The 225,243-nt window shown below is 66.8% G+C and carries 213 protein-coding genes, 1 other RNA gene and 4 pseudogenes (1 of these 218 only partly in view); 100 read left to right on the top strand and 118 right to left on the bottom strand.

From position 1 onward, the window contains the following. Together BMZ21_RS21425 and BMZ21_RS21420 are read right to left on the bottom strand one after the other, a co-directional pair. Window positions 1–438: the 5' portion of a TlpA disulfide reductase family protein gene (locus BMZ21_RS21425; protein WP_091839099.1), read on the bottom strand. It extends 141 nt beyond the left edge of the window; 438 of the gene's 579 nt are visible here — the first part of the coding sequence; the start codon lies at window positions 436–438; the stop codon falls past the left edge of the window. A 113-nt stretch (window positions 439–551) separates the two neighbouring features. Beyond that, a complete protein-coding gene (locus BMZ21_RS21420; RefSeq protein WP_167561700.1) occupies window positions 552–1,754 on the bottom strand; it encodes an MFS transporter in 1,203 nt (400 codons plus the stop codon). A gap of 236 nt (window positions 1,755–1,990) precedes the next feature. On the opposite strand from BMZ21_RS21420, the gene fliJ reads away from it, so the two are divergent. Further along, on the top strand, window positions 1,991–2,395 hold the full coding sequence (fliJ, locus tag BMZ21_RS21415; RefSeq protein WP_091839090.1) for a flagellar export protein FliJ: 405 nt from the start codon (window positions 1,991–1,993) through the stop codon (window positions 2,393–2,395). A gap of 11 nt (window positions 2,396–2,406) precedes the next feature. Here fliJ and BMZ21_RS21410 read toward each other — a convergent pair whose 3' ends face one another. From BMZ21_RS21410 to BMZ21_RS21395, 4 genes are all read right to left on the bottom strand, one after another. After that, complete coding sequence (locus BMZ21_RS21410) at window positions 2,407–3,057, bottom strand: GNAT family N-acetyltransferase (RefSeq protein ID WP_244543947.1); 651 nt, start codon at window positions 3,055–3,057, stop codon at window positions 2,407–2,409. 21 nt (window positions 3,058–3,078) lie between these two features. Further along, window positions 3,079–3,795 (bottom strand): TetR/AcrR family transcriptional regulator, encoded by a 717-nt coding sequence (locus BMZ21_RS21405; protein WP_143079753.1) that lies wholly within the window; start codon window positions 3,793–3,795, stop codon window positions 3,079–3,081. 243 nt (window positions 3,796–4,038) lie between these two features. After that, a complete protein-coding gene (locus BMZ21_RS21400) occupies window positions 4,039–4,254 on the bottom strand; it encodes a hypothetical protein (protein WP_091839083.1) in 216 nt (71 codons plus the stop codon). Window positions 4,255–4,310: 56 nt separating this feature from the next. Next, on the bottom strand, window positions 4,311–5,105 hold the full coding sequence (locus tag BMZ21_RS21395; protein WP_091839079.1) for an NAD(P)H-dependent oxidoreductase: 795 nt from the start codon (window positions 5,103–5,105) through the stop codon (window positions 4,311–4,313). Window positions 5,106–5,197: 92 nt separating this feature from the next. Between BMZ21_RS21395 and BMZ21_RS21390 the strand changes: the two genes are divergently transcribed. After that, complete coding sequence (locus tag BMZ21_RS21390; RefSeq protein ID WP_091839076.1) at window positions 5,198–6,118, top strand: LysR family transcriptional regulator; 921 nt, start codon at window positions 5,198–5,200, stop codon at window positions 6,116–6,118. Between the two features lie 7 nt (window positions 6,119–6,125). On the opposite strand, the gene gpmI is transcribed toward BMZ21_RS21390, so the two are convergent. Then, the gene (gpmI, locus tag BMZ21_RS21385; protein WP_091839072.1) at window positions 6,126–7,640 is read right to left on the bottom strand and encodes a 2,3-bisphosphoglycerate-independent phosphoglycerate mutase; all 1,515 of its coding nucleotides are present in this window, start codon (window positions 7,638–7,640) and stop codon (window positions 6,126–6,128) included. 234 nt (window positions 7,641–7,874) lie between these two features. Here gpmI and BMZ21_RS21380 point away from each other — a divergent pair, with 234 nt between their 5' ends. Next, on the top strand, window positions 7,875–8,618 hold the full coding sequence (locus BMZ21_RS21380) for a haloacid dehalogenase type II (RefSeq protein ID WP_091839069.1): 744 nt from the start codon (window positions 7,875–7,877) through the stop codon (window positions 8,616–8,618). A 23-nt stretch (window positions 8,619–8,641) separates the two neighbouring features. Further along, window positions 8,642–9,328: a glutathione S-transferase family protein gene (locus BMZ21_RS21375; protein ID WP_091839459.1), complete on the top strand. Its 687-nt coding sequence runs from the start codon at window positions 8,642–8,644 to the stop codon at window positions 9,326–9,328. 123 nt (window positions 9,329–9,451) lie between these two features. Here BMZ21_RS21375 and BMZ21_RS21370 read toward each other — a convergent pair whose 3' ends face one another. After that, window positions 9,452–10,219, bottom strand: a complete 768-nt coding sequence (locus tag BMZ21_RS21370; protein ID WP_091839065.1) for a glucose 1-dehydrogenase — start codon at window positions 10,217–10,219, stop codon at window positions 9,452–9,454. Window positions 10,220–10,340: 121 nt separating this feature from the next. On the opposite strand from BMZ21_RS21370, the gene BMZ21_RS21365 reads away from it, so the two are divergent. Then, window positions 10,341–11,375 (top strand): L-idonate 5-dehydrogenase, encoded by a 1,035-nt coding sequence (locus BMZ21_RS21365; protein WP_091839062.1) that lies wholly within the window; start codon window positions 10,341–10,343, stop codon window positions 11,373–11,375. Window positions 11,376–11,491: 116 nt separating this feature from the next. On the opposite strand, the gene BMZ21_RS21360 is transcribed toward BMZ21_RS21365, so the two are convergent. From BMZ21_RS21360 to BMZ21_RS21350, 3 genes are all read right to left on the bottom strand, one after another. Next, entirely contained in the window at window positions 11,492–13,267 is a 1,776-nt protein-coding gene (locus BMZ21_RS21360) for a sensor domain-containing diguanylate cyclase (RefSeq protein ID WP_244543941.1), read from the bottom strand. 245 nt (window positions 13,268–13,512) lie between these two features. Next, window positions 13,513–15,186 carry a formate--tetrahydrofolate ligase gene (locus tag BMZ21_RS21355; RefSeq protein WP_091839059.1) on the bottom strand — a complete coding sequence of 558 codons (1,674 nt, stop codon included), beginning with the start codon at window positions 15,184–15,186 and terminating at the stop codon, window positions 13,513–13,515. Window positions 15,187–15,340: 154 nt separating this feature from the next. Beyond that, entirely contained in the window at window positions 15,341–16,123 is a 783-nt protein-coding gene (locus BMZ21_RS21350; protein WP_091839057.1) for an outer membrane protein, read from the bottom strand. Window positions 16,124–16,299: 176 nt separating this feature from the next. Between BMZ21_RS21350 and BMZ21_RS21345 the strand changes: the two genes are divergently transcribed. After that, window positions 16,300–16,899, top strand: a complete 600-nt coding sequence (locus BMZ21_RS21345; protein WP_244543940.1) for a dioxygenase family protein — start codon at window positions 16,300–16,302, stop codon at window positions 16,897–16,899. A gap of 3 nt (window positions 16,900–16,902) precedes the next feature. Here the strand turns inward: BMZ21_RS21345 and BMZ21_RS21340 are convergent, their stop codons facing one another. The 16 genes from BMZ21_RS21340 to tolQ form a co-directional block, all read right to left on the bottom strand. Next, a complete protein-coding gene (locus BMZ21_RS21340) occupies window positions 16,903–18,888 on the bottom strand; it encodes a hypothetical protein (protein ID WP_244543939.1) in 1,986 nt (661 codons plus the stop codon). An 81-nt stretch (window positions 18,889–18,969) separates the two neighbouring features. Then, a complete protein-coding gene (locus BMZ21_RS21335) occupies window positions 18,970–20,220 on the bottom strand; it encodes an RNA polymerase sigma factor (protein WP_091839050.1) in 1,251 nt (416 codons plus the stop codon). 14 nt (window positions 20,221–20,234) lie between these two features. Next, window positions 20,235–20,597, bottom strand: a complete 363-nt coding sequence (locus BMZ21_RS21330) for a YciI family protein (protein ID WP_091839446.1) — start codon at window positions 20,595–20,597, stop codon at window positions 20,235–20,237. 104 nt (window positions 20,598–20,701) lie between these two features. Then, window positions 20,702–21,112, bottom strand: coding sequence for a low affinity iron permease family protein (locus BMZ21_RS21325; RefSeq protein WP_091839047.1), 411 nt, complete (start codon window positions 21,110–21,112; stop codon window positions 20,702–20,704). 74 nt (window positions 21,113–21,186) lie between these two features. After that, window positions 21,187–22,299 carry an S-(hydroxymethyl)glutathione dehydrogenase/class III alcohol dehydrogenase gene (locus tag BMZ21_RS21320; protein WP_091839044.1) on the bottom strand — a complete coding sequence of 371 codons (1,113 nt, stop codon included), beginning with the start codon at window positions 22,297–22,299 and terminating at the stop codon, window positions 21,187–21,189. A 32-nt stretch (window positions 22,300–22,331) separates the two neighbouring features. After that, window positions 22,332–22,631, bottom strand: a complete 300-nt coding sequence (locus BMZ21_RS21315; protein WP_091839040.1) for a metal/formaldehyde-sensitive transcriptional repressor — start codon at window positions 22,629–22,631, stop codon at window positions 22,332–22,334. A gap of 119 nt (window positions 22,632–22,750) precedes the next feature. Continuing rightward, entirely contained in the window at window positions 22,751–23,590 is an 840-nt protein-coding gene (locus tag BMZ21_RS21310; RefSeq protein WP_425285462.1) for an outer membrane protein, read from the bottom strand. Window positions 23,591–23,962: 372 nt separating this feature from the next. After that, a complete protein-coding gene (glmM, locus tag BMZ21_RS21305) occupies window positions 23,963–25,306 on the bottom strand; it encodes a phosphoglucosamine mutase (protein ID WP_091839443.1) in 1,344 nt (447 codons plus the stop codon). Between the two features lie 258 nt (window positions 25,307–25,564). Then, on the bottom strand, window positions 25,565–27,490 hold the full coding sequence (gene ftsH, locus BMZ21_RS21300) for an ATP-dependent zinc metalloprotease FtsH (RefSeq protein ID WP_091839033.1): 1,926 nt from the start codon (window positions 27,488–27,490) through the stop codon (window positions 25,565–25,567). Window positions 27,491–27,601: 111 nt separating this feature from the next. Beyond that, a complete protein-coding gene (gene tilS, locus BMZ21_RS21295; protein WP_091839030.1) occupies window positions 27,602–28,660 on the bottom strand; it encodes a tRNA lysidine(34) synthetase TilS in 1,059 nt (352 codons plus the stop codon). Next, a complete protein-coding gene (gene ybgF, locus BMZ21_RS21290) occupies window positions 28,657–29,541 on the bottom strand; it encodes a tol-pal system protein YbgF (RefSeq protein ID WP_091839440.1) in 885 nt (294 codons plus the stop codon). Before ybgF ends, tilS begins: the two co-directional genes overlap by 4 nt. Window positions 29,542–29,727: 186 nt before the next feature. Further along, window positions 29,728–30,231, bottom strand: coding sequence for a peptidoglycan-associated lipoprotein Pal (pal, locus tag BMZ21_RS21285; RefSeq protein ID WP_091839027.1), 504 nt, complete (start codon window positions 30,229–30,231; stop codon window positions 29,728–29,730). A 194-nt stretch (window positions 30,232–30,425) separates the two neighbouring features. After that, window positions 30,426–31,778: a Tol-Pal system beta propeller repeat protein TolB gene (gene tolB / locus BMZ21_RS21280; RefSeq protein ID WP_091839023.1), complete on the bottom strand. Its 1,353-nt coding sequence runs from the start codon at window positions 31,776–31,778 to the stop codon at window positions 30,426–30,428. Between the two features lie 5 nt (window positions 31,779–31,783). Then, complete coding sequence (gene tolA, locus BMZ21_RS21275; RefSeq protein ID WP_208862338.1) at window positions 31,784–32,905, bottom strand: cell envelope integrity protein TolA; 1,122 nt, start codon at window positions 32,903–32,905, stop codon at window positions 31,784–31,786. Window positions 32,906–32,951: 46 nt separating this feature from the next. After that, the gene (tolR, locus tag BMZ21_RS21270; protein ID WP_425285461.1) at window positions 32,952–33,401 is read right to left on the bottom strand and encodes a protein TolR; all 450 of its coding nucleotides are present in this window, start codon (window positions 33,399–33,401) and stop codon (window positions 32,952–32,954) included. Between the two features lie 11 nt (window positions 33,402–33,412). Further along, window positions 33,413–34,126: a protein TolQ gene (tolQ, locus tag BMZ21_RS21265; protein WP_091839015.1), complete on the bottom strand. Its 714-nt coding sequence runs from the start codon at window positions 34,124–34,126 to the stop codon at window positions 33,413–33,415. A gap of 339 nt (window positions 34,127–34,465) precedes the next feature. Between tolQ and BMZ21_RS21260 the strand changes: the two genes are divergently transcribed. Then, complete coding sequence (locus BMZ21_RS21260) at window positions 34,466–35,194, top strand: hypothetical protein (RefSeq protein ID WP_091839012.1); 729 nt, start codon at window positions 34,466–34,468, stop codon at window positions 35,192–35,194. A 118-nt stretch (window positions 35,195–35,312) separates the two neighbouring features. Here BMZ21_RS21260 and BMZ21_RS21255 read toward each other — a convergent pair whose 3' ends face one another. The 8 genes from BMZ21_RS21255 to ruvA form a co-directional block, all read right to left on the bottom strand. Next, window positions 35,313–35,765, bottom strand: a complete 453-nt coding sequence (locus tag BMZ21_RS21255) for a DUF2852 domain-containing protein (protein ID WP_091839008.1) — start codon at window positions 35,763–35,765, stop codon at window positions 35,313–35,315. A gap of 358 nt (window positions 35,766–36,123) precedes the next feature. After that, window positions 36,124–36,771, bottom strand: a complete 648-nt coding sequence (locus tag BMZ21_RS21250; protein WP_091839004.1) for a TetR/AcrR family transcriptional regulator — start codon at window positions 36,769–36,771, stop codon at window positions 36,124–36,126. A gap of 57 nt (window positions 36,772–36,828) precedes the next feature. Further along, a complete protein-coding gene (gene ybgC / locus BMZ21_RS21245; protein ID WP_091839000.1) occupies window positions 36,829–37,236 on the bottom strand; it encodes a tol-pal system-associated acyl-CoA thioesterase in 408 nt (135 codons plus the stop codon). Window positions 37,237–37,316: 80 nt separating this feature from the next. Continuing rightward, window positions 37,317–37,820: a DUF3828 domain-containing protein gene (locus BMZ21_RS21240; RefSeq protein ID WP_167561699.1), complete on the bottom strand. Its 504-nt coding sequence runs from the start codon at window positions 37,818–37,820 to the stop codon at window positions 37,317–37,319. A 96-nt stretch (window positions 37,821–37,916) separates the two neighbouring features. Then, the gene (gene ruvB / locus BMZ21_RS21235; protein WP_091838994.1) at window positions 37,917–38,963 is read right to left on the bottom strand and encodes a Holliday junction branch migration DNA helicase RuvB; all 1,047 of its coding nucleotides are present in this window, start codon (window positions 38,961–38,963) and stop codon (window positions 37,917–37,919) included. Then, complete coding sequence (locus BMZ21_RS21230; protein WP_091838990.1) at window positions 38,960–39,472, bottom strand: hypothetical protein; 513 nt, start codon at window positions 39,470–39,472, stop codon at window positions 38,960–38,962. The genes ruvB and BMZ21_RS21230 overlap by 4 nt, the downstream gene beginning before the upstream one ends. Further along, window positions 39,469–39,957, bottom strand: a complete 489-nt coding sequence (locus tag BMZ21_RS21225; RefSeq protein WP_091838986.1) for a GNAT family N-acetyltransferase — start codon at window positions 39,955–39,957, stop codon at window positions 39,469–39,471. The genes BMZ21_RS21230 and BMZ21_RS21225 overlap by 4 nt, the downstream gene beginning before the upstream one ends. Next, window positions 39,954–40,571, bottom strand: coding sequence for a Holliday junction branch migration protein RuvA (ruvA, locus tag BMZ21_RS21220; protein ID WP_091839432.1), 618 nt, complete (start codon window positions 40,569–40,571; stop codon window positions 39,954–39,956). Before ruvA ends, BMZ21_RS21225 begins: the two co-directional genes overlap by 4 nt. 92 nt (window positions 40,572–40,663) lie before the next feature. Here ruvA and BMZ21_RS21215 point away from each other — a divergent pair, with 92 nt between their 5' ends. Beyond that, the gene (locus BMZ21_RS21215) at window positions 40,664–41,875 is read left to right on the top strand and encodes an NAD(P)/FAD-dependent oxidoreductase (protein ID WP_091838983.1); all 1,212 of its coding nucleotides are present in this window, start codon (window positions 40,664–40,666) and stop codon (window positions 41,873–41,875) included. Here the strand turns inward: BMZ21_RS21215 and ruvC are convergent. Both ruvC and BMZ21_RS21205 read right to left on the bottom strand, forming a co-directional pair. Next, window positions 41,857–42,375, bottom strand: a complete 519-nt coding sequence (gene ruvC, locus BMZ21_RS21210; protein WP_091838980.1) for a crossover junction endodeoxyribonuclease RuvC — start codon at window positions 42,373–42,375, stop codon at window positions 41,857–41,859. The two genes, BMZ21_RS21215 and ruvC, sit on opposite strands and share 19 nt — an antisense overlap. 235 nt (window positions 42,376–42,610) lie before the next feature. Continuing rightward, window positions 42,611–43,099, bottom strand: a complete 489-nt coding sequence (locus BMZ21_RS21205) for a hypothetical protein (protein WP_425285460.1) — start codon at window positions 43,097–43,099, stop codon at window positions 42,611–42,613. A gap of 305 nt (window positions 43,100–43,404) precedes the next feature. Between BMZ21_RS21205 and BMZ21_RS21200 the strand changes: the two genes are divergently transcribed. After that, window positions 43,405–44,184: a sulfite exporter TauE/SafE family protein gene (locus BMZ21_RS21200; protein ID WP_091838976.1), complete on the top strand. Its 780-nt coding sequence runs from the start codon at window positions 43,405–43,407 to the stop codon at window positions 44,182–44,184. A gap of 4 nt (window positions 44,185–44,188) precedes the next feature. Here the strand turns inward: BMZ21_RS21200 and BMZ21_RS21195 are convergent, their stop codons facing one another. Beyond that, entirely contained in the window at window positions 44,189–44,935 is a 747-nt protein-coding gene (locus BMZ21_RS21195; RefSeq protein ID WP_091838972.1) for a YebC/PmpR family DNA-binding transcriptional regulator, read from the bottom strand. 176 nt (window positions 44,936–45,111) lie between these two features. On the opposite strand from BMZ21_RS21195, the gene BMZ21_RS21190 reads away from it, so the two are divergent. Together BMZ21_RS21190 and BMZ21_RS21185 are read left to right on the top strand one after the other, a co-directional pair. Beyond that, window positions 45,112–46,464, top strand: a complete 1,353-nt coding sequence (locus BMZ21_RS21190; RefSeq protein WP_091838967.1) for a globin-coupled sensor protein — start codon at window positions 45,112–45,114, stop codon at window positions 46,462–46,464. Between the two features lie 79 nt (window positions 46,465–46,543). Next, on the top strand, window positions 46,544–48,547 hold the full coding sequence (locus BMZ21_RS21185) for a PhoX family protein (protein ID WP_091838964.1): 2,004 nt from the start codon (window positions 46,544–46,546) through the stop codon (window positions 48,545–48,547). Between the two features lie 230 nt (window positions 48,548–48,777). Here BMZ21_RS21185 and fba read toward each other — a convergent pair whose 3' ends face one another. The 7 genes from fba to tkt form a co-directional block, all read right to left on the bottom strand. Next, on the bottom strand, window positions 48,778–49,860 hold the full coding sequence (fba, locus tag BMZ21_RS21180; protein ID WP_091838959.1) for a class II fructose-bisphosphate aldolase: 1,083 nt from the start codon (window positions 49,858–49,860) through the stop codon (window positions 48,778–48,780). A 91-nt stretch (window positions 49,861–49,951) separates the two neighbouring features. Beyond that, a complete protein-coding gene (locus tag BMZ21_RS29985; RefSeq protein ID WP_143079752.1) occupies window positions 49,952–50,224 on the bottom strand; it encodes a hypothetical protein in 273 nt (90 codons plus the stop codon). 58 nt (window positions 50,225–50,282) lie between these two features. Next, the gene (locus BMZ21_RS21175) at window positions 50,283–51,476 is read right to left on the bottom strand and encodes a phosphoglycerate kinase (RefSeq protein WP_091838956.1); all 1,194 of its coding nucleotides are present in this window, start codon (window positions 51,474–51,476) and stop codon (window positions 50,283–50,285) included. Between the two features lie 13 nt (window positions 51,477–51,489). After that, a complete protein-coding gene (locus BMZ21_RS21170) occupies window positions 51,490–52,059 on the bottom strand; it encodes a putative glycolipid-binding domain-containing protein (RefSeq protein ID WP_091838953.1) in 570 nt (189 codons plus the stop codon). Then, window positions 52,056–52,520 carry a hypothetical protein gene (locus tag BMZ21_RS21165; protein WP_091838948.1) on the bottom strand — a complete coding sequence of 155 codons (465 nt, stop codon included), beginning with the start codon at window positions 52,518–52,520 and terminating at the stop codon, window positions 52,056–52,058. Before BMZ21_RS21165 ends, BMZ21_RS21170 begins: the two co-directional genes overlap by 4 nt. Window positions 52,521–52,591: 71 nt before the next feature. Beyond that, entirely contained in the window at window positions 52,592–53,602 is a 1,011-nt protein-coding gene (gene gap, locus BMZ21_RS21160) for a type I glyceraldehyde-3-phosphate dehydrogenase (RefSeq protein WP_091838943.1), read from the bottom strand. A 108-nt stretch (window positions 53,603–53,710) separates the two neighbouring features. Beyond that, window positions 53,711–55,714, bottom strand: coding sequence for a transketolase (gene tkt, locus BMZ21_RS21155; RefSeq protein WP_091838940.1), 2,004 nt, complete (start codon window positions 55,712–55,714; stop codon window positions 53,711–53,713). Window positions 55,715–55,972: 258 nt separating this feature from the next. On the opposite strand from tkt, the gene BMZ21_RS21150 reads away from it, so the two are divergent. The 3 genes from BMZ21_RS21150 to BMZ21_RS21140 all read left to right on the top strand — a co-directional run bounded on the left by BMZ21_RS21150 (window position 55,973) and on the right by BMZ21_RS21140 (window position 57,804). Next, the gene (locus tag BMZ21_RS21150; protein ID WP_244543938.1) at window positions 55,973–56,281 is read left to right on the top strand and encodes a DUF4164 family protein; all 309 of its coding nucleotides are present in this window, start codon (window positions 55,973–55,975) and stop codon (window positions 56,279–56,281) included. Continuing rightward, window positions 56,281–56,649 carry a cell division protein ZapA gene (locus BMZ21_RS21145; RefSeq protein WP_091838936.1) on the top strand — a complete coding sequence of 123 codons (369 nt, stop codon included), beginning with the start codon at window positions 56,281–56,283 and terminating at the stop codon, window positions 56,647–56,649. The genes BMZ21_RS21150 and BMZ21_RS21145 overlap by 1 nt, the downstream gene beginning before the upstream one ends. Before the next feature lie 90 nt (window positions 56,650–56,739). Next, window positions 56,740–57,804, top strand: a complete 1,065-nt coding sequence (locus BMZ21_RS21140; protein WP_091838931.1) for a D-alanine--D-alanine ligase family protein — start codon at window positions 56,740–56,742, stop codon at window positions 57,802–57,804. A 24-nt stretch (window positions 57,805–57,828) separates the two neighbouring features. Here BMZ21_RS21140 and BMZ21_RS21135 read toward each other — a convergent pair whose 3' ends face one another. After that, a complete protein-coding gene (locus BMZ21_RS21135) occupies window positions 57,829–58,803 on the bottom strand; it encodes a carbon-nitrogen hydrolase family protein (protein WP_091838928.1) in 975 nt (324 codons plus the stop codon). On the opposite strand from BMZ21_RS21135, the gene BMZ21_RS21130 reads away from it, so the two are divergent. From BMZ21_RS21130 to BMZ21_RS21060, 15 genes are all read left to right on the top strand, one after another. Then, complete coding sequence (locus BMZ21_RS21130) at window positions 58,803–59,780, top strand: LysR family transcriptional regulator (RefSeq protein ID WP_143079751.1); 978 nt, start codon at window positions 58,803–58,805, stop codon at window positions 59,778–59,780. The two genes, BMZ21_RS21135 and BMZ21_RS21130, sit on opposite strands and share 1 nt — an antisense overlap. Window positions 59,781–59,853: 73 nt before the next feature. Next, window positions 59,854–60,009: non-coding RNA, 6S RNA (gene ssrS, locus BMZ21_RS21125), on the top strand. Between the two features lie 4 nt (window positions 60,010–60,013). Beyond that, window positions 60,014–60,589 (top strand): 5-formyltetrahydrofolate cyclo-ligase, encoded by a 576-nt coding sequence (locus tag BMZ21_RS21120; protein ID WP_091838920.1) that lies wholly within the window; start codon window positions 60,014–60,016, stop codon window positions 60,587–60,589. 181 nt (window positions 60,590–60,770) lie between these two features. Beyond that, on the top strand, window positions 60,771–61,595 hold the full coding sequence (locus tag BMZ21_RS21115; RefSeq protein WP_091838915.1) for a TIGR00282 family metallophosphoesterase: 825 nt from the start codon (window positions 60,771–60,773) through the stop codon (window positions 61,593–61,595). A gap of 8 nt (window positions 61,596–61,603) precedes the next feature. Continuing rightward, the gene (locus BMZ21_RS21110; RefSeq protein ID WP_091838911.1) at window positions 61,604–62,758 is read left to right on the top strand and encodes a benzoate/H(+) symporter BenE family transporter; all 1,155 of its coding nucleotides are present in this window, start codon (window positions 61,604–61,606) and stop codon (window positions 62,756–62,758) included. Then, window positions 62,755–63,408 (top strand): thiamine phosphate synthase, encoded by a 654-nt coding sequence (locus BMZ21_RS21105; protein ID WP_091838908.1) that lies wholly within the window; start codon window positions 62,755–62,757, stop codon window positions 63,406–63,408. The genes BMZ21_RS21110 and BMZ21_RS21105 overlap by 4 nt, the downstream gene beginning before the upstream one ends. Then, window positions 63,405–64,325, top strand: coding sequence for a tetratricopeptide repeat protein (locus tag BMZ21_RS21100; RefSeq protein WP_091838904.1), 921 nt, complete (start codon window positions 63,405–63,407; stop codon window positions 64,323–64,325). The genes BMZ21_RS21105 and BMZ21_RS21100 overlap by 4 nt, the downstream gene beginning before the upstream one ends. A gap of 97 nt (window positions 64,326–64,422) precedes the next feature. Next, window positions 64,423–65,211, top strand: coding sequence for an inositol monophosphatase family protein (locus BMZ21_RS21095; protein WP_091838901.1), 789 nt, complete (start codon window positions 64,423–64,425; stop codon window positions 65,209–65,211). A gap of 86 nt (window positions 65,212–65,297) precedes the next feature. Further along, window positions 65,298–66,341, top strand: coding sequence for a hypothetical protein (locus BMZ21_RS21090; protein ID WP_091838896.1), 1,044 nt, complete (start codon window positions 65,298–65,300; stop codon window positions 66,339–66,341). 177 nt (window positions 66,342–66,518) lie between these two features. Further along, on the top strand, window positions 66,519–67,538 hold the full coding sequence (locus BMZ21_RS21085; RefSeq protein WP_091838892.1) for a peptidoglycan -binding protein: 1,020 nt from the start codon (window positions 66,519–66,521) through the stop codon (window positions 67,536–67,538). 127 nt (window positions 67,539–67,665) lie between these two features. Continuing rightward, the gene (locus tag BMZ21_RS21080; protein ID WP_091838887.1) at window positions 67,666–69,084 is read left to right on the top strand and encodes a peptidoglycan-binding domain-containing protein; all 1,419 of its coding nucleotides are present in this window, start codon (window positions 67,666–67,668) and stop codon (window positions 69,082–69,084) included. Between the two features lie 168 nt (window positions 69,085–69,252). Beyond that, window positions 69,253–69,996 carry a glucosamine-6-phosphate deaminase gene (locus BMZ21_RS21075; protein ID WP_091838883.1) on the top strand — a complete coding sequence of 248 codons (744 nt, stop codon included), beginning with the start codon at window positions 69,253–69,255 and terminating at the stop codon, window positions 69,994–69,996. 7 nt (window positions 69,997–70,003) lie between these two features. Beyond that, window positions 70,004–71,026 (top strand): N-acetylglucosamine-6-phosphate deacetylase, encoded by a 1,023-nt coding sequence (locus BMZ21_RS21070; protein ID WP_091838878.1) that lies wholly within the window; start codon window positions 70,004–70,006, stop codon window positions 71,024–71,026. 37 nt (window positions 71,027–71,063) lie between these two features. Then, entirely contained in the window at window positions 71,064–72,254 is a 1,191-nt protein-coding gene (locus BMZ21_RS21065; protein ID WP_091838874.1) for an ABC transporter substrate-binding protein, read from the top strand. A gap of 350 nt (window positions 72,255–72,604) precedes the next feature. Beyond that, a complete protein-coding gene (locus BMZ21_RS21060) occupies window positions 72,605–74,359 on the top strand; it encodes an ankyrin repeat domain-containing protein (protein ID WP_091838870.1) in 1,755 nt (584 codons plus the stop codon). 93 nt (window positions 74,360–74,452) lie between these two features. Here BMZ21_RS21060 and BMZ21_RS21055 read toward each other — a convergent pair whose 3' ends face one another. Beyond that, window positions 74,453–76,231, bottom strand: coding sequence for an ABC transporter transmembrane domain-containing protein (locus tag BMZ21_RS21055; RefSeq protein ID WP_091838867.1), 1,779 nt, complete (start codon window positions 76,229–76,231; stop codon window positions 74,453–74,455). Between the two features lie 144 nt (window positions 76,232–76,375). Between BMZ21_RS21055 and rpmE the strand changes: the two genes are divergently transcribed. Next, window positions 76,376–76,609, top strand: coding sequence for a 50S ribosomal protein L31 (gene rpmE, locus BMZ21_RS21050; RefSeq protein ID WP_091839422.1), 234 nt, complete (start codon window positions 76,376–76,378; stop codon window positions 76,607–76,609). A gap of 219 nt (window positions 76,610–76,828) precedes the next feature. Here rpmE and rcdA read toward each other — a convergent pair whose 3' ends face one another. The 3 genes from rcdA to BMZ21_RS21035 form a co-directional block, all read right to left on the bottom strand. Continuing rightward, window positions 76,829–77,356 (bottom strand): protease adaptor protein RcdA, encoded by a 528-nt coding sequence (gene rcdA, locus BMZ21_RS21045; RefSeq protein WP_091838862.1) that lies wholly within the window; start codon window positions 77,354–77,356, stop codon window positions 76,829–76,831. A 363-nt stretch (window positions 77,357–77,719) separates the two neighbouring features. Further along, complete coding sequence (locus BMZ21_RS21040; protein WP_091838857.1) at window positions 77,720–78,016, bottom strand: hypothetical protein; 297 nt, start codon at window positions 78,014–78,016, stop codon at window positions 77,720–77,722. A 297-nt stretch (window positions 78,017–78,313) separates the two neighbouring features. After that, window positions 78,314–78,511, bottom strand: coding sequence for a DUF1192 domain-containing protein (locus tag BMZ21_RS21035; RefSeq protein WP_091839418.1), 198 nt, complete (start codon window positions 78,509–78,511; stop codon window positions 78,314–78,316). A gap of 79 nt (window positions 78,512–78,590) precedes the next feature. On the opposite strand from BMZ21_RS21035, the gene BMZ21_RS21030 reads away from it, so the two are divergent. From BMZ21_RS21030 to BMZ21_RS21020, 3 genes are all read left to right on the top strand, one after another. Then, window positions 78,591–79,589: an NAD(P)H-quinone oxidoreductase gene (locus BMZ21_RS21030; RefSeq protein ID WP_091838852.1), complete on the top strand. Its 999-nt coding sequence runs from the start codon at window positions 78,591–78,593 to the stop codon at window positions 79,587–79,589. A 141-nt stretch (window positions 79,590–79,730) separates the two neighbouring features. Further along, window positions 79,731–80,468 carry a DUF1013 domain-containing protein gene (locus BMZ21_RS21025; protein ID WP_091838848.1) on the top strand — a complete coding sequence of 246 codons (738 nt, stop codon included), beginning with the start codon at window positions 79,731–79,733 and terminating at the stop codon, window positions 80,466–80,468. Between the two features lie 37 nt (window positions 80,469–80,505). Further along, the gene (locus BMZ21_RS21020) at window positions 80,506–81,390 is read left to right on the top strand and encodes an MBL fold metallo-hydrolase (RefSeq protein WP_091838844.1); all 885 of its coding nucleotides are present in this window, start codon (window positions 80,506–80,508) and stop codon (window positions 81,388–81,390) included. 2 nt (window positions 81,391–81,392) lie between these two features. On the opposite strand, the gene BMZ21_RS21015 is transcribed toward BMZ21_RS21020, so the two are convergent. Continuing rightward, window positions 81,393–83,309 carry a propionyl-CoA synthetase gene (locus BMZ21_RS21015; protein WP_091838841.1) on the bottom strand — a complete coding sequence of 639 codons (1,917 nt, stop codon included), beginning with the start codon at window positions 83,307–83,309 and terminating at the stop codon, window positions 81,393–81,395. Between the two features lie 357 nt (window positions 83,310–83,666). Here BMZ21_RS21015 and BMZ21_RS21010 point away from each other — a divergent pair, with 357 nt between their 5' ends. From BMZ21_RS21010 to BMZ21_RS21000, 3 genes are all read left to right on the top strand, one after another. Continuing rightward, window positions 83,667–84,425, top strand: coding sequence for a sulfite exporter TauE/SafE family protein (locus tag BMZ21_RS21010; RefSeq protein WP_091838836.1), 759 nt, complete (start codon window positions 83,667–83,669; stop codon window positions 84,423–84,425). A gap of 62 nt (window positions 84,426–84,487) precedes the next feature. Further along, the gene (locus BMZ21_RS21005; protein ID WP_091838831.1) at window positions 84,488–86,116 is read left to right on the top strand and encodes an acyl-CoA synthetase; all 1,629 of its coding nucleotides are present in this window, start codon (window positions 84,488–84,490) and stop codon (window positions 86,114–86,116) included. A 63-nt stretch (window positions 86,117–86,179) separates the two neighbouring features. Then, the gene (locus BMZ21_RS21000) at window positions 86,180–87,163 is read left to right on the top strand and encodes a Dyp-type peroxidase (RefSeq protein WP_091838826.1); all 984 of its coding nucleotides are present in this window, start codon (window positions 86,180–86,182) and stop codon (window positions 87,161–87,163) included. A gap of 61 nt (window positions 87,164–87,224) precedes the next feature. On the opposite strand, the gene BMZ21_RS20995 is transcribed toward BMZ21_RS21000, so the two are convergent. The 6 genes from BMZ21_RS20995 to BMZ21_RS20970 form a co-directional block, all read right to left on the bottom strand. After that, window positions 87,225–88,127, bottom strand: a complete 903-nt coding sequence (locus tag BMZ21_RS20995) for a GGDEF domain-containing protein (protein WP_091838822.1) — start codon at window positions 88,125–88,127, stop codon at window positions 87,225–87,227. A gap of 103 nt (window positions 88,128–88,230) precedes the next feature. After that, window positions 88,231–89,328, bottom strand: a complete 1,098-nt coding sequence (gene argE, locus BMZ21_RS20990) for an acetylornithine deacetylase (RefSeq protein WP_091838818.1) — start codon at window positions 89,326–89,328, stop codon at window positions 88,231–88,233. Window positions 89,329–89,334: 6 nt separating this feature from the next. Further along, window positions 89,335–90,273: a DMT family transporter gene (locus tag BMZ21_RS20985; protein ID WP_091838814.1), complete on the bottom strand. Its 939-nt coding sequence runs from the start codon at window positions 90,271–90,273 to the stop codon at window positions 89,335–89,337. A gap of 8 nt (window positions 90,274–90,281) precedes the next feature. Then, window positions 90,282–91,001, bottom strand: coding sequence for an alanyl-tRNA editing protein (locus tag BMZ21_RS20980; RefSeq protein WP_091838811.1), 720 nt, complete (start codon window positions 90,999–91,001; stop codon window positions 90,282–90,284). A gap of 66 nt (window positions 91,002–91,067) precedes the next feature. Next, window positions 91,068–91,913, bottom strand: coding sequence for a helix-turn-helix domain-containing protein (locus tag BMZ21_RS20975; RefSeq protein ID WP_091838806.1), 846 nt, complete (start codon window positions 91,911–91,913; stop codon window positions 91,068–91,070). Between the two features lie 183 nt (window positions 91,914–92,096). Further along, window positions 92,097–92,285, bottom strand: a complete 189-nt coding sequence (locus BMZ21_RS20970) for a YdcH family protein (RefSeq protein ID WP_091838802.1) — start codon at window positions 92,283–92,285, stop codon at window positions 92,097–92,099. 228 nt (window positions 92,286–92,513) lie between these two features. Here BMZ21_RS20970 and BMZ21_RS20965 point away from each other — a divergent pair, with 228 nt between their 5' ends. The 5 genes from BMZ21_RS20965 to BMZ21_RS20945 all read left to right on the top strand — a co-directional run bounded on the left by BMZ21_RS20965 (window position 92,514) and on the right by BMZ21_RS20945 (window position 96,011). Beyond that, a complete protein-coding gene (locus BMZ21_RS20965; protein ID WP_091838796.1) occupies window positions 92,514–92,732 on the top strand; it encodes a YdcH family protein in 219 nt (72 codons plus the stop codon). A 101-nt stretch (window positions 92,733–92,833) separates the two neighbouring features. Further along, window positions 92,834–93,331 (top strand): 5-(carboxyamino)imidazole ribonucleotide mutase, encoded by a 498-nt coding sequence (purE, locus tag BMZ21_RS20960; RefSeq protein WP_091838792.1) that lies wholly within the window; start codon window positions 92,834–92,836, stop codon window positions 93,329–93,331. After that, window positions 93,328–94,428, top strand: coding sequence for a 5-(carboxyamino)imidazole ribonucleotide synthase (locus BMZ21_RS20955; protein WP_091838788.1), 1,101 nt, complete (start codon window positions 93,328–93,330; stop codon window positions 94,426–94,428). The genes purE and BMZ21_RS20955 overlap by 4 nt, the downstream gene beginning before the upstream one ends. Window positions 94,429–94,596: 168 nt before the next feature. After that, window positions 94,597–94,854: a 30S ribosomal protein S21 gene (gene rpsU / locus BMZ21_RS20950; protein ID WP_091838783.1), complete on the top strand. Its 258-nt coding sequence runs from the start codon at window positions 94,597–94,599 to the stop codon at window positions 94,852–94,854. Window positions 94,855–95,165: 311 nt separating this feature from the next. Then, window positions 95,166–96,011 carry a tetratricopeptide repeat protein gene (locus tag BMZ21_RS20945; protein WP_244543937.1) on the top strand — a complete coding sequence of 282 codons (846 nt, stop codon included), beginning with the start codon at window positions 95,166–95,168 and terminating at the stop codon, window positions 96,009–96,011. On the opposite strand, the gene BMZ21_RS20940 is transcribed toward BMZ21_RS20945, so the two are convergent. The 4 genes from BMZ21_RS20940 to BMZ21_RS20925 form a co-directional block, all read right to left on the bottom strand. Then, window positions 96,008–96,877 carry an alpha/beta hydrolase gene (locus BMZ21_RS20940; RefSeq protein ID WP_091838775.1) on the bottom strand — a complete coding sequence of 290 codons (870 nt, stop codon included), beginning with the start codon at window positions 96,875–96,877 and terminating at the stop codon, window positions 96,008–96,010. The genes BMZ21_RS20945 and BMZ21_RS20940 overlap by 4 nt on opposite strands. A 135-nt stretch (window positions 96,878–97,012) precedes the next feature. Then, window positions 97,013–97,297, bottom strand: a complete 285-nt coding sequence (locus BMZ21_RS20935) for an aa3-type cytochrome c oxidase subunit IV (RefSeq protein ID WP_091838771.1) — start codon at window positions 97,295–97,297, stop codon at window positions 97,013–97,015. Between the two features lie 177 nt (window positions 97,298–97,474). Beyond that, the gene (locus tag BMZ21_RS20930) at window positions 97,475–98,083 is read right to left on the bottom strand and encodes a hypothetical protein (protein WP_143079750.1); all 609 of its coding nucleotides are present in this window, start codon (window positions 98,081–98,083) and stop codon (window positions 97,475–97,477) included. 57 nt (window positions 98,084–98,140) lie between these two features. Further along, the gene (locus BMZ21_RS20925; RefSeq protein ID WP_091838765.1) at window positions 98,141–99,505 is read right to left on the bottom strand and encodes an ABC1 kinase family protein; all 1,365 of its coding nucleotides are present in this window, start codon (window positions 99,503–99,505) and stop codon (window positions 98,141–98,143) included. A 485-nt stretch (window positions 99,506–99,990) separates the two neighbouring features. Here BMZ21_RS20925 and BMZ21_RS20920 point away from each other — a divergent pair, with 485 nt between their 5' ends. Further along, window positions 99,991–101,214 carry an acyltransferase family protein gene (locus BMZ21_RS20920; RefSeq protein WP_091838762.1) on the top strand — a complete coding sequence of 408 codons (1,224 nt, stop codon included), beginning with the start codon at window positions 99,991–99,993 and terminating at the stop codon, window positions 101,212–101,214. Window positions 101,215–101,268: 54 nt separating this feature from the next. On the opposite strand, the gene BMZ21_RS20915 is transcribed toward BMZ21_RS20920, so the two are convergent. The 11 genes from BMZ21_RS20915 to argH form a co-directional block, all read right to left on the bottom strand. After that, window positions 101,269–102,156, bottom strand: a complete 888-nt coding sequence (locus tag BMZ21_RS20915; protein ID WP_091838759.1) for a beta-keto acid cleavage family enzyme — start codon at window positions 102,154–102,156, stop codon at window positions 101,269–101,271. Continuing rightward, window positions 102,153–102,548 (bottom strand): type II toxin-antitoxin system death-on-curing family toxin, encoded by a 396-nt coding sequence (locus BMZ21_RS20910; RefSeq protein ID WP_091838755.1) that lies wholly within the window; start codon window positions 102,546–102,548, stop codon window positions 102,153–102,155. Before BMZ21_RS20910 ends, BMZ21_RS20915 begins: the two co-directional genes overlap by 4 nt. After that, entirely contained in the window at window positions 102,545–102,805 is a 261-nt protein-coding gene (locus BMZ21_RS20905; protein WP_425285459.1) for an AbrB/MazE/SpoVT family DNA-binding domain-containing protein, read from the bottom strand. Before BMZ21_RS20905 ends, BMZ21_RS20910 begins: the two co-directional genes overlap by 4 nt. Window positions 102,806–102,883: 78 nt before the next feature. After that, complete coding sequence (locus BMZ21_RS20900) at window positions 102,884–103,501, bottom strand: hypothetical protein (RefSeq protein ID WP_091838752.1); 618 nt, start codon at window positions 103,499–103,501, stop codon at window positions 102,884–102,886. Continuing rightward, the gene (locus tag BMZ21_RS20895; RefSeq protein WP_091838748.1) at window positions 103,498–104,502 is read right to left on the bottom strand and encodes a zinc-dependent alcohol dehydrogenase; all 1,005 of its coding nucleotides are present in this window, start codon (window positions 104,500–104,502) and stop codon (window positions 103,498–103,500) included. The genes BMZ21_RS20900 and BMZ21_RS20895 overlap by 4 nt, the downstream gene beginning before the upstream one ends. A gap of 13 nt (window positions 104,503–104,515) precedes the next feature. Continuing rightward, window positions 104,516–105,493, bottom strand: a complete 978-nt coding sequence (locus tag BMZ21_RS20890) for a Bug family tripartite tricarboxylate transporter substrate binding protein (RefSeq protein ID WP_091838745.1) — start codon at window positions 105,491–105,493, stop codon at window positions 104,516–104,518. An 86-nt stretch (window positions 105,494–105,579) separates the two neighbouring features. After that, window positions 105,580–106,488 carry a LysR family transcriptional regulator gene (locus BMZ21_RS20885; RefSeq protein ID WP_091838742.1) on the bottom strand — a complete coding sequence of 303 codons (909 nt, stop codon included), beginning with the start codon at window positions 106,486–106,488 and terminating at the stop codon, window positions 105,580–105,582. A gap of 63 nt (window positions 106,489–106,551) precedes the next feature. Further along, a complete protein-coding gene (locus tag BMZ21_RS20880) occupies window positions 106,552–107,382 on the bottom strand; it encodes an ABC transporter substrate-binding protein (RefSeq protein ID WP_091838738.1) in 831 nt (276 codons plus the stop codon). Window positions 107,383–107,426: 44 nt separating this feature from the next. Continuing rightward, window positions 107,427–108,191, bottom strand: coding sequence for an amino acid ABC transporter ATP-binding protein (locus tag BMZ21_RS30640; RefSeq protein ID WP_091839411.1), 765 nt, complete (start codon window positions 108,189–108,191; stop codon window positions 107,427–107,429). A gap of 5 nt (window positions 108,192–108,196) precedes the next feature. Beyond that, complete coding sequence (locus BMZ21_RS30635) at window positions 108,197–109,090, bottom strand: amino acid ABC transporter permease (RefSeq protein WP_091838735.1); 894 nt, start codon at window positions 109,088–109,090, stop codon at window positions 108,197–108,199. Next, the gene (gene argH / locus BMZ21_RS20865; protein ID WP_091838730.1) at window positions 109,087–110,502 is read right to left on the bottom strand and encodes an argininosuccinate lyase; all 1,416 of its coding nucleotides are present in this window, start codon (window positions 110,500–110,502) and stop codon (window positions 109,087–109,089) included. The genes BMZ21_RS30635 and argH overlap by 4 nt, the downstream gene beginning before the upstream one ends. A gap of 97 nt (window positions 110,503–110,599) precedes the next feature. Here argH and BMZ21_RS20860 point away from each other — a divergent pair, with 97 nt between their 5' ends. The 5 genes and pseudogenes from BMZ21_RS20860 to BMZ21_RS31150 all read left to right on the top strand — a co-directional run bounded on the left by BMZ21_RS20860 (window position 110,600) and on the right by BMZ21_RS31150 (window position 115,774). Further along, window positions 110,600–111,505: a LysR family transcriptional regulator gene (locus BMZ21_RS20860; protein WP_091838725.1), complete on the top strand. Its 906-nt coding sequence runs from the start codon at window positions 110,600–110,602 to the stop codon at window positions 111,503–111,505. Between the two features lie 55 nt (window positions 111,506–111,560). Continuing rightward, window positions 111,561–112,454, top strand: coding sequence for a dTDP-4-dehydrorhamnose reductase (rfbD, locus tag BMZ21_RS20855; RefSeq protein WP_091838721.1), 894 nt, complete (start codon window positions 111,561–111,563; stop codon window positions 112,452–112,454). A 10-nt stretch (window positions 112,455–112,464) separates the two neighbouring features. Further along, window positions 112,465–113,343, top strand: coding sequence for a glucose-1-phosphate thymidylyltransferase RfbA (gene rfbA, locus BMZ21_RS20850; RefSeq protein ID WP_091838717.1), 879 nt, complete (start codon window positions 112,465–112,467; stop codon window positions 113,341–113,343). A gap of 120 nt (window positions 113,344–113,463) precedes the next feature. Continuing rightward, the gene (locus BMZ21_RS20845; protein ID WP_091838712.1) at window positions 113,464–114,876 is read left to right on the top strand and encodes an FAD-binding oxidoreductase; all 1,413 of its coding nucleotides are present in this window, start codon (window positions 113,464–113,466) and stop codon (window positions 114,874–114,876) included. A 158-nt stretch (window positions 114,877–115,034) separates the two neighbouring features. Further along, window positions 115,035–115,774 (top strand): annotated as a pseudogene (locus BMZ21_RS31150) (IclR family transcriptional regulator). Here the strand turns inward: BMZ21_RS31150 and BMZ21_RS20830 are convergent. Next, window positions 115,771–116,331 (bottom strand): beta-keto acid cleavage family enzyme, encoded by a 561-nt coding sequence (locus BMZ21_RS20830; protein WP_280141488.1) that lies wholly within the window; start codon window positions 116,329–116,331, stop codon window positions 115,771–115,773. The pseudogene BMZ21_RS31150 and the gene BMZ21_RS20830 overlap by 4 nt on opposite strands. Here BMZ21_RS20830 and BMZ21_RS20825 point away from each other — a divergent pair. Beyond that, a pseudogene (locus tag BMZ21_RS20825) lies at window positions 116,283–116,714 on the top strand (dioxygenase family protein); the annotation flags it as partial. The gene BMZ21_RS20830 and the pseudogene BMZ21_RS20825 sit on opposite strands and share 49 nt — an antisense overlap. 10 nt (window positions 116,715–116,724) lie before the next feature. Here BMZ21_RS20825 and BMZ21_RS20820 read toward each other — a convergent pair. After that, on the bottom strand, window positions 116,725–117,639 hold the full coding sequence (locus BMZ21_RS20820; RefSeq protein ID WP_244543936.1) for a DMT family transporter: 915 nt from the start codon (window positions 117,637–117,639) through the stop codon (window positions 116,725–116,727). 43 nt (window positions 117,640–117,682) lie between these two features. Here BMZ21_RS20820 and gcvA point away from each other — a divergent pair, with 43 nt between their 5' ends. Next, window positions 117,683–118,696, top strand: a complete 1,014-nt coding sequence (gcvA, locus tag BMZ21_RS20815; protein WP_342029046.1) for a transcriptional regulator GcvA — start codon at window positions 117,683–117,685, stop codon at window positions 118,694–118,696. Window positions 118,697–118,726: 30 nt separating this feature from the next. Here the strand turns inward: gcvA and BMZ21_RS20810 are convergent, their stop codons facing one another. Next, window positions 118,727–120,052 (bottom strand): MFS transporter, encoded by a 1,326-nt coding sequence (locus BMZ21_RS20810; RefSeq protein ID WP_091838694.1) that lies wholly within the window; start codon window positions 120,050–120,052, stop codon window positions 118,727–118,729. Window positions 120,053–120,236: 184 nt separating this feature from the next. Here BMZ21_RS20810 and cyoA point away from each other — a divergent pair, with 184 nt between their 5' ends. From cyoA to BMZ21_RS20785, 5 genes are read left to right on the top strand one after another with little or no spacing between them, the layout of a single operon-like run. After that, window positions 120,237–121,319, top strand: coding sequence for a ubiquinol oxidase subunit II (cyoA, locus tag BMZ21_RS20805; RefSeq protein ID WP_091838690.1), 1,083 nt, complete (start codon window positions 120,237–120,239; stop codon window positions 121,317–121,319). A gap of 14 nt (window positions 121,320–121,333) precedes the next feature. Next, window positions 121,334–123,334, top strand: a complete 2,001-nt coding sequence (cyoB, locus tag BMZ21_RS20800) for a cytochrome o ubiquinol oxidase subunit I (protein WP_091838686.1) — start codon at window positions 121,334–121,336, stop codon at window positions 123,332–123,334. A gap of 7 nt (window positions 123,335–123,341) precedes the next feature. Further along, window positions 123,342–123,974 (top strand): cytochrome o ubiquinol oxidase subunit III, encoded by a 633-nt coding sequence (gene cyoC, locus BMZ21_RS20795; protein WP_425285465.1) that lies wholly within the window; start codon window positions 123,342–123,344, stop codon window positions 123,972–123,974. Beyond that, window positions 123,971–124,360, top strand: coding sequence for a cytochrome o ubiquinol oxidase subunit IV (gene cyoD, locus BMZ21_RS20790; protein ID WP_091838683.1), 390 nt, complete (start codon window positions 123,971–123,973; stop codon window positions 124,358–124,360). The genes cyoC and cyoD overlap by 4 nt, the downstream gene beginning before the upstream one ends. A gap of 11 nt (window positions 124,361–124,371) precedes the next feature. Further along, complete coding sequence (locus BMZ21_RS20785) at window positions 124,372–125,115, top strand: SURF1 family protein (protein ID WP_091838680.1); 744 nt, start codon at window positions 124,372–124,374, stop codon at window positions 125,113–125,115. Between the two features lie 32 nt (window positions 125,116–125,147). Here BMZ21_RS20785 and BMZ21_RS20780 read toward each other — a convergent pair whose 3' ends face one another. From BMZ21_RS20780 to BMZ21_RS20740, 9 genes are all read right to left on the bottom strand, one after another. Next, window positions 125,148–125,453 carry a hypothetical protein gene (locus tag BMZ21_RS20780; protein WP_091838676.1) on the bottom strand — a complete coding sequence of 102 codons (306 nt, stop codon included), beginning with the start codon at window positions 125,451–125,453 and terminating at the stop codon, window positions 125,148–125,150. A 50-nt stretch (window positions 125,454–125,503) separates the two neighbouring features. After that, a complete protein-coding gene (locus BMZ21_RS20775; RefSeq protein WP_091838673.1) occupies window positions 125,504–126,184 on the bottom strand; it encodes an orotate phosphoribosyltransferase in 681 nt (226 codons plus the stop codon). Then, window positions 126,181–127,476, bottom strand: coding sequence for a Zn-dependent hydrolase (locus tag BMZ21_RS20770; RefSeq protein ID WP_244543935.1), 1,296 nt, complete (start codon window positions 127,474–127,476; stop codon window positions 126,181–126,183). Before BMZ21_RS20770 ends, BMZ21_RS20775 begins: the two co-directional genes overlap by 4 nt. Beyond that, a complete protein-coding gene (locus BMZ21_RS20765; protein ID WP_091838670.1) occupies window positions 127,473–128,435 on the bottom strand; it encodes a dihydroorotate dehydrogenase in 963 nt (320 codons plus the stop codon). The genes BMZ21_RS20770 and BMZ21_RS20765 overlap by 4 nt, the downstream gene beginning before the upstream one ends. Beyond that, window positions 128,432–129,304, bottom strand: a complete 873-nt coding sequence (locus BMZ21_RS20760; protein ID WP_091839395.1) for a dihydroorotate dehydrogenase electron transfer subunit — start codon at window positions 129,302–129,304, stop codon at window positions 128,432–128,434. The genes BMZ21_RS20765 and BMZ21_RS20760 overlap by 4 nt, the downstream gene beginning before the upstream one ends. A 16-nt stretch (window positions 129,305–129,320) precedes the next feature. Continuing rightward, on the bottom strand, window positions 129,321–130,568 hold the full coding sequence (locus tag BMZ21_RS20755) for an MFS transporter (RefSeq protein WP_244543934.1): 1,248 nt from the start codon (window positions 130,566–130,568) through the stop codon (window positions 129,321–129,323). 291 nt (window positions 130,569–130,859) lie between these two features. Further along, window positions 130,860–131,783, bottom strand: coding sequence for a helix-turn-helix domain-containing protein (locus BMZ21_RS20750; protein WP_091838663.1), 924 nt, complete (start codon window positions 131,781–131,783; stop codon window positions 130,860–130,862). A gap of 151 nt (window positions 131,784–131,934) precedes the next feature. After that, window positions 131,935–132,894: a Bug family tripartite tricarboxylate transporter substrate binding protein gene (locus tag BMZ21_RS20745; protein WP_091838660.1), complete on the bottom strand. Its 960-nt coding sequence runs from the start codon at window positions 132,892–132,894 to the stop codon at window positions 131,935–131,937. Between the two features lie 271 nt (window positions 132,895–133,165). After that, a complete protein-coding gene (locus BMZ21_RS20740) occupies window positions 133,166–133,642 on the bottom strand; it encodes a MarR family winged helix-turn-helix transcriptional regulator (RefSeq protein ID WP_425285458.1) in 477 nt (158 codons plus the stop codon). A gap of 450 nt (window positions 133,643–134,092) precedes the next feature. Here BMZ21_RS20740 and BMZ21_RS20735 point away from each other — a divergent pair, with 450 nt between their 5' ends. After that, window positions 134,093–134,875, top strand: a complete 783-nt coding sequence (locus tag BMZ21_RS20735; protein WP_091838650.1) for a class II aldolase/adducin family protein — start codon at window positions 134,093–134,095, stop codon at window positions 134,873–134,875. A 55-nt stretch (window positions 134,876–134,930) separates the two neighbouring features. After that, a complete protein-coding gene (locus tag BMZ21_RS20730) occupies window positions 134,931–136,862 on the top strand; it encodes an FAD-binding monooxygenase (protein WP_091838645.1) in 1,932 nt (643 codons plus the stop codon). Between the two features lie 13 nt (window positions 136,863–136,875). Here the strand turns inward: BMZ21_RS20730 and BMZ21_RS20725 are convergent, their stop codons facing one another. The 8 genes from BMZ21_RS20725 to BMZ21_RS20690 are packed head-to-tail and all read right to left on the bottom strand — an operon-like array spanning window position 136,876 to window position 146,416. Then, window positions 136,876–138,375 (bottom strand): acyltransferase family protein, encoded by a 1,500-nt coding sequence (locus BMZ21_RS20725; protein WP_091838641.1) that lies wholly within the window; start codon window positions 138,373–138,375, stop codon window positions 136,876–136,878. Beyond that, complete coding sequence (locus tag BMZ21_RS20720; protein WP_091838638.1) at window positions 138,372–139,607, bottom strand: glycoside hydrolase family 5 protein; 1,236 nt, start codon at window positions 139,605–139,607, stop codon at window positions 138,372–138,374. Before BMZ21_RS20720 ends, BMZ21_RS20725 begins: the two co-directional genes overlap by 4 nt. Further along, the gene (locus BMZ21_RS20715; protein WP_091838635.1) at window positions 139,604–140,509 is read right to left on the bottom strand and encodes a methyltransferase domain-containing protein; all 906 of its coding nucleotides are present in this window, start codon (window positions 140,507–140,509) and stop codon (window positions 139,604–139,606) included. The genes BMZ21_RS20720 and BMZ21_RS20715 overlap by 4 nt, the downstream gene beginning before the upstream one ends. After that, entirely contained in the window at window positions 140,509–141,723 is a 1,215-nt protein-coding gene (locus BMZ21_RS20710) for a glycosyltransferase family 4 protein (RefSeq protein ID WP_091838631.1), read from the bottom strand. Before BMZ21_RS20710 ends, BMZ21_RS20715 begins: the two co-directional genes overlap by 1 nt. Further along, entirely contained in the window at window positions 141,723–142,949 is a 1,227-nt protein-coding gene (locus tag BMZ21_RS20705) for a glycosyltransferase family 4 protein (protein WP_091838627.1), read from the bottom strand. Before BMZ21_RS20705 ends, BMZ21_RS20710 begins: the two co-directional genes overlap by 1 nt. Further along, the gene (locus tag BMZ21_RS20700; RefSeq protein ID WP_091838622.1) at window positions 142,946–143,761 is read right to left on the bottom strand and encodes a polysaccharide deacetylase family protein; all 816 of its coding nucleotides are present in this window, start codon (window positions 143,759–143,761) and stop codon (window positions 142,946–142,948) included. Before BMZ21_RS20700 ends, BMZ21_RS20705 begins: the two co-directional genes overlap by 4 nt. Beyond that, window positions 143,754–145,079: an O-antigen ligase family protein gene (locus BMZ21_RS20695; RefSeq protein ID WP_091838619.1), complete on the bottom strand. Its 1,326-nt coding sequence runs from the start codon at window positions 145,077–145,079 to the stop codon at window positions 143,754–143,756. Before BMZ21_RS20695 ends, BMZ21_RS20700 begins: the two co-directional genes overlap by 8 nt. After that, window positions 145,076–146,416, bottom strand: a complete 1,341-nt coding sequence (locus BMZ21_RS20690; RefSeq protein WP_167561697.1) for a GumC family protein — start codon at window positions 146,414–146,416, stop codon at window positions 145,076–145,078. Before BMZ21_RS20690 ends, BMZ21_RS20695 begins: the two co-directional genes overlap by 4 nt. A gap of 451 nt (window positions 146,417–146,867) precedes the next feature. Here BMZ21_RS20690 and BMZ21_RS20680 point away from each other — a divergent pair, with 451 nt between their 5' ends. After that, window positions 146,868–148,184 carry a lipopolysaccharide biosynthesis protein gene (locus BMZ21_RS20680; RefSeq protein ID WP_091838609.1) on the top strand — a complete coding sequence of 439 codons (1,317 nt, stop codon included), beginning with the start codon at window positions 146,868–146,870 and terminating at the stop codon, window positions 148,182–148,184. Here BMZ21_RS20680 and BMZ21_RS20675 read toward each other — a convergent pair. Continuing rightward, complete coding sequence (locus tag BMZ21_RS20675; protein ID WP_091838606.1) at window positions 148,179–149,177, bottom strand: glycosyltransferase family 2 protein; 999 nt, start codon at window positions 149,175–149,177, stop codon at window positions 148,179–148,181. The genes BMZ21_RS20680 and BMZ21_RS20675 overlap by 6 nt on opposite strands. Before the next feature lie 10 nt (window positions 149,178–149,187). Next, window positions 149,188–150,327: a GNAT family N-acetyltransferase gene (locus tag BMZ21_RS20670; protein ID WP_143079748.1), complete on the bottom strand. Its 1,140-nt coding sequence runs from the start codon at window positions 150,325–150,327 to the stop codon at window positions 149,188–149,190. A gap of 217 nt (window positions 150,328–150,544) precedes the next feature. On the opposite strand from BMZ21_RS20670, the gene BMZ21_RS20665 reads away from it, so the two are divergent. From BMZ21_RS20665 to BMZ21_RS20650, 4 genes and pseudogenes are all read left to right on the top strand, one after another. Further along, window positions 150,545–151,315, top strand: coding sequence for a DeoR/GlpR family DNA-binding transcription regulator (locus tag BMZ21_RS20665; RefSeq protein WP_091838599.1), 771 nt, complete (start codon window positions 150,545–150,547; stop codon window positions 151,313–151,315). Between the two features lie 74 nt (window positions 151,316–151,389). Beyond that, window positions 151,390–153,819, top strand: coding sequence for a GcvT family protein (locus tag BMZ21_RS20660; RefSeq protein ID WP_091838596.1), 2,430 nt, complete (start codon window positions 151,390–151,392; stop codon window positions 153,817–153,819). A gap of 54 nt (window positions 153,820–153,873) precedes the next feature. After that, window positions 153,874–154,728, top strand: a pseudogene (gene purU, locus BMZ21_RS20655) (formyltetrahydrofolate deformylase). A 10-nt stretch (window positions 154,729–154,738) separates the two neighbouring features. Continuing rightward, window positions 154,739–155,632, top strand: coding sequence for a bifunctional 5,10-methylenetetrahydrofolate dehydrogenase/5,10-methenyltetrahydrofolate cyclohydrolase (locus tag BMZ21_RS20650; protein WP_091838593.1), 894 nt, complete (start codon window positions 154,739–154,741; stop codon window positions 155,630–155,632). A gap of 32 nt (window positions 155,633–155,664) precedes the next feature. Here BMZ21_RS20650 and BMZ21_RS20645 read toward each other — a convergent pair whose 3' ends face one another. Together BMZ21_RS20645 and pbfA are read right to left on the bottom strand one after the other, a co-directional pair. Continuing rightward, entirely contained in the window at window positions 155,665–156,678 is a 1,014-nt protein-coding gene (locus tag BMZ21_RS20645; protein ID WP_244543933.1) for a 2-hydroxyacid dehydrogenase, read from the bottom strand. A gap of 7 nt (window positions 156,679–156,685) precedes the next feature. After that, a complete protein-coding gene (gene pbfA, locus BMZ21_RS20640; RefSeq protein WP_091838590.1) occupies window positions 156,686–158,047 on the bottom strand; it encodes a (R)-1-hydroxy-2-aminoethylphosphonate ammonia-lyase in 1,362 nt (453 codons plus the stop codon). A 142-nt stretch (window positions 158,048–158,189) separates the two neighbouring features. Between pbfA and BMZ21_RS20635 the strand changes: the two genes are divergently transcribed. After that, window positions 158,190–159,089, top strand: coding sequence for a LysR substrate-binding domain-containing protein (locus tag BMZ21_RS20635; RefSeq protein ID WP_091838587.1), 900 nt, complete (start codon window positions 158,190–158,192; stop codon window positions 159,087–159,089). Window positions 159,090–159,099: 10 nt separating this feature from the next. On the opposite strand, the gene BMZ21_RS20630 is transcribed toward BMZ21_RS20635, so the two are convergent. The 7 genes from BMZ21_RS20630 to BMZ21_RS20600 all read right to left on the bottom strand — a co-directional run bounded on the left by BMZ21_RS20630 (window position 159,100) and on the right by BMZ21_RS20600 (window position 168,688). Continuing rightward, window positions 159,100–160,764 carry a Na/Pi cotransporter family protein gene (locus tag BMZ21_RS20630; RefSeq protein WP_091839390.1) on the bottom strand — a complete coding sequence of 555 codons (1,665 nt, stop codon included), beginning with the start codon at window positions 160,762–160,764 and terminating at the stop codon, window positions 159,100–159,102. Between the two features lie 19 nt (window positions 160,765–160,783). Continuing rightward, entirely contained in the window at window positions 160,784–162,472 is a 1,689-nt protein-coding gene (locus BMZ21_RS20625; protein WP_244543932.1) for a putative 2-aminoethylphosphonate ABC transporter permease subunit, read from the bottom strand. Window positions 162,473–162,495: 23 nt separating this feature from the next. Further along, a complete protein-coding gene (locus BMZ21_RS20620) occupies window positions 162,496–163,587 on the bottom strand; it encodes a putative 2-aminoethylphosphonate ABC transporter ATP-binding protein (RefSeq protein ID WP_091839387.1) in 1,092 nt (363 codons plus the stop codon). 113 nt (window positions 163,588–163,700) lie between these two features. Then, window positions 163,701–164,720: a putative 2-aminoethylphosphonate ABC transporter substrate-binding protein gene (locus tag BMZ21_RS20615; RefSeq protein ID WP_091838581.1), complete on the bottom strand. Its 1,020-nt coding sequence runs from the start codon at window positions 164,718–164,720 to the stop codon at window positions 163,701–163,703. 104 nt (window positions 164,721–164,824) lie between these two features. Further along, a complete protein-coding gene (gene phnY / locus BMZ21_RS20610; RefSeq protein ID WP_091838577.1) occupies window positions 164,825–166,276 on the bottom strand; it encodes a phosphonoacetaldehyde dehydrogenase in 1,452 nt (483 codons plus the stop codon). Between the two features lie 2 nt (window positions 166,277–166,278). Then, window positions 166,279–167,532 carry a phosphonoacetate hydrolase gene (gene phnA / locus BMZ21_RS20605; protein ID WP_091838574.1) on the bottom strand — a complete coding sequence of 418 codons (1,254 nt, stop codon included), beginning with the start codon at window positions 167,530–167,532 and terminating at the stop codon, window positions 166,279–166,281. A 10-nt stretch (window positions 167,533–167,542) separates the two neighbouring features. Further along, window positions 167,543–168,688: a 2-aminoethylphosphonate--pyruvate transaminase gene (locus tag BMZ21_RS20600; RefSeq protein WP_091838570.1), complete on the bottom strand. Its 1,146-nt coding sequence runs from the start codon at window positions 168,686–168,688 to the stop codon at window positions 167,543–167,545. Between the two features lie 105 nt (window positions 168,689–168,793). On the opposite strand from BMZ21_RS20600, the gene BMZ21_RS20595 reads away from it, so the two are divergent. Beyond that, the gene (locus BMZ21_RS20595; RefSeq protein ID WP_091838566.1) at window positions 168,794–169,660 is read left to right on the top strand and encodes a LysR substrate-binding domain-containing protein; all 867 of its coding nucleotides are present in this window, start codon (window positions 168,794–168,796) and stop codon (window positions 169,658–169,660) included. Window positions 169,661–169,847: 187 nt separating this feature from the next. Here BMZ21_RS20595 and BMZ21_RS20590 read toward each other — a convergent pair whose 3' ends face one another. Next, complete coding sequence (locus tag BMZ21_RS20590; protein ID WP_091838561.1) at window positions 169,848–171,221, bottom strand: FAD/NAD(P)-binding protein; 1,374 nt, start codon at window positions 171,219–171,221, stop codon at window positions 169,848–169,850. A 328-nt stretch (window positions 171,222–171,549) separates the two neighbouring features. After that, window positions 171,550–172,944 (bottom strand): MFS transporter, encoded by a 1,395-nt coding sequence (locus BMZ21_RS20585; protein WP_091838558.1) that lies wholly within the window; start codon window positions 172,942–172,944, stop codon window positions 171,550–171,552. Window positions 172,945–173,590: 646 nt separating this feature from the next. On the opposite strand from BMZ21_RS20585, the gene BMZ21_RS20575 reads away from it, so the two are divergent. Next, on the top strand, window positions 173,591–175,468 hold the full coding sequence (locus BMZ21_RS20575; protein ID WP_091838552.1) for a bifunctional sugar phosphate isomerase/epimerase/4-hydroxyphenylpyruvate dioxygenase family protein: 1,878 nt from the start codon (window positions 173,591–173,593) through the stop codon (window positions 175,466–175,468). On the opposite strand, the gene BMZ21_RS20570 is transcribed toward BMZ21_RS20575, so the two are convergent. Further along, window positions 175,465–176,373 carry a LysR substrate-binding domain-containing protein gene (locus tag BMZ21_RS20570; protein WP_091838548.1) on the bottom strand — a complete coding sequence of 303 codons (909 nt, stop codon included), beginning with the start codon at window positions 176,371–176,373 and terminating at the stop codon, window positions 175,465–175,467. The two genes, BMZ21_RS20575 and BMZ21_RS20570, sit on opposite strands and share 4 nt — an antisense overlap. Window positions 176,374–176,450: 77 nt before the next feature. On the opposite strand from BMZ21_RS20570, the gene pcaD reads away from it, so the two are divergent. The 7 genes from pcaD to BMZ21_RS20535 are packed head-to-tail and all read left to right on the top strand — an operon-like array spanning window position 176,451 to window position 181,295. Continuing rightward, window positions 176,451–177,236: a 3-oxoadipate enol-lactonase gene (gene pcaD / locus BMZ21_RS20565; RefSeq protein ID WP_091838545.1), complete on the top strand. Its 786-nt coding sequence runs from the start codon at window positions 176,451–176,453 to the stop codon at window positions 177,234–177,236. Further along, a complete protein-coding gene (gene pcaC / locus BMZ21_RS20560) occupies window positions 177,229–177,615 on the top strand; it encodes a 4-carboxymuconolactone decarboxylase (RefSeq protein WP_091838541.1) in 387 nt (128 codons plus the stop codon). Before pcaD ends, pcaC begins: the two co-directional genes overlap by 8 nt. An 18-nt stretch (window positions 177,616–177,633) precedes the next feature. Beyond that, window positions 177,634–178,356: a protocatechuate 3,4-dioxygenase subunit beta gene (gene pcaH / locus BMZ21_RS20555; protein WP_091838537.1), complete on the top strand. Its 723-nt coding sequence runs from the start codon at window positions 177,634–177,636 to the stop codon at window positions 178,354–178,356. Window positions 178,357–178,358: 2 nt separating this feature from the next. Continuing rightward, complete coding sequence (gene pcaG, locus BMZ21_RS20550) at window positions 178,359–178,970, top strand: protocatechuate 3,4-dioxygenase subunit alpha (protein ID WP_091838533.1); 612 nt, start codon at window positions 178,359–178,361, stop codon at window positions 178,968–178,970. A 3-nt stretch (window positions 178,971–178,973) separates the two neighbouring features. Then, window positions 178,974–179,822, top strand: a complete 849-nt coding sequence (locus BMZ21_RS20545; protein WP_091838529.1) for a 3-oxoadipate:acetyl-CoA acetyltransferase — start codon at window positions 178,974–178,976, stop codon at window positions 179,820–179,822. A 43-nt stretch (window positions 179,823–179,865) separates the two neighbouring features. Next, entirely contained in the window at window positions 179,866–180,696 is an 831-nt protein-coding gene (locus BMZ21_RS20540; protein ID WP_091838527.1) for a shikimate dehydrogenase family protein, read from the top strand. A 59-nt stretch (window positions 180,697–180,755) separates the two neighbouring features. Next, window positions 180,756–181,295, top strand: a complete 540-nt coding sequence (locus tag BMZ21_RS20535; RefSeq protein WP_244543931.1) for a hypothetical protein — start codon at window positions 180,756–180,758, stop codon at window positions 181,293–181,295. A 12-nt stretch (window positions 181,296–181,307) separates the two neighbouring features. On the opposite strand, the gene BMZ21_RS20530 is transcribed toward BMZ21_RS20535, so the two are convergent. Beyond that, window positions 181,308–181,946: an alpha/beta hydrolase family protein gene (locus tag BMZ21_RS20530; RefSeq protein WP_091838523.1), complete on the bottom strand. Its 639-nt coding sequence runs from the start codon at window positions 181,944–181,946 to the stop codon at window positions 181,308–181,310. Between the two features lie 230 nt (window positions 181,947–182,176). Here BMZ21_RS20530 and BMZ21_RS20525 point away from each other — a divergent pair, with 230 nt between their 5' ends. The 19 genes from BMZ21_RS20525 to BMZ21_RS20435 all read left to right on the top strand — a co-directional run bounded on the left by BMZ21_RS20525 (window position 182,177) and on the right by BMZ21_RS20435 (window position 203,957). Continuing rightward, a complete protein-coding gene (locus BMZ21_RS20525) occupies window positions 182,177–183,427 on the top strand; it encodes an ABC transporter substrate-binding protein (protein ID WP_091838519.1) in 1,251 nt (416 codons plus the stop codon). Window positions 183,428–183,594: 167 nt separating this feature from the next. Further along, a complete protein-coding gene (locus BMZ21_RS20520; protein WP_091838516.1) occupies window positions 183,595–184,449 on the top strand; it encodes a helix-turn-helix transcriptional regulator in 855 nt (284 codons plus the stop codon). After that, window positions 184,442–185,455, top strand: coding sequence for a branched-chain amino acid ABC transporter permease (locus tag BMZ21_RS20515; RefSeq protein WP_091838513.1), 1,014 nt, complete (start codon window positions 184,442–184,444; stop codon window positions 185,453–185,455). Before BMZ21_RS20520 ends, BMZ21_RS20515 begins: the two co-directional genes overlap by 8 nt. A 2-nt stretch (window positions 185,456–185,457) precedes the next feature. Then, complete coding sequence (locus BMZ21_RS20510; RefSeq protein WP_091838510.1) at window positions 185,458–186,546, top strand: branched-chain amino acid ABC transporter permease; 1,089 nt, start codon at window positions 185,458–185,460, stop codon at window positions 186,544–186,546. Then, complete coding sequence (locus BMZ21_RS20505; RefSeq protein WP_091838507.1) at window positions 186,543–187,331, top strand: ABC transporter ATP-binding protein; 789 nt, start codon at window positions 186,543–186,545, stop codon at window positions 187,329–187,331. Before BMZ21_RS20510 ends, BMZ21_RS20505 begins: the two co-directional genes overlap by 4 nt. After that, window positions 187,324–189,567, top strand: coding sequence for an ABC transporter permease (locus BMZ21_RS20500; RefSeq protein WP_091838504.1), 2,244 nt, complete (start codon window positions 187,324–187,326; stop codon window positions 189,565–189,567). The genes BMZ21_RS20505 and BMZ21_RS20500 overlap by 8 nt, the downstream gene beginning before the upstream one ends. Further along, window positions 189,564–190,442, top strand: a complete 879-nt coding sequence (locus BMZ21_RS20495) for a phosphoenolpyruvate hydrolase family protein (protein ID WP_091838501.1) — start codon at window positions 189,564–189,566, stop codon at window positions 190,440–190,442. The genes BMZ21_RS20500 and BMZ21_RS20495 overlap by 4 nt, the downstream gene beginning before the upstream one ends. Window positions 190,443–190,629: 187 nt before the next feature. Then, a complete protein-coding gene (locus tag BMZ21_RS20490; protein WP_091838497.1) occupies window positions 190,630–193,527 on the top strand; it encodes a flotillin family protein in 2,898 nt (965 codons plus the stop codon). Window positions 193,528–193,538: 11 nt separating this feature from the next. Continuing rightward, window positions 193,539–193,976, top strand: coding sequence for an SRPBCC family protein (locus BMZ21_RS20485; protein WP_091838493.1), 438 nt, complete (start codon window positions 193,539–193,541; stop codon window positions 193,974–193,976). A 2-nt stretch (window positions 193,977–193,978) separates the two neighbouring features. Continuing rightward, window positions 193,979–194,431, top strand: coding sequence for an SRPBCC family protein (locus BMZ21_RS20480; RefSeq protein WP_091838489.1), 453 nt, complete (start codon window positions 193,979–193,981; stop codon window positions 194,429–194,431). 1 nt (window position 194,432) lies between these two features. Next, window positions 194,433–195,254, top strand: coding sequence for an FAD binding domain-containing protein (locus tag BMZ21_RS20475; protein ID WP_091838484.1), 822 nt, complete (start codon window positions 194,433–194,435; stop codon window positions 195,252–195,254). Window positions 195,255–195,264: 10 nt separating this feature from the next. After that, on the top strand, window positions 195,265–195,747 hold the full coding sequence (locus BMZ21_RS20470) for a (2Fe-2S)-binding protein (RefSeq protein WP_091838479.1): 483 nt from the start codon (window positions 195,265–195,267) through the stop codon (window positions 195,745–195,747). Window positions 195,748–195,758: 11 nt separating this feature from the next. After that, entirely contained in the window at window positions 195,759–197,519 is a 1,761-nt protein-coding gene (locus BMZ21_RS20465; protein ID WP_091838473.1) for a xanthine dehydrogenase family protein molybdopterin-binding subunit, read from the top strand. A gap of 1 nt (window position 197,520) precedes the next feature. Further along, window positions 197,521–198,564 (top strand): xanthine dehydrogenase family protein molybdopterin-binding subunit, encoded by a 1,044-nt coding sequence (locus BMZ21_RS20460; RefSeq protein WP_091838469.1) that lies wholly within the window; start codon window positions 197,521–197,523, stop codon window positions 198,562–198,564. A gap of 4 nt (window positions 198,565–198,568) precedes the next feature. Beyond that, window positions 198,569–199,453 carry an AAA family ATPase gene (locus BMZ21_RS20455; protein ID WP_091839380.1) on the top strand — a complete coding sequence of 295 codons (885 nt, stop codon included), beginning with the start codon at window positions 198,569–198,571 and terminating at the stop codon, window positions 199,451–199,453. Beyond that, window positions 199,450–200,565, top strand: a complete 1,116-nt coding sequence (locus tag BMZ21_RS20450; protein WP_091838466.1) for a vWA domain-containing protein — start codon at window positions 199,450–199,452, stop codon at window positions 200,563–200,565. The genes BMZ21_RS20455 and BMZ21_RS20450 overlap by 4 nt, the downstream gene beginning before the upstream one ends. Next, window positions 200,562–201,443, top strand: a complete 882-nt coding sequence (locus BMZ21_RS20445; RefSeq protein ID WP_091838463.1) for an amidohydrolase family protein — start codon at window positions 200,562–200,564, stop codon at window positions 201,441–201,443. Before BMZ21_RS20450 ends, BMZ21_RS20445 begins: the two co-directional genes overlap by 4 nt. 18 nt (window positions 201,444–201,461) lie before the next feature. Then, complete coding sequence (locus BMZ21_RS20440) at window positions 201,462–202,310, top strand: N-acyl homoserine lactonase family protein (RefSeq protein ID WP_091838459.1); 849 nt, start codon at window positions 201,462–201,464, stop codon at window positions 202,308–202,310. 12 nt (window positions 202,311–202,322) lie between these two features. Then, entirely contained in the window at window positions 202,323–203,957 is a 1,635-nt protein-coding gene (locus tag BMZ21_RS20435; RefSeq protein WP_091838455.1) for an isochorismatase family protein, read from the top strand. A 21-nt stretch (window positions 203,958–203,978) separates the two neighbouring features. On the opposite strand, the gene BMZ21_RS20430 is transcribed toward BMZ21_RS20435, so the two are convergent. From BMZ21_RS20430 to BMZ21_RS20415, 4 genes are all read right to left on the bottom strand, one after another. After that, window positions 203,979–204,650, bottom strand: coding sequence for a GDSL-type esterase/lipase family protein (locus BMZ21_RS20430; protein ID WP_091838452.1), 672 nt, complete (start codon window positions 204,648–204,650; stop codon window positions 203,979–203,981). An 82-nt stretch (window positions 204,651–204,732) separates the two neighbouring features. After that, entirely contained in the window at window positions 204,733–205,587 is an 855-nt protein-coding gene (locus tag BMZ21_RS20425) for an ABC transporter permease (protein ID WP_091838449.1), read from the bottom strand. Further along, complete coding sequence (locus tag BMZ21_RS20420) at window positions 205,584–206,537, bottom strand: ABC transporter permease (protein ID WP_091838446.1); 954 nt, start codon at window positions 206,535–206,537, stop codon at window positions 205,584–205,586. The genes BMZ21_RS20425 and BMZ21_RS20420 overlap by 4 nt, the downstream gene beginning before the upstream one ends. 65 nt (window positions 206,538–206,602) lie before the next feature. After that, the gene (locus BMZ21_RS20415) at window positions 206,603–208,183 is read right to left on the bottom strand and encodes an ABC transporter substrate-binding protein (RefSeq protein WP_167561696.1); all 1,581 of its coding nucleotides are present in this window, start codon (window positions 208,181–208,183) and stop codon (window positions 206,603–206,605) included. 148 nt (window positions 208,184–208,331) lie between these two features. On the opposite strand from BMZ21_RS20415, the gene BMZ21_RS20410 reads away from it, so the two are divergent. Further along, window positions 208,332–209,249, top strand: coding sequence for a LysR family transcriptional regulator (locus BMZ21_RS20410; RefSeq protein WP_167561695.1), 918 nt, complete (start codon window positions 208,332–208,334; stop codon window positions 209,247–209,249). A 30-nt stretch (window positions 209,250–209,279) separates the two neighbouring features. Here BMZ21_RS20410 and BMZ21_RS20405 read toward each other — a convergent pair whose 3' ends face one another. Next, window positions 209,280–210,173: a LysR family transcriptional regulator gene (locus BMZ21_RS20405; protein ID WP_091838440.1), complete on the bottom strand. Its 894-nt coding sequence runs from the start codon at window positions 210,171–210,173 to the stop codon at window positions 209,280–209,282. A gap of 170 nt (window positions 210,174–210,343) precedes the next feature. On the opposite strand from BMZ21_RS20405, the gene BMZ21_RS20400 reads away from it, so the two are divergent. Then, entirely contained in the window at window positions 210,344–211,438 is a 1,095-nt protein-coding gene (locus BMZ21_RS20400) for a YeiH family protein (protein WP_091838436.1), read from the top strand. A gap of 328 nt (window positions 211,439–211,766) precedes the next feature. Here BMZ21_RS20400 and BMZ21_RS20395 read toward each other — a convergent pair whose 3' ends face one another. Beyond that, window positions 211,767–212,174: an amino acid ABC transporter permease gene (locus tag BMZ21_RS20395; RefSeq protein ID WP_342029044.1), complete on the bottom strand. Its 408-nt coding sequence runs from the start codon at window positions 212,172–212,174 to the stop codon at window positions 211,767–211,769. A gap of 38 nt (window positions 212,175–212,212) precedes the next feature. Between BMZ21_RS20395 and BMZ21_RS20390 the strand changes: the two genes are divergently transcribed. Then, window positions 212,213–212,662 carry an RrF2 family transcriptional regulator gene (locus BMZ21_RS20390; RefSeq protein ID WP_091838428.1) on the top strand — a complete coding sequence of 150 codons (450 nt, stop codon included), beginning with the start codon at window positions 212,213–212,215 and terminating at the stop codon, window positions 212,660–212,662. A 120-nt stretch (window positions 212,663–212,782) separates the two neighbouring features. Here the strand turns inward: BMZ21_RS20390 and BMZ21_RS20385 are convergent, their stop codons facing one another. The 3 genes from BMZ21_RS20385 to BMZ21_RS20375 all read right to left on the bottom strand — a co-directional run bounded on the left by BMZ21_RS20385 (window position 212,783) and on the right by BMZ21_RS20375 (window position 216,536). Next, on the bottom strand, window positions 212,783–213,790 hold the full coding sequence (locus BMZ21_RS20385) for a DUF2891 domain-containing protein (protein WP_091838425.1): 1,008 nt from the start codon (window positions 213,788–213,790) through the stop codon (window positions 212,783–212,785). A 462-nt stretch (window positions 213,791–214,252) separates the two neighbouring features. After that, window positions 214,253–215,773 carry a hypothetical protein gene (locus BMZ21_RS20380; protein WP_091838422.1) on the bottom strand — a complete coding sequence of 507 codons (1,521 nt, stop codon included), beginning with the start codon at window positions 215,771–215,773 and terminating at the stop codon, window positions 214,253–214,255. Between the two features lie 13 nt (window positions 215,774–215,786). After that, a complete protein-coding gene (locus tag BMZ21_RS20375) occupies window positions 215,787–216,536 on the bottom strand; it encodes an ABC transporter ATP-binding protein (protein ID WP_091838418.1) in 750 nt (249 codons plus the stop codon). 616 nt (window positions 216,537–217,152) lie between these two features. Between BMZ21_RS20375 and BMZ21_RS20370 the strand changes: the two genes are divergently transcribed. Further along, a complete protein-coding gene (locus BMZ21_RS20370; protein ID WP_091838414.1) occupies window positions 217,153–217,665 on the top strand; it encodes a hypothetical protein in 513 nt (170 codons plus the stop codon). A 14-nt stretch (window positions 217,666–217,679) separates the two neighbouring features. Here the strand turns inward: BMZ21_RS20370 and BMZ21_RS20365 are convergent, their stop codons facing one another. Beyond that, the gene (locus tag BMZ21_RS20365; RefSeq protein ID WP_143079746.1) at window positions 217,680–219,113 is read right to left on the bottom strand and encodes a hypothetical protein; all 1,434 of its coding nucleotides are present in this window, start codon (window positions 219,111–219,113) and stop codon (window positions 217,680–217,682) included. Window positions 219,114–219,304: 191 nt separating this feature from the next. Between BMZ21_RS20365 and BMZ21_RS30425 the strand changes: the two genes are divergently transcribed. From BMZ21_RS30425 to BMZ21_RS20335, 6 genes and pseudogenes are all read left to right on the top strand, one after another. After that, window positions 219,305–219,475 carry a ribbon-helix-helix domain-containing protein gene (locus BMZ21_RS30425; RefSeq protein WP_167561694.1) on the top strand — a complete coding sequence of 57 codons (171 nt, stop codon included), beginning with the start codon at window positions 219,305–219,307 and terminating at the stop codon, window positions 219,473–219,475. Then, window positions 219,472–219,951, top strand: a complete 480-nt coding sequence (locus BMZ21_RS20355; protein WP_091838399.1) for a hypothetical protein — start codon at window positions 219,472–219,474, stop codon at window positions 219,949–219,951. Before BMZ21_RS30425 ends, BMZ21_RS20355 begins: the two co-directional genes overlap by 4 nt. Window positions 219,952–220,089: 138 nt before the next feature. Beyond that, window positions 220,090–220,410 (top strand): hypothetical protein, encoded by a 321-nt coding sequence (locus tag BMZ21_RS20350; protein WP_091838397.1) that lies wholly within the window; start codon window positions 220,090–220,092, stop codon window positions 220,408–220,410. Window positions 220,411–220,510: 100 nt separating this feature from the next. Further along, the gene (locus BMZ21_RS20345; protein ID WP_143079745.1) at window positions 220,511–221,146 is read left to right on the top strand and encodes a replication-relaxation family protein; all 636 of its coding nucleotides are present in this window, start codon (window positions 220,511–220,513) and stop codon (window positions 221,144–221,146) included. 445 nt (window positions 221,147–221,591) lie between these two features. Further along, window positions 221,592–224,120, top strand: a complete 2,529-nt coding sequence (locus BMZ21_RS20340; protein ID WP_091838391.1) for a toll/interleukin-1 receptor domain-containing protein — start codon at window positions 221,592–221,594, stop codon at window positions 224,118–224,120. Between the two features lie 11 nt (window positions 224,121–224,131). Then, window positions 224,132–224,445: pseudogene (locus BMZ21_RS20335) on the top strand (recombinase family protein); the annotation flags it as partial. Window positions 224,446–224,946: 501 nt separating this feature from the next. Here the strand turns inward: BMZ21_RS20335 and BMZ21_RS20325 are convergent. Further along, on the bottom strand, window positions 224,947–225,243 hold a 297-nt coding region (locus BMZ21_RS20325), incomplete at its 5' end, for an outer membrane protein (RefSeq protein WP_143079744.1).

Below are 225,243 nucleotides of genomic sequence, written 5' to 3'. Positions count from 1 at the left end.
CCCCGTCCCCGGTGCCGCGACGACCTTGCCGCCGCGATCGTAGAAGACGGGCAGGCGCCTGACGCCGAGGCGCTTGAGGTACTCCGCGACATGGGCCAAATCCCGCTCGTCGGTGCTGATCGAGACGATCTCGACGCCTCGGGCCCGGAAATCGGCGAGTTGCCGTTCAAAGCGCGGCAAGGTGATTCGACAGACCGGGCACCACGTCGCCCAGAGATAGATCAGGTTGACCTTGCCCGGCACCGGCCTGGCGGTTGCGGGCTTGCCGTCGAGCCCCTGCAAGGAGAGCGGCGTCATGATCTCGACCGGGTCGAGCTCGATGAACTGGTAGCGCGCGGTGCGGAACTGCGGCAGCTGCGCCTGCCCCAGGACCGGCGCCGCAAGCAGTCCGAGCGAGGCCTGCAGGGCGAAGCGGCGGGTCAAGGAACAAGACGGCATCTGATCTTGAGTTCGCTTTCATCGGGACGGCGGCGTGATAGATCGGCCCAGGCCGCGCCCCTATGCACGATCGCGCCAGTGACACAGCCGACCTTGTCGTTTCCAAGACGGGCTTAGGCGCGCAGCCGCCGCACCAGCACGATCATGGCAAGCAAGGCGAAGCTCTGGATCGTCGCCGACACCATCAGCGTGCCGGACGCGCCCAGCCGCTCGACCAAGAACGCGAAGAGCAACGGCGCCGCGGCGAAGGTCAGGTTCTGCGGCACGGTCAGGCGGCCGAGCATCGCGCCGAAGCCGTTGCGGCCGAACAACGCCAGCGGCAGGGTCGCACGCGCGACCGCGATCACGCCCATCGCGGCGTTGAAGAGCACGACGAAGGTGATCGCGAATGCGCTGGAGCCGGGCGCGACCGCCATTAACAGGCAGGCTGCCGGTCCGAGCGCCAATCCCACCAGAGCCACCCGCTCGACCGGGAGACGTTCGCCCGCAATCGCATCGACCGATCGCGCCACCAGGGTCGCCGGACCGCTCAGCGAGGCAATGGCGACGGCGCTCGCCCCCGCGATGCCCGCGCCCTGCATCAACCCGATGATGTGCAACGGCAGCCCCCAGGAGACCAAACCGCTCGCCGAGAAGCTCAGTGCCAGCAGCCAGAAGATCGGCTGCCTCTGAGCGGGCGGGACCCTGCCCTGCTCCTCGGCCGGCACCGCCGACGGGCCGGGGTCGGCCAACGGTTTGGCGCGATAGGCCGGGATCGCCAGATGGATCGGCAGCACGATCACGAGTTGGATCGCGGCGAACACGAGAAGGCAGGCCCGCCAGCCATAATCGGCGCTGAGCCAGGCGGCCAGCGGCCAGAACACGCTGGAGGCGAGCCCTGTCACCAGCATCATCAGCCCGATCACCCGGCGGGTGCGCTCGCCCATCAATTGCGCCACCGTGACGTTGCCGGTGTTGGCGAGTTGCATTGCATGGCCGACGCCGATCACGAGCCAGGTCGCAAGATAGCTGATCGGCCCCTGCGCCAGAGCCAGCAGCGCCAGGCCCATGGCGGAGATCACCGCTCCCAGCGCCATCGCCAGGCGTGTCCCGCGCCGGTCGAGATGGCGCCCGAGCATCGGCGAGATCACCGCCCCGATCACCAGGAGGATGGTGATACCACCAAAGACGATTGTCGGGCCGAGGCCGATATCGCGTTCGAGATAGGCCGCCAGAACCGAGGGCGAATAATAGATCGAGCCCCAGCCGATGATCCGCGTCAGGGCGAGGCCGGCGAGCAGCAGGCTGTATTCGGGGAGGCGGCGCGAGGCGGGCAAGGACGTTTCCGGCGCGCCGGCATGCGCGCCCCTTGTTTTGATTCGCCGCAGATTAGCGCGCGCCGCGCTCCCCTGGCAGAGCACGGCACGCACCCTTCGCATGCATCGAAAGCGAACGATCCTGGTAAGGAACGATCAACCTCCTTGCCCCATTGTACTTTTCGTCTCGCGGAGTGTTCCGGCGGCGAGCCGAGGGGTCGGCGCACTGCCATGCGTAATCAGGAGTTCGGCACGACATGAAGTCGCGAGAGACCCTTTTGCGTCTCAAACGCTTCCAGGTGGACGAGAAGCGCCGCCGGGTAAGCCAGATTGAGATGATGATCGCGGAATTCAACCGTATGGCTGGAGATCTCGACCGCGAGATCCAGAATGAAGAGACGCGGGCCGGCATTTCCGATCCGGCCCATTTCGCCTATCCGACCTATGCCAAGGCGGCGCTCGGCCGTCGCGACAACCTGCGCCAATCCGCCGACAATCTGCAGGGCCAACTCGACGAGGCCAAGGGCGAGTTGCAGGAAGCCTTCGAGGACATGAAGAAGGTCGAAATCCTCGATGACCGCGAGCGCGCCTCCGAGCGTGCCGCCGAGGCCGCCCGCGACCAGGCGATGATGGACTCGATCGGCCTGCGCACGCGGGCCTGAGGGCCCGCTCTCTATTCGATCACCGGGCAATGCGGGACGGCGCTGCGTGGCATCGCACCGCCGAGGCGCGGATCGTCGACGACCTCGACCCCGCGCTTGAACGCCGAGAAGCCTGAACGCTGGTAGAATTCGACTGCGCCCTGATGATCGAGCGTGCAAGTGTGCACCCAGAAGCGGCCGATAGGCCTTGCCCAGGCGCGCTCCAGCGCCCGGTTCATCAGCCAGCGCCCGGCTCCCTTGCCGACGACGCTCTCGTCGAGGCCGAAGAAGGCAAGCTCGCCCTCGCCTTCCACCCGGAAATCGAGCTCTAGCAGACCGACATCGCGCCCGCCGAACCGGACCGCGAAGAACTCGACCAGCGGATCGGCCAGTATCGCTTGCAACTCGGCCATCGGCTTCACCAGCCGGCTGAACCACATCCAGCGCTCGCCGAGCAGGCGATAGACGGCCAGATAGCGCGCCACGTCATCGCGCCCGATCGCCTCGAGCGAGAAGCCCTCGACGCCCGGCGGATCGGTTCGCCGTTCCGGCGCCGACAACATCTCGAGCGAGGTCACGATCGCGGCGATCTTGCCGGCGGGCAGGTCGGCGGTGCCGTTCAGGCTGATGGCGAAGGTCTCGGACATGGGCTCGGGCGCGGCTTCCTGCATCGGCGGCCGCATCGACACGGCGGCGCTCTTCTGCTACCGCTTGGCGCCAATTCCGTCGAGCAGGGTCGTGATGGCCAGCGCCGCGACCTGGTCGCTGCTGGCGCCGCTGGCGCGCATCCATTCCGGCACGCGGTTCAGCCCGCCGAGGAAATATGGCACCAGCAGGTGCAGATCCTGCCCATTCGCGGCTTCTCCGCTGGCGACGGCGCCGGCAAAGAGATCGTGCCAGAGCTGGGCGTATTTCTCACGCATCTTGCGGCTGCGCCGCTTGATGATCGGCGGCAGGTGCTCGTAGACGTGCATGTAGGTCGAGTCCTTGCCGACCAGGCTCGAAACATGCACCCCGACCGCTGCGGCCAGCCGGTCTGCGAACGAAGCCTCTTTTGGCAGGCCGCGCATCGTCTCGGCCAGGCGAGCATAGAGCGTCTCGATGCCCTGGTTGAGGATCTCTTCGACGATCTCGTCCTTCGACCTGAAATGGTAGTAGAGACTGCCGGCCTTCATATCGACCAGCGCCGCCACCGCCCGCATCGTGCAGGCGTCATAGCCCTCGCGCACGATGATTTCAGCCGCCGCGTCGAGGATCTCGTCCCGTATCGTCCTTTGCTTCGTCGTCGCTGAACCGGCCGCCACTGGCCTTCCCGCATCGCGCGCTTTCATCCTGGATCCGCCCGTCCCCAGCATTGGCGACGACCCGCCGCCTTTTCGGGTCGAACATGCGTCCATTCGGAAGCGCATGATTGCCGTCACTACTTTCCCTTGCGCCGAGGATCAAGGTGACAACCTTTCCGTTCAAGCTGAAATTCCAGAGTCATCGCGTAAATTTTAAACCGAACGATAGTTTGATTTGCCTTTCCGCGAGAATTTCCGAACGGCTTTTCAACGCCGAACCCATCGCTGCGCGATAGTGCTCAGTGGAACGACCTGGGCATGACAATTGGCAGCGCGGGACAACGCCGGCTTGTATGGCTACCTAGCCATGGGCTCGACGCGTCAGCCCTTGCCGGCGACCTCGTCTCGCTGGTGCTTGCCAGCCGCCAGGCCATCTGGGTCGTCCGGCTCGTAAGGGGCATGCGGCCCTGTCGGATGGGCGGAGCGGGGATTGGGGCCCGCCCGCCGCTGCTCAGGCGCCCCGGACTGGCCGGGGCGCGGCGCGGTCACGAAGGCGGCAGGGGCATCGGTCAGGCGATTCTCGCGCTTGTTCGGCATGAGGCGATCCTCTCGGGAGGAGAACCGTCTCACGCCTGATGAGTTCCACCGCGCGATCAGACCGTCGGCGTGGCATCGACATGCAGTGCAAAGCCGCGCGCCTCCGGCTCGCCCAGCTCGGGCCGCAAGGTCATTGCCGGGATCAGGTAGTCGCCGAAATTCTGGCGGCGATAGCGGATCGGCACCGTCGTCGCCAATGTCCGCATGCGCTCGCGCAGCTGCTCGGCCTCACGCTCGAAATCCGCGTCCTTGAACCGGTCCACCCGGTAGACGACGTGCGGCGGCAGCACCTCATAGCCGGGATAGTAGAGGATGCCGTGATTGATCGGGAACAGCAGGTCCTCGATCGGCCCGTTGATGCCGCGCGGCGAGTAGTGCTCCTCCCAGCCGCCGACGGTGACCAGCAGCATGGCGCGCTTGCCAGCCAGCGTGCCCTCGCCGAAGCGATCGCCCCAGCGCTTGTCGCTGTGCTCGCCGACGCCATAGGCGAAGCCGTAAGCGAAGACCCGGTCGACCCAGCCCTTGAGGATCGCCGGCATCGTGTACCACCACAGCGGGAACTGCAGGATGAGCGTGTCGGCCCAGAGCAGCTTCTCGATCTCGGCCTTGACGTCGGCGGTCAGCGTCCCCTCGGCGAAAGCCTGCTTCGAGGCGGCGCCGGCGGCGAAGCGCTCGCCCTCCGGCCAGCTCGGGAAATCGGCGCGGTCGACTTCCGACTTCCAGCCGTCGGCATAGAGATCGCTGACGCGGACCTCATGGCCCTGGGCCTCCAGTTCGGCAACGGCGACATCGCGCAGCGCGCCATTGAGCGAGCGGCGTTCGGGATGGGCGAAAACAAGAAGGACCTTCATAGCAAAGCCTTTCCAAGAGGATGAGGCTTTCCAGCTAGGCGCTCTTCCGTTTCTGCACTACAAAGGTGAAATGAATATGATCATGCCGATTAATGGATAAATCGGATATCACCCTGGCGCGCATGCGCAGCTTCGTCCGCGTCGCCGAGCGCGGCAGCCTGTCGGCAGTGGCGCGCGAGCTCGGTCTCGGCCAATCCTCGGTGACGCGGCATCTCAACGAACTGGAGGACGCGCTCGGTATCGCCTTGCTCAGCCGCACGACACGGCGGGTGACGCTGACCGAGGAAGGCAGCCGCTACTATCAGAACTGCCTCGCCATCCTGCGCCTGGTCGAGCAGGCGAGCGACGAGGCACGCAGCACCCGCGACGCCCCGGCCGGTACGGTCCGCCTGTCCTGCACCGCCTCCTTCGGCGTCCTGCATCTCACGCGACTGATCTTCGCCTTCCAGGACCGGCACGCTCAGATCGATATCGATCTCAGCCTCAGCGACGAGCGCATCGACCTCGTCCGCGAGGGCATCGACATCGCCATCCGCCTCGGTCCGCTCGCCGACAGCACGCTGAAGCTGCGGCCTCTGGGCCGATCGCACCGGCTGTTCGTCGCCGCGCCGCATTATCTGGCACGGCATGGCATCCCGACCTCGGCCGACGACCTTGCCAAGCATCAGGGCATCCGCATGACGAACGTCGCCGGCAGCGCCGTTCTCGCCTTCGCGGGCAACGCCGGAGAGCATTACAACGTGCCCTTCGACGGGCGGTTGCGGGTCGATCATGGCCTGGCCGTGCGCCAAGCCCTCCTCGCCGGCCGCGGCATCGCCCCCACCCATCGCTGGCTGGTCGACGACCTGCTGGCGTCCGGCCAGCTCGAGCCGATCCTGACCGGCTACACCCTGCCGAGCGTGCCGCTCAGCATGCTGATCGTTCCGGAACGAGCAGCCGTGGCCCGCGTGCGCCTGCTGATCGATTTCCTCGCGGCGGAGATCGCCACCCTGCCCGGCATGGCGCCGACCTGAGGCCTGCTCAGCGCAGGAGCGACTGGCCGGTCATCTCGGCCGGCTGCTCCAGCCCAAGCAGCGCGAGCAGCGTCGGCGAGACATCGGCGAGGCGGCCCTCGGCCAGTCCCTTCGCCTGCCCGCCGATCAGCATCACCGGCACCGGAAAGGTGGTGTGGGCGGTGTGCGGATTGCCGGTGACGGGATCGACCATCAATTCGGCATTGCCGTGATCGGCCGTGACCAGCAGCGCTCCACCCTTGGCAAGGATCGCGTCGGCGATCTGGCCGAGGCTGGCATCGATCGTCTCGACCGCCTTGATCGCCGCCGAGAGCACGCCGGTATGGCCGACCATGTCGGGATTGGCGAAGTTGAGCACGAAGAGGTCGTACTGCTCGCTCTCGATCGCGGCGACGACCTTCCCGGTCAGCTCCGGCGCCGACATCTCCGGCTGGAGATCATAGGTCGCGACCTTCGGCGAGGGCGTCATGCTGCGCTCCTCGCCCTCGAACGGTTCCTCGCGCCCGCCATTGAAGAAATAGGTGACGTGCGGGTACTTCTCGGTCTCGGCGAAGCGGATCTGCCTGAGGCCCGCTTTCGACACGGTCTCGCCGAGGCCGTTGGCGAGGCTCTGCGGCGCGAACAGCGCCGGTATGATCGGATGGAGCTCGGAGCTGTAGGAGGTCATCCCGACCGCGCCGACGAGCTTGGGCATGCGCGGGCGCGGGAAGCCGTTGAATTCGGCGAAGAGCAGCGGCGCCAGGATCTCGCGGATGCGGTCCGCGCGGAAATTGAAGCTGAGCAGGCCGTCGCCATCGGCCATGCCGCTATAGCCGCCGATCACTGCAGGCTTGATGAACTCGTCGTTGACATTGGCGGCATACGCCGCCTCGATCGCCGAGCCGGCAGTCGGCATCCGCTCGCCCTCGCCGAGCGCAAGCGCTTTCCAGGCGAGCTCGACGCGCTCCCAGCGATTGTCGCGGTCCATCGCGTAATAGCGGCCGGACAGCGTCGCGACCTTGACCTGAGAGGGCAGCGCCGCCTCGAGCGCCGCGACATACTCGGCCGCCGAGCGCGGCGGGGTATCGCGTCCGTCGGTGAAAACGTGGACCACCGCCGGCACGCCGGCAGCGACCACGAGCTTCGCCAGCGCCACGGCATGGTCCTGATGGGCGTGGACGCCGCCCGGCGAGACCAGGCCGAGGATATGGCAGGTGCCGCCGCTGGCCTTCAGGCGCCCGATCACCCCGCTCTCGTCGAGCGCCTGTTTCAGCGTGCCGTCTGCGACCGCCTGGTTGATCCGCGGCAGGTCCTGCATCACGACGCGGCCGGCGCCCAAGTTCAGGTGGCCGACCTCCGAATTGCCCATCTGGCCCTCGGGCAGGCCGACATCGAGGCCGGAGGTGCGCAGGAAGGCGTGCGGCGAGGAGGCCCAGAACCGGTTGAAATTCGGGGTTCTCGCCAGCAGGACAGCGTTGTTGTCCTTGTCGTCGCGCCAGCCCCAGCCATCGAGGATCATCAGCATGACGGGGCGGCTGGACATGCGCGTATATCCTGTGCGTCTGCGAACAAGTGCTTGTGCGGATATCACGCTCCGCGCGGCCAAGGCGAGCGCTAAGAATAGCGCAGCGGTTCCTCAAAGCCCTCATCCTGAGGAGCCGCAAAGCGGCGTCTCGAAGGATGTTTCAGCAGGCTCATGAGGCAACTGGAACATCCTTCGAGACGTGCCTTCGGCACTCCTCAGGATGAGGGCTGAGTTTGAGAAGGGAAGATTGCCATGCCGATCAAGGCCGTCGTCTTCGATGCCTATGGAACCCTGTTCGACGTCCAGTCGGTCGCGGGCATCACCGAGGATGCCTTTCCGGGCCATGGCGAGACCATCACACAGATCTGGCGGCTGAAGCAGCTCGAATACACCTGGCTGCGTGCGCTGATGGGCCATTACGAGGACTTCTGGAGCGTGACGCAGGCCTCGCTCGACTTCACGCTGAAGACACTCGGTCTCGAAGCCACTCCCGATCTTCTCGCCCGCATCGCCGCGGCCTATGACGCGCTGGCGCTCTATCCCGAAGCGCTGGCGGCGCTGCAGGGGCTCGCCCCGACGCGCCTGGCCATCTTCTCCAACGGCAGCCCGGCCATGCTGACCAACCTCACCCGCCAGGCCGGCATCGACACGTTGCTGGAGACCGTGATCAGCGTCGACGAGATCAGGACCTATAAGCCCGATCCGCGCGGCTATCGCCTGGTCGAGGAGCGGCTCGGGCTGACCCGCGACGAGATCCTGTTCGTCTCGTCCAACGGCTTCGACATCGCCGGCGCCAAGGCCTACGGCATGACGGTGGCGCGCATCGAGCGTGTAACCTTGCAGGCCCTGCGCGACGAACTCTCAGGCGCAGCGGTGATCGGGCCCAAGAGCCTGTTCAAGGCGCTGCGCATGCAGGAGGAGCAGCTCGGCGCAGGCGCCGATCTCACCATTTCCGCCCTGACCGAACTCATTCCTTACGTCGCGGCGCGCCGCTGAGCCTTCCACCCAGGAGACCAATGATGATCCGCTTCTACTACCACCCCTCGCCGAACCCGGCGAAAATTGCGCTCTTCCTGGAGGAAGCCGGCCTGCCCTATGAGATGGTGCCGGTCGACACCCGCAAGGGCGACCAGTTCAAGCCCGACTTCCTCGCGATCAACCCGAACGGCAAGACCCCGGCCCTGACCGACGGCGACGTCAAAATCTTCGACAGCAACGCCATCCTGCTCTACCTCGCTGAAAAGACCGGCCAGTTCCTGCCGCCGGACACAGCCGAAATGCGCGGCCAGATGCTGTCCTGGCTGATGTTCGTCGCCACCGGCATCGGCCCCTATACCGGCCAGACCGTGCACTTCTCGCGCTTCGCGCCGGAGAAGGTGCCCTATGCGATCAACCGCTATGCCCGCGAGGCCGAACGGCACTGGGGTATCCTCGACGACCAGCTCGGCAAGCACCGCTATATGCTCGGCGACGACTACACCCTAATCGACATGGCGGTCTGGGGCTGGGCGACACGGGCGCAGTTCGCTCTCGGCGACGAGGCCTTCGGCAAGCTATCGAATGTTCGGCGCCATCTCGACGAAATCTCGGCCCGGCCGGCGGCGCAGCGGGCCGTCGCGCTCAAGGACAAGTTCGCCTGGAAGACTGAGGTCGACGAGGAGGCGCGGAAGATCCTTTTCCCGCAGAATGCGTTTCTGAAGAGCTGAGCGCGCTCGTCATTCTCGGGCGAAGCGAAGCGCAGACCCGAGAACCTCCTGACGAGAAGGCGCCAGCCAGCGCCTCCTCCGGCCTGAGATGCTCGGGTCAAGCCCGAGCATGACGGCTGGCACTCACACCACCGCGGTCAAACCGCCATCGACCATCAGCAGATGGCCGCTGACATAGTCGGAGGCTTCCGAGGACAGGAAGATCGCCGCCCCCGCCAGCTCCTTGGTCTCGCCCCAGCGGCCGACCGGGGCGCGGCTCTTGACCCAGTTCGAGAAGGTCTCGTCGGCGAGCAGGGCCTGGTTCAGCTCGGTGACGAAATAGCCGGGCCCGATCGCATTGACCTGGATGTTGTGCTTGCCGAGCTCGGCGGCGAGCCCCTGCGTCATCAGGGCGACCGCGCCCTTCGACGCCGTGTAGGGCACGATGCTCGGCCGGCCGAGCTTGCTCATCACCGAGCCGATATTGACGATCTTGCCGCGGTTGCGCGGCGCCATGCGCTTGGCCACCGCCTGGGTGACGTAGAACACCGAATGCAGGTTCGTCGCCATCAGGAAATGCCAGTCCTCGGCCGGGAACTCGACGAAGGCACCGCGCCGCTGTGTGCCGGCATTGTTGACCAGGATGTCGATCGGCCCGACCTCGGCCTCGATCTTCGCCACACCTGCCTCGACCGCCTTCTGGTCGGTGACGTCGAACGCGGCGACGGAGGCCTTGTGGCCGGCGGCGGCGATGGCGCTGCGAGCCTTCTCGAGCTTCCCGGCATCGCGCCCGTTCAGCACGACATGGGCGCCGGCAGCGGCGAGGCCCTCGGCGATGGCGAGGCCGATGCCCTGGCCGGAGCCGGTAACCAGCGCGATGCGCCCGTCGAGCTTGAACAGATTGAGCGACATCCTATCCTCCCGGCCTCGGCCTGACTTGTTGCTTGTGAGTGCTTCAACGGTTGGGTAAGCGCTTTAAAACGATTAGACAATGCCGCAGCCGCATGGCTGTCGCCTTATCAGGAGTTCTGCCATGCGCGCCGTCGTGATCCATGCCGAGAAGGATTTGCGGGTCGAGGATGCGGTCGTGCCGGAGCTCGGCCCGCTCGGCGTCAAGGTGGCGATCAAGGCTGGCGGCATCTGCGGCTCCGACCTGCACTATTACCTCCATGGCGGCTTCGGCACGATCCGGGTGCGCGAGCCGCTGATCCTCGGTCACGAGATTGCCGGCATCGTCGAAGCGGTCGGCAGCGAGGTCAGCCGGGTGAAGCCGGGCGACCTCGTCGCGGTCAATCCGAGCCGGGCCTGCGGCCGCTGCCGCTATTGCCAGGCCGGCCAGCAGCAGCATTGCCTCGACATGCTGTTCTATGGCAGCGCAATGCGCTTCCCCCATGTCCAGGGTGGTTTCCGCGAGATCCTGGTGATCGAAGAGCGCCAGGCGGTGAAGCTGCCGGCCCATGTCGGTGCAGCGCAGGCGGCCTTCGCCGAACCCCTCGCTGTCTGCCTGCATGCGGTCAAGCGCGCTGGCGCGCTGCTCGGCAAGCGTGTCCTGGTCACCGGCTCCGGGCCGATCGGCGTGCTGACCGTGGTCGCCGCGCGCGCCGCCGGCGCGTCCGAAATCGTCGTCACCGACGTGGTCGACGGCCCGCTGCCGACTGCCCTCAAGATGGGCGCGACGACCGCGATCAACGTCATGGCGGAGCCGGAGCGCCTCAAGGCCGATTATGGCGCTGAGAAAGGCGCCTTCGACGTGATGTTCGAATGCTCGGGCAACCAGCATGCGCTGACCGGCGCCTTCGACGCGCTGCGGCCCGGCGCGGTCATCGTCCAGATCGGCGTCGGCGGCAGTTTCACCATTCCGATGAACGTCGTCGTCGCCAAGGAATTCGACCTGCGCGGCTCCTTCCGCTTCCATGAGGAGTTCGACTGGGCGGTCGAATTGATCGCGTCCAGCCGCATCGATCTCTCGCCGCTGCTCACCGCCTCGATCCCGATCGAGCGCGCTGTCGAGGCCTTCGACCTCGCAGCCGATAAGTCGAAGGCGATGAAGGTGCAGCTAGCCTTCTGAGGAACCGCGTCATGCTCGGGCTTGACCCGAGCATCTCAGGCCGGAGGAGGCTCCGGTCAGCACCTTCTCGTCATGAGATTCTCGGGTCTGCGCTTCGCTCCGCCCGAGAATGACGCCTACCCAACCTGCCGCAACATCGCACCCGTCTCGTCGATCGCGACGCCGTCGCGGCCGCCATGCTTGACCCGGTAGAGCCCGGCATCGGCGCGCGCGGCGGCATCGGTCAGGCTGTCCTCAGGCAGCGCCATGGCCGCCCCCAGGCTCGCTGTCATCGGCACGGCCCGGCCGTCGCTGAGCATGATCGGCGCCTCGCGCAACAGCGCCGCGACCTTGTTCGCGACCGTCGCCAGCGACTGCGCCGAGCAGTCGCTGATCAGCAGGATGAACTCGTCGCCGCCCCAGCGCGCGCAGGCATCGTAGCTGCGCAGGGCCGGGAGCATCCGGCGCACGCAGGCGACCAGCACCTCGTCCCCGGCGCGATGGCCATAATCGTCGTTGACCAGCTTGAAGCGGTCGAGATCGACGATGATCAGGCCACAGGCCGTGCCGTTGCGCTGCGCCCGGTTCTGCTCGCGCGCAAACACCTCCTCGAAGCCGCGACGGTTCAGGACCGACGTCAGCGGGTCGTGCTGCGCCAGCTCTTCGAGCTTCTGCGTACGCTCGCGCACCATTGCCTCGAGCCGCCCGGTATTGTCGCCGACGGCCTGGGCCATCTCGTTGAATGCGCGCGACAGCCGGGCGATCTCGTCATTGCCGTCCTCTTTCGCCACGGCCGTGAAATCGCCGGAGCGCACCCTGGTGACGCCCTGCTCGACCCATGCCAGCCGGTCGAGCACCTTGCGCTTGAACAGGAAGGTCATCAGCCCGGCCACGGCGATGAGGATCGCCACCATCAGCCCGGCGAGCGGCGCGAACAGCTTGCGGTCGATGATGGCGTCGACATCCATCACCGTGACGTTGAACCAGCCGAGCCGGTCGAGGAAGCCGACGCCGACCAGCACCTCGTGCCCGTCCATCTGCATGAAGCGTGACAGGACCAGCGCTTCGCCCTTGGCGACACGCTGCATCATCCCGGCGAGAGCCTTGCGGTCGCCCTCCTCGTCGAGCAGGCGGAAGATCGTCTTCTTCGCCGTGGCGTCCTTGGTCAGGCTGTGGAAGTCGACGACGCGCGGATCGCGATGCGCCTGCACCGCCCCTTGCAGGTCGACGAACATGCTCTGCACGCCGGTCTGCGGGAACTCGACGACCTCCTTGATGAACTGCGTGAGGTCGACGCCGGTGCCGATCAGGCCGAGCACCTTGCCGTCCTTCTGGATGATGCAGTTGATCCAGACCTTGGTGACGGAGAGCACCTCGTCGCGATTGACGTTGAGATGGCAGCCTTTGCCGAGCGCCCGCGTCTTGAAGTACCAAGCATCCTGCGGAGCACTCGGCGAGACGGTATAGCGCAGCCGGTTGTGCTCGTAAGCATTGTCCTTGTCGTTGAAATAGTAGTGGCCGCTCTTGTCGACGACCGCGAAGTAGCTGCGGTCGGTGAAGGAGAGCCGGTAGTGCTCGAGCTCGGCAAGGCCGCGCTTGGCCTTCTCCGGATCGGTCTCGTCCTGCGCCCAGTCAACGATGACAGGCGCGCGCGCCACCGTCTCGGCCAGCGAGACCTCGCGCATCAGTGCTTCCAGCCCGCGATAGCGATCGAACAGGATCTGCTTCTCGGCGAAGAGCGTGCCGAGCTTCACCACCGTGCCGTTGACCATCCAGAGGAAGATGCCGGACGCAGGCACGGCGATCGCGACGAGTGTCGCCAGGACGAGCACGAGCACACGCGCCTTCAGGCCCGAATTGGTCCAGGCTTTCAGCAAACCCATCTCGTCGGCATCTCCCGCGCCTTCCGACATGCTCGGAATCGCTCGGGACGCATGGTGGCCGCGATATGGTTTACGCTTCGTTGACGAATGTGGCGGGCTGGGCCGTCTTTCCCGTCATGGTCGGGCTTGTCCCGACCATCCACGTCTTCGTCCTTCGAGAGCGGCGTTCAAGACGTGGATGCTCGCCGCAAGGGCGAGCATGACGAGCTGGAATAGCGTCGCGGTCATGGGTCCAGGCTCGCTGCTGCGCAGCGCCCCGGAACGACGACGAAGCGCTAGAACAGCCCCTCGATCTGGCCGTGCGCGTCGATGTAGATGCGCTCCGCCGCCGGCTGGCGCGGCAGGCCGGGCATGGTCATGATGTCCCCGCAGATCGCGACGACGAAGCCGGCGCCGGCCGAGAGCCTGAGCTCGCGCACGGGCACGGTGTGGCCCGACGGCGCCCCGCGCAGGGTCGGGTCGGCCGAGAAGGAATACTGCGTCTTCGCCACGCAGACCGGCAGGTTGCCGTAGCCGGCCGCCTCGAGCTCGGCGAAGCGGGCGGTCACCTTGGCATCCGCCGAGATGCCCGCCGCGCCATAGACCTCGCGCGCGATCGTCTCGAGTTTCTGGCGCAGCGGCATCGCATCGGGATAGAGCGGCGCGAAATCGGCCTCGCCGCTCTGTGTCAGCGCCGCGACCTTTGTCGCGAGCTCTTCGGTACCGGCCCCGCCCTCGGCCCAATGCCGGCAGATCACTGCCTCGACGCCGAGATGGTTGCGGCAGAAGTTCTGGATCAGCGCATGCTCTGCGGCTGTATCGCTGGTGAAGTTGTTGATCGCGACGATCGCCGGCACGCCGAACTTCCTGACGTTCTCGACATGGCGGGCGAGGTTGGAAAGCCCGGCCTCCAGCGCCTTGAGGTTCTCCGTGCCGAGCATGTCGCGGGCGACGCCGCCATGCATCTTCAGCGCCCGCACAGTCGCGACCACCACCGCGACATCGGGCTTCAGCCCGGCCTTGCGGCACTTGATGTCGAAGAACTTCTCGGCTCCGAGATCGGCGCCGAAGCCGGCCTCGGTCACGACATAGTCGGCGAGCTTCAGCGCGGCGCGCGTCGCGATCACCGAATTGCAGCCGTGGGCGATGTTGGCGAAGGGCCCGCCATGGACGAAGGCGGGCGTGCCTTCCAGCGTCTGCACCAGGTTCGGCATCAGCGCATCGCGCAGCAGCACGGTCATCGCGCCCTGGGCGTTGAGCTCGGCCGCCGTGACCGGGCGCTTGCTGCGGGTGCGGCCGATGACGATGCGCCCAAGCCGCTCTTCGAGATCGGCGAGATCGCGGGCAAGGCAGAAGATCGCCATCACCTCGGACGCGACGGTGATGTCGAAGCCGTCCTCGCGCGGGAAACCGTTGGTCGCCCCGCCGAGGGAGGAGACGATCGATCGCAGCGCCCGGTCGTTCATGTCGACCACGCGCCGCCAGGCGATGTGGCGTTCATCGAGATCGAGCCCGTTGCCCCAGTAGACATGGTTGTCGAGCATCGCCGCCAGCAGGTTGTGGGCGCTGGTGATGGCGTGGAAATCGCCGGTGAAGTGCAGGTTGATCTGCTCCATCGGCACGACCTGGGCATAGCCGCCGCCGGCGGCCCCGCCCTTCTGGCCGAAGCAGGGGCCGAGCGAGGGCTCGCGCAACGCGATCATGGTGCGTTTGCCGAGGCGCTTCAGCCCGTCGCCGAGCCCGACGGTCGTCGTCGTCTTGCCCTCGCCGGCAGGCGTCGGGCTGATCGCGGTGACGAGGATGAGCTTGCCGTCCGGCTTCTCGGCAAAGCCCGGAATCGCGCCGGTATCGACCTTCGCGATGGACTTGCCATAGGGGTGCAGCGCCGCATCGGGGATGCCTGCCGCCTCGGCGATCGCGCCAATGGGCTGAAGCGTCGCCGCGCGGGCGATCTCGATATCGGTAGACATGCCGTCCCTCAGCGCTAGGTCTAGGGACGCCTTCGCCGGTCGATTCCCTCGCGCGCAACTATTGCCGAAGAATCATGGTCTGCGCCAGCCGGCGCTGGCCATGAAAACGGGCTCTCGCACGCGGCGAAAGCCCGCTTCCGGGATCAACTCGGCCTCAGAAGGTGCTGAAGCGATAGTTCAGGCCGGCGCGCACGATATGGCCGGTATTCTCGAAACGCGAGACATAGGAACCGCCGGCAGGGCCGACCGGCTGCAGGTTGACCGGCACCTTGCGCTTGCCGAGATCGTAGTAGAGGTACTCGGCCTTGACCGAGAGATTGTTGGTGAAGGCGTATTCGAGGCCGCCACCGACCGTCCAGCCGATTTCGACATTGTCGCGGCTGCCGACGTAGTCGACCTGGCCCGGTACCGCGGCGCTGAAGAAGGTCGCGCTGTTCTTGACGTCGCCATAGGCAAGACCGCCAGTGGCGAAGACGAGCAGGCGATCGAAAGCATAGCCGGCGCGCAGGCGCACCGTGCCGAAATACTCCATCTCCTGCCGGAAACTGGAAGTCGCATTGGTGGTGCCGATGAAGCTCTCGCGCTTCTTCAGGTCGGTGTAGGAGAAATCGGCTTCGGCGCCGAGCACGATCTGCCCGATCTGGTAGTTGTAGCCGACCTGGGCGCCGCCGATGAAGCCGGTATCGCTCACCGACAGGCTCGGCGGACGACGCGAGAAAGCGACGTTGGCGATGGTGTTCGCCGCTGTGCCTTCGGTCTGGATGTTGTTGTCGGTGAAGACCGCGCCGGCATGGACACCGACATAGAAGCCGGTCCAGGTGAAGATCGGCGCGATCGGCGCCAGGACCGGCCCCTTGCGCGAGGGCAGATCGGCAGCGAATGCCGCGCCTGACAAGCCCGCAATGGCGAGCGATGCGAGAAGTCCAGTCCTGATCATGTGAAGCTCCGGTCGTCGCCACGTGGCAGATCATGCTACGCAGCCATCAACCCCCCGGATGCAGCATGCTTGAAATTGAGCAAGCAAGGGTGAAATCGGCCGTCACGGGTTCGTGTACAAGACTGATTTTGCCGGAAAGGTGCAGATGGGACACAGTCTTCCTGGAGGATCGTGTCGTGAGCCAGCAGTCGCCAGATCGTCGCAACGTCATCAGCCTGCTGTCCGCTGCCGGTCTGGCTGCACTGTCCCAGCCGGAGCACGCTCTCGCCCAGGAAGCCGAACGACCGCTGACACCGGCTTGCGAGGGCCGCGCCACGGCGACCCCACGGCAGACGGAAGGCCCCTATTTCACCCCGTCCTCGCCCCAGCGCGCCGATCTACGCAGCGACGGCGACGGCACGCTGCTGGTACTGAGCGGCTTCGTGCTGACCCGGCAATGCCGGCCGATCCCCGGCGCCCTGCTCGATTTCTGGCATGCCGATCCATCCGGGCAGTACGACAACCGCGGCTTCCGCTTCCGCGGCCATCTCTTCGCCGACCAGCAGGGTCGCTACCAGTTCATCACGCGCACGCCCGGGCTCTATACCGGTCGCACCCGCCATCTCCATGTAAAGGTGCGAGGCGGCGCGCAGAGCCCGGTGCTCACCACCCAGCTTTATTTCCCGGACGATCCCGGCAACCGCCGCGACGGCCTGTTCGACCAGAAACTTCTGATGACTCTTCGACCGGCTGAAGGCGGCCAGCTCGGGCGCTTCGACTTCGTGCTGGCCGCCTGAGCGCTACAGCCGCGCCTGCGGATCGGGATGGCCGTCGATCCGCATCTGGAACAGGAAATAGGTCGGCGAGCAGAAGCCGTAATCCTTGACCGTCGTGGTCGCGCCCGGCACGTCGTCCGGAATCGCCTGGCACATATAATCCTCGCGGCAGAAGCTGGTGGCGCTGCAGGTGCCGCGATTGCCGCGCGTCACTGCCTTCGACAGGCAGTCGTCGAAGCGGTTGGTCGCGACGCAATCGTCAAACGCCTTGCCGCCGGCGAGCCCGCAGATCTCGTCGGGCACCTTGCCATTGGCGAAGCCGGCGAAGGTCCGGTCGGCCGGCGTGCACTGGCGATAGGCCATCCCGGCGGGAACGCCGATCTTGGCCGGCCGGCAGGTGAAGGCGGTCTGCGAAAAGCCTGAGGCGAAGGCGCCGAACTGGCCGGTCTTGCGGTAGCGGTCGAGATAGGGCTTGCCGATAGCGGTGGTGATCGCGCCAGTCAGGCAGGGCTGGCCGGAGAAATTGCGGGCTTCGTCGAGCCTGACGCACTGGCCGAGCTCGATCCCGACCGCCTTGCTCTCGACCAGCGGCTTGCAGACCGAGCCGGCAGCGCAACCCCAACCCTCGCCGAAGGCTTTGGCGCTCTCACCGGTCAGACAGGGCATGGTCAGCGCAGCCGGCTTGTAGGTAAAGGGCCGCTCCGCTTGCCAATTCGCCGGTGGCGCGAAGGAAGGCTGGCGATAGCGGTCCGGCTCTGTCCCGGCGGCAACGGCGGCGACATAGGCCGTGCGGCGAAAGCCTTCCGCATAGACATGCGGGGATATGCCGGTCTTGATCCGGTTCAGCGCCGAGGTCGAACCGTCGTCGAGCCCGAACATGTGGAAGCCGGCGGTGGCGCCGGCTTGGTGGCAGCCCATGCAGGAGCCGTTGTCGAGCCGCTCCAGCAGCGCCTTCTCGTTGCGCACCAGCCGGGTGGCGCCAAACTCGAGCCCGGTCAGTGCGCCCGCCGGCACGGCCTCGGTGAAAGGGTGATTGGCGAGCCGGGCACTGCCGAAGGTCGAGTAGGAGATCGCCTTCGTCGCCAGGAAGCGCTCCGGCAGCTGGTAGACGCCCCGGTCGATCGCCGGGAGATTGGTCCTGACATAGTCGATCAGCTCCTGCCGGAGCGCGGCATCGCTCTTCAGCTTCGCGACGTCAGGCGTGTTCTCCAGCGGCTTGGGCTTGAGCGACAAGCCGCCCTCCCCTTTCGACGCCGCGAAGACCCGCTGCAGATAGGCCGCCTGTCCGCCGAACTCGGTCTCCATCCCGGAGGGGAAGCGCACGATCTGGGCGTTGAGCTCGATCTGCTTGAGGCTGATCCGCTGCGGCGAGAGCGGCCCGCTGGCGAGCTGCCGCGCCAGCATGGCCGGATCGCCGCCTGGCGCGATCGACCAGGCTTGCGCCGCCTCGCGGCAGGAGCCGCCCTCGCCCGCCTTGACGCTGAAGACGGCGTTGAGCGTGAACGGCAGGCGCGAGGCCAGCCGGCGCTTCAGCTTCGCATCGTCGAAGGCATAGGCCAGCCGGTAAATCAGGCGCAGCTCGCCGCAACCGGTTTCGCCGAGCAGCGCCGCGAAGTCCTGCCGGTCGAGCCGGTTGACGATCGCCGTCAGCTGGAAACGCGCGATCGGCGAGCGCAGCCAGCGCAGGTCGATCACCCGGCCGACATTGCCGTCGGTGACCTCATAGAGCCTGCGCCCATTGGCCAGCATCTCGGCGCGCAGCGCCGTGACGTCCTCGTAGACCTGGCCGGCAATCGTCCGAAAGGCCGAACTGTCGCGGGCGAGATCAGACGTACTGGCGGCCCGGCCACTGCCAAGCACATCGGACAGCGCATAGCCGGTGGCTTCCAGGCGCCGCAGCGTGGGGACATCCTGGACATCGAGCAACGGCTCGGCGGCGCCAGCGGCTGCGCTCGCGGCAACACAGGCCAGCATCGCCAGACCCAGCCAGCGCCGACCAGCCCACTGCATGGCGTCCGTCTCCGGTCGATTCGCGCCACCTCGCGCAAGGGAAGGATAATCTTGCGCCTGCCAGCGTCCAGTCGCAGTTGATCAGGGCCAATCGCCAAGCTGCTCCCGCGCACTGTGCAGGAAGCCGCGTACGGCCGGATCCTCGGCCAGGCCGATGGCGCGGCCATAGGCCTCTCGCGCGGCCGCAGCCGCGCCCGTGCGCGCCAGCAGGTGAGCCTTCAGCGCCCAATAGGGTTGGTAGCCGGCAGTCTGCGCTTCAGGCAGTTCGGCCAGGATTGCCAGCCCGCGCTCCGGCCCGAACGCTTCGGCGAAGGCGGCTGCGCGCCCGGTCGAGGCTCCCAGCGTCGGCGCGAGCCGCACCAGGCCCTCATAGAGCTGCGCCAGGATAGGCCAGTTGACCCGGCCGGTGCGGGCCCGGCCGGCATGGACCGACTGGATGGCCGCCTCCAGCTGGAACGAGCCCAGATGCCCTAGGCGCGAGGCGGCGGCGAGTTCGCGCTCGGCCTCGGCGATCAGCTCCGCCGACCACAGGGTCGTATCCTGGTCGGACAGCGCCACGAATGAGCCCGCGGGGTCGCGCCTTGCCGCCTGGCGGGCCTCGCAATGCAGGATGAGCGCGAGCAGCCCGCGCGCTTCCGGCTCCGCGGGCAGTAGCGCCGCGACCAGCCGCGCCAGGAAGATCGCCTCGCCGGTCAGACCCTGACGCTTGCGATCGGCGCCGGCAACATCCTCCCAGCCGCTGCCATAGGCGGCGTAGATCGCCTGCAGCACGCAATGCAGCCGCTCCGGCAGCTCCGCCTGCTCCGGTACGGCGAAGGCGAGCCCGGCCTCGCGGATCCTCGCCTTCGCGCGGACGAGGCGCTGGCCGAGCGCAGCCGGAGAGGTCAGGAAGGCGGCGGCGATGCGCGCGGCGTCGAGCCCGAGCACGGCCTGCAGCATCAGCGCCGGCCGCACCGAAGCGTCGATCGCCGGATGGGCGCAGACGAACAGCAGTTTGAGCCGCTCGTCTGGAAAGACGCCGCTGTCGCCCTCGTCGTCCCGCCCTGCAACAAGTGCCAATGTCGGTATGGCGTCGGCGCGCGCCCGGCGGCGGCGCGCTGCGTCGATCAGCGCATTGCGGGCGCTGGTCAACAGCCACGCTTCCGGCCGCGCCGGCACGCCGGCCTCGGGCCAGCTTTCCAGCGCGGCACGGAAGGCTTCGGCCAGCGCATCCTCTGCCGCAGAGAGATCGCGCCATTGCCGCGCCAGCGTCGCCAGCAGGCGGCCATAGCTGGCACGGGCGGCGAACTCCGCCGCCGCCCTTGCCGCGAGCAACTCGCCCGGCTGCGCCATCGTCGGCCGGGCGCTCAGGCCGCAGCGGGGGGAGGCAGGACAGGTCTTACCTCGACCGATCCATAGGCGGCCGCCGGACTGCGGGCAGCCCAGTCGAGTGCGACGTCGAGATCGGGCACTTCGACGACGAAATACCCGCCCAGCTGCTCCTTGGTATCGGGGTAAGGCCCGTCCTGGATCTGGCGCCGGCCGTCGCGGACCTTGACGACGGTGCTGCTCCGCGGCGGCTGCAGGCCCGCCCCGCTGACCACGATGCCCGCCTGATTGAGCGCGCCGATATACGCCGTCCAGGCGCCCCAATACGCGGGGGCCCTGGCAGGGTCGTCGCGCATGTCGAACTCGGCCTCTCCTTCGCGGAACATCAGCATGTATTGCATCGCGCTCTCCTGTGGCTCATGGCCGTCGAGGACGAAGGAGCGATTTCCTTCGCCGCCGCCTCGACGCCGGAGCAAGGCCGATTTCGACAGGCGTCAAAAATAAATCAGCCGGAGCGACCTTCGCGAGCGGCGCGCGCCTTGCGTGCCAGCTCCTCGAACTCCGCCCGCATCTCCTCGAGCTTGTCCTCGTCGAGCTCTTCGAGATCGAGCAGCTCCTCGCGCGCCCCTTCGATCTTGTCGATCAGCTCGTCGAGCTTGATCTGCATCGCCGCCGTGTCGCGGTTCTGGCTGTTCTGGATGATGAACACCATCAGGAAGGTGACGATCGTCGTCGAGGTGTTGATCACCAGCTGCCAGGTGTCGTTGAAGCCGAACAACGGCCCCGATAGCGCCCAAACGACGATGATCGCCAACGCGGCGAAGAACGTCTGCGGCTTGCCGGCCCAATGCGCCGTCGCCTGGGACAGGCGGGTGAAGACGGAGCGGCTGTTCCCCGCCGCGATCTTGTTGGCCATGGCTGCCTCCGGATGCGCCCGCACCGATCAACCCCGATCGCGTGCAGGCGTTCCCGAAGGACGAGATCGCTGGCTCAGTAGACGACGACCGAGCGGATCGACTTGCCCTCGTGCATCAGGTCGAAGCCGTGGTTGATCTCGTCGAGCGAGAGCTTGTGGGTGATCAGATCGTCGATGTTGATCTTCCCCTCCATGTACCAGTCGACGATCTTCGGCACGTCGGTGCGTCCCCGCGCCCCGCCGAAGGCAGTGCCCTTCCAGACCCGGCCGGTGACCAGCTGGAACGGCCGGGTGGCGATCTCCTTGCCGGCCTCGGCGACGCCGATGATGATCGACTCGCCCCAGCCGCGATGGCAGCACTCCAGCGCCTGGCGCATCACATTGGTGTTGCCGGTGGCGTCGAAGGAGAAATCGGCGCCGCCGCCCGTCAGGTCGACGATCGCCTGCACCACCTTGTCGTTGCCGATCTCGGCCGGGTTGATGAAGTCGGTCATGCCGAATTTTTCGGCCATGGCGCGCTTGGCCGGATTGATGTCGACGCCGATGATCTTGTCGGCGCCGACCATGCGGGCGCCCTGGATCACGTTGAGGCCGATGCCGCCGAGGCCGAAGACGACGACATTCGCGCCCGGCCAGACCTTGGCGGTGTAGATCACCGCGCCGATGCCGGTCGTCACGCCGCAGCCGATATAGCAGATCTTGTCGAAGGGCGCGTCCTCGCGGACTTTGGCGAGCGCGATCTCGGGCAGGACGGTGAAGTTCGCGAAGGTCGAGCAGCCCATATAATGGAAGACCTCGCCGCCATCGCAGGAGAAGCGCGAGGTGCCGTCCGGCATCAGCCCCTGCCCCTGCGTGGCGCGGATCGAGGTGCAGAGATTGGTCCGGCGCGACAGGCAGGACTTACAGCTGCGGCATTCCGGGGTGTAGAGCGGGATGACGTGGTCGCCCGGCTTCAGCGTCGTCACGCCGGCGCCGACCTCGCGCACGATGCCGGCGCCCTCATGGCCGAGGATCGCCGGGAACTTGCCCTCGGAATCCAGGCCCGACAGCGTATAGGCATCGGTATGGCAGATGCCGGTCGCCATCACCTCGACCAGCACCTCGCCAGCCTTCGGTCCGCCGATCTCGATGGTCTCGATCGTCAGCGGCTTGCCGGCCTCCCAGGCCACGGCGGCACGTGTCTTCATCTCAGCACCCTCCTTCAGAGCATTGCCCGCGCCTATTTCAGATAGGTTCGCAGCATCTGTATGATTCCGTCGAGTTCGGCTTCGGGCTCGAAACCGGTCCCTTCCTCGCCTTGGCGTCCGTATCCCAGCGCAAGACTGAAGGTCTCGCGCAGGTGGCTTTCCAGAACCTCGGCCATCAATCCGTTGGCCGCCCCGCGCAAGGCGGCGATCTGCTGCAGCAGCGCGCTGCAATCCGTGCCCGCCTCGACCGCGCGCTCGAGCGCCTCCGCCTGGCCCTTGATGCGGCGCAGGCGGGCGACGGCCCGCTTCTTGTCTTCAGGACTATGCGGCATGGCGCTTCATGCCCTACGACCATGATACTCCACGGGAGTATATCGATCGCCGGCACGGCGGCAAACGAAAAAGCCGCGCGAGCATGGCTCGCGCGGCTTCTTTTCAGCTGTCGGACTGGTCAGTACTTGCGGACGACCGGAGCCGGCGCGTAGGCGACCGGGCGCTCGACAGGGCCGCAGCAATCGGGCTCGCCGAAGTTCCAGCGCATGCCGATCTTGATGTCGTGGCTGTCGATGTCCTTGATCTTGAGCGGCCCCTGCACCTGCCCGCCATAGGCGTTGACGAGGCGGCCCGACTGGGCGTCGCCGAGATTGAGGTAGCGATAGCCGACTTCGAGGGTCAGGTTCTTGTTCACCTCGTAGCCGACACCGGCCATCAGCGCCCAGGCGACGCCACTCTTGGTGCCCGCATTGGCGGTGCCGAGCGTGCTGTAGCCGGGGCCCCAGCCGCCAGGGGTCAAGGTGCTCATGACGCCCTGGTCGGTAACGCCGTGGATGCGGTTGCTCGCATAACCGATACCGGCGCCGATATAGGGCGTCAGGCAGTTCCAGGTGCCGAGGTCGACATAGGCGTTGAACAGGGCGACCATCGAGCTGATGCTGCCCTTGTAGGTGTTGTGCAGGAGTGTACCGCCACCCAGGTCGACCTGGTCGGTCGCACCGAAGCTGCCGCCGCCGCGATACTCGAAGGTGCCGTCGACGCGGAACCAGTTGTTGAAGCGATAGCCGATACCGACGCCGCCGAAGAATGAGGTCGAGCGATCCTCCTTGGCAGGCCAGGTCCCGTTCGCCTGGCGAACGTCTTCCTGCTCGTACTTGCCGAAATTGGTGACGCCGACGCCGATGTCGCCGCGCAGATAGATGCCCGACGAGATCGTGCCGCGCAGCTCCGGCGGCGGCGGAGGTACCGGCTGGGCCATCGGAAAATCTGCGGCACTGGCGATGGCGGACGCGCTCACGGCCATGGCGCCAGCAAGCGCGAGAGATTTCAGGCTGCCCATGGCGGGACCCCTCGAATGTGCGCGCCGCCGAACTCAGGAGCGCGCGAGTTACCGATGGGGAAACCTTGCCACGGATTTCTTAAATGAGACTTAACCCTAAAAACTAACCCTATCACTCCGTAAACGGGAGCACTGCTCCTGAGAGATCAGCTTCGGTGAAGGCATTCATGGGGTCGAACGAAAGACCTTGCCAAGACGGCTCTCTGCCATCCGGGCCGTTGTGAAACGGAGGACCGGAATCCATCGCAGGGCTCGGCGCCCTCCGATAAATTCAGCGCTGCGAACCGTCGGCGCTCGTCCAGGCGACGACGCCAGGCCCGCGGGATCCGCTCAGGCGGCCGCCTTCGTCACCGCCTCGACCACTTCGTCGACCGCTCGCAGTACGAGATCGCGATCGTCTCCCTCGGCCATGACGCGGATCACCGGCTCGGTGCCGGAGGGACGGATCACCAGCCGCCCGCTTTCGCCGAGCAGCTGCTCGGCCGCCTTGATCGCGTTGACGACCGGCTTCTCCTCCAGCGGACGGCCCTGCCTGTAGCGGACGTTCTTGAGGATCTGCGGCAACGGCTCGAAGCAATGGCAGACTTCGGAGACCGGTTTCTCCTGGCGCTTGACCACGGCGAGCAGCTGCAGCGCCGCGACCAGCCCGTCGCCGGTCGTGCCATAGTCGGAGAGGATGATGTGACCGGACTGCTCGCCACCGAGATTGAAGCCGTTGGCCCGCATGTGCTCGAGCACATAGCGATCGCCCACCGCGGTACGCGCCATCGACAGGCCGAGGCCCGCCAGATAGCGCTCCAGGCCGAGATTGGACATCACGGTGGAAACGATCCCGGGCGCCGAGAGCCGGCCGTCCTCCTGCCAGCTGCGTGCGATCACGCCCATCAGCTGGTCGCCATCGACGATCTGGCCCTGCTCGTCGACGATCAGGACGCGATCGGCGTCGCCGTCGAGCGCGATGCCGAGGTCGGCACGCAACTCCCGCACCTTCTGGCTGAGCGCCGTCGGCTTGGTCGAGCCGACATCCTTGTTGATGTTGAACCCGTCGGGCTCGTCGCCGATGGTGATGACCTCGGCGCCGAGCTCCCAGAGCGCCTCGGGCGCAACCTTGTAGGCAGCGCCATTGGCGCAGTCGAGCACGATGCGCAGGCCGTCCAGGCCAAGATTGCGCGGCAAAGTGCGCTTGGCGAACTCGATATAGCGGGCATGGGCACTCTCGACGCGCTTGGCCCGGCCGAGCATCGCCGAAGACGACAGCTGCTTGCCGAGATCGGAATCGATCAGCTGGGTGATCTCCGCCTCGACCTCGTCGCTGAGCTTGTAGCCGTCCGGCCCGAACAGCTTGATGCCGTTGTCCTCGTAGGGGTTGTGCGAGGCCGAGATCATCACGCCGAGATCGGCCCGCATCGAGCGGGTCAGCATCGCCACCGCCGGCGTCGGCATCGGGCCCAGCAGCAGCACATCCATCCCGACGGACGTGAAGCCGGCGACCAGCGCGTTCTCGATCATGTAGCCCGAGAGCCGCGTATCCTTGCCGATCACCACGCGATGGCGGTGGTCGCCGCGGCGGAAGGCGATGCCTGTGGCCTGCCCGACCCGCAGCGCCAGATCGGGCGTGATCACGCCGTTGGCGCGTCCGCGAATGCCATCGGTGCCGAAGTATTTGCGTGTCATGAGGTCAGTCCTCGGAGCCTTGCCCGGCTCGTTGCTTTTGCAGCTCATACAGGCTCTTTGCCTGCTCAGCTTCTCACAAATTGTGTCGGACCGTATCCGCTAGGGCATTTTCGAGCGAAGTGGACACCGGTCCGCGTAAAAAATGCGATAAAACAAGGATGTGGGGCACCGGATCTTCGCAGCATGGCTGACGAGGACCAGCATGACAAAGGGCGGCCCGAAGGCCGCCCTTTGATCGTTCGAGGTCTGGTCGCGCCATCAGGCCAGCGGCTGCGGCTCCAGCCCGGCATCGGGCTCGTCGCGCTTGCGGCCCTTGCCGGCGCTCGGCACTGCCGAGCCACGCGGCGCGTGCGGCGTGTCGGCGTCGTCGCGCGAGGGGCGCTTGCCCGCGATCAGGTCGCGGATCTCGTCGCCGGTCAGCGTCTCGAACTCGAGCAGCGCCTCGGCCACCGCGACGAACTGGTCGTGGTGTTCGGTCAGGATCGCCTGGGCGTCGAGATAGCCCTGATGGACCAGCTTGCGCACCTCGGAATCGATCTTTTGCGCGGTCGCCTCAGACAGGCTCTGCGTACGGCCCATCGACATGCCGAGGAAGACCTCTTCCTGATTGTCGCCATAGGCGACCATGCCGAGTTCCTTGGAATAGCCCATCTGGGTGACCATGGCCTTGGCCATCTTGGTCGCCTGCTGAATGTCGCCTGTCGCGCCCGAGGTGACGTTCTCCATGCCGAACGTCATCTCTTCGGCGACGCGCCCGCCCATGGCGACCGCGAGCTGCGAGGTGAACTCCTTGAACTTCATCGAGTAGCGGTCGCCCTCGGGCAGGAACTTGACCATGCCGAGCGCACGGCCACGCGGAATGATCGTCGCTTTGTGCACCGGGATGCCGGCGGGAACATAGAGGCCGACGATGGCATGACCGGCCTCGTGATAAGCGGTCAGCTTCTTCTCCTCCTCGGACATCGCCATCGATTTGCGCTCGGCGCCCATCATGACCTTGTCCTTGGCGTCCTCGAATTCGGCATGGGTGACCATGCGCTTGCCGCGACGGGCGGCGAGTAGGGCGCCCTCGTTGACGAGGTTCATCAGGTCGGCGCCGGAGAAGCCGGGTGTGCCGCGGGCCAGCACCTTGAGATCGACGTCCGGAGCGAGCGGGACCTTGCGCACATGCACGCGCAGGATCTTCTCGCGGCCGGCGACATCAGGGTTCGGCACGACGATCTGGCGATCGAAGCGGCCGGGGCGCAGCAGCGCCGGGTCGAGCACGTCCGGACGGTTGGTCGCGGCGATGATGATCACGCCCTCGTTCGGCTCGAAGCCGTCCATCTCGACCAAGAGCTGGTTCAGCGTCTGCTCGCGCTCGTCATTGCCGCCGCCGAGGCCGGCGCCGCGATGGCGGCCGACCGCGTCGATCTCGTCGATAAAGATGATGCAGGGCGCGTTCTTCTTGGCCTGCTCGAACATGTCGCGCACGCGGCTGGCGCCGACGCCGACGAACATCTCGACGAAGTCCGAACCCGAAATGGTGAAGAACGGCACATTGGCCTCGCCGGCGACGGCGCGCGCGGTCAAGGTCTTGCCGGTGCCGGGAGGGCCGACCAGCAGCACGCCGCGCGGAATCCGGCCGCCCAGGCGCTGGAACTTCTGCGGATCGCGCAGGAACTCGACGATCTCCTGCAGGTCTTCCTTGGCTTCGTCGATACCGGCGACATCCTCGAAGGTGACGCGGCCATGCGCCTCGGTCAGGAGCTTGGCCTTCGACTTGCCGAAGCCCATCGCCCGGCCAGCACCGTTCTGCATCTGGCGGGACATGAAGATCCACAGGCCGATGAAGATCACGAAGGGCAGCGAATTGACCAGCAGCGCCATGAACCAGGGCGTGCCCTCGGACGGGGCGCGGGCCGAGACCTGCACACCCTTCTGCGCCAGCGTCCGAACGAGCTGCGGGTCGTTGTAAGGCGCATAAGCAACGAAGTTGCGGCCGTCCGTGAACGTGCCGGTGATCTCGGGCCCGGCCACCACGACATTGGCGATACGGCCGGCCTCGGACTCGTTGATCAGCTGGCTGAACGGGATTTCATTGGTGCTGGCACGCTGGCTCGGGCTCTGGAACAAGGTGACCAGCGCCAGGACCAGCAGGAAGATCACCACCCAGAGGGCGAAATTGCGGAAGTTCGGATTCATTACGGTTCCGATCCGCTCGCCGGCGGGATTGCCGCGCGAGCCTGTGGTTTTCGCTGCCTAATCTAGGGCCGCCATGCCCCCTTGCCAAGGGAAGCCTGACCCTTCTTAGGGTTATACCGTCGCAGGGTGAACGCCTCGGCGCCTCTCGCCCTCGCGCATCAGCGTCAAAACGCCATCGCCGGCCAGCGACAGACGAAAGCCGCCGAGCGTGCGCTGCAGCGCCCTGCCCGCGCGCGCCGCGGCGATCAGCGCCTTCGCGCAATCCTCCAGCCGCGCCAGACGCGGCGGTACCCCGGCCTGCGCCTCGCCGTCCTGCGCCGCGGCGAGCGCGAGCCCCAGGCTCCTGATCACGATCTCCTCGGGCTCCCCGCAGAGCCGCGCGAAATCGAACCAGCGCCGACCGTTCTCATCCCCGGCCGGCACGCTCGCCAGGGCATGCGCCGCCAATCTGTCGAGCGACTCGTCGGCCCGCGCCAGCCGATGCGCAAGCTGGCCGAGCCGCTGGGCAGTCAGCCCTTCATGGGCCAAGGCCGGCAATAGTGCGCGCCAGCGGATGCGGGCAAAGCGCGGATCGTCATTGGACGGATCGCGGATGAAGGCGAGCCCTCGCGCCTCGCAGGTTGCGATCAGCCGGGATTTCGCGATCCCGAGCAGCGGCCTCGCCAGCACGGCCCCGTTCACAGCGCTGCGCGGCGCCATCCCGGCCAGGCCGGCGAGACCGGACCCCGCCGCCATGCGCATCAGCAGGGTCTCGGCCTGGTCGTCAGCGGTGTGCGCGGTGACGATCGTGGTGGCGCCTGGCACCCTCGCCTCTTCCGCCAGCAGGGCATAGCGCGCCGCGCGCGCCTTCTCCTGCACTCCGGCCTGCGGCTTCGGGCCCTGCCAGCGCCGCGTACGATGCTCGACGCCAAGCTTCGCGCACAGCTCGCCAACCATCATCGCTTCCTGCGCCGCCTCGGGGCGCAGGCCGTGATCGATGGTGACAACCAGGAGCCGCGGACGGCCCCGCCCGGTCCAATCGGCCAGAAGCGCGAGGAGAGCGATGGAATCAGGCCCGCCGGACACCGCGACGACAAGCGTGTCGTCGTGGGCGAGCGGGCGGAACAGGACATCGGCTTCAGCCGCCGTCAGCGGCTCGGACTCGGCAGGACCTGCGGGCGCCGCGGTCAAGCGCAGCGGGCGCGCTGCCGCTCGCGCTCGACCCCCTGGCGCACCGCATTCGAGGCGGCGGGATAATCGACGCCGACCTTGGCGAAGGTGGCGCAGGCCTGGTCACGCGCACCGAGCCCGTTCAGAGACATGCCGAGCTTGAGCAGGCTGTCGGCGCCCTTGCCGGCCTTCGGAAAATCGCGCGAGATCTTCAGGAACTGCTCGGCCGCCTCGCGATAGCGCCGGCGCTGGTAGTAGCTCTCGCCGAGCCAGAAGGTGGCGTCGGCCGCCAGACGATCGCGCGGATAGCTTTGCAGGAACTCGCGGAAGCTCATCTCGGCGCGCTCGTATTCCTTGCGCAGGACATGGGCGTAGGCGACGTCGTAGAGCTCGCGCGGGCTGGCCGCCTGTCCCGTCGCGGCGACGCTGGTGCCTTGCGCTGCCGCGGGCGGCAGCGCCCCTCCCGGAACCGGGCGCCCGACGCTGGAGAGGTCCATCGGCCCCTGCCCCTGGTCACCGGCGAACTCCTCGTCGATGATCTGGCCGAGTTGGCGCGGCCCGCCAGCGGCTCCCGGCTGGGCGGCGGGATCGAAGGCATCGCCGCGGCGCTCGCGGCCGGGCGCCGGCTGGGGGGCTGCCGGACGGGGCCCCTGCGGCGCGGGCGCCGCTGCGGCGCCGCCACGCTGCCCGCCGCGCTCGGAGAAGCGGAAGTCGACATCTTCCTGCATCTTGCGCAGCTGTTCGGTCAGGCGCCGGTTCTCGAACTGCAACTGCTCGATCTGGCCGGAAAGCTGGCGCAGCTGGTTCTCGAGCCTGCTCGTGCGGACCACGAGATCGGCCGCGTCCTGCGCGGCGGCAGGCTGGGCCAAGCCGATCGCCAGCAGCGAGAAACCGGCAAGCATGGCATGCCGCAGCGGGAACCGCTTCCGGCTCGGAATCGAAATCGTCGCAAAGCTCATGTCAGGCAAACCGCATCGCCCCGGGGACTGTTCTCATCAGACGCGAATACCGCGGCCAAAATATGGAAAAGCCGGCGCTTTCCTTGCGGTAAGCGCCGGCCAGGTCAAGCTTTTATCGAGCTGTCCGGTTCAGACGCCGCCGGCGCCGTCGAGCACCGTCACGGCGCGGCGGTTCTGCGACCAGCAGGAGATGTCGTTGCAGACGGCGACCGGCCGCTCCTTACCGTAGGAGATGGTGCGGATGCGGTTGCTGGGGATGCCGCGCGAGGCGAGATAGTCCCGGACCGTCTGGGCGCGACGGGCGCCGAGCGAATAGTTGTACTCGCGAGTGCCGCGCTCGTCGGCATGGCCTTCGATGGTGAAGGTGTAGCGCGGATAGCGCTGCAGCCAGCCCGACTGCTTGTCGAGGGTCGCGACCGCGGTCGGGGTCAGATCGGTCGAGTCGGTCTCGAAGAAGACGCGATCGCCGACGTTGACGACGAAGTCCTGGGCGCTGCCAGGCGTGGCGGCACCGCCGGCTCCGAAGCCATCGGCGGCGTTCTGGTCCTTGGCGCAGGCGCCGAGGGCGAGCGCTCCGATCAGGGCGGCGGCGATGCGCACGGTGCGGGCGCTGGCTGCAAAGGAGGCGAGCATGTCAATTCTCTCCGAATTTCGGGCGCGGAGCGCGCCGGGCGGCGTCACGCGTTATCCCAATCAATGATGTGTCAACCTAAACGAGACCTTGCCAGAACAAGGCGAAGTGGCGGCATTGCGGCGTATGGTTAACCAAATATGGCTGGATGCCGACGGTTCGACGATGTTGCATTCCTGCACCATCTCAGAAGGCGCTAGCGCGCCGCCGTCAGCAGCGGCGACCAGGTCGGATCGGAGGCAAAGGACGGCGTCGGCACCGGCACCTCGACCCGGCCGGTGATGTCGACCATGTACAGCTTGCCGCCGGATTGTCCGCCCGGATCCCGGAAGAACATGATGTACTGGCCGTTCGGAGCCCAGTTCGGCGCCTCGTTGTGGAAGCTCTCGGTCAGGATGCGCTCCCCCGAGCCGTCCGGCTTCATCACGCCGATCCCGAAGGTGCCGCCGCCCTGGCGGGTGAAGGCGATCAGGTCGCCGCGCGGCGACCAGGACGGCTGCGAATAGGAGCCTTGGCCGAAGGAGATGCGCTTGCCCTCGCCGCCACCGGCGCCCATCACGTAAAGCTGCTGCGAGCCGCCGCGGTCGCTCTCGAAGACGATCTGCGATCCATCCGGCGCATAGGACGGCGACGTGTCGATCGCAGAGGTCGAGGTCAGCCGCTGCGTGGTGCGCGAGCCGATATCGATCGCATAGAGATTGGCGTTGCCGCCCTGCTGCAGGCTGAGCGCGATGCGCGCGCCATTCGGCGAGAAGCGCGGGCTCGTGGTCATGTCGGGGAAGTTGCCGACCACCTGGCGCTGGCCGGTCTCGATGTTGAGGACATGGACGCGCGGCTGCTCGCCGGTGCGCTGCGCCATATAGGTCACTTCCTGCGCCACCGGCGAGTAGCGCGGCGTCACCACCGAGGTCGCGCCATCGGTCAGGTAGCGCACATTGGCGCCGTCCTGATCCATGATGGCGAGGCGCTTGCGCCTGGCCTCCTTCGAGCCGGATTCGTCGACGAAGACCACACGGGTGTCAAAGAAGCCGCCGACGCCGGTGATCTTGGTGAAGACCGCGTCCGAGATGATGTGACCGACGCGGCGGGAATTGTTCGGGTCGGTGAAGTATTGCTGGCCGTCGATCTGCTGGCCGGCGACGACGTCCCAGAGCCGGAACTCGGCCTTGAGCCGGCCGCCGTCGCGCGAGACCCGGCCGATCACCAGCGCCTGCACGCCGGCCGCCTTCCACGCTTCGAACTGCGGCGCCGCATCGAAGGGCGGGTTCTTCTCGGGATGCCGCGCCTTCTCGATCGGCACGAAATAGCCGCAGCGCTTCAGGTTGTTGGCGATGATGCCGGAAACCAGCCCTCCGCCTTCGCCGGCAAAATCGGCGACCGCGATCGGCATCGGCTGGAAGGTGCCCTTGCGCAGGTCGATCACCAGTTCGGCCAGCGCGGGCGTGGGGAGCAAAGCCGGCAAGGCCAGCCCCGTGCCGGCCAGCGCGAGCGCATGGCGGCGGGTCAACCCGGGAGCCTGCAGATTGGTGGAATGATCAATGCGGTCCATGGCGGTCACAGCACGTCCCTGGCGTCGAAATTCACGATGACGTCGCGCCAATCGTCGTAATAGGAAGCAAATTGCGCGGGAATGCGCAGCGGCGAGCAGCGGCGCGTCGCGGTCAGCGCCGAATCCGCCGCGACCCGGAAGAGCGGGTCCGACGAGGAATTGGTCACGCTCGCCTGGCCGATCAGCGAGCCGTCGGTGTTGAGCTTCATGCGCACCTGCGGCACCACCGGCTTCGAGGCGCTCTGCAGCGCGATCGGCACGTTCCAGCACTTCTGCAGCTGTTCCTGGATGATGCCCATCAGCTGCGTGCGCAGCGACGGCGAGAGCTTCTGCGAGGAGCCAGTCTGCGTGCCGAGCGATGCGGTACGGTTGATCTGTGGCGCGCTCGAACCCGAGGACTGCGCCTGCTCCTTCGATTGCAAGAGCTTGGCGATGTCGTTCGGGTTGAAATTCTTGGCGATCTCGGCCTCGCGCTTCGCCTTGGCTTCCGCTTCGCGCTTCGCCTTGGCCTCGGCGGCGATCTTGGCCTTCTGTTCGGCCTCCGCTTTCGCCCTGGCTTCCGCTACCGCCTTCTCCTTGGCAGCCTTTGCCGCCTCGGCGCGGGCCTGCGCCTCCGCTTCGGCCTTCGCCTTGGCGGCGGCCTTTTCTTCCTGCTCGGCCTGCTTGGCCTTGCGCTCGAGCTCGGCCTCCTCGGCGAGCTTCGCCAGCTCATCGCGGCGCTGCTGTTCCTCGCGGGCGGCGGCCTGCTCGGATTTCTGCGGCTGCTGCTTCACCGGCTCGGCCGGCGGTGTCGGCTTCGGGCTCGGACGCGCAGGCGGCAGCGGCGCGGCGGCATTGTCCTCGGCGACTTTCAGCTCGGCCGGGCGCGATGGCGGCGCCGGCGTATCCTGCTTGGCCTCGCCCGCTTCCTTGCGCTCGACGATCTCGGACTGGCGCTCGGCCCGCTGCTGCGGCTTCTCCTGTACCTTCTCCGCCTGGCGCTCGCCGCGGGTGACCTGGTTCAGCGCCGAGGGATCGATGACCTCGACGGCGATCGCCTCCTGATGCTCGGGCAGCGGCGCCGTGCCGGCAAAGGCCAGCAGCCCCGCGACCAGGACGGTCGCGTGGCCCAGGGCGGAAACCGCCAAGCCCGGCTCTGAGCGCGAAAGCATCAACGCGACGGCACCTTCTCGTTCAACGCGAATGCGGTTCGGTGACCAGCGCCACGCGCTTGAAGCCGGCGCTGGTGATCGTCGCCATCACCGAGGCGACGCGGCCATAGTCGACCTGCTTGTGGCCGCGCACATAAATGCGGTCCTCGAAGCCCTGCTTGGCGAGGCCTTGCAGCTTCTGCACCAGATCGGGCTCGAGCGTCGGCTGGTCCTGCAGGAAAATCTGGCCCTTCTCGTCGATGGCGATGGTGATCGGCTTCTGATCGACATTGATCGGCTTGGCGCCGGTCTGCGGCAGGTCGATCGGCACGCCGGTCGCGATCAGAGGAGCTGCCACCATGAAGATGATCAGCAGCACCAGCATGACGTCGATGAACGGCGTCATGTTGATCTCGGCGATGGCTCCGTGACGGCGCGGACGACGCCCACGGCGTCCCCCGGCCTTTGCGCCGGCTGCGGCTGACATGCCCATCGTCTAAGCCCTCACGCGGCCAGGCGTTCGTCGATCTGCCGCGACAGGATCGCGGAGAATTCGTCGGCGAAGGCCTCGAGCCGGTTCTGCGCCTTGGCGACCTCGGCCTGCAGCTTGTTGTAGGCCATCAGCGCAGGAATCGCGGCGAACAGGCCGATCGCGGTGGCGAACAGCGCTTCGGCGATGCCTGGAGCGACGACGGCGAGGGAGGAGTTTTTCGAGACCGCGATCGCGGTGAACGAGGTCATGATGCCCCAGACCGTGCCGAACAGACCGATGAAGGGCGCCGAAGAGGCGATGGTCGAGAGCACCAGCAGCTTCGATTCGAGCCGCTCGGCCTCGCGCTGGATGGTGACGTCGAGCACCTTGTCGATGCGAGCCGAGAGGCTGGCGACCGAGCGCCCGCCATTCTCGAACGAGCGCTTCCATTCGCGCATCGCCGCGACGAAGACGGCGGCCATGTCGTTGACCGGGCGGTTGGAAAGGTCGCGATAGAGCTCTTCGAGCGAGCGGCCCGACCAGAACACCTCCTCGAACGCGTCCATGTCCTGGCGCGTGCGGCGGTAGAGCAGGGTCTTGTCGATGATGATCGACCAGCACCAGATCGACGCCGCCAGAAGCCCCATCATCACCAGCTTGACGACGATATGGGCGTGCCAGAACAGCGTCCAGAACGACATGTCGACCTGCGGCGCGGCCTGCGCGATCTCCACGGCGGGGTTCATCCTGTCATCCTTCTCTCTCGAGCCGCTACCGGCCAGGCCATTGCGACCTGAACTAATCCGGCTCTGGCCGACGCGAAACCGAGTGCGGCGCCACGCAGCCTGTTCTTCGCGCCGCGAAGCTCGCGCCGCCGCCCGTTTCTGCGCTCCGGGGATATGCCACTGACACCAATTACCGCTGAATTCGGCGAAAGATGGGCCAAACGGCGATGTTCCCGGGCGCCAAGGCCCTTGTGTCCCGTTAAGTCACCGTCAAGGTTAAGGGCCTGCATGGTTAATATCGCGTTATGACGGCCCTGCGGCCGTCAGCGGGCGACGCAGCGACGACCGGGGGTTGGAGCGATGCGGTTTGGCGAATGGCTGGGGGGCCAAGTCCGGAACTATGCCCGGAACTATGTCTGGAACCGCACGACGCTCAGCGCCGTCCTGATCGCCTCGCCGGCGATCCTGTCCTCGATCGCGACCTTCGCCATCTCGAACTCGCTCGACCGGCGCAGCGCCCGCTTCACCGAAGAGCGCGACGGCATCACCCGCGACCTCGGCGCGCTCGACGGCCAGGTGAAGAGCTTCGAGACCTTGCAGCTCGGGCGCGGCGCCCTGCTCCTCGTGCTGAACGGCTCGCAGGCCGACATGCAGTACAAATATCTGCTCGACCGGCTGTTCCGGCTGAACGCCAAGCAGGCCGTGCGCCGCATGGCGGCGATCGTCCATCCGCAGGACTGGCAGGGCCGGATGGCGCCTTATGACGCCCTCGTCGATCAGGAGTACAGCGACGCGAATACGGTCCACGCCATCCAGGCGATGGAGAACGCAATGATCCAAGAGGCTGGAGCGCGGCTGACCGCTCTCCAGCTCCGTCACAACATCGTCACGGGGCGCATCGCCAAGATCGACAGCCTGAAAGCCCAGATCATAGCAGTCCTGGCTTCGCTGACCTCCGCTCTCACCATCGTGATCTTCTTCGTGACCACCAACAAGAAATCGGCGCCGCCTCCCGCAGCAGCTCCTGCGGACAAACGCCAACGGCCCGCTTCGGTGAGGAAGCGGGCCGCCGACGGTCGTCAGCTCTGAAAAGGGGGCGCGCTTTCCGTGCGACCGTTTCGGTCGCACGATCAGAATTCGCGCCAATTCAAATGTTGGAGCATGTTCTCATCGCAAAAGTGGTTCCCACTGTTTGCGGAACATGCTCTCAGGCGCTTTCGACAGTATCCGTGCCGGTGCTGGGGCGGCGCGTATTCATGAACTCGTCGAACTCGGCCTTGTCCTTGGCCATGCGCAGCCGGCCGAGGAAATCATGGAATTCGCGCTGCTCATCCTCGAGACGGCGCAGCGTCTCGTCGCGATACTCATCGAAGGCGCGGTTGCCGCTCGAGGACGGGCCACGGCCCCAGCCGCCGAAGCCGCCGCGGCTGCCCCACTGCTGGGCTCCGCCCATGCGCTCGCGCAGGCGTTCCATCTTGTCCTGCAGGCGATTCATCCGGTGCTCATAGCGAGCCGGTCCGCAACCATGTCCCATGCGTCCACTCCAGAAAAGAAAAGCCAGGGTCGCCAGACCCAGCGGCCAGAAGATGATGAAGCCGAGCACCGCGAAGGCGATCCAGGCTCCCTTTCCATATTCGTCAAGCTTCGCGACGATCGGCATCGATCCCTCTCGAAACAGAATGGCAACGACGGATGCCGCTGCCGGCCAACCTCCCGTTCGGCTCCATCTTGGAGAGAGGGACGAATTCACCGATCAATCGATCGGATCCGGCCCTCGCCGACCGTGTGAATGTAAATCACATTCACATATCTGGACGCAACTGCCAAGTCTTTCAAGACGACGGACTCAAATTTTTGCGCCGAGACCTTCCCTGCCTTGTCATCCCGGACAAGCCGCGTCAGCGGCGCCGATCCGGGATCCATTCCGGAGCCTTTCCGATAGAGGTTCCGGAATGGATCCCGGGTCTCCGCTTCGCTACGCCCGGGATGACGATGAACTGAAGACCTGAGCCTGACCGTCAGCCCGCCTGCTCGGGCGGCAGGCCGAGGCCCTTGAGATAGATCAGCATTCCGGCTTCGAGCAGATCGGAGGCCGACATCGGCAACGGCCGCCGACCCGCATCGGCGCGGCCGAACAGGGCGGCGACGCCGTGCGACATCGCCCAGATATGCAGCGCCATCATCAGCGCCGGCGGGCGCTTGCCCTGCGGCAGCGCCGCGATCAGCGTCTCCGCCGCCTGGCGCAATTGCTGGAAGGAACGGTCGGCGGCGGCGCGCAGTTCCGGACTGGCATCGAGCGGCACCCCGGCCTCGAACATAGCCGAATAGAACGCGGGCTGGTCATGGGCGAAGGCGAGATAGGCCCGGCCAAGCCGGTGGAAGGCCGTCTCCGGATCGGGCTTGCCACTGTCCCAGGCCTTGGCGAGCGCCGCCTCGAAGGCTGCGAAGCCATGGACCGCGACGTCGGCCAGCAATTCGTCGCGATCGCGATAGTGGCGATAGGGCGCCGCCGGGCTGACGCCGGCCATGCGTGCGGCCTCGGCGAAGGTGAAGCCGTTCGGCCCCTTCTCGCCGATCAGGCCGAGGGCGGCGCGGACCAGCGCCTCCTTGAGATTGCCGTGGTGGTAACCCCGCGGCTGCTCGGGCTCGTTGCGTTTCCAGCTCATGTTACGGGCCCTAACATGGCGATCCGCCAGCGTCGATGCCAGCGGCGGCAGGAGCGATCAGAGGATTTCGAGACCCAGGCGATGCCGCAGCACGTCCGGGATACGCCGCGCCTTGCCGCCGCCGACGCAGGCGACCTTGACCTGCGCCGTCACCAGAACCTCCTCGCCGCGCAATATGCGCTGGTCGAGTTCCATGGTCGCGCCGCGCGCCAGGATCGGCTTGGTCTCGATCGTCAGGAGATCGTCCATCACCGCCGGCCTGACGAAATCGATCAGCATGCGCCTGACCGCAAAGCCCAGCGCCGCATCGCCGTCGAAGAGCTCGCGCTGCTCGATGCCGAGATCGCGGATCAGTTCGGTCCGGCCGCGCTCCATGAAGCGCAGATAGGAGGCGTGGTAGACGACACCGGAGAAGTCGGTGTCTTCATAGTAGACGCGGACGGAGATGCTGTGAGCGGCGGCCATAACGGTCTTTCTGGGAGATAACGCGGGCGTTCTAGACCGCCACGCGCACCCCGGACAACCTCATGGCCTTCTCGCGTCGCTCAGCGCTTGCAGGGCTTGCCCATGAACGAACCGCAATCATAGGGCTGCGACAGATCCCGGCGGACAGAATTCTTGCCGACGCCGATATCGTCGATGCGCCAGCCACCGCCCTCCTCGACCATGCGGAACGGCACGGACATCGCCTTGCCGAAGCTGCGGAAGCTCGCCGTCACCAGCGCCTTGCCCGCAGCCGGAGCCTGCGTGACCGTGACCTTGAGGTTCTTTACCTCGCCGTCCTGGCCCTGAATGAACGGATCGGCACCAATATGGCCGATATCGCCGCTCTCGTCCTGATAGCGATCGTCGCGGGCGAACAGCGCCGCCAGGCTCTTGCTCATCAGCGCGTCACGATGCGGCGGGCGCCAGGGCGGCTCGCCGCCGCCATCCAGGGTCTTCTGCGTGACCGCATAGGCCTTGCGCACGGTGGCGTCGGGCGTGGGCTCGGCGGCATGGCCAGCCATGGAAACCAGCATCAGGCCGGCCAGCATCAGCGCAGATCGCATTATCGTTTCTCCCAGCCTCGCCTGTTCGAACCCGACGACAGCACGATGCGCAGGAGGCCGCATCATCCAAATGCGGGACAACGCTATCGCGCGGCCTCAGCCCTCGTCATCATCCCCGAACAGGCCGAACTGTGCGCCCTCCCGGTTCGGCTCGGGCATGCCGAGATGCCTAAAGGCGTGCGGCGTCAACAGGCGGCCGCGCGGCGTGCGTTGAATGAAGCCCTGCTGCAGCAGGAAGGGCTCGATGATCTCCTCGATCGCGTCGCGCGGCTCGGAGAGCGAGGCGGCGATGGTCTCGATTCCGACCGGGCCGCCGCCGAAATTGATCGCGACGGTCGTCAGGTAGCGCCGGTCCATCTGGTCGAGGCCGATCGCATCGACATCGAGCAGGCCGAGCGCCTTGTCGGCGACCTTGCGGGTGACGATCGCGTCGCCATCGACGATGGCGAAGTCGCGCACGCGCCGCAGCAGCCGGCCGGCGATGCGCGGCGTCCCGCGCGAGCGCTTGGCGATCTCATTGGCGCCGTCATCCGACATCGGCACGCCGAGCACCCTGGCGCCGCGCGCGACGATGCCCTGCAATTCCTCGACCGTGTAGAATTGCAGGCGGATCGGAATGCCGAAGCGGTCGCGCAGCGGCGTCGTCAGCAGACCAGCTCGGGTGGTGGCGCCGACCAAAGTGAACTTCGGCAGATCGATCTTGACCGAACGCGCCGCCGGCCCCTCGCCGATGATCAGGTCGAGCTGGTAATCCTCCATTGCCGGATAGAGGATCTCCTCCACCGCCGGGTTGAGCCGGTGGATCTCGTCGATGAAGAGCACGTCGCGCTCTTCGAGATTGGTCAGCTGCGCCGCAAGGTCGCCGGCCTTGGCGATCACCGGGCCAGAGGTCGAACGGAAGCTGACGCCGAGCTCGCGCGCCACGATCTGAGCCAGCGTCGTCTTGCCGAGGCCGGGCGGGCCGACGAACAGGACGTGATCGAGCGCATCGCCCCGGCTCTTGGCGGCATTGATGAAAACCTGGAGGTTCGCGCGCGCCGCCGCCTGCCCGGTGAAATCCGCGAGCGACAGCGGCCGCAGCGAGGCCTCGCTGTCGTCGTCGCGCCGCTCTGGCGTCATCAATCCCGGTCTTGCTGTGCTCATGGCGTTCCGCTGCCGCTAGCCTCAGGCGGTTGATCTCGCCAGCGTCTCAAAAAACGCGTGAACCGAGTCATCAGAAGGCCAGCGCCGCCGCTCGCAATAATTGCCGTCGGACCACCCCATGGCAGCGGCAGCCGGGATTCGGACTGATCGATAATCGGTATGAAGGCCATTGCCACTCCCGCCCCAATACAGAAACCGGATAGCGTGATCCAGCGCTCGTGGACGAGATGATGTGAAACCAGCGAGACGACGGCCCCGGTGACAAACACGGCCGGCCCGACAATCACAAGCGCGAGCAATGCGAGCAACGCGTAGATCGAGCCAGATAGGTTGAGACCGTCCAGTCCAGCGCTGACAGTCTGCGCCCAGCCAGCAGTTGGCAGGCTGGCGAGCGCCGAAAGCGCTATATGGAGCACAAATGCGATCAACGGGCCGAGCGCCAGGAAACAGATCGCATGAAGGATGACGCTCTCGACCGATCCTAGCCTGCTCGCCGAGCCTGCCGTCACAACTCGATCTCCAGCTCCAGCGCATCATGCACCGGGATGTCCTGGTAGCCGGTCTTGATGATCGTCGGAACCATCGCGCGATAGGCGTCGATCGCCTCGATATAGAGGCCGGAGAAGCGAAAGCCATGCTTCTGGTAGAATACCAGGGCCGGCATATTGTCATTGGTGAGCATCGCCCTGAGCTTGCGCGCACCGGCCGCCTTGGCCGCAGCCTTCACCGCCTCCAGCATGCGCGAGGCCGCACCCTCCCCTTCCTTGAGGGAGTGCAGCGCGCAGAGCACCGCGATGTCGCCGTCTCGGGCCCAGCTCGCCACCGCCAGCAGCTCGCCCTCGGCCGTGAACATGCCGATCAGGGGCAGCTCGGCGCAATCATACAGCTTCGAGCCGATCATCATGCGATGCGAGCCCCAATGCCGCATCATCAGCGCGAGGAAGGTCGACTTGTCGGCAATCTCGCGGAAGATCACCGCCGGTCCCTTCTTCATTTCGCCAGCTCCTTGAGGCCGAGCCGGATCAGTTGCGCCGTGCCGGCCCCCTCGCCCGCGTCACGCGACGCGGCTGCGACCGCCGCAACAGCCTGCGCCTGCGGATAGCCGAGATTGGTCAGCGCCGAGACGGCGTCCGCCACCGGCTGCGGCAACCGCTTGTCCTCGAGCGCACCCGAGAGCTGCGCCAATGCCGGGTCGACATGGCCGAAGGCCGGCGCCTTGTCCTTCAGCTCGGCGCAAATGCGCTGGGCGAGCTTGGGACCGACGCCGGGCGCGCGCGCCACCGCCGCCTTGTCATTGGTTGCGATCGCGGTCGCGAGCGCGACGGGCTCGAGCGTCGAGAGGATGGCGAGCGCTACCTTGGCGCCGACGCCCTGCACCATCTGCATCAGCCGGAACCAGTCGCGCTCGTTATCCGACATGAAGCCGTAGAGCCGGATCGCGTCCTCGCGGACATGGGTTTCGATCGAGAGCGCCGCCGCCTCGCCGATCTTGGGCAAGCGCTGCAGCGTGCGCGAGGAGCACTGCACGACATAGCCGACGCCCTGCACGTCGACGATGACGTGGTCCTCGCCGTACGAATCGATGAGGCCCTTGAGCTTTCCGATCATGCTCCCTGTTAGCATGACGGCAAGCTGCCGCCAGACCGGATCATTCGCGGCGTTCATGCGTTCTCCACCGGCGATTTGGGGGATTCTTCCGCATGCTGACGAAACACCGCAACCTGCGGACCGGCCGCTCGGTCTGGCAGGGCGAACGGCCACCGCGCTTTCCCAAGCAAGGCATCACGGCTGACACGGAGAGCGACGTCGTGATCATCGGCGCAGGCATCTCCGGCGCGATGCAAGCCGACATGCTGAGCGAAGCGGGCTTCAGCGTCCTCGTCGTCGATCGCCGCGGCCCCGTGCGCGGCTCGACACCTGCGAGCACCGCCCTGCTGCAATACGAGATCGACCAGCCCCTGATCAAATTGACGCGCCAGATCGGCGATGAAGCCGCCATCCGCGCCTGGCGCCGCTCGCGCCTCGCCGTCGACGGGCTCGGGGCGCGGGTCAGGGCGCTGTCGATCGCGCCCGTCATCCGTCGCGACTCGCTCTACCTGGCCGGCGATGTGCTGGATGCCGAAGGGCTCGGTCGCGAGTATGAGGCGCGCCGCCGCGCCGGGCTGGAAACGGCCCTGCTCGATGCCGCCGCGCTCAAGGAGGACTTCGGAATCGATCGCGATGCGGCCTTGCTGGGCTACGACAATCTGGAAGCCGATCCGGTCGTGCTCGCCACCGGGTTCCTCCGCGCCGCGGTCGCCCGCGGTGCCCGCATCGCCTGGCCTGTCGAGATCGTCGATCTCGACGCCGGCCCGCGCTCGGTCAGCCTGCGCACCAAGGACGGCCACCGCATCCGCTGTCGGTACCTCGTCTTCGCGACCGGCTACGAACTGCCTTTCGGCGAGATACCGAAAGGGCACCGCGTGCTCTCGACCTGGGCGCTCGCCACCGTGCCGCAGAAAGGCAACCTCTGGCCGCGATGCTGCTTCATCTGGGAGGCGTCCGACCCCTATCTCTATCTGCGCACGACCCGGGACGGCCGCGTCATCTGCGGCGGCGAGGACGAGGATTTCGTCGACGAGGACAGGCGCGATGCACTGCTCGGACGGAAGGTCAAAGCCCTGCAGCGCAAGCTCGGCAAGCTCCTGCCTGAGGTATCGACCGAGGTGGATTACAGCTGGACCGGCACATTCGGCGCCTCGACCACCGGGCTGCCGACCATCGGTCCGATGCCGGGTCTCAAGAACTGCTGGACGGTGATGGGCTTTGGCGGCAACGGCATCACCTATAGCCGCGTCGGCGCCGAGATCGTCCGCGCCGGCCTCACCGGCAAGGGCGACCCCGACGCCGAGCTCTACGCCTTCCGCAGCTGATACTGCGCCAGCAGCGCCCGCGCGCCGCGGTGCTGCGCATGGCAGATCGCGACGGCGAGCGCGTCCGCCGCGTCGGCGCTGCGTGTCTCTGCTCTGGGCAGCAGCACGCGGATCATCGCTTGCACCTGTTTCTTGTCGGCATGGCCGACACCGACCACCGTCTTCTTCACCAGATTGGCGGCGTACTCCGCCACATCGAGGCCGGCCAGCGCCGGCACGACCAGCGCGATGCCGCGCGCCTGTCCGAGCTTCAGCGCCGATTGCGGGTCACGGTTGACGAAAGTCTCCTCGACGGCGACTTCCTGCGGCTGGTGCCGCGCGATCACGCTGGCAATGCCCTCGTGCAATTGCCTGAGACGATCGGCGAGCGGCTGCTTCTCGTCGCTTTCGACCACGCCGCAGGCGATGAAGGAGAGCTTGGTGCCCTCGCTGACGATGAGGCCCCAGCCGGTCTTCCTGAGACCGGGATCGAGGCCGAGAATGCGAATCGGATCGGACATGCGCGAACGCTAGAGCAGGATGCGAAAAAGTGGGAACCGGTATTTCGCAGGAATCCTGCTCTAACTCTTTGATGAGAGATGGATTCAGGTTTCAGATGGAACCGCGAGGCGATTTCATTTGAAATCATCCGGCTCTCAACGCGATCGAGTCGCAGCGGACCTCATCTTTGAACGCAAAGGGGCCGAGGCAACCGCTCCGGCCCCTTCGTTGTGAAGCGAACTCAGGACGTTTCGCTCAGGCGCCCTTCAGCCGGGCATTGCACTGGCTGTAATAGCCGCCGCCCTTCTGGATCCATTTCAATTCGCCGTTCCCGCCATTGGCCTTGTTGGCGTCGTACTGGTCGTTGCAGGTCTTGAAGCGCTGCTTGCCGGCCGAGAGAGTCGAGTACTTGGGATCGACCTTGCTCGGGAACACGACATTGCCGGCCGCGACGGGCTTGGCCGGAGCACTGGCGACAGGCTTGGTCGGGGCTGCCGTCGCAGGAGCGGCGGTGGCGGCAGTTGTCGCCGCAGCGGGAGTAGCGGCATCGCCGCATTGCGCCTTGCGGAAATCGTTCCAGGACTGGCCGCCGAGCGTGTTGCCGGTCTTGGCGGCGTTGTATTTGGTGCTGCACTCCTTCATCGACAGCGCGAGCGCCGGCGACGATGTCTGCAACATGAAACCGCCGCCGAGCGCGAGAAGGCCGGCGGCAAGCGCGAATCTGGTGCGTGTCATGAGCGTCATCCCCTATGGGGCCGGGTGGGCGCTGCGTCGGCCTGGCGGGACATTCCGGTAGGTCACGCGGCAGGAGGACGCTAGGACCGCCAAGATGAACGCAAGATGATGGTTTCCATGAAAGTTTCGTAAGGTATGGCCTCGGCCGCGCCGACCATCCGCCTCCTGCAGGAACCGCCCAGCCGCGGAACAGAGTCAAAGACGGCGCGCAGTCCAGGCATCGATGAACGAGACTCATCGCTGCCATCACTGCAACGGGGGTTGATCGTTTCACAGCTTGCGTGAAGGAAAGAAAATCCTTCTCCGGCGGCATAATGACCGATCTCCTTGCTCTGCTCTTTCCAGGTGTCACGCTAGAGGGCATCGCCATCCTGGTCGTCGCGACTTTTCTCGGTGGGCTGGTGCGCGGCTTTACCGGCTTCGGCTTCGCCATGGTGTTCATGCCGCTCGCCTCGCTCGTGCTCGGCCCGGTCGCGGCGCTCGGGCTGATCTGGGTGATCGATCTGCCCTTCGCCCTGCCATTGGCGGCACGCTCGGCCAAGCGCGCCGAATGGGGCGAGGTCGTCCCGCTGCTGGTCGCGGCGACGCTGACCTTGCCGCTCGGCATCGCCCTCCTCACCTGGCTTGATCGCGAGACGATGCGCTGGCTGCTGGCGCTGCTCGTGCTTGCCGCCGTCGCGCTGATGGCGTCCGGCTGGCGCTATCACGGCAAGCCCGGCATCCCGCTCTCGCTCGGCGTCGGAGCGGCCTCGGGTCTCTGCAACGGGCTCGCCAGCATCGGCGGCATGCCGCTCGCCGTATTCTGGCTCGGCGCCCAGCGCAACGACCGGCACAAGACCCGTGCCAACCTGCAGACCTATTTCGGCCTGAGCACCGTGGTCAGCGGCACGATCCTCGCGCTGAAGGGCATCATCACGCTGGCCTCGGCGCTGATGGCGCTGCCGCTCTTCACTGTCTATGGCGCCGGGCTCTGGCTCGGCACGCATGCCTTCGGCATGGCCTCCGAGCAGGCCTTCCGCCGCATCGCCTATCTGACGATCTTCCTGAGCGCGCTCGTCAGCCTGCCGCTCTGGGACGGGCTGATCGGGCGCTGAGCACTCAGCCGCCGAGCTTGGCCATCACCTCGTCGGCGATCTCGAAATTGGCGAAGACGTTCTGGACGTCGTCGTCATTGTCGAGCGCTTCCATCAGCTTCATCATCGACGCCGCCTTCTCTTCGTCGAGCGGCGCCGTCGTGGTCGGCCGCCAGACCGGCTTGGCCGAAGCCGGCGCGCCGAGCGAAGCTTCGAGGGCCTTGGAGACCTCGTTCAGGGCGTCGAAGGCGCACAGGATGGTGTGGCCGTTCTCATCGGAGATCACATCGTCGGCGCCGGCCTCGATCGCGGCTTCCATCACCTTGTCGGCGTCGCCCACCTCCGGCGCATAGCTGATCTCGCCGACACGGTTGAACATGAAGGAGACCGAATTGCTCTCGCCCATCGCTCCGCCGGACTTGGTGAAGTAGGAGCGCACCGCCGAGGCCGTGCGGTTGCGATTGTCGGTCAGCGCTTCGACGATCACGGCAGTGCCACCGGGTCCATAGCCCTCGTAGCGAACCTCGTCATAGTTGTCGCCCTCGCCGCCGAGCGCCTTCTTGATGGCGCGCTCGATATTGTCCTTGGGCATGTTCTCGGCCCGCGCCGCCAGCACTGCCATGCGCAGGCGCGGATTCATGTTCGGGTCGGGCATGCCCAATTTGGCGGCGACGGTGATTTCACGGGCCAGCTTCGAGAACAGCTTGGAGCGCACAGCATCCTGCTTGCCCTTGCGGTGCATGATGTTCTTGAACTGTGAATGGCCGGCCATACGCCCTGATCTCCGCTGTCATGCGTCGGCCGGCTTATACTCAGCCGGCTCGGCGCGAGGCAAGCGCAGCCGCAGGCTTTCCAGCCTATCTGCTCTGCGCGCGATGCTTAAGCGTTTGTTGGCGAACTGTCCGCAATGTGCGGTTTGGCCAATCAGCGGACTAGAACGCAGCGGGCATGACCAACGCCATCGTCGAGCATAACGCGCGCCTGCGGACTTTCCGGATCGACGCCACCGATATCGGCCAGTTGCGGCAGCAGGCGGAATTCGCCCGTCGGCGCCTGCCGACCCTGTTGCCGGAGCTGCACCCCCATTTCGAGGCCTGGCCCGAGATCCTGAGCGCCATGCAGCGGCCGGACGTGCATGAGCTGCGGCTCGCGCACTGGATCAGGCTGGTCTCGGGCGAGTTCGAAGACGGTTTTCTGCAGTCGGCACGCGCACTCGCCAGCGCCTTCTACGATAATGGCGTTCCCGCCCATGCCGTCGCGATCTGCCATGCGATCGTCGGCAATGCGATCGGCGCCGAGCTCGGCCTGCTGCGCGATGGGCTCGCCAAGCTCAGCCATGTCTGGCACGCCAAGGAATACAACCGGCGCATCGCCCTGCGCGCCGCCCTGAACAAGGCCGTGCAGCTCGATCTCGAACTGCTGCTCGAAACGTACAGCCATGTCCAGCAGGAGAGCCGCGAGCGCACCCGGCGCGAGATCTCGGCCTTCGAAGTCACGATCCGGGAGGTCGTCGGCGCGGTGACCGGCAGCGCCCGCATCGTCGAGGATATGGCCCATACGATGAACGGGCTCGTCAAGGAGACTGGCGTGCAGGCCGTCGCCGCCGCGCGAGCTTCGGACGAGGCCTCGGACAATGTCGGCAGCGTCGCCAGCGCCACCGAGCAGCTCTCCATCTCCTTGAGTGCGATTTCGGGGGAGGTCGCCAGCGCCACGACCAAGGCTCACCATGCCAGCAATGCGGCATTGCGAACGGAAGCGATCGTCAAGGGCCTGGCGCAATCGGCGCAGACGATCGGCTCGATCGTCGACCTGATCCGCGACATCGCCGCCCAGACCAATCTGCTGGCACTCAATGCGACAATCGAGGCGGCCCGCGCCGGCGAGGCTGGGCGCGGCTTTGCGGTCGTCGCCCAGGAGGTGAAGCAGCTGTCCGCGCGCACCGCCAGGGCGACCGACGAGATCGCGGCCCAGGTGCCGGCCATGCAGGCCGCGACGCAGGAGGCCGTCGAGGCGATCGAGAGCATCGTCGGCTTCGTCGGCGACATGGACCAGACGACACTGACGATCGCGAGCTCGGTCGATGAGCAGCGGGCGGCGACCCAGGAGATCGCCCGCAGCATCAGCTACGCCTCACAGGGCACGCAGGAGGTCGCGCAGGCGATTGCCAGTGTCAACGACTCCGCCCAGGCCGCCGGAGCCGGCGTCGGCGAGATGCTCGGCCTCGCCCAGACGCTGGCCCAGCGGGCCGGGACCCTGACCGAGGCCTTCGAGAATCTGAGCAGGCAGAACCGCGTCGCCTGAGGCGTATCCGTCACCCACCTGTCAAGCATGGCTCCTAATTTCAAGCCATTCTAACTTGGACGACAGGAAGGGGCCGGTCATGACTGACGAGACCCAATACGAATCCACCTTCGGCGCCAGCATGCTCGAGCATGACGATGCGCCCCCGCAGAACCAATCCGCCAATCCGACCATGGGCGAACTGATCGGCCAGCGGTTCTCGCGCCGCGGCCTGCTCAAGGGCGCCCTCGCCGTCTCCGCCATCTCGGCGACGGTCGGCGCCACTGCTCTGGCGACCGCCGAGGAGGCCAAGGCCCAGGCGAAGGGCTCCGCTTTCAGCTTCAAGGAGGTCGAGGCCGGGGTCGACGCCGACCACCATGTCGCGGAAGGCTATCAGGCCGACGTGCTGCTGCGCTGGGGCGACCCGCTCTTCCCCGAGGCGCCGGCTTTCGATCCGACCAGGCAGACGCCCGAGTCCCAGGCGAAGCAGTTCGGCTACAACAACGACTTCGTCGGCTACCTGCCCGTGCCAGGCGCGGCCGACCCGTCGGCCCATGGCGTGCTCTTCGTCAATCACGAATACACCAACCCGCATCTGATGTTCCCGGGCGTCGTCGAGATCAAGGACGGCAAGCCGGTGATGAAGAACGCCACGCCGGAGCGTTTCGCGGTCGAAGCCATGGCGCATGGTGCCACCGTCGCCGAGATCCGCCGGACCGACGGGAAATGGGCGCTGGTGAAGGACTCGAAGTACAATCGCCGCATCACCGCCGCCACCGAGATGCAGCTTTCCGGCCCCGTCGCCGGCAGCGACCGCGTCAAGACCAATGCCGATGCCAGCGGCCGCAAGGTCTTCGGCACGCTGAACAACTGCTCCGGCGCAATGACGCCCTGGGGCACCTTCGTCTCCGGCGAAGAGAACTTCCACGGCTACTTCTCCGGCAAGCTGCCTGACGGCCACCGCGAGGAAGCCAACTACAAGCGCCTCGCGATTCCGTCGGCACCCTATGCCTGGGGCCGGTTCGAGGAGCGCTTCGATCTTGCCAAGGAGCCGAACGAGGCCAACCGCTTCGGCTGGGTGATCGAGGTCGACCCGTTCGATCCGAACTCGGTGCCGAAGAAGCGCACCGCGCTCGGCCGCTTCAAGCATGAAGGCGCCGACAGCATCGTCGCCAAGGACGGCCGCGTCGTCGTCTATCTCGGCGACGACGAGCGCTTCGACTACGTCTACAAATTCGTCACGGCCGGCCGCTTCGATCCGAACAATCGCGCCGCCAACATGGACCTGCTCGACACCGGCACGCTCTCTGTCGCGAAGTTTGCCGCCGACGGCACGGTCGAATGGCTGCCGCTGGTTTTCGGGCAGGGCCCGCTCACCGCAGCCAACGGCTTCGCCAGCCAGGCGGATGTGCTGATCGAGGCTCGCCGCGCCGGCGACCTGCTCGGCGCGACCAAGATGGATCGGCCGGAGGACATCACGCCTAACGGCGTCAACGGCCGCGTCTATGTGATGCTGACCAACAACACCAACCGCAAGGAAGACCAGGTCGACGCCGCCAATCCGCGCGCCAAGAACGCCTTCGGCCACATCATCGAGATCATCGAGGACGGCGGCGACTTCACCGCGACCAAGGGCAAATGGGAAGTGCTGCTGAAATGCGGCGATCCGTCGGTCGCCGCGGTCGGCGCCAGCTTCTCGACCGAAACCAGCAAGAATGGCTGGTTCGGCATGCCGGACAATGCCGTGGTCGATTCCGCCGGCCGGCTCTGGGTCTCGACCGACGGCAACGGCCCGCAGGAGACAGGCCGCACCGATGGTCTCTGGGCGGTCGACACCGAAGGCGAGGCACGCCGGACTTCCAAGCTGTTCTACCGCGTGCCTCATGGCGCCGAGCTTTGCGGCCCCTGCTTCACGCCGGACGACACGACTGCCTTCGTGGCCGTCCAGCATCCCGGCGACGACGGCCCGGACTGGCCGGCCTTCGGCCGCCGCTCCTATTACGAGGACCTCTCGACCCGCTGGCCCGACTTCAAGCCGGACATGCCGACGCGTCCTTCGGTGGTGGCGATCACCAAGCGTGGCGGCGGCAAGATCGGCGTGTAGGTTTCGCTGTCCGGAAGACTGGGCGAGCGACGCGCTTTCCTTCTCCCGAATGGGAGAAGGTGGCCCGGTAGGGCCGGATGAGGGCCTGCAGTCGAACCAGCGAAACGAAAACCGAGCCGCGGTTAGCTCGCCACCATAACGTCCGACGGCGGTCCCTCACCCCTATCCCTCTCCCATCCGGGAGAGGGGTTCCCCGCGCTCCTTGTTCGTCGATAGAGGCTAGTGGAGCTTCACGCCGCCTTCCTGGCGCCGAAGGTCGGGTCGAGCTCGCCCTTGGCGTAGCGCTTGGCCATGTCGGCCAGCGTGATCACGCGCTTGATCTTCGAGGCCTGGCCGGCGGTGTTGAACTCTTCCAGCCGCTTCTTGCAGAGCGCGGTCATCGCCTCCATCGCCGGCTTCAGATACTTGCGCGGGTCGAACTCCCCGGGGTGCTCGGACAGGATCTTGCGGATCTGGCCGGTCATCGCCATCCGGTTGTCGGTGTCGATGTTGATCTTGCGCACGCCGTGCTTGATGCCGCGCTGGATCTCCTCGACCGGCACGCCCCAGGTCTGGGGCATCTTGCCGCCATACTGGTTGATGACGTCCTGCAGGTCCTGCGGCACCGAGGAGGAGCCGTGCATGACGAGATGCATGTTCGGCAGCTTCTTATGGATCTCCTCGATGACATGCATCGCCAGGATCGCACCGTCGGGCTTGCGGGTGAACTTGTAGGCGCCGTGCGAGGTGCCCATGGCGATGGCGAGCGCATCGACCTTGGTCTCGGCGACGAACTTCACCGCCTCGTCCGGATTGGTCAGGAGCTGGTCGTGGCTGAGCTTGCCCTCGAAGCCGTGGCCGTCCTCCTTCTCGCCCTCGCCGCTCTCGAGCGAGCCGAGCACGCCGAGCTCGCCCTCGACCGAAATGCCGCCGAGATGGGCCATGTCGGTGACCGTCTTGGTCACGCCGACATTGTAGTCCCAGTCGCCGGGGGTCTTGCCGTCCGCCTTGAGCGAGCCGTCCATCATCACCGAGGTGAAGCCGGCCTGGATCGCAGTCATGCAGGTCGCCGGCTCGTTGCCGTGGTCGAGATGCACGCAGACCGGGATGTGCGGATAGATTTCGGTGACCGCGTCCATCATGTGCTTGAGCATGATGTCGTTGGCGTAGGAGCGCGCGCCGCGCGAGGCCTGGATGATCACCGGCGCATCGGTCGCGTCCGCCGCGGCCATGATCGCGAGCGCCTGCTCCATGTTGTTGATGTTGAAGGCCGGAACGCCGTAGTCGTTCTCGGCGGCATGGTCGAGCAATTGGCGAAGCGTGATGCGGGCCACGATGATCCTCCGGTTGGGCTCAGCTTATCCGGAGGGTTTAGAATCGAACTGTGGCGGACGCAAAGCCAAAGCGCTGAAAACGTGAACGCGATCAGCACCCGCGGGCTTCGAGGACCCTGACGCGCTCCTCGATCGCGGCGACCTGCTCGGCGAAGTCGCCCGTCACGGCCTTGGCCATGACGAGGAGGCCGGCCGTGTCGCGGCGCTGCTTGCGGACGAGATCCCCGAGCTCATCAAAGCGCTTGTCGACGGCGTCGAAGCGTTTGTCTGCTCGGACAGCTGCGCCTGAATCTTCTTCAGGACCTCGAACATCGCAGTCTGCACATTCTCGCTCATCGCATCGTGGCTCCAGTGAAACCATCATGCTACAGCGAGAACATAGCATAAACATTCTACCCCGCAACCGCAAGCTGCGCCGACGATCAACCCTTGCGCAGCGCCTCGACACCCGGCAGAGCCTTGCCTTCCATCCATTCGAGGAAGGCGCCGCCGGCGGTCGAGACATAGGTCAGGTCCCCGGCGACCTCGGCATGGTTCATCGCCGCGACCGTATCGCCGCCGCCGGCGACCGCGACGAGCTTGCCCTCGCGCACGCGCTCCGCCACGGCCTTGGCCACGGCGACCGTCGCCGTGTCGAAAGGCGGCAGCTCGAAGGCGCCGAACGGCCCGTTCCAGACCACGGTCTTCACGCTGTCGAGCTTGAGCACGACCTCGGCGACGCTGAGCGGGCCGGCATCGAGGATCATCTCGTCCGGTCCGACCTCATTGATCGAGACGACGCGATGGCCGGGATGGGCCTTGAACTCGCGCGCCACCAGCGCATCGACCGGCAGGATGATCTCGCAGCCTGCCGCCTTGGCTTTCGCCTCGATCTCGCGGGCGATGTCGGCGAGATCATGCTCGCAGAGCGACTTGCCGACGTTGACGCCGCGCGCGGCGAGGAAGGTGTTGGCCATGCCGCCGCCGATGACAAGCACGTCGACCTTCTGCACGAGATTGCCGAGCAGTTCGAGCTTGGTCGAGACCTTGGCGCCGCCGACGATCGCCATCACCGGCCGAGCCGGGTTGTCGAGACCGGCCGAAAGCGCTTCCAGTTCGGCCTGCATGGTGCGCCCGGCATAGGCCGGCAGCAGATGCGCCAGCCCTTCGGTCGAGGCATGGGCGCGGTGGGCGGCCGAGAAGGCGTCGTTGACATAGAGATCGCCATTGGCGGCGAGCGCCTTGACGAATTCGGGATCGTTCTTCTCGTCGCCGGCGTGGAAACGGGTGTTCTCCAGAAGCAGGATCTCGCCGTTCTTGGCGGCGGCGATCGCCTTCTGCGCCTCCGTGCCGATGCAGTCGCCAACGAAGATCACCGGCTGGCCGAGTGCATGCGCCAACGCCGGCACCACCTGCCGCAGGCTGTTCTTCTCGTCGCGGCCCTTGGGCCGGCCGAAATGCGCCAGCAGGATGACCTTGCCGCCCTTCTGCGCGATCTCGCGGATCGTCGGCAGGATCCGGTCGATACGGGTCGTATCGGTGACCCTGCCCTCCTCCATCGGCACGTTGAGATCGACACGGACGAGAACGCGCTTGCCGGCGAGATCGGCGTCGTCGAGGGTGCGGAAAGCAGGCATGAAGGGCGCTCTCTTACAAACGTTGGAACAGACAGGGATAATCCATGACGAGGCCGTCCTCGTCGACCGGAAGCTCGGCGGTGAAACTGCCATCGGCCGTCTCGAACCGGAAGAGCCTTGGCGCAAGGCAGGTATAGACCTGCTCGGTGACGAAGGGCTCGAAGCTGTCGAACGGCACGAACAGCATGGCGATGCGCCGCTGGTGGCCAATTTCCCAGGCGAGACGACGGATCGGCAGCGTGTTGGTGAAGGGCGTGGCGGAGAGATCGATGTCGACGCAGCCGTCGAAAGCCGGCAGAAGGCCGCGCTCGCCGTCATGCCACGCGCCGTCTCGCCGGGTCATGGCGAGACCACGGCCATCGGTCGTCGCGACCTCGAAGGAGCGGACCGTGAAATCGGCGTCGCAATCGATGCGATAGCTCGCGCCGAAGCGGCTCCCATCGCGCTCGCCGACCACAGTGGCCTCGGCGCGAAGACCGTTCGCCTGCGCGCGCACCGTCAGATGTTCGAGCCCGTCGCCTTCCAATGCCCGCCAGCGGACACTGCGCCCGTCCGCAAGATCGGCGGGCGGGCGGAAGCTCATCGCGGCAGGATCGGCGGCAGCACGCCGGGAACGCCGCTCTTCAATACGATCACCGTCAGGACGACGGTCAGAACCGCGGTGACGATGCCGGTGAGCAGCAGGGCGCCGAAGCGCGGGGTCGAATTGACGCGCTGGCGCAGGGCCGAGAGCTCCTCGCGCAGGCCGGCGAAGTCCATGGTGCCGGCGGCGAGATCGACCTTCTGGGCGCTGCGCTCCAGCGAGGCCTCGGCGCGGGTCAGCACCGCCTCGTAGCGCGCGAACTTCTCTTCGATCCGGGCCGTCTTGTCCTCGATGCGCGAGAGCTGGTCGAGCTTGCGCGGATCGCTCGGCGCGAGCGGCTCGGCCGGCTTCGCGTCGGTGGCGCGCGCTGCGGCGATCTCGGCCATGCTCGGGGCCGGCGGCACGATGACGGTCTCAGGGGACGTGGTCGACGTGGCGACGGTCGGCTCGATCTTATTCATTGCGCGGTCCGTTCCTCGGCAGTTTTAGGCGCAGCCGCGCCTGTCCGGCGCGGCTGCGAAGGGAGTGTGCGTCAGATCAGCTTCGCCATGGCGACGGCGGTGTCGCTCATGCGGTTCGAGAAGCCCCACTCGTTGTCGTACCAAGACAGGACGCGGACGAACTTCTCGTCCATGACCTTGGTCTGGTCGAGCGCGAAGGTCGACGAGGCCGGGTCGTGGTTGAAGTCGATCGAGACGTTGGGCTGGTCGGTGACGGCGAGGATGCCCTTCAGCGCGCCGCGCTTGCTCGCCTTGATGATGGCGTCGTTGATCTTCTCGACCGTGGTCTTGCGCTTCGAGATGAACTTGAAGTCGACGACCGAGACGTTCGGGGTCGGCACGCGGATCGAGGTGCCGTCGAGCCGGCCCTTGAGCTCGGGGATGACGAGGCCGATCGCCTTGGCGGCGCCGGTCGAGGTCGGGATCATCGACATCGCGGCGGCGCGGCCGCGATAGAGGTCCTTGTGCATCGTGTCCAGCGTCGGCTGGTCGCCGGTATAGGCATGGATCGTGGTCATGAAGCCCTTGTCGATGCCGACGGCGTCATGCAGCACCTTGACCACCGGCGCGAGGCAGTTGGTCGTGCAGGAGGCGTTCGAGACGACGATGTGGTCCTTGGTCAGGGCCTCGTTGTTGACGCCGTAGACCACTGTCAGGTCGGCGCCGTCGCAGGGGGCCGAGACCAGGACGCGCTTGGCGCCGGCGGCGAGATGGGCCGCCGCCTTGTCGCGGGTCGTGAAGATGCCGGTGCATTCCAGCGCGATGTCGACGCCAAGCGCCTTGTGCGGCAGGTCCTTGGGATCGCGGATCGCGGTGACCTTGATCGGGCCGCGGCCGACATCGATCGTGTCGCCGGAGACGGTAACCGTGCCGGGGAAGCGGCCGTGCACGGAATCGAAGCGAAAGAGATGGGCGTTGGTCTCGACCGGGCCGAGATCGTTGATCGCCACGACCTCGATGTCCTTGCGCTTCGACTCGATGATCGCGCGCAGCACGTTGCGCCCGATACGGCCGAAGCCGTTGATCGCCACCTTGACCGTCATCTCAATCCTCTCCTTCGCCGTTCACCGGCATGGGCCGGGCCATTCACGCGGGCAAATCGGCCAAACCATGGCGGAACGCAAGGGCAGGCCTTAAAAATTTGAGTTGGCTCAGCCGTTGTGACGCTTGATCGCCGCCTCGACCACCGCCTCCGGAGTGATGCCGAAATGCTTGTAGACCTCCTTGTAGGGGCCGCTCGCCCCGAAGGAGGACATGCCGACGAAGCCGCCGTCAGTGCCGATCACGCCATCCCAGCCGAAGCGCACGGCCGCCTCGACCGCAATCTTGATCGGGGCATCGCCGATGATCGCGGCCCTGGTAGCCTCGTCCTGCTCAAGCAGTGCTTCGAGCGAGGGCACCGAGACGACTCGGGCGCGCATGCCCTTGTCGGCCAGGAGCTTGCGGGCAGCGACCGCGATCTCGACCTCGGAGCCCGAGGCGAAGAGCGAGACCTGCGCCTTGCCACCTTCAGCCGCCAGCAACTCGTAGGCGCCCTTGGCCGAACGGTTCGTCGCGGTGCCGTCGGTACGGACCGGCGCCAGGTTCTGGCGCGACAGCGCCAGCACCGTCGGGCCGTCGGTGCGCTCCAGCGCGATCTGCCAGGCTTCGGCCGTCTCGATCGCATCGGCGGGACGCAGCACGCGCATGTTCGGCATGGCGCGCAAGCTGGCGATCTGCTCGACCGGCTGGTGGGTCGGACCGTCCTCGCCGAGGCCGATCGAATCATGGGTCATGACATAGATGACCGGCAGCCCCATCAGCGCGGCGAGCCGCATCGAGGGACGGGCATAGTCGGCGAAGACCAGGAAGGTGCCCCCGGCGGTACGGAAGCCGCCATGCAGGGTGATGCCGTTCATCGCCGCCGCCATGCCGTGCTCGCGGATGCCGTAGCGGACATAGCGGCCCTTCGGGGTCTTCGGCGTGAAGTCCTCGAAGCCCTTGGCGCGGGTGTTGTTGGAGGGCGTCAGGTCGGCCGAGCCTGAGACCAGCTCCGGCATCACGGGTACGATCACGTCCAGCGCCAGTTCGGAAGCCTTGCGGGTCGCGACGGTCACCGGGTTCGCAGCCAGCGCCTTCTTGTGGGCGACCAGCGTCTTGGCGAGCTTGGCCGGCACGGCGTGGTTCAGGCGGCGCTCGAACTCGCCGCGCTTGCGCTCGGACAGCGCCGCGAGGCGTGTATTCCAGTCCTTGCGCTCGGCGAAGCCGGTGGCGCCGAAACCGCGCCAGGCCTTGAGCACGTCGGCCGCGACCTCGAACGGACCGCCGGTGATGCCGAGCGCCTTCTTGGCGGCGGCGAGTTCCTCGGCGCCGAGCGGCTCGCCATGCGCCTTGGATGTGCCGGCCTTCTTCGGCGCGCCGAAGCCGATCACGGTCTTGCAGGCGATCAGCGTCGGCTTGTTCGACTTCTGGGCGCGGCGAACCGCAGCCTCGATCGCGTCGGGATCATGCCCGTCGACGCGCTCGGCCTTCCAGCCACAGGCCTTGAAGCGGGCGAGCTGGTCGACCGAGTCCGAGATCGAGAGCGGCCCGTCGATCGAGATGCCGTTGTCGTCCCAGAGCACGATCAGCTTGTTGAGCTTCTGATGGCCGGCGAGCGCGATCGCCTCCTGGCTGATGCCTTCCATCAGATCGCCGTCGGAGGCCAGCACATAGGTCTTGTGGTCGACCAGCTTCCTGCCGAACTCGGCGGCGAGCATGCGCTCGGCCATCGCCATGCCGACCGCGGTGGCGAGACCCTGGCCGAGCGGGCCTGTGGTGGTCTCGACGCCGGCGGTCATGAAGTTCTCGGGATGGCCCGGCGTCTTCGATTCGAGCTGGCGGAACTTCTTGAGGTCGTCGAGCTCCATGCCGGGCGTGCCGGTGAGATAGAGCAGCGCGTAGATCAGCATCGAGCCATGGCCGGCCGAGAGCACGAAACGGTCGCGATCGGGCCAACGCGGCTCGGCCGCATCATATTTCAGGATGCGGGTGAACAGCACGGTCGCGACGTCGGCCGCGCCCATCGGCAGGCCGGGATGGCCGGACTTGGCCTGCTCGACGCCGTCCATGGCGAGGGAACGGATGGCGTTGGCGAGCCGCTCGTGCTGGGCGCGGTCGATCGCAGGCGTCGTCATGGAGTCTCTCCGGCAAGTGCGGAACGAGGCTCGCGCCGAAGCTGGCCGGCGACGAGCAGCGAACTCTTGAGAAAAAGGTCGCGCGTTCGATAGGCCGCCCGCTCAAGCGGAGTCAATTCGCCTGCAAGGACGCAGATATCGAGTTTTCCCCACGCTTCGCTCGGACCGCACCGGCCAAAGCGCTTTCCACGGAGATATTTGTTAATCTACGCTTCCGAATCGGATGAGCCGGCTTCCCCGGCACGCAAAGGAAGAAGCGTGGCGTCTCCAGCACTGGATCACGCCCTGTCGCGCCTCGAAGGCGCGCTCGGCCAGCTCGAAGCAGCCGCTCGCAGGCGGCTCGAGGTCGAGCGTGGCCGCGCAAACCTCGAAACCGAGCTTACCCTGATGCAGGACGATCGCGCCCGCCTCGCGGTCGAACTCGACGGCGCCATGGCCCGGATCGGCCAGGTCGAGGGCGTCGCGCAGGAAGTCGACCGCAAGCTCGACCGCGCCATGACGGCGCTTGCCGAAGTGATCGCCCGCGTCGAGGCCCAACCCGACGAAGAAGCCGAGCAGGACGCCTGATGCCCCAGGTCAACGTCACCATCTCAGGCAAGGCCTATCGCATGGCATGCGGCGATGGCGAGGAGCCGCATCTGGAGGCGCTCGCTCAGCTCTATGACGGCAAGATCGAGGAGATGCGCCAGGCCTTCGGCGAGATCGGCGACATGCGCCTGCACGTCATGGCAGCGCTGATGGTCGCCGACGAGGTCACCGAGCTGAAGAGGAAGGTCGAGACGCTCGAAGATCGCCTCCATTCGCTGCAGGGCGATGCCGGCTTCGCCGACCAGCGCGCCGGCGAGGTCGAGGAGAGGGCCGCCGCCGCCCTCGTCGCCGCGGCCGAGCGGATCGAGAGCGTGGCGAGGAGCCTGCTGCCCGGGCAGGTGGGGTAGTCGCCGCAGGCATTTCCGCCGCCTTTGCAATTCCTCAATCATGCCCGACTGACGCTTCCAGACGTAAGCGAATCGATGAAGGCGGCGGCTATGGGTGACAGGGTTCGGGTAGCGATTCTCCTCGGCGGCAGGTCCTCCGAGCACGAGGTCTCGCTGATGTCCGCGACCAATGTGGTCAAGGCGATCGACAAGGCGAAATACGACGTCGTGCCGATCCTGATCACCAGGGCGGGCGCATGGCGCGAGCTCGAATTGCAGAACGGCGTTCTGCCCGATCCGATCCCGCAGGACGGCGCCGAGCTCTGCCTGCTGCCGGGCGGGAACGGGCGCCTCCTGCGCCTGCAGGACGGCGCCGCGCCGCAGACCTTGCCGAAGATCGACGTGCTCTTCCCGGTTCTGCATGGCCTCGATGGCGAGGACGGCTCGGTCCAGGGGCTGGCCCAGGTTGCCGGCATCCCGCTCGCCGGCTGCGGCATCGTCGGCTCGGCCAATGCGCTCGACAAGGACATCGCCAAGCGGCTGCTGCGCGAGGCCGGCCTGAGCGTCGCCCGCTCGCTCACCGTTCGCCGAGGCGAGGCGCTCGGCTTCGAACAGGTCAGCGCCGCGCTCGGCCTGCCGCTGTTCGTCAAGCCGGCACGCCAGGGCTCCTCGGTCGGCGTCAGCAAGGCGACGAATGCCGAGAGCTTCGCAGCGGCGCTCGCCGAGGCCTTCCGGCACGACCGTGTGGTGCTGGTCGAGGAGTTCATCGCCGGCCGCGAGATCGAGCTCAGCGTGCTGGAGCAGGCCGATGGCGAGACCATCGTCTCGCTGCCGGGCGAGATCGTCGCCGCCGCGAGCCACGGCTTCTACACCTACGAGGCCAAATATCTCGACGAGGACGGCGCCCGCGTCGAGGTTCCCGCTCATCTGCCGGAGGAAACGATCGCCAACCTGCAGGAACTGGCGAAGCGTGCCTTCCATGCCCTCGGCTGCGACGGCATGGCCCGCGTCGACTTCTTCCTGCGCCCGGACGGCAGCGCGCTGGTCAACGAGATCAACACCATCCCCGGCTTCACCGACATCAGCATGTTCCCGAAGGCGCTCGCCGCCAGCGGTGTCGCCTATCCCGACCTGATCGACCAGGTGATCCGGCATGGGATGGCGCGGGGGGCCTGATCCGGCCGGCGCTCGGAGGTCGCGCTACCCCGCAATGGGCTGAACCGGCTCGGGTGAAAAGCTCAGCCCGCGCGGTGTCGCGCGGTCGACCACCAGCCGCAACAGATCCGGCCGCGAATAGTGGCCGGCGGCGTCGACGGCCGATTTGGCTGCCAGTACGGCCTCCATACTGCCTTCCGCGAGCAAAATCGTCTCGCCTCGCGCCGGCCCGGCGATGACCTCGCCGCGCGGGTCGATGATGTAGCTCTCGCCGGTATGCTCATAGGTAGACAGTTCGCGATACCGGTCCGGCACGTGCTCGGTCAGCCTGATTCCGGCTGCTGCGATCACATAGCAGGCAGCTTGCGACGCAAAGGCCCGTGACAACAGCAGCTGCCGCGGCCAGACGCTGTCGGGATGCGCTGGCGCCGGATCAACCTCTCGCCCGGGCCAGGCGGCGACATGCACCTGCGTTCCCTGCGCGGCGAGCGCGTAGGTCGGCAGGATTATGTTGTGCTCCCAGCAGTTCAGGCCGCTGATCCGGGCATAGGGCCGCTGATAGGCTTGCAGGCCGCGAGCATCGCCGTCGCCCCAGACCGCCCGCTCGACATGCGTCGGCTTGAGTTTGCGGTGCCGCCCAAGAATCGCGCCGTCCCGGCCAATGAAGAGAAGCGTGCAATAGACGGTGCCGAGCGTCGCGGTATCGCGCTCGACGATGCCGATCACGACGTCGACCCTGCCCTTTTTCGCAGCGGCGCACAGCTTGTCCGTGGTCGGGCTCGGCACCTCGACGGCGCTGGCATGGTATTCCGCCATGGCCTGCCAGCTCAGCGGCTGGAAGGTGGAGTCGACGAAGAACGGGTAGCCGGGAAGCCAGCTCTCGCCGAATGCGACGATCGTCGCACCGGCGGCTGCGGCCTCGCCGATCAGCCGGCAGGCCTTCCGCGTGGCGCCGTCCCGATCGAACAGCACATGAGCGGCCTGGACCGCGGCGAGCGTGAAGCGTCCTTCGACCGGCATTGCCACCTCCTGCCCAGCGTCAGCTGCACCTGAGCCATGGAAGGCATCATGAAAACAAGCTTTGCATAAGGAAAGCTTGGAATTATTATGCAGGACATAAAGGATTTTTATTCAGACATCGCATGCCGCGAAACCTCGATATCGCGCTCCTGCGGACCTTCGACGCCATCGTCGACGCGGGCAGCATCACCGGCGCCGCGCGCCTCCTGCATCTGACGCAGGCTGCGGCGAGTCTGCAGTTGAAGCGGCTCGAGAGCGTGTTCCGTTGCCAGCTGGTCGAACGCGGCCGCCGGCCACTGCGCCTGACCCCGCAGGGCGAAAGACTGCTGGCACAGGCGCGAAGGCTACTGCGCAGCAATGACGACGTCTGGGCGGCGATGAACGCGCCGGAATTCGCGGGAGACGTCCGGCTCGGCATGCCTTCCGATCTCGTGCGTCCCTACGGCACACCGGTTCTGCGTCGCTTCGGCCGGGCCCATCCGCGCGTGCGGGTCTCGATCGTCTGCGACACGACCGGCCGCCTGCTCGACATGCTCGGTCGCGGCGAGATCGATCTGACCATGGCCGTCCAGATCGACTGCGCTCAACATGGCGAGACCTTGCGGACCGATCCCCTCGTTTGGGTGGGCTCGCGCGATGGCGATGCCTTCTGGCGCGATCCGTTGCCCATTGCGACGGGCGACGATACCTGCCCGCATCGTCCCGTGGCTCTCAAGGCGTTGGCCGAGGCCGGCCGCGACTGGCGTTTCATCTGCGAAGTCAGCAGCTTCGAGCCGATCTGCGCCACCGTCGAAGCCGACATGGCGGTCTCGCCCATGCTGGCCTCCACTGTGCCGGACAGCCTGCGCATTCTCGACGATGCCAGCGGCCTGCCGCGCCTCAGCGCCTTCTCGATCAATCTGTATTGCCGCAGATCGGCCATGTCCGAGGTTGCCGAGGAGCTGGCGCGTCATATTCGTGCACAGCTTTCGGCATGATCGACACTGGCTCCGCCCATGCCGCGCTTGAACGCCACTGGCACTTTGCCGGCGCGTATCCTACATTGGCGCGGCGGGGCTGCCTGGTGCGTGCGAGTCATGTATTCCCGGGCCCATACGACTCCCTAGGGAGCTGTCCCTGACCGGGTCCCTGGACCCGGACACACGGCGCCCACCTACTTTGTAGGTGTCCCGGGATCGAAATCTCCACGGCCGAGGTGGCTCCGCACCCCATGACCGACAGCGTCTCTCTCGCCCCCTCCCCGCGCAAGGCCGCGCTGCGCGCCGAGGCGCTCGCCCGGCGCGACGCGCTCGAACTCGACGACCGCCTGCTCTGGGACGAGGCCATCGTCGCACGCGTGCTGGCGCTGCCGGTCTTCACGCAGGGGCCGATCTCCGCCTATTGGCCGATGCGCTCCGAGGCCGATCCGCGCCCGATCCTGGAGGCCCTGCACGAGCGCGGCCTGCTGCTCTGCCTGCCGGCGATCGTCGAGAAGCGCATGCATTTTCGGCGCTGGGCGCCGTGGGAGCCGATCGTGCCTGGCGGCTTCGGCACGCTGGTACCGGCGCCCGAGCAGCCCGAAGTGAAGCCCGCCATCCTGATCGTCCCGCTCGCTGCCTTCGACCGGCGCGGCTACCGGATCGGCTACGGCAAGGGCTATTACGACCGCGCCATTACCGAGCTGGAACCGGCCCTGACCGTCGGCATCGCCTATGCGGCGCAGGAGATCGCGGAAGTGCCAGCCGAGCCGCATGATCGCCGCCTCGACTGGGTCGTCACACAGGACGAGACGATCCGCTGCGGTTGATTTCGCCGCGGCGATCACGTCATTAGCGGCTGCGCCTTTCCTTCAAGACGCTGCCGTCCCGCCGTGTTTTCTCAAAGCCGCACAATCGTACCGCGCGGCCTGGGAAGAGCCGGGACGGCTGTCTTGCGTGGAGATGCGAAATAACGGGCCGTGATGCACGGCCCAAGCGTTGGATCGTGACATGCGTCTGCTCTTTCTCGGTGACATCGTCGGGCGCGCCGGACGTCTCGCCGTCCAGGATCGCCTCCCCGGGCTGCGCGAGCGCTGGAAGCTCGACTGCGTCGTCATCAACGGCGAGAACGCCGCCGGCGGCTTCGGCATCACAGAGGCGATCTGCGACGAGACGCTGGCCGCCGGCGCCGATGTCGTCACGCTCGGCAACCATTCCTGGGACCAGCGCGAGGCGCTGGTCTTCATCGAGCGCCAGCCGCGCCTGATCCGTCCGGCGAACTATCCGCCCGGCACGCCCGGCCGCGGCGCGACCGTGATCGAGGCGAGGAACGGCGCCCGCGTCCTTGTCGTCAACGTCATGGGCCGCCTGTTCATGGATGCGCTCGACGACCCCTTCGCCGCGCTGGAGCGCGAGCTCGCCGCCTGCCCGCTCGGGGACGCGGCCGACGCCGTCATCGTCGACGTCCATGCCGAGGCGACCAGCGAGAAGCTCGCCATGGCCTACTATCTCGACGGCCGCGCCAGCCTCGTCGTCGGCACCCACACCCATGTCCCGACGTCGGACACGCGCGTGCTGCCGGCCGGCACCGCCTACCAGACCGATGCCGGCATGTGCGGCGACTACGAGTCGATCCTCGGCATGCAGAAGGAGGAGGCGATCCGCCGCTTCCTGCAGAAGACGCCGGGGTCGCGGCTGGAGCCGGCGCTCGGCGAAGGCACGCTCTCGGGCATCGCGGTCGAGACCGACGACCGCACCGGCCTCGCCAAGGCGGCCTGGCCGGTGCGCCTGGGCGCTACGCTCACTGAGACCTGGCCGACCGCCTGGGACGAATAGACCGGCCGATGTCGCAGCTGTTCTCTGCCTTCGTCGCCGTCTTCGTCGGCTACGCGGCCTCGGTCGCGGTGATCCTTGCCGCCGCACAGGCGGTCGGCGCGACGCCGGGACAAACCGTCTCCTGGCTCGCTGGGCTCGCCATCGCCAAGGGGCTGTCCAGCTTCATCCTGTCCTGGCGGCATCGTATGCCGATCATCTGCGCCTGGTCGACGCCCGGTGCGGCGCTGATCGCTGCGGTGAGCGGCGTCGACATGGCCTCGGCCGTCGGCGCCTTCCTCGCCGCCGCCGTGCTGATGATGACGACCGCCGCCTTCCGCCCGCTCGGAGCGCTGGTCGAGCGGATCCCGATGAGCATCGCCGCGGCCATGCTCGCCGGCGTGATCTTCCGCTTCGTCGTCGCCGTCTTCGACGAGATGCGCCTGCAGCCGGCTTTGGTGCTGACGCTGCTCATGGTCTTCCTGCTGGCGCGGTTGTGGAACCCCTTCCTCGGCGTCATCGCGGCGCTCGGCGCCGGGCTCGCCCTCGCCTTCGCCACCGGCACAGCGACACTGCCCGCCGGCCCCGTCGCGCTGACGCATGTCGAGCTGATCGTCCCGCATCTCGATCTCACGGCCATCGTCGGCATCGGCATCCCGCTCTATCTCGTCACCATGGCGGCGCAGAACCTGCCGGGCTTTGCCGTGCTGCGCGCCTCCGGCTACCAGCCGCCGACGGCGTCCTGCCTGTTCGTCACCGGGTTGATGTCGTTCCTGACCGCCCCGACCGGCGCTCATATGGTCAACATGGCGGCGATCAGCGCCTCGATCTGCACCGGCGCCGACACGCATCCCGATCCGAAGGAGCGCTGGAAGGCCGGGGTCTGGTACGCTTTGCTCTGGCTCGTTGTCGCCGCAACATCCGGCCTGCTGCTGGCGCTCATCCTCGCCATGCCGAAGGCGCTGATCGTCGCGGTCGCCGGCCTCGGCCTCGTCGGCTCGCTCACCGGCGCACTCAGTCAGGCAATGGGCAGCGACAAGGGCCGCTTCGCCGCGGTCGTCACCTTCGCCGTTGCAGCCTCCAGCCTGTCGCTGTTCGGCGTCGGCTCCGCGTTCTGGAGCCTCGTCGCCGGGCTTATGGTCTTGACATTGGACCACGCCGCGGGCCGTTTGCGCGGACGATCATGAACACATCCGTCCCCCGCACCCGCCTGATGCTCGTCACGCCGCCGATCTCGGATCCCGGCGCCATCTCCTTTCGCCTGATGCAGGCCTTCGCCGGCGGCGATGTCGCCGCCGTGCTGCTGCGACTCGCGCCCGGCGACGAGCGCAGCCTCACCGAACGGGTCAAGGCGCTGGCCCCCCCGGTGCAGGCGCAGAACGTCGCGCTGGTCGTCGAGGCCTCGGCCCAGGTCGCCAGCCGCGGCGGCGCCGACGGCGTCCATCTGACCGCGGGAGCCGAGGCGGTCGCCGAGGCGCGCTCCAGCCTGAAGCAGGAACGCATCATCGGCGCCGGGGGCTTGCGCTCGCGCCATGACGCGATGGATATCGGCGAGACCGGCGTCGACTACGTCATGTTCGGCGAGCCGCGGCCGGACGGCTCGCTGCCGGCGCTGCCGGCGGTGATCGAGCGCGCCTCCTGGTGGGCCGAGATCTTCGAGACCCCCTGCATCGCCTATTGCCCGGATGCGGAGTCGGTTCCGGCCCTGATCGAGACCGGCGCCGAATTCATCGCGCTCGGCGAATGGGTCTTCGCCGAGGATGTCGACATCCGCACCGCAGTTGCGCAGGCGGATGCCGCGATCGCAGCGCAGCACGCCCGCAGGATGGCGCGATGAGGCTTGCGCTCGCAGCGCTCGCCCTGATGGTCGCCCTCCCTGCCACTGCGGCGGAGCCGGACCTCGCCTACGGCGCCTATCAGGCCGGACACTACCGGAGAGCCCAGGACGAAGCCTTGAAGCGGCTCGAGGCCGATCCGAAGGACGCCGCGGCGATGACGCTGCTCGGCGAGATTTACCGGCAGGGGCTCGGGGTCCGCATCGATCCCAAGGCCGCCGCCGACTGGTATCGCCTCGCTGCCGACAAGGGCGACGTCAACGCGATCTTCGCCCTCGGCATGGCGATGCTGGAAGGCCGTGGTCTGGCGCGCGATCCGAAGGCCGGCGGCGTCCTGCTGGAGAAGGCCGCGGCCGCCGGGCATCCCGCCGCCAACTACAATCTCGCCCTCGCCTTGCTCGCGACCGGGCGCGCGCAGGACGACCAGCGCGCCATCGCCTGTCTCAGGATCGCCGCAGCCGCCGACCTCGCCGACGCCCAGCACGCGCTCGGCGTGCTCTACAAGATGGGCCGTGGCGTGGCGCAGGACGACGCCGTGGCGGCCGAATGGATGGGAAAGGCTGCCGCCAACGGCCTGATCGCCGGCGAGGTCGAGTATGCGATCGTGCTGTTCAACGGCGACGGCGTGGCCAAGGACGAGCGCGCCGCGGCAAAGCTCTTCATCCGCGCCGCCAACAAGGGCAATGCCATCGCCCAGAACCGGCTGGCAAAGCTCTACCAGTTCGGCCGTGCCGTCCCGCCCGACCTCTCGGAGGCGGCCGCCTGGCACCTCGCGGCGCGCGCCCAGGGCCTTGCCGACGCCACGCTCGATCAGCTCCTGGAGCGGCTTTCGCCGGAGCAGCGCGAGCGCGCCGCGCGTCTTGCCGCCGACCGGATCGAGGCCACGGCCTTGACGACGCCGAGCCAACCGAGCAAGTGACGGCGAAATTGCCGGCGCGAAGTCGGCGCCGCTCCACCACCGCTCTTTGATAGTCTGTTCTCTTCTGCCGCGCGTCGCGCGCCTCGAGGTTTGTACAATGATCCGCTCCCCCCTGATGACCGTGATGACCGATGCCGTGATGAAGGCGTCGCGTTCGCTGAAGCGCGATTTCGGCGAGGTCGAGAACCTGCAGGTCCTGGCCAAGGGCCCGGGCGATTTCGTCTCCAAGGCCGACCACAAGGCCGAGGAGATCCTGCGCGCGGCGCTGGAGAAGGCCCGGCCCGGCTACGGCTTCGTCATGGAGGAGAGCGGCGTCGTCGCTGGCACCGACGAGAGCAATCGCTGGCATATCGACCCGCTCGACGGCACCCACAACTTCCTGCGCGGCATCCCGCACTGGAACATCTCGGTGGCTCTGGAGCGCGACAACCAGTTCATCGCCGGCGTGATCTACGACGCCGCTAAGGACGAGCTCTTCATCGCCGAGAAGGGCAAGGGCGCCTATGCCAACAACCGCCGCCTGCGCGTCTCCGGCCGGCGCGAATCGGCGGACATGCTGATCGGAATGGGCGTGCCGCATATCGGCAAGGGCGGCCATCCGCTCTTCCTGAAGGAGCTCGGCGCGGTGATGAGCCGCTTCGCCAATGTCCGCCGCATGGGCTCGGCCGCGCTCGACATCGCCTATGTCGCCGCCGGCCGCATGGACGCCTATTGGGAACGCGGCCTCAACACCTGGGATTTCGGCGCCGGCGCGGTGATGGTGCGCGAGGCGGGCGGCACCTTCGGCACGCTCGACGGCAAGCAGCCGACCTCGGCCAAGGACGTGATCTGCGGCAACGAGGCCGGCGAGCCGGCGTTGCGCGCAGTCCTCAAGACGGTTCTTTGACGAAACCGAGGCCGTTTTCGGCTTGATCCTAGCGTGGCGGGAGGCGACAGTCGCCCGCGCTACGAAACCGGATCGGATGAGCAGGCATGGCCAATGACGAGGCGGCCCCGGAGGTCCCGCCGCTGGAGCCCCCAGCGACGAGCCCCTATCGGCCGCAGACGTTCCGCTTCTCCCGCCCGCTGCGCTATTTTCTCCGCGCGCTGGTCTTCCTCGCGCTGATCGGCTTCCTGATCTTCATCCTGCAGGCGGGCCTGCTCACCGCCTTCATGACCAATCCCGGGCTCAACGGCCTGATTGTCGGCGCGCTCGCAGTCGGCGTCCTCCTGTCGCTGCGCGAACTCTGGCGCGTCGACAGCGAGGCGCGCGCTGCTACCCGCCTCGCCGCAAATCCGGCCGGCGCGACCCTGCGGCGCAACCAGGTGATCAGCCCGCTTGCCCCCGTGCTGCCGGCGCTGGAACAGCGCAACCTCGCTCCCAGCCAGGCGACGAGCCTGCTCGAATCGATCGCGGTCCGGCTCGACGACGGGCGCGAGGTACTGCGCTACCTTGCCGGACTGCTTGTCTTCCTCGGCCTGCTCGGGACCTTCTGGGGCCTGCTCGACACCGTCTCCTCGGTCGGCAACGTCATCAAGAGCCTGCGTACCGGTGCGGAAGCGGGCGTGCTCTTCGACGAGCTCAAGGCCGGCCTCGCCGCCCCGCTCGCCGGCATGGGCCTGTCTTTCTCGTCCTCGCTGTTCGGCATCGCCGGTTCGCTGATCCTCGGCTTCCTCGACCTGCAGGTCGGCCAGGGCCAGCGCCGTTTCCGCAACGAGATCGAGGGCTATCTCGGCACCGCCACGAGCCATTCCGCGACGACCCCGCTGGCGATGTCCCCCGCCGGCCCGACTGTCGCCGGCGACATCGTGGTCGAGCGCCTCGACAAGCTCCAGGCCGCCATGCAGGACGGCTCCAACAACCGCGCGGCGACGCAGGCGCTGGCCAATCTCGCCGAGGGCATCCAGGGTCTCGTCCAGCACATGCGCTCCGAGCAGCAATTGATCCGCGACTGGGTCGAGGCGCAGGCCGTGCGAGAGAAGGATCTGAAGCGCCTGATCGAGCGCCTCGCCGCCGAGCGGGTGAGCGAGTCGTGATTGCGCCGAGAAGGCGCTGTTCGAAAGGTGAATGATATCCGCGCTGGTCATCCCGGCCGGAGCGCAGCGTAGAGCCGGGATCCATTCCGGAGCCTAGCCGAAAGAGGTTCCGGAATGGATCCCGGGTCTCCCTCCGGTCGCCCGGGATGACCACGCAGCAGAGGAGTATCGGAGCCAATGGCCCTGTCGCGCTCGCATCGCCGGGAAGAGGTCAATTTCTGGCCGGGCTTCGTCGACGCGCTCTCGACGATGCTGATCGGCATCGTCTTCCTGCTCTCGGTCTTCGTCCTCGGCCAGTTCTTCCTGTCGCAGGAGATTTCCGGCCGCGACACAGTGCTCGACCGGCTTAACCGCCAGATCTCCGAGCTCAGCGACCTGCTCGCCCTCGAGCGTTCGAGCGGCAAGGAGGCGAAGGATTCGCTCGCCTTGCTGCAGTCCTCGCTCGCTAGCGAGCAGGCCGAGCGCGCCCGCGTCCAGGGCCTGCTCGACGGCGCCGCCCGCACCAACGCGCCGACCCAGCTCGCCGAGACGCAGAAGGCGCTCGACGCCGAGAAGCAGCTTTCCGCCAAGGCGCAGGCCACGGTCGAGCTGGTCAACCAGCAGATCGTCGCCATGCGTCGCCAGCTCGCGGCACTGGAGGAGGCGATCGGCGCCGCCGAGGCCAAGGACAAGGAATCGCAGGCGCGCATCTCCGAGCTCGGCTCGCGCCTCAACGTCGCGCTGGCCCAGCGCGTGCAGGAGCTGGCACGCTATCGCTCCGACTTCTTCGGTCGCCTGCGCCAGGTGCTCGGCACAAGGCCCGACATCCGTGTCGTCGGCGACCGCTTCGTCTTCCAGTCCGAGGTGTTCTTCGACGCCGGCCAGGCCGTGCTGAAGCCGGAAGGCCGCGGCGAGCTCGACAAGCTCGGGGCGATCATCGCCGATCTCGCCCGCGAGATGCCTCCGGACCTGCCCTGGATCCTGCGCGTCGACGGCCATACCGACAACCGGCCGATCCGCTCGCAGCAATTCCCGTCGAACTGGAGCCTGTCGACCGCGCGCGCCGTCGCCGTGGTCGAATACCTCGTCAGCAAGGGCATTCCCGCCGACCGTATCGCCGCGACCGGCTTCGGCGAGTTCCAGCCGCTCGACGTCGCCAACAATGACGACGCCTGGCGCCGCAACCGCAGGATCGAGTTCAAGATCACCGAACGGTGAACCGCAGGCTTGGCGGTGTACGCGACTCCGTCGCCGCGCCCCGAACTTCGCGGCCTACACGAAACGGATGATGCGGCAACCGGCGGCATCGGTCCTGATGAGCGGCCGCGTAACCTGGAGACGTGTGGTGGCCCTCAAATCCTTTCTCTTCGCCGGCAATCAGGCGCTGGAGCAGTGCGCCGTTCGCGACGCCTCGCATATCCTGCGCGGCGCCAAGGGCGTCCATGTCGGCAAGATCCAGGCTGCATTGGCTGCCCTGGACGATGCAGTGATCGATCCGGCCGAGTGGCGCGGCCGCATCTACGGAGCCTCGACCGAACGGGCCGTCCTCGCTTTCAAGCAGAAGCGCAAGATCATCAACCGCAGCTACCAGTCCAAGGAGGACGCGATCGTCGGCAAGATGACGATCGCTGCCCTCGACGAGGAAATGAAGGCCCTGGAAGTCAAGGGCATCTCGAGCGGCACGTCGCGCTGTGCCTCGCCCAATTGCTCACCGCTCCAGGGCCGCCGGATGCTCGCCATCGCCCGTCGGCAGGCCGACATGCGGGGAGCGGGCGGTTTCGTGGCGAGCGCTGCGGAGGATCCGTCTGCGATCGTAGCGGGCTCGAACCGGCAGCGCATAACCGCGCCGGTCGCGGCGAATGCGGAAAAACCCAAGCTGATGGTCGGCGTCGGCAGTGGCCGCGGCGAGGGCGGCGCCTCGGTCCTGGCCGGCGTCAACTACCAGATGGTCCCGCTGCACGGCACGCGCACGATCACCGCGATGACATACGGCGCGAGAACGCGCCTGCGTGTGCCGGCCAATGTCACCGTCGCGATCGACGGCGCGCCTGCGGCGCCGGTCGACTCGGTGGTCACGATCCCCGCCGGCCCCGGGGTCAGGGACATCACGGTGACCGGGGTAAGCGCCGGCACCGGAGTCCTGATGCTCCGCGCCGACGGCGAAAGCTGGGAGGAAGTTCTTGCCCGGGACGCGCTGCTCAGCGTCAAGGGCGCCATCTCTGTCCACGCCCGTGCAGTCTTCGTCACCGACGCCAGGAAGAATCGCAGCCAATACAGCGAGAGCGATGTCCAGACCGCCATGGCCTCGCTGACGCGCTTCTTCAAATCGTGGTGCAATATCGATATCGCCTATCACGGTTCGATGCCGTTCGCGGTCGACGAGGACCTCGGCGACCCGTTCGATGCAGGCCAGCGCGTCGCGGCTGAAATGGGAAGCGACGCGGTGTTCCACTTCGCGGGCGGGAAGCAGCGGGTGTTCGACAACGAGTTCGATCGCCTCAAGGGCAACCGCAGCAAGGTCGTCTACTTCATGTGGCGTCTGAAGGGTGAGCGCACGGTGGCGGTCACCTATCACGACCGCGTTTTCATGCAGAACTACGGCGACGACCAGAAGAAGCTCATCATCGCCCTCGCCCACGAGATGTGTCACGCCATGGGCGCCCACGAGCATTCGACCCAGATCGGCAACCTGATGTACGAGGTGATCGAGGGCATGGGGCCGGCGATGGACTTCGTCGATATCGACCTGTGCAATCCGGGCTGACATGAGGACGGCTCGCGTCGCAGCCCGAGCCCGGGGTCTGCGCCGGGCCGATCCGAAAGCTGCGCAGCACCATGCTCCTGCAATATGGGCGCCAGCTCACCCTCGTCCTAGGCTGGCTTCTGGTATGGTAGTATACCGCCACTCAAGGCCGAGCCCGCCAGGAGCAGCATGATCGATATCCGCATCACCCCCGACAAGAACGAACTCGGCAAGCAGGCGGCGGCACTCGGCGCCGAGGCAATCCGCGCCGCCATCGCCCGCCATGGCGAGGCGACGATCATCGTCGCCACCGGCGCGAGCCAGTTCGAGATGCTACAGAACCTCGTCGTGGCCGAGGGCATCGACTGGTCGAAGGTCACCGCCTTCCATCTCGACGAATATGTCGGCCTTCCGGAAAGCCATCCGGCGAGCTTCCGCGGTTATCTGAAAGAGCGCTTCCTCGCTCCGCTCCCCGTCAAGCCGGCCTTCGTTCCGGTCAATGGCGAGGGCGATCCCGCCGCCGAGACGAAGCGTCTCAATGCACTGATCGGCGGGCGCCGCATCGATCTCTGCTTCGCCGGCTTCGGCGAGAACTGCCACCTCGCCTTCAACGACCCGCCGGCCGATTTCGAGACCGAGGAGCCCTACATCGTCGTCACGCTCGACGAGGCCTGCCGCAACCAGCAATTCGGCGAAGGCTGGTTCGAAAGCCTCGAAGCGGTACCGGAGCAGGCGATCTCGATGAGCATCCGCCAGATCCTGAAGAGCGAGCTGATCGTGCTGTCGGTGCCGGATGCCCGCAAGGCGCAGGCAGTGAAGGATGCGCTCGAAGGCGAGATCACGCCGCTCCATCCGGCCTCGATCCTGCAGCGCCATCCCAATACGGTGCTGTTCCTCGATCCGCCGGCCGCCTCGCTGCTGAAGAAGGGCTGAGGCGCAAATGCCCGTCTCGCCCGGCCTCGTCGATCTCCAGATCAACGGTTTCGCCGGCGTCGACTTCAACGACCCGGCGATCACTCCTGCCGATCTCGACCGGGCACTGGAGGCGATGCTCGCGACCGGCGTGACGCATTGCCTGCCGACGATCATCACCGCCCATCCGCACGAGCTGGTCGAGCGTTTTCAGGCGTTGGACAAAGCCGTCGCCGAGAGCCGGCTCGGGCCCCTGATGTGCCCGGGCTATCATCTCGAAGGCCCGTTCCTGAACCCGGCGCCGGGCTACCATGGCTGCCATCCGCCGCAGGCGATGACCGCGGCGAGGCCCGAGCTGATCGCCGAGGTCGAGCGTGGCCTGTCGCGGCCGATCCTGATGGTGACGCTTGCCCCCGAGCGCGAGGGCGCCATCAGGCTGACGAAGAGCCTGGCCGAGGCCGGCAAGATCGTCGCCGTCGGGCATTCAGCGGCCGATTTCGATCAGGTCTCTGCTGCGGCCGATGTAGGCCTGTCGCTCTCGACCCATCTCGGCAATGGCCTGCCGCAGAGCTTGCACAAGCTCGCCAATCCGATCTTCGCCCAGCTCGCCGAGGACCGATTGATGGCCGGCTTCATCGCCGACGGCATCCATGTCCATCCGAAGGCGCTCGCTGCGCTGATCCGGGCCAAGGGCCTAGAGCGCTCGATTCTGGTCACCGATGCGGTGGTCGCGGCCGCGGCGCCGATCGGCCGCTATCATTTCGCCGGCATGGCGGTCGATCGCATGCCGGATGGCTCGGTGCGGCAGGAGGCGGGCCTGCTCTCCGGCTCGGCCCTCTGCCTGGATGAAGCCGTCCGCAATGTCGTCTCCTGGGGCATCGCGACACCCGCTCAGGCCTTCGCCATGGCCTCCGACCATGCGCTTGCCGCGATCCGGCCGGCGCTCGCGGCGCATGGCCTCGTGCTTGCGGAGTGCGAGGTCGAGTGGTCGGATGAACTCTTCGTCAGGCGCGTCCGCCTCGCCGACCAGGAACGCCACTACGACGCATGAGCGCCGCCGAACGGCGCGACAACAAGAGGGGAAGGCAATGACCAACTATCCTGAGGGTATCGACCGCCGCACCGTGCTCGGCGGTCTCGGCGCGCTCGCAGCGAGCGGGCCGGCGCTCGCCGCCTCGCCGCCGCTGCCGACCAGCCCGGTCGTGATCAGCGTCATGGACGTCGGCGGTGCGCTGGCGCTGATGCAGAAGGCTTTCGAGGACTATCGCACCGCAAATCCCAAGCTGGTCTCGCGCATCGCCTTCGTGAAGGCCCCTGCCCCCGAGCTCGCCAGCAAGCTCAAGGCCCAGCAGGATGCCGGCAAGGTCGATCTCGACCTGATCCTGACCGGCAGCGACGGCCTCGCCGCCGGCCTCGAGCAGAAGCTCTGGCAGAAGATCCTGCCCGACTTTGCCGACAAGTTCCCGAACATCGAGGCCAATTACGAGCCGGCCGCGCTCAACCTGCACAAGGCGCAGGGCGACGGCTTCGGCGTCGTCGTCAACTACTACCCCTCCGGCCCGCTGCTCGAATACATGCCGGACCGGGTCAAGAATGTGCCGACCACGGCCGAGGAACTGCTCGCCTGGGCCAAGGCCAATCCGAACAAGTTCATGTATGCCCGCCCGACCAATTCCGGCCCGGGCCGCACCTTCATGATGGGACTGCCCTACCTCCTCGGCGACAAGGACCCGCAGGACCCCGTCGGCGGCTGGGACAAGACCTGGGCCTATCTGCAGGAGCTCGGCCAGTACATCGAGTACTATCCGGCCGGCACAGGCGCGACGATGAAGGAGTTCGGCGACGGCTCGCGCGACATCATCATCTCGACCACCGGCTGGGACATCAATCCCCGCGCGCTCGGCATCGTGCCGAAGGAAGCCCGGATCCAGACGCTGAAGGGTTTCCACTGGGTCTCGGACGCCTTCTTCATGTGCGTGCCCAAGGGCCTGCCGAACGACCGACTCGCGGTGGTCCTCGACATCATGGCGCATGTGCTGACGCCGAAGATGCAGGCCTATTCCTATGACGAGGGCTATCTCTATCCCGGCCCGGCGGTGAAGAACGTGCCGCTCTCGCTGGCGCCGGAATCGAGCCAGAAGGTCATCGCCGAGTTCGGCCGGCCGGAATATGCCGATCTCATCGCCAACAACCCGATCGAACTGCCGCTGAAGCCCGACAAGATGGTGGTCGCCTTCCGCAAGTGGGATGAGCTGGTGGGGGCGAAGCGGGCGAAGTGAAGCTCCGCGCAAAACCCCTCTCCCGGATGGGAGAGGGGCAGGGGTGAGGGACCGCCGCCGATTGTAAAGGCACTACGGTTCCGTTGCGCCCCCTGCCGACAAGGCAGGCCCTCATCCGGCGCTCCGCGCCACCTTCTCCCATCCGGGAGAAGGAAGAGGCGTCGCGGCCGGCATCAATGCCGATTGACTTCCCCGCCCCCCTGCGCTTTTCATCGCCGCAGAGCGCGTGGGGCGCCACCAGTCCGCGGCAAGGGAGCCTGCTCCCACCCACATATCAAGCGACGACATCGCATCATCGCTTTCTTCCGGCCTGTCGAGCGGACATCAGGCTGATCCCGGAAGGAAGATCCATGTCTGACGCGACCCGCGAAATCACGCCCCGTTCGACCCTCAAAACGATCCGCCGCCAGGCCAAGCGCTGGCTGAAGGAGATCGAGGCCGGCGATGCAGAGGCCATTGTCCGCTTCCGCAAGCTGATCCCAAACCATGCCGCCGTGCCGAAGCTGCGCGAGGTCCAGCATGCCCTCGCCCGCGACTACGGGCTGGCGAACTGGGCGGCGCTGAAACAGGAACTCATCGCGCGCGAGGCCGCGGCGCGCGGCCATGCCGCGCTCGTCGCGCTGTTCCTGGAGAAATCGGCGCTGCGCTATGGCGTCAGGCCGGGTACGCAAAGCTGGGGCGAATACGAAGCCGACCGACTGGCGCGTGGCGCGCTGGCGCAGCGCCTGCTCGAACGCCATCCCGAGATCGCTCGTGACAGCGTCCACGCCGCCGTCGCCGCGCATGATCTCGCTGCCGTCAGCGCCTGGCTCAGCAAGGATGCCAAGCTCGCGGACACGCCAAGCGAGTTCGACGGCTGGACGCCGCTGATCCGCCTCGCCTTCACCCGCCTGCCGAACGAAGCGCAGTCAGACAACGCCGTCGCGATCGCCCAGCTCCTGTTCGACCATGGCGCCGATCCGAACGCGCTGTTCAGCGACGGCACCAACCACTTCACGCCGCTCACCGGCGTCATCGGCGGCGGCGAGAACAACCAGCCCCCGCATCCGCAGGCCGAGGCGCTGGCGCGGCTCCTGATCGCTCGTGGCGCCGACGCCTTGAATGGCCAGGCGCTCTACAACTCCTCGCTCGGCGCCGACGACATCACCTGGCTCGACCTGCTCTGGAACGAGACGGAGAAGCGCGGCGAGACCCGGCGCTGGCATGAGCCCGTCCGCGAACTGCCGGCGCCGCCGCTCGACTACCTGCTCGGCAACGCCGTACCGCGCCAGCCGAAGCGGGCCGCCTGGCTCCTCGCCCATGGCGCCAATGCGCAGGCGCTCAACGCCTATTCGAAACAGAGCCTGGTCAAGCAGGCCATGCTTGACGGTCGCAGCGATCTCGTCCGCCTGCTCGTCGACAATGGCGCAAGCCCGGTCGCGCTCGATGGGCAGGAGGCTTTCACCGCTGCGGTCGCACGCGGCGATGAGGCCGAAGCGAGCCGGCTGCTCACGGGCAATCAGGAGTTCCTGCTCAGCCCGGCGCCGCTCTTCGTCGCGATCCGGCAGGGCAAGTCGGAGATCGCAGCTCTTGCCTTGCGCCTCGGCGTCTCGCCGGATGCCGAGACGCAGGACGGCGTTCGCGCCTTGCATGATGCGGCGGGGAGCGATGCGATCGAGATCGTCGCGCTCCTGGTCGAGGCGGGCGCCGAGATCGATCCGATCGAGCGCCGCTACGGCTCGACTCCACTCGGCTGGGCGCGGCATCAGGGTGCCAGCGCCGCGCAGATCTATCTGGCCTCACGCAGTCGCGATGTCGAAGCCTTGTGCCAGGCCGCCGAGATCGAGCGGCTGGAGGCGCTCTTCGCGGAGGAGCCGGCACTCGCCAATGCGCCGGCGCGCTCGGGCGAACCTCCACTGTTCTGCCTGCCCGACAACGACACCAGCGCCTGCGATCTCGTCGAGTTCCTGCTGGCGGCGGGGGCCGACCCGGCTGTGCGGAACGCCGAAGGGATGACGCCGGCGCAGGCCGCGCGCAAGCGGGGACTTCTGGATGCGGCGGCGCTGCTGGAGACTTCCCTTCTCCCCTTGGGGGAGAAGGTGGCAGCGCGAAGCGCTGACGGATGAGGGAAGGACTGCGCAAGCGGCCCTTTCTCGTCAACCCAGTCGGCCCGCCCTCATCCCCCTGCCGGGACCTTCTCCCCCGAGGGGAGAAGGAGGCTAAGCCGCCTCCAGCCCGAACTGGAGCGCAGCGAGGCGCGCATAGAGCCCACCCTTGGCGACGAGGGCGGCGTGCGTGCCTTCCTCGACCACGCGCCCGTCTTCCATCACCAGGATGCGGTCGGCGGAGAGGATCGTCGCAAGGCGGTGGGCGACGACGAGCGTCGTGCGCCCCTGCATCAGGCGGTCGAGTGCATCCTGCACGGCGCGCTCGCTTTCCGAATCGAGCGCCGAGGTCGCTTCGTCGAGCAGCAGGATCGGCGCGTCCTTCAGCACGGCCCGCGCGATGGCCAGGCGCTGGCGCTGGCCGCCGGACAAGGTGACGCCGCGCTCGCCGATGATGGTGTCGTAGCCCTCGGGCAACGCCCGGATGAAGCCGTCGGCGGCGGCGAGTTGTGCCGCGTCCTCGATCTCGGCCCGGCGCGCTCCGGGACGGCCATAGGCGATGTTGTCGGCGACGGAGACGCCGAACACGGTCGGCTCCTGCGGAACCAGCGCAAAGCGGCTGCGCCAGTCGGTGGGGTCGGCCTCCGGCCCGGCGACGCCGTCGACGACGACGCGGCCGGCGAAGGGATCGTAGAAGCGCAGCGCCAATTGCAGAACCGTGCTCTTGCCGGCGCCGGACGGACCGACCAGCGCGACCCGCTCGCCCGGCTTGATCGCCAGATCGAGATCGGCGAGCGCGAGGTTGCTGCGGCCGGGATAGCGGAAGGAGACGCCTTCGAAGGACAGCGCGCCGACTGGCGGTGTCGGCAACGCCTTCGGGTGCGGCGGCGCAGCGATCGCCGGCTTGGTCGCGAGGATCTCACCGAGCCGTCCGGCCGCGCCGGCGGCAGCCGAGATGTCGCCATAGACCTCCGAGAGCTGGCCGAGCGAGCTTGCCGCCAGCACGGCATAGAGTACGAACTGCGACAGGCGCCCACCGCTCATCCGCCCGGCGAAGACCTCGGTCGCGCCGACCCAGAGCACCAGCACGACGCTGGCCGAGACCAGGAAGATCGCGATGCCGGAGAGCCAGGCGCGCGAGCGCGTCGCATCGCGCGAGGCCTCATAGGCACCGTCCGAAGCCCCCTGGAAACGCTGCGTCGTCGCGCGCTCGGCGCCGAAGGACTGCATGGTCCGGATCGCGCCGATCGCCTCCGAGGCGAAGGCGGAGGCATCGGCGAGCCGGTCCTGCGCGGCGCGGGCGCGCTTGCGCACGCTGCGGCCGGAGAAGACGAGCGGCAGCACGACGAGCGGGATCGCGCCGATCACGATCGCCGAGAGCTGCGGGCTGGTCGCGACCATCAGCGCCAGAGCGCCGAGGAACATGATGCCGTTGCGCAAGGCGATCGAGGCGGTCGAAGCGAAGGTCGACTTGATCTGCGTGGTATCGGCGGTCAGGCGCGAGACCAGGTCGCCGGCCCGGCTGGCGTCGAAGAAGGCCGGCTCGAGCTTGGTCAAATGGGCGAAGACGTCGGAGCGCAATTGCGAGACGACACGCTCGCCCACCGTCATCACCAGGTAGAAGCGAAACGAGCTCGCCAGCGCCAGAACGGCGACGACGCCGATCAGGATCGCGAAATAGGAGTTCGCCAGCTGCTGCTCACCGCCGGAAAAGCCGACATCGATGACACGCCGGACCGCCATGGGTAGCGCGAGCGTCGCGACCGAGGCGACGATCAACGCGACCAGCGCAAAGGCGATCCGCTGCTTCTGCGCCAGCGCATAGGGCCAGAACGAGCGCAGCGCGCTGAAATCCGGCCGCGCCTTCTGGTCTTCCTTGATCTCGTTCGCCACGCTTACCTATCCCGAAAAGCTTGCACCGTCGCCGCGGCTGCGCTATGGGCAGCCCACTTCACAACAGGCTCATACGAATTGTTCGAAGAGCCGGCGATGCGCGCCGAGTTCCGGCCGCCAGCTTTTCGAATTGAGGATTTCGCCATGAAGACCGGCATTCATCCCGACTACCACACCATCAAGGTCGTCATGACCGATGGCACCGAATACTTCACGCGTTCGACGCTGGGCAAGGAGGGCGACACCCTCAACCTCGACATCGACCCGAAGACCCACCCGGCCTGGACCGGCGGCACCCAGCACATGCTGGACCGTGGCGGCCGCGTCTCGCGCTTCAACTCGCGTTTCGGCGCGCTGGGCACCCTCGGCAAGAAGTAATTTGTGTTTTCCGGGCCTTCTGGCCCGAGAGCCAAATAGAGAAGCCCGGCCTCGCGGCCGGGCTTTTTGCATTGGCGGCGACGATACGCCGCGGTCAGACTTGCCGTCGTTCTCGAGCGAGGCGCAGCGCAGACCCGAGAATCCTATAACGAGAAGGCTCTATCGGAGCCCCCTCCGGCCTGAGATGCTCGGCGCAAGCCTGAGCATGACGCGCCCTTGTCAGCGCAGCAGGCCGAGCCGGGCCTGCAGGCTCTCGATCTGGCCGCGCACCGGATTTGCCGGCGCGGGGCGGACAGCGCCCGACATCTGCTGGTCGAGATTGCGGATACGCTCCTGCAGGCGGATCGAGTGGGCCACGAGATCGCGCAGGCGCTGCGGCAGACGCGCCGCCTCGGCGCTGCTCGGCTGCAGCATCGGCTCAGCGATACGCACCTTGTTGTGCTCGCTGCGCGCCTGCTCGGCGCTCATCTCTCCCTCGGCGACGGCGCGCTGCACCAGCAGCCAGGAGGCGATCTGCATCAGCCGCGTCGTCAGGCGCATACTCTCGGTCGCATAGGTCAGCGAGACCTCGCGCTGCAGAGCGGCCGATTCGGCCCGCCCCTCGCCGTCGAGGTAGGAGGCGGTGGCCTCGACCAAACCCATCCCCTCGCGGAACAGCTGCATGAACGCCTCGGACTTGACGAAGCTGCGCGCAAACGGGATCGCGCCATCGTCGGCCTCGGGCCTCAGCATCGTCAAATCGGTCATCCCTTGTCTCCAATCGGCACAGTGGCGCGCGATCGAGAGACGCGACGCCTGACTGGCCGGGACATCGCAAGGATAACGCCATCACTCTGTCGGCGCCGCGGTAACGTCTCATTAAGGTTAACGGTGCGATGGTCCGGCCCGGCGACGCCTTGCCCTGCCCGAGAATCCGGGCACCAGACCAAAAAAAGAGCCGCCTTGAGGGCGGCTCGAAGGTCAACAGGGAGGCGTCAAACAGAGTGGGCAGGAGCCACTCGACATCCAGACAAACTGGATGATGCGATTCATACTTTGGAATCGTTAAGCGGCCGTTAACGCCGCCCGAAAACGCGACAAATTCGAACGATACTGACGCATTGCAGAACCTCAGCGCGTCACCGTCAGCTTCAGGCCGAAGCGCTCGCTGACGAAGCGCTCGCCGAGCGAATAGCGATAGGTCCCTCCCAGGCTGACGCTGGGCGCGATCTCGCGCCGGATCTCGATGCTGTGGCCGCCGAGCACCGTGACCGGTGCCTGCATGGTCACAATGGTCTGCGGCCAACGGAGCTGGAAAGCGGCGAGCGGCTTGCCGCCATCCTCGCGCAGCCCGATCCTGGCAGTGTCCTCGACGGCGATGGCGGGTGCTGCGGCGAGCAAGGCCGTGGCGAGTGCGACGAAGCGCATCGTCTTGTCTCCTGTCGAAAGGCGGGCACGCGATCGGGGACGGCACCCAGCCGTCTCTCCGCGCGTTTCCACCTGCTGTCATTGTCGGAAGCGACCCCGGCCGCGACATTGCGTCGGCAAGGGCGGGCGGCATTCGGCCGCCTTCTGTCCACGTCCTCAGGATAGGCGTTTCGCCACGCACAGCGAAGATGAATATCCGTTCATCTGCTGGCGCATCTTGTCGCGTGGCAGGAAGGACTCAATCTCGCACAAATTGCTGCCCAACCGACCAACCCTGTTGACCGCCGCGGTTTCGCCTCAAGCCTTCTTGAAGAAGGCGTCGGCGGCCGAACGCGAGGCCGACTTCTTCTCGCGCGCTTCCTTCAGCCGCTCGATCTCCGCTTCCAGAAGCGTGATCCGCTCGCTGAGTTCGGCGACCGCGAGTTGCGACAGGTCCTGCCCGATCTCATGGGCCCGCTTCGGCGCGGGGCGGTCGTCGTCGAGAAATCCAGCCATCATAGCCTCGCCTTGCATCCTCGGAGCGCGGGAGCTTAATCGGACGCGAACGCCGAGACCACAGGCGAGGAGACACTGCATGACTGCCCTGCCCGCGATGATGACCGCCATCGGCTTCGATGCCCCCGGCGGCCCGGATGTGCTCAAAGCCCAGCAGCGCCCGGTGCCGCAGCCCGGTCCTGGCCAGCTCCTCGTCCATGTCGCGGTCGCCGGCGTCAACCGGCCCGACGTGCTGCAGCGCCTCGGCGGCTATGCCCCGCCGCCCGGCGCGTCCGACATCCCCGGGCTGGAGATCGCCGGCCGGATCGTCGCGCTCGGCGAAGGCGTCTCGCGCTACCAGGTCGGCGATCAGGTCTGCGCGCTCGTCGCCGGCGGCGGCTATGCGCAATATGCCGTGGTCCACGAGGACAATGCCCTGCCGATTCCGTCCGGGCTGTCGCTGGAGGAGGCCGGCGCCCTCCCGGAGACCTATTTCACCGTCTGGACCAATGTCTTCCAGCGCGGCGGGCTGAAGAAGGGCGAGAGCTTCATGGTGCATGGCGGCACTTCGGGTATCGGCACCACCGCGATCCAGCTCGCCAAGGCTTTTGGCGCGACCGTTCTGGCGACCGCAGGATCGGACGAAAAATGCGCCGCCTGCCGTGACCTCGGCGCCGACCACGCCATCAACTACCGCACTGAGGATTTCGTCGCGGCGGCGAAGGCCGCGACCGGCGGACGCGGCGTCGACCTGATCCTCGATATGGTCGGCGGCGATTACATCAACCGCAATTACGACGCCGCCGCGGAGAGCGGCCGCATCGTCCAGATCGCCTTCCTCAACGGGCCCAAGGCCGAGGTCGATTTCCGCCGCCTGATGATGAAGCGGCTGACCCATACCGGCTCGACCCTGCGCCCGCGCACCATTGCCGAGAAGGCGGGAATCGCGCGCGAGCTGGAAGCGAAGGTCTGGCCGCTGCTGACCGAAGGGCGCTGCAAGCCGGTGATCCACGCCCGCTTCCCGCTGGCACAGGCCGCAGAAGCCCACCGGCTGATGGAGAGCAACGCCCATATCGGCAAGATCGTGCTGACGATCTGAGCGATCGGATTGATTGGACAGCCTTCCCGGCTTTGCCTATAAGGCGGCCTATCCTCCTCATCGTCGATGATTTGGATGACCGGCCGGGGCGGCCGGTCGGCGCCCGAGAGCTATTGCCCGCGACATTCCAGGAGACGGCCCGTGTCACAAACGCCGCTGATGCCGAAAGCCACTGCGGTCTGGCTGGTCGAGAACACCTCGCTGACCTTCGAGCAGATCGCCGAGTTCTGCAAACTGCATCCGCTCGAAGTCCGTGGCATCGCCGATGGCGAAGTCGCCGCCGGCATCAAGGGCCTCGACCCGATCACTTCCGGCCAGCTCACCCGCGAGGAGCTCGAGCGCGCCGCCAAGAACCCGGCGCACCAGCTCAAGCTCGCCGAGCGCAAGGTCAAGGTGCCGGAGATCAAGCGCACCAAGGGCCCGCGCTATACCCCGGTCTCGAAGCGCCAGGACCGCCCGAACGCGATCCTCTGGCTGCTGCGCAACCATCCCGAGCTCAAGGACGCGCAGATCATCCGCCTGATCGGCACGACCAAAACGACGATCGCCCAGATCCGCGACCGCACGCACTGGAACACCCAGCAGCTGCAGCCGATCGACCCGGTCAGCCTCGGCCTGACCTCGCAGATCGACCTCGACTTCGAAGTGGCCCGCGCCGCCAAGGAGCGTCCGGCGATGGTCCTGCAGAACACCGGCTCGACCCTGCTCCCGGCCGAGGAGACCACCGCGCCCGAGCCGGCGCCGTCCTCGCAGCCCTTCGCCGACATGAGCCGGCCGAAGCGCCAGGACGAGGAGAAGATCGACGTCGATTCGGTCTTCGCCAAGCTGAAGCAGCTCAAGCGCCCGGCTGACGACGAGGATGACGACGGCGGCTACTGAGTCCGGCCGGCCGGATTAGGATCGGAGGCGAGCGACGATGACGACGGACCTCGCCTTCACCTTTCTCGGCAGCGGCGCACCGCCCGTCAGCCTGCGCCGCGCCGGCCCTGCCCATCTGGTCGAGGCGGGCGGCAGCAAGCTTCTTATCGATTGCGGCTCGGGCGTCAGCCAGCGCCTCGTCGCCGCCGGCCATGCCGGGGCACAGATCGACGCGCTGATCGTCACCCATGAGCATTCCGACCATCTGGTCGATTTCTACCAGCTGATCGTCTCGTCCTGGCATCAGGGCCGCAAGCGGCCCTGGCGCGTGCTCGCGCCCGAGCCGGCGCTCGCCAATATGCGCGGCCAGTACGAGGCCTTCGCCCGCGAGCGCGCCTTGCGCATCGCCTTCGAGAAGCGTCCGGATGCGACCGGCCTGGAGGTCGTGTTCGAGGAGTTGCAGCAAGGCCCGGTCGCCGGCCTCGGCACCCTTGCGGTCGAAGCCTTCCTCGTCGACCACAAGCCGGTCGAGCCAGCCTTCGGGCTCAGCCTCTCGGCCAATGGCAGCCGCATCGTCTTCTCCGGCGACACCCGCCTGACGCCATCGCTCGAACAGGCCGCTGATGGCTGCGATCTCCTGGTCTGCGAGGTCTTCATCGACAGCCAGATGCCGGTGACCGCCGGTGTGCGTTCGGCCGAAACGGTTGCGTCGGTGCAGAGCTATCACATGACCCCGGCGGTCGTGGCCGGCCTCGCCCGGCGTGCCGGCGTAAAGGCGCTGGCGCTGACCCATCTCGTCCCGCCGGGGGCCGACACCGCGGCGCTCTTCGCCGAGGTCCGGGCCGGCGGCTATGCCGGACCGCTGGTCGTCGGCGAGGATCTGATGCGGCTGGAATTGCCGGCGCGGCTGCTGCGCTGGAACGGCGCCGCGATCGGGTTCTGAGCTTAGCCCAGCCCCCTGCCCTTCAGCGCGGTCCCGATCTCGCCCAGCACAGCCGGATCCTCGATCGTCGCCGGCATCGCATACTCCTCGCCATCGGCGATCTTCTTCATCGTCGCGCGCAGGATCTTGCCGGAGCGGGTCTTCGGCAGGCGCGCCACGGTGATCGCCAGCTTGAAGGCGGCGACGGGGCCGATCTTGTCGCGCACCAGCCCGACCAGCTCCTTCTCGACCTCGGCCGGCGACTGCGTTACCCCGGCCTTCATCACGACGAAGCCGCAGGGCTGCTCGCCCTTGAGCGCGTCCTTGATCCCGACCACGGCGCATTCGGCCACGGCCGGATGCGAGGCCAATACCTCCTCCATACCGCCGGTCGAGAGCCGGTGGCCGGCGACGTTGATGATGTCGTCGGTGCGGCCCATGATGAAGACATAGCCGTCCTCGTCGATGAAGCCGGCATCGGACGTATTGTAGAAGCCGGGATAGGTCTCGAGATAGGCGCTGCGGAAGCGCTCGTCGTCCTGCCACAGCGTCGGCAATGCGCCGGGGGGCAGCGGCAGCTTCGCCACGATCGCACCCATCGTTCCCGCCGGCACCGGCCGGCCGCCCTCGTCGAGGCACTGGATATCGTAGCCCGGCAACGGCACGCTCGGCGAGCCGTGCTTGATCGGCAGCAATCCCAGTCCCACCGGGTTGCCGACCATGCAGGCGCCGGTCTCGGTCTGCCACCAATGGTCGACCACGGGCACCCCGAGCACATCCTCCGCCCATTTCAGCGTATCGGGATCGGCGCGCTCGCCGGCGAGGAAGAGCGTGCGGAACTGCGAGAGGTCGTAATTCTTGAGGTAGGTCGCCTGCGGATCCTCCTTGCGGATCGCCCGGAAGGCAGTCGGCGCGGTGAACATCGCCACCGCCTTGTGCTCGGCGATCACCCGCCAGAACGCGCCGGGATCGGGCGTGCCGACCGGCTTGCCCTCATAAAGGACCGAGGTCGCGCCCTGGATCAGCGGTCCGTAGACGATGTAGCTGTGGCCGACGACCCAGCCGACATCGGAGGCGGTGAACATCACCTCGCCGGGCCTGACGTCGTAGAGCTGGGTCATGGTCGCGACCAGCATGACCATGTGCCCGCCATTGTCGCGGACCACGCCCTTGGGCCTGCCGGTGGTTCCGGAGGTGTAGAGCACATAGAGCGGGTCGGTCGCGGCGACCTCGACGCAGTCGGCCTTGCGGCCGTTTGCCCGCGCAGCGGCGACGAGCGTGCGCCAGTTCTTGTCGCGGCTGACATGCATGGAGGCGTCGACCTGCGGCCGCTGCAAGACGATGCAGGCATTTGGCTTATGCGTCGCGAGATCGATCGCCGCATCGAGCAGCGGCTTGTATTCGACCACGCGCGTCGGCTCGATGCCGCAGGTCGCGGTCATGATCAGCTTCGGCGTCGCGTCGTCGATGCGGGTCGCCAGCTCCTTGGCAGCGAATCCGCCGAACACCACCGAATGAACCGCGCCGATCCGGGCGCAGGCCAGCATGGCGAAGGCCGCCTCCGGGATCATCGGCATGTAGAGGATGACGCGGTCGCCCTTGCCGACGCCCAGGTCCTGCAGCACGGCGGCAAGCGTTGAAACCTCGTCGAGCATCTGGGCGTAGGTGAAACGCTGCTTGGTGCCGGTGACCGGGCTGTCGTAGATCAGCGCCGTCTGCTCGGCCCGCCCGTCGCGGACATGTCTGTCGAGCGCGTTGAAGCAGGTGTTGCAGCTCGCATCGGGGAACCAGCGGCCATAGATGCCGGCGCTCGCATCGAAGATCTGCTGCGGCGGCTTGATCCATTCGATGCCCTTGGCGATCTGCGCCCAATAGCCCTCAGGGTCCCGCTGCCAGGCGGCATAGGTCTCAGCATAGCGGCTTGCATGGCTGGCAGTCATGAAAAGCGTTCCTCTTTGCCGGGTATTGAGCCTAGAGCTGAGCTCCGGGCTGGCCGTCTGCGGGCCGGATTTGGCGCGGGATCGTGACCATGTCCGCCGCTTGCGTGCAAGCACCGCGATCTCAGACTTTCAGCGCAGCCGCATGGGCTGCGCTGCACATCCCACCCCTGCCGAGGCCATGACCTTAGAGACGGCTTGGAAACTCAGCCCTCATCCTGAGGAGCGATCCGAGGGATCGCGTCTCGAAGGATGCTCCAGCTGGTTCCGGAGCCTCCTGGAGCATCCTTCGAGACGGCCGCTGCGCGACCTCCTCAGGATGAGGGCTGAACTGGTGTCAAACGAGATCTTAGACCCGACATGACCTTCGACCTCACCTTCTTCGCCGTCATGGTGCCGGCCGTCATCCTGATGGGGCTGTCCAAGGGCGGCTTTGCGGGCCTCAGCCTGCTCTCGCTGCCGCTGATGGCGCTGATCGTCTCGCCCGTGCAGGCGGCGGCGATCATGCTGCCGATCCTGATCATCCAGGACGTCGTCACCGTCTGGTCCTATCGCCGGGACTTCGATCGCCGCAACCTCGCGACGCTGATCCCCGGCATGCTGCTCGGCGTGCTCGCCGGCTATCTCCTGGCGGCCAAGGTCTCCGATGCCGTCGTCGGCCTCGCTGTCGGGGTGATCTCGATCGGCTTTGCGCTGCGCCGCCTCCTCGCCGGCAAGACCGCGGCCCTCCCGGTGACGAGGGCGAACTATGCGGCCGGCACGCTCTGGGGCGCGATCTGCGGCTTCACCAGCATGATCGCCCATGCCGGCGGGCCGCCCTTCCAGATTTATGTGATGCCGCAGCGCCTGCCGCCGGCGGTTTTCGTCGGCACCGGCGCGCTGTTCTTCGCGCTGATGAACTGGATCAAGGTGCTGCCCTATTTCGTCCTCGGCCAGTTCAGCCACCAGAACCTGATGGCTTCGGCAGCGCTCGCGCCTGTCGCGATCCTCTCGACCATCGCCGGCGTCTGGCTGGTCCGGCGCGTCCCGGCCGAGCGCTTCTACACCATCATCTACTGGCTGCTGATCGCCGTCGGCGTGAAACTGGTCTTCGACGGCCTGCGTCCGCTCTTCGGCTGATTGCCGGAGGCGAAGCGCGCTTCTAGGCTGTCCGGCAACAACCGCCGGGAACGCCGAACGCCATGCCGCTCTCACCTTACGACACCGATCTCGATCGCAACCCGGCGAACTTCCAGCCGCTCTCGCCGCTGCCCTTCCTCGAGCGCGCCGCCAGCGTCTTCCCTGACCATGTCGCCGTCATCCACGGGCCGCTGAGGCGGACTTATGCCGAGCTCTATGCCCGCACCCGCCGGCTCGCCTCGGCGCTGAAGCAGCACGGCATCGGCAAGAACGACACGGTCGCGGCGATGCTGCCCAATACTCCGGCCATGCTCGAATGCCATTACGGCGTGCCGATGTGCGGCGCCGTCCTCAACACCCTCAACACCCGCCTCGACGCCGCGATCATCGCCTTCTCGCTCGACCATGGCGAGGCCAAGGTGCTGATCGCCGACCGCGAGTTCTCTGGGACGGTCAAGGAGGCGCTCTCCCTCTGCAAGGCGAAGCCGCTGGTCATCGACTATGACGACCCGGTCTATGACGGCCCGGGCGAGCGCCTCGGCAGCGTCGAATACGAGGATTTCCTCGCGCAGGGCGATCCCGATTTCGACTGGGTCATGCCGTCGGATGAGTGGGACGCGATCGCGCTGAACTACACCTCCGGCACCACCGGCGATCCCAAGGGCGTGGTCTACCACCATCGCGGCGCCAACCTGCTCGCGACCTCGAACGTGCTCACCGGCGGCATGGGTCGGCACCCTGTCTATCTCTGGACCCTGCCGATGTTCCACTGCAACGGCTGGTGCTTCCCCTGGACGATCTCGCTGCTCGCCGGCACCCATGTCTGCCTGCGCCAGGTCCGGGCCAAGGCGATGTACGATGCGCTGGCCGACCATGGCGTCACTCATATGTGCGGCGCGCCGATCGTGATGTCGACGCTGCTCAACGCGCCCGATGCCGAGCGCCGCAGCTTCCCGCAGAAGGTCAACTTCTTCACAGCCGCCGCGCCGCCGCCCGAGGCTGTGCTCGCCGGCATGGCGCAGGCCGGCTTCAACGTCGTCCATCTCTATGGACTGACGGAAGTCTACGGTCCCGCCGTGGTCAACGAATGGAACGGCGCCTGGGACGCGCTGCCGGGCGGCGAGCAGGCGGCGCTGAAGGCGCGCCAGGGCGTGCGCTATCCGGCGCTGGAAGGGCTCGACGTGCTCGATCCCGAGACGATGCAACGCGTGCCGCATGACGGCGAGACGCTGGGCGAGGTCATGTTCCGCGGCAATGTCGTGATGAAGGGCTATCTCAAGAACCCTAAATCAACCAAGGCCGCCTTCGAGGGCGGCTGGTTCCATTCCGGCGATCTCGGCGTGATGCATCCCGACGGCTACATCCAGCTCAAGGACCGTTCCAAGGACATCATCATCTCCGGCGGCGAGAACATCTCCTCGATCGAGGTCGAGGACGCGCTCTACAAGCATCCGGCGGTGCAGGCCGCCGCCGTCGTCGCTCGCCCCGACGAGAAATGGGGCGAAACCCCCTGCGCCTTCGTCGAGCTGAAGCCGGGGCAGACAGCCACGCAGGACGAGATCATCGCCTGGTGCAAGACCCTGCTCGCCTCGTTCAAATGCCCGCGGACCGTGGTCTTCGTCGAGGTGCCGAAGACCTCGACCGGCAAAATCCAGAAATTCAAGCTGCGCGAGATGGCGCGGGCTCTGTGAACGGGCGGTAACATAACCGTCGGATGTCCGCAGTTCTTTCTGAAGCGATTTGGAGCAGCCGCGATGACGGGCAGGAGCTGGGACAGGGTGCCGATCGAGGCGCAGAGCATCGACGCGCCCCTGTCGCGCGCCGCCGTCTTTCTCGTGGTCACTGTCGGAGGCGAGCAAGCCGCGCTGACAAAGGCATGCGCGGCGCTCGACGGCCTCGACGATCTCGTCAAGACCGTCGGATTTCGCGACCTTGGTGCTCGCCTGTCCTGTATCGTCGGCATCGGCCACGGCCTGTGGAACCGTCTCGACCCTGGCAGGTTGCCGCGGGAGCTCAAGCCCTTCACACCGATCGCGGGCCCGGTCCACGACGCCCCTTCGACGCCGGGCGACCTGCTTTTCCATATCCGCTCGGAACGCCCCGATCTCTGCTTCGAGTTCGAGCGCCTGCTGCTCGACAGCCTCGGCGACAGCGTCACGGTCGTCGACGAGGTCTCGGGCTTTCGCTATTTCGATGCGCGCGACCTCCTGGGCTTCGTCGACGGCACCGCCAATCCCACCGGCCTCGCCCTGCCGGCATCGGCGCTGGTCGGCGACGAGGATGCCGATTTTGCCGGCGGCAGCTACGTCGTCATCCAGAAATACCTTCACGATCTCAAGGCCTGGGCGGAGGTTCCGACGCCGCTCCAGGAAGCGATCATCGGGCGCACCAAGATCGACAATGTCGAGATCGACGACGACGACGCGCCGCGCAAATCACACAAGTCGCTGGCCACGATCGTCGATGCCGACGGCAACGAGCACGACATCCTGCGCGACAACATGCCGTTCGGCCGGCCCGGCCAGCGCGAGTTCGGCACCTATTTCATCGGCTATACGCGCCACCTCTGGGTGATCGAGACGATGTTGCAGCGCATGTATGTCGGCGTTCCGCCGGGCGCCTACGACCGGCTGCTGGATTTCTCGAGGCCGCACACCGGCACGACCTTCTTCGCTCCGACGCGACCGACCCTGGAAGCGCTGGTGCAGGCCGCACAGGCGAAGCTTGGCGCATCCTAACCGGGCTCGATGATACGGCGTCCTGTTCGCCTGAGACCCGCTTCGCCGGAAAATGCTCCGATCAAGCTGACATTTGCCGGCCGCGCCCACCCATCTTGGCTTCGTAAAGGGCAGCGTCGGCCCTGCGGTAGACTTCCGCCGGCGTATCGCCGGGCCTGATCAGCGTCAGGCCGGCAGAGAACGAATAGTGGAAATTGGGCTGCGACGGCAGGCAGCCAGGCCGTCCGACCTGCTTGAACAGCCGCTCGATCAGGAGTTCGGCAGCTGCGGGCCCGAGTTGCGGCAGCACCAGCATGAACTCTTCCCCACCAACGCGGCCGAAGCTGTCGGCGGGGCGCAAATTCCTCTGCACGCTGGTGGCGAAGTCGATCAGGACCGCGTCACCGAATTGGTGCCCGAAACTGTCGTTGATCTGCTTGAATCGATCGATGTCGAGCAGCACCGCGCAAGCCTCGCCAGCCCCATTCTTGTTCGCCTTTGCCACCGTCTCCTGCAGCACGCTCATGCAGTGACGCCGGTTCGAGATGCCTGTCAGCTCGTCCGTCTGCGAAGCCTTGCGCGCACTGTCCCGGTCCTGCCGCAAGCTGCGCTCGCCGGTTCGCAGCTCGGTGATGTCCGAAGCGATGCAGAGCATCCAGCCGGCGGGCGACACCGTCTCGGTCATCCACAGCCAGCGCCCATCGGTGATATCGGTCTCGAAGGCGCGGTACGGGATTTTCCCTCGGCGAGAGCGGGCCGAGGTCAGCCAGTGCTCGAAATCGTCGGTCGTGAAGGCGACGCCGCGGCGCTGCTCGAAATTGCGCCGCACGATCTGCGCCCAGCTGAGGGTCTCGTCCTCGGCTAGGCCGTAGGCATCGCGAAAGGCCGCATTCGATCGCCGCAGGATGTCCTGCGGATCGAACAGCGCGACGAGCGTGCCGCTGGTCTCGAAGAGACTGTCGATGATGTCGTCGAACACCGCCATACGCACCGCATTTCGGCCTCGAACGTTACGCTGGAGTCTTTAGCGGCAGGTAAAATCGGGTCGTCGAAAACGGCATGATGCCTTCTGCCGACCGTTGTTCACCTCAAGGTGCGGCAGCCCAGGCGCCGACACGCGCGAGGAAGCGATCCGCGGCATCCAGCTCGGCAATCGCGATCCACTCGTTCGGCTGGTGTGCCTGCGCGATCGAGCCGGGACCGCAGACCAGGGCCGGGATGCCCGCCTGCTGGAAGAAGCCGGCTTCGGTCCCGAACGGCATCGCAAGCGGCGGCCACAGCCCGCCGAGCTCGCGCGCCACCGCTACAGCCGGACTAACCACTGCGCAATCGAGCGGCAGCACCCGCGCCAGCGGCATCGTCTCGACACTCACACCCGGAGGCAGTCCCGCCACGAAACCCTCCATCTCGGCGAGGACGAAGCCCACGGCAGTTTCGTCGGGCGGCCGGAACTCCCAGACGACCTCGCAGCGTTCGGGAACGATGTTGATGGCGCTGCCTCCGGTAATCCTGCCGACGTTGACGGTGGTCAGCGCCTGAGCATCTTGCTTCCCGAAGCCGGCGAGCGCTGCGACGAATGCCGCCGCCGGCTCGATCGCGCTAACGCCGCGGCACGGGTCGCTCGAATGGGCGGCGCGGCCACGGAAGACGCTGCGATAGCCGTAGAAGCCGCGATGGCTGAGCCCGATGCGCATCTGCGTCGGCTCGCCGATGATGGCGAGTGCCGGGCGCGGGCAATGCGCCAGCATGTCGGCGATCAGCGAGGGCACGCCAAGGCAGCCGACCTCCTCGTCATAGGACAGAGCCAGATGGATCGGCCGCCGCAGCTCCCTGGCCCGCCAGCCCGGGACGGCTGCGAGACAGGCCGCGACGAAGCCTTTCATGTCGACGGCGCCGCGGCCGTGCAGTCGCCCGTCCCGGCTCGCGAGCGAGAACGGGTCGCTCACCCAGTCCTGATCGTCGACCGGAACGACATCGGTATGCCCGGAGAGGACGATTCCGCCCGATATTTCGGGACCGATCGTCGCCAGGATGTTGGCCTTCTCGCCCGACGCGTCGCTGATCAGGCGTATCCGCGCGCCCGCACCCGCAAGATAGTCAGCGGTCCAGTGGACCAGGTCGAGATTGGAGCGCCGCGATGTTGTGTCGACGGCGACGAGCCTGCGTAGGATCTCGGCGGTATCCATGCCGGCCTAAGCGCCCCGCTGCCGTGCCGGCTGCAGCCGGGCGCCTGTCCACTTTCCCGTCGCGAGGAAGAAGCCGGCAAGGATCAGCGCCATGCCGACGAGATGGAAGCCACGCACCGGCTCGCCCAGGACCGCGACCGCGAGCAGCGCCGTGAACAGCGCGACCAGATGGAACGAGACGCCGGTGACGCTGGGCCCCAGCGTCGCGACGCAGTGCCCCCAGAGGATGAAGGCGATCAGCGAGGCGAACACGCCGATATAGAGAACCGCCGCAACCGAGCCCGCATCGGTCGGGATGTGCGCGCCTTGCGCCAATTCGAACGCCCAGAACGGCGCGAGCACCAGCAGGCCCGCCGCCATCGTCGCGGCCAGGAAGACGAGCGGGCTCAAGCTTGTCGGCTTGCGCCGCAGCAGGACGGAATAGATCGCGTAGTTGGCGACGGCGATCAGCACCAGAAGCTCGCCGCCATCGGCGTGCAATCCCCCGAGCTGTTGCAGGTCGCCGCGCGCGACGATCCAGACCACGCCGGTGAAGGACAGCGCGATGCCGGCGAGGGTCCGGCCGGAGACACGCTCGACACCGAGCGCGAAAGCCGCGAGCGGCACCATCAGCGGCAGGGTCGAGTTCAGGAAAGCGACGCTGGCGGCCGGCGTCGTCCGCAAGGCAAGATATCCGAGCGCGTTGTAGCCGGCGATGCCGAAGGCGCCGCAGGCGGCGATCAGGGCAAGGTGCCGCCGCAGCAACGCCCGCTCCCGCCAGGCTTGCCGGCCAATGAACGGAGCAAGGCAGGCCAGCGCCACGAGCCAGCGCCCGACGGCGAGCGAAACCGGCGGAAAGCTCGGCCCCAATGCGCGCCCGAGCACGAGATTGCCGGCCCAGAACAATGGCGGCAGCCAGAGAAGCAGGAGCGGACGCCCCCAGAGCCCTTTCAGCAGCGTGGACATGGCCGGCCTCACCCGCCGTCGAGGCCGATGCGCAGGCGCCGATTGTGCCGGCCCTTGTTGTCGATCTTCAGGATGCGCAGCGGGCGCGACGCTCCCGTAGACGCCAGATGCGTGCCGCCGCAGGCCTGGCGATCGAGCCCGGCGATCTCGACGACCCTGATCCGGCCATCGGCCGTCGGCGGCGGCGTGACCGAGCGCGAACGGATCAGGCCGGGCTCGTCGAAGGCCTCGCCCTCGCCGACATGGGTCTCACGGACCGATAGATCCTGCCTGATCACATCGTTGATGGCGCCTTCCAGACCGCGCAGGCGCTCATTGTCGGCCTCCGGCAGGTCGAAATCGATCCGCGCCGTGCCGTCCTCATTCATCTGGACGCCGGTGACGAGCGCGCCGTCGAAGCCCTGATAGACCAGCGCATTGACGATGTGCAGATCGGTATGGAGCTCGCGCATGAGCTGCCGGAACGGGCGGTCGACCTCGGCGACCACGGCCCCCGAGAGCAAGATCGGCTCGGCCAGAAGATGCCAGATGCCATCGCCTGTGTCCTCGAAGCCGGCGATCGCGACATCGCCGCCCGACCATTGCAATGTGCCCTTGTCGGGAAGCTGGCCGCCACCGCCGGGATAGAACGGCGATCGATCGAGCCGGATACGCCCCGGCTCGGCGGCCGTCACGACGGTTTCGAGGGCGAACACCTCCGGCTCGTCCAGGCAGAAATAGCGCGTCACGCGAAGACTCCTTTTCGAAGAAGTCTGGGGACGCGGCTTGGAACCGTATTGGCGGAAATTGACCGATCAGCGGGCGCGGCCGGCAGCGCCCGCCCGCTGATACTGCAAGGGCGTGATGCCGAAGGAGCGCTTGAAGTGCCGCGTCAGGGCGCTCTGGTCATAGAAGCCGCTGGCCAGCGCCGCGTCGGCGATCGGCACGCCGGCCTTCAGCTCTCGGATCGCCGCCTTAAGCCGGAGCTGTGTCAGATAGGTATGGGGCGTAAGGCCGGCCGTGCGTTTGAACAGGCTGATGAGTTGGAACGGGGTCATATCGACCCAAAGCCCCATCTCGGTCAGGCTCAGCCCGCTTTCCGCATGCTGCGAGGCCATCCGCCTGGCCACGAGCGAAAGCGCGGCCTCGTCGCGCGGCACAGTCGGGATCGCGTGGGCGCCGTCGCCATGACGCGCGAAGAGCTGGCCGAAGCTGGCGACGAGGAGTTCGCGCTCTTCGAGCGGATCATGGCCGTCATCCAGGCTGCGATGCAGCCGGCCGAAAGCCGCGATCAGATCGGCGTCACCAATGACATTGCGCACGAAATAGGCCGGGCGATCGATGCCGAGATCGGCCGTGACCTGATCGATGGCGGGTTGCGTCAGATAGAACGAGCGATAGCGCCAGCTTCTGCTCCAGCCCATGCGGCCGGAATGGGGCTCGGCGGGGTTGAAGACGAGCAGCACGCTCTCGCGAGCCTCGTCGCTGCGGCCGCGGCTCTTGAACTCGGAGCCGCCGCTCTCCGTCACTGCGACGACGAAGGCCTCGTGCTGGTGCGGCGCGTAGTCATGCGTGGTGAAATCGGCGTGGAGGCAGCTGAGTCCGTCGACGCCGGTCGCGTTCCAGTAGCGTGCGGTATTGTGCCTATCGACACGGGCCAACGGCGCATTCCTCTCATCTCGGCGCAGTCTCGCACGATCCCTCGATCGCGTCCAAGCCCGGCGTCCGTCAGGGCCGGCCGCAGGTCGCAGCGCTTGTGGTCACAAAAAACCGGCCCCTTTCGGGGCCGGTGAAGCGCGTCTTGCGCGAATTCGTCACGGACCGCCGCGGTCCGCTCTGGCATGTCAGTGTAGTGTCGGTGCCGGCATGGTCAGCCGCACGCGCTCGATCTCATCCTTCAGCAGCAGCTTCTTCCGCTTGAGCTCTGCCACGCCGAGATCGCTGGACGAGGGGCTGGCAACCGCCTGGGCGATGGCTTCCTCGAGCTGGCGATGCTTGCGTTCGAGCTCGGCGAGATGTGTCTGCAGCGACATCTGGATCCTCCTGATGAGCGTTCTAGCAAGAGAAGTTTGACACAGAGCCGGCTTCGCGTCTGCGGGGCAGACGTGCACTGCACCATGAGTTTCTGTGATCCCTTCCGGGACCTTTCCCGAGGCGCATGAATGCGAGCGAGCCGGCCCGCATCACGCCGGCGACACCTTGCCGGGCCGCCCGCGCCTGCGCATAGTCGGACGCGATCGCGGCGATGATGAGACGGCTTCATGGGATTCGAATTGAGCGCGGAGGAGATCGAGGTCCTGCAGGCGGAACTCGCGCGGTTGCGTGAGGAACATCGCGATCTCGACAGCGCCATCGATGCGCTCGAACGCCTCGGCCCGATCAACCAGATCCAGATCCAGCGCCTGAAGAAGCGCAAGCTCTATCTGCGCGACCGCATCTCCCATCTCGAAGACCAGCTGACGCCCGACATCATCGCTTAGCCACGGAAAATCCGCAGGAATCCCGATTCGCCGCTTGCCTATGACGCAGCGGCCAGTCTAGATCGCGCGCTTCCTCCCTCCTGCCGGGAAGCGCCGATTTCATGGCCGAGCCGACCCCACCCGTCGCCATCATCATGGGCAGCCAGTCCGACTGGGCGACGATGCGCCATGCCGCAGACACGCTTGCCGAACTCGGCATCGCCTTCGATGCTCGCATCATGTCGGCCCATCGCACGCCGGACCGGATGTATGCCTTCGCCAAGGGCGCCAGGGCAGAAGGCTTCAAGGTCATCATCGCCGGTGCCGGCGGCGCCGCGCATCTGCCGGGCATGACCGCTTCGCTGACACCCCTGCCCGTCTTCGGCGTGCCTGTCGAATCCAAGGCGCTCTCCGGCCAGGACAGCCTGCTCTCGATCGTGCAGATGCCAGGCGGCATCCCGGTCGGCACGCTCGCCATCGGCAAGGCCGGTGCGATCAACGCCGCCTTGCTCGCTGCTGCCGTCCTCGCCCTCTCCGATGAGGCTCTCGCCGAGCGCCTCGACGCCTGGCGCGCCAAGCTCAGCGCCGCCGTCGCCGAGCGCCCGAAGGACGACGCATGAGCCCGCCCGATCCGCGCGGTCTCGGCCCCGGCGCCGTCCTCGGCATCCTGGGCGGCGGCCAGCTCGCTCGCATGCTGGCGCTGGCCGCGGCCGATCTCGGCGTGCGCGTGCATATCTTCGCGCCCGACGCCGACAGCCCGGCCTATGAGGTCGCCGCCCGCCACACCATCGGCGCCTATGAGGACGAGGCGGCGCTCGCCAGCTTCGCCGATGCCGTCGACGTCGTGACCTACGAATTCGAGAACGTTCCGGCCGCGACCGCCGCCTTCCTCGCCGCCCGCACCCCACTGCATCCCGGCGCCCGCGCGCTCGCGGTGACGCAGGATCGCCTCACCGAGAAGCGCTTCGTCGCCGATCTCGGCCTAGCGGTCGCCCCGTTCGAGTCCGTCGACTCGCTCGCCGATCTCGAAAAGGCCGTCGCAAAGCTCGGCCGGCCGGCCGTCCTGAAGACGCGGCGCTTCGGCTATGACGGCAAGGGCCAGGTCAAGATCGCCGATGGCACCGATCTCGCGCAGGCCTGGGACGAGATCGGCCATTTCCCGGCGATCCTCGAGGGCTTCGTGACGTTTTCCCGCGAAGTGTCGGTCGTCGCCGCCCGCGCCGCCGACGGCTCCTTCGCCGCCTTCGACGTCTGCGAGAACGAGCATCGCGACCATATCCTGGCGCTGACGCAGGTGCCCGCCCGCATCGGCGCAGCCGCGGCGGACGCCGCGATCGAGGCTGCCCGGCGCATCGGCGAGGCGCTCGGCTATGTCGGTGTCTTCGCCGTCGAGTTCTTCCTGGTCGAGGGCGAAGGCGGCGAGCAGGTCGTCGTCAACGAGATTGCCCCGCGCGTCCATAATTCCGGACACTGGACCAGCGAGGGGGCGCAGACCTCGCAGTTCCACCAGCATGTCCGCGCCGTCTGCGGCTTCCCGCTGGGCGCGACGGCGCGACGCGGGCGCGTCACCATGCAGAACCTGATCGGCGACCAGGCCAACGACTGGCGTGCCATCCTGGCCGAGCCCGGCACGCATCTGCATCTCTACGGCAAGCGCGAGGCGCGGCCGGGCCGCAAGATGGGCCACGTCACCCGCGTCCTCCCCGACAGGGACTGAACGCCGGACCGCTCCGGCCTCCGAAACGCGCGTGTTTTCACGCGTTTTGCGGCGTTGCAGCGTGGACAGCCCCAGGGAATTCTGGTATCCGCACGACCCTCGCGGCGATCTTCCGGACGGGAGGTCGCCGCCCCGATTCCGGACCACCGACAACGACGGACTAAAGACGTGCAGGTTCTTGTTCGCGACAACAATGTCGACCAGGCGCTGCGGGCGCTGAAGAAGAAGATGCAGCGCGAGGGCATCTTCCGCGAGATGAAGCTCCGCGGCCATTACGAGAAGCCGTCCGAGAAGAAGGCGCGCGAGAAGGCCGAGGCCGTCCGCCGCGCCCGCAAGCTGATCCGCAAGAAGCTGCAGCGCGAAGGCCTGCTGCCGGCCCCGGTCAAGCCGAAGCGCCCTGAGCGCCCCGCCCGGCCGGCAATCTGACCACGCGAGAGGCTAGGCCGCTAGCTAGTGCCACTGATATCTACGGGCGCCTGGAGCTTCTCCAGGCGTTGTCGTTTTTGAGAGCAGGATGCGAAGAAGCGGGACCCGATCTTTCGCATTAATCCCGCTCTAACTCTTTGATACGAGACGGATTCGGACCTCGATGAGAACGCCTTGCGTTTACATCGAACTCATCCGGCGCTAACTCGTTAACCAAACTTTGTCAGGGCTTGGGCGTTGTGGAGGATGGCGGCGCACCGGGGCGGTGGCGCCGCATGGCAGGTGAGAGTTGTAAGGCGATGGATAAGAGCATGCTCACAGGCAGGAACTGGCTGATCGCGACGGGCCTGGCGCTCGCGCTCGCAGGCTGCGACACGGTGAGCATGAGCTCCGGCGCCGGCGTCGCCGAGCTCCAGACCGAAAACACCGAGGCAGCCAGCGTCAACATCGGCTCGCTCAGCGAGGTGATCAACCGAAACCCGAACGATCCGCAGGCCTACAACACGCGCGGCGCGGCTTACGCCCGCATCGGCCGCTATTCCGACGCCATCTCCGATTTCACCAAGGCCGTGCAGATCGACGCCAATTTCGCGCCGGCCTATACCAATCGCGGCCTGGCGCTGCGCCAGAGCGGGCGTAACGACGCCGCGCTCCAGGATTTCAACCGCGCCACCACCGCCAATCCGAACTACGCCCCGGCCTTTGTCGCACGCGCCAACCTGCTGCGCCTGCAGGGCAACAGCCAGCAGGCGCTGGCAGACCTCAACACCGCGATCCGCCTCAATCCGGAATCGCCCGAAGCCTTCCATGCGCGCGGGCTGGTCTACCAAAAGGAAGGCCAGCATCAGCAGGCCGTCACCGATTTCGACTCGGTGATCGACCGCAATCCCTATACCGCCCCGCCCTATATCGCCCGGGGCGAGAGCCTGAACGCGCTCGGCAAATACGATTCCGCGCTGGAGGACTTCACCGCCGCGCTCAATGTCGACAACCGCAATGCCGCCGCCTGGGCCGGCCGCGGCTTCGCCTTCGAGAAGCAGGGCAAGAAGACCGAGGCGAGCGAGGCCTATCAGCGCGCCCTCGGGCTCGACGGCAACAACCAGATCGCCCGCGCCGGCTCCGCCCGCCTCGGCGGCGGCGGCATGTTCCGCCTCTAAGACAGTCGAGCCGACTGCGCCGCAGCGGTCACCGTCTCGCTGCCCGCCAGCCGGCTGGTGCCGAGATCGGCGAGGAAGCGCCTGATCTCCTGCACCGAGCCATGGGTCGGCAGGTTCCCGTGATTGCCCTCCGGAAAGCGGATGAAGCGCTTAGGCAGATTGGCGAGCGCAAACAGCGCCTCGCCCTGGCTGAACGGGATGACACCGTCACGTTGTCCGTGCAGAACGAGCACAGGCGCTTTGACCTTGCCGATGGCCTCGTCCGAGCGGAACTGGTCATGCATGAACAGCCCGACCGGAACATAAGGGTAGAGCTGCTGCGCCACTGCAGCGGTCGAGAGATAGGGTGCTTCGAGGATCACCGCCTTGAGCGGAACCTCGGCCGCCAGCTTCACCACCACGCCGGTGCCAAGCGACTCGCCGTAGCCTATCAATCGCTCCGCGCCGAAGCGCGTCACGGCCGAGGCATAGGCGGCGCGCGCATCCTGCGCCAAGCCGTCCTCGGTGGGTGAGCCGGTCGAGCCGCCATAGCCGCGATAATTGACCGCGAACAGGCCAGTGCCGTCCTGCGTCAGGGCGCGAAAACGCGCCTGCCGGCTCGGCCGGCCGAAGTTGCCGGCATTGCCGTGAAAGAACAGCAGCACCGGCTTGCCCTCGCGCGGCGGCACCACCCACGCGACCAGCTTCTCGCCATCGGCTGCCGTCAGCACTGTCTCCTCGACGCCCGGCAGGTCGGCGCTGGCGATCTCCACCCGGGCCGGATTGCGCGGATACATCATCTCGCGCTGCTTGACGTAGAGCAGCGCCAGCACGGCGCCGTAGGCGCAGACCGCGCCGATGGCGAGAAGCTTCAGGATCCTGCGCATCGCCCGCTGGCCTCGGTCATCGCCCAAACGAAAGGGCCGGCATCGAGCCGGCCCATTACGACGTTCCGATGACGGATGCGCCGGCTCAACTGCGCTGGCGCCTTGACGATTCCGTCAGTGCCAGGCCTCAGCCGCTCAGTAGAGCAGCAGCGCCAGCAGCATGAGGACGAAGGGAACGAGCGTGGCGCGCCAGCCGATCGACGGGGCGGCGATGCCGATGCCGGTGCCGACCAGGGTCAGCAGGGTGCCGATGATGGCCGTGCCCCAGGCGTGCTTGGTGCCGCCGACCGCGAGCGCCGCGACGATGGCGAGGCAGGCGACCGTACCGACCTCGGCGAAATGCACGAAGCCCACATAGGTGCGCTCATGCTCCGGATAGTCCATCTGCGGAATGTCGGAGGCGTGTCCGTGGTCGGCCATGAAGGAAATCCCGATTTCAAACCTTGTCCTGACGCCCTGTAGCGCACCTGAAAAGGGTCGGCAACGGGAGTGCCGGAACGCCGACGGCCATTTTCCGGACGCCGCAGTACAAAGCCACCTGAAAACGCGCAGCGTTGCTGGTTGCAGCGGTTCGGAGCGCCAACCAGGTGGCGCGACTTATGGCAGCAGTTCCGGCGGAACACGGCGCGGATCATAGCCGCGTGGCCGATTCTTCTCCGTCCAGCCATAGAGACCTGCAACAAGAATGCCGCCGGCCAGCGCTGCAGCCAGCATGCCGAGTTCGCCGGAGAGCAGGAGCAGCACCAGCGGCAGCGCCACGAAGAGCAGCCCGGCGATGACCAGCATCACCTGCATGACCCTCAAGCGCCCCTCGCTAACCCCCGCCGAGAAGCGCACCGTGCCGGCGGGCCTCTGTGCCAGCGAGGCATGCAGATCGCGGATGAACGCGGCGTAGACCGGGCTGCGCTGCTCATCGGGAAAGCCGAAGGCGCTACTGGCGACCACTTGCAGCGGCGCCGATCCTTCGAAGCGGATTTCGCAGGAGCCAAAATCGCCATGCCGGGTGATGTGGGCGACAGTGAGATGCACGCCGCTGATATCGGAAAGCGGCCGCGTCTCCTCGCCGACACCATTCGCCCAGAACAAGTGTTCGTCGGTCAGCGCGACGCCTTCATCCGCCAGCTTGAGCGCGAGCCCGCCGGCGCCGGGCCGCACGAACAGGCCATAGTCGCGCCGCCGTGCCTCGTCCTTGATCACATCCGGCATCATGCCCCTCCGGCGAGGGATTGTGCCAGACTGGGGTAGATTTGCCGATTGCGGCGATCAGGAGCTGGCGAGCCCGGCCGCAGCCAGCGCCGCGCCCTGCTCGCTCGCCACCCGCTCCACGCTGAAAGCCTCGATCTCCTCCTCGAACAGCCGGTGGAAGTTGAGCTCGGCATCGAGATGCAGGAAGACACCGCCAAGGCCGATCGCAGCGCGGTCCATGAAGACGAATTCGCGCGGCACCGTCACCGGCCCCCGCGCCTTCAATGCCGAATGGACCTGGAACGCCTGCTTGCGGCCGTATTCAGCCGGGCTGACGCCCTCGGCGATGCGGCGCGTGCGATCCTCCAGCAGCGGGCCGTAGATAAACTTCGCCCAGATGTTGAGGGTTTCGATCAGCTCCTTGTTGAGCCCCTTGAAGCCCCAGACCTCATAGGCATGGACGACTCGGGCCTCTTCTCCTGTGAGCAGGCCGCGATAGAGATCGACCACGCCGCCGACGAAGCTCGGCGGGAAAATGCGGATGCAGCCATAGTCGAGCAGGTTGATGCCTGCCGGCGTGTCGTCCTCGGAGAACACTGTGTAATTCCCGAGATGCGGGTCGCCATGGATCACGCCGTGATGGCTGAACGGGCGCCACCAGGCCCGGAACATCGCGGTCGAGATCCGGTCGCGGACCTGCTGGCTCGCCTGCTTGTGGTTGAGGATCTTGTCGCCATCGAGCCAGCCCATGGTCAGGAGCCGGCGCGTCGACAACTCCAGCACGACATCCGGAACGCGCACCTCCGGCGTCGCCGCGAGCATGCGCTGGTAGAGCGCGACATGCCTGGCCTCGCGGCGATAGTCGAGCTCCTCGCGAACGCGGGCGCTGATCTCCTTGGCGATCTCGCTGGTGTCGATCACCGCGCCCATGCGCCTGTGCAGCCCGAACAGGATTTCGAGCTGGGAGATATCGGCTTCGACGGCCGATTCCATGTCGGGATATTGCAGCTTGCAGGCGAGCGGGCTGCCTTCGAGCGACACCGCCCGGTGCACCTGCCCGAGCGAGGCTGCCGCAGCCGGCTTGAGATCGAACTCGGCGAAGCGCTCGCGCCAGCTCGCGCCGAGCTCGGCCTGCATGCGGCGCTTGACGAAGGCGGCACCCATCGGCGGCGCCTCCGATTGAAGCTTCTGCAATTCGGCGGCGTATTCCGGCGGCACCACGTCGGGGATGGTGGCGACGAGCTGCGCCACCTTCATCAGCGGCCCCTTCAGCCCGCCCAGCGCCTTGGCCAGCGCCTCGGCATTGGTGGCGTTGCGGCCCTCCAGCCCGAACAGCTTGGTGCCGGCGATCCGCGCCGCCACCCCGCCGACATTGGCGCCGACACGGGCATAGCGCGCCGCGCGGGCAGAGAATCGATTCGCTTCGCTGTCGCGTTCGGACATTAGGCACTCACTGACGTCGTGACAGGCAGCATGTAGGGGCTGCGGCGGCCGGTGCCAATGCAGCCATCGCTGCAGCGACGCACCGCCAGCCGCTTTCCGGGCCGCAATCGTGCGGAATCGTCGCCTTTTCCGAACCTGCCCTCGCCAACGGCCCCGGCGTTCCAAAGTGGTACAATTATTGCTGTGATCGCCATGGCCAGAGAGGCCTGGCAGAATTCAGGCGCTCCCACCGCGGACACGTGAATGGGGCGGCGATCGATCGGAGAGGCTGGCGACAGGCGATACCGCTCGCGGGGATCGTCATCGGCGGCGCATGCCAGGGTGTTCAGGCTGTCGCGAAAGCATCGGACCGGAAAGTGGCCTCCACGTTCCCGACAGTCCCGATGCCTCGACGAGGGAACGGGTCACGACCTCGCGTTCGATGGGACGCTTGGCGATCCGGTGTGTGCCGATGCGTTCCTTGCTCCGCTTTCGCTCGAGGATGAATGCGCTCGAACCGGATCGCCGGCTATTACGCGGTCGATGCCGTGCCAGGCTTCCTGGGACGGGCGTCGGACCTCACCCGCACGCATCTGCCGGAGCTCACCGGACTGCGCGGCGTCGCGATCCTGATCGTCGTCATTGGCCATTTGCTGCAGCGCGTCGAACGCTTCTACGGTCGCGAAGCACTCAATGTGATCGAGACGTCGCTACTTGGCATTCTGGCGACGCCGTTTTCCGGCTGCAGGTTGCTGTTCTGCATAACCGGCTTCACATTGATCTTATATATCGAGAAAGAGGCAAAAAATCATTCGAAAATCGATGATTTTAATCTTCTGAAAAATAGACTTACGCGGCTATGGCCGCCCTATTTTATCGTTCTATTCGCAACTTTTGCAGTGATTTCAATCACAGGATACAGACCTGCTGGTTCATATCAGTTTTATGGAGCGCCGGAATCATTATTTCTGAGCTTCGTGACGAGCGCTTTGTACGTTCATGACCTGGCTTTTGATTCGTTCCCGCGTCTTTTCCCACCCGGATGGTTCTTGGAGGTCCACTTCCAATTCCTGATCATCGGGCCGGCCCTGTGGCGATGGTATCGCAGAGCCTCCGAGCGAAACGGCAGGGTGGTGACGAGCCTGCTGTTCCTGACGACGACGGTGCTCGTCGCCATCCTCGCGGAGACATACGGCTCGCGCGGCATCCGGTACTCGCTCCTCGCTTTTCTGCCCTATTTCGCCATCGGCGCGCTGATGGCGGAATTCACGGCGAGCAGTCGCGGCCGGGCAGTGGATCTCGCCCCGGCGATGAAATGGCCCGTCGGATCGCTGGGGGTCCTGGCGCTCATCCTCCTCGGTACGCCGTGCGGCCCGATATGGTGGCAACTCCCTGCGCAACTCGCCGCTATCGCCGCGATAATGCTCGCCTGCCTGACCGGGCAGTCCGGTTTCCGACGCGCCATGAGCAACCGGGCACTGGCAAGAATCGGCACCGCGTCCTTCTCGATCTATCTGGTTCACCTGCAGCTTCTGCAGATCACCATGCCGATCGTCATCAACCACTACAGACACCTGCCGTTCCTGGCGCTGGTTCTGCTTTGCGCGATCGTCGGTCTCGCGCTCGTACTGACACTGTCGTTGGGCTTCTATTGGCTCGTCGAACGACCCTGCGTGGCATTGTCGCTGGGCTCGAAGCGCTGGCCCGGCAAAACGACGCGCTTCTCGTAGCTTGCGCACCCGCGGGCGCTTTGCTCGGGCAGGTTCGCCAGCGTCATCGGATCGCTATGCGACGCGCCTCATGTGCAGATCCGTCCGAACCTCCGCCACGCTCGCCGGGCGCCCTCCCGCCGCCTCGACCTTTCGGACCATGTGGGCGATCAGCTCTGCATTGCTGCGCGTCTCGCCGAAGGGCGCATCCTCCAGCCCGGCACGGACATGGACGCCGCGTGCGACTGCGGGCGCGACGATCTCGCTGAGGTCGACGCCGAGCCCGGCGATCATCACCGGGGCCTGCGGCGCACACTCCGCCAGCAGGGCGAGATGGGCCTCCAGCGCATAAGGCTTCGGCGGGAAGCCCCAGGCGAAGGCGTCGGAGAACATCAAACGATAAATCGGCGTCGGCATGCCGGGATAGGCCTTGGCAAGCGCCGCGCCCAGGCGGGTGAAGCCGGGCTCGTAGATCGCATAGCTCGGATGGATCCTGTGCGCCTGCGCGACCGCCATCCCCTCGCGGATATGCTCGCCGGGGTTCTGGTAGATGAAGCCGGCCTCGCCGCCCGGGATGCCGGCGAAGGTCGTCCAGTTGCACGAGCCTGGATCGAGCACGCCCCATTCGACCAGGCCGCGCTTGGCCAATTCCTCCAGATGCGTGTAGCGGCCCGAGCCGATCATGTCGCCGGCGTAACCGGAGCCGAGGATCGGGATCGTCGGGTAGACGATCGCATCGACCTTGGCCCTGATCCCCTCGATGGCTTGCGCATAGAGTTCCCAATCGTCGCGCTGGCGGCCGGTCTCGAGATCGTAGACATGCAAGTGGACGATCGCGGCGCCGGCCTCGACCGCAGCGATCCCGTCGGCGACGATGTCGGGGATCGCGATCGGAATGCCGGGCTGGCGCTCCTTGCCCCACGGCCCGTTGATCGCGGCCTCGATCCAGATCGGGGTTTTCATGGGGGTGCGTCCTTCGGCCAGTTATCGCGGATCCAACGCGTCAGCCCCTCCTCCTCGACCTCGCCGGCGGCGAGTGCGAGGATGATGGCGGCGGCATCGGCCTCGCTCGGCGCGAACTCGATCCCGTTCAGCCGAAGGAAGATAATCAGCGCCAGCAGCGAGACACGCTTGTTGCCGTCGATGAAGGGATGGTTCTTGGCGATGCCGAATGCATAGGCTGCGGCCAGCGCCGCCATGTCGGTCTCGCCATAGGCAAAGCGGTTGATAGGCCGCGCCAGAGCGGATTCCAGCAAGCCCCGATCACGAATGCCGTCGGGGCCGCCGAAGAGTGCCAACTGCTCGGAGTGGATATCGGCTACAACGTCAGCTGTGAGCCAGAACGGCTCGGTCATTTCGCTAGCTCGCGCAGCGCATTGGCGTATTGCTTCATCGCCTTGCGGGCGATCGCCATGGTGCGCTCGTGCAGATCGTCACGGGGAGTTAGCTTGAAGGCGCCCTCCGGCTGCTCGACTACCGTCAGCTTGTCGCCTTCGGCCAGCTTCAATCGCGCCAGCAGCTCCTTGGGCAGGATGATGCCGACAGAATTTCCGATCTTGCGGACCTGCAGGACCATGGCCTGCTCGCCCACAGGCTTTTCGGGCTTGTTCATGGCGTGCTCCTTGAGCGGCGTTATACAAACTGTATAACGCAAACGCCGCCGTCGCGCAGCTTGAACTAGCCGGCTGCATCAGGAAAAGCTTTCGATCCGCTCGTAGAGCAGACCCGAGCGGGAGGCCGACAGAGGCTCCGACCGGATTGCATCCCGCATCCGCTCAGCCATGGTCTGCGCCATCTCGGATGTATCGGCAAAGACGAGCGCGACAGCCTCCTCCGACATCGCGGCCTGCCCCATGATCGGATGCTCGCCGGCATCGGGCGCGGTTCTGCCGAGCCTGATCGTTGGGGGCCTCTCCGCCTCCAGCCATGCAGCCACGCGCCCAGCGCTGGCATCAGCCATCCGCAGCATGACGAGACTGCCGCCATGCGGACAATCGGCGCCGACCATGGCATGGCAGGCGAGCCGCAACGGGTTGCGCAAGAAAGGGCGCATCGCCAGCGTGACCGCGTCCGGGTGCTCGGCGAGCCGACGATACTCCGGCGAATTCAGTACCGCGATGTCGGCGAGATCATAGACGGTGAGATAGTCGGGCGATCCGCCGCCAACAGCCTGATAGCGCGTGGCGCGCAGGATGCCCGGGACCGTGAAGCGCTGCGGAACATGATGGCCGCCATGCCAGCGTTCATAGGCCTCGCGCTGGGCCGGATCGACATCATTGGCGAAGACGAGGAAGGCGCTGCTTTTCATGGCTGCAGCATCACCTTGATCGCGGTGCGGTTGCGCATCAATGCAAAGCCGTCCAGTGCGTCCTCCAGCGGCAAGCGGTGACTGATCAGCCTGCGAAAGCGCTCGGGTTCATCCGCTATCGCCGCGACCACCTCGCTCCAGCGCGCCACCGGCGCACGATAGGAGCCGATGACGCCCTGCTCCAGCCGCACCATCGCAGTCAGGTCGAAGCTGGCCGGCCGGGCATGGATGCCGCAGATCACAAGCACGCCGCCGGGCGCGAGGAGGCGCTGCGCCGCACTCGCGACCTCCGGCACGCCGGTCGCCTCGAAGATCACGTCATAGCCGGAGGGAGCTAGCGGTTCATCATCGGCGAGCGCATCCCTGGTATCGCCGAAACCAAGCGCACGGGCGCAAGCCAGCCTCGCCGCGTCGTCGCGTCCGGCTATCGTCAAAGCCGCGGCTCCCGCCCGCTCGGCGAAGAGCGCGACGCCGAGCCCGATCGGTCCGGGGCCGAGCACGAGCACGCGCTTGCCCTCGACTGTACCAGCACGCGACACGGCCTGCGCCGCAACCGTCATCGGTTCTGTCAGAGCCGCGAGTTCTGCGTCCAGCCCTTCGGGCACGGCCACGCAGTTGCGCGATGGCACGCTCGCCAGGCTGGCGAAACCGCCATTGCGCCGGATGCCGATACCGCTCCGCGCCGTGCAGCCATCCTCGCCGCGCTGCCGACAGCCTTCGCAGTGTCCGCAGGTCACCGAGGGCCTGACCACCACGCGCCGTCCGAGCCACTCTGACGGGCCGCGCTCGACCGTGCCGGCGAATTCATGACCGAGCGTGACCGGCATCGCGCTCGTCATCGCCTCGTAACCCGCTGTCCAATCGGCGATGTGCAGATCGGTGCCGCAGATACCGGCAGCCTCGATGCGGATCAGCATCTCGTCGTCGCCCAAGAGAGCGGGCGCCTCGACTTCATGACAGATCAGCCCCGGTTCAGGCGCGGCCTTGCGGATGGCGAGCATTGCAGCAACCCGTCTAGTCGACCTTGACCCCGGCTTCCTTGACGACCTTGCTCCAGATTTCGCTCTCGCGCTTGAGGAAGCCGTCGAAGTCGAAGCCAACGGCCGCGGGGATCGAGCCGCTGGCCTCGAGCTTGCGCCTGAGCTCGGCGTCGCCCAGCGCCGTCGCCAATGCGGCGCGCAGCTTTTCGATCACCGCCGGCGGCGTTCCCTTCGGCGCCATCAGGCCGACCCAGGCGGAGACGTCGAAATCGGCATAGCCCTGCTCGGCGACGGTCGGCACCTTCGGCAGCAGGCCGGCGCGCTCGCTGGTGGTGACGGCGAGCGCCTTCAGCGAACCGCCCTCGACCTGCCCTGCGACCGCAGCCAGCGTCGCGAAGGTGACGTCGAGCGAGCCGCCCGCGACATCGGCGAGCGAAGGGCCTTCGCCACGATAGGGCACATGCTGCATCTTGCTGCCGGTGCGCATGGCGAAGAGCTCGCCGGCGAGGTGGGCGACGGTGCCGGTGCCGCCCGAAGCGAACAGGATGGGCTCGGGCCGCTGCTTCGCCAGCGCCTCCAGATCCTTCATCGTGTTCACGGGCGAGTTCGGCCGGGTCACCACGACGAAGGGCAGCTTGGCCATCAGCCCGACCGGAACGAGATCGTTGCGCCAGTCGAACGGCATGCTCGCCCGCAGCGCCGGGTTGATCACCATCGTCGTCGGGGCTGCGAGCAGCATGTAGCCATCGGGGTCGGCCTTGGTCACGGCCTGCGTGCCGGTCATCGTCGCGCCGCCGCCGCGATTGTCGATGATGACGCGCTGGCCGAGGATGCTGCTGAGAGACTCGGCGATCAGCCTTGCAGTGACGTCGACGCCGCCACCGGCCGCGAAGGTGACGATCAGGCTCACGGGCTTGCCCGGATAGGATTGAGCCAGTGCCGGGCAGGCCAGCGTCGCCGCCATGCCGGACAGGACGAAGCGACGGCTCACGGCCGGTTGACGCGTCTGCATGCTGCAATCCTCCCTGATTTTTCTGCGCGCACTCAAACGGAGCCGGCTCGCCGATTCAAGCGACGTTGCATGCAGCAGCTATAGCTTTAAGGCATAGATCCTGCGCGCAGCTCATCCTTCAGGCACTGCTCGAACCGTTCGGTCACCTCGCCACGCGCGGCGAGCGGCCGGTGCAGATAGGCTTCGTAACGCCGGGTCGTCGGCACAGGCAGACATCGCAAGCGAGACATGTCGGCGGCGCGCGCCGAGAACTCGTCGACGATGCAGACGCCGACCCCGGCCTCGACCAATGCGACCGCCGTCTCGGCGAAGCGCACAAGATGCGTTCGGGCCGGCCGCAAGCCGTGATCGGACAGGATGCCGGCTGCCATGTCGCCATGGACGGAGCGCGGCTGGAAAACGATCCAGGCGCGATCGACCAGGCCTGCGAGACTTGTTTCGGCAGAGGGTATGTCCATGCCGGCGGGCACCAGCAGCATCGGCCGGCCATTGCCGACCGGCGTGCTGACCACCTCATGGTGCAGCACCGGAAACAGCGTCACCGCAGCATCGGCAGCACCGTCGAGCAGATAGGGCAGCACCTGGCTGACGGTCAGGATGTCGAGTTGCAGGGAGACGGCGGGCATGCGCTCGACCAGCAGCGCCAGCGCCGCAGGAACCAGGCCGCGGCCGATGCTGGGCGAAGCACCGCAGCGGAACACCGAGTGCTCCGGCAGCGCCGCCTGCGCCGCCCGTTCCACCGCCGAGCGCATCTGCTCGTAGGCGCGGTCGATCTCGGCGAGGAAACGTGCCGCTTCCTGGGTCGGGGTCAAACGGCTGCGGACCCGGTTGAACAGCCTGGCGCCGAGCTGATCCTCCATGCGCAGGATCATCCGCGTCACCGTCGGCTGCGCGATGCGCAATTCGCGCGCGGCGCCGGCGAGGCTGCCGGCCGCCATCACCGCCTTGAACACCTCGATCTGGCGGAAGGTCAGCACGCTTTCCTCGCTGGGCATGCCGGCGAGAAAACCGCCGGTCTCGACGGCAGCGAAGCCGCCGAGACCGGCAGGGTCAAGCGATCACTCGCCCTTGTTGACCGAGATCGGCTTCAGCGCGTTGCTCGGCTGAACATACTTGGCGATCAGCGCGTCATAGGTGCCGCTCGCCTGCAGCCGCTCGAGCGCGCCCTTGACCGCGTCGCGCAGTTGGCCGCCCTCGGCCGTCTTCGGGAACGGGATGCCGGTCAACGAACGGGTGAAGGGCTCGCCGAGCGGGATATAGGTGTTGGGCTCGAGCTTCTGGAAATGCGTCATCGTCTCGCTGCCCTGGACGCCGCCCTGCAGGCGCTGCGTCTTGAGCTGGGTGCGAGCGTCGACCGACCCCTCGGTGCCGACCACGGTGATCGCCGGCTTGCCCTTGGCGACGCAGTTGGCATCGCTCCACTCGCCGATCTGCTTGGGCCAATTGGTCGAGCGGCTGGCACCGACGCTCTTGCCGCAGAGATCCTCGACGCTCTTCACCGAATCCTTGAAGGCAGTGACCGTGTAGAACTGCGCGCCCGAGACCATGTAGTCGACGAAATCGACCGTCTCGCGCCGCGCCGGCAGGTCGCTCATCCCCGCCATCACCATGTCGACGCGGCCGGTCGTCAGCGAGGGCAGCATCTGGGCGAAGGCAGTGTCCTGCCATTCGGCCTTGACCCCGAGCTCCTTGGCGATGGCTTCGCCGAGCTCATAGTCGAAGCCGGCCATCTGGTTGGTCGCCGGGTCCTTGTAGACGATCGGCGCATAGTTCGGCTGGGTCGCGATGACGATCTTGCCGGCGGCCTTGATCCGGTCCGGCAGGGCCTGGGCCTGAGCGGCGAGCGCAGTGCCGGCGAGCAGCGCGGCGGCGAGCGAAAGGCGAAGCATGGTGGTCTCCCTCTTGTCTTTGCTTGGATTCACTGGGTCTTGGCTCACTTGAGGACGGCGGCGATGAAGTCGCGGGTGCGGGGCTGCTGAGGCGAAACCAGCACCTGCCGCGGCGGCCCCTGCTCGACGATCTCGCCCTTGTCCATGAAGACGACGTCGCTCGCGACCTCGCGGGCGAAGCCGAGTTCGTGGGTCACGACGATCATGGTCATGCCGGAGGCGGCGAGGTCGCGCATCACGTTCAGCACTTCGCCGACGAGCTCCGGGTCGAGCGCCGAAGTCGGCTCGTCGAACAGCATCACCTGCGGCTTCATCGCCAGCGCGCGGGCGATGGCGATGCGCTGCTGCTGGCCGCCCGAAAGCTCGATCGGATAGGAATCGCGCTTCTCGGAAAGGCCGACGCGCTCGAGCAGCGCCATGCCCTCGGCGACGATCTCGCGCCGCGGCCGCTTCAGCACCGTGAGCGGCCCCTCGATGATGTTCTGCAGCACCGTCATGTGGTTGAAGAGGTTGAAGCGCTGGAAGACCATGCCGGTCTTGAGGCGCTGGCGCGCGATCTCGGCATCGCTGAGTTCGTGCAGTTCGTTGCCGACGCGGCGATAGCCGATCAGCTCGCCGGCGACGGTGATCGCGCCGGCGTCGATCTTCTCGAGCTGGTTGATGCAGCGCAGCAGCGTCGACTTGCCCGAGCCGGACGGGCCGATGATGCATTGCACGGCGCCCGGCAAGACCGAGAGCGAGACATTGTTCAGCGCCTTCAGCGGGCCGAACTGCTTGGTGACGCTGGCGGCGACGACGATCGGAGACAGGGCGTTCACGCGGCGGCCTCCTCGGCGACCTGCGGCTTTGCGCGGCGCTCGCCCCGGCCCTTGGAGAAGGCGCGTTCGAGGAAGAACTGACCGATCTGCAGGAGCGTAACGACGAGCAGGTACCAGCCGGCCGCGACGATCAGGAGTTCGATGACGCGGGCATTGGCATAGTAGACGTTCTGCGCATTGCGCAGGATCTCGGAGAACTGGATCACGCTGGCGACCGAGGTCAGCTTGACCATGCTGATCACCTCGTTGCCGACCGGCGGGATGATCACCCGCATCGCCTGCGGCAGCACGATCCGGCGCAAGGTCGTCAGCCGGGTCATGCCGATCGCCTTGGCGGCTTCGGTCTGGCCGAGATCGACCGAGAGGATGCCGGAGCGGACCACTTCGGCGGTATAGGCGCCCTGGTTCATGCCGAGGCCGAGCAGCGTCGCCATGAACGGCCCGATGATGTCGATGGTGCGCCACTCGACCACGCCGGGAATGCCGATCGTCGGGAAAACCAGCGCCAGGTTGAACCAGAGCAGCAATTGCAGCAGCAGCGGCGTGCCGCGGAAGAACCAGATATAGAACAGCGCGACGCCGCGCAGCACCGGGTTCGGCGACATGTACATGATCGCGAAGACCACGCCGAGCACGATGCCGAGCCCCATGGCGCAGACGGTCATGATCAACGTGTTGACGAGACCGGCGAGGATGGCCGGCGCGGTGAAGAACTGCGCCACCACCGGCCAGGCGATCTGCCCCTGCGCGAACGCCTTGACGATCCAGGCGAGCACGAACAGGATCGCCGCCGCGGCGACCCAGCGCCCGTAGAAGCGCTTGGGCACGATGGTCAGGCCGGCGAGCTCGGCAAGGCCGCGATCCGGCATGGTCTGGGTTGCACTGCTCATGCTGCGCGCTCCCTCGTCCACTGCGAGAAGCCGGTGAGCCAGCCGCGGAAGCGGCCGATCTGCTCGGCGACCCGCGCCGGCGCTGTCCCGCCATAGCCGCTGCGCGCCGCTACCGCCGCATCGAGCGTCAGCACCGCGAGAACGCTCTCGTCGAGGCGTGGGTCGATCGCACGCAGTTCCACCGGCTCCAGCCCTTCGAGCTTGCGGCCCATCTCCTCGCAATAGCGCACCAGCGCCCCGCTGATCTCATGCGCCTCGGCGAAGGGCACGCCCTTGCGGGCGAGATGATCGGCGACTTCGGTCGCAAGCGCAAAACCGGCACCGGCCTGCGCCCGCATTACGTCGGTGCGTGCCTCCATCGTCTCGATCAGCCCGGCGAACGCCGGCAGCACCTCGCCGAGCACGTCGACCGCATCGAAGGCGGCACGCTTGTCCTCGGCGAGGTCGCGGTTATAGGCGAGCGGCAGGCCCTTCAGCGCGCCCAGCATGGCGACGAGATCGCCGGTGAGGCGCGCCGCCCGGCCGCGCGAGATCTCGGCGATGTCCGGGTTCTTCTTCTGCGGCATGATCGAGGATCCGGTCGCGAAGGCGTCGTCGAGCACGACCCAGCCGAACTGGCGCGAGGTCCAGAGCGTGACCTCTTCCGCCAGCCGCGACAGGTTGGTCGCCAGCATCGCCGCGACGAACAGGAATTCCGCGACATGGTCGCGCGCGCCGACGGCATCGACCGAATTCTCGCAGGGGCCGTCATAGCCGAGCGCCCTGGCGCTGAGTTCGGGCGTCAGGGCGATCGCCGATCCCGCCAGCGCGGCGGCACCCAGCGGCGAGAGCGAGGAGCGCTTCTCCCAGTCCTGCAGGCGGGAGGCGTCGCGCGACAGAGCCTGGCCATGCGCCATCAGCCAGTGGCCGAAAGTCACGGGCTGGGCGCTCTGCAGATGGGTGAAGCCGGGGCAGACCGAGGCCGCATGCCGCTCGGCCTGGCCGGCGATGGCATCGAGCAGTTCGGCCAGCATCGCGCCGATCGAGCGCGCCTCGGCGCGCAGATAGAGCTTCAGGTTGTTGGCGGCCTGGTCGTTGCGCGAGCGCCCGGCCCTGAGCTTGGCCCCGATCGCGCCGATGCGGGCGATCAGCACGCGCTCGATGAAGGTATGGACGTCCTCGTCGCTCTCGTCCGGCGCGAGCGTCCCGGCGGCGAGATCGGCGGCAATCGCCTCGAGCGCTGCCACGATGGTCCTGGCCTCGTCCTGGCTGAGCAGTCCGGCGCGTTCGAGTTCGGCCGCATGGGCCTTGCCGCCGGCGATGTCCTGCGGGGCGAGACGGGCATGGGCACCGCCCGCGCTCGACAGCTTCATCATGCGCGGATCCGGCGACTTTCGGAAACGGCCGCCCCACAGGCGCGTGGTCTGGTTCATGATGTTCGTCTCCCCTTGCCTGAAACACTGCCCTCTTGACCGCGCAACCGGCAAACGAAACGATCTCCTCCAGGGTAGTCGCTGAAGGAATATCTGTTTGGCCGGTCGCAACCTCCCGCCGTCGACCACGGCGCTCCGGGTCTTTCTCGCTGTCGCCCGCCTCGGCTCGACGGCGAAGGCGGCCGGCGAGGTCCATCTGACCCAGAGCGCCGTTTCCAAGCAGATCCAGGCGCTGGAAGACCATCTCGGCACGGAGCTGTTCGAGCGCAGTCCCGCCGGGCTGAAGCCGACCGAGGCCGGCACGATCTATCGCCCTTATGCCGAGGCTGCGATCGAGCAGATGGAGCGCGGCGCCCGCCGCCTCGCCGAGCGTGCCGCGATCGGCCGGCCGATCCGGCTGCACATGATCGCCATCGCCGGCGAGCGCTGGCTGATGGAGCGCTTCCCCGAATTCGCCCAGGCCCATCCCGAGATCGACGTCCAGTTCACCAATTTCGTCAGCGAGAACGAGATCGAGGAAGCCGACCTCGAGATCGTCCACGGCTTCGGCCCCTGGCAGGATCGCGAGTCGCATTATCTCTTCGGCCGGCGGGTCGCGCTGGTTGCAGCCCCTGCGGCGCTCGAACGCCTGGGCGGCTTTGCCCGCGCAGCCGACATCCAGAAGATGACGCTGCTGCAGCATTTCCAGATGCCGACCTTCTGGGCCGAGTTCACCGAGGCGCACGGCCTGCGCGGCGCGGTGCCGGCCCACACCGTGCGCTACGGCTACTATTCCGTGATCATCCGCGCCGCCGTCGCCGGGCTCGGGGTCGCGCTCGCGCCACGCTGCTATGTCGCCGAGGAACTGGCGTCCGGCGCGCTGGTCAATCCGCTCGGCCTCGATTTCGACAGCGCGACCGGCTGCTGGCTGACCGTCAATTCGCAGAGCGAGCGCAGCCCGGCCCTCGACACGCTGGTCGCCTGGCTCTGCGAGGAGGCCCGCCGCTTCGAGGCCGCGGGTTGAGCGCGCAAGGCGCATGCTCTAGACCGACCGCCATGCTTCCGATGGCGAAGGCCCGATGCGCATAGCCGTGACCGGACGAACCGGGCAGGTCGTCCAATCCCTTCTCGCTCGCGCGCAGGCGGCAGGTGTGACCGTGATCCCGGTCGGCCGGCCCGAGCTCGATCTGGCGCAGCCGAATGGCGTTGAGCAGGTACTCGCAGCGGCAAAACCCGACTGCATCATCAACGCCGCGGCCTACACCGCCGTCGACAGGGCCGAAACCGAACCGGAGCTCGCCCTGCGGATCAACGGCGCTGGCGCCGGTGCCGTGGCCGTGGCGGCTGTGGCCCTCGGCGTGCCGCTGATCCAGATCTCGACCGACTACGTCTTCGACGGCATGGCGCCGCATCCCTGGCGCGAAAGCGACGCCACCGCTCCGCTCTCGGCCTATGGCCGCTCCAAGCTCGCCGGCGAGGATGCAGTCATGGCCTCAGGCGCCGACTGGACCATCCTGCGGACCGCCTGGGTCTACAGCCCCTATGGCGCAAACTTCGTGAAGACCATGCTGCGCCTCGCTGAGACCCGGGCCGAGGTCGGCGTCGTCTCCGACCAGTTGGGCTCGCCGACCAGCGCGTCAGACCTTGCCGAGACGATCATCGCGATGGCTAAGACGCTGGTCGCCCGCCCCAAAGATGCGACGCTCCGCGGCGTCTTCCATGCCGCCGGCACAGGCGAGGCAAGCTGGGCTGATCTGGCAGAGACTGTGTTCGCAGCCTCTGCGGCACTTGGCGGCCCGAGCGCCAGAGTCAGGCGCATCGCCACGATCGACTACCCTACCCCCGCGCGCCGGCCGAGCAATTCCAGGCTCGATTGCAGCCTGCTCGCGGCACGCCATGGCCTGTGCCTGCCGCCCTGGCAGGGTTCCGTGCAAAGCTGCGTCGCCACATTGCTCGCGCCATCGCGAAGCTGAAGGAGCCATCATGAAGGGGATCATCCTCGCCGGCGGCAGCGGCACGCGGCTCCACCCGATGACCATGGTGACGTCGAAGCAGCTTTTGCCCGTCTACGACAAGCCGATGATCTACTATCCGCTCTCGACGCTGATGCTTGCCGGCATCCGCGAGATCCTGATCATCTCGACGCCGGAGGACGCGCCTCGCTTCGAGGCGCTGTTCGGCAGCGGCGAGCGCTGGGGCCTCAAGCTCTCCTATGCGATCCAACCGAAGCCGGAAGGCCTGGCGCAGGCCTATCATATCGGTGCCGATTTCGTCGCCGGCGGCCGCTCCGCCCTGATCCTCGGCGACAATCTCTATTATGGCGACGGCCTCACCGGCGTGCTGCACCGCGCCTCCGCCCGTGATCAGGGCGCCACCGTCTTCGCCTATCGCGTCAGCGATCCCGAACGCTATGGCGTCGTCTCGTTCGACACCTCCGGCAAGGCCCTCTCGATCGAGGAGAAGCCCAAGCTGCCGCGCTCGCATTGGGCGGTGACCGGGCTCTATTTCTATGACGAGCAGGTGGTCGAGATCGCCCGCAAGCTGAAGCCCTCGGCCCGCGGCGAGCTCGAGATCACCGACATCAACCGTGCCTATCTCGAACGCGGCGCCCTCAATGTCGAGCGGCTTGGCCGCGGCTATGCCTGGCTCGATACCGGCACGCCCGAATCCCTGATCGAAGCCTCGGAATTCGTGCGCACGCTGGAGCGCCGCCAGGGCTTCCGCATCGCCTGCCCGGAGGAGATCGCCTTCGAAAACGGCTGGATCGATCGCGAGCAATTGCGCGCGCTCGGTGAGGCGCTGTCGAAGAGCAGCTACGGCCAGTACCTGCTTGGCGTCGCCAGGCGCGACCATTCGGCCTGACCCCGCACTTCCCATGCCGGTGCAGAGCGCTCATGCTGCATCGGCGCTGGCCGAAAACGCTGGGCTGGCCGAGATTGCACCAGAGCCGCGCCGATGACGTGCACGAGGATCGAAGACCCCATGAACGCCCCCGCCACCACGCCCGGCATCTCTCGGCACCCCGCCCTCGACGGCCTGACAGCGTCCCTGCGCGAGCTCCTCGGCCCGCGCTGCTCGACCTCGGACAGCGAACGCGAGCATCACGGCCATGGCGAATCCTATCACCCGACCAAGGCACCCGACGTCGTCTGCTATCCGCTGACCACCGAAGAGGTGAGCAGCATCGTCAAGCTCTGCCATCAGGCGAAGGTCCCGGTCATTCCGTTCGGTGCCGGCACCTCGCTCGAAGGACATGTCGTCGCGCTGCATGGCGGCGTCTGCATCGACCTCTCGCGCATGAACGCGATCACCGCGGTCAATGCCGAGGATCTCGACTGCACGGTCGAGGCCGGCGTCACCCGCAAGCAGCTCAACGAGCATCTGCGCGATACCGGCCTGTTCTTCTCGGTCGATCCCGGCGCCGACGCCACCCTCGGCGGCATGGCCGCGACGCGCGCTTCTGGCACCAATGCCGTGCGCTACGGCACGATGAAGGACAATGTCCTGGCGCTCACCGTCGTACTCGCCGACGGCACCATTCTGAAGACCGGCGGGCGCGCCCGCAAATCCTCGGCCGGCTACGACCTCACCCGCCTCTTCGTCGGTTCGGAGGGCACGCTCGGCGTCATCACCGAGATCACCTTGCGGCTCTACGGCATCCCGGAGGCGAGCTCGGTCGCGGTCTGCTCCTTCCCGGACATCGCCAGCGCCGTCAATTGCGCCATCGAGACGATCCAGTGCGGCATCCAGGTCGCCCGCGTCGAACTGCTCGACGAGACCTGCATGCGCGCCATCAACCGCCACAACAATCTGAGCTATCCCGAGACGGTCGCGCTCTTCCTCGAATTCCACGGCACGGAAGCAGCTGTCGTCTCGCAGGCCGAAATGGTGCAGATGATCGCCGAAGGCCATGGCGGCGAGGGCTGGCGCTTCGCGACCAGCGCCGAGGAGCGCAACAAGCTCTGGCAGGCAAGGCACAACATGCATTACGCGCTGCTCGCCTTGCGCCCCGGAGCCAGCAGCTGGGGCACCGACACCTGCGTGCCGATCTCCCAGCTCGCCGCCTGCATCACCGAGATCAAGGAGCATGCCAAGGACGCGCCTTTCCCGGTGACGGCGCTCGGCCATGTCGGCGACGGCAATTTCCACATGGGCTTCCTGATCAGGATGGATTCGCCCGAGGAGATCCGCGAGGCCGAGCGGCTGAACGGGCTCCTGGTCAACCGCGCCATCGAGCTCGGCGGGACCTGCACCGGCGAGCACGGTGTCGGCTACGGCAAGGCCAAGTTCCTGCGCAAGGAGCATGGCGATGCCGCCGTCGAGGTGATGCGCACTCTGAAGGCAAGCCTCGATCCCGACAACATCATGAACCCCGGCAAGGTGCTACCGGCCTGATGGCGGCAGCATACGCCCTTTGCATGCCTCGCCCGCACGTGACCGCAGCGCCCAACTGCTTTACATGCAAATGGAACGGTGACCCCCGAGGCGGATAGGCAACGCATGGACGACGCGGCGGTGCGGAAACGCAGCACAAGAACCACGCGGTCTATTTCGTGCCCGGTCTGCATCGCGGCCTGCGTGTCCTCGAAATCGTCGCGGCTGCGCGCCGGCCGCTGAGCATCACCGAGATCGCCTCGGAGCTCGGCCTGACGCGCTCCTCGGTCTTCCGCCTGATCTATACGCTCCGGCACATGGGCTTCCTCGAGGAGGAGCAGTCGAAGCAGTTCGCGCTCGGCCCGCGCGTCCTCAATATCGGCTTCGCCTTCCTGGCCTTGAAGGACATCATCGAGATCGCCCGCCCCGAACTGGAGGCGCTGCGCGATGAGACCCTGGTCTCGGCGCATCTGGCGATCCGCGACGAGCGCGACGTGCTCTATCTCAGCTGCGTGCAGACCCGCTCGGGCTTCCTCAGCAACATGAATGTCGGCTCGCGCGTACCGGCCTACGCCTCGCCGATGGGCTGGCTGCTGCTGTCGGGCTGCCGCAGGCGGAACTGGAGGAGCTCTTCCGCAAGGAGCGCTTCGTGCCGCTGACCAGCGAGGCGCCGACCTCGACACCGGGGCTGATCGAAACGGTCGAAGCGGCGGACGCGCGTGGCCATGTCGTCAGCCGCGGCGTGATGGAGGCGGCCGGCAGCTCGATCTCGGCCCCGATCATCGACCGGCGCGGCACGGTCGTCGCGGCGATCGATATCTCCGGCCCGGACTCCGCCTTCGACCTCGACCAGATCGACGGCCGCTACCTCACGGCGGTCAGGGCCACGGCCAGGCGAAGCTCCGAACGGCTGGGCTAAAGGCCGAGGATTGTCCGCGCCTCGGCCGGCGTCGCGAGCGCACCGCCCAGGTTCTCGATGATCGTGCCGGCCTTCTCGACCAGCTCGGCATTGTCCCGCGCCAGCACGCCCTTGCGGATATAGACATTGTCCTCAAGCCCGACGCGGACATGGCCGCCGAGCAGGAAGGCCTGCGCCAGCAGCGGGACCTCGTGCCGGCCGATACCGAAGGCCGCCCAGATGCAGTCCGGCGGCAATTGCGAGGCGAAATAGACCAGAGTCTGCGGGTTCGGGATCGCACCGTAGCGCACCCCGAGCACGATTTGGATCAATAGCGGATTGCGCAGCACGCCATCCGCCTGCAACGCCTTGGCGAGTTGCAGGTCGCCGCCATCGAACAGCTCCAGCTCGGGCAGGACTCCGGCCGCATAGATGCGCCGCGCCATCTCGGTGACGTTGCGGGGCGTGTTGATCACCACCGCGGTCCCTGAGAACATGGTGTTGAGGTCGAGCGTGCCTCGACGAGTTCGGCCGCCCTGTCCGCAATACCTTGGTCGATATCTGGAACGCCAATAAATGGGGGCGCTGCACCCATGTGAAGGACCCGGTGCGCGAGCGGCTCGACCCTAACTTTCTCGGCTTCGGCCGGACCATGACCGACGAAACCGGCCGCTATCGCTTCCGCACCATCATGCCGGGCTCCTATCTGGCACGACCGGACATCGACCGCTGGCGCCCGGCCCATGTCCATGTCTCGATCCGCGGCGGCTCGGCGCGCCTCATCGCCCAGATGTATTTCCAAGGCGATCCGCATCTTGCCCGCGACCCGATGTTCATACTGCTCGGCGAGGCGCAAGGGCGCCATTTCGGCAACCGCGTCGGACAGGGTGCGGAGGGCGAGACTCTCTATTCCTGGGACATCATGATCGGCGGGCGCAACACCGCCTATTTCGAGAGCTGACGGGGCCCAGCTAAGCCGCCGCCTTGCGCCGCTCGGTCACGGTGAGCGCAAGCCCGCCGAGCACCAGCAGCACGCCGAGCACGAAGAACAGTCCGAGCTCGTCGCCGAACATGACGGCCGCCGTGGCAACGCCGACGACCGGCTGCAGGTACTGGATGCCGGCGGCAATGCGCGCCGGCACCGTGCGCAGCAGATGCAGCCATAGGAACAGGCCGGCCACCGTCACGACGATGCCGAGATAGACCGCCGTCGCGAGGCCCGTGCCAGTCACCTGGAACGGCACATGCCACATCTCCCAGGCCGCCCAGGGCAGCAGCGCCAGGAAGCCGAAGACGGTGCTCCAGGCGGCGACGGTGGCGGTGCCGTACTGCTCGGTCAGCTCGACGCTCCAGACATAGTAGAAGGCGATCGTCAGCGCCGAAAGCAGCACCAGCGCCGCGCCGGTCAGCGTGGTCTGCGATGTCGCGACAGCCGCATCGCCGCGCCCGGACGCGACCAAGGCGATCCCGGCGAAGGCCGCCAGCAGCCCCAGCGCCTGCAGGCCGGACACCGATTGCCGCAGCCGCATCGCCGCGAAGACGACGACGAAGATCGGGATGGTCGCGGAGATGATCGTCGCGACCGAGGCCGAGGTGCCGACGACGCCGAAGGTCTGCGCCACCTGTCCGATGCCGATGCCGAGCACGCCGAGAGCGGCGACGCGAGGCAACGCCCGGCGCGGCAGGCGCTGCTTGCCAACGACGAGCAGGAACAGCAGCGGCAGGGCGATCCCGAAGCGCAAAGCGGTCAGTGTCAGCGGCGGCAGCGTGAGCAGGCCGAGCTTGGTGATCGGGATCGAGACGCCCCACATCAGCGCAAGCAGCAGCATCGCCGCGAAGCTGCCGACGGAGAGGCTGTAGCGGGTGGCCAGCGCCGTTTGGCTCATGGGGCGGTCTTCATGCGTCCGGGCCACGCTGCGGAGGCGTCGCGTGAGCGCAGGCTCTAGGTCTTCCGACGTCGCGCGACAAATCATTTGTCGTCACGCCATGAGTGAGCAAAACTCACGCATGGTATCGTTGTTCGCCCGCCTTCCGCCGCTGCAGACGCTCCGCGCTTTCGAAGCGGCCGGGCGGCTGTCGAGCATGACCCTGGCGGCGCAGGAGCTGAACCTCACCCACGGAGCGGTCAGCCGTCACATCAAGACGCTGGAAGCGCATCTCGGCGTTCCCCTGTTCGAGCGCCTGACCCGGCGGATCGTGCTGACCGAGGCGGGTGCCACGTTTCTCGCCGTCGTCGCCCGTAGCCTCGCGGAGCTGACGCGGGAGGCCGAACGCTTGCGCAGCCTAAACACGGGGACGCGCCTCACTCTGAGCACGAGCGTGTCGCTAGCCAGCAAATGGCTGGCGCCGCGCCTGCACCGGCTGATGGTCCGCCTCCCGGATTATGACGTCCATCTCGACGTGACCGACATCAATGTCGATCTCTCCGACGGGCGCATCGACGCCGCCGTGCGCTACGGCGCCGGGCAGTATCCGAACGCGGTGGCGGAACGCATCCTCGACGAGATGGTCACGCCGGTGTGCAGTCCTGCTTACGCGAGCAAGATCGGCGCCGGAGCCTCGCCGGCAGAGCTGGCGCGAGGCACCTTGCTGCATGAGGATCGCATGCTGGCGAACTGGGAGCAGTGGTTTGCGCTGGCAGGCCTGGCACAGCTCCGCAGCCGCGGTCCGGCCTACAGCCATGGCAGCCTCGCGATCGAAGCCGCACTACGCGGCGAAGGCGTGGCGCTCGGGCGCAGCATGCTCGTCGCGGAAGACCTTGCGGCCGGGCGCCTCGTCGCGCCCTTCCCCAAGCTGACGCTCAAAGCCGAACGTGGCTACGATCTGGTCTATCGTCCGGGCAATCAGGATCACCCGAAGGTCCGCGCGGTGCGCGACTGGCTCGCCGACGAAATCCGGCTTTTCCTGAGCAATGTCAGCCGACAAGCCAGCGCCCTCGACTGAACGAGGGCAACTGCTCCTCGCGCGCAGCACTCATCCGTAGCGCGCTTCCATCCGCCGATCGATCGCCAGCGCCGCCAGCGTGCAGAGCGCGCCGGACAACAGATAGACACCGACCCAGGCGAGGCCGAAGGCGCTCGAGACCGTGAGCGCGACCAGCGGCGCGAAGCCCGCGCCGAGCAGCCAGGCAAGATCGGAGGTCAGGGCCGCGCCGGTGTAGCGGTATTGCTGGCCGAAACTCGAGGCGACCGCGCCGGCCGTCTGGCCGTAGGAGAGGCCGAGCAGCCCGAAGCCGATGATCACATAGATCGTCTGCCCGGCCTGGCTGTCGCCGAAAAGCAGCGGCGCTATGATGCTGGACAGGCTGAACAGCCCGATCATCGCGCCGGACAGCAGCAGCGTTTTGCGGCGGCCGATCTGGTCGGCGACCAGGCCGGAGGTGACGATCGCCCCGGCGCCGACGACGCCGCCGGCGGCCTGCACCAGCAGGAACTCCGAGACCGAGCGGCTGGTGAAGAGGTTGATCCAGCTCACCGGGAAGATCGTGACGAGATGGAAGAGCGCAAAGCTCGCCAGCGGCACGAAAGCGCCGAGGATGAGCGTGCGGCCATGGACGCGGATCAGCTCCGAAACCGGCATCGGCATGAGCTCGCGCGTTGTCATCAGCTCCGCGAACTCATGGGTCGCCACCATGCGCAGGCGGGCGAACAGGGCGACGACGTTGATCGTCAGGGCGACGAAGAAGGGGTAGCGCCAGCCCCAGCCGAGGAAATCCTCCTTCGAGAGCGCGCCCTCGAAATAGGCGAAGAGCCCGGCGGCGAGGATGAAGCCGAAGGGCGCCCCGAGTTGCGGCAGCATGGTGTACCAGCCACGCCGGTTGGCCGGCGCGTTCAGCGCCAGCAGCGAGGACAGGCCATCCCAGGCGCCGCCGAGCGCGATGCCCTGCAGCAGGCGGAAGGCGGCGAGGATGACGCAGGACCAGATGCCGATCGTCTGATAGCCCGGCAGGAAGGCGATGGCGGCGGTCGAGCCACCGAGCAGGAAGAGCGCCGCGGTGAGCTTGGTCGTGCGGCCGTAATTGCGGTCGATCGCGAAGAACAGCACCGAGCCGAGCGGGCGCGTCACGAAGGCGAGCGCGAAGATGCCGAACGCGTAGAGCGTGCCGGTGAGTCGGTCGACGAACGGGAAGACGAGCTCGGGGAAGACCAGCACGCAGCCGAGGCCGAAGACGAAGAAGTCGAAATATTCCGAGGTTCGCCCGATGATGACGCCGAGCGCGATATCGGCCGGGCTGACGTGGTCCTTCCCGTGATCTTCCGCCGGAAGGGCCGATGGCTGGATCGTCGCGTCAGCGCTCATGACCGCGAATTCCTAAGCTGGCGGCCGCCCGGAGAGACCGGACTTGCCCGCACCTCTGACAAATGGATACGGTGGATAGAAGCAACACGTCAAACTGCCGCAATGGGACAGATTGTCTTATGTGCGGCGCGAAAGAATGGACCTAGAGAACGTCAGTTCCCGGAACGGGGAGGCTTCGACTCTCTTGCGGATCTTTCGAATCTTAGCGGTTCTGCCGCTTTTCGCGCTGCTCGGCGGCTGCCAATGGGTGCTGCTGGCCCCGTCAGGCGATATTGCACTGCAGCAGAGAAACTTGCTGCTGGCCTCCACCGCGCTGATGCTGCTCGTCATCGTCCCGGTGATGGCGCTGACGATCTTCTTTGCCTGGCGCTACCGCGCCTCGGCCAAGGCAAGCTACGATCCCGACTGGAACCATTCGCTGCCGCTCGAGGTGGTGATCTGGTCGGTGCCTCTGCTGATCATCATCGTCATCGGCGCAATGACCTGGATGGGCACGCATCTGCTCGATCCCTACCGGCCGCTCAATCGCATCGCCGCCGGCAAGCCGATCGCCGAGGCGCGCGCAGGCAGCGCCGCGGTCAGGAAGCAGCCGCTGGTGATCCAGGTCGTCGCGCTCGACTGGAAATGGCTGTTCATCTACCCGGCGCAGGGCATCGCCTCGCTCAACGAGGTGGTGGCGCCGGTCGACCAGCCGATCGAGTTCCGCATCACCTCCTCCGCGGTGATGAACTCGCTGTTCATCCCCGCGCTCGCCGGCCAGATCTACGCCATGCCCGGCATGCAGACCAAGCTCAACGCCGTGATCAACCATCCCGGCGAGTTCGAGGGCTTCTCGGCCAATTACAGCGGCGCCGGCTTCTCCGACATGCGCTTCCGCTTCCGCGGCGTCGACGATGCGGCTTTCGGCGAGTGGGTGCAGGGCGCGATCCGGGGCGGCAGTACGCTCGGGCGCGAGGAATATCTCGTGCTGGAACGGCCGAGCGAGCGCGAGCCCGTCCGCTATTTCCGCGACATCCCGTCCGATCTCTTCACGGCCATCCTCAACATGTGCGTCGATCGCGCCAAGATGTGCACGCGCGACATGATGGCGATGGACGCCAAGGGCGGCGGCGGCAAGGAGGGCATCCATACCGTCGCGGCGCTCGAATACGACAAGAACGTGCGCCGCGGCGGCCAGCCGCTGCCGCCGCGCCCGTTCGTGATGGCGATCTGCACGCCGACCGATGTCTACGGCGCCGCGGGCGTGACCGCCCGCGCCGTCAACTGAGCCGCGAGGCGAGCATGACCTCCTATCCCGACTGGTGGAAGTTCCTCTTCGGACGCTTCACCCTCGAGGCGATCCCCTATCACGAGCCGATCCTGATCGGGACCTTCGCCGTCGTCCTGCTCGGCGGGCTCGTGCTGCTGGCGCTGATTACGCGCTACAAGCTCTGGGGCTATCTCTGGCACGACTGGTTCACCAGCGTGGACCACAAGAAGATCGGGATCATGTACATGATCCTCGGCGTCGTCATGCTGCTGCGGGGCTTTGCCGACGCGCTGATGATGCGCGGCCAGCAGGCGATCGCCTTCGCCGGCAACGAGGGCTATCTGCCACCCCACCATTACGACCAGATCTTCACCGCCCATGGCGTGATCATGATCTTCTTCGTGGCGATGCCCTTCGTCACCGGCCTGATGAACTACGTCGTGCCGCTGCAGATCGGCGCGCGTGACGTCGCCTTTCCCTTCCTCAACAATTTCAGCTTCTGGATGACGGTCGGCGGCGCCGTACTGATCATGGCCTCGCTCTTCATCGGCGAGTTCGCCAAGGTCGGCTGGCTCGCCTATCCGCCGCTGTCGGGGGCCGCCTACTCGCCCGGGGTAGGCATGGACTATTATCTCTGGGGCCTGCAGATCGCAGGCATCGGTACGACCTTGTCCGGCGTCAACCTGATCGCGACCATCGTCAAGATGCGCGCGCCCGGCATGGACATGATGAAGATGCCGGTCTTCACCTGGACGTCGCTGTGCACCAACGTACTGATCGTCGCGACTTTCCCGATCCTGGCGGCGACCCTCGCCCTGCTGACGCTCGACCGCTATGTCGGCACCAACTTCTTCACGAACGATCTCGGCGGCAATCCGATGATGTACGTGAACCTGATCTGGATCTGGGGCCACCCGGAGGTCTACATCCTGATCCTGCCGATCTTCGGCGTCTATTCCGAGGTGGCCTCGACCTTCTGCGGCAAGCGCCTCTTTGGCTACGCCTCGATGGTCTATGCGACGGTGGTGATCACCATCCTGTCCTACCTGGTCTGGCTGCATCACTTCTTCACGATGGGCTCGGGCGCCAGCGTGAACTCCTTCTTCGGCATCACCACGATGATCATCTCGATCCCGACGGGCGCGAAGATCTTCAACTGGCTCTTCACGATGTATCGTGGCCGCATCCGCTTCGAGTTGCCGATGATGTGGCTGCTCGCCTTCATGATCACCTTCGTCATCGGCGGCATGACCGGCGTCATGCTCGCGGTGCCGCCGGCCGATTTCGTGCTGCACAACAGCCTCTTCCTGATCGCCCATTTCCATAACGTCATCATCGGCGGCGTGGTCTTCGGCGTCTTCGCCGGCGTCGCCTACTGGTTCCCCAAGGCCTTCGGCTTCAAGCTCGACCGGTTCTGGGGTGTCCTCTCCTTCTGGTTCTGGGTGATCGGCTTCTACGTCGCCTTCATGCCGCTCTACATCCTCGGCCTGATGGGCGTGACGCGCCGTCTCAGCCGCTTCGAGGACCCCTCGCTGCAGATCTGGTTCGTGATCGCGGCACTCGGCGCGGTGCTGATCGCTCTCGGCATCGCCTGCTTCCTGATCCAGATCGGCGTCAGCATCCTGCGCCGCGAGCGGCTGCGCGATACAACCGGCGATCCCTGGGACGGGCGCACGCTGGAATGGTCGACCTCCTCGCCGCCGCCGGCCTACAATTTCGCCTTCACGCCGATCGTGTACGACCTCGACGCTTGGGCCGACATGAAGAAGCGCGGCTATACCCGCCCGCTCGCCGGCTTCCGGCCGATCCACATGCCCAGGAACACCGGGGCCGGCGTGATCATCGCCGGGCTGGCGACGATCTGCGGCTTCGCCCTGATCTGGTACATCTGGTGGCTGGCGGCGCTCTCCTTCGTCGCCGTGCTCGCCGCCGTGATCATCCATACCTTCAACTACGACCGCGACTTCCACATTCCCGCCGACGAGGTGGTGCAGGCGGAAGATGCGCGGACCCAGCTTCTGGCCCGGGCCTGAGGGGCGGATGATGGCTAAGGCGACAGCGCAGGCCGCAGGCACCGCCCCGGCATTCTACGTCACCGAGGAAGAGCACGCGCATCCGGGCGGCTCGACCATGCTGGGCTTCTGGCTCTACCTGATGAGCGACTGCCTGGTCTTCGCGGTCCTCTTCGCGACCTATGGCGTGCTCGGGCGCAATTACGCGGCGGGACCATCCGGCGCCGACCTGTTCGACCTGAAGCTGGTCGCGGTCAACACCGCCATGCTGCTGTTCTCCTCGATCACCTATGGCTTTGCCATGCTGGCGATGGACAAGGGCCGGCAAGCGGCGGTGCAGGGCTGGCTCGCCGTCACCGCCGTCTTCGGCCTCGCCTTCCTTGGCATCGAGCTCTACGAGTTCGCCCACCTGATCCACGAAGGCGCGACGCCGATGCGCAGCGCCTTCCTCTCCTCCTTCTTCACGCTGGTCGGCACCCACGGCCTGCATGTCACCTTCGGCCTGATCTGGCTGGGCGTGCTGATGACGCAGGTCTCGAAGCACGGGCTGATCGAGGCCAATCGGCGCCGGCTGATGTGCCTTTCCATGTTCTGGCACTTCCTCGACGTCGTCTGGATCGGCGTCTTCACCTTCGTCTACCTGATGGGCGTGCTGAAATGAGCCAGAACCAGGCAGAGGCGCAGGGCGGCCATCACGACGCCCATCATGACGGGCACGATGCCCATGGCGCGGCGCATGGCAGCATGCGCGGCTACGTCACCGGCTTCCTGCTCTCGGTCGTCCTGACCGCGATCCCGTTCTGGCTCGTCATGAACGACGTGCTCGGCGACTCGACCCTGACGGCGATCGTGATCATGCTCTTCGCCGCCGCGCAGATTGTCGTGCACATGGTCTACTTCCTGCACATGAATGGCCGCTCGGAGGGCGGGTGGACCATGCTGGCGTTGATCTTCACGATCATCGTCGTCGCGATCGCGCTGGCCGGCTCGCTCTGGGTGATGTTCCACCTCAACGCCAACATGATGCCGGACATGCACCGGATGTGAGGCTAAGGCATATGTCTGCCGGCGCTGAGCGACGGCGCGGCGGCGCCTTTCGGGCGATCTTCATCGCCGGGCTCTGCCTGATCGCCCTCGTCTGCGCCGGGCTCGGCGCCTGGCAGGTCCAGCGGCGGAGCTGGAAGCTCGACCTGATCGCCCGCGTCGAGGAACGCTTGCGGGCGGCGCCGGTCGCCGCACCCGGCCCGGCGGACTGGCCCGCGATCTCAGCCCAGGCGGACGAATATCGCCGCGTCACCCTGCAGGGCCGCTATCTCGACGCAGCCGAAACGCTGACCATGGCGGTGACCGAGCGCGGCCCCGGCTTCTGGGTGCTGGCGCCGTTCCGGGCCGATGCAGGCTTCACCGTCCTCGTCAATCGCGGCTTCGTGCCGGAGGACAGGCGTGCCCCCGAGGCACGGCGCAAGACGCCCGGAGGCGAGACCAGACTGACCGGGCTTCTCAGACTGAGCGAGCCCGGCGGCGGCTTCCTGCGCAGCAACGATCCCGCAGCCGGCCGCTGGTATTCGCGCGACGTGGCGGCGATCGCGTCGGCGCGGCAGCTCGGCCAGGTCGCCCCCTATTTCGTCGATGCCGACGCCAGCGCCGAGCCCGGCCCGCTGCCGCAAGGCGGCATGACCCAGGTCAGCTTCCGCAACAGCCATCTCGTCTATGTGCTGACCTGGTTCTGCCTCGCCTTGATGAGCGCCGGAGCCGTGACCTATCTGGTCAGGGCCGGATCGGAAGACGTCCAGGTGGACTGACAGGCAGAGCGACGAAGGGGGCGCGCCCGCGATCAGGCGAGCTCGCTGGTCCCGATCTTGTTGAGCAATGCCAGCTGGCTCGCCGGGTCGCCAGCGCTTCCGCCGACGGCCCTGCCGAGAAAGTCGGTGAGCCGATCCAGCGCCTGGGCGGCGATCCCGGCGGACAGCGGCTGACGATCATAGGTCTCGACGAAGCGGCCGGCGAGATCGGCGAGCAGGCGCAGCAGCGCAGCCTGCTCGGGCGCGTTCGCGCGCAGGGCCAGTGCCCGGTCCTGGAACTCGATATAGGTGCGAAGGCTGCCCTTCTGCTGCTGCAGCCAGTTCAGAAGCTCGTTCATGTCATCTCCGCCAGATCGCGGCCTCGGGGTGGGGTGGAGCGGATTGCGGCTCAGTTGCGCGGCGCGAGGCGGGCACGGCCGCCATGGCGGGTCGACCAGGCGACGGGATCGGCCAGGAAGCGCTCGATCTCGGCACGATCCTCCGGCGAAAGGCCGTTATCGGCCCCGGCCCGAAGGACATCGCCCCAGTTCGCCAGGGCATGCAGCGTCAGGCCGGCCTCTCTCAACCGCTCGCCGGCGCTGGGGAAGGCGTCGTGGTAGAAGATCGTCAGGACGTGCTCGACCTCAGCCCCTGCAGCGCGCAGGCCGCGCACGAAATTGAGCTTGCTGCCGCCATCGGTCGTCAGGTCGTCCATCAGGAGGACGCGCAGGCCCTCGACCGGCCCGCCCTCGACCTGGGCGTTGCGGCCGATGCCGAGCGGGCGCTTGCGGACATAACGCAGCTTTAGCGCCAGCCTGTCGGCAAGCCAGGCCGCGAACGGAATGCCGGCTGTCTCGGCGCCGGCGATCACGTCGAAGCTGCCCGGCGGAAAAGTCGCGGCCGCATAGCGGGCAGCGAGCTCGCTGACCGCCTGGCGTAAGCCAGGATCGCCGAGCAGCAGGCGGACATCGACATACACCGGGCTCGCCCAGCCGGCGGCCAGGATGAACGGCTGCTGGCGGCTGACATGGATGGCGCCAGCCCTGAACAGGAGCTCGGCGACCTCGCGGCCGATCTCGTTCGCGCTCATCGCACCGCCTCCCTGATGGCATCCCGCATCACCGCGATCCCGGCAAGGAAATCGTCGATCGCCATCGCCTCATCCGGATTATGCGAACCGTTCTGGTTGCGCACGAAGATCATCGCGCTGGGGATACCGGCATTGGCGAAGACCGCCGCATCATGGCCCGCCCCGCTCGGGATGTCCTCGTCGGGCAGGCCGAGATCGCGGGCGGCGGCCTTGAGCCTGGCGATCCAGCCGGCATCCATCACGGCAGGCGCGGATTCGAGCCGGCGATCGACACGGAACGCGACCCCCCTTTCCTCGCCGATCAGGGCGCATTCCGAGACGAAGAGATCGTAGAAGGCCTCAAGCGTCTCGCGGCTCTGGCTGCGCACCTCGAAGGAGAAGCGCACCGTGCCGGGAATGCGCGCGATGGCGTGCTCCTGCGGATCGGTGCCGAGCACGCCGGCGGTCACGACCACGTCGCGGCCGCGTTCCAGCAAGGTGCGCCAGTGCCGGTCGAGATGGGTTACCAGTTCGGCGGTGGCGAAGACCGCGTCGCGCCGGAGCCAGCGCGGAACCGCGCCGGAATGGCCGGCCTCGCCCAGGCATTCGACCTCGCGATGGCGGACGTTGCCGCGGATGCCGGTGACGATTCCAACAGGCAGATCCCGCGCGACCAGCACCGGCCCCTGCTCGATATGCAGTTCGATCCAGGCCGCGATGGTGGCAGGATCGAGCAGCGGCTCGCCCTTTTTGACGCGGGCGATGTCGACGCCGACGGAGGCCATGCACTCCGCAAGAGTGCGCCCGCTCGCATGGTCGCGCACGGCAAGATCGGCGGCGGAGAGTGCCCCAAACAGGGCACTGGAGCCCATATAGGCCCGGCCGAAGCGGGAGCTTTCCTCTCCGCGCAGGCCGTAGACCTTGATCGTCCGGCGCGGGACGAACCCCTCCTCCTTGAAGCGGGCGATGATGGCGAGCCCGGCGATGACGCCGGCCGCACCGTCGAAATTGCCGCCCTGCGGCACGGAATCGAGATGCGAGCCGCAGGCGAGGAAGGGCAGCTCCGGCTCGCGGCCCGGCAGCGTGACGACGAGATTGGCGCCGGCATCGCGTTCTGTCGCGAAGCCGAGCTCGCGCGCTTTCGCCTCGACGAGGTCGAGCGCCAGCGACTCGCGCTCGCTATAGGCCTCGCGCGTGATGCCGACCCCGTCACCCGTCGCTTCGCGCAAGGCATCGAACAGCGCTTCAGCAAGGGCCTGATCGCCCGCGTCGCCGCTGAAGACGTTGCGCATCTCGGCCGCTTGCGCGCTCACGAGACCGGGTCCAGCCAGGCGAGATCGGGCTCGTCGGCCTCCTCGATCACGACGCCCCGGATCAGGTCGGCGACGCGCGGGATCTCGCGGCGCAGGCAAAACGCCGCAAGCCCGTCGATGATCGTCGTCATCGCCGCCGGCTGCAGGAAGGTCGCGGTGCCGACCTGAACCGCGCTGGCCCCGGCGAGCATGTACTCGACCGCGTCCTCGGCGGTGGCGATGCCGCCGCAGCCGATCACCGGGATTGTCACCGCCTTGGCGCATTGGAAGACCTGGCGCAGCACGATCGGCTTGATCGCCGGCCCCGACAGCCCTCCCATGATGTTGCCGAGGCAGGGCTTGAAGCTCTTGAGGTCGATCGCCATCGACAGGATGGTGTTGGCGACCACGACCGCATCGGCGCCCGCCGCCTCGGCGGCGCGCGCAACCTCCGGCACGTCGCCGGTATTGGGCGTCAGCTTGACCCAGAGCGGCAGCTTTGTCGCCCTACGGAGTTCGCGCGTGACCTTCTCAGTCGATTCCGCCCGCATCGCGAAGGCCTTGCCGTCCTCCTCGATGTTCGGACAGGAGATGTTGGCCTCGATCGCGGCGATGCCGGGGATCGAGAGCTCGGCGGCGAGGCTGGCGAAGCCTTCCGCCGTCGGGGCCGAGATCGAGACGACCAGCGGCGTGTCATAGGCCGCGTAATGCGGCATGGTCGTCTCGATGAAATAGGTTACGCCCTTCGAGGGGATGCCGATGGCGTTGATCAGCCCGCCCGGTCGCTCGACCACGCGCGGCAGCGGATTGCCGGCGCGCAGTTCGCGCGTGATCGTCTTGGTGACGAAGGCGCCGAGCCGGTTGAAGTCCATCACCTTCTCCAGCCCCTCGGCGAAGGTGCCCGAGGCCGGCATCACCGGATTGCGCAGGGTCAGCCCACCGATCCTGACGGAGAGGTCGATCGTTCCGGCCGCGCTCATGGCAGCGCCTCCATCAGGTCGAAGACCGGGCCGTCCCAGCAGACGCGCCGGTTGACGATCTCGCCGTTGACGTTGAAGTCGCGCACGCAGCAGTAGCAAAGCCCGATTCCGCAGGCCATCTGCTGCTCCATCGCGACCTGGCCGGGCAGCCCGAACTCGCGCGCCAGGCGCTGCTGCACCCGCATCAGCCGGCTTGAGCCGCAGGTGAAGAAGGCGTCGCAGCGACCCTCGGCAATCTGACGGCGCAGAATGCGCTCGACATTGGCGGGCCCGCTGGTCTGCTCGGCGTCGGTGACGGCGATGACGTCGGCACCATGGCGCTGGAAGAGCTCGACCGAGACGAGCAGCTCCGGGCGCCTCGCGCTGAAGACCGCCGTCACCTGCGTGCCATTGGCCCTCGCCGCCCTGGCCAGCGGGGCGAGCGTCGCCAGTCCCGCGCCGCGCCCGACGGCGACGATGTGGCGCCATGCCGGGTCGAGCGTGAAGCCGACACCGAGAGGCCCCATGATGTCGAGCCGGTCGCCCGGCTTCAGCGTATCGAGACCGCGCGTGCCGGCGCCGGTCACCTTGTAGAGAAACGCGACCTGCCGCTTGTCGGGATCGGCTCCGTAAAGGCTCATCGGCCGGCGCAGGAATGGCTGCTCGCCGGCCGGCTGTGGACAGAGCAGCTGGAAGAACTGCCCCGGCTGGGCCGCCGCGGCCTCCTTGCCGCAGTTCACCACGAGATGCCGATATTCGGCGTTCACAGCCTCGTTGCGGACGACCTCGACGAGCTCCGCGACGATCGTCGCCTTCCACGGTGCCGGAGAGCTCCCGCCGCCGATGGCGGCAACGGGTGTCGCCAGCGACTGATCGCGTTGGATCGACATCACGAAATCCCTGCGCTCAGGCGAGTTCGGCGCCACGCCGCTCCGGAATCAGGAACCACATGGCGAGGATGTCGAGCACGTAGAGCGTCGCCAGCAAGGCGATCGCCATCTCGAAGCTGTAGGCCGCCGCGATCGTCCCGACCACGAGCGGACCGAAGCCACCGACGCCGCGCCCGATATTGAACAGCACGTTCTGGGCCGTCGCGCGGGCGGCGGTAGGGAACAGCTCGCTGATCAGCGCGCCATAGCCGCCGAGCATGCCGTTGACGAAGAAGCCCATCACCGCACCGGCGACAAGGAGCTGGAACGGGTCGGTCAGCCGCGAATAGACGATGACCATCACGGCCGCGCCGAGCATGTAGCCGAAGAAGGCCGGGCGGCGCCCGATCCGGTCGGCGATATGGCCGAAGGCGTAGATGCCGACCGCCATGCCGGCGATGGTCACCGAGGTCCAGACGGCCGACTGCGTCAGGGCGAAGCCGAAGCGGGTCGCCAGGTAGTTCGGCAACCAGATCATCACGCCGTAATAGCCGAAGTTCTGGACCGAGCAGAGCACGACCATGCCGAGGCTCAGCTTCGTCGTGTCCCAGTCCTTGACCAGCAGGCGCAGCGCCGACTCCTTGGGCCGGTCCTTGCTGCGGGCGACGAAGACCTCCGGCTCATGCAGGGAATGGCGGATGAAATAGGCGGCGACCGCCGGCAGGATGCCGATGGCGAACATGCCGCGCCAGCCGATCGTCGGCAGCAGGATCGGGGTCGCGATCGCCGCGGCAAGCACCCCGACCTGCCAGCCGAGGCCGACATAGGAGGAGGCGCGCGCCCGCTTCGACGCTGGCCAGGCTTCGGCGACCAGCGCCATGCCGATGCCGAATTCGCCACCAAGGCCGAGGCCCGCGATGGTGCGGTAGATCAGCAGGTCCCAATAGCCCTGCGCCAGCGCGCACATGCCGGTGAAGACGGCGAAGAGGACGATCGTCCAGGTCAGGACTCGGACGCGGCCGATGCGGTCCGACAGCATGCCGAAGCCGATGCCGCCCAGCACCGCGCCGATCAGCGTGGCGGTGACGAGCGAGGCGGCCTGGCCCTGGGTCAGCTGCAGGTCGGCGGAGATCGTCCGCAGCATGAAGCCGAGGATCAGCAGGTCGAAGCCGTCCATGGCATAGCCGATCGCGGCGCCCCAGAGCGCCTTGCGGGCCTTGCCGTCGACTTCGGTCGGAGAGGATAGGGCGATGGAGCCGCCCATGGCGGCCTGGTTGTCACTCACGGTGAAGTTCCCCGTTCTGTTTTTCTTTGCGATGCGCACCAAAACGCCAAAGCACCAGCGCGCGCTCCCGCGCGCGGCTGCCGGCCGGTCTCAAGACGGTTGGAGTTTGGGCCCTCGCCCGCTTTCCCGGGGCGCTTGGCTGCGCCGCTTGGCAGTCGAGACATCAAGGTCGACCGCGGGAAATCCGCTACGGCACCGGAAGGCCGGCGCCATCGTGTCATTCCCCTATGTCACGCAGAAATCTCAATTGCAAGAACAATCTCAATTTTGCGACAGACTGCTCGGGCGGCTTCAGACCAGCTCCGACGACGCTTCCTTTGGCGGCACCTGCGCGATCGCCGAGCGATCGAGCGTCGCCCGCAGCACCGCCCCGGCCTCGCTGCCCTTGAGGGCCCGGCGCCAGAGCCCGTCGGCGATGTCCTCGTAGAGGCGTACCGGCTCCTCATCCGCCGTCAGCATGGCGATCCCGGACCGCAGATTCGGCAACTCGCCGCCGAGGCGGAACGGGCTCAGCCCCAGCAGCGTCTTTTCCGCCGTCCGGAAAAGCTGGAAGGTGATGTTCGGCACCGTCTCCTCGATCAGGCCGATCTGCACGCCCATCGGCTCGCTCTCGATGAGCCCGATCAGATGCTCGACCTCGACGCGCGCGGCCAGGCGTCGCCGGGCCTGCTCGGCAACGGGCAGGTTGAAGCGTCCGACGACGCCAAGCTTCAGCCAGCGCTCGATCTCGAGGACGTTTACGAAATTGACGACGCTCAGCCGGCGGCGCTTGCGGGCATTCTTGCGCTCGTCGAGGATCGCGATGATCGCGTCGATCTCGGCCACGGCCTGATCTCGGACGACATGGGGCGGCAGCGCCTCCACCAGGGTCTGCCGCAAATGGGCAGAATAGCCATCCGAGGTCAGGAGGTACGATAGCGGCGGGAAATGCGCGACGACCTGGTCCGCCTGCTCCTCGATCTGCCGCATGCGCTCGAAATAGCTGAGCGGGCTTGAATAGTACTCGACCCCTGCCCCGAGCAGCGAGGCGACGGTCGTCTCCAGCAGCGTCGCCAACCGCTCCAGGGTCTCGATCTTGACCACGCCGCCGGCTTCGATCCGGTAGACCGCCGCCCGCGAGATCCCGAGACGTTCGGCGACGTCCTCGGCCAGCAGCCCGCGCCCCAGGCGGTAGGCTTTCAGCCGCTCACCGATGTCCTCGAACCGGATTGCCATCGAGCCGCCTCACCTGCCGCATCATCTGAATCTCAGATTTTAGACAACGTAATCGATCCAGGAGGCGATGCGAAGCGTGATCGGCTGTTTTCAACGCCGAGTAACGCGCCCAGGCGAGCGTGGACGCGCTAAAGCTGCAGGGCTCGCTCAATCAGCCCGGCTTGATGCCGGCTTCCTCGACCACACGGTTGGCGCGCTGGATCTCGGCCTCGATGAACTTGGCAAAGCTCGCGGGATCCTCGGTCACGGCCTCCGCACCGAGCGCCGTCAGCTTCTCGACGATCTCGCGATCCTTCGAGGCGGCCTGCACCGTTGCGTTGACCCGCTGCACCGTCTCGGCCGGCAGGCCCTTCGGCCCCCAGAGACCGTACCAGAGCGTGAAGTTGAGATCGGACAAGCCCTGCTCGCCGGCGGTCGGCACGTTCGGCAGCAGCTTGCTGCGCTGCGCCCCCATGATCGCGAAGGCCCGCACTTTTCCGTCGGTGATGAAGGACAGCGCCGAGCCGAGCGGGGCGACCATCAGCGGCACCTGGCCGGCGACGACATCGGTGATGGCCGGGGCCGTGCCGCGATAGTTGACCAGCTCGGCGCTCGTGCCGGTGCGGAGCTTGAAGCTCTCGGTGGCGAGGTGGCCCATGCTGCCAAGCCCGGAATTGGCAAAGGTATACTCGGTCGGCTTCGCCTTCATCTGCGCGATCAGCGCCGGCAGGGTCTCTGGCGTCTTCGTCGAGCCGATCAGCACCATCGGCGACATCGCGAAGCGCGAGATGGGCGTGAAATCGGCAAGCGGGTCATAGGACACGCTGCGCATCACATGCCTGGCCATGATGTGGATGTCGGCATTGGTGAGATAGGTCGTGCCATCGGGCGCAGCGCGCGCGACCTCGGCCGCGCCCAGCGTGTTGCTCGCGCCGGCCTTGTTCTCGACCACCCAGGACTCGTCGAGTGCCGGCGCAACGCGCTGGGCGTAGAGCCGGCCGATCACGTCGATCGCGCCGCCCGCCGCAGCGGGCACGATCAGCCTGACGATCTTGCGTTGGGCGAAGGCGGCACGGGGCGCGAGCGCGGCGCCAGCGAGCCCCGTCAGGGTGGCACGTCGTGTGATGATCACTTGGTTTCCTCCGGATTGGGCCGCGTTGCTCGCGGTTCTCGGGTTCGGTTCGAAAAGCAGTCTGTGGTCCTCAATCTCGACTTGCAGCAGCACCCGGCACGGCAAGGCTGTGCCGGCAGGTGCTCTTGCCGCTCACTTCGCGAAACAAGGACGCATACTTATTATCAGTATGCATCGTATCTTGATGCTGTCAAACAGTGAGCCGCCTGACCCCGGCGAAACGGAGTCGCGCGGTCGCTTCGGCCCAATCGCAATGTTGGAAGCCGCGCTCTCAGGCGGCGTCGGATGAGCGAACTGCGTCAAGGCGCAATGGCACGCGGGAGGCTTCGTTGTTGAGTTCGACGAGTTGCCCGAGCATGCGCATGAAGATCTCGCGATCCTCCGGCGCTAGCGGGGCGAGGATGCGCTCCTGCGCCCGCTGCGCCAGCGGCCCGGCTTCCTCCAGGATGCGCTCGCCCTTCGGTGACAGGTGCAGAACCTTGATCCGCTTGTCGTCCTTGCTGCCCGAACGCTGGATCAGCTCCTTGGCCTCCATGCGTTCCAGCACATTGCCGAGCGTCGAGCGGTCGAAGGCGACGAGCGCCGAGAGGCGGGTGGCGTCGATGCCGGGATTGTCGCGCACCGTGACCAGCGCCGCGAACTGGACAGGAGTCAGGTCGACCGGCGCGCATTCCTCCAGAAAGAGCGAGACGGCGATCTGCTGCGCGCGCCGGATGAGATGGCCGGGCATATGATAGATATCGTCCATCGCCATCGTCGCTTTGCCTTGGTGGGGCAACGGGTGGATTCCGCCGCTCGATTATTCGTGTCGCCGGCTCTTCGTCAGGCGAAGCCTGCTCGGCTCGATCGCTGCCTCGCCGCTATAGATCGTATGCTTTCAATCCGTAAGCGGTCAAAGCGCCCCGCCTCAGGCTTGTCCGAACCGAACACTAACGCACTCACCGTTCGGCCCCGGTTGACACCGGAAAATCTGCGCGTATCCTGTTAATCAGTATACGGACGATTTTCAGAGATCGCCGGATGGGAGGTTGGTTCCAGTGCCTTCAAAGGCGCTGGCAAGCTGGCGCCGCTCGTGCAGCGGCTGGTAGCCCCTGCATTCCTTCAGCCTCTCTGACCGTCACCCCGACCAGGCGGCCACCGCCTGATTGGCGGGTCCGGCTGGTCGTTTCGATCAAGTCGATTTCGGAGAGAGCGAGCAATGTGCACGTCTGACCATGGCAACCAGCCCATCGCCGTCGACCTGGCCGACACGGCCACCGCCTCGGTCGCGCCCTCGCCTGAGATCGTCGAGGAGCTCGTTTCGGCCAACCACATCCTGTTCGACCAGGGCGTCGTCGACGCGTTCGGCCATATCAGCGTGCGCCACGACAAGCGCCCCGACCGCTTCTTGCTGGCGCGCAACATGGCGCCGAGCCGGGTCGCCGCCGAGGACATCGTCGAGTTCACGCTCGACGGCGAGGCGGTGAACGCCAATGGCCGCAAGGTCTATCTCGAGCGCTTCATCCACGCCGAGATCTTCCGCAGGCGCCCGGATGTGATGGCGGTGATCCACAGTCACTCGCATTCGATCGTGCCGCTCAGCGTCGTCAAGGGAACCCGGCTCCGGGCGATGTTCCACATGGCCGGCTTCGTCGGCCAAGGCGCGCCGGTCTTCGAGATTCGCGAGGCCGGGGGCGATGCCACCGACCTGCTGATCAGCAACAACCAGCTCGGCCGGGCGCTGGCGGAGCATTTCGACGGGCACGACATCGTCCTGATGCGCGGCCACGGCTCGACCGTGGTCGGCGGCTCGATCAAGCAGGCGGTCTACCGCGCGGTCTATGCCGAGCTCAATGCGCGCTATCAGCTCCAGGCGATGCAGCTCGGCGAAGTCACCTATCTCACGGAGGGCGAAAGCCGCGCCTGCGTCGCCAGCATCGAGGCGCAGGTCCACCGCCCCTGGGAGATGTGGCTCGAACAGGCCCGCGCCCGCCGGCGCTGAGACGCCGGTCGCGTTCGGTCCTCCCAATCGTCCTGCATCACCGAAGGTCGCCGCCATGCAGTTCCATCTCAACGGCTTCCGGACCGGCGATCCTTCCGTCTCCGAGCCTGCCACCGATCTTGCGTCCTCCGCCCGGGACGCCCTGCCACAGGAAGTCGATGTCCTGATCGTCGGCTGCGGCCCGGCCGGACTGACGCTCGCGGCGCAGCTCTCGGCCTTTCCCGAGATCACCACGCGGATCGTCGAGCAGAAGCCGGGGCCGCTGGAGCTGGGCCAGGCAGATGGCATCGCCTGCCGCACCATCGAGATGTTCGATGCCTTCGGCTTCTCCGAGCGGGTGCTGAAGGAAAGCTACTGGGTCAACGAGACCGTGTTCTGGAAGCCCGACGCGAAACGGCCGGAGGCGATCACCCGCAGCGGGCGCATCCAGGACGTCGAGGACGGGCTCTCCGAATTCCCGCATGTGATCCTGAACCAGGCACGGATCCACGATTTCTTCCTCGACGTGATGCGGCGCTCGCCAAGCCGGCTGGAACCCGATTATTCGCGCCGCCTGATCGACCTCGAGATCGACCACGCCGCGTCGCATCCGGTGACAGTGCGGCTGGAGCGCGTCGATCCCGCGCATGAGGGTGAGATCGAGACCGTCCGGGCGCGCTATGTCGTCGGCTGCGACGGCGCGCGCAGCGCCGTACGCAAATCGATCGGCCGCACCCTCGAAGGCGATTCCGCCAATCAGGCCTGGGGCGTCATGGACGTCCTCGCCGTCACCGATTTCCCGGATGTGCGGCTGAAGGCGCTGATCCAGTCGGCCGGCGAAGGCACGATCATCATCATTCCCCGCGAGGGCGGCTATCTGATCCGGATCTATGTCGAGCTCGACAAGCTCGCCGCAAACGAGCGGGTCGCGAGCCGCAACATCGGCGTTGATCACCTGATCTCCGCAGCACAGCGCATCCTGCGTCCCTACAGCTTCGAGGTGAAGGAGGTCGCCTGGTGGTCGGTCTACGAGATCGGCCAGCGCCTCTGCGACAAGTTCGACGACGTGCCGGCAGGCGAGCTGGACCAACGCCTGCCAGCCGTCTTCATCGCCGGCGATGCCTGCCATACCCACAGCCCCAAGGCCGGCCAAGGCATGAACGTCTCGATGCAGGACGCCTTCAACCTCGGCTGGAAGCTGGCCGCGGTGCTGCGCGGGCAATGCCCGCCGGAATTGCTGCACAGCTACTCGGCCGAGCGCCAGGCCATCGCCAAGGAGCTGATCGACTTCGACCGCGAATGGGCGAAGATGCTGAGCGCCCCCCTCAAGACTTCGGAGACCGGCGACGGCGTCGACCCCAAGGAGGTCGAGGCCTATTTCGTCAGGCACGGCCGCTACACCGCGGGAACCGCGACCCGCTACGCGCCCTCCGTCCTGACGCGCCAGTCCACTCATGCGCATCTGGCGACGGGGTTGCCTATCGGAGCGCGCTTCCAGTCCGCGCCGGTGATTCGGCTCGGCGACGCCAAGCCGGTCGAGCTCGGCCATGTCGCGCAGGCCGATGGCCGCTGGCGCCTCTACGCCTTCGCCGACAGGGCTGATCCTTCCGCGCCGACGTCACGCCTGCGCACGCTGTGCGAGGCCCTGGCAACCTCGCCGGCATTGCCCCTGCGTCGCTACACCCAACCAGCGCAGGATATCGACGCGATCATCGACCTGCGCGCGATCCTGCAGCAGCCTCACCGCGAGGTCGCCGTCGAGGCGCTGCCGAGCCTGCTCTTGCCGCGCAAGGGCCGCCTCGGCCTGATCGACTACGAAAAGGTGTTCTGCCCCGACTTCAAAAGCGGCTGGGACATCTTCGACCTGCGCGGGATCGACCGCGAGCGCGGCTGCCTGGTGATCGTGCGGCCCGACCAATACGTCGCGAACATCCTGCCGCTCGACGATCACGCCGCCCTGGCTGCGTTCTTCGCTGCTTTCATGCTGCCGCAGACCTCGGCCGGTTGACCGCTCCGCGCGCTCACAACGACTCCGCGATCTTCCACCCGACATAGCCGAGCAGAGCGAACCAGCTCAGCGTGACGGCGGCGATCGCGATGCCAAGGACCGCGCTGACAAGCCTGCCACCGGGATGTGTGCTCGGAATGGCTCCGATGGGGATGTCGAGCAGCGGCAAGCCCTGCTCCCGCGCAGGCAAGGGCCCGTCGCCACGCCTGACAGCGCGATAATCGGATGGCGGGTGAAGCATTGTGTCCTGTTTCCCGGCGTGGGTCCCGCCAAGTGGCCTAGAGCATTTTCGAGCGAAGCGGACACCGGTTCGCGTGAAGAAAATGCGATAAAACAAAGACCTAGAGCACTTTCGCGATTCGGAGAATTGCGGAATTGCTCTAGGTGATTCCGCGCGCCCCTTGAACCCATCGGTTCCCCGCGACGACGAGACGAGGGCGACGCCGTTCTGCGGCGACGCGATCCGGCGCCCGAACGCGATCATCGGACGCTCGACCGTCTGATAGACCAGCCAGGAGATCGCCAGGGTAAGGCCCGCGCAAACCAGCATCGTGACGATGTCACCGAGCTCTCCGGTCAGGGGCAGGACGCGATAGACGAGCGCGTTCACCACCCCATGGAACAGATACATCGAATAGCTGGTCAGCCCGATCCGCGCGAGCAGCGCGGAACGCGGCCACTCCAGTCTGATCGCGGCGAGGAAGACCGCGACAGCCAGCAGGTAAGCGGCCAGGACAGGCCTCAGCCCCTCGATGATGAAATTATCGCCGCGCGCCAGCGAGAACTGCGCGACCGAGAGCACCCCCGCGAGCTGCGCAAGCACGAGAACCAGCGCTGGGAGCCCCGCTCCGCGCCTTCTCTCCACCAGCCACAGCCGCAGTAGCAGGCCCAGGAGCAGGAAGGACAGATGCAGGCCGAGATACTGGACCGGCAGGTCGGCGAAGCCGTGCACGCGCAATTGCACCGGCAGCACCGTCGCGGCGATCAGGGCAAGGCTCAGGGCGAGCAGGGTGCCGACCTGTCGCAGCGCCCCCGCCGTGAACAGCAGCGCGACGAGACCGTAGAACAAGAGCTCGACGAACAGGGTCCAGTGGATCGGAGAGAGCCAGGGCTGGCCGAAGAGCGGTGGGGCCATGGTCAGGTTGGCCAGCACCATTGCAGTGCTCGGCATGTCACCGGCGAGCCAGGACATAGCCGTCAGCACCGCCAGCGCCAGCCAGAACGCCGGATAGAGCCGGAACAGCCGCGAGATCGCGAAATGCCGGAGCGGCCGCTCGCCGTCGATGCTGAACGGCACGACGAAACCGCTGACCAGGAAGAACAGCGCCACGCCGAAGCGGCCAAGGCTGAGAGTCTCGACAAGCGACTGAGCGAGCGTGCTCATCGGGCCCGCCGCGGACGGGACCTGCCTGATGAGGTCGCCGAACATGTGCTCGACCATCACGGCGAGCGCCGCAATCGCGCGCAAAGCGTCAAGATTGGCATGGCGCTGCCGGGGCATCGCGGCGCTCATGGGGATCGGAGCCCCAGTGCGCGGCGCGTCGCCGCATCGAAACCCGGCCCCGTCTCATCCTCCGCGAGCGCGAAACCGCCCGGCCCCACATAGGTCCAGCAAGCCCAGGCGAAGCCATGCGCCTCGGCCAGCTCGCGCATGTCACGCAGCCAGCGCTCGCGCGCCGCTGCCCCCTCGGGCGTATTCATAAAGGGCGTCCGGTGCACCCCGAACTCGCCGAGCAGGATGGCATGGGCTGGCAGGCGCTGCGCACTGCGCCAGGCGCTCACCTGCCGGAAAGTTTGCTCCAGGATCGAGCGATCGAAGCCCGCGTAACGCGCAAGAGTGCGCTTCGCCTGTCCTGCCTGCGCCAATGCCGCGCCGTCGAGGGCAAGCTCTTTCATGCGCCGCCGGCTCGCAGTGATCATCGCCGCTGCCGAGGGCGGCGCCGGATAGGCGATCGCATCCAGCGCGAAGGCGGGATTTCCGCGCACGCCCTGATGGGTGAACTGCCATGGCGAATAGTCGTGATAGGTATAGATCAGCCGGGTATCCCCGGCGAACGGCCGCATATCGAGTTCGGAGAGCGCCGCAGGTGCGTTCATGGAACCGCCGCCCAGCACGAGCGGCAGCGTCGCCGAGCCACTGCGCGCGGCCCGGTAGGCGGCTTCCAGCATCGGTTGCCAGGCCGCCTGCGGCAGTTCGGGCTCGTTCATCAGTTCAAGCGCGAGCCGGGCCGCCCTGCCCTGCGCAAGCCGTTCCAGCTGTCCGGCCAGGCGCTGCAGCAGGACGAGAGCGGCCTGGAAGTTCGCCGTCTGGACGCCTGCGGTCAGCGCGGCAGGCCGATAGGCCGGGTTCATCGCGCTCGGATGCAGGTCGACAATCACGCCGAGATCGGCATCGACGAGGTCGCGCACGGTGCCGATGAGGAACTCGTCGAGCTTGTCGCGTGCCACTCCCGTAAACGCCAGGAAAGGTCCGACGTCGACCGCCAACCGCACGAAATCGAAGCCCGCGGCCCGGATCGCCTGCCGCTGGGCCCGGCCGAAGCGGAAGCGCGGGCCCGAGAACGGCGCCTCGCCATAGGAGCCGTCGGCCTCGACCTGCGCCCAGCCCAGCGCATGCGAGACGCCGATGCCGCGGCGGAACGGCGGGATGTCGCTGCCGGTTCCGGCCGCCCCTGGCCGTATCCCAAGGGAGGCCAATGCGGTGATACCGGCGAGACTGCCGAGAACGGAGCGGCGGCTGGTCATGACGCCGTCCCCCGATCGCCACCCGGGCCGGGATAAAGCGCCGTCAGGACGCCATCGAGGATGCTCATGTCGTCCCGGCCGGCGAAGGGCGCGGCGAGGCCCAGCAGCGATACCTCACGCAGCGCGGGATCGATGACGCGCGACGGCGCGAAGCGGACATCGCTCCAGCCCTGCGCCGCGAAACAGCCGACATAGTCGGCTGGACGCAGGCGGTTCGGCTGGCCGGGAAACCGGAAGAGCCGGTAGAGCCGCTCGGGATAGCGATAGATGTTGTTCGGGTCGTGCTCGCGGATCCAGCGCGAATGCGTCTGCAGATCGATGATGTGGACGGTTCTGCAGCCGGGCCGGGCGACCTGCGTCAGGCTGACGATCGCCTCCGCAGGATCGTCGTAGTGCTCGAATGCGGCGCAGCTGACGATCAGGTCGAAGCTCCGCCCCTCGGCCAGGCGCGGGATGTCGAAATCCCGCCCGACGGCATAGCCGAACTCGCGCGGCCCGGAGGTGCCGACGAGAACCCGGGCCCGCTCCCGGTCGGCCTCGCGGCCTTCGGGAAAGCGGTCGAGCAGCCTGCCATAGAAGGCCGGGTCCTCGCCCCCGGCGAGATCGAAGACGTCGATCGCGTGATAGGAGCGTGCGCCGAGCGCCAGGAAGAGCGCACCATTGCCGCGTGAGGAGCCGGGGCTCAGCTCCAGCACATCGCGCCCGCGCAGGTCGAATTGCGGCGGCAGGAAGCGGCGCAGCGAGGCGAAGATGTCGAGGAGATAGGCGACCTTGCCCTCCTCGTCGGCCTTCGCCACGCCGTTCGGCGTGGTGTAGCCGCCCAGCCTGCTCTTGCCCCAGGCCAGGCCGAGGAAGCCGAGGCCCAGGATCGTCATTTCGAGGTTGCGCAGGGATGGCGGCATCATCGGCCTCCGAACTCGACACGTGAACGGAAGGCGGCTCTGCCATGGCGCGCCTTGCCCACCCGCCAGCCGAGAAGCGCACTCTCGTAGACCTCCGTGGTGCGGTCGACGATCGCGCCCCAACCGAAGGAATCGAGCACCCGGGCGGCGCGCTGCGCGCCCTCGGCCGGGTTGGGTGCAGCGAGCTTTACCCGCATCGCTCGCGCGAGCGCATCGACATCGCCGAGAGGGAAATAGCTGTCCTGCCCGAGGGCGAGTGCGAGATTGGCATCGATGTCGCTGGCGAGGCAGGGCGCGCCGTAGCTCAGGGCCTCCAGCAGCACCATCGGCATGCCCTCATGGCTCGAGGGGAGGACGAACAGCCCGGCATGCCGGTAGAGCTGGGACAGCGCCTCGCCACGCTGGAACCCGGCCATCACCACGCCGGGCGTCGCCGCGGCCGCCGCCTCGACGGCGTGCTGATAGCGCCCGGCATGGTCGGCCGTGCCGGCGATGACGAGCTTGAGACTGGGATCGCCGAGGCGCTCGAAAGCCTGGATCAGGTCGAGATGCCGCTTCTCCTCGACGATCCTGCCGACGCTGAGGACATAGCGGCGCGGCGCGACGGTGAGCCGGTCGAGACACGACATGTCCTGCTGCGGGAACGGATTCTCGACACCGTTCGGGATGAAGGTCGCTCCGACGCCGAACCTATGGCGGACGCTGTCGACGATCCCTTTCGACACGCCAATATTGGCATGGGAGAACAGCATGCCCATCGCTTCGCCCGCCCGCAGGACGGCTTTGGCCAGGCGCCCCCATTTCTGGCGCTCATAATCGAAGCCGTGATGGGTCACCACGACATGGAGGCCGAGCAGGCGCGCAAGCGGGGTCAGCAAAGCCGGCCCGATCGCATGGATGTGGACGAGGTCCGGATTGCGCCGGGCCGCGACGATCAGGCCGAGCGCCGTATGCGCCAGCGCCTCGAAGCTGCGCGAGCGTGGCGCCCAGACTGGTGTGACGGTGACGCCCTTCCAGCTATAGGGCCGCCGCGAGCGCAGATAGGGCGCGCGGCCGAGCACCTCGACCCGCCAGCCGCGCTCAGCCAGCCGCGCCGAGATCGCCGCGACATGGGTTTCGACCCCGCCCTGGATCTCGGGGACGCCGCGCAGGCCGACGAAGATCACGCTGCGTTCGGACGGCCTTGCGCCAAGGGGCGGTATCAGCGTGTACATCAGCGCAGCGCCTCGTAGAGAGCCATGGTGCGGTCGCGGTAATTGCCGGACGAGAACTCCCGGGCGACCCAGTCGCGGCCGGTCGCGCCCATCGCGGCACGAGCGGAGGATGGAAGGCTCGCCAGCCCGGCGAGCGCCTCGGCCAGCATCGCGGCGTTGCCGGGCTCCACGAGGGAGCCGGTCTCACCATCCGCGATCAGCTCGGGAATGCCACCGATCCGCGTGCCGATGACCGGACGACCGAGCGCATAGGCTTCGAGGACGCTGATCGGCGCGTTCTCGTACCATTCGGAGGGGAGGACCAGCGCCCGTGCCTCGCCGATCACCCGCTTCAGCGCCGGCCTGTCGAGATGGCCGGTGAAGGCGACATCGGCGCCGAGCTCCCCCGCGAGCTTGCGCAAGGTCTGCTCCTCGGGGCCACTGCCAGCCAGCACCAGTCGCTGATGCGAAAGCGCGACGGCGCGCACCAGGGTCGCCAGCCCCTTTTCCGGAGCGAGCCGGCCGGCATAGACGACGTAATCTCCTTCATGCGTGGCCGGCGAATAGGCCTTCGCATCGATGCTGTTGGGAATGTAGCCGACGCGGCCCGCATCCCAGCCCCATTCCACCAGCTTGTCGCGATAGAAGCGGCTCGGCGCGATCAGGCGGTCGATCGTGTTGCGGTAGAGGCCGAAGCTGCGATGGACCAGCGTCTCGAGCAGGACGAGCCCGCTCACCACGATAGACTCCTTGACGCAGCGACGGAGCAGGACGTTGTGGATGCGCCCGCCATGGCAGCGTTCGCAGACGCGGCCGTGGCTCAGCATCTTGTAAGCCGGGCAGGCGAGCTTCAGGTCATGTGCCGTCATCACCAGCGGCACGCCCTGCGCCTTGAGGGCGCCGAAGATCGACGGTGAGATGTGGTGGTAGACATTGTGGGCATGCGCGATTGTCGGCGGCGCCCGCCCGATCAGGGCCCGGATCTTCCGGCGCGCCTCCAGCGAATAGATCACCTTGGCCGCCTGCCTGACCTTGGTTAGCGGGCCGCCCGTCCCGCCATATTCGATCTCGGAGACGAAATACTCCGACCAGGCACTCGGCAGATTGGCCGGGTGCTGCATCGCGAAGGGCACGACCTCCCAGCCGGCTGCGGTGAACAGGTCGATATGATCGAGGAAGACGCTTTCTGCGCCGCCGCGGCGATAGAAGTAGTTGTTGATGGCCAGGAGCCGCCGGGCGCGCGTCATGGCATCTGCTCCCGCAAGCCCATGTGGTCGAGCGCTGCATCGACGGTCAGCACCCGGCAGCCGCGCGCCAGCGCATAGCCGACCAGCAGCCGGAAGCCGGGAGCCGTGCAGCCATAGGGTGTGGGCCGCGGCGCGATGTCGTGGGTGAAGAAGATCAGCCAGCCGGGTTTGGCGACCACGGCGTCGATCCAGCGCGCGAGACCGAGCACATGCCGCTGCGGCTGCCGGATCTCGACCGCGCGCAGGAAGACCGGGTCCGTCGGGCCGCGATTGATCCCCTCCCCTCCGGCCCGGCAGGTGCGGAAGGTATCGGCGAGGATCGCCCGCGTTCCGAACGAGCCGCTGTTGTAGGGATAGGCGAAGTTGCGCCGGCCGGACCTGGGGTCGATCGACTGGAGATAGCGGGCATTGCGGGCGAGGTCATCGACCAGGGCCTCGCCGTCGACATGACGCAGGTCGCGATGCGCATGGGTATGGCAGCCGATCTCGTGGCCGCGGGCGGCGAGTTCCCGGCAGCCCGACTGGTCGATCAGGGTGCGGCCCGGCTCGATGCGCCCGGCGAGGCCGCCCGAGATGTAGAAGGTGCCGCGCACGCCATCCGCTTCGAGGATCGCAGCGCCCGCCTCAAAGGCGGAGGCGGGCACGTCGTCGAAAGTGAAGGAGACGATCGGCTCCCGGGTCTGCACCTGCATGACCTGCCAGGGCGCGGCCCGCAGCAGCCGGTTCTCGAGGCGGCCGGCAAAGCGGTCGATCAGGGCCGGCAGACGGGCGATGCGCTCCGGCTGGACTGGCGGCGTGAAGGCGCTACGCATGGATTGGCTCCACGCGGTGGCGATGCTGGGCCGGCTCGCGGATCTCGTGCGCATTGGCCTGCAGATGCAGGCCGAAGATCGCGACGACCAGCATGAACCAGATCAGGCTTCCCGACTGGAAGAACAGGCTTTCGACGCAGGCGACCAGGATTCCGTAGAGCCAGATCCGCACGAAGAGGCGCGTCAAAGCGGGGTCGTTCGCTGTCGCCTCGGCCCGGGCGATGTCGCGCAGCGGCAGCCAGACCAGCAGCACCAACGTCAGCGCGAGGCCGGGCAGCCCCGTGGTGATCGCCATGTCGAGATAGGCGTTGTGGCCGTTGAAGGCGGCGAAGGCCCAGCTCGCCGCGGCGCCGCCCTTGTGGACCATCGCATCGGTCTGCCAGAACAGCTGGAAGCCATAGCCGGTCAGCGGATTGTCCACCGCGGCGCCGGCGCCGATCTTCCAGATGTCCGTGCGATTGGTGAAGCTCGGATCGATGCCGAGCTGCGCGACCAGCTCGCGCATGGTTGGGGACACCGAGCAGCCGATCGTCAGGATGTTGACCGCAGCGATGCCCAGCACGACCATCGGGATGCGGACGGCCCGCCAGCGCTCGAACACCCAGGCGATGGCGAGGATGCCGGGCAAGGCCATGGCGGCGGATTTTCCGCCGGTACGGGTCAGGAAGACGAGCGCCAGCAGCACCACCAACCCGCCGAGGGCCCGCCGGCCGGTGCTGAACAGATAGAGCCCGGCGAAGCTGATGATCACCATGGCCGCGGCCGCCACGTTCTTGTGGGCGAAATGGCCGCGCCAGAATCCGGCATTCATCGACTCGCGGACCTCGCTGGCCTGGTGGATCGCCAGCTGCGGCATCAGGGCGACGCCGGCATAGGCGAGCCCGAGCGCGCCGAGGCAGCAGAACGCGAGCATGCCGGCGAACTGCCGTTCGGAGCGGGGCAGGAGCAGCAGGATGCTGCCGTTCACGATCGTCAGCATCGCCAGGAAGACGCGCTTGAGCGCGAGATCCGGCTGGGCCGAGAACGCAGACACCACCGCGAACCAGACCAGCAGCACGATCAGGAGACCGCGCGGCCGCGCCACCAGACCGCGCGAGGGCGAGGCGAAGACGGTCAGCCACAGCGCCATGGTCAGGCAAAGATAGATGAGCTGGTTGATCGTATTCGACTTCGCGGTCGCGGCGGCGTTCGCGTCGGCTGCCGACAGATCGATGAACGGCGTCAGCGTGACCAGATAGAACAGCAGCGTCGCCGTGAAGAGCACTGGCCCCAGAGTGCCGACGCTCGACGTCTCGCGCCTCTCGATGGCCTGTGTCATGGCGCTGCACTCCTGCCGGACCGGACTTCACCGAGATAGCCGCGCCCCAGGAGCGCTCCCGCCGAGAGCAGCAGGCCGAGCAGCAGGCCGGCCGCCGCCGCGACGATCGGACGGGGCGGCCAGGTCGCGCGCGACGGGGCGGACGCGGCGGTGATCACGCGGACATCCGTGGCGTCGATCTGCTGGCGCTGGGCCGCCTCGCCCGCCCGGGTCAGAAAGGTCTGGTAGAGCGCGGTCCTGGCGGCAGCCTCGCGCTCCAGCTCGCGCAGCTTCACCTGCGCCTGGTCGTCGACCGAGACGCTGCCGCGCAGCAAACGCGTCTCGCCGGTCAGCGCATCGAGCGCCTTGCGGGCCTGGTCGACCTCGATGCGCGCCGTGCGCCGCAGCCGCTCGGTCTCCGACCTGATCGCCTTGGCCAGCGCATCGGCCTCGGTCAGCACGCTCACCAGCGAGGGATGGCGTGGACCCAGTGTCTTGGACAGCACCGCCACCTGCCGGCGCAGGGCCGCCTCGTCGGCGAGCAGCCCGGCCAGGGTCTGCGACTGGACGCCGCCGCCCTGCACGCCATGCTGCGAGAGCGCGCGCGAGACCTCGGCATAGCGCGCCTCCGCCTCGGCGAGCCGCGCCTTGGCGTCGGTCAGCTTGCCGCTCATCCGCTCCAGCGCCTCCGCGCTGAGCGGCTGCTTGGAGGCGTTCTGTTGCAGGCCATGGTCGCGGCGGAAGGCTTCGACCCGGTCCTCCGCCTCGGCCGCTGCGGTCTTGATTTCGCCGAGCCGGGCGGTCAGCCCCTGCGCCGCACGCCCGACCCGCTCCGCATCGGCACGCACGACCTCGTCGCGAAAGGTCTCGGCGATGGCGTTTGCGAGCCGGGCCGCCAGCACCGCATCGCTCGCCCAGACCGACAGGGAGACGACATAGGAGCGTTCCTGCCGAGCGACGGTGATGCGCCGCGCCAGCATGGCGGCGAGATCGGACCCATCGGCGCGCTGGCGGTCGGATACGCCCAGAAGACCGAACAGCAGCGGCTTGCCGGCAAATTCGGGGGCGGTCTTCAGCTGGAGCTGGTCGACGACCCGGCGCAGGACGTTGCCCGAGGTGATCATCCGCATCTTGCTCTCGACATCCAGGATCTGGCTGTCGCTCTGCGCATTCGCCGCATAGAGGTCGTTCGGGGCGATCAGCAGGTTGGACGGCGCGATCGTCAGCTCCGTCGTCGCGGTGAAGCGTGGCGTCAGCAGGCGCGTGACGCCGAGGGCCGCGACGGCGCCGATGAGCGCGGCGACCAGCAACCAGGGCCAGCCGCGCAGCAGCCAGCCCAGCACCTGGAGGGCCGACATCGTGGGGACGGGCGAAGAGACCGGTTCGGTGACCGCGCGATAAGCGACGTCGTCCCCGTGACGTATCCTGTTGCTGTCGGTCGTGAGGTACATGGCAACCTGCGTCAGCGAGAGGGCGCGCACGCCTTGGACGTCGCGGAGCTACGCTTCAGCTCCACCGGCCCGAGCCTGAGAATGTCGAAGACGTGCCGCTGCAGCGCGACGTGACCAGAGCGTAGGAAGATACGCCTTGCCCGCGCAGACCCTGCCGGACCAGCAATGGCGAAGACCGGAACAGGGCCAATGGCCGCGATCGTGATCATGGAACTCCCCATCTTCGCGATGTCTTCACGCATGCACTTATAGGTTGCAGTAATTCGAAATCGATGATCAAAATACAACCATAGATAGATATCTTAATTAAACGTTTACCTTAACGGGCAGGCCGCCAAGCTGGCTTCAGAGGGATGCATTGGGGAAAGACAGGAAGGACATCGGCCGGATCATTCGCTCCCACCGCCCCACCCTCGTCAGCTACGTCCTGTCGGGTGGATCCCTGGCATCGGCCGCTCTCTCGCAGCTCGTGACCTTCGCCATCCTGGCGCGCGCCCTCGGCCCGGCCGAGTTCGGTCTGTTCGTGCAGATTTCGGCCGTGACCGCGATTGCGGTTCAGATCTGTGGACTGGGGGCGTCCGATTGCCTGCTGCGCCGGGTCTCGCGCGACCCCGGGAGCTATCCGGGTCTGCTCGGCCACAATCTTCTGTTGATCGGCCTGAGCGGAGCCGCCCTCGTCGCCGGCGGTGTCGCGGGGATGTCGTCCTGGGCCCGCCTGGGCTCAGGCCCTTCGGTCGACATGCCGACCCTGGCGCTGCTGTTCCTCGGCAATGTCGTTCTCGTGCGGCTGATCCTGCTGGTCGAGACCGTCTTCCTCGGCCTCGGACAGATTCAGGCCGCCAACCGCGCGGTCATCGGCTTTGCTGCCGCGCGCATGGTCACGGCCGCCCTCGCCTGCCTGCTGTTCAAGGTGTCGAGCCTGTCGGACTGGGCGCTCTGGCAGTGCGGCGGCAATCTTCTCTACGCTTTACTTGGGGCCATCTGGCTCTCGCCCCTCGGCCGGCCACGGCTCGCGATCCTGCACGAGGAACTGCGCGCCGGCCTGCTGTTCGCATCGCAATTCGTCGGGCGGGCCGTCCGTTCCAATGTCGACCTGCTGGTCATCGGCCTGTTCACCCCGATCGAGACGGTCGGCAGCTATGGCGTCGCCAGGCGGATCATGGACGCAAGCTACCTCGCGATCGACGCGCTCAACCGGCTGCTCTATCCGCGCCTGGCGCGCGAAAGCCGCGACGGCCTGCATCTCGCCTTGCCCACGGCCAGGCGGGCCCTGCTTGCGGCGGTCGCCCTCGGCGTTACGACAGCGCTCACGCTGTTCGTGCTGGCACCCTGGCTTCCTGCCCTGTTCGGCCGCGACTATCGTGATCTCCCGTTTTTCCTCCGCTGCCTCTGCGGCACCATCATCCTCGTCGGCGCATGGGCTGCCGCTGTCGACCTGCTGGGCGCCTCGGGACGTCAGGATGCGCGGGCCTTGATCCTGAACAGCGCCAATCTTGCGGGCAGTGTCGTCATCGCGGTCGCGACCTGGCTGGCGGCGCCGGTCGGCACCTTCGTCGCGCTCTATGTCATCGAGGTCGCCATCGTCATCGCCGCCTGGGTGGTCCTGCTCCGCCTCGCTCGGAAGAGCCGCCTGCAAGCGGCGGGACCCGTTGAGGCGAGCCCCGTGCCCTCATGACCCCTCGTTGACGACCCGGCTCTCGATCCAGGCCCCCGGCGCCTTGCGCGCCTGGATAAAGCCAAGCGGCAAGGCAGCGGCATGGAACAGCCAGGCGACGACCGCATAGAGGCCGAGCGACAAGCTCTTCTGCCGCAGGCTCATGACACCGACGATGCCGACGATCAGGGCGAGGTCGATGGCGAGCGCGATGACCGGGCTCGGCAGCACGAAGGGTAATGCGACCATCGCAGCCAGCCAGAAATAGACCACGCCCCAAAGCTTCAGCTCCGGAAGCTCTTCGACGAGACGCGGCCATTGCGGCTTGCCGAGCGCGGCACGCAGCACTTCGCCGATCCCACGCAGATAGCCCGATTTCCAGCGCCGCAGCAGCAGCGCATAGGCGTTGATCGCATGGCCGAAATGGCGGACGAAGCGGCGGTCGAGACGATGCAGGGTCCAGCCCTGCGCCCGCAGGCGCAGGCCGAGGTCGAACTCCTCGTAGCCGTGCAGGTTGCGATCCGAGAGATAGCCGGCCTGCTCGACCGCCTCCCGGCGATAGAGGCCGCCGCCATTCATCCGGTCGATCGTGCCGATCCGGTTCTCCGGCGAGACCCGGCGCCCGCGCCTGACATATTCGAGGCTGGTGTCGTTCATCTCCTCGACATGGCCGGTCACGCCGGCGGCACGCGGATGGGTCGAGAGATAGGCGAGCGCTTCGGGCAGGAAGCCGGGATCGAGCAGCATGTCGCCGTCCATCAGGCAGATGAACGGCTCGCGGCTATACTGGAAGCCGAGCTGGGGGCCGATGCCGCAGCTCGGGCGAATGGTCGGCTCGAGCTGGACGACCTGGATGGGATAGCTGGTGGCAACGGCCAGCGTGCGGTCGCGCGAACCGCCATCGGCGACGATGACTTCGCCGCCGATCCCATCGAGTGCCGCCAGAACGCTCTCGATCGCGGCGCCGATCCTTGCTTCCTCGTTGAGCGTCTTGAGGATGACCGAGACCGCCATCGCACCAGCCTCAGTGGAAATCGCCGAGGAGCCGGCTCCAGTCCTCGCCGGCGAGGCCGCCGACATAGACATCGCCGCGCGCGATTGCGTCGTTGATCTCCGGAACGCGCGTCAGCGCGACCACGAAGGCCCGGTGGCGGAAGACGAGCCAGCGTTGCAAGGAGAGCCCGGCCATCAGAGCGGGCTGAGCGCGCCCCCGCGCCTGGACATGGCCGGTCTGGTCGAGATGGCGGAACATCGCGTCGAGGACGGCGCGCTCGCGGCCCGGCAGCGACAGCACGTTGAGGACATGCGCACAGCGCCCGGGCGCCGCGTAGTAGACGAAGCTGCCGATCACCGCTCCGGCGCGATCGACGACGCCGCGGATCGTGAAGATGCCTAGCCTTGTATTCTGCGCCGCCAGCGCGATCAGCCAGGAGAGCTCCTCCTCGCTCCAGAGCGGGCGCACCGCGTAATGGGCGACGAGCCGGGGCGCCTGTACGAGGAAATCCGGAACGGACATCTCGACGACCTCGGCGGCGCCCGCTTCCGCGGCGTCCTGCGCCGGCAATCTGCGCCGCAACAGGCTGTCGAGAGGGCGTATGAGGATGGATAGTCCGAAGCGCCTGCCACCCAGGAAGCGCTCGGCAACGCGCCAGGCAAGGGCCCCTGCGGGACGAAAGCTGCGCACCCATTCCAGGTTCTGCACCGGGATCGACCTGCCGCCGATCGCGAGGAGATGGTCGCGGCTCGTCGGCGAGGCGCTGTCGCAGAAGGCGAAATCGGCTCGCTTCGGCCGCAGGGCGAGGATGAGCTGCGCCGCTCCGGCGGCCTCCTTCTCGGCATCGGTCATGAAGACGCCGAGAAGCCTACCCGGCAGCACCGTTCCGCAGGCGACGAACCGCATCGGCACGGCCAGCAGCGCGCTGCGGATACGTCCGTCCTGCTGCTCGTAGACGTGCGTGCACAGCGTCTCGTCATGGGACGGAGAGGCCAGGGCCAGGGTACAGAGATAGTGCTGAAGCTCCTGATCCGCCGGCTTGTCCGCCCCCCTGAAGACCTTCAGGAACAACCGGGCGACTGCGGGCACATCCGCCCCGGTCATCGGCCTGACAGTGCCCTTGCGCGGGGAGCGCACTTGCGTGGCTGTTAGCGGTTCAAGCAGCGACATCGAAGCTCCTGGCATCGGGCGAGGCCACGGACGCATATGCTTGGTTGGATAGTCTCGCCTTATGCAACTTATACGTTTAAATCGTAATCGATGCGTAAAATTGAGATAGCAGAGCGCGTCTGCCGCCCAGCGCCGCTTCGATTGCCAAGCGCCGATCAACTCCATATGTCCGATCGGGTCTATTCCCTCGCTGGCTAGGATTTCCGGTCTCGCCTCCATGACACGCGACATCGCTGCGCGGCGGCACCAGGCCATCCTCGCAACTCTCGACAAGCAGGGCTCGGTGACGGTCGAGGAGCTCGCCCAGTCGCTCGATGTCTCGCGCGAGACGGTTCGGCGCGATCTCAAGGCCCTCTCCGCAGACGGCCTGCTCTTGGTTGTCCATGGCGGCGCGGTCCGGCACGAGCGTTCGGAGGCCTCCTTCGCCAGCCGCCGGACGGTAAACCGCACGGGCAAGGAGAAGATCGCCGATCTCGCGGTCTCGCTGCTCGGTGACGGCATGACCGTCCTGCTCGATTCCGGCACGACGACCGAAGCCCTGGCACGCGCTTTGGCGCGGTCGGACCGCAAGCGGCTGGTCGTCCACACCACCTCGCTCGAGAATGCGCGGCTGGCCAGCCGGCTGGCCGACGCCCGGGTCTTCCTGATCGGCGGCGAGTTCGACCGCAACGAGGATGCGACCAGCGGCGCGGAGACCTTGCGGGCGATCGCGCGCCTCTCTGCCGACATCGCTTTCGTCAGCGTCGGCGGCGTCGGTCCGGATGGCCACCTCACCGACTACACCCGCGCCGGGGCATCGATCCGCGGCGCGCTGCTGGGCGCGGCCGAGCAGGGCTTCCTGATGGCCGACGCCAGCAAGTTCGGACTCGTCCTGCCCAGCCGCATCGGCGGCGACGCGCCGTTCGCCGGCCTTCTCGTCGACCAGGCTCTCCCTGCGCCCATCGCCACGAAACTGGCGGAAAGGGGGGTCGCAGTACGCATTTCCTAGTTTGACCGTTTTTGTGGTTTTTTGTTGTTTTATGAATCAAGCCCGCTAGACTGCCTCCATCGCGGAGGCATCCCATGTCCATTCCCACCCAGTCCCGTGTCGTCATCATCGGCGGCGGCATCATCGGCTGCTCGCTCGCCTATCACCTGACCAAGCTCGGCTGGCGCGACGTGCTGCTGCTGGAGCAGGGGCGCCTGTCCTGCGGCACGACCTGGCATGCGGCCGGCCTGGTGGGCCAGTTGCGCAGCCAGTCCAGCATGACGCGGCTGATCCGCTATTCGACAGAGCTCTATGCCTCGCTCGAGAGCGAAACCGAACTCGCAACCGGCTGGAAGCGCTGCGGCTCGGTCTCGGTCGCCCGCACGCCCGAACGCATGACGCAGCTGCGCCGGACGATCTCGGCGGCCCGCGCCCAGGGCGTCGAGATCGAGGAGCTCAGCCCGAAGGAGGCCGGCGACAAATGGCCGGTGATGCGCACCGACGACCTCGTCGGCGGCGTCTGGCTGCCCGGCGACGGCAAGGCCAATCCCGCCGACATCACACAGGCGCTGGCGCGCGGTGCCCGCAATGGCGGCGCGATCGTGCGCGAGGGCATCCGCGTCACCGGCGTCGAGACCGACAAGGGCCGGGTCAAGGCCGTGCTTACCGACCAGGGCCGGGTCGAATGCGAGGTGCTGGCGATCTGCGCCGGGCAGTGGTCGCGCGAGGTCGGGCGGATGTGCGGCGTCTCGGTGCCGCTGCATTCGGCCGAGCACATGTACATCGTCACCGGCAAGATCGAGGGCGTGACGCCCGATCTGCCGGTGATGCGCGATCCCGACGGCTACACCTACTACAAGGAGGAGGTCGGCGGCCTCGTCATGGGCGGCTTCGAGCCGGACGCCAAGCCCTGGGGCATGGACGGCATCCCCTACCCGTTCGAATTCCAGCTCCTGCCCGACGACTGGGACCAGTTCGCGATCCTGATGGAGAACGCGCTGCAGCGCGTGCCGGCTCTCGAGACCGCGCTGATCAAGACCTTCCTCAACGGTCCCGAGAGCTTCACGCCCGACAACAACTTCCTGCTCGGCGAGGCCCCGGAGGTCGCCGGCGTCTATGTCGGCGCGGGCTTCAACTCGATGGGCATCGCCTCGGCCGGCGGCGCCGGCCGCGCACTCGCCGAATGGATCGTCGCCGGCGAGGCGACAAGCGATCTCTGGCCAGTCGACATCCGCCGCTTCGCCGATTTCAACAACAATCCGGCCTGGCTGAAGGATCGGATCAAGGAAACGCTCGGCCTGCACTACGCCATGCCCTGGCCGAACCGCGAGCTCGATACCGCCAGGCCGTTCCGGCGCTCGCCGCTCTATGACCGCCTCGCCGCCAAGGGCGCCGTCTTCGGCTCGAAGATGGGCTGGGAGCGCGCCAACTACTTCGCCCGGAGCGAAGACGAGCGCACGATCGGCTACTCCTTCGGCCCGCAGAACTGGTTCGAGACGGTCGCCGCCGAGCATCGCGCCTGCCGCGAGGCCGCCGGCCTCGTCGACATGAGCAGCTTCGCCAAGTTCCTGCTGCAGGGGCCGCAGGCCGAGGCCGCGCTGCAGCACCTTGCGGCCAACGACGTCGCCGTGCCGGTCGGCACCTCCGTCTACACCGCCTTGCTCAATACGCGCGGCACCTTCGAGAGCGATCTCACCGCCGCCCGCATCGCGCCCGATACCTATCTGCTCCTGACCGGCACTGCACAGGCGACCCGCGACGCCCACTGGATCCGGCGCCAGCTTCCCGTCGGCGTGACGCTGACGGACGTGACCTCGGCTTATGCCGTGCTCTCGCTCTGCGGCCCGAAGGTGCCGGAGATCCTGGCTCGCGTCTCGCCGACCTCGTTCGACCTAGCCGACTTTCCGGCCAACGCCATCCGCCAGATCACGATCGGCTACGCCACGACATGGGCCTGCCGCCGCTCCTATCTCGGCGATGGATTCGAGCTCTATGTCCCCGCCGAGTTCGCAGCCGCGATCTACGACGCCCTGCACGAGGCCGGCGCCGATCTCGGCCTCGTCGATGTCGGCTACTACGCCGTCGACTCGCTGCGCATCGAGAAGGGCTTCCGGGCCTGGGGCCGCGAGCTTACGCCCGACGTCAACCCCTTTGAGACCGGGCTCGGCTTCGCGGTGAAGCTGAACAAGGGCGATTTTCTCGGCCGCGAGGCGCTGGTCGCGGCCAAGTCGGCTACCCGCACGAAACGCCTCATCGCACTGGTCGGGCCGCGCCCGAGCGAGCAGATGGCCTGGGGCGGCGAGGCGATCCTGGCGAACGGCAGGCCGGTCGGCGAGATCACCTCGGCGGCGTTCGGAGCGACCATGGACGGAATCGTGGCACTCGGCTGGGCCGAAAGCCACGAGCCGATCGACCAGGCCTGGCTTGACGCGCGCGAATGGACGATCGACCTCGCCGGCACGACGGTCCCCGTCACGGCCAGCCTTGCCGCGCCGCTCGACCGCAAGCCAGGCCAGAGGACGTAGACCATGGCCGACGCTCATTCCCCGCATGTCCCGACCCAGGTGCGGGACTTCAAGGTGCAGAAGCCTGACCGTATCCTGACGCTGTCCTGCGAGGATCGCCCGGGCATCGTCCATGCCGTCAGCGGCGTGCTCTACCGCCATGGCTGCAATATTCTGGAGAGCGCATAGTTCAGCGATCCGCGCGACGGCCGCTTTTTCATGCGCGTCGCCTTCGCGACGGGCGAGGGCTTCGACAAGGCCGCGTTCAAACGCGAGTTCGACGGTGTCGCCGGCACCTTTCGCATGGAGTGGGACGCGATCGAAGCCGCCGCCCCCGCGCGCGTGCTCCTGATGGTTTCCCGCTTCGGACATTGCCTGAACGACCTGCTGTTCCGGCAGGCCACGGGCAATCTCAACATCGAAATCCCCGCCATCGTCTCCAACCATCGTGATTTCGAGGCATTGGCGCGCAGCTACGATATCCCTTTCCACCATCTGCCGGTCACGCCTGCCAACAAGGCCGAGCAGGAAGCACGGCTGCTCGAAATCGTCGCGGAGACCAGTTCCTCACTGGTCGTGCTCGCCCGCTACATGCAGGTGCTTTCCAACGACCTCTGTCGCGCGCTCGACGGGCGGGCGATCAACATCCATCACTCGTTCCTGCCGAGCTTCAAGGGCGCGAAACCTTATCATCAGGCCTATGATCGCGGCGTGAAGCTGATTGGAGCGACCGCGCACTACGTCACCCCGGATCTCGACGAAGGCCCGATCATCGACCAGGACGTCGGGCGTGCCGATCATTCGCTCGCTCCGGACGATCTCGTCAGCGTGGGGCGCGATATCGAGGCGGTGGTGTTGGCACGCGCGCTGCGCCTGCATGTTGAACGGCGGGTGATGCTGGCCGGCCGCCGCACCGTGATCTTCCGCTAGGAGCACCGGCGTGGGAGCCCGCATCCTCGACGGCCGCGAGATCGCGCGCGACATCCGTGCCGAGACCTCTTTGCGGGTCGCCGATCTGGCCGCGAGTGCCGGTGTCGTTCCGCATCTGGTCGTGATCCTCGTCGGTGAGAACACGGCCTCGCGCGTCTATGTCGACAACAAGGTACGCGCCTGTGCCGAGGTCGGCATCAGGTCCACGCTCCTGCGCTTCGGCACGGACATCCCGGCAGATGGCCTCATCCATGAGATCGAGCAGCTGAACCGATCTCCGGACATCCACGGAATCCTCGTCCAGCTGCCGCTGCCACCTCACCATGACATCCAGGCCGTTCTGCGGACGATATCGGTCGACAAGGATGTCGACGGCTTCCACCTCTACAATGTCGGCGGGCTGGTCGTCGGCCGAACGATCTTCTCACCCTGCACGCCCTATGGCGTCATGCGCATGCTCGATCACGCCGCGATTCCGGTCGAGGGGCGAAATGTCACGATCGTCGGGGCCAGCAACATCGTGGGCAAGCCGATGGCCCTGATGATGATGGCGCGCGATGCGACCGTTTCGGTGTGCCATGCCAAGACGCGGGACCTCGCACAGTACACCATCCTTGCCGACATACTGGTCGTCGCCGCCGGCGTGCCCAGGCTGATCGGAGCGCAAATGGTCCGCACCGGTGCGGTGGTGATCGATGTCGGCATCAACCGCGACCCGCAGGGCAAACTGCTCGGCGACGTCGACTTCGACGCAGTCAGGGCCAAGGCATCCTATATAACGCCAGTGCCGGGCGGCGTCGGTCCGATGACGGTCACCATGTTGCTGGTGAACACTGTTTCTGCTGCCGAGCGGATCGCCGGCAAGGTCGCGAGAGCACCGATATCAGCGCAAGCTGACGGCTGATCGCCACAGCCGGCTTGCCCGGAGCCTCTATCTCAGGCGAACACGACGTTGCGCGTCTGCGCCCGCAGGCGCGGATCGTGCGAGCGGATCTGCACCGGTTTGCCGTCCAGGACCTCGAAGCAGCGCGCCAGCGTATCGTCGGAAAGGCGCCGCATCGCCTCGGCGGTGAAAAAGGTCAGGTGCGGGAACAGGATGACGTCGTCGCGCCCGAAGAGCGGGCTGAGCGGATGGCCCTGCCGGGCGAGCGGTTCCTGGCTGTAGACATCGAGGCCGACCCCGCCGAGCCGGCCGGCCAGCACCGCCTCGACCAGTGCCGCCTCGTCGATCAGCGCACCGCGCGAGACATTGACGAGGATGGCGCCGGGCTTGAGGCAGGCGAGTTCCGCCTGGCCGATGGCATGGCGGGTCGCATCGTTCAGGACGCAATGCAGCGAGACGAAGTCGCATTGCCGCAGCATCGCGTGGAGATCATCGATTTTCTCGATACCCGCGGCGGCCATGGTCGCGGTGTCGACATGCGGATCGTAACCGAGGACGCGGGCGCGAAAGCCCTGCCCGGCCATCCGCGCCATGCTTCGCCCGATCTTGCCGGCACCGACGAGCCCGAGCGTCGCGCCGGCGATGTCACGGCCGAGCCAGCGCTGCGCCGGCCAGACCCAGCCCTCGCTCTGCATGGTGCGGCCAATCTCCGGCATGCGCCGGGCGAGCGCGATCATCAGGGCGAAGGCGCCTTCCGCAACCGTCTCCTCGGCATAGTCAGGCACGTTGACCACCGGGATGCCGCGCGCCATCGCCGCGGGGATATCGATCGCGTCGATGCCGACGCCGTATTTGACGATGCCCTTCAGCCTGCCGGCCGCGGCGATCACCCGCTCGGTGACCGGCGTGTAGCACATCAGCAGAAGGTCGGCCTCAGCGACCTCCCGCGCCAGCGCCTCCTCGGAAATGCCGTCGGGCAGCGTGACGAGCTCGACGCCGCGGGCGCGCAGGCCGGCGTCGATCTCAGGGCATTCCAGCTCGCGGTCGGTGCGGACAGCCTTCATCATCGCCCCCTCAGCCTGCGAGAATCGCCTGCCCGACGATGTCGAGCGCGCGGTCGAGTTCGGCGCGGGCGATCACCATCGGCGGCGACAGGGTGAGGATGTTGCCCTGGCTGATCTTGAAGCTCAGCCCGCCTTCGAGGCAGCGATAATAGACGCGCTCGGCCAGAGCATTGTCGGGGGTGAAGTCAGCGCGGTCCTTGACCAGTTCGACCCCGAACAGCAGGCCGCGCCCCCGGACATCGCCGATTGAGGGGCAACGCTCGCTGAAACTCCGCAGGCGGTCCATCGCATGGGCGCCGAGCTCGGCCGCCCGCTCGGTCAGGCCTTCTTCGCGGATGATCGCGATCGTCGTCAGCGCCGCGCGCGTGGTGACCGGGTTCTTCTCATGCGTGTAGTGGCCGATGGCGTAGCCGCCGGCGACGTCGAGATCGCGACGGGCGATGACCGCGGCGATCGGCAGGATGCCCCCGCCCAGCGCCTTGCCGAGCACGACCATGTCCGGCTGCACTCCGTCATGCTCATGGGCGAAGAAGCGCCCGGTCTTGCCGAGCCCGGTCGGGATCTCGTCGAAGATCAGCAGCGTGCCGTGCCGGTCGCAGGCCTCGCGCACGCTCTTCCAGAAGCCCGCTGCCGGCGGATAGGGCGTCGCCCGCATCGGCTCGGCGACGACGGCAGCGACATCCCCCTCCCTCGCCAGCACATAGGAGATCATCTTGGCGCAGGCGCGGGCGGAATCTTCGAGATTGTCGTGGCCATAGGCGCAGTTGCGGGTGCCCCAGGGCGCGACGTGCTCGGCGCCGGGGAGAAGCGGGCCGGCGATGCCGGAGCGGAAGGTCGCTTCGCCGCCGACGCTGGAGGCGCCGAAACCGGCGCCGTGGAAGGCGTCCCAGAAGGACAGGGTTTTGAACCGCCCGGTGGCGGCACGCGCGAGCCGCAGCGCCACCTCGATCGCATCCGAACCGCCGGTGGTGAAGAGCACCTTGCCGAGATCGCCCGGCGCCAGCCGCCCGAGCGTCTCGGCAAGCTCGACCGCCGGCTCGCAGGTGAAGCGGCGCGGCGAAAAGCAGAGATCGTCGAGCTGCTTCTTGATCGCCTCCTTGAGGCGGGGGTGCCCGTAGCCGATATGGTGGACGCTGTTGCCATGGAAATCCATGTAGCGCCGCCCCATCGTGTCCTCGATCCAGATGCCTTCCGCCTTGGCCATGGCGGTGAGACAGGGGCTCGACAGGCTCTGGTGCAGGAAGGCGGCGGAATCGCGCGCCAGCAGCTCGCGCGTCGCCTCGTCGCCGATGCCGGCGTTCCAGCCGCTGCGTGCGGCAGAGGTGTTGGATTCGCCCTCGGTGTGGATGATCGCGGAAGCTTCGGCGCGCATGAGCGGTTCCCGTTTCACGCCCCGGCACGGTGCGACGGGATGCAGAATGGCGGCAACCGAACGATCTGAAAAATCGTTAATTTATATCCATCCATAAATTTCAGCGATATCGTGCGGCACCCTCCACACAGGTCCCAGTCGCATGCGCTATGTCCAGCTCCGAGCCTTTCACCAGGTCGCGCTGTCGGGCGGCTTCTCGAAGGCAGCGCAGGCGCTGCACCTCACCCAGCCGGCCATCTCCGACCAGGTCCGGCGGCTGGAGGAGGAGTACGACGTCGCGCTATTCAGCCGGCGCCATCGCCAGATCGTCATGACCCCGGCGGGCCACCGGCTGCTCGCCGTCACCCACCGCCTGTTCGGCGCCGAAGGCGAGGCGCTGGAGCTGCTGCAGGAAGAGCGCTCGCTGCGGACGGGCTCGCTGCGGATTGTCGCCGATTCCGTCCAGCACGTGCTCGACGTGCTCACCGCCTTCCGCAAGCGCCATCCCGGCATCCAGATCAGCGTCGCGCGCGGCAATACCGGCAGCATCGTCGAGATGCTGACCGGCTACGAAGCCGATATCGGCGTGCTCGGCGAACTCGGTGATGAGCGCCCTTTCGAGGTGCTGCCGCTCAATGTCTCGCCGATCATCGCCTTTGCAGCCCGCAGCCACCCAGCTGCCATTCGGGCGAGCCTTTCGCTGGCTGAGCTCAGTGACTGGCCGCTGATCATGCGCGAGGCCGGCTCGCGCACCCGCCAGATGCTGGAGCAGCGGGCGGCGGAGAGCGGCATCGCGCTCAGTTACGCAGTGGAAGCGGAAGGACGCGAGGCTGTCGGGGCGATCGTGGCCGCGGGCGGCGGGATCGGCTTCGTCTCGGCGGCGGAATTCGGCGAGGACGATCCGCGCCTTGCCCGCATCACCCTCGACGGCCCGCCGCTCCTGATGCGCGAGACGCTGATCTGCCTGCATGAGCGCCGCAACAGCAAGGCGATACAGGCCTTCTTCGCGACCGCGCAGGCGCTGCGCAGCCGGCCTGAACAGGCCGGAAACAGAGTCGCTTAGGCGTTCTCCTTCACTCCGCCGCGCGCAGGAGCCTGCTGCCGATCAGAGCGCCCTTCTGCTCCAGCAGCCCGTGCACGGTCGCGGCGATGTGGGCGTCGATCCGCTTGAGGTCGCGGGTGATGTCGAGCTGCAGTGCGCTGACGACGACGGCCTCGCGCTGGCCGGTGCGCATCTCGGCGAGATGGGACTCGATCGCCTCGCGTTCCAGCTCGCGAAAAGTCTCCTTCTCGCGGATGATGCGGCGCGCCGTCATCTCGTCCTCGGAGATGAAGACGGTGATCGCAAGGCGCAGGTGATCGCGCAACCGTTGGTGCATGTCGGCGATGCGCTCCAGCGCCTCGGGCGGCAGCCGGCGCTGGTCGTGGATGCGCTGCCCGGCCATCTGCATCAGGTTCTTTTCGACGATATCGCCGATATGTTCGAGGTTGATCGCCAGCACCAGCACCGCCGAGAGCCGGCGTTCATCGGCTTCCGACAGGGCCGTCCGGGGGATCGCGCCGACATAGAGTTGGATATGGTTGAACAGGCTGTCGAGCACGTCGTCGGCGCGGCTCACTGCAGTGACGCGCGCGAGATCATCGCCTTCGAAGGCCGAGAGCGAGGACTTCAGCATGTCGTCGACGACATCGACCATGCGCAGCACCTCGCGCGTCGCATTGGAGAGTGCGATCGTCGGCGTCGCCAGAGCGGCCTTGTCGAGATAGCGCGAGCGCGACGGATCGGTCTCCGGGGCAGGCTCGGGCATGACGCGCATCAGCAGCCGCGCGATCGCCGGCAGCGGCACGAGGAAGAGCGCCGCCATCGCCAGGTTGAAGGCGAGATGGAACAAGGCCGCCGCCTGCGCAGGCGCAAGAGCAAGCTGCTCGACGAGCCGGGTCAGCAAGGGCAGCAGAACCAATCCGAGCAGGCAGCCCAGGACCCGGTTGGCGATATTGCCGAGCGGCACCCGGCGCGCCGCGGCATTGCCCTTGAGCGCCTGGACGAGCGGGTTCATCGCCGTGCCGAGATTGCAGCCCAGCACCATCGCGAGCATGGTCGGCGTGCCGATCACGCCGGTGGCGGCAAGGCTCATCACGATCAGGATCGCGGCGAGCGAGGAATGGGCGGCGAAGCTGAGCCCCGCCGCCAGCAGCAGCGCGATCAGCGGGTCGCCGGAGAGCGAGCCGAGCACCGTGCGCAGCACCTGCGAATGCTCGACCGGCCCCATCGTGCCCTGCATCAGCCGCAGCGACAAAAGCATCAGGCCGAGGCCGAAGAGCGCCTTCGCCATTTCGCGGGCGGGCAACCGTCCGAAGCGCCGCATGCCGGCGTAGCCCGCCAGGATCAGCAGCGGCACGAGCGTGCTCGTATCAAAGCTGACGAACTGGACGATCAGCGTCGTGCCGACATTGGCGCCGAGCATCATCGCCAGCGCCGGCGCGAGCGCGATCAGTCCCGCTCCCGAGAAGGAGGCGATCATCATCGCCGTGGCTGTGCTGGATTGCAGGCCCGCCGTCACCAGTACGCCGGCCCCGAAGGCCCGCCAGCGGCTGTCGAGGCCGGTCGCCAGCACGGCGCGCAGGCGGCTGCCGAAAGCGGCGGAGATGCCCGCCGTCACCATCTGCACGCTCCAGAGCAGCAGCGCGACCTCGCCGGCGAGCGCGAGCAGGATCTGGGTCGGCGTCTGTCCGGTCATGGCGACGCGTCCGGCGGAGCTAGCGCTGGCGCCAGCGTTGCAGGCGGCCGAATACCAGCCGATCGAGCCCGACATGGGCGAGCTTCACGGCGATGGCGGTCAGCATGATCACACTCGCCATGCCGGCGGCCGAGGCGATGGCGCCGGCTTCGTCCATGTGGACGATGGCGATCGAGGCGAGCTTGGTGTCGGCACCATAGAGGAAGATCACGGCCGAGACCGTGGTCAGCGCGTTGACGAAGACATAGACGGCGATGTCGAGGATCGCCGGCAGGCAGATCGGTGCGGTGACACGCCGGAAGGTCGACCAGAACGGCACCTTGAGCGAGGCCGAGACCGATTCGAATTCGCTGTCGATCTGCTTCAGGCTGGTCAGGGCGGTGATGTGCCCGACCGTGTAGAAATGGGCGATGGTGTTGATCACCAGGATGGTCAGGGTGCCGTAGAGAGCGTTGAGCGGATTCCAGCCGGCGTTGAAGAAGAAGACATAGCCGAGGCCGAGCACGAGCCCGGGTACCGCCATCGGCAGCATCGCCAGGAACTGCGCGAAGGCGCGCAGGCGCGGGAACAGCTTCAGCTTCTCGATCAGATAGGCGCCGGTGAAGATCAGCGCCGTGCCGATCACCGCCGTCAGCGAGGCCAGCAGCAGCGAGTTGCCATAGGTCGACCAGCCCTCGGGATCGACGGCGGCAAAGTCGTAATTGTTCAGCGTCAGCGAGAGGTTATAGGGCCAGTATTTGACGAAGGAGCCCCAGATCGCGATGCCGTAGGGCCCAACGATGGCGAGCGCCGTCAGGCTGACGAAGCCGAGGAGCGTGAGGTCGCGTCGCTTGTCTGGCCGCGGCGCATAGGGCACAGCGCGGGCCGAGAGCATTGCGCTCTGGCGGCGCTGGACGGCGCGGTCGACGAAGAAGGCGAGCACGGCCGGCACCAGGAGGATGATGCCGACGACGGCGCCCATCGGGAAGTTCTGCTGCCCGACGACCTGGCGATAGGCGTCGGTCGCGAGCACGCTGAACTGCCCGCCGATCACCTTGGGAATGCCGAAATCGGTGATCACCAGCGTGAAGACCACGAAGGCCGCGCTGATCACGCCGTAGCGCGCGCCCGGCAGCGTGATCGTGTGGAAGATGCGCCAGCGCGTCGTGCCCATCGCCTCGGCCGCCTCGCGCAGGCGGCCGTCCGAGAGGCCGAGCGCCGTCACCAGGATCAGCACGGCATGGGGGAAGCTGTAGAGCGCCTCGGCGGCGATGATGCCGACCGGCCCGTAGAGCGAAGCGCCCATCATCCAGGATTTGAGCAGGCCCTGATTGCCGAAGATGTAGATCAGCGCGAGGCCCGACAGCAGCGAGGGTGCGAAGACCGGCACCATCGCCGCGGCATAGAACAGCCCGCGGCCGGGAATGCAGCTGCGGCGCAGGGCGTAGGCGTAGAGAAAGGCGAGCGGCAGCACGATTCCCGTGGTGACGCTGGCAACGAGCAGGCTGTTGGTCAGCGAGGAGAGCAGCGTCGGCGTCGTGGCGTAGCTGACGAAGTTCGCCAGCCCGACGAAGCGGCCTTGGGTATCCTCGAGGCTCTTGGACAGCAGCGCCCAGAGCGGCAAGGCGATGATCAGGATGAGCACCGCGCAAAGCGCCAGAATCAGCACGCCGGCGACATGGCGTTCGCTGAGCCGCGGCGGCGAGAGCTTCACGGTGGCATTTGTCATCGTGAGCGGTGTCGCGGCATGGCTCATCGACTGCCCCCGGCAAAGACATGCAGCGCCTCCGGCGGAAAGGCGACCGTGCGCACCTGTCCCGGCTGGATGCCGAGATCGCGCATCGCATTGGTCGAGAAATCGGCTGCGATCCGCGTCGAGCGCGAATGCGTCGGCTCCAGATGCGCCCGGCAATAGGATCCGAGGAAGGAGAGATCGCCGATCGTCGCATCGAAGCGGTTCGGGGTCTCGGCCGTGATCGAGCGGGTGCGGACCTCCTCGGGACGCATGGCGAGCCGCACCGGCGTGCCCACGCTGAAAGGCGCGGCATTGGCGACGAGCAGGTCGAGCTCGCCGACGCGCACCTGGCCCGGCCCGGTGACGACGGCATCGAGGAAGGTCATGTGGCCGACGAAATCGGCGACGAAAGGCGTGCCCGGGTGGCGATAGATCTCCTCGGGCGTGCCGACCTGCTCGACGGCGCCATTGCTCATCACGACGATGCGGTCGGCCATGGCGAGGGCCTCCTCCTGGTCGTGGGTGACCATGATCGTGGTTACGCCGAGCCGCTGCTGGAGAGAGCGCATCTCGTCGCGCAGCCTGATCCTGACCTTGGCGTCGAGCGCCGAGAGCGGCTCGTCGAGCAGCAGCAGCTCCGGCGCGGTCGCCAGCGCGCGGGCGAGAGCCACGCGCTGCTGCTGCCCGCCCGAGAGCTGGATCGGGTACTTCTTGCTCTGTTCGGGCAGGCCGACGAGCGCGAGCAGTTCGTCGACGCGCCGGTTGATCTCGGCCGATGGGCGGCGGCGGTTGACCAGGCCATAGCCGACATTGTCGGCGACCGTCAGGTTCGGGAACAGCGCATAGGACTGGAAGACGATGCCGAAATCGCGCTCGGCAGGGCTTGCACGGGAGACGTCGCGCCCGCCCATCAGGATGCTGCCGCTGTCCTGCGGGTCGAGGCCGGCGATAGCGCGCAGCAGAGTGGTCTTGCCGCAGCCCGACGGGCCAAGGAAGCAGACGAATTCGCCGCGGTGGATGTCGAGATCGATGCTGCGCAGGGCCTGGAAGGCGCCGAAGCTCTTGGCGAGCTTGCGGATCGAGATAAACGGAGCCGTGTTCGTGCTCATCTTGCCGACCTTCATCTGGACGCGCAGCTGGCTTCGGGCGCGACCTGTCATCTCGCCCTGCATGAAACGCGCCGGCTCGGCCCGCCGCGGCGAGCCGGGCCGGCGCGCTGGCGTCAGTTCTTCGGCGCCGCCTTCGACTCGTAGCGCTTCGACCATTCGGCGAGGACGCGGTCGCGATTATCGGCCATCCAGGCCAGGTCGTTCTTGATCATCCCGGCTTCGGCATTGGCGGGATAGTTGGCGGGCTTGTTCTCGATGCCCGGCGCCGCCACGATCGCATAGGTCTTCGAGTAGAGCTCGTTGGCCTCCTTGGTGGTCGACCAGTCGGCGACCTTCTTGGCCAGGTTGAGGTTCTTGCTGCCCTTGACGATGGCGCTGGCTTCCATCTCCCAGCCGACGCCCTCCTTCGGGATCACCACCTCGATCGGCGCGCCCTTGCTCTTCTCGGAGGCGCCGCGCATGTCGAGCGCCAGGCCGACGGTGCGCTCGCCGCGCGCCGCCTGGACGCAAGGCGCCGAGCCGGAATGCAGATAGGCGGCGATGTTCTCGTGCAGGCCGTCCATGAACTTCCAGCCCTCGGCCTCGCCCATGCTCTGCAGCCAGCCCGCGACCATCAGATAGCCGGTGCCGGACGAAGCCGGATGCGGCATCACGATCTTGCCTTTGAGCGCCGGGTTGAGCAGGTCCTTCCAGGAGGTCGGCACCGGGACGCCCTTGGCCTCGGCGGTGTTGAAGCAGACGACGCCGAGATAGGCGTCCATGCCGGTCCAGGTGTAGGGCTCGCTGCCGTCGCGGAAGACCGGCTTCAGCGCATCGGCGCCGGCAGGCTTGTAGGCTTCGAGCAGCCCGGCCTTCTCGAACATCAGGAGGCTCGACGCGGCCAGACCCATCACCATGTCGGCCCGCGGATTGTCCTTTTCGGCCAGGAAGCGGGCGGTGATGACACCGGTGGAATCGCGGACCCAGACCACCTCGGCCTCGGGCACGGCCTTCTCGATCGAGGCCTTGAACGGGCCGAGCTGATCGTTCTCCAGAGCGGTATAGACCGTCACCTTCGTCTTCTGCGCCAGGGCGGCGCCGGGAAGCGCGAGTGCAAAGGCGCCGACGAGGCAGGTAGCAAGCCAATTCTTCATGATCTCATCCCCTCTTATTGATCGGTTTGAACGCTCTTTCGACGTTTCTTCCCCTGACATGCAAAACGCAGGCGGATTGCTCCGCCTGCGTTGGTCTTCTCAGGTCACGCGCTCCAGGGCATCGACCATGTCTTGACGTTGGTGAAGGACTTCATGGCCTCGACGACGCCCTCCTTGTAGCCGAGGCCAGAGTCCTTGATGCCACCGAAGGGCGACATCTCGATCCGGTAGCCCGGAACTTCCCAGAGATTGACCGTACCGACCTCCAGCTCGGCGACGAAGCGCTGGATGTAGTCGAAGCGGTTGGTGCAGATGCCGGAAGACAGGCCATAGGCAGTCGAGTTCGAGATCGCGATGACCTTGGCGATGTCGTCGGGCACCCTGATCATCGGGATGACCGGGCCGAAGGTCTCCTCATGCACAAGCTCGCAGGTGTAGGGGATCTTGTCGACCACGGTCGGGTGGAACAGCGCCCCTTCCGCCCGCTTGCCGTAGAGGACCTCGGCACCCTTCGTCACCGCATCGTCGACGCGGGCCTGGAAGAGCGCGGCCGAGCGGGCATTGATGACGGTGCCGACATCGGTCGCCGGGTCCATCGGGTCGCCGCATGTGAGCTTCTTCGCCTTCTCGACGACGAGCTTGGAGAAGGCCTCGGCGACGCTCTCGACCACCAGGATGCGCTTCACCGCCGTGCAGCGCTGGCCGGAGTTCTTGGTCGCGCCGGTGACGGCGAGTTCGGCCGCCTTGTCGAGATCGGCGTCCTCCATCACGATCAGCGGATCGTTGCCGCCGAGCTCGAGCACGATGCGCTTGTAGCCGGCCGTATTGGCGATGTGCTTGCCGACCCGGACCGAGCCGGTGAAAGTCACCAGATCCGCATCGGGATCGGTGATCATCGCATCGCCCATGGTCGAGGGATTGCCGGTTACGACCGACAGCATCTCCGGCGGCAGGCCGGCCTCGTAGAGCACGTCGGCCAGCGCCAGCGCGGTCAGCGGCGTCAGCTCGGTCGGCTTGAGGACGAGGCGGTTGTTGGTCGCGATCGCCGGTGCCAGCTTGTGGCTGACCATGTTGAGCGGGTGGTTGAACGGCGTGATCGCCGAGATCACCCCGAGCAGCGGCTGGCGCGTCGTGAAGATCTTGCGGGCCTTGCCGTTCGGCGAGATGTCGCAGGAGAACATCTCGCCATCGTCCTTGATGGTGAGCTGGGCCGCGAACGACCAGACGTCATAGGCGCGGCTGGCCTCGTAGAGCGAGTCCTTCCAGCACAGGCCGGCCTCGGCGGTGATCAGCCGGGCGAAGTCTTCCTTGCGGGCGAACAGGAGTTCGGCCGTCTTCTGCAGGATGCGCTGGCGCTCATAGCGGGTCAGCACCGGCTTGAACGCCTTGGCCTTGGCGAAGGCCTCGCGGACATGCTCGGGCCGGGCGGCGGGAATGAGCCCGACGACGCTGTCGTCATAGGGGTTCCTGACCTCGACCATGTCCTCGGTCGAGACCAGCTTGCCGGCGATCCGCATCGCCTCGCGCCGCACCGGCGGCTTCACGGTCGCGTTCATCGTCAGTGCACCAGGTTCAGGGCGACGTCGAAGACGTCGAAATTGCGCAAGGTTCGGCCCTCGGGAACGGTGATCGGCCGGTTGGCGATCATCGGCACGCGCTGCTCGGTGATGCCGCCATGCGAGCGTAAGGGTTCCGTCAGGCCGGAGAGGTCGTGCCTGTCGGGCGAGGTGCCGATCACCTTCTGCCTCGTCGAGATCGCGACGACGTCCCCGATCCGGTCGGCCGGCAATTCGAAGCGCTCGCAGGCCTCCGCCGCGGTCACCGCCAGCGCGATGCCCTCGAGGCCGGAGATGCGGGCTGCGACCTCTTCCTGGCTGGCGCCGTCTGGCAGGTAGACCGTGGCGAAGGAGCCGAGCGCGCCATGGTGGACGACATAGGGGTCGGTGATCGGCAGGATCACGCGCATCGTGCCCTTGCCGTACCACTCGTCCATCAGGCTCTGCAGGTAGATGACATCCGGCTCGCCATTGGCTAGGTGCTTGTCGTTCATGCCGTGGTCGGCGGTGATGACGAGCGTGCAGCCGAGCGCATCGAGCTTGCCGACATAACCGTCGAACATCGCGTAGAAGCTGTCGGCCATCTCCGAGCCAGGCGCCGCCTTGTGCTGCACATAGTCGGTGGTCGAGAGGTACATCAGGTCCGGCTTGAAGCTCTCGAGCAGCTTGACGCCGGCGGCGAAGACGAATTCGGAGAGATCGGCCGAATAGACCGATGGCACCGGCATGCCGACGAAGTCGAGCACCTTCTCGATGCCGTTCTCGGCCTTGTTCGCCTTGTCGGCCTTCTCCGAGGAGAAGGCGATCGCCGAGCCGCTGCTGAAGTCGAGGCCCTTGCCGAGCAGCGTGCGCAGCTTGTCCTTGGCGGTGACCATCGCGACCTTGAGGCCGGCCTTCTGGAACTCGGCGAGGATGGTCGGGGCGCGCAGGAAGCGCGCATCGTTCATCATCACCTCCTCCTTGGCCTCGCGGTCGTAGAAGAAGTTGCCGGCGATGCCGTGGACAGCCGGCGGGCGCCCGGTGATGATCGAGAGGTTGTTCGGGTTGGTGAAGCTCGGGATCACCGAATAGGCGTGGGTGCTCGCCCCCGTCTTCATGATCCGGTCGAGGTTCGGCGTCAGCCCCTTGGCGCTGGCCGCCTCGATATAGGCCGGCTCCGAGCCGTCCATGCAGATCACCACCGTCGGACGAGCCGGGCGGGCATAGCCGCGGCCGTTGGCGATGACCGCGCCGTCGATTTTCGTATGGACCGTCATGATCTGCTCCTCAGGCGGCCGACTTCAGGCCGACGCCCATCTCGTCGAGGACCGACGACACGGTGGCGACGAAATTGCGCATATCCTGCGCGCCCAGCGCTCCGATGCAGCCGATCCGGAAACTGTCGGCGACCGTGAGCTTGCCGGGATAGATGACGTAGCCGGCGTCCTTCAGCGCGTCGTAGAAGCGCTGGAAGACGAAGTTCTCGTCCTGCGGCATGTGGAAGGTGACGATGATCGGCGCCTGCCGGGCCGCCGGCAGCAACGTCCGGAAGCCGAGCTCCTGCATGCCCTCGATCAGGATGCGGGCATTGTCGGCATAGCGCTCGCCGCGCCCGGCGACGCCGCCCTCGGCCCAGAACTCCTGCAGCGCCGCGTGGAAGGCGACGATGACGTGGATCGGCGGGGTGAAGCGGTACTGGCCGGTGCGTTCGAAGCCGGCGTTCTGGTCGTAGAGGTCGAGCACCAGCGTGGTGGCGTTGCCCTTGGTCTCCGCCAGCGCGCTCTTGCGGGCGATGACGAAGCCGAGGCCGGGAACGCCCTGGATGCACTTGTTCGAGGAGGCCGCGACCGCATCGAAATGGACCTCGCGGCTGTCGAGCGGCAGGGCGCCGAAGGCGCTCATCGAATCGACCAGCAACCGGCGGCCATGGCGCTTGACCAGCGCCGCGATCGCCTCGACCGGGTTGCGGATGCCGCTGGTGGTTTCGCAATGGACCGTGAAGACGTGAGTGATGCCGGCGTCCGCCACCAGCATGCGGTCGACCTCGGCAAGATCGGGCGGCGTGTCCTCGGCGGTCTCGTGGACGACGACGCCGCGCCCCGCGATCTCCAGGATGCGCTTGGCGCGCTGGCCATAGGCGCCGTTGATCAGGACCAGGATCTTGCCGTCGCGCGGCACGAAGGTGGTCAGCATGGCTTCGACCGCGAAGGTGCCGGAGCCCTGCATCGGCACCGTGACGAAGTCCTCGCCGCCATGGATGATCTTCGGCAGCTCATCGAGGACGGCCTTGTTGATCCCCACGAAGGTGGCGTCGCGCGAACCCCAGTCGTGAACCATCGCTTCCTTGATGGCCTTGCTCGTCGTCAGCGGGCCAGGGGTCAGGAGAAGAGGATCACCGGTTTCGGAGGAGGCAGGGCGGCGGGCCTGGGCCATGAGGGTCTCGCGATGTCGTTGCGGCGGGTGATCTCGACGCTAGGATCGCGATTGACATAGGTCCAATACATCGTTTCCATATCGTCCATAGATAGGATCTATGGTATGGCCATCAGCTATTCCGGGCTCTCCGCCTTCCATGCCGTGGCCGAGGCCCAGAGCTTCACTGGCGCCGCCAGGACGCGCAATGTCAGCCAGCCGACCCTGTCCGCCCAGGTCCGCGGGCTGGAGGACGCCTATGGCGTCAGGCTGTTCGATCGTGCCGGCAGGCAGGTGAAGCTGACCCCGCTCGGGCAGAGCCTGTTCGTCATCACGGCCCGGCTGTTCGCGGCGGAGGACGAGGCCCAGTCGCTGCTCGCCGGCAGCCGCACCTTGCAGCGGGGCCATCTGCGGATCGCGGCCGACAGCGCCACTCATGTCATGTCCACCCTCGCCCGCATGCGCGAGCGCTATCCGGGCCTGACCTTCTCGCTGACGATCGGCAATTCCTCGGAGGTCGTCGACCAGATCATGGACTTCGCCGCCGATGTGGCGATCACGGCGCGCGCCAACTCCGACCCGCGCATCCACAGCATCAAGCTGCGCTCCGACGATCTCATCGCCTTCGTCTCGGATCAGCACGAACTGGCAAGGCACGAGCATTTGCCGATCGAGGCCTTCGCCGGCCAGGATATCGTCCTGCGGGAGCGGGGCTCGATCACCCGGGAGGTCTTCGAGAACCGGCTGTCGGTCGCCGGGATCAAGCCGGCGAACCTGCTGGAGGTGCAGTCGCGCGAAGCCGTCCGCGAGGCCGTCGCCTTCGGTTTCGGCATCGGCGTGGTCTTTGCCTCCGAGTTCAGGCCGGAAGCCGGCCTGAAGCGCATCGTCATCACCGGCGCCGAGTTCGACGTCGGCGAATACGTCGTCTGCCGGGCGGAACGCCAGCGCCTGCCGCTGGTGCGCAGCTTCTTCGAGACGGTCCAGGATCTCTGATGTGACCATCGGCATCCCGTGCCGGCTCATCCTGCCGGCGCCAGGCGCGGCCGAGCAGGGCATTGGGTCCAGCTGACAATGCTCGGCGTGGCATTCGTCGTCGTCGCGGCGCTCGCAGTGTTTAACCTTGTCTGAAACGCTGCGGGGCGCGGGCGTGATCGAAGCTCAGCAGGCCCAAACTCTCACGTCAGGCCGCCACCGACAGCAATCCGATCTGGCGCGCGAGCCTTGTGCACTGCTCGCGGATGTCGGGAATGGCGACGGTCTCCCAGAACGCTGCCCGTGTCAGCGGTCCGATCGCGAAAAGCCGGCGCGAGGCCGCCCCTGAGGCATCGAGCACTGCATGATCGGCCGAGACATCGATGCCGATGCGCAATGCGTCGACCCGCGCCAATCCCTGCCGGAGCAACGACTGCAAGACTGGATTGGTCGAGAGGAAGGGATCGCCGGTGATCCCCCTGCAATCGATGATGCTGCCGACCGACAACATCTCGGGATCGGGCTGCCCGCGCGGGCGATAAGAGACGCTTAAGCCGTGCTCGCCGGCTTCGCAGGATAGCATCCTGCCCGAGAGAATGCGCAGCTGCCCGCTGGCCATCGCGTTCTGCAACTGCCTGTCGGCCTGCGGCGCCATGCGATGGCGATGAACGTCCCAATGTGCCCGCGCATGCTCGAGCAGGCGCGCTTTCGACCGGCTCGACAGCTTCCACCAGATCTCCTGGCTGAAGGGCCGCACGCCGTCGACGACGCCGCGCCAGTCGCCGTCCTGGCGCTCGTGATCGGCGAGCCTGGCGCGGAACCAGCGCAGGAGTGACGCGCCGCTGGCGCCGAAGGGGATGTCCTCCTTGTCGAAGCGAACAGGCGAGGCATCGCGGTGGACCCTCGGCAGGAGGCCGCGCCGCGACAGCGCATGGATCGGCCCGGCAAAGCCTTTCTGCAGCAGGGTCAGGACATAGTCGACCATCGACAGGCCGGTCCCGAGGATGAGGATCGGCTTTCCGATCTCCGCCGCTCGCGTCGCCTCTGCCGTCCATGGGCTGACATGGCGATCGGCCTGCTGCCAGTCATAGGCTTCGTTGCCGGTCGCGAGGATGGCGACCTGGCCGAGATGCGTCGTCCCGTCGTCGATCGTCGCGACGACCCTGCCCGCCCTCTCCTCGATGGTCCGACATTCGCCTCGGACGATGGTCAGCCGATCCTGCCCATCCGGCCCGGCACGCTCCTGGGCGATCAGTTGGGACATGTACTCCCCGTACAGATGCCGCGGCGCGAAGCAGTAGGGATCCGGGCAGGGCTCGAACCGGCTCGCGGCAGCCTCGCTCAGCCAGTGCCAGAAATGCAGCGGATCGTCCGGAAAGGCGCTCATGTTCGCGGCCCGGACGTTCAGCAAATGCTCGGGACGATCGGTCGAGAAGGCCAGGCCGGGCCCGACCCGCTCGCGGCGCTCGATCAGCGTCACCACGCAGTTGTCGCGCGGATCGCGCAGCAGGTGGCACGCCATCAACACGCCGCTGGCACCGCCGCCGACAATGATGATGTGCTTTCCCGGCGCGGCAGTCACAGGCGAGATTTCCGCTGCATTCGGTCTCCGCGGCTAAGGTCACGGCGCGGCCGGAACGATGCGGCAGCGCGATCTATCTCGTTGTTATCGCGCCCGATTTTCTCAAAAGAAGGCTTCGACCATTCGGTCCGATGCGATGGCGCCGACGACATGGCTACCCCACGGCCGATCGAATGGGCAAGCCCGGCGCCGGCGCCGGACGGATCTACGGCGCCGCAAAGCCGTCTCGACCCTCGGAATCGATCACGCTGCATCCGGACGCTTCCGCCCGAATGCAACGTGACCTCGAGCCGCCCTGCCGGTCAAACCAGGCCGGCCCGATCCTGCTCTAGCTACGCGAGGCCGCGATGCTCTCGTCCCGCAGGCGCTCATAGCTCGCCTGGTCGACCGGAGCCGCCTCGGGATTGCCGAGGTCGTTCATCCTGACGCGGTAGGTCTCGCGGGTCGACCAGGCCGCCGCCGCCGCGACGGCACAGATGGCGAAGGCGATCGCGCCGACCACCAGCGGCACGTTCTGCGAGCCCGGAGGAGCGACGGTGGCGAACAGCGCCGGCAGCAGCGCGGTGACGGCGGTGCCGAGATTCTGCGAGATCGCCATCGAGGAGACGCGGGTCCGGGTCGGGAACAGCTCCGGAAAGAAACTCGGGAAGACCGCGTTGTAGCCCTGATAGACCACGCCCCACATCAGCAGCGACATCACGATCGCCAGCGGCACGCTGTGGATCGAGATCGCATAGAGATAGCCGAAGGCGAGCAGACCGGAACCGAGGGCGCCGACGATGATGGGCGGACGACGTCCGATCTTGTCGGACAGGTTTCCGACATAGGGGATGATCAGGCAGGCGACGATGTTCCCCATCACCGGGATCCAGAGATAGACGTCCTTGTGGAAGCCGATGCCATAGGCGGCCTGGACCGCATAGGCGGCGCCGAAGATGGTGGCGACGACCGGGATGACGTTCATCAGCGCCATCAGGATGACCCGGATCATGTCCGGCCAGCTGGTCTGGATCGCCTCGATCACGGGCGAGCGCGGCGTCGCGTTCTGGCTGTCTTCCTCCTTGAAGGCGGGGGTTTCGTCGACCTCGCGACGGATGATCCAGCCCGCGATGATGACGATGAAGCTCAGCAGGAAGGGAATGCGCCAGCCCCAGCTGTTGAACGCCGCCTCCGGCATGAAATGGGCCAGCGGCAGGAAGACGGCCGCGGCCAGGATCTGCCCCGCCTGCACCCCCTGCAGCGTGAAGCTGGCGTAATAGCCGCGGCGGCCGAAGGGCGCGTGCTCGAGGATCATCGAGCTCGCGCCCGAGATCTCGCCGGCGACGGCGAAGCCCTGGATCAGGCGCATGAGGACGAGCAGAATCGGCGCCAGGATGCCGACCTGCTCATAGGTCGGGAGCAGGCCGACCGCGATGGTCGAGAAGCCCATCAGGAACATGCACAGGACCAGCACATTCTTGCGTCCGTGCGTGTCGCCCCAGTGCCCGAGCACGAAGGCGCCGATCGGGCGGGCGACATAGCCGACGCCATAGGTCGCCAGCGAGGCGACGATCGCCACGGTCGGATTGCTCGACGGAAAGAAGATCTGCGGGAAGATCAGCGCTGCTGCGGTCGCGTAGATGAAGAAGTCATAATACTCCAGCGCCGAGCCGATCCAGCCGCTTGCTGCCGCCTTCGTCGATTGCTGCGTGTGCTGGATGTCAGCATGCAAAGCTGCCGTCATGTTCCACTCCCGATGACTAGTTTCTGTTTCTTGCGCCGCAGCTTTTCGTGCGGCGCTTATGCGAGGCAGGCACAATCTGCGGCGATCCGGACGCCGCTCTCGTCAGACACTCAAACCCGCCAACGCGATCGATATTCGGCCGTGCCGGCGGCCTATCTCGCGCGCAGGGAAAATTCGGATGAGAAGCAGGCGGTGGCGGCTCGCAAGTCCTGCCTCGCCGCCAGAACGGGGCTCACCCAAGCCGCCGCGAGGCCGTCCGCGCAAGCGCCGAGCAGTCCATCGCAGGGCTGAATCTTGTGCAATCTCTCCTTCTGCTCATAACCTACCAAGACGAAATCGCGACGAATAATGCAAAATGCGCTGAAATCCATAATCTAGACATTATGTATTGTTGCAGGAAGCGCTCAAACGAGCAGCCCGCTCGGCGTGCCGCTTCCGCCGCGCCCAGCTCTCGACAGAGCATCGACGTGCTGAACCTCCCGCACCGTCGAGGCAACTCGCCTGGGCAGTGGCCTCAATCGTTTCAGGTGACCTTCGGGCTACACTTCCTCCGCCAGCCGGGTATCGTTGCCCGGCGAATCCTCGCCGGGCTCTGGCCAGGCGAGTTTCGGGCATGCAGGCGCGCGCCGTCGCGAAAGGGCAGAGAATGAAGACGTCGATCGCAACGGTCTCGCTGTCCGGCAACCTTTCGCAGAAGCTCGAAGCCATCGCGGGCGCCGGCTTCGACGGCATCGAGATCTTCGAGCAGGACTTTCTCGCCTCCGATTTCACGCCGGGCGATGTCGGCCAGATGGTGCGCGACGCCGGGCTCGAGATCACCCTGTTCCAGCCCTTCCGCGATTTCGAGAGCCTGCCCGAGCCCTATCGCAGCCGGGCCTTCGCCCGCGCCGCCCGCAAATTCGAGCTGATGAACCAGCTCGGCACCGATCTCGTGCTGGTCTGCTCGACCACGCATCCGGCCGCTCTCGGCGGCATCGACCGCATGGCCCGGGATTTTCACGATCTCGGTGATCTCGCGAAGCGGCACGGCGTGCGCGTCGGCTTCGAGGCGCTGTGCTGGGGCCGCTTCGTCAACGACCATCGCGATGCCTGGGAGGTGGTGCGGCGCGCCAACCATCCCAATGTCGGCCTGATCCTCGACAGTTTCCATACGCTCGCCCGGCGCATCGATCCGGATTCGATCCGTGCGATCCCCGGCGACCGGATCTTCTTCGTGCAGCTCGCCGACGCGCCCGCGATCGACATGGACCTGCTCTACTGGTCGCGCCATTTCCGCAACATGCCGGGCGAAGGCGATCTCGACGTCACCGGCTTCATGCGCGCCGTGACCGCGACGGGTTATGCCGGGCCCCTCAGCCTGGAGATCTTCAACGACCAGTTCCGCTCGGGCCTGCCGCGCCTGGTGGCGCAGGACGGCCATCGCAGCCTGATCGCCGTGATGGACCGGGTGCGCCGGGTCGAGCCGGCGCTGCCTGCGGATCTGCCCGCCTTCGCCCCGCCGGCCCCGGTCGCGGGGGTCGAGTTCCTCGAATTTGCCACCAGTGCGGAGGAAGCGCCGGGCCTCGAGGCGCTGCTGCGCTCCTGCGGTTTCGAGAAGACCGGCAACCATGTCTCGAAGCCGGTCGGCCTGTGGCGGCAGGGCGGCGTCAACGTGCTGGTCAACACCGACGCCAGCGGCTTCGCCAACAGCTCCTATCTCGTCCACGGCACAGGGGTGTCGGAGATCGCGCTGATGCTGCCCGATGCGCGCGCCGCCTTCGAGCGCGCGAGCGCGCTGCTCGCCCAGCCGCATGCGCAGGCTGCCGGCGAGGGCGAGCTGAGCATCCCCGCCATTCGCGGCGTCGGCGGCAGCGTCCTGCGCTTCCTGGATGCGACATCCGATCTCGGCCGCATCTGGGACATCGACTTCAGGACGAGCCCTGCGGGCGCCGGCGCTGGGCTGACGCGGGTCGACCATATCGGCCAGACCATGCCCTACGACGAGATGCTGAGCTGGTCGCTGTTCTACACCAGCATCTTCGACGCCCATAAGTCGCCGGTCGTCGACGTCGTCGATCCCGACGGGCTGGTGCGTTCGCAGGCGGTGCAGTCCGGCGGCCTGCGCGTGACCCTGAACGGGGCCAGCGCGCGCGGGACCCTGGCCGGGCGCTTCATCGAGGACAGCTTCGGCTCCTCCGTCCAGCACATCGCCTTCGCCAGCGCCGACATCTTCGCCACGGCGGCCGCGATGGCCTCGCGCGACTTCCCGGTGCTGCAGATCGGCGCGAACTACTACCACGACGTCGAGGCGCGCTTCGGCCTGCCGCCGGCGCTGGTCGAGCGGATGCGCCTCGCCAATATCCTCTACGACGAGGATGCCGGCGGGCAGTTCTTCCAGTTCTATTCGGCGCCGCGGCCCGACGGCTTCTTCTTCGAGATCGTGCAGCGGCAAGGCAATTATCAGGGCTATGGCGCCCCGAACGCCCCCTTCCGCATCGCCGCGCAGAAGCGCGCGGCCCGCCCGGCGGGGATGCCGAAACGCTAATTCTGCCGGTCTGAGCTCTCCTTGGTCAGCCGCTCCAGCAGGTCGAGGCCGGGGACCGCCGGCCCACCCTGGCGCTTGGTCAGGCCGACCGCACCCGACAGAAAGCGCGCGCCGGTCGAGATCTCGCAGAGATCGCCGCGATCGAGGTCGTCGGCGACGACGCCGCGCGAAATGAACCAGACCGCATCCGAGCCGAGCAGGATCGCCCGTCCCACCGGCAGGGCGACCGTCTCGAAGGCGGGCTGCAGCCCGGCCAGGTTGAACGTCATCAGGTAATCGTCGACCGCCCGCCGGATGATCGCGGTGGCGGGCGGCAGCAGCACCGGCACGCGCGCCAGCAACTGCGCCACCGGCTCGCCGCGCAGCGGATGGTCACCGCGCGCGACCAGCGTGATCTCCTCCTCGTAGAGATGCGCGAAGACCAGGCCGGCCATCTCGCTGGCCACCGGCATGCGCCCGAGCATCAGGTCGATCGCCCCCTCGCGCAGCAGCCCGACGAGATAGGAATGCGGCCCGGTCTCGATCGCCAACACCGTCTCGGGCGCGATCTCGCGGAAACGCAGCGCCACGCGCGGAAACAGGCGCGTCGCCGCCGTGGGCAGGACGCCGACGCGGATCGTGCTGCCCGGCGCGCCCGGATGCAGCGCCGCCGCCCCGGCCTCGAAGGCCTGCAGGCCGATGCTGGCATGGCGGCGAAAGAGCGCGCCCTGCTCGGTCAGCACGAGGCGCCGCTTCTCGCGCCGGAACAGCGGCGTCGCCAGCAAGGTCTCCAATTCCGCGAGGGTGCGGCTCAGGGCCGGCTGCGTGATACCCTGGCGCCGTGCGACCGCCGACAGGCTGCCTTCGACCGCAATGTCCAGGAAAGCCCGGATATGACGCAGCTTGACGGCGGGGTGCATAATCATTCGATTATGAACTCCAACGATCTTTGCATTATTCGGGTCGGTTTCACCCTGATAGGTTATGGCCAGGAGGAGAGATCGTGCAAGTCCTTACCCGCCCTTATGGCGCTCTCCACTATCGCGCGGATGGTCCGGCGGACGCTCCGGCGGTCATCTTCGCCAACTCGCTCGGCACCGATCTGCGGCTCTGGGATGCGGTCCTGCCGCTTCTGCCCCAAGGCCTGCGCTATATCCGCTACGACAAGCAGGGCCACGGCCTCTCAACGCTGGGCCGCGGCACTGACATCATCGATCACGCCGATGACGCCATCGCGCTGATCGAGGCGCTCGCCAGCAAGCCAGTCGTCTTCGTAGGCCTCTCGATCGGGGGCCTGATCGGCCAGACCGTGGCGAGCCGGCGCCCCGAGCTGGTCCGGGCTCTCGCTCTCTCGAACACCGCCGCCCGGCTCGGCACGGTCGAGAGCTGGCAGGCCCGTATCGACGCCATCGCCGGCCATGGGCTGGAGCATATCGCCGACGCCGTCATGGAGCGCTGGTTCGCTCCCGCCTTCCGCGCCACGCCGGAGCTGGCGCTCTGGCGCGCCATGCTGACCAGGACGCCGGCGGACGGCTATATCGCCGCCTGCAAGGCGCTCTCCCGTGCCGACCAGACCGCAGCGACCGCGGCCCTGCGCCTGCCCACCCTGGCGATCGCCGGCGATGCAGACGGCGCCTCCCCGGCCGAGCTGGTCGAGGCGACGGCTGCACTGATCCCCGGCTCCACCTTCCACGTCATCCCCGGCACGGGCCACCTGCCCTGCGTCGAGAACCCCGCCGCCTATGCCGCGATCCTGTCCCCATTCCTGAGGGCCCACGCCCATGACTGAACTTGCCAAGAAAGGCATGTCGACCCGCCGCCGCGTGCTGGGCGAGGCCCATGTCGACCGCGCCGAGGCCAACAAATCCGCGTTCGACGCGCCCTTCCAGGCCCTGATCACCGATGCCGCCTGGGGCCATGTCTGGAGCCGAGACACGCTGCCGGCGCGCGAACGCTCGATGATGACGATCGCGCTCCTGGCCGGGCTCGGCAATTACGAGGAGCTCGCCCTGCATCTGCGCGCAACGCGCAACACCGGGGCGAGCAAGGACGACGTGATGGAGGCCCTCCTCCACGTCGCGATCTATGCCGGCGTCCCGCGCGCCAACCACGCCATCAAGATCGCGAAGGACATCTTCGCAGCCATGGCTCAGGACGAGCAGGCATAAGAAACGGGAGGAAACGCCATGAAGCCAGCGGAGTTCTACCAGCGAGACAGGACCTTGCAGCCGCCGGCATTGACGCCGGACTACAAGACCTCGGTCGCGCGCAGCCCGCGCCTGGCGATGCTCTCGCTCCAGGGTTCGCTGTCGGAGATCACCGGCCCGACCTTCGGCCACAGCGATATCGACCCGATCGACAACGACCTGATCAAGAACTACGCCAAATCAGGCGATCCGGTCGGCGAACGGATCATCGTCCATGGCCGCGTCCTCGACGAGAACGGCCGCGGCGTGCCGAACACGCTGGTCGAGATCTGGCAGGCCAATGCCGGCGGTCGCTATCGCCACAAGAAGGACAGCTATCTCGCGCCGATCGACCCGAATTTCGGCGGCTGCGGCCGCACGCTGACCGACGCGGACGGCTACTACTTCTTCCGCACGGTCAAGCCCGGCGCCTATCCCTGGCGCAACTGGGTCAACAACTGGCGCCCGGCCCATATCCATGTCTCGGTCTTCGGCACGGCCTTCAGCCAGCGCCTGATCACCCAGATGTATTTCGAGGGCGACCCGCTGATCGCAAAATGCCCGATCGTCGCGACGATCCCCGACCAGCGCGCCATCGACCAGCTGATCGCGCCGCTCGACCTGAACGCCGCCGTGCCGCTCGACTGCCTCGCCTACAAGTTCGACATCGTGCTGCGCGGCCGCCGCTCGACCCTGTTCGAGAACCGCCTGGAGGGCAACTGATCATGGTCCAGGCTCTGCCCTATCTGAAGGAATCCGCCTCCCAGACCGCCGGCCCTTATGTCCATATCGGCCTGGCGCCGGGCGCGGCGGGCTTCGACATCTATCGCCAGGAGCTCGGCCAGATCATCGCCGGCCCGGACGTGCCCGGAGAGCGCATCCGCATCGAGGGCCTGGTCTATGACGGCACCGGCGCGCCGGTGAAGGACATCCTGCTCGAATCCTGGCAGGCCGACGCCAACGGCATCTATCCCCATCCCGAGGATCCGCGCCATGGCGAGGTCGCGCCGGATTTTCGCGGCTGGGGCCGGATCATCACCGATTTCGACAGCGGCCTCTGGAGCTTCGAGACGATCAAGCCCGGCCCCGTGCCGGGGCGCAACAAGCGCGTGATGGCGCCGCATATCAGCCTCTGGCTCGTCTCGCGCGGCATCAATATCGGCCTCAACACCCGGATGTATTTCGATGACGAGGACAATAGCGCCGATCCGGTGCTGGGCCTCGTCGAGCAGGAAAACCGCCGCCGGACTCTGATCGCCCAGCGCACCGCCCCCGGCGTCTACCGGTTCGACATTCGCCTCCAGGGCGAAGGCGAGACCGTGTTCCTGGACGTCTGAGCCATGACGCAACCCTGCATCATCTGCGTCGCCATCACCGGCTCGCTGCCGACCAAGGCCAACAATCCGGCTGTGCCGATCACCATCGCCGAACAGGTCGAGAGCACGCAGGAGGCCTTCGAGGCCGGCGCCAGCATCGCGCACTGCCATGTGCGCGACGACGAGGGCAAGCCGAGCTCGGACCCCGAGCGCTATGGCCGGCTCAAGGAGGGCCTGGAGAAGCACTGCCCCGGCATGATCGTCCAGCTCTCGACCGGTGGCCGCTCGGGTGCCGGCCAGGCCCGCGGCGCCATGCTGTCGCTGCGGCCGGACATGGCTTCGCTCGCCGTCGGCTCGAACAACTTCCCGACCCGCGTCTACGAGAATGCTCCTGACCTGGTCGACTGGCTCGCCGGGCAGATGGTGACCCATGGCGTCAAGCCGGAGATCGAGGCTTTCGACCTCTCGCACATCCTCAAGGCGCACGAGATGTGGCAGCGCGGCCAGATCGTCGAGCGTCCTTATGTCCAGTTCGTCATGGGCGTGAAGAACGCGATGCCGGTCGACCGCGACGTGTTCGACTATTACATCCGCACCGTGAAGCGCCTGTTCGGCGAGAACGCGCCCTGGTGCGCCGCCGGCATCGGCTCGAACCAGATCGTGCTGAACGAATGGGCGATCGCCAGCGGAGGCCATGCCCGCACCGGCCTGGAAGACAATGTCCGCCTCGACCGCGACCGGCTCGCGCCCTCGAACGCGGCGCTGGTCGCGCGGGCAGCCGAACTCTGCCGGAAATACGGCCGCCCCGTCGCGACCTGGCAGCAGGCGCGCGAGATTCTCGGCATTCCGATGAGGGCAGGCAGCGCCGGCTGAGCCAAGCCGCCTTCCTCCGGTCCGAAACAGGACAGAACGAACCATGATCAGCGGAAAGACCAAGCTCATCGGCCATCTCGGCTTCCCGACCGAGAGCTTCAAGGCGCCGCTGATCTACAATCCCTATTTCGAGCGCGACGGCATCGATGCGGTGGTCGTCCCCATGGGCAGCCGCGCCGAGGACTATCCCGATTTCCTCAAGCTGTTCTTCCGGCTCTCCAACGCGCATGGCGCGCTCGTCACCATGCCGCACAAGGTGGTGACGACCGGCCTGGTCGACGATCTCATGCCGACGGCCGCGATTGCCGGGGCCTGCAATGCCGTGCGCCGCGAGGGCGACGGCCGGCTTACCGGCGACATGTTCGACGGTGAGGGCTTCGTGCGCGGCGTCCTGCGCAAGGGCCGCCAGGTCGCCGGCACCCGCGCGCTCGTGGTCGGCGCGGGCGGCGTCGGCTCGGCGATCTCCGCTTCGCTCGCCAAGGCTGGAGTGGCCGAGCTGGGCCTGTTCGACATGAATGGCGGGGCGGCAGAGGCACTGGGAGGACGGCTCACCCGCTATTATCCCGCGCTCAAGGTGTCGACGGGATCGAACGATCCGGCCGGCTTCGACATCGTCGTCAATGCGACCCCGCTCGGGATGAAGCCGGGCGATCCGCTCCCGCTCGACATCGAGCGCTTGCCCGCCTCCGCCTTCGTCGGCGAAGTGGTGATGGCGCAGACCATCACACCCTTCCTGGCGGCGGCGCAGCAGCGCGGCTGCCAGGTCCAGGTCGGCACGGACATGCTGTTCGAGCAGATCCCGGCCTATCTGGAATTCTTCGGCCTGCCCACGACCACCGCCGACGATTTGCGCTCCGTGGCGCGGCTCGGCTGAGGACGGGCGCTAGCCGGCGCGCATCATGCCGCGCCGCGGTGAACGGAAGATCGCATCCAATGACGTGGAATGGAGAGCCGGGCCCTCGACGGCCCGCAGGAACCCCGCCGGCCAGGTTCCTCAAGGCCGGCCTGCTCGCGCTGCTGACCGCGATTGTCCTGCCCGCTGCAGCTTCCGACTGGCAGCGCTATGGCAATGCCCGCTTCCAATACTGGATCGACATCCCGCTAAGCTTCTCCAAGATAGAGGAGGCCGACAATGGCGATGGTGGTGTCTCGGCGTCTCCGGACGGCACTGCCGAGTTGCGGGTCTGGGGCAGCTATCCGACTGCAAGCAGTCTTGCAGCCGAGGCCAAGCAGCGCCAGGCATTCGACCAGCGCGACGGCTGGGCCATCAGCTACCAGACGCAGAACAAGAGCGGAGCCATCTGGTCCGGAGCCAAGGAAAACCGCATCCTCTATGCGCGCGCCATCCCAGCTTGCGACCGGGCGGTTGCCCATCTTCGTATCGAGTACGATCGGGAACGGCAGAAGGCCTTCGACCCGGTAATCTCCCGGCTGGTCAAGTCGTTCCGAAGCGGCGACTGCCGGGCGCGCTGAACGCCCTCGCCCTCACCTCTGGCCCGGCCTCGCCTCCGCCCAGGCCGCGACGGTCTTGGCCATTGTCGCCAGATGCCCGCTCGCCGAAAAGCCCGACGCCTTGCGCGGGCGCAGGTCGTGATCGCCATCCTCGAGCCAAAGCATCTCGATCGCCGGCGACAGGGCATAGCCATCGACCTCCTCGCGCGTGCCGAATTCGTCGCGCGTGCCCTGGACGATGAGCGTCGGCGTCTTGAGATCGGCCAGATGCTGCGTCCGTAGCTGCTCCGGCTTTGCCGGCGGATGGAACGGGTAGCCGAGACAGAGCAGGCCCCCGATCCGATCGGCCGCGAACAGGTCGTCGGCGACCATGCTGGCGACACGCCCGCCCATCGACTTGCCGCCGATGATCAGCGATCGCGACGGGCCGAGCGCCTCGATCGCGGCCAGGCATTCCGGCTTGAGCGTCTCCGCCCGTGGTGGCGGCTTGCGGCCGGCCTCGCTGCGGCGGCTGGCCATATAGGCGAACTCGAAGCGGGCGACGCGAAACCCCTGCCCAGCCAGGCTTTCCGTCGCAGCGGTCATCGACGCGGAATCCATCGGAGCCCCTGCGCCATGGGCCAGGAGAATTGTGTACCTGGCCTCTTCCGGGCCGTCGAAGAGGAAATGCAAATCCGTCCCTCCATCCGTCACGAGCGCAAATCTGAGGGCGCCCGGGGTCTCGCAATGTCCTGCATCGCCTTGTCCGCTCCGGCAGCGAAAAGCAGACCCTCGGCAATATCTACGACCTTGGCAGTAGAACCGCCTGTGCTAGCCTAGATTTAGAGCGGGATAAAAAATCCGCCATCGGCTCCGCCGTTGGAAACCTTCGGCGCGGCCGTCCACGCAGGGAGGTAAATGCAATGCGGAAGGCACTCATGGCCGCCGTCGCGGCGTGCGTTTTGATTGCGGCTGGAACGACCGGCCAGGCTCAGGAAAAACTCAAGATCGGCGTGCTGGCAACGCTTTCGGGCGCGCTGACCTCGGGCGGCGAAGACGGTGTCCGCGGCGCGCAGATCGCGCTGAAGCAGCGTGGCGGCAAGATCGCCGGCCGCGAGGTCGAGTTCATCATCGCGGCGACCGACGCCAGCCCGGACTCGGCGCTGCGGGCCGCGCGCAAGCTCGTCGAGCAGGACAAGGTCCAGCTCATCCTCGGCCCGCTTTCGGGCTCCGAGGGCATCGCGATGCGCGACTACTCGAAGACGGTGCCGAACGTCACCGTCGTTGATGCCTCCTCGGGCGCGCTCGAGACCACCTATGTCAACCCATCGCCGAACTACTTCCGCTTCAACAGCAACGGCGCGATGTGGATGGCCGGTCTCGGCGAGTATGTCTTCAAGGACAAGGGCTACAAGAAGCTCGCCGTCATCGGCGAGGACTACTCCTTCCCCTATACGCAGGTCTTCGGCTTCGCGCTGGGCTATTGCAAGGCCGGCGGCCAGATCGTGCAGCGCCAGTGGGTCCCGCTCGGGACCAAGGACTTCGGCTCGGTCATCGCCAATATCCCCGATGACGTCGACGCCGTCTTCCTCGGTCTCGGCGGCGGCGACTCCGTGAACTTCCTCAACCAGTATGGTCAGACCGGCGGCAAGGCGAAGTTCGTCGGCGGCTCGATCATGGTCGACCAGACCGTGCTGTCGTCGCGCGGCAACGCCAAGCGTCTGCTCGTCGGCACGCCGTCCTCCGGCGGCGTGGCGGATGCCTGGGACGATCCGAAATGGAAGGCCTGGGTCAAGGCCTATCAGGACGCCTTCCCCGCGGATAAGCGCTTCGCGAGCCCGTCGCTGTTCGCGACCAACTACTACAACGCCTTCAACGGCATGGCGACGGGGCTGGAAAAGGTGAACGCCGACCTCTCCGACGGCGGCGCCAAGTTCCGGGCGGAACTCGCCAAGGTCGAGCTCGATGCACCGAACGGGCCGATCAAGCTCGACGACGACCGGCAGGCGATCGCGACGACCTTCATCACCGAAGTCGTCGAGGGGCCGAACGGCGACCTCACCAACAAATTCGTCCGCACCGTCCCGAATGTCTCGAAGACGATGGGGCTGTCGGCGGAAGCCTTCAAGGCGGTGGGGCTGCCCTCCCGGACCAATCCGGAATGCAAGCCTTAGTCGTTCGTACCGACTGACTCCCCGGGCAGGACACGATCGATCTTGTCCTGCCCGGCCAGCCGTCCCGCTCCGGTCAACGACGTCGCGCGCATCCTTTGTGCGCCGTCGGGCGAAGGCTCACCTGATGAGGCAGCCGCGCGCCACCGGGCATTGCTACGCGAGGAGCCATGAGTCGCGCAGTCGCGGTCTGCCACGGTCCCTTCGGACGGGTGTCGATCTATAATCTCGATCGCCCGATGGTGGTGCATGCCCACCGCGAAGCGCATTTGATCTTCTTTCTCGAGGGCTCGCGGGGACTTGTGACCGTCAATGACCACACGGTCCGTGTCGATCCCTTCATGGGCGTTGCGGTCAATCCCTGGGAACCGCATAATTTCCAGCCGGAGCAGCCGGGCGCCTTCGGGCTCTTCCTCGTCATCTATCTCAAGCCCGAATGGCTCGCGGCGCAGGCCATGCCGTCGGCCGGTTCGCTGGTCTTCCCGTCATCCGACCTGGTCATAACCCGCGAGCTCGCCGCCTGGCGTGACCAGGCGGTTGAGATGCTGCTGTCGCAGCACCGCGAGCTCAATCTCGCCCCGGTGCTGATGGCGCTGGCGCAGGCCTCCAGCGAACCGATCGGACCCGAGCTGGTCTCCTCGCTGCTACATGACACCTCGGCAGGCTCCCTCGATCGGCGCGTGCTGCGCGCCTGCCGGCTGCTGGAGCAGCATACCTCGTCCGAAGGCGCGCTCGCCCGGATCGCGCGGGAGGCCGGATTGTCGCGCGCCCATTTCTTCAAGCTCTTCCGGCAACAGGTCGGCGTGACCCCCACCATCTTCGCCAATACCGCCCGAATCGACGCGGCGCTCGAGCGGATCGTGCTGTCGAGCGACCCGGTGACCAGCATCAGCCACCGCCTCGGCTTTTCCGGCCAGAGCGTGTTCACCCGCTTCTTCACCGCCCATGTCGGCATGGCGCCGCGCGACTATCGGCGGGTGCTGCGCACCGTCGGCCTCCCGCCCTCGCAGGCGAGCCATGTCTGATTTCATGGGCCGCCGCCCGATCTGGTCGCTGGCGATCCTGATCGCCGTCGCTCTCCTCGCCTTCCTGATCTTCGCGGTCTGGACGCCGTGGATGGAGCTGACCTTCGGCAGGAAGCGCGTCTTCCTGAGCGCGCTGTTCAACGGCATCACGCTCGGCGGCCTGTATTTCCTCGTCGCCAGCGGCTTCACGCTGATCTTCGGCCTGATGCGCAACGTCAACCTGGCGCATGGCTCGCTCTATCTGTTCGGTGGCTATGTCGGCTACAGCATCGGCAACCTGACCGGATCCTGGTTCGCAGCGCTGATCGGCGCCTTCGTCATCGTCGCCCTCGCCGGCATGCTGATGCAGGTGCTGCTCTTCCGCTGGATGGAGGGCCAGGACCTGCGCCAGACGCTGGTCACGATCGGCCTCTCGATCATCGTCGCCGACCTGCTGCTCTGGGGCTATGGCGGCGACACCTTCCAGGTCACGACGCCGGACTGGCTGTCCGGGCCGATCCAACTGCCCTTCGTCGTCGCGCTGCGCAGCAATGGCGAGGCGGTGATGATGACCTATCCGCTGGTCCGGATCGCCATCCTGATCGGCGCGATCATCCTCGGCATCGCGATGTGGCTCGCGCTCAACCGCACCCGCATCGGCATGCTGGTGCGCGCCGGCGTCGACGATCGGGACATGCTCTCGGCGACCGGCGTACGCGTGCAGCTCGTCTTCATCATGGTCTTCGCCTTCGGAGCCGGACTCGCCGGTTTGGCCGGCGTCGTCGGCGGCACCTTCCAGTCGCTGCAGCCGGGCGAGGACACCAAGATCCTCCTGTCCTCGCTAGTCGTCGTCATCGTCGGCGGCATGGGCTCGATCCCCGGCGCGGCGATGGGCGCGCTGATCGTCGGCCTCGCCGAGCAGTTCGGCTCGGTCTACATGCCGACCTATGCGGTGATGCTGACCTTCGTCATCATGGTCGTGGTGCTGGCGATCCGGCCGCAGGGCCTTGCGGCGGTGAGGCGCTGACGATGGCGCTGGCTGAACCCCGCCTCGCGATCGCCACCCCGCGGCCCCGCGAGGGCCTCGCCGAGGTGATCGCCCGGCAGGGCACCGCCTTCTGGATCGTCGCGGCGCTGCTGCTGGTGATGCCGCTGATCGCAAGCCCGTTCTGGCTCGTCCAGATCCTCGCCTACGCGATGATCCTCGGCATGATCGCGCTCAGCCTGATGTTCCTCGCCGGCTATGGCGGCATCGTCAGCCTGATCCAGATGACCGTCGCGGCCTTCGCCGCCTATCTCGTCGCGATCTTCGGCGAGAGCGCCATCACCCAGATCAGCCTGAAATGGCCGTGGTGGACGGCAGTGCCGGTCGCGATCCTGCTCGCCACCTTGTTCGGCACGCTGGGCGGTGCGCTCTCGGTCCGGACCGAGGGCATCTATACGATCATGATCACGCTCGCGATCGGTTCGGCCTTTTATTACCTGACGCTGCAGAACTACACGATCTTCAACGGCTTCAGCGGCTTCAACGGGGTGATGCCACCGGTCTTCCTCGGTATCGACTGGGGCGGCACCGTGCCGTTCTATTACCTGACGCTCGGCTTTGCCGCCCTGGCCTATGCCGTGGTCGTCTATGTCTCGCGGGCGCCCTTCGGCCTCGCTCTGCAGGGCACCCGCGACAATCCCAGGCGCATGGCGGCGCTCGGCTTCGATGTCGTCGCCCATCGCATCGCCGCCTACGCCTTCGCTGCGGTGATCGCCGCCTTCGCCGGCGTGCTGCTGGTCTGGTACCAGCGCCAGGTCTCGCCGGGAACGGGCGGCGTCGGCCCGGTGGTCGACATGCTGATCATCGCCGTGGTCGGGGGCTTGAGCCGGCCGATCGGCCCCTTCATCGGCGCGCTTGTCTATGTCCTGCTGCGGACTTTCGCCCTCGATTTGCTCGACTGGGTCGGGCTCGAAGGCAAGCGCTATCAATTGCTGATCGGCTTCGGCTTCCTCGTCATCGTGCTGTTCTCGCCGGACGGGCTGATCGGCATCTGGCAGCGGCTGCGCGAGCGCTATCGCAAGAGCCGCGAGGCGCAGGACGCACAAATGCGGACCGGCGGAGGCGCGCCATGAGCGCCGTGCCGAGCCTGGACCGGCTGAATACGGGCAGCTCGGGCAATGCGCTCGAACTGCGCGGCGTCTCGCGCCTGTTCGGGGCGCTCGCGGCCCTGTCAGACGTCACGCTCTCGGTCCGCCCCGGCGAGCGGCGCGCCGTGCTCGGCTCGAACGGTGCCGGCAAGACCACTTTGTTCAACTGCGTTACCGGCGATTTTTCGCCGAGCTCCGGCGTCATCCGCTTCTTCGGCGAAGATGTGACGGCCTTCCCGCCGCATGAACGCATTCGCCGCGGCCTCCGACGTACCTATCAGATCTCCTCGCTCTTCACCGGCCTGTCGGTGATCGACAATGTCTATCTCGCCTGTCGCGGGGTCTCGCGGAACCGCTTCTCCTTGCGCCGGCCGCGGCGCGACGACACGCTCCAGCACACGGCCGAGAGCCTGGTCGACGCCGTCCATCTCACTGCGGTCAAGGATCGTCTGGTCGGCGAACTCGCCTATGGCCAGCAGCGCCAGCTCGAGATCGCGCTCGCTCTGTCGGGCGCACCGCGCTTCATCCTGTTCGACGAGCCGGCGGCCGGCCTCTCGCCGACCGAGCGGGCCGACCTCGTCCAGATCCTGACCTCGCTGCCGGCCCATATCGGCTACATCATCATCGAGCACGACATGGACGTGGCGCTGCGCGTCGTCGAGAGCGTGACGATGATGCATAACGGCCGCATCTTCAAAGAGGGGCGGCCGGACGAGATCGAGTCCGATCCCGAGGTGCAGGAACTCTATCTCGGGGGCGGTCATGGCTGAGCGCCTCAAAGCCCCGCCTCCGGCCGGCATCCCGATCCTGCAGATCGCAGGCTTGAACGTCTTCTATGGCCGCTCGCACGCCGTCCAGGGCGTCGATCTCACGCTGCAGCACGGCGTCCTCTCCGTCGTAGGCCGCAACGGCATGGGCAAGACGACCATGTGCAAGGCGATCATGGGGCTGGTGCCGATCGCGTCGGGCTCGATCCGCTTCTTCGGCGAGGAGATCGCCGGCCGCTCGCCGGCCGAGGTGGCGCGGCTCGGCATCGGCTATGTCCCGCAGGGCCGCCGGCTCTGGCGCTCGCTGACGGTCGACGAGCATCTGCGGCTGATGCAGCGCGGCAAGCGCGGCGCCTGGACGCCGGAGCGCATCTACGAAGTCTTCCCGCGTCTGGCCGAGCGCCGCAACAATGGCGGCGGACAGCTCTCCGGCGGCGAGCAGCAGATGCTGGCGATCAGCCGCGCGCTCCTGCTCAACCCGCGCCTCCTCGTCATGGACGAGCCGACCGAGGGGCTGGCACCGGTCATCGTCGCCCATGTCGAGGAGATGCTGGTCCGCCTCGCCGAGCAGGGCGACGTCGCGATCCTGGTGATCGAGCAGAACATCGGCGTCGCCACGCAGATGTCCGATCCCGTCGCGATCATGGTCAACGGCCGGATCAACCGCATCATCCCCTCGGCGACGCTGGCCGGCGACCGCGACCTGCAGCAGCGCCTGCTCGGCGTCGGCCGCCATGGCCATGACGAGACCGATGCGGCGGCGGACGCGGCCCCGGCAGCCGGAACCTCACGGTCTGCCGCTCCGGTGCCGGCCGGACCGATCCGTGTCTACGTTTCGAACCCGGCCATCCCGAACCGCTGGTCGCAACCCGTGCCGGCGGCACGGATCGAGGCGCAGGCCCGCACCATCTCGCGCCCGACATTGGCAACGCGCGATGGGCAGCCTGTCGGTGCGATCCGGCCGCTCGCCGCCGCGGCGAGCAGCGAGCCTTATGTCGTCGTCGCCGGCACGCTCGACACCAAGGGCGAGGAACTGCGCTTCATCCGCGACCTGATCCGCGCCGAGGGCTTGCGCACCCGTCTCGTCGATCTTTCTACCTCCGGCCGCAGTGCCGGCGGCGACGTCACTCCACAGGAGATCGCACTCGCCTCGCCGAAAGGTTCGGCCGGCATCTCCTCCGGCGATCGCGGCACGGCGGTGGCGGCGATGACCGAGGCGTTCAAGGCCTGGCTGCCGCGCCAGCAAGGGCTGCTCGGCATCATCTCGGCCGGCGGCTCGGGCGCGACCGCGATGGTGACGCCGGCGATGCAGACGCTGCCGGTCGGCCTGCCCAAGCTGATGATCTCGACCATGGCCTCCGGCGACGTCCGCGCCTATGTCGGCGCCACCGACATCGCGATGCTGCACGCCGTCACTGATGTGCAGGGCGTCAACCGTGTCTCCCGCCTCGTGCTCGGCAATGGCGCGCACGCCATCGCCGCCATGGCCAAGGCGCGTCTCGCCGAGCTGAAGCCTGAGCCCTCGCGCCGCCGCGAGGTGGAGAAGCCGCTGGTCGGGCTCACCATGTTCGGCGTCACCACGGCTTGCGTGCAGCAGGTCTCCAGGCTCCTCGCCGACGAATGGGAGCCGCTCGTCTTCCACGCCACCGGCACCGGCGGGCGCGCAATGGAGAAGCTGGTCGAGTCCGGCCTCGTCGGCGCGGTGATCGACGTCACGACCACCGAGATCTGCGACCTGCTGATGGGCGGCTTGCTGCCGGCGACCGAGGACCGCTTCGGCGCGATCATCCGCACCCGCATCCCCTATGTCGGCTCGGTCGGCGCGCTCGACATGGTCAACTTCTTCGCGCCCGAGACCGTGCCGGAGCGCTATCGCGGCCGGCTGCTCTACCCGCACAACCCGCAGATCACCCTGATGCGGACAACGGCGGAGGAGAACGCCCGGATGGGCCGCTGGATCGGCGAACGGCTGAACCAGATGGAAGGGCCAGTCCGCTTCCTGATCCCCGAGCTCGGCGTCTCCGCGCTCGATGCGCCTGGCCAGGCCTTCCACGATCCGGCCGCCGACGCCGCCCTGTTCCAGGCGCTGGAGCAGACCGTGCGCCCCGGTCCCAACCGGCAGCTGATCCGCCTGCCGCTCCACATCAACGACCCCGCCTTCGCCGCCGCTCTGGTGCAGCAGTTCCGCACACTGCATGCCGGCCGGCGCCGCGAGCGGGCCAGCGGAGGCAGATCATGACGAGCTTCGACAAGAAGACCCTGCTGAAGCGCTTCCGGGCGATGATCGCCAAGGGCGAGCCGATCGTCGGCGGCGGCGCCGGCACCGGCCTTTCGGCAAAGTGCGAGGAAGCCGGTGGTATCGACCTGATCGTCATCTACAATTCCGGCCGCTACCGCATGGCCGGGCGCGGCTCGCTCTCCGGCCTCATGCCCTATGGCGACGCCAACGCGATCGTCATGGAGATGGCGGCCGAGGTGCTGCCGGTGGTGAGGAACACGCCGGTCATCGCCGGCGTCTGCGGCACCGACCCCTTCCGGCGCATGGACATCTTCTTGGATGAGGTGAAGCGCCTTGGTTTCTCGGGCGTGCAGAACTTCCCGACCGTCGGGCTGATCGACGGTACCTTCCGCGCCAATCTCGAAGAGACCGGCATGGGCTTTGGCCTCGAGGTCGAGATGATCGCCCTCGCCAATGCCAAGGGCCTGCTGACCACGCCTTACGTCTTCTGCGAGGAGGATGCCCGCGCCATGGCGAAAGCCGGCGCCGACATCATCGTCTGCCATCTCGGGTTGACCACCGGCGGCTCGATCGGCGCCGAGACAGCGCTGAAGCTGGGAGACTGCCCGGCTCTGGTCGAGCGCTGGGCCAAGGCCGCGCTCGCCGTGAAGAAGGACGCGATCATCCTCGTCCATGGCGGGCCGGTCGCCGAGCCCAGCGATGCCGACTTCATCATGAAGAACACGACGCATTGCCACGGCTTCTACGGCGCGTCCTCGATGGAGCGCCTGCCGGTCGAGGTCGCGATCCGCGACCAGACCCGCGCCTTCAAGCAGATCGGCCGCTCGGCGGCGACGGGAAAGCCGGCGCGCAAGGCCGGCGGGAGCTCCAAATGAAAAGGGTGGTCGGAATTCCACCGGCCCGGGTCATCCCGGGCGACCGAAGGGAGACCCGGGATCCATGCCGGAACCTCCTTTGGAAAGGCTCAGGAATGGATCCCGGATCGGCGCCGCGAACGCGGCTTGTCCGGGATGACAGCGGTGGTTCGAACACAAGGCCGACAAGGTTGGGGAGGGCTTCACGATGACCGGGCAACTGATCGGATCGCTGATCCTCTGGCTGATCGTGGCGGTGATCGTCATCGCCATCGTCGTCTATCTGGTGAACTGGCTCTATCGCCGCTCCTCGAAGGAGGTCTCCTTCGTCCGCACCGGCCTGTTCGGCGAAAAGGTGGTGATCAATGGCGGCGCCTTCGTTCTGCCGATCATCCACGACGTCACGCCGGTCAACATGAACGTGCTGCAGCTTGCGGTGACGCGGGCGAACAACGACGCGCTGATCACCCGAGATCGCATGCGCGTCGACATCGACGCCGAATTCTATGTCCGGGTGAAGCCGGAGCGGCAGTCGGTCTCGGTCGCCGCCGCGACGCTCGGTCGGCGCACCTTGCAGCCGGACCAGCTCAATGCGCTGCTCTCCGGCAAGTTCATCTCGGCGCTGCGCACCGTCGCCTCCGAGATGACCATGGAGGAGATGCACGAGCAGCGCGGTTCCTACGTTCAGCGCGTCAAGGATGCTGCCGCCGAGGCGCTGGACCAGAACGGCCTCGTGCTGGAATCGGTCGCGCTCACCGATCTCGACCAGACCGACCTGCAATATTTCAACCCGTCCAACCGCTTCGACGCCGCCGGTCTGACCCGGATCATCGAGGAGATCGAGGACAAGCGGAAGCTGCGCAACGACATCGAGCAGGACTCGATGATCCGCATCCGCACCCGCAATCTCGAAGCCGAGCGCCAGGCGCTCGACATCGAGCGCGAGAGCGAGGCGGCGCGGCTGGAGCAGCAGCGCGAGATCGAGATCAAGCGCGCCATGCAGCGTGCCGAGGTCGCCCGCGAGCGCGCCGTCCGCGACACCGAGGCCGAGCAGGCGCAGATCACGTCGCGCGAGGAGATCGAGAAGTCGCGCATCGCCAATGAGCGCGCGATCAGCGAGGCGCGCATCGCCTCGGAGCGGGACATCCGCCAGCAGGAGATCGCCCGGACACAAGCCGTCGAGGAGGCCGAGATCGCCGCGCGCGAGCAGGTCGAGAAGGCGCGCATCGCCAACGAGCAGGCGATCAACGCCGCCCGCATCGCCTCCGAGCGCGAGATCCGGCAGAAGGAAATCGAGCGCACCAGGGTGCTGGAAGCGGCCGAGATCGAGGCGCGCGAATCCACCGAGAAGGCCCGCATCCTGCAGGAGACCGCGGTCAACTCCGAGCGCATCACCCGCGAGCAGGAGGTCCGCAACCGCGAGATCGAGCGTACCCGCGCGCTGGAGCAGGACGACATCGCGGCGCGTGAATCGGTCGAGACCGCCCGCATCTCGCAGGAGGAGCGTGTCCGCGCGCTCCAGATCGCGCGCAACCGGGCGCTCGACGAGGCCGAGATTGCTGCCCGCGAAGCGATCGAGAAGGCCCGCATCGCCCAGGAGAATGCGGTTGCGGCCGACCGCATCGCGCTCGACCAGCGCACCCGCCTGCTCGAGATCGGGCGCACCGAAGCGATCGAGGCGGCGGAGATCGCCTCGCGCGAGGCGACCGAGAAGGCTCGCATCACTCAGGAGCAAACCATTTCGAGCGCACGCATCCGCCGCGACGAGGATGTGCGCAGCCTCGAAATCGCTCGCAACCAGGCGATCGACACCGCCGAGATTTCCGCGCGCGAGGCGACGGAAGCCGCCAGGATCGCGCAGGAGAAGGCCGTCGCCGCCGAGCGCATCGCCGCGGAACTCGCCACAAAGGAGCTGGAGATCAAGCGCGCGGCCGAACTCGATGGTGCCGAACTCAAGCGCCGCGACGCGGTCGAGCGTCAGCGCATTGCGATCGAGCTGAAGCTCGACCAGGAGCGCATCACCTCGACCAGGACGCGCGAGATCGCGCAGATCGCCCAGAAGGAGGCGATCGAGGTCGCCGAAGAGCAGCGCGCGATCGTCCTCGCGACCAAGAAGGTCGAGCGCACCGACGCCGACAAGGCGCTGCGCCAGGCCGAGATCACGGCGCGCCAGCAGGTCGAGACCGTCGACATCGCCCGCGAGCAGGCGCTGGAAGCGGTCAGGATCGAGCGCCGCCGCGCGCTGGAGCAACTGGAAATCGCCCGCAACCAGGCGCTGCAGGAGGCGCAGATCGTCGCGAACGAGGAGGTCGAGCGCGCCCGCATCTCGTCCGATCGCGGACTCGACGAAGCCCGCATCGGCCGCCAGCGCGAGCTGCGCAAGCTCGAGATCGGGCGCGAGCGCGAGGTCGAGACGGCCGCAATGGACAAGGCGATCGCGCTCTACGCCAAGTCGCTGGAGGAATCGGCGGCGCAGGCCAGTGCCGAGATCGCCCGCGCCAAGGCGGTCGAGGCCGAGGAGAAGGTCAAGACCGTCCGCGAGAGCGAGAGCGCCCAGCGGCGCAAGACCGTTGAGATCCTGCTCGCCGAGAAGGCCGCAGAGGAGGCGCGCATCGCGGCCGAGGCCGAGAAGGTGCGCCGTGCCGTCGAGGCCGAGGCGCAGAAGCTGCTCTACGAGGCCGAGAACGTGCTTAGCGACGGCGCCCGCTACGGGCTGTTCCGGCGCCGCCTGCTCGACAAGATCGAGGGCATCGTGCGCGAGAGCGTCAAGCCGATGGAGAAGATCGAGGGCATCCGCATCCTCCATGTCGACGGGCTCGCCGGCGGGGCGGGAGCGAGCGGCGCGGGCGGCGCGGCGCGCTCGCCCACCGACGAGGTCATCGAATCGGCGCTGCGCTACCGGGTCCAGGCGCCGATGATCGACCAGGTGCTGAAGGAGATCGGCATCGAGGGCGGCAATCTCGCCAGGATGGGTGGGCTGATGCGCGAGGCCTCCGACATGCAACGCGTCGCCAAGGAAGCGCAGCCGGCCAAGCCGAAGGAAGCTGGCGAGCCCCCTCCGGCTCCTGAAGGCGGCGGCCGTTCCGGCTCCGGCAAGAAGTCGTGAGGCGCTGAGCGATGGCCCGCGTCTACGTCTCCAGCGTCATCGCCGCCCCGGCCGCCAAGGTCTGGGCCAGGGTGCGCGACTTCAACGGGCTGCCGAACTGGCATCCGCGCATCGCCGAGAGCCGGATCGAGAACGGCGAGCCGGCCGACAAGGTCGGCTGCATCCGCGCCTTCTCGCTGCGCAGCGGCGACCGTTTGCGCGAGCAGCTGCTCGGCCTCTCCGACTACGACATGTTCTGCACCTATTCGATCCTGGACTCGCCGATGCCGCTGACCAACTACGTCGCGACGCTCAGGCTGACGCCGATCACCGACCAGGAGCGCACCTTCATCGAATGGTCGGCCGATTTCGACTGTGCGCCTGACAAGGAGGCCGAGCTCGTCGCCGGCATCGGCACCAATGTCTTCCAGGGCGGCTTCGACGCCCTCAAGCGCGCCTTCGGGGGATAGCCATGCCCCATGTGGTCCGCAGCACGATCATCGATGCGCCGGTGGACCGGCTCTGGTCGGTCCTGCGCGACTTCAACGGGCATGACCGCTGGCATCCGATCGTGGCGCGGAGCGAGATCGAGCGCGCCTACCCGCCGGACCGTGTCGGCTGCATCCGGCGCTTCCAGCTGCGCGACGGCAGCGAATTGCGCGAACAGCTGCTGACCCTCTCCGATCTCGAGATGACCTTCAGCTACTGCCTGCTCGATACGCCGATCCCGCTGTTCAACTACGTCGCCCATGTCCGTCTGCTGCCGGTGACCGATGGCAACCGCAGCTTCTGGCACTGGGAGAGCCGCTTCACCACGCCGCCGGGACGCGAGGCCGAGCTCGCCAGGCTGGTCGGCGACGAGGTCTACACCAACGGCATCGAGGCGGTGCGCCGCCTGCCGGCGATCGTCGGCGAGGAGGCCTGACATGCTCGATCTGCGAACCTGCGCCAGCCTGTCGGAAGCCGCCGGCATCCTCTCCGGCGACCGCCAGGCGCTGCTGATCGGCGGGGGTACCCTCGTGATGCGCGACGTTAACGAGGGCCGCCTGACCGAGGGCACGCTGGTGCGCGTCACCGATCCGGCCTTCCGCCAGATGAGCACCGGCGGCGCCCGCGTCGAGCTCGGCGCCGGCGTGACCATGGCGATGGTGCTGGCCAATCGCGACCTCGCCTTCCTGCATGCCGCGGCGCGCGCCATCGGCGGTCCGGCGGTCCGGACGATGGCGACGATCGGCGGCAATCTCTTCGCCGCGGCGCCCTATGGCGACTTCACAGTGGCACTGCTGGCGCTCGATGCGCAGGTCGTGCTGCAATCCGGCTACGGCTCGGGCCGGGCGGTGGCGCTGGAGGATTTCCTCAGCGCCCGCGAGCGCGGCGGCCAGGGGCTGGTGACGGCTGTGCAGTTCGCCCGGCCGCAGAACCCGGCCGAGTTCCATTTCCGCAAGATCAGCCGGGTGAAGCCGAAGGGCATCTCGCTGCTCTCGATCGCGGCGCATCTGCCGCTTGCGGGCGGCCGGATCGCGCAGGCGCGCGTCGCCTATGGCGCGATGGCACCGACCCCGATCCGCGCCCGCGGCGTCGAGCGCGCGCTCGACGGCAAGCCGCTCGACCAGGCCGCGGTCCAGGTGGCGAAGCAGGCGGCGCTCGAAGGTTGCCGCCCGGCGACCGACGCGATCGCGAGCGAGTGGTATCGGCGCGAGATCCTCCCCGTCCATCTCGGCCGGCTGCTCGCCGGCGAGCCGCGCTGAGGAGGCGCCGATGGCCAAGCTCCCCATCCAGTTCCGCCTTAACGGCAGCGACCGCGCCACCTTCGTCGACCCGGCGAGCAACCTGCTCGATACGCTTCGGCGCGGGCTCGGCGATTTCGGCCCGAAATATGGCTGCGGCCAGGGCACTTGCGGCGTCTGCACCGTGCTGGTCGACGGCGAGCCGCAGCTCGCCTGCTTGACCCTCGCGGTGTCCTGCGAGGGTCGCCAGATCGAGACCACCTCCGGCATGGCCGACGGTCCGAACCTGCACCCGTTGCAGGACGCCTTCATGGACCATTTCGCCGCCCAATGCGGCTTCTGCACGCCGGGCATGCTGACCGCGGCGCGGGCCCTGCTGGCAAAGAACCCGCAGCCGAGCCGGGAGGAGGTCGTCGAGGCGATCAGTGGCAACATCTGCCGCTGCACCGGCTACGAGCCGATCATCGCCGCTATCCTCGCCGCGGCGAACGCGCCCGGCGCGCGCCGGGCTTGAGGGAGGCCGTCATGCTAGAACTCCGCAAGGACCTCTTCGCCGACGAGCGCGACGACAATCTCAACGTCATCGGCAAGGGCGTGCAGCGCCAGGACATGCCGGGCCATGTCACGGCGCGCACCCGCTTCTTCGACGATCACGCCTTCGACGGCATGCTGCATCTCAAGGTGGTGCGCAGCCCGCACCATCATGCCCGCATCCGTTCGATCGACACCTCGGCGGCCGAGCGCGCGCCGGGCGTCAAGCGCGTGCTGCGCGGCGCCGACGTGCCGGTTAACAAGAACACGCTGCTCAGCCTGATCAATTTCGGTAAGGACGACGAGCCCTCGCTGGCGGTGAGCAAGGTCAGTTACAAGGGCGAGCCGGTCATCGCGATCCTCGCCGACAGCGAGGCGCAGGCGCTGGCCGCGCGCAAGCTGGTGCGCATCGACTACGACCCGCTTCCGGCCGTCTTCGATGTCGAGGAGACGCTGAAGCCCGGCGCGCCGGTGGTCAACGAGACCTATCCCGGCAATTACTTCGAATATCACGAGCGCTTCGACCATCAGAAGCTGCGCTTCGGCGACGTCGAGCGCGGCTTCGCCAGCGCCGATATCGTGATGGAACATCGCTACCAGATGTCGCCGATCGAGCATGCGCCGACCGAGACCAACGGCTCGATCGCGGCGCCCGAACAGAACGGCCGCTATGTCGTGCACTCCTGCGCGCAAGGGCTGTTCTTCGCGCTGGGCACGACCGCCAAGATCGTCGACGTCGAGTCGAACCAGCTGCATTTCATCGGCGGCACGGTCGGCGGCGGCTTCGGCGGCAAGGTCGACTCGCTGACCGAGCCGCTCGCCGTGCTCGGCGCCATGCTGACCGGCCGCCCGGTGCGCTTCGTGCTCGATCGCGAGGAGGAGATGCTCTACGGCTCGCCGCGCGGGGCCGAGCGCATCTACATCAAGGACGGATTGATGCGCGACGGGCGGATTGTTGCCCGCCATATCCGCAGCTATTTCGACGCCGGCGCCTATACGCGCCTGTCGAGCTACGCCGCGATCAAGTGCACGGCGCATGTGCCGGGGCCGTACTGGATCCCCAACGTCGCCTCCGACATCTACGTCTCCTACACCAATCGCTGCCCCTCGACCGCGATGCGCGGCTTCGGCGTCACCGCGGTCGACTTCGCGCTCGAGGTCCAGATGGACCGCCTCGCTGAGGCCGCCAGCATGGACCCGATGGAGTTCCGGATTCTCAACGCCTATCGCGATGGCGACATGAAGCCGCATCGGCGCGCCGCCAAGAACACGGCGCTGGTCGAATGCGTGCAGGTCGCGGCCGAGAAGGCGAACTGGCCGCTGTCCGAGCAGGCGAAGCGGGCGTCTTCGCTGATCGGCGGCGGCGCCGGCGAACGCGCGCAAATCCCGGCGACCCAGCTCGATGCCCGCGGCCAGATCGGCCGGCCCGATACGCGGAGCGGACCGGTGACGCAGGTGCTGCCCGCAGGGACGAGCCGGATCGCGCCGAGCAAGCAGCCGGTGATGGAAGGCGCGCGCGACGGCCGCGCGACGCCGACGCAGGTGCCGCGCTACGAGCCGCAGCGGCCGACAGCGCCACCACCTCCGGCCTACCAGCCCGCGCCGCCGCCCTATCAGCCGGCCAGTTCATATTCGCCAGCTCCCGGCCACCAACCGGCGAGCCCGCCGCCTGCCTCGCCACCGCCGGCCGCACCCGCGCAGACCCAGCATGGCGCGGTGCGGTTCTCGTCGGTCTTCGGCACGAGGAGGCGCTGAGATGGCACGTCACGAAGGCCGCGGCATGGCCTCGGTCAACTACCCGATCGGCATGAACCTGGGCGGCGATCCAAGCCAGGCGCTGATCCATTCCAACCCGGACGGCAAGTTCACCGTCGCGCTCTCGGCGATCGATCTCGGTCAGGGCATGAAGCAGGTCTCGCGCCAGATCGCGGCAGAGACGCTCGGCGTGCCCATCGAGGATGTGTATGTCGACACCGCCGACAGCGACACCGGCCCGCACGACATGGGCTCCTTCGCCTCGCGCGGCACGCACCGAATGGGCAACGCCATCATCGTCGCGGCGCGCGAGGCCCGTGGTGTCCTGCTCGAGGCCGCGGCGGAAGAGCTGGAAGTCAATGCCGCCGACCTCGTCACCGACGGGCGCGGCAACATCCATGTCCGCGGCGCGCCCTCGCGCAGCATCACGGTCAAGGCGACGGCGCAGGCGGCGCAGTTCAAGCAGGGCAAGACCATCGCCGGGCGCGGCATCTTCCTGATCCCGCTTTCGGCGGTCGATGCCGAGACCGGCGAGATGAACCCGAACACCGCCTTCGCCCATGCCTGCCTCGTCGCCGATGTCGCCGTCGACGACGAGACCGGCGAGGTCGAGGTGCTCAGGATGACCAGCGCCTACGAGCTCGGCCGCGTCATCAATCCGCGCATGGTCGAGCAGCAGCTGGTCGGCGGCGCCTGGATGGGGATCAGCCACGCGCTCTACGAAACGCCGGAACCGTATTATCCCAATCCGGAGCACGGCCCGCGAGACTTCAACGAGTACCTGATGCCAGGGCCGGGCGACATCGCGCCCTATCACGTCACGGTGCTGGAGCGACCGGCGCCGGATGGCCCGTTCGGCGGCAAGGGCCCGGGCGAGATGTGCGCCAATCCGGTGCTGCCGGCGATCGCCAACGCCGTCTACAACGCTGTCGGCGTCCGGGTCGACGAGTTGCCGATCACGCCGGAGAAGATCCTGCGTGGGATCAAGGCCAATGGTGGCGCCAAGCCCGGTCCGCGCCGCGGCGGCCCGGTCAACTGGCGGTGACGCGATGGCGCTGAGGACGACCGTCGCCGGCATCTCCAGCCCCGAGGACCTCGCCGAGGCCCTCCAGGCGGCGATGTATCTCGCCGATGACGGCATCGCGACGGCCGGCTACCTCTCGCTCGCGCTTGGCAAGCCGTTGCTGCTGGAGGGCGCGCCCGGCGTCGGCAAGACCGAGGCCGCCAAGGCGCTCGCCGGCATCCTCGGGCGCCAGCTCATCCGCCTGCAATGCTTCGAGGGTATCGACGCGGCCGCCGCGCTCTACGAATGGAACTATCCGCGCCAGATGCTCGCCATTCGGCAGGCGAAGGACGGCGAGCAGCTCGACATCTACCGCGACGATTTCCTGATCGAGCGGCCGATGCTGACGGCGCTGCGGCGGCCGGACCAGGTCGTGCTGCTGATCGACGAGATCGACCGCTCGGACCATGAGTTCGAGGCCTTCCTGCTCGAATTCCTCTCGGATTTCTCGATCTCGATCCCCGAGCGCGGCACTTTGCGCGCGCCCGAGCGGCCGGTGGTGATCCTGACCTCGAACCGCACCCGCGAACTGCACGAGGCGCTGCGCCGCCGCTGCGTCTACCACTACATCGCCTATCCCGAGCCGGAACGCGAAGCGCAGATCATCATGCTGCGCTCCTCCGCCGTTGCCGAGAGCACGGCTCGCGCGGTCGTCCATGCGGTCGGCCTGCTGCGGCAGGAGCCGCTCGCCAAGCCGCCGGGCGTCGCCGAAGCGGTCGACTGGGCCGAGGCCGCGACGGCGCTGGCCCAGAGCGGCGCGCCCTGGCCGGAAGCGTTTCGTCGCTCGCTCGGCGCCGCGATCAAGGACGAGGAGGACCTCGCCCATTTGCGCCCTCGCCTGCCGCTCTTCATCCCGGGGCTGGCTGCATGATCGCGCCACTTCCTGCCGCAGCCCGGCTTTTCGTCGCTTTCCCGGCGCTGCTGCGTGAACACAGCATCGCGGCCGCGCCCGAGCAGACGACCAGCTTCCTGATGGCGATCGAACTGCTCGGTCCGCGCAGCGTGGAACATATCCGCAAGGCCGCGCTCGCGACGCTTGCGCCCCATCCCGAGCAGCGCGCGCTCTTCGATGCCCTGTTCGACTTGCACTTCCTCGGCGGCGCCCTGGCCGAGCCCGGCGACGATGATTTCGCGCCGGACGAGGACATGTCCATCCAGGAGGATGCCGGTTCGCGCGAAGTGTTGATCGGCGAGGAAGTCAACGAGACCGGCCAGGCTGCGACCGGCGCGGAAGCCCTCTCGATCCGCCAGCTGAAGCCGCTCGACGACAGCGAGACCTTGCGCCGCTTCGGCCGGGCGCTGCCGGCCGCCCTGCCCCGCCGGCGCGGCTATCGCCACCGGGCTGCGCGGCGCGGACCGATGGTCGACCTCGCCCGCAGCCTCAAGGATGCGATCCGCCATGACGGCGAGGTGATGAGCCTGAAGCGGCTCAAGCGCGAGACGCGGCCACGGCCGATCCTGCTGCTGATCGACGTCTCCGGCTCGATGAAGCAGCGCAGCGACGCCAATCTCGCCCTCGCCCATACGATCGTCCACGCGACCCGGCAGGTCGAGGTCTTCACTTTCGGCACGCGGCTGACCCGCGTGACGCGGGCGCTCCGGCGCAAGCGCCGCGAGCAGGCGCTTGCGGAAGCCTCCGGACTCGTCGCCGATTGGGATGGCGGCACCCGCATCGGCGACGCGCTGCAGGCCTTCCTCGCCGTGCCGCGCTTCGCTGCTTACGCGCGCGGCGCGGTGGTCGTCGTGCTCTCGGATGGCCTCGAACGCGGCGATTCCTCCGCGCTGGTCACGGCGATCGCGAGGCTGGCGCAGCGCGCCCACCGCATCGACTGGCTGACGCCCTTGGCGGCCGATCCCGGCTACCGGCCTGAGACCGAAGCGCTCCGGCTGATCGCGCCGCGCCTTGCCAGCCTGTCGAACGGCGGCAGCACGGCGCGGATCTGCCGGCACATCCTGTCACTCGGAGGCTCGCTGGCGGCATGACCGGTCTCGTCGATTCCCATTTCCACATCTGGCGGCAGGCCGATCTGCCCTGGCTGCTCGGCCCGATGCAGCCGCGCATCTTCGGCCCCTACGAGCCGATCCGGCGCGACTATCCGATCGCCGAATATCTCGGCGACTGCCGGCCCGCGGGCGTGACGCAGGCCGTCTATGTCCAGGCCAATTGGGCGACTGATCGCTATCTCGACGAGGTGACTTACGTCTCGCAGGCCTCGGAGGAATCCGGCTTCCCGATCGCCATCGTCGCCTATGCCGACATGCTGGCCGCGGATGTCCGCCCGCAACTCGATGAGCTTGCGCGCAACGCCCGGGTGCGCGGCGTGCGCATGCAACTGCACTGGCACGAGAACACGCTCTACCGCTTCGCCAGCGGACCCGATCTCGCCCGCGATCCCCGCCTGGTCGCCAATGTCGGGCGGCTGGCGGAGTATGGCTTCAGCTTCGACCTCCAGGTCTTCGCCGGCCAGATGGCGGGCGCGGCCGAGCTCGCCGCCGCCTGCCCGAACGTGACCTTCGTGCTCCAGCATGCCGGCATGCTGGAGGACCTGTCGCCTGAAGGCATTACCGCCTGGCGCGCGGGCATGACCTTGTTGGCAGCCCAGCCCAACATCACCAGCAAGCTCTCGGGTCTCGGCACCTTCCTGCGCCGCAACGATCCCGAGCAGATCGCCTTCATCATCGGCGAGACGCTTGCTCTGTTCGGCGCGCAGCGCTGCCTGTTCGGCTCGAATTTCCCGATCGAAAAGCTCTGGACGTCCTATGCCGAGCTGATCGGCGCCCATCGCGCCGCCGTGCCGCAAGCCGCGCAGGAAGCCGTGTTCAACGAGACCGCGAGGCGGGTCTACCGCCTCGGCCGATAATCAAAGGGGAGGACGTTCATGGCCCTCGAAATCAAGATTCTCGACTACGGCGACATCGAGCTGGAATCGAGCTTCCTCGTGCTCGGCCGCGATTGCGGCCGCACCCGCCGCGTGCCGACCTATGGCTTCCTGATCCTCGGCGGGCCATGGCCGGTGGTGGTCGACACCGGCTACCGCCACAACCAGATCATGGAGAGCCTCGGCATGCGCGGCCTCCAGTTCCACGAGAACATGATCGAGAACCAGCTCGCCAGGCACGGCGTGCGGATGGGCGATGTGCGCTATGTCATGCACACCCATCTCCATATCGACCATGCCGGCAAGGACGAGCTCTTCCCGATGAACACGACGGTGCTCGTCAACCGGCGCGAGCTCGAATACTCGGTCTCCGGGCTGATGCACCCACAATACCCGGCGCCCGACATCAAGCACCTGATCGACCGGCTGCACACGCGCGATGCGCTGCGCTTCGAGGATCTCGAACTGTCGGGGATGATCGAGCTCTTCCCCGGCTGCTATCTCGAGGCCGCCGGCGCCCATACCGAAGGCTCGATGAACGTCCATGTCGACACCAACGAGGGGCGCGCCATCATCTGCGGCGACGTAATCTACGACTTCAACGACCAGATCGTCTCGCCCTTCCACGAGCTGCATGCCAACGAGCCGCGCACCACCGGCAATCACGGTGTCTCCAAGCGCGAGGAGAAGGCGGCGATCAAGAAGCTGCTCGCCACCGGCGCCTTCCTGCTGCCGGTGCACGACAAGCCGGCCAAGATCGCCCATGGCCAGGTCGTCGGCCGCATGGACATGGCGGTGCCGGGCCCTGTCGTGCAGTCGCTGCCGGCGCGCAACTGGTTTGCGGCCTGACGGAGGTCGCCCATGACCACGCACGTCGCCGTCCAGCCCGGCTTCGCCGACCTGATCGATCTCTGGGCGCCGGTCCGCCAGCTCGGCACCGGCTTCGAATTCTCGGAGGGGCCGATCTGGCATCCGCAGGAGCAGCATCTGCTGTTCTCGGACATGCCGGGCGACGTGCGTCGCCGCTGGGACAAAAACGGCGTGCGCGAAGTCAGGCGGCCGGCGAACAAGTGCAACGGCATGACCTATGATGCCGGGCTCGACCTGATCGTCTGCGAGCACGCGACCTCTTCGCTGGTGCGCGAGCGGCCGGACGGCCGGCGCGAGGTCATCGCCTCGCATTTCGAGGGCATGGAGCTCAACAGCCCGAACGACGTCGTGGTGAAGTCGGACGGATCGATCTATTTCTCAGACCCCTGGTATGGCCGCATGCCGGTCTTCGGCGTCGAGCGGCCGCGCCAGCTCGGCTTCCAGGGCGTCTACCGCATTCCTCCGGAGGGTGGCGCGCCGCAGCTGCTGGTCGATCGCTATCTCTTCGACCAGCCGAACGGGCTCTGCTTCTGCCCTACGGAAGACCGGCTCTTCGTCAACGACACCGTCCAGCACAATATCCGCGTCTTCGAGATCAAGCCGGATGGCCGGCTCGGCCCCGGCCGCATCTTCGCCACCGGCATCGTCGGACCTGAGCCCGGCGTCCCCGACGGGATGAAATGCGATGCGCAGGGCAATATCTGGGTCACCGGCCCCGGCGGCGTCTGGGTCTATTCGATCAAGGGCGAGCTGATTGGCAAGCTGCGCGTGCCCGAGCTCGTCGGCAACCTGACCTGGGGCGAACCGGACTGGCGCACACTCTTCCTCACCGCGAGCCATTCACTCTATGCGGTCGAGACCAAGGTCGGGCCACGCCTTGAGCCCTACATGAAGGCGGGTACGGCCGGCGCCGGGAGTTCCAACCATGGCCGCGCTGCGGCAGAGCGACCGGCCGCACACGCCAGCTCCGCCGCTTCCGTCTCGGCGAATGGCACCAAGAAGGCGGCCTCCGGCTACCGGCTCGATCCGTCGCGCTGCGCCCTGATCATTCAGGACATGCAGAACGACGTGGTGATGGAGGGCGGCGCCTTCGCCAGTTCGGGCTCGCCGGAGCATTGCAAGCAGCAGAACGCGATCGCCAACGGCGCCCGCCTCGCACAGGCGGCGCGGGCGCGCGGCATCCCGGTGATCCATGTCTGGTTCATCGTCGAGGCCGGCGCGCCCGGCGTCACCATGAACGCGCCGCTGTTCGAGGGCCTCGCCGACGCGAAGGCCCTGGTGCGCGGCACCTGGGGCGCGGCGCCTGTGCCCGGCCTGGAGGCACAAGGCGGCGACCATGTCGTCGAGAAGCAGCGCATGAGCGCCTGGGAGGGCACGCGGCTGGAGACCGTGCTCAGGGCGCTCGGCCGCGACATCGTCATTGTCACCGGCGCCTGGACCAACATGTCGATCGAGCACACCGCCCGCAGCGGCGCCGACAAGGGCTATTTCATGCTGGTGCCGGAAGATGCCTGCTCGACGATGAACGCTGAATGGCACACGGCGTCGGTCAACTACGCCATGCAGAACGTCTGCGTCGTGACGGATGTCGACGCCGTCATCGCGGCGACTGACGCAGGGGCGTAACGGCTGGCATCAGGCAGGCGATCAACGCACCTGTTCGGTAGACAGCCCCACGGCACCGGCGAGCACGCTCGCCCAGAGCGCATAGCCCGCCGCATTCAGATGGACGCCGTCGGCCTCGTAGTAGCGTCCCATCGGCCGACCGTTCCGCCCGATCAGGCAGCTGCCGACATCGACATACCCGCCAGCGTGATCGCCTGCGTGGCTGTCCCTGAGCATCGCGTTGAAAGCGTCGAACTCGCCTGCATGGAGCCAGCGTCCGGGGCTCTGCTTGATCGAGAGGCGATGGATCGGGATGGGGCCGAACTTCTCCCGCAGCCGCTGCGTCAGTCGCTCCAGCGCTTCAAAGGCCGAGCCGGCGTCGAGCCCGTCATTGGCGATGTCGTTCTCGCCGAAATAGAGCACGATCCGCCCGGGCTCGACGAGATCGAGCAGAGCGTCGCAATAGCGCAGGCCGCTCTCGGCGGTGCCGCCGCCGAAGCCGAGATTGGCGACCTCGAGCGAGCCGAAATCCTCAGCCATCCGATCCCAGTGGCGGAAGGAGGACGAGCCGAAGAAGACGACCGGCTTGCCGGCGAAGCGCCGGCGCATGATCTGGCCGCGTACGGCGAGCACGTCGTCGTCGTAGCGCGTGGTGGTCCATTCCGCCGCCACGAGCGACGGAGCAACGGGAGAGATCGAGGGATGCCGGTTCACGGAACGGGCCTCATGAGCAGGGAAAGGCGGCAGGAAAGCCGCTGATTACCAAGATCCGGGGGAGCGCCTCGAGGGGTCCTCATCATGCCCTCCTCCCCGAAAGGCGAGGGTCGATGCGCTCGCGCAGGGCGTCGCCGAGCACATTGATCGCGATCACCAACAGCGACAGGAAAAGGCCGGGAAAGGCGATGATCCAGGGCGCGACGCGGAAGAACTGGCGGCCGCCGGCCATGACGTTGCCCCAGCTCGGCAGGTCCGGCGAGATGCCGACGCCGATGAAGCTGAGGATGGCTTCGGCGAGGATCGCCGAGGCGCAGACGAAGGTCGCCTGGACCACCAGCGCCTCGGTCGCGTTCGGCAGAATATGCCGCAGCAATATGCGCGGCGTGCTCGATCCGATCGCGATCGCCGCATCGATATAGAGCATTTCGCGCAGGCTCAGCACCACGCCGCGCATCAGCCGCGCCGTCCGCGGGATTTCCGGCACGCTGATCGCGATCATCACGGTCAGGAGTCCGCCGCCGAGCAGCGACGCCAGCGCGACCGCCAGCAGCACGCCCGGAATGGCCATCAGCCCATCCATGATGCGCATCAGCACCGTGTCGGCCAGCCGGACATAGCCGGCCACGAGCCCGATCAGGCCGCCGGCCAGCAGCGTCAGCAGGGAGACGCCGAGCCCGACCATGAGCGAGGTCCTGGCGCCCGACAGCGTCCGCACGAAGATGTCGCGGCCGAGATTGTCGGTCCCGAACCAGTGGGGCGAGCCCGGCGGCTGCAGCGCCTCGCCCATGTTGAGATCGCTGCTGTAGCCGAGGATCGGCGGCGCCAGCAGCGCGCAGGCTGTGACCATCGCGACGATGGCGAAGCTCAGGCCGATCACGACCGTCGACGCCTTGAGGGAGCGCCCGGCGCGGGCCGTCTGCGGCTGCGCGCTCATGAGCGCATGTCCTGCCGGATGCGGGGGTCGAACAGCGCATAGCTGAGATCGACGAGCAGATTCACCACGACCAGCACGAAGGCGAAGACCAGCATCACCCCCTGCACAACCGGATAGTCGCGCGACAGGATGGAATCGACGGTCAGGCGCCCGATCCCCGGCAGGTTGAAGACGGATTCGGTGACGACCACTCCGCCGAGCAGGGCGGCGAAGGAGGTGCCGACGACGGTCACCACGGGCACGCCGATATTCTTCAGCGCATGCGTCGCGACCACCTTGCGCTCGGGCAGCCCCTTGGCCCGCGCGGTCCGGATGTAGTCCTCGGACAGGACGTTGAGCAGCGTCGCCCGCGTGATCCGGGCGACGAGCGCAGCGAAGAGCAGAGTGAGCGCGACCGTCGGCAGCGTCAGGCTGCGCAGGCTGTTCCAGAGGCCGCTCGCCAGCGGCCGATAGCCCTGCACCGGCAACCACCCGAGTTCGATCGCGAAGACCTGCATCAGCGCATAGCCGATCACGAAGACGGGAATCGAGAAGCCGGCGACGCAGAGCGCCATGACGACATAGTCGGTGACCAGGCCGAGGCGCCGGGCGGCGAACACGCCTGCCGGCACCGCGACGAGGACCGACAGCAGCGTCGTGGTCAGCGCCAGCATCAGGGTCGGCTCGGCCCGCTGCAGGATCATCGTCGCGACCGGGCGGCCCGAATAGACGGAGACGCCGAGGTCGAACTGCGCCAGCTGGCGCAGATAGATCAGGAACTGCACCACCAGCGGCTGGTCGAGATGCAGCCGCTGGCGGATCTGCGCGATCTGCTCGGCGCTGGCATTGTCGCCCGCCATCGCCGCCGCCGGATCGCCCGGCCCGATATGCAGGAGCATGAAGACGACGACCAGGACCGTCAGCATGACTGGTAGCGTCGCCAGGAGCCGCGAGAACAGAAAGCGCGCCATGAGCAGACCTTGAAGGCACGGGCCGGATATTCACCCTGGCCCGCCGAGCAGGAGATGCGGCAGGATCAGTCGGACTTGCGCACGTTCCAATAGGTCAGGGTCGGCCCCGGAACGAAGCCCGACACGCTTTTCCGCCAGGCCGAGAGATCGTTGAACTGCCCGAGCGGGATGTAGGTGACGATCTCGTTCGAGCGCGCCTGCATCTCGACCGCGATCGCCTTGCGCGCGGCGTCGTCGGAGGCCAGCAGGAATGTCTGCCAGAGCTCCTGCAGGGGCTTGTCGCAGGGCCAGCCGACGAAGGCCTTCTCGCAGGCGCCGGTGACGTAAGGGTTGGTCAGCGGGTCCATCAGCGCATCGCCGGCAAAGCCGGTGATGAAGACGTTCCAGCCGCCCTGCTTCGGCGGATTCTTGTTGGTGCGGCGCGTGAACATCGTCGCCGTGTCCATCTGCACATCCTCGACGGTAAAGCCGGCCTTGCGCATCGCATTGACCATGACCGTGCCGACGTCGCGCTGGACCTTGGCGTCCATCGGATGGAGATAGACGATCGGCGTCCCGTCATAGCCGGCCTCCTTCAGCAGAGCCTTCGCCTTCTCGAAGTCCTGCTTCATGAAGCGCTCGCTGCCGACATCGGTTTCGTAGGGGCTGCCGCACATGAACAGCGCCGGGCAGAGCTGGTAGAGGTCCTTGCGGCCGCCGAAGACGGCCTGCATCGAATCCGACTGGCTGATCGCGTATTGCAGGGCCTGCCGGACCTTCACGTTGTCCATCGGCGGCTGGGTGTGGTTGATCACCACCTGGAAGTTCTTGCCGAGGATGGGCGCCTTGGCGACCTGGATCGACTTGTCCTTCTCCAGCACCGGCAGCATTTCGGCCGGCACCTCGGCGACATAGTCGATCTCGCCGGCCAGCAGCGCGTTGACCGCGCTGAGATCGTCGCTGAACTGGATGCGCTCGATGCGATCGACCCCGGCGGTCTTTCCGCCGGCAAGACCGCTCGGCGCCTCGCCGCGCGGCTTGTAGCCCCCATGCTTGGCGACGACGAACTTGACGCCCGGGACCCACTCGTCGGGCAAGAGCTTGAACGGACCGGAGCCGACGAACTCCTTGAGCTCGGTCGTCGCCGGCGTCCGGGCGAGCCGCTCCGGCATGACGAACAGCGGATAGGCGGTCATGCGGGCGAAGCCGTCGATCAGGCGGGCGAACGGCTCCTTCAGCCGGACCTCGAACGCGGTCGCATCGATCGCCCTGATCGCGTCGAGCCGCTTATCGATCTCGGCCCCCAGGCTGTCCTTCTTCATCCAGCGCTCGATCGAGGCGATGCAGTCCGCAGCCGTGACGGGCTTGCCGTCATGGAAGCTCAGGCCCTGACGCAGCTTGAAGACATAGGTCTTGCCGTCCTCGGAGAGCGTGTGGCTCTCGACCATCTGCGGCTGGGCGCGATAGTTGCCGTCGAGCGAAAACAGGGTGTCGTAGATCAGATAGGCCATGTCCCGGACCGGATAGGCCGAGGTGAAGAGCGCATCGAGCTGCTTGATGTCGCCGGTGTTCTTGATCTTGAGAACGGTTTCAGCACCGGCTGGGCCGATGGACGCCGCAAGGCAGAGCGACCCGGCCAGCCAGGCCGCAATCACGATTCTCAGCATCGTCTCTCTCCCGGCATGTCCCAGTGCCGCCCGGTGCTCGCCGGGCCTGTCGTTGTGCGCCGAAGCTAGCGAAGCTTGCCGCTTGCACCTAGGCCCGGAGTTGTGTTTCAGATATAGCAAATTGTTATATCCGGAAGGCATAACCGGAGTGAAGCTGCGGCAGCTCAAGAACTTCCTGGTGATCGCCGAGACCGGCAGCCTGATGAAGGCCGCCCTGCATCTGGGCGTGGCGCAGCCTGCGCTCAGCCGGGACCTGCGCCTGCTGGAGGAAGAGCTCGCGACCCGCCTGTTCCACCGCGACGGGCGCGGCGTCTCGCTGACCCGCGACGGGGCGGCGTTCCAGGCCGCGATCGCCCCGCACGTCGCCGGGCTCGATGCGGCGAAGCTGGCCCTGGTCGGCCGGCGCCCCGGCCATGCCGGCTCGATCCGCCTGGCCTGGACCGGCACGATCAGCATCCCGCTGGCGACGCCGATCATTTCGGCCTTCACCCAGCGCTTTCCCGAGACCGAACTGCACGCCCGCGGCGGATCGAGCCTCCAGATCGCCGAATGGGTGGCGCGCGACGAGATCGATATCGGCATCTTCAATTCGGAGCGCCCGGCGAACGGAGCGCTCGTCGAGACGCTGGCCCTTGCGCCCCTGTTCCATGTCGCGCGGGCCAATGGGCCGGTGCCGCCGACCATCACCTTCGCGGAAGCCGCCGCCGGCCCCCTCTTCGTCCACAGCCGGCAGAATGCGCTCGGGCGCATCGTCGAGGCCTGCGCCCGCGAGCACGACATCCCCTTGAAGATCTATGCCGAGGTCGACGATTTCCTGGCGGTCCGACCGATGATCGAGCAGGGGCGAGCGGCGGCGATCGTGCCGCGCAGCCTGCTCTCCGGCGACGACTCCACAAGGCTCGCCGTGCGGCGCGTGACGGAGCCGGAGCTCACCTTGTACTTCCACCTCGCCGTCTCAAAGGTGAAACGCAGCCGCCCCGCCGTTCTGAGCCTGGCGGATGTGATCAGGTCCGCGGTTGCTGGTGCAACCGAGGCCGGGCAGTTCGACGGCGAGTTCCGGAATTGAATCGATACGATATCCATGGGCCAGAGCGAGCTACCGAGCCGCAGGCTCCTCGGCGAGCAGCGCGCGAAAAGCCTGCGCGGGCCGGCCGACATAGCGTTCCTTGTGCCGCAGCATGACGAAACGGCGGGACGGGATGTCGGTGGCGACCTCCGCAAGCAGGCCCGAGCGCAAGGCGTTGGCGACGACGAGCCTCGACATCAGCGCTGCGGCGGATCCTGCATCGACGGCGGTACGCACGGCTTCGTTGGCGGGCAGCTCCAGCAGGACGTCGAGATCGGCGACCGAGCGCCCGGCGCCGGCGAGAACCGCTTCGAGAGCTTGCCGGGTGCCTGAACCGGGCTCGCGCAGGACCCAGCGGCTTTCGACGAATTCCGCTGGAGCGACGCGCTCCTTCCCCGCCCAGGGATGGCCGGGCGCGACGACGATCGCGAGGTCGTCTTTCGCGACAGTCTCCTGCGCCAGGAGCGGGTCGTCGATCTCGCCTTCGACGAAGCCGATATCGGCGAGCCCATCATGGATGGCGGCCGCGACCGTCTCGGTGTTGCCGATCACCAGCGGCGTCTCGATACCCGGGTGCCGTGCCCGAAACAGAGCGAGCCTCCGCGGCAGCCAGTAATTGCCGACCGTCTGGCTCGCCGCCAGGGACAGCCGCCCGCGCTTCAGCCCTGCAAGATCCGACAGGACACGCTCGCCCGTCGCAGCGCGTGCGAGGATCGCGCGAGCCTCGTTCAGGAACAGGCGCCCGGCATCGGTCAACACGATCCGGCGCCCGACGCGGTCGAACAGCTTCACGGCATGGCGATGCTCGAGCGCCGCGATCGCCGCACTCGTCGCCGATTGCGTCAGGTTCAGCTCCGCGGCAGCGCGCGTGACATGCTCGCGCTCGGCGACCGCGACGAAGATGCGAAGCTGTTCAAGCGTCATGAGCGCCGACCATTCCACGCCCGGACAGGCCCTGACCGGCCTAAAATTTGGACCGCCAGGGGCTGGGCAAAGAATGATCGATATTATCGATCGAAACAAGAAAAACAACACGTTGGATCGTTTAAGCAAACAAGGTCAAAGGCCGGCACATCGAATTACCGGGTACCGTGATGACCCTTGAAAGCCCTGATCGGACCGGTTTGATTGCCCGCACAGCCTGGGGCGCAAAGCGCATCGGCCCCGGCCTGCTGCTGTGCCTGGCCGTGTCGGTTGTGGCTCTCGCCGCCGAGCATCTCGAAGCCCTGTTCTTTGGGCGCGCCTGGCTCGAAGCGCTCGTCCTGGCGATCCTGTTGGGAACCGCGATCAGGACGCTCTGGAAGCCCGACAGTCGCTGGCGCTCCGGCATATCCTTCTCGGCGAAGACGCTGCTGGAGATTGCGGTCGTGCTGCTCGGCGCTTCCCTGAGCGCCGCCACCGTCGCCGCCACAGGCGGCCCGCTGCTCCTCGGCATCGCCGCCGTCGTCTTCCTCGCAATCGGCCTGAGCTATGGCATCGGCCGCCTGCTGGGGCTGTCGAAGCGCATGGCGATCCTCGTTGCCTGCGGCAATTCCATCTGCGGCAATTCGGCGATCGCCGCCACGGCCCCGGTCATCGGCGCAGATGGCGAGGACGTCGCCGCCTCGATCGCCTTCACCGCGGTGCTCGGCGTCGTGGTCGTGCTCGGGCTGCCGCTCCTGATCCCGATGCTGGGCCTCAGCGTCCATCAGTTCGGCATCCTGTCGGGCCTGACGGTCTACGCCGTTCCCCAGGTCCTCGCCGCCACGGCACCGGCGGGCGCCGCCGCGATCCAGATCGGCACCCTGGTCAAGCTGGTGCGCGTGCTGATGCTGGGACCCGTCATCCTCGTACTCTCGCTGCTGTCGAGCCACTTGCGCGAGGAGACCGGCAAGCCGACCGGGCAGATCGCGGCAGAGCGTCCAGCGCCGCACCAACTCGGGATCCATCGCCTCGTGCCCTGGTTCATCGTCGGCTTCGTGGTGATGGCGGCGTTTCGCTCGGCCGGGCTCATTCCGGCGGTTCTGCTGCCGCCGCTGGCGACCATCGCGAATGTACTGACGATCGTCTCGATGGCGGCGCTCGGGCTCAGCGTCGACATCCGGTCCTTCGCCAAGGCCGGCCCGCGCGTCACCGCCACGGTCGTCCTCTCGCTGCTCGCGCTCGGGGCGATCTCGCTCGGCCTCATCCGCCTGCTCGCCGTGCCCTGAACCCGGCCCGTCAGCATGAGGTTCGCGAGGGACTCGTCAGGACAGCAAATGCGCGTGCCGTCGCGATGAGAACGATGGCCAGGAAGGCCATGACCGCGCCGATCCCGAAATTCGCAGCGATCGGCCCCGTGATGCGACCATAGGAACCTGCGGTGGAAGCGCCGGCAGGTGGATTGGGGCATGGCGGCTCATCATCGGCGCCGCCCTGGGTAAATGCGGCGAGCAGCTAGAGTATGGTCGAGCGAAGTGGGCAACGGTTCGCGTGTAGACAACGCGTTAAACCAAGAGCCTGGAACATGTCCGCGATTCGAAGAATTGCGGAATGGCTCTAGCCGCCGATCCGCATCCGCTGGCCTGCTGCCAACCTTGCCTCCAGCCAAAGGCTGTATCTTGAGGCACAAAGGCAGACGATGAAGTAGACAATGGCCGCGAAGACATAGGCCTCCCGGTAGAAGCCGAGCCAGTTCGGATCCGTCGCCGAGACGCGCGCCGTGTTCAGGAAATCGAACATGCCGAGGATGATCACCAGCGTCGTATCCTGGAAGATACCGATCGCAAGATTGACCAGCGGCGGGATCACCGCGCGCAGAGCCTGCGGCAGTACGACGAGGCGTATGGCCTGCCAATAGGACAGGCCCAGCGCCTTGGCCGCCTCATACTGGCCTACGGGAACCGCCTGCAACCCGCCGCGGACGACCTCGGCGAGATAGGCGGCGACGAACAGCGTCAGCGCCAATAGATCGATATACTGTACTTCTAAGCGGGGGACAGGCAGTGCTGACCAACAAGGGCAAATACGGCATCAAGGCCATGGTCCACCTCGCCCGGCTCGATGCCGGCGAAACCGCCCAGATCGCCGAGATCGCGCAGCGCAACAACATCTCGAAGAAGTTTCTCGACGCGATCCTGCTGGATCTGCGCAACGCCGGCATGCTGCGCAGCAAGAAGGGGCCGGGCGGCGGCTACGCATTGGCGAAACCGGCACGGACCATCAAGGTCGGAGCGGTCATCCGGGCCCTGGAAGGGCCGATCGCGCCGATCGATTGCGCCAGCCAGTCGGCGTTCAAGCCGTGCCAGGATTGCGGCGACATCGAAGCCTGCGTCGTCCGCGGGGTGATGCGGGAGGTCCGCGACGCCATGGCGGCGGTCGTCGACAACACGACGATCGCCGATCTCGTCAGCCGAGCAGCAGCCCACAAGCCCGAGATCGACTTCGCGATCTAAAATCTGTTTCGTTAGGGCCCGAGGCGAAGCGCGCCACCGGACACTTGGATAATCCATAAAATCAGCAGATGGCTTGAGTACAGCGGCCCGTCGCCGATATGCGGCCTTTTCCGCCCTGCTTCAGGCCTCCAGCGCCAGCACCGCGAAGCTCGCCAGCCAGTGCTCGCCCATATAGTCGCCGGCGATACGCGGCATGCCGGCTGCCAGATGCCGGTCCGCGGTCTCTTCGGCGATGGCGCGGCGCGCATCACACTCCGGCAGCGCCGAGGCAATCGACCGCCAGCACCAGGCGCGGCTGAGATTGAGGCCATCAAGATGAGCGATCTTGCCGTCGGAGCGATCGGTCACGGTCGCCGGCCGGAACAGGGTCGCGGGCTCGCGCTGCGCGATGCGGGGCAGGAAGCGGTCGAACCAGGGCAGGAACTCCTCCGCCGGCAGCAGGCGGCGCATGCATTCGGCCTCGATCAGCGCCGAGGACTGGAAATCGTCGCCGCTCGGCTCGCCCCAGGCCGGGCAGTCGGCATCGGCGCCATACCAGCGCCGGCCGGTCTCGCCGAGCAGCGCCGCGAGATCGCGATCATCGGTCACGACGGCGTAGTCCATCGCCATCCGCAGTCCGAAGGCCGTGTTGAAATGCGTGCCGACCCGCACCGGATAGGTGGCGAGCGGCAGGAAATCGCGGAAGCGCTGCGCGAAGATCTCGGCCAGCGGCCGCAAGCGCTCCGACCAGCGCCTGTCGTCGTGAAGCGCAAGCTCCTCGGCGAGCTTCAGCAGCCAGCCCCAGCCATAGGGGCGCTTGAAGCCGCGCGCCGTCGGAGCCGCCAGATAGGCGCACTCGACCGCGATCTTCTCGGCAACGAACTGCTCGTCAAAGAGCGCCCGGATGTCGGCTGCAACCGGCAAGTCCGGAAAGAGCCGCAGCAGCCGCGCCAGCATCCAGTAGCTGTGGACGCAGGAATGCCAGTCATAGCTGCCGTAGAACACCGGGTGCAGCTGGCTCGGCGTCTGGGCGTCCTGCGGACCGGCCAGGGTGTGGTCGGGCTTGTTGGGGTATTCGCGCCGGACGTGCCCGAGCGCGATACTCGCAAATCTGGCCGCCAGCTCGGGCGTGAGAGTCGATTTTGCCATGACTGGTCCTTTCTCGCTGGCGGCCTTCCGGCCTGCCTCGATAGCTGGTTGCTGACAAGGCTCGCCAGAAGCACCTCAGATGCTGGCGATCAGGCCGCCATCGACGCGAATGACGCTTCCGGTGATTTAGCCGGAACTGCGGCGCCGCTCCCTGATCGATGACGACTATGTGGGGGCAGCTTCCGCGCCAACCTTGAACTGCCAGCGCTTTCGGCTGAAGCGGAATCGCTTCCACATGCCAGGCAGGCCTGACGGCAGCTGGCACCATGAGCTTTTTGCGGGTCACCCCGCGAGGGGCAATCTTCCAAAAGCTCAGACTGGGGACAATGACGTTCCCATGGAGAGCCAAAGAGCCAAGCGAAGACAATGGATGGCGGAAAGTGGAACGGTTGAGAGCTTCACCAAGCCATGGGGCTGATTTTCAACCCGACGCCGGCACACGGAAATCCTGACAGTCCCTGCTCAGGCTGCCGTGCGTGGGCGCGCCACATAGAGCGCGCCCATCGTTGCAACGGCCAGGAGCGCGCCCAGGATCGCCGCCGGATAGTCGCCCTTCAGCAAGGGCCAGACTGCGACCGCAACCATCGTCAGGGCCAGAAGCTCTATGAGGGTTACGGAGATGGGACTCTTCATGCGCCGCCTGATCATGCCGATTCTCGCCACCCTAGGCTGATGCCAGATGTTGACGAAGATGCCGCAGGCGATGGCGCACGCAACGCCGAGCAGACTGACCAGACCGGCCCAGGCATCGAACATCAGCAAGAGCATCAGCGGCGGTGCAGCGAACATGACTGCAAGCCAGGATATGGCGCCAAAACGGGCGCGCTCGCGCACGCGGGGGTCCAGCGGTGCGGTCAAGGCAAGTTCGGCTGCTTCGTCTGCCGACATCGCGATCCAGGTCAACCCACCGGCAATCTGGCCACACAGAACGATCAGCACCGGCACGAGCGCCGAGGCATCACTTGCCCCGCTCGCGACCCGATAGACTGTTATGACGGCGATCGGGATCAGAAAAATGCATTGCATCAGGATCTGCGACAACAGCCACGGATCGCGCAGAATGATGCGCCGTTCCTTGAGCATCAGGACAGCTACTGGTGACGCTCCGAAGGACGCTCGACTACGCCTGGTGCGAGATTGAACTGCAGACGCCGATCCTGCTGCAAGGACCGCATTGCGCACAAAGCTTTCGGCAAGGCCGGTGAACATCAGCGCGGCCATCAGCGCGGCGCAGGCAACCACGGCCAGGAGAGCCACGGCATCGCCCGTCACGGCGCGAGCAGGCAGCATCGCCAATTGCCAGACAAGAGACCGAGGGTTGGCCACATAGTCCGCCACGAGGGCGTCCTTTGGACCTGGCCCGAAAATCGCGTCCCACTGTACCATCACAAGCACCAGCAGGCCGGCCAGCGCCGCCGCCACCTGCGCCGCGACGCGCGTGCTGCGGATGCCGATAAGGCGAACCAGGCCCATTGCCAGTCCGATCGCGATGGCCGTCGCGCTGAGCGCAAGGGCCAGGATCAGGGGCAGGCCAGCCAACCAATGAGGTCCTCGCTGCACCGCCAGCAGGATCAGCATCGGCGCGCCATAAAGACCGGCTTTTGTCAGCGTGAAACCAAAGACGTTGAGGGCCCTGACCAGCAGCACCGTTTGCGGAGGCAGCGGCGCGGAGAACACCAGATCATAGTCGCCGCGCGCATAAAGCGCATAGGCGGCTGAATCGAGCGCGGCTGAGATCATCAGGACGAACAGGAAGGCAAGATTGATCGTCAATGTGATCTGAAGGCGCGGATCGGCAGGGTCCAGTTCGCCGGCCGTCGTCAGCAGAAGGTGCGACACGCCGAAGATGATCGTGCAGACCACGGCCAGTACGCCCGCGATGCGCCATGGACGCATTGCCGTTTTCGGGCCTGCCATGTCGGCAATGCCGCGCAATGCCAGACGGGCCTCGAGCGCCAGCACGGCGCGGGTTGCACCGGACACAAGGGCCCTCATCTCAGGCGGCCTCTTCGCGCCCGACGACATCGAGGAAAACATCTTCGAGGGTAGCCCCCTGGGAGGTGCCACCATTGCGCAGTTCGGTCATCGTACCCTCGCAGACCAGCCTGCCATTGCGAATGATGCCGATGCGGTCACTGAGCCGTTCAGCGACTTCGAGGATATGCGTGGTGAGGATCACCGTCACGCCGGTTGCGACACGGTCCTGAAGCAGCTCCTTCACGTGGCGCGCCATCGACGCATCGAGGCCTGTCAGCGGCTCGTCGAGGATCAGCAGCTCGGGTTCGTGAATCAACGCGCCGGCAAGAGCAACCTTCTGGCGCATACCCTTGGAAAAGCCCTCGCAGCGCTGATCTGCGACGCGGGTCAGGTCGAGGGTCTCAAGCAGGGCGTCGCGGCGCAGCTTTGCGACCCTTTGCTCGACTTGCCAAAGGCCGGCGACAAAATCGAGATACTCGACAGGCGTGAGCTTGTCATAAACCATCGGTTCATCCGGGAGCCACGCCACCACACGTTTTGCCGCAACCGGATCACGCAGGCGGTTGATCCCGCAAATGCTGATCTCGCCCACATCCGGAGAGAGCAGCCCTGCGACAATCCTGAGCGAGGTGGTCTTGCCCGCCCCGTTCGGCCCCAGCAATGCGTAGAGCTCGCCGCGCCGAACACTGAGATCGAGGCCGTTGACAGCAGTGAAGCCGCCGAAGCGCTTCACCAAACCGCGAACAACCAGGGCATCATGGCCACTCATTCGAACGCTCCCGTCGTTGTGGGGCGTTATGCGGCATCGCTGGTGACGTTCGGGTTAAACTGATAGCCTGCGAATAGCGCTGGTTCGGCTTGTCCGAACAACACGGAGCCGTTCTGCGGCCGGTTTCGTGGACACCGAGATGAGATGTTTCATGAAGCCGGAGGTGCCTACAGCCAGCGCCCGCGGTGGCGTAGCTCTATGAGCGGCCATTCGACACCTGCTCAGCAGCGGACGTCCGCCATCAGGATGAGCCCGCAACCGGATTCATGGCTCTCTCGGCACGGTTTCGCTGCTCCCATATGCCACGATGCGTGACAGCCCGAGCTAGGGAAACCGTTGATTTGTCTGGAGTTTAAGCCGCTCAAAGGCTTAGGCCGCGAATGGCGCTCCCATGGGGAAGGGGCGTTTCGCCACGAAACTATCGAAAAATACGGCCCTCAGAGCAGGTCGTCACGCGGCAATGTATGACACTTTGCATGCCAGTCCGTCACGCGATTTCTTGTCGATGCCGAACGCTGTAGCCGGCCTCCGGCGGGAAGGCTGATGCCAGTACATTAGTCGGTCAGAATGGTTCGATGCTAGACAGATTACCTATCGACGACGCCAGAGACCGTTCATGATCGTCCGCAACCAGAGTGACATCGAGCAACACCTCGCCACCATCGAAGCCTCAACGAGACGGGCTATTGAAGCGCTTGGTTCGCTTGCTCGACCCGCAGACGCCCTCCGCCAGATGAAATTCGGCACTATTGGTCGGCATCCTATCGAGGATCGAGCGCTCAATCTGGTGGAACAGATCAACCAGACGTTCTCCTACCTAGTGGCCTTGAATGCAGCGAAATGGCTGCTGGAAACCCACCTTGATACGGGAGGCTTATCGCTCGCACCGGGCGCCCATGCTTCGCAACGCCTAGACATCATGAGCTTACAACCTAATCTCGTAGGTGCTGAGGTCTTCGCCGCAACCAGCCCGTCCAGCAATCGAAAGCTGGACAAGGACCTGAAACGTCTGGCGCGGGACTCATCGCAGCATCGTTACGCCTTCTTCTATTCTCCGGGCTACGCACCGGGGCGTCACTCCAAACTAGAAAAAGTGACTGGCGTGCAAGTGCACTGCATCGACATCTAAGCGGCGCGGCCAACTCACTCGCTATTCGGATCAATCGCCATCATCTTCGCGAGTAGTTGCACACTCGCAACCAACTCCTCGTCGGAGACCTCACGAGCGCCGTTCGGTAAGGTGGGCTTGGGCGGCTCCTGCGCGATCCGGTGCTTGTATCGATAGAGTTGAGCTTCCATAGCGCGCCGTTCCTTGATGACATTGCCTCGGGCAACGGCTGCGGTCCGCAATGCCTGCGCCGCCTTCGCTTCGCGCTTCTCCATTTCCTCGCGAAGCTGCTGACGGACGCGACGGTCCGCTAGCCTCTCCATCGCGTGCTCGTGGGTCAGGCCGTCCTTAAGGAGCGACTTGCGGATCGTCCGCTCATGTTCTGAAAGGCTTTCGAGGTAGCGGTCTACCGAGCGCCGACCGTAGGCGGCAAAGAACTCGTGCCTGAACGCCAGCACGAAACGTAGATCGGGCAGCTCAGGCGGCTTCTTGCGCTTCATCCATTCGAAGCGTTCGGCCAAGACGATGCTCCAGTTGGTGACGATCCAATCGATGAAGTCGTGCAGCTCCGGCGCGGTGCCCTTGAACGGTTTGGCGAGCTGGGTCGCGGCCATCGCCATCTCAGCCTTCGACCAGTCGACACAGCCGGCGCCACCGATGCCGACATAGGTCCGCCTGTAGGCCGCCTTCCACGTCATGAACAAGGCGCCGCCGTGACGCTCCGACCTGTGCGCACCATGCTGGCCTTCGACCGCCTCAGACTGGAGCCGGACTGGACGGGTCCGCTTTCGAACTACCGGGATCGGGAGAACCGAAGCGCTTGCTTGGTGCGGATGGAAATTTTCCGGCCGGGTCGGTCTAGCTCTTTTTCGAACAATCGGGATCACTTTCGTTTCGGAGGTCGAACAACCTTCCAATAAAGAAACCGCGCTCCGGTCGGCGTCAGCCGGCCGTATTGCTCTCCTATCTTGTTGTTCTAAGTGCTCTTCTAATAGGGGGTGCGGATTTCCAAGGGTCTGCCCCTTGGAAATCCGGGGGTCTACCCCTTGGATTTCCAAGGGGGTCTCGGCCTTAGTCGAGCGCTTACGGGCGGACCGAATCGGCCTCCACTGCGGATTGAACGTGATCGCGAGGCCATCGCGACCCCGCATGACCCTGACGGCCCCCTTCCGTTCCAGTGACACCAACGTCTGGCGAAGTTGCTGCTCGCTTTTGCTCAGGCCGCAGGGCGAGATCGGGGTGCCCTCGGCAATCGATTTGTAAGTGAAGCGATATGCGAGCCTTCCCCACTCGACGGTGTGGTCCATGATGTAGGCGAGCATGGCGTACTCGCGGTCGGACAGCTCCGAACGCCAATAGCGCGACAGGGCTCGCATCAGAGCGCTCTGATACACCCGGTCGGTGATATTTTCTGGAGCCGCCTTGCTCTCGCAAGCCCGAAGTGACACCGTCGTTAGTGATTGGGTCATCGCAATCCGACCTCAGAACCAATTCAATCTGACAAAGACTTGGTAATTACGTACACTGTCTTTGTTTTCGCGAAGCTGTTAACTTAATAAAGTACGCTAATACCTAAAATCTAGGTTGACAACACCCCAAAATGCGTGACCCTTACACGCCTTAACGTTGGAGGAACTCGACCGTGTCGAGCAGCTCAATCTTGTCGGTCCACCTGCCGGACGAGGTGGTTAGCAAAGTCGACCGCATCGTTTTCGAGCGTCGACTGGCGAAAAAGCCCGGCCGCGCCGCTTCGCGCAGCTCCGTCATCGCCGACCTGTTAAAGGCGGCAACAGTGAACCCGGTTGCAGATCAGAAGGACGAAAACCAGTGATCCCCTATGGTGATATTCGGAAGACCGCCCCGGTTTCGGAGACCAAGCGCCAGAGCGCCGTCGTCCCGGTGAACGCGTTCGCGGATCGGAACCAGCGCCCGCTCCTCGACTTCGACGACAAGTCCGGCTCGGCCGCCCGGTCGTCGGGCATGAACGGGTCTGCCCTCGACCTCTACGCGCCGTCGTGGATAGCCGATCAGGCCAAAAAGGACGACAACGCCGCGCGAGCAGAGAAGCTTGTGCCGGCTGTTCGCGCCCTCGCCCAGAGCCACGGCCTCGACCTCGCAGCCCTTGAGGTCATCAACATCGTGGTCCGCAACGCCGCGATCATGGGCGGTGAGGCCACAGTCTACGCGAGCGACGCGGGGCGCGCAGTCGGCATCAGCACTCAACGCGCGGAGGCCGTTATCGCTGACGCCGTTCGTCGTGGGCTGCTCGAAGAGCGCTCCGGGAGCCGGTTCCGCTCGAAAATCTGACAACGAGATACGGCGAGGTTCCCCCCTCTGCTTGCCTCGCCGTACCGCCCGGACCTGGCGGGTCCACCGGGCGTAGAGCGAGATCGGACTCCCCCCGACCTCGCTCATTCTTTCTCTCCCTCGAATAGCACGGCTGCCATGACGATCTACCATCCCGACCTGGAAGCACGCGCGAAGGCCATCCGCGCGAACCTCGCCCACATCGCCGACAAGCTGCGCCAGCTCGGCGCCGCGGTCTCGGTCATGGAGATGCCCGGCCCCATCACGCACACCATCACCATGATGGTCACCACGCGGGGCCGTCACTACGAGGCTGTTGCGGCCGAGCTGGAACAGTTCGCCGTGCGCAGCGGAGGCACGGTCCGTCGCGCCGACCCGGCCGACATCGCCGCAGGTGATCCCGATAGGGAATGCCTCGCGGCCCTCTCTCACACTGTTGCCCGGCGCCGCGCCGCCTGATCCCATGTGCGCCGTATGCCGCCATCCTGACCGGATCGCTATCGAGGCTGCCCTACAGGCTGGGCGGTCTCTTCGGTCTCTGGCGGCCGACTATCCCGGCTTGAACAAGTCCACCCTCGGCCGACACCGCACAAGCTGCGTGACGGGCGAACCGGCCGGTACACCCGTTGCAACGGGGTGCACGCCTCCGCCCGAAGCTGCGCCCCAGACCACCCCGATCGTCCGGCACCGCACCCGCCCCATAGACGAAGCACAGCGCCTCGACATCGCCTTGCGCATGAAGGCTCGCGGCTGCACCCGCGCCGACATCGCCCGCGCCATCGGCGTCTCGCCCGGCCATGTAGGGGAGATCATCCGCCGCGCCACCGACAACGCCGTGGAGCTAGTGCGTTCGCAGGCGGTAGAGGAGCTGGTCGCGCAGCATCTAGCTGAACGACACGCCCGTGTGCAGGCCCTTCATGCCGTCCTCGCCGTCGCCACGCTGCGCAACGATGGTCGGACCATCATGGATGTCACCCGCGAGCTGCGCCACGAGGCGAAGGAGGATCGGGAGTGGATGCGAGAGCTGGGCGCCTTCGACAGCTACCGCACCCTCGTTGCTCCTCGCCGTGACAGGCCAGCCGGACAGGAGAGCCTAGAGATCATGCAGGAGGCATTGCGCGAGATGGTGACCGCCGTCGGCGCACTCGAACCCGACGAAAGGCTGTCCCCCGGCCCGGCAGGGACAACGCACTGAGTGGGACATGGTGTAACTCTGTCGCTACCGACCGCATCGATGCGCTAGGTCCTACACCTTCGGCTTTTCAGGCCTGCTCCTCCCTCGCTCGTGGGCATGAGGGACAACGGAGCGGGACGCTTCTGTCCGTGCGTTGCGGGACAAGGGACCACGGGACGCTACGCAGCTCGCCCAATCAGTTTGCGGACTGCCACGCGCCTCCGAGAGGGGTGCACCTCGCGAAAATTCGAGGCCTCGGCAACGGCGCTCGAATTCGTCATATCGACTGTCTCCATCTCCCGATGGCGACCGCGTCAGATAGATTTGCATTGCTAGAGTCGCGCGCAGCGCTCTGCCGAACTAAGGCCTAAAGTATTATGTGGGAGAGCCGCTTGCTTCCGTTGACGAGCTACATCAACCAGTATTTGCCTTCCTAGGCCTGCCCTGTGTCCTCAAGAGCGTTCCGATGGCCAAGCTTCCGCGCGCATTCCTTTCACATAGCTCGACCGACAAGGGGATTGTAGGAGAAGTCGCAAAAATTCTTGGCAGGGCGGCTGTCATCTACGATGCCTTTGAGTTTGACGTCGGAGACGAGTTCAGGGACGCTATACTATCGGGCCTAGCGAATTCTGACCTTTTCGTTCTTTTCGCGAGCCGCCATGCGCTTCAACGCGACTGGGTTAAATTTGAGATCGCTGCGGCGCAGGAGGCGGTGACCCGACAGGCACTCAGCCGAGTTGTTACCTTCATCATCGATCCCGATCTCGACCTGAAAGACATACCGGAATGGATGAGGTCTACGCTGATCGTTCGGCAGAGCCACGCCGGCCTAATCGCACTGGATATTCGCAGGCTAATTAGTCAGCGGCTGAAGGAGCGGTTGCCGTCGTACTTCGTGGGGCGCCGGGCTGAAATGGATCAGGCATTGGATTTGATATCCAGCTTCACGGATCCTAGCCACCGCCCGCCATTGCTGATCTATGGCTTAAAGGGCATAGGGCGCCGCAGCCTCGTCCAGGCAATTGCGCGAGACAACCTATCATACGCGACTACCATCCCCCTTCCGCTTAAAGCGGGCGATTTATTGCCTGAAACTTATGTCCGCTTGTCGGCAGCGATGTCACCGGGAGGGACGCCGGACTATGCAGAACTCCTTGCTAAGCAGGAGGCCAAAGCTCCGGCGGACCTGTTGCTCGATGTAATTCAGCTCATGAAAATTGCCTGCACAGCGGGCACGCTACCCGTAATCATAGATGATGGCGCTCTAGCACAACAGAATGGGATACTGCGACCAGAGTTTGAGACATTCTATCATGCAATGGCGTCTGAACCTGAAGTCGACGCGATGATCGTCGCAGGCAGGCGAATTTATGGCAGCGGCGGCGCAAACTTACCATCGTTGCGGGTGCCCGAGCTGGACCAGTCGTCCACGCAAAACCTTTTACGGGTAGCGGGACGCGATCTTGGCCTGGTATTTAACCGCCCTGATTTGGCAGCACTTGCCACTTACTCTCGCGGATACCCACCCGCGGTACAATTTGCGTTAGACGAAGCTCGGATTAGAGGCGTATCTCAGGTAGTGTCTAACCAAAGAGCCTTGGTAAATTTTAGCGCTGAACTATTTCTTCGACAGTTGAGAGAAACAAAATCAATCGACTCGATCATGGAGACAATACTTAGTCTCCTCTCAGCCTTTAGCCCCTTGCCATTAAGCGTCATCACAGAATATTGCAAAATCACTAAGGAGGAAGCGAACGAGAGCATAGACCATCTGCTTGACCTCGCCTTCGTCATCCCCGACGGACTTCATTTCCGTATAAGCGAACCTTTGCGAGATGCAGCATACCGGGCCTTCGATGGGCTCAAGATTGACAGCCGCAGAGTAGCTGATTCGCTGGACGCCTATCTTCGCGATGAGCCGGATGACGACGCGCGGCTCAATCTCGGGCAGACGATCTTCCGCGCAAGTCTCTTATCTGGCACTGGATCGTCCTCACGATTCGCGGTGGGCTTTGCTGCCGACCTCATCCAAGTCGCAACACAGAGCTATCATGATCAGGACTACGATCTAGCAATTCAATATGGCGCATCCGCGCTCGCGGCACGGCCCGACAACGTCGATGTGAGACGCTACGTGGCGCAAGCCCTTATCCGGCGCGAGCGCTACCCGGAAGCGGATGAGCACATTGACGCCTTGGTCGCGTCGGGCCAGCTGAAGGAAGCATTTTACATCCGTGGGTTCGCTGCACGCCGCAGACGCAATTATCCAGAGGCAATCGAAGCTTACGAAAAAAGCTTGGCATTTGGCCGTGGGGGCGTTGCGATCCATCGTGAGCTTGCCAGCAGTTATTTCGAACTTGGCAACTTGCCAAAAGCAGAACATCACATCCAACAGGCCGAGGAACGGTCACCCCACAACCGGTATGTCGTCGATCTCCGCTGCACCATAGCGCTCCGCCTTGGCGATTTGGAAACTGCAGAACGCGCGCTTGATGTCTTGGAGCGCGTTGATCCGAGTGGATTCGCTGACCATCGTCGTTCAACTTACGAACAAGCTCGTGGAAATTCCAGTGATGCCCTAATATTCGCAAACTTCGCCAACCGGAAGATCGCAAGACCCACATTTGAAGTAATCGCTAATCTAGCAAACTGTCAGATCGAGGCGGGTGAATCGGCCGCTGCACTCTCGACCTTGACCGACATTCAGCACCAGTTTGGCGGCACGAACCATGACGCGCAAACCGGCCTTCGCTGCAAGTACGAACTTCGTTTCGGAACCGTGCAAGCAGCGGAAGGATTATGGACTGCACTCCGTGATCCAGGCACGCCCGTTCATAAGGGACTACGGTTATCGATTTTAAATAGGAAGGCTATCGATCCGGGGCTTAGTAATGAAGAAGAGAGCGAGCGTCAAAATCTCATCGCGATGCAATCAGTCGTCGAGCTTGCACGGATTGAGCGGCTACTGGGTTCGGTTCTATCGAGATCAGAGTAGATAATTTCGCCGGCATTGTTCGCATATTAGCGAGCAAGGGCGTCTCTCTCCGGGTTACGGAACAGCCCATCGACACCGGGACCGCTGCGGGGCGCGCCTTCCTCCAGATGCTCGGTGTCTTTGCTTAGTTTGAGACCGCCATTCGCAAAAAGCGCCAAGTGGAAGGCTCGCAAAGGCGAAGGCCGAAGGCGTTTATAAGGGGCGGAAGCCTTCCATCGACGTGGCGCGGGTTCGGGCGCTTGATGCCGAAGGCGTCGGTGCAACCGAGATTGCTCGGCGTCTTGGCATTGGCCGCGCACCCGTATATCGCGTTCTGGAAGGTTAGGCGGCTACCACCGCTGCTGAGAGCGAATTACACCCTATTATGTTGCAACCGGGTGCAAAAACTACCGCACCGCGCCGGCTCTATGGTCGTCTCCGGCTACCGCTGTACGATGACAGCTTTCTGATCGACCTCTAGCTCCGGGACGGATGGTACACGACGCCGCTGTTGCAGGCGTACATGTATTCACCGCCGTTCCGAAGTTTGCCGTCCTCAAACCACACAACATGCATTCTGAGACCCACGTAGGCTCCGAAAGCGTTCTTTGCGTTGAAACGCACACAGACGCTCGACAGACGATCGCCCACCTGCCAGCGGATAGCGGCGTGACGACCGTCGCGGCAACAGGAGATCCAATGCCGAAGAAGAAGCATCACAAGCTGGATTAGGCGGTCGCGAAGTAGCGCTAGGTGCATGCCCTGATTTCACAGGCCAAGCCGTGGAGACAACAAAAAACCCGGTGGCCTAGGCCACCGGGTTCGTTCCGTCTCCGGGAGGAGAAAATCAGAACTTGTAGCTGAGGCGGGCGCGGACCACCGAGAAGTCCGTGCTGACCTTGTCGCCGCCATTGAAGACGCGCTTGTCGCCGAGGTCGACGTAGAGGTACTCGACGCCGCCGACCAGGTTGTTGGTGAAGGCGTACTCGACGCCGCCGCCGACGGTCCAGCCGGTGTGGGTGTTCGAGTCCGAGTTCAGGCCGTTGATGGTCACGCCCGGGACAAGGGTGGTCTTCACGTTGCCGTAGGCAAGACCAGCGGTGACGTAGGGCAGGAACCGGTCGAAGGCGAAGCCGACGCGGCC

It is taken from the genome of Allobosea lupini (genome assembly GCF_900109525.1).
GTDB lineage: Bacteria > Pseudomonadota > Alphaproteobacteria > Rhizobiales > Beijerinckiaceae > Allobosea > Allobosea lupini.
Note: the sequence above shows the minus strand (reverse complement) of the source record. Positions and strands in the feature narration are given on the sequence as shown.

Bases quoted from the DNA above. Each gene is read 5' to 3' on its own strand.
- fliJ (WP_091839090.1), top strand. From the start codon at position 1,991: ATGAAGTCGCGAGAGACCCTTTTGCGTCTCAAACGCTTCCAGGTGGAC.
- BMZ21_RS21410 (WP_244543947.1), bottom strand. From the start codon at position 3,057: ATGCGGCCGCCGATGCAGGAAGCCGCGCCCGAGCCCATGTCCGAGACC.
- BMZ21_RS21400 (WP_091839083.1), bottom strand. From the start codon at position 4,254: ATGCCGAACAAGCGCGAGAATCGCCTGACCGATGCCCCTGCCGCCTTC.
- BMZ21_RS21395 (WP_091839079.1), bottom strand. From the start codon at position 5,105: ATGAAGGTCCTTCTTGTTTTCGCCCATCCCGAACGCCGCTCGCTCAAT.
- BMZ21_RS21390 (WP_091839076.1), top strand. From the start codon at position 5,198: ATGGATAAATCGGATATCACCCTGGCGCGCATGCGCAGCTTCGTCCGC.
- gpmI (WP_091839072.1), bottom strand. From the start codon at position 7,640: ATGTCCAGCCGCCCCGTCATGCTGATGATCCTCGATGGCTGGGGCTGG.
- BMZ21_RS21380 (WP_091839069.1), top strand. From the start codon at position 7,875: ATGCCGATCAAGGCCGTCGTCTTCGATGCCTATGGAACCCTGTTCGAC.
- BMZ21_RS21375 (WP_091839459.1), top strand. From the start codon at position 8,642: ATGATCCGCTTCTACTACCACCCCTCGCCGAACCCGGCGAAAATTGCG.
- BMZ21_RS21370 (WP_091839065.1), bottom strand. From the start codon at position 10,219: ATGTCGCTCAATCTGTTCAAGCTCGACGGGCGCATCGCGCTGGTTACC.
- BMZ21_RS21365 (WP_091839062.1), top strand. From the start codon at position 10,341: ATGCGCGCCGTCGTGATCCATGCCGAGAAGGATTTGCGGGTCGAGGAT.
- BMZ21_RS21360 (WP_244543941.1), bottom strand. From the start codon at position 13,267: ATGTCGGAAGGCGCGGGAGATGCCGACGAGATGGGTTTGCTGAAAGCC.
- BMZ21_RS21355 (WP_091839059.1), bottom strand. From the start codon at position 15,186: ATGTCTACCGATATCGAGATCGCCCGCGCGGCGACGCTTCAGCCCATT.
- BMZ21_RS21350 (WP_091839057.1), bottom strand. From the start codon at position 16,123: ATGATCAGGACTGGACTTCTCGCATCGCTCGCCATTGCGGGCTTGTCA.
- BMZ21_RS21340 (WP_244543939.1), bottom strand. From the start codon at position 18,888: ATGCAGTGGGCTGGTCGGCGCTGGCTGGGTCTGGCGATGCTGGCCTGT.
- BMZ21_RS21335 (WP_091839050.1), bottom strand. From the start codon at position 20,220: ATGGCGCAGCCGGGCGAGTTGCTCGCGGCAAGGGCGGCGGCGGAGTTC.
- BMZ21_RS21330 (WP_091839446.1), bottom strand. From the start codon at position 20,597: ATGCAATACATGCTGATGTTCCGCGAAGGAGAGGCCGAGTTCGACATG.
- BMZ21_RS21325 (WP_091839047.1), bottom strand. From the start codon at position 21,112: ATGGCCAACAAGATCGCGGCGGGGAACAGCCGCTCCGTCTTCACCCGC.
- BMZ21_RS21320 (WP_091839044.1), bottom strand. From the start codon at position 22,299: ATGAAGACACGTGCCGCCGTGGCCTGGGAGGCCGGCAAGCCGCTGACG.
- BMZ21_RS21315 (WP_091839040.1), bottom strand. From the start codon at position 22,631: ATGCCGCATAGTCCTGAAGACAAGAAGCGGGCCGTCGCCCGCCTGCGC.
- glmM (WP_091839443.1), bottom strand. From the start codon at position 25,306: ATGACACGCAAATACTTCGGCACCGATGGCATTCGCGGACGCGCCAAC.
- ftsH (WP_091839033.1), bottom strand. From the start codon at position 27,490: ATGAATCCGAACTTCCGCAATTTCGCCCTCTGGGTGGTGATCTTCCTG.
- ybgF (WP_091839440.1), bottom strand. From the start codon at position 29,541: ATGCTTGCCGGTTTCTCGCTGCTGGCGATCGGCTTGGCCCAGCCTGCC.
- pal (WP_091839027.1), bottom strand. From the start codon at position 30,231: ATGCTCGCCTCCTTTGCAGCCAGCGCCCGCACCGTGCGCATCGCCGCC.
- tolB (WP_091839023.1), bottom strand. From the start codon at position 31,778: ATGGACCGCATTGATCATTCCACCAATCTGCAGGCTCCCGGGTTGACC.
- tolR (WP_425285461.1), bottom strand. From the start codon at position 33,401: ATGGGCATGTCAGCCGCAGCCGGCGCAAAGGCCGGGGGACGCCGTGGG.
- tolQ (WP_091839015.1), bottom strand. From the start codon at position 34,126: ATGAACCCCGCCGTGGAGATCGCGCAGGCCGCGCCGCAGGTCGACATG.
- BMZ21_RS21260 (WP_091839012.1), top strand. From the start codon at position 34,466: ATGCGGTTTGGCGAATGGCTGGGGGGCCAAGTCCGGAACTATGCCCGG.
- BMZ21_RS21255 (WP_091839008.1), bottom strand. From the start codon at position 35,765: ATGCCGATCGTCGCGAAGCTTGACGAATATGGAAAGGGAGCCTGGATC.
- BMZ21_RS21250 (WP_091839004.1), bottom strand. From the start codon at position 36,771: ATGAGCTGGAAACGCAACGAGCCCGAGCAGCCGCGGGGTTACCACCAC.
- ybgC (WP_091839000.1), bottom strand. From the start codon at position 37,236: ATGGCCGCCGCTCACAGCATCTCCGTCCGCGTCTACTATGAAGACACC.
- BMZ21_RS21240 (WP_167561699.1), bottom strand. From the start codon at position 37,820: ATGCGATCTGCGCTGATGCTGGCCGGCCTGATGCTGGTTTCCATGGCT.
- ruvB (WP_091838994.1), bottom strand. From the start codon at position 38,963: ATGAGCACAGCAAGACCGGGATTGATGACGCCAGAGCGGCGCGACGAC.
- BMZ21_RS21225 (WP_091838986.1), bottom strand. From the start codon at position 39,957: ATGAAGAAGGGACCGGCGGTGATCTTCCGCGAGATTGCCGACAAGTCG.
- ruvA (WP_091839432.1), bottom strand. From the start codon at position 40,571: ATGATCGGAAAGCTCAAGGGCCTCATCGATTCGTACGGCGAGGACCAC.
- BMZ21_RS21215 (WP_091838983.1), top strand. From the start codon at position 40,664: ATGCTGACGAAACACCGCAACCTGCGGACCGGCCGCTCGGTCTGGCAG.
- ruvC (WP_091838980.1), bottom strand. From the start codon at position 42,375: ATGTCCGATCCGATTCGCATTCTCGGCCTCGATCCCGGTCTCAGGAAG.
- BMZ21_RS21205 (WP_425285460.1), bottom strand. From the start codon at position 43,099: ATGACGCTCATGACACGCACCAGATTCGCGCTTGCCGCCGGCCTTCTC.
- BMZ21_RS21200 (WP_091838976.1), top strand. From the start codon at position 43,405: ATGACCGATCTCCTTGCTCTGCTCTTTCCAGGTGTCACGCTAGAGGGC.
- BMZ21_RS21195 (WP_091838972.1), bottom strand. From the start codon at position 44,935: ATGGCCGGCCATTCACAGTTCAAGAACATCATGCACCGCAAGGGCAAG.
- BMZ21_RS21190 (WP_091838967.1), top strand. From the start codon at position 45,112: ATGACCAACGCCATCGTCGAGCATAACGCGCGCCTGCGGACTTTCCGG.
- BMZ21_RS21185 (WP_091838964.1), top strand. From the start codon at position 46,544: ATGACTGACGAGACCCAATACGAATCCACCTTCGGCGCCAGCATGCTC.
- BMZ21_RS29985 (WP_143079752.1), bottom strand. From the start codon at position 50,224: ATGATGGTTTCACTGGAGCCACGATGCGATGAGCGAGAATGTGCAGAC.
- BMZ21_RS21175 (WP_091838956.1), bottom strand. From the start codon at position 51,476: ATGCCTGCTTTCCGCACCCTCGACGACGCCGATCTCGCCGGCAAGCGC.
- BMZ21_RS21170 (WP_091838953.1), bottom strand. From the start codon at position 52,059: ATGAGCTTCCGCCCGCCCGCCGATCTTGCGGACGGGCGCAGTGTCCGC.
- BMZ21_RS21165 (WP_091838948.1), bottom strand. From the start codon at position 52,520: ATGAATAAGATCGAGCCGACCGTCGCCACGTCGACCACGTCCCCTGAG.
- gap (WP_091838943.1), bottom strand. From the start codon at position 53,602: ATGACGGTCAAGGTGGCGATCAACGGCTTCGGCCGTATCGGGCGCAAC.
- tkt (WP_091838940.1), bottom strand. From the start codon at position 55,714: ATGACGACGCCTGCGATCGACCGCGCCCAGCACGAGCGGCTCGCCAAC.
- BMZ21_RS21145 (WP_091838936.1), top strand. From the start codon at position 56,281: ATGCCCCAGGTCAACGTCACCATCTCAGGCAAGGCCTATCGCATGGCA.
- BMZ21_RS21140 (WP_091838931.1), top strand. From the start codon at position 56,740: ATGGGTGACAGGGTTCGGGTAGCGATTCTCCTCGGCGGCAGGTCCTCC.
- BMZ21_RS21135 (WP_091838928.1), bottom strand. From the start codon at position 58,803: ATGCCGGTCGAAGGACGCTTCACGCTCGCCGCGGTCCAGGCCGCTCAT.
- BMZ21_RS21120 (WP_091838920.1), top strand. From the start codon at position 60,014: ATGACCGACAGCGTCTCTCTCGCCCCCTCCCCGCGCAAGGCCGCGCTG.
- BMZ21_RS21115 (WP_091838915.1), top strand. From the start codon at position 60,771: ATGCGTCTGCTCTTTCTCGGTGACATCGTCGGGCGCGCCGGACGTCTC.
- BMZ21_RS21110 (WP_091838911.1), top strand. From the start codon at position 61,604: ATGTCGCAGCTGTTCTCTGCCTTCGTCGCCGTCTTCGTCGGCTACGCG.
- BMZ21_RS21105 (WP_091838908.1), top strand. From the start codon at position 62,755: ATGAACACATCCGTCCCCCGCACCCGCCTGATGCTCGTCACGCCGCCG.
- BMZ21_RS21100 (WP_091838904.1), top strand. From the start codon at position 63,405: ATGAGGCTTGCGCTCGCAGCGCTCGCCCTGATGGTCGCCCTCCCTGCC.
- BMZ21_RS21095 (WP_091838901.1), top strand. From the start codon at position 64,423: ATGATCCGCTCCCCCCTGATGACCGTGATGACCGATGCCGTGATGAAG.
- BMZ21_RS21090 (WP_091838896.1), top strand. From the start codon at position 65,298: ATGGCCAATGACGAGGCGGCCCCGGAGGTCCCGCCGCTGGAGCCCCCA.
- BMZ21_RS21085 (WP_091838892.1), top strand. From the start codon at position 66,519: ATGGCCCTGTCGCGCTCGCATCGCCGGGAAGAGGTCAATTTCTGGCCG.
- BMZ21_RS21075 (WP_091838883.1), top strand. From the start codon at position 69,253: ATGATCGATATCCGCATCACCCCCGACAAGAACGAACTCGGCAAGCAG.
- BMZ21_RS21070 (WP_091838878.1), top strand. From the start codon at position 70,004: ATGCCCGTCTCGCCCGGCCTCGTCGATCTCCAGATCAACGGTTTCGCC.
- BMZ21_RS21065 (WP_091838874.1), top strand. From the start codon at position 71,064: ATGACCAACTATCCTGAGGGTATCGACCGCCGCACCGTGCTCGGCGGT.
- BMZ21_RS21060 (WP_091838870.1), top strand. From the start codon at position 72,605: ATGTCTGACGCGACCCGCGAAATCACGCCCCGTTCGACCCTCAAAACG.
- rpmE (WP_091839422.1), top strand. From the start codon at position 76,376: ATGAAGACCGGCATTCATCCCGACTACCACACCATCAAGGTCGTCATG.
- rcdA (WP_091838862.1), bottom strand. From the start codon at position 77,356: ATGACCGATTTGACGATGCTGAGGCCCGAGGCCGACGATGGCGCGATC.
- BMZ21_RS21040 (WP_091838857.1), bottom strand. From the start codon at position 78,016: ATGCGCTTCGTCGCACTCGCCACGGCCTTGCTCGCCGCAGCACCCGCC.
- BMZ21_RS21035 (WP_091839418.1), bottom strand. From the start codon at position 78,511: ATGGCTGGATTTCTCGACGACGACCGCCCCGCGCCGAAGCGGGCCCAT.
- BMZ21_RS21030 (WP_091838852.1), top strand. From the start codon at position 78,591: ATGACTGCCCTGCCCGCGATGATGACCGCCATCGGCTTCGATGCCCCC.
- BMZ21_RS21020 (WP_091838844.1), top strand. From the start codon at position 80,506: ATGACGACGGACCTCGCCTTCACCTTTCTCGGCAGCGGCGCACCGCCC.
- BMZ21_RS21015 (WP_091838841.1), bottom strand. From the start codon at position 83,309: ATGACTGCCAGCCATGCAAGCCGCTATGCTGAGACCTATGCCGCCTGG.
- BMZ21_RS21010 (WP_091838836.1), top strand. From the start codon at position 83,667: ATGACCTTCGACCTCACCTTCTTCGCCGTCATGGTGCCGGCCGTCATC.
- BMZ21_RS21005 (WP_091838831.1), top strand. From the start codon at position 84,488: ATGCCGCTCTCACCTTACGACACCGATCTCGATCGCAACCCGGCGAAC.
- BMZ21_RS21000 (WP_091838826.1), top strand. From the start codon at position 86,180: ATGACGGGCAGGAGCTGGGACAGGGTGCCGATCGAGGCGCAGAGCATC.
- BMZ21_RS20995 (WP_091838822.1), bottom strand. From the start codon at position 88,127: ATGGCGGTGTTCGACGACATCATCGACAGTCTCTTCGAGACCAGCGGC.
- argE (WP_091838818.1), bottom strand. From the start codon at position 89,328: ATGGATACCGCCGAGATCCTACGCAGGCTCGTCGCCGTCGACACAACA.
- BMZ21_RS20985 (WP_091838814.1), bottom strand. From the start codon at position 90,273: ATGTCCACGCTGCTGAAAGGGCTCTGGGGGCGTCCGCTCCTGCTTCTC.
- BMZ21_RS20970 (WP_091838802.1), bottom strand. From the start codon at position 92,285: ATGTCGCTGCAGACACATCTCGCCGAGCTCGAACGCAAGCATCGCCAG.
- BMZ21_RS20965 (WP_091838796.1), top strand. From the start codon at position 92,514: ATGGGATTCGAATTGAGCGCGGAGGAGATCGAGGTCCTGCAGGCGGAA.
- purE (WP_091838792.1), top strand. From the start codon at position 92,834: ATGGCCGAGCCGACCCCACCCGTCGCCATCATCATGGGCAGCCAGTCC.
- BMZ21_RS20955 (WP_091838788.1), top strand. From the start codon at position 93,328: ATGAGCCCGCCCGATCCGCGCGGTCTCGGCCCCGGCGCCGTCCTCGGC.
- BMZ21_RS20945 (WP_244543937.1), top strand. From the start codon at position 95,166: ATGCTCACAGGCAGGAACTGGCTGATCGCGACGGGCCTGGCGCTCGCG.
- BMZ21_RS20940 (WP_091838775.1), bottom strand. From the start codon at position 96,877: ATGCGCAGGATCCTGAAGCTTCTCGCCATCGGCGCGGTCTGCGCCTAC.
- BMZ21_RS20935 (WP_091838771.1), bottom strand. From the start codon at position 97,297: ATGGCCGACCACGGACACGCCTCCGACATTCCGCAGATGGACTATCCG.
- BMZ21_RS20930 (WP_143079750.1), bottom strand. From the start codon at position 98,083: ATGCCGGATGTGATCAAGGACGAGGCACGGCGGCGCGACTATGGCCTG.
- BMZ21_RS20925 (WP_091838765.1), bottom strand. From the start codon at position 99,505: ATGTCCGAACGCGACAGCGAAGCGAATCGATTCTCTGCCCGCGCGGCG.
- BMZ21_RS20920 (WP_091838762.1), top strand. From the start codon at position 99,991: ATGCGCTCGAACCGGATCGCCGGCTATTACGCGGTCGATGCCGTGCCA.
- BMZ21_RS20915 (WP_091838759.1), bottom strand. From the start codon at position 102,156: ATGAAAACCCCGATCTGGATCGAGGCCGCGATCAACGGGCCGTGGGGC.
- BMZ21_RS20910 (WP_091838755.1), bottom strand. From the start codon at position 102,548: ATGACCGAGCCGTTCTGGCTCACAGCTGACGTTGTAGCCGATATCCAC.
- BMZ21_RS20905 (WP_425285459.1), bottom strand. From the start codon at position 102,805: ATGAACAAGCCCGAAAAGCCTGTGGGCGAGCAGGCCATGGTCCTGCAG.
- BMZ21_RS20900 (WP_091838752.1), bottom strand. From the start codon at position 103,501: ATGAAAAGCAGCGCCTTCCTCGTCTTCGCCAATGATGTCGATCCGGCC.
- BMZ21_RS20895 (WP_091838748.1), bottom strand. From the start codon at position 104,502: ATGCTCGCCATCCGCAAGGCCGCGCCTGAACCGGGGCTGATCTGTCAT.
- BMZ21_RS20890 (WP_091838745.1), bottom strand. From the start codon at position 105,493: ATGCAGACGCGTCAACCGGCCGTGAGCCGTCGCTTCGTCCTGTCCGGC.
- BMZ21_RS20885 (WP_091838742.1), bottom strand. From the start codon at position 106,488: ATGCCCAGCGAGGAAAGCGTGCTGACCTTCCGCCAGATCGAGGTGTTC.
- BMZ21_RS20880 (WP_091838738.1), bottom strand. From the start codon at position 107,382: ATGCTTCGCCTTTCGCTCGCCGCCGCGCTGCTCGCCGGCACTGCGCTC.
- BMZ21_RS30635 (WP_091838735.1), bottom strand. From the start codon at position 109,090: ATGAGCAGTGCAACCCAGACCATGCCGGATCGCGGCCTTGCCGAGCTC.
- argH (WP_091838730.1), bottom strand. From the start codon at position 110,502: ATGAACCAGACCACGCGCCTGTGGGGCGGCCGTTTCCGAAAGTCGCCG.
- rfbD (WP_091838721.1), top strand. From the start codon at position 111,561: ATGCGCATAGCCGTGACCGGACGAACCGGGCAGGTCGTCCAATCCCTT.
- rfbA (WP_091838717.1), top strand. From the start codon at position 112,465: ATGAAGGGGATCATCCTCGCCGGCGGCAGCGGCACGCGGCTCCACCCG.
- BMZ21_RS20845 (WP_091838712.1), top strand. From the start codon at position 113,464: ATGAACGCCCCCGCCACCACGCCCGGCATCTCTCGGCACCCCGCCCTC.
- BMZ21_RS20820 (WP_244543936.1), bottom strand. From the start codon at position 117,639: ATGAGCCAAACGGCGCTGGCCACCCGCTACAGCCTCTCCGTCGGCAGC.
- BMZ21_RS20810 (WP_091838694.1), bottom strand. From the start codon at position 120,052: ATGAGCGCTGACGCGACGATCCAGCCATCGGCCCTTCCGGCGGAAGAT.
- cyoB (WP_091838686.1), top strand. From the start codon at position 121,334: ATGACCTCCTATCCCGACTGGTGGAAGTTCCTCTTCGGACGCTTCACC.
- cyoC (WP_425285465.1), top strand. From the start codon at position 123,342: ATGATGGCTAAGGCGACAGCGCAGGCCGCAGGCACCGCCCCGGCATTC.
- cyoD (WP_091838683.1), top strand. From the start codon at position 123,971: ATGAGCCAGAACCAGGCAGAGGCGCAGGGCGGCCATCACGACGCCCAT.
- BMZ21_RS20785 (WP_091838680.1), top strand. From the start codon at position 124,372: ATGTCTGCCGGCGCTGAGCGACGGCGCGGCGGCGCCTTTCGGGCGATC.
- BMZ21_RS20780 (WP_091838676.1), bottom strand. From the start codon at position 125,453: ATGAACGAGCTTCTGAACTGGCTGCAGCAGCAGAAGGGCAGCCTTCGC.
- BMZ21_RS20775 (WP_091838673.1), bottom strand. From the start codon at position 126,184: ATGAGCGCGAACGAGATCGGCCGCGAGGTCGCCGAGCTCCTGTTCAGG.
- BMZ21_RS20765 (WP_091838670.1), bottom strand. From the start codon at position 128,435: ATGAGCGCGGCCGGAACGATCGACCTCTCCGTCAGGATCGGTGGGCTG.
- BMZ21_RS20760 (WP_091839395.1), bottom strand. From the start codon at position 129,304: ATGTCGATCCAACGCGATCAGTCGCTGGCGACACCCGTTGCCGCCATC.
- BMZ21_RS20750 (WP_091838663.1), bottom strand. From the start codon at position 131,783: ATGGCAATCCGGTTCGAGGACATCGGTGAGCGGCTGAAAGCCTACCGC.
- BMZ21_RS20740 (WP_425285458.1), bottom strand. From the start codon at position 133,642: ATGGACGATATCTATCATATGCCCGGCCATCTCATCCGGCGCGCGCAG.
- BMZ21_RS20735 (WP_091838650.1), top strand. From the start codon at position 134,093: ATGTGCACGTCTGACCATGGCAACCAGCCCATCGCCGTCGACCTGGCC.
- BMZ21_RS20730 (WP_091838645.1), top strand. From the start codon at position 134,931: ATGCAGTTCCATCTCAACGGCTTCCGGACCGGCGATCCTTCCGTCTCC.
- BMZ21_RS20725 (WP_091838641.1), bottom strand. From the start codon at position 138,375: ATGAGCGCCGCGATGCCCCGGCAGCGCCATGCCAATCTTGACGCTTTG.
- BMZ21_RS20720 (WP_091838638.1), bottom strand. From the start codon at position 139,607: ATGACCAGCCGCCGCTCCGTTCTCGGCAGTCTCGCCGGTATCACCGCA.
- BMZ21_RS20715 (WP_091838635.1), bottom strand. From the start codon at position 140,509: ATGCCGCCATCCCTGCGCAACCTCGAAATGACGATCCTGGGCCTCGGC.
- BMZ21_RS20710 (WP_091838631.1), bottom strand. From the start codon at position 141,723: ATGTACACGCTGATACCGCCCCTTGGCGCAAGGCCGTCCGAACGCAGC.
- BMZ21_RS20705 (WP_091838627.1), bottom strand. From the start codon at position 142,949: ATGACGCGCGCCCGGCGGCTCCTGGCCATCAACAACTACTTCTATCGC.
- BMZ21_RS20700 (WP_091838622.1), bottom strand. From the start codon at position 143,761: ATGCGTAGCGCCTTCACGCCGCCAGTCCAGCCGGAGCGCATCGCCCGT.
- BMZ21_RS20695 (WP_091838619.1), bottom strand. From the start codon at position 145,079: ATGACACAGGCCATCGAGAGGCGCGAGACGTCGAGCGTCGGCACTCTG.
- BMZ21_RS20690 (WP_167561697.1), bottom strand. From the start codon at position 146,416: ATGTCGGCCCTCCAGGTGCTGGGCTGGCTGCTGCGCGGCTGGCCCTGG.
- BMZ21_RS20675 (WP_091838606.1), bottom strand. From the start codon at position 149,177: ATGGCGGTCTCGGTCATCCTCAAGACGCTCAACGAGGAAGCAAGGATC.
- BMZ21_RS20670 (WP_143079748.1), bottom strand. From the start codon at position 150,327: ATGTCGCTGCTTGAACCGCTAACAGCCACGCAAGTGCGCTCCCCGCGC.
- BMZ21_RS20665 (WP_091838599.1), top strand. From the start codon at position 150,545: ATGACACGCGACATCGCTGCGCGGCGGCACCAGGCCATCCTCGCAACT.
- BMZ21_RS20660 (WP_091838596.1), top strand. From the start codon at position 151,390: ATGTCCATTCCCACCCAGTCCCGTGTCGTCATCATCGGCGGCGGCATC.
- BMZ21_RS20645 (WP_244543933.1), bottom strand. From the start codon at position 156,678: ATGATGAAGGCTGTCCGCACCGACCGCGAGCTGGAATGCCCTGAGATC.
- pbfA (WP_091838590.1), bottom strand. From the start codon at position 158,047: ATGCGCGCCGAAGCTTCCGCGATCATCCACACCGAGGGCGAATCCAAC.
- BMZ21_RS20635 (WP_091838587.1), top strand. From the start codon at position 158,190: ATGCGCTATGTCCAGCTCCGAGCCTTTCACCAGGTCGCGCTGTCGGGC.
- BMZ21_RS20630 (WP_091839390.1), bottom strand. From the start codon at position 160,764: ATGACCGGACAGACGCCGACCCAGATCCTGCTCGCGCTCGCCGGCGAG.
- BMZ21_RS20625 (WP_244543932.1), bottom strand. From the start codon at position 162,472: ATGACAAATGCCACCGTGAAGCTCTCGCCGCCGCGGCTCAGCGAACGC.
- BMZ21_RS20620 (WP_091839387.1), bottom strand. From the start codon at position 163,587: ATGAGCACGAACACGGCTCCGTTTATCTCGATCCGCAAGCTCGCCAAG.
- BMZ21_RS20615 (WP_091838581.1), bottom strand. From the start codon at position 164,720: ATGAAGAATTGGCTTGCTACCTGCCTCGTCGGCGCCTTTGCACTCGCG.
- phnY (WP_091838577.1), bottom strand. From the start codon at position 166,276: ATGAACGCGACCGTGAAGCCGCCGGTGCGGCGCGAGGCGATGCGGATC.
- phnA (WP_091838574.1), bottom strand. From the start codon at position 167,532: ATGACGGTCCATACGAAAATCGACGGCGCGGTCATCGCCAACGGCCGC.
- BMZ21_RS20600 (WP_091838570.1), bottom strand. From the start codon at position 168,688: ATGGCCCAGGCCCGCCGCCCTGCCTCCTCCGAAACCGGTGATCCTCTT.
- BMZ21_RS20595 (WP_091838566.1), top strand. From the start codon at position 168,794: ATGGCCATCAGCTATTCCGGGCTCTCCGCCTTCCATGCCGTGGCCGAG.
- BMZ21_RS20585 (WP_091838558.1), bottom strand. From the start codon at position 172,944: ATGACGGCAGCTTTGCATGCTGACATCCAGCACACGCAGCAATCGACG.
- BMZ21_RS20575 (WP_091838552.1), top strand. From the start codon at position 173,591: ATGAAGACGTCGATCGCAACGGTCTCGCTGTCCGGCAACCTTTCGCAG.
- BMZ21_RS20570 (WP_091838548.1), bottom strand. From the start codon at position 176,373: ATGATTATGCACCCCGCCGTCAAGCTGCGTCATATCCGGGCTTTCCTG.
- pcaC (WP_091838541.1), top strand. From the start codon at position 177,229: ATGACTGAACTTGCCAAGAAAGGCATGTCGACCCGCCGCCGCGTGCTG.
- pcaH (WP_091838537.1), top strand. From the start codon at position 177,634: ATGAAGCCAGCGGAGTTCTACCAGCGAGACAGGACCTTGCAGCCGCCG.
- pcaG (WP_091838533.1), top strand. From the start codon at position 178,359: ATGGTCCAGGCTCTGCCCTATCTGAAGGAATCCGCCTCCCAGACCGCC.
- BMZ21_RS20545 (WP_091838529.1), top strand. From the start codon at position 178,974: ATGACGCAACCCTGCATCATCTGCGTCGCCATCACCGGCTCGCTGCCG.
- BMZ21_RS20540 (WP_091838527.1), top strand. From the start codon at position 179,866: ATGATCAGCGGAAAGACCAAGCTCATCGGCCATCTCGGCTTCCCGACC.
- BMZ21_RS20535 (WP_244543931.1), top strand. From the start codon at position 180,756: ATGACGTGGAATGGAGAGCCGGGCCCTCGACGGCCCGCAGGAACCCCG.
- BMZ21_RS20525 (WP_091838519.1), top strand. From the start codon at position 182,177: ATGCGGAAGGCACTCATGGCCGCCGTCGCGGCGTGCGTTTTGATTGCG.
- BMZ21_RS20520 (WP_091838516.1), top strand. From the start codon at position 183,595: ATGAGTCGCGCAGTCGCGGTCTGCCACGGTCCCTTCGGACGGGTGTCG.
- BMZ21_RS20515 (WP_091838513.1), top strand. From the start codon at position 184,442: ATGTCTGATTTCATGGGCCGCCGCCCGATCTGGTCGCTGGCGATCCTG.
- BMZ21_RS20510 (WP_091838510.1), top strand. From the start codon at position 185,458: ATGGCGCTGGCTGAACCCCGCCTCGCGATCGCCACCCCGCGGCCCCGC.
- BMZ21_RS20505 (WP_091838507.1), top strand. From the start codon at position 186,543: ATGAGCGCCGTGCCGAGCCTGGACCGGCTGAATACGGGCAGCTCGGGC.
- BMZ21_RS20500 (WP_091838504.1), top strand. From the start codon at position 187,324: ATGGCTGAGCGCCTCAAAGCCCCGCCTCCGGCCGGCATCCCGATCCTG.
- BMZ21_RS20495 (WP_091838501.1), top strand. From the start codon at position 189,564: ATGACGAGCTTCGACAAGAAGACCCTGCTGAAGCGCTTCCGGGCGATG.
- BMZ21_RS20490 (WP_091838497.1), top strand. From the start codon at position 190,630: ATGACCGGGCAACTGATCGGATCGCTGATCCTCTGGCTGATCGTGGCG.
- BMZ21_RS20485 (WP_091838493.1), top strand. From the start codon at position 193,539: ATGGCCCGCGTCTACGTCTCCAGCGTCATCGCCGCCCCGGCCGCCAAG.
- BMZ21_RS20480 (WP_091838489.1), top strand. From the start codon at position 193,979: ATGCCCCATGTGGTCCGCAGCACGATCATCGATGCGCCGGTGGACCGG.
- BMZ21_RS20475 (WP_091838484.1), top strand. From the start codon at position 194,433: ATGCTCGATCTGCGAACCTGCGCCAGCCTGTCGGAAGCCGCCGGCATC.
- BMZ21_RS20470 (WP_091838479.1), top strand. From the start codon at position 195,265: ATGGCCAAGCTCCCCATCCAGTTCCGCCTTAACGGCAGCGACCGCGCC.
- BMZ21_RS20465 (WP_091838473.1), top strand. From the start codon at position 195,759: ATGCTAGAACTCCGCAAGGACCTCTTCGCCGACGAGCGCGACGACAAT.
- BMZ21_RS20460 (WP_091838469.1), top strand. From the start codon at position 197,521: ATGGCACGTCACGAAGGCCGCGGCATGGCCTCGGTCAACTACCCGATC.
- BMZ21_RS20455 (WP_091839380.1), top strand. From the start codon at position 198,569: ATGGCGCTGAGGACGACCGTCGCCGGCATCTCCAGCCCCGAGGACCTC.
- BMZ21_RS20450 (WP_091838466.1), top strand. From the start codon at position 199,450: ATGATCGCGCCACTTCCTGCCGCAGCCCGGCTTTTCGTCGCTTTCCCG.
- BMZ21_RS20445 (WP_091838463.1), top strand. From the start codon at position 200,562: ATGACCGGTCTCGTCGATTCCCATTTCCACATCTGGCGGCAGGCCGAT.
- BMZ21_RS20440 (WP_091838459.1), top strand. From the start codon at position 201,462: ATGGCCCTCGAAATCAAGATTCTCGACTACGGCGACATCGAGCTGGAA.
- BMZ21_RS20435 (WP_091838455.1), top strand. From the start codon at position 202,323: ATGACCACGCACGTCGCCGTCCAGCCCGGCTTCGCCGACCTGATCGAT.
- BMZ21_RS20425 (WP_091838449.1), bottom strand. From the start codon at position 205,587: ATGAGCGCGCAGCCGCAGACGGCCCGCGCCGGGCGCTCCCTCAAGGCG.
- BMZ21_RS20420 (WP_091838446.1), bottom strand. From the start codon at position 206,537: ATGGCGCGCTTTCTGTTCTCGCGGCTCCTGGCGACGCTACCAGTCATG.
- BMZ21_RS20415 (WP_167561696.1), bottom strand. From the start codon at position 208,183: ATGCTGAGAATCGTGATTGCGGCCTGGCTGGCCGGGTCGCTCTGCCTT.
- BMZ21_RS20405 (WP_091838440.1), bottom strand. From the start codon at position 210,173: ATGACGCTTGAACAGCTTCGCATCTTCGTCGCGGTCGCCGAGCGCGAG.
- BMZ21_RS20400 (WP_091838436.1), top strand. From the start codon at position 210,344: ATGACCCTTGAAAGCCCTGATCGGACCGGTTTGATTGCCCGCACAGCC.
- BMZ21_RS20385 (WP_091838425.1), bottom strand. From the start codon at position 213,790: ATGGCAAAATCGACTCTCACGCCCGAGCTGGCGGCCAGATTTGCGAGT.
- BMZ21_RS20375 (WP_091838418.1), bottom strand. From the start codon at position 216,536: ATGAGTGGCCATGATGCCCTGGTTGTTCGCGGTTTGGTGAAGCGCTTC.
- BMZ21_RS20370 (WP_091838414.1), top strand. From the start codon at position 217,153: ATGATCGTCCGCAACCAGAGTGACATCGAGCAACACCTCGCCACCATC.
- BMZ21_RS20365 (WP_143079746.1), bottom strand. From the start codon at position 219,113: ATGACCCAATCACTAACGACGGTGTCACTTCGGGCTTGCGAGAGCAAG.
- BMZ21_RS20350 (WP_091838397.1), top strand. From the start codon at position 220,090: ATGACGATCTACCATCCCGACCTGGAAGCACGCGCGAAGGCCATCCGC.
- BMZ21_RS20340 (WP_091838391.1), top strand. From the start codon at position 221,592: ATGGCCAAGCTTCCGCGCGCATTCCTTTCACATAGCTCGACCGACAAG.